At 72.2% G+C, this 193,716-nt stretch carries 165 protein-coding genes, 1 tRNA gene and 2 pseudogenes; 77 read left to right on the top strand and 91 right to left on the bottom strand.

The annotated features are described in order from the left end of the window. Window positions 1-400: winged helix-turn-helix domain-containing protein (locus tag FRCN3DRAFT_RS50835; protein WP_007510681.1), on the top strand; the 400-nt coding region annotated here is incomplete at its 5' end. Beyond that, window positions 397-2,085, top strand: a complete 1,689-nt coding sequence (locus tag FRCN3DRAFT_RS0237700; protein ID WP_007510680.1) for a sensor histidine kinase — start codon at window positions 397-399, stop codon at window positions 2,083-2,085. The genes FRCN3DRAFT_RS50835 and FRCN3DRAFT_RS0237700, both read left to right, overlap by 4 nt. A gap of 113 nt (window positions 2,086-2,198) precedes the next feature. Here the strand turns inward: FRCN3DRAFT_RS0237700 and FRCN3DRAFT_RS0237705 are convergent, their stop codons facing one another. Continuing rightward, window positions 2,199-3,071, bottom strand: a complete 873-nt coding sequence (locus FRCN3DRAFT_RS0237705) for a DUF5336 domain-containing protein (RefSeq protein WP_027141291.1) — start codon at window positions 3,069-3,071, stop codon at window positions 2,199-2,201. Window positions 3,072-3,439: 368 nt separating this feature from the next. Between FRCN3DRAFT_RS0237705 and FRCN3DRAFT_RS0237710 the strand changes: the two genes are divergently transcribed. Then, window positions 3,440-4,129 (top strand): O-methyltransferase, encoded by a 690-nt coding sequence (locus FRCN3DRAFT_RS0237710; protein ID WP_051467436.1) that lies wholly within the window; start codon window positions 3,440-3,442, stop codon window positions 4,127-4,129. A gap of 10 nt (window positions 4,130-4,139) precedes the next feature. Here the strand turns inward: FRCN3DRAFT_RS0237710 and FRCN3DRAFT_RS52295 are convergent, their stop codons facing one another. Genes FRCN3DRAFT_RS52295 through FRCN3DRAFT_RS0237725 form a run of 3 tightly spaced genes read right to left on the bottom strand, consistent with a single transcriptional unit; the run spans window position 4,140 to window position 6,377 of the window. After that, window positions 4,140-5,564: an MFS transporter gene (locus tag FRCN3DRAFT_RS52295; protein ID WP_007510677.1), complete on the bottom strand. Its 1,425-nt coding sequence runs from the start codon at window positions 5,562-5,564 to the stop codon at window positions 4,140-4,142. Beyond that, the gene (locus FRCN3DRAFT_RS0237720) at window positions 5,557-6,099 is read right to left on the bottom strand and encodes a GNAT family N-acetyltransferase (RefSeq protein ID WP_007510676.1); all 543 of its coding nucleotides are present in this window, start codon (window positions 6,097-6,099) and stop codon (window positions 5,557-5,559) included. The genes FRCN3DRAFT_RS52295 and FRCN3DRAFT_RS0237720 overlap by 8 nt, the downstream gene beginning before the upstream one ends. Continuing rightward, window positions 6,096-6,377, bottom strand: a complete 282-nt coding sequence (locus tag FRCN3DRAFT_RS0237725; RefSeq protein WP_035931155.1) for a type II toxin-antitoxin system TacA family antitoxin — start codon at window positions 6,375-6,377, stop codon at window positions 6,096-6,098. Before FRCN3DRAFT_RS0237725 ends, FRCN3DRAFT_RS0237720 begins: the two co-directional genes overlap by 4 nt. Window positions 6,378-6,693: 316 nt before the next feature. Here FRCN3DRAFT_RS0237725 and FRCN3DRAFT_RS48210 point away from each other — a divergent pair, with 316 nt between their 5' ends. Continuing rightward, entirely contained in the window at window positions 6,694-7,701 is a 1,008-nt protein-coding gene (locus FRCN3DRAFT_RS48210; RefSeq protein ID WP_051467438.1) for a DUF3710 domain-containing protein, read from the top strand. Here FRCN3DRAFT_RS48210 and FRCN3DRAFT_RS0237735 read toward each other — a convergent pair. Continuing rightward, entirely contained in the window at window positions 7,698-9,206 is a 1,509-nt protein-coding gene (locus tag FRCN3DRAFT_RS0237735) for an amidohydrolase family protein (RefSeq protein WP_007510673.1), read from the bottom strand. The genes FRCN3DRAFT_RS48210 and FRCN3DRAFT_RS0237735 overlap by 4 nt on opposite strands. 176 nt (window positions 9,207-9,382) lie before the next feature. Here FRCN3DRAFT_RS0237735 and FRCN3DRAFT_RS53690 point away from each other — a divergent pair, with 176 nt between their 5' ends. The 7 genes from FRCN3DRAFT_RS53690 (at window position 9,383) to FRCN3DRAFT_RS0237770 (ending at window position 16,078) form a co-directional block, all read left to right on the top strand. Continuing rightward, entirely contained in the window at window positions 9,383-9,592 is a 210-nt protein-coding gene (locus tag FRCN3DRAFT_RS53690) for a hypothetical protein (RefSeq protein ID WP_007510670.1), read from the top strand. 322 nt (window positions 9,593-9,914) lie between these two features. Next, complete coding sequence (locus FRCN3DRAFT_RS0237745) at window positions 9,915-11,999, top strand: molybdopterin-containing oxidoreductase family protein (protein WP_007510669.1); 2,085 nt, start codon at window positions 9,915-9,917, stop codon at window positions 11,997-11,999. Between the two features lie 99 nt (window positions 12,000-12,098). Then, complete coding sequence (locus FRCN3DRAFT_RS48215) at window positions 12,099-12,758, top strand: hypothetical protein (RefSeq protein WP_232794381.1); 660 nt, start codon at window positions 12,099-12,101, stop codon at window positions 12,756-12,758. Window positions 12,759-12,900: 142 nt separating this feature from the next. After that, complete coding sequence (locus tag FRCN3DRAFT_RS0237755) at window positions 12,901-13,335, top strand: MarR family winged helix-turn-helix transcriptional regulator (RefSeq protein WP_007510665.1); 435 nt, start codon at window positions 12,901-12,903, stop codon at window positions 13,333-13,335. A gap of 2 nt (window positions 13,336-13,337) precedes the next feature. Then, window positions 13,338-13,766: a hypothetical protein gene (locus FRCN3DRAFT_RS0237760; RefSeq protein WP_198536239.1), complete on the top strand. Its 429-nt coding sequence runs from the start codon at window positions 13,338-13,340 to the stop codon at window positions 13,764-13,766. 76 nt (window positions 13,767-13,842) lie between these two features. Then, entirely contained in the window at window positions 13,843-14,613 is a 771-nt protein-coding gene (locus FRCN3DRAFT_RS0237765) for a 3-keto-5-aminohexanoate cleavage protein (RefSeq protein WP_007510663.1), read from the top strand. Window positions 14,614-15,388: 775 nt separating this feature from the next. Beyond that, a complete protein-coding gene (locus FRCN3DRAFT_RS0237770; RefSeq protein ID WP_232794382.1) occupies window positions 15,389-16,078 on the top strand; it encodes a hypothetical protein in 690 nt (229 codons plus the stop codon). Between the two features lie 801 nt (window positions 16,079-16,879). On the opposite strand, the gene FRCN3DRAFT_RS52305 is transcribed toward FRCN3DRAFT_RS0237770, so the two are convergent. The 5 genes from FRCN3DRAFT_RS52305 to FRCN3DRAFT_RS0237795 form a co-directional block, all read right to left on the bottom strand. Further along, entirely contained in the window at window positions 16,880-17,362 is a 483-nt protein-coding gene (locus FRCN3DRAFT_RS52305) for an HIT family protein (protein WP_083401553.1), read from the bottom strand. Window positions 17,363-17,993: 631 nt separating this feature from the next. Further along, window positions 17,994-18,449 carry a nuclear transport factor 2 family protein gene (locus FRCN3DRAFT_RS0237780; RefSeq protein ID WP_007510658.1) on the bottom strand — a complete coding sequence of 152 codons (456 nt, stop codon included), beginning with the start codon at window positions 18,447-18,449 and terminating at the stop codon, window positions 17,994-17,996. 235 nt (window positions 18,450-18,684) lie between these two features. Next, on the bottom strand, window positions 18,685-19,689 hold the full coding sequence (locus FRCN3DRAFT_RS0237785) for an esterase/lipase family protein (protein ID WP_007510655.1): 1,005 nt from the start codon (window positions 19,687-19,689) through the stop codon (window positions 18,685-18,687). Between the two features lie 296 nt (window positions 19,690-19,985). Further along, window positions 19,986-21,569 carry an ArnT family glycosyltransferase gene (locus FRCN3DRAFT_RS48225; RefSeq protein WP_007510653.1) on the bottom strand — a complete coding sequence of 528 codons (1,584 nt, stop codon included), beginning with the start codon at window positions 21,567-21,569 and terminating at the stop codon, window positions 19,986-19,988. 209 nt (window positions 21,570-21,778) lie between these two features. Then, window positions 21,779-23,122, bottom strand: a complete 1,344-nt coding sequence (locus FRCN3DRAFT_RS0237795; RefSeq protein ID WP_027141295.1) for an MATE family efflux transporter — start codon at window positions 23,120-23,122, stop codon at window positions 21,779-21,781. A gap of 298 nt (window positions 23,123-23,420) precedes the next feature. On the opposite strand from FRCN3DRAFT_RS0237795, the gene FRCN3DRAFT_RS0237800 reads away from it, so the two are divergent. Continuing rightward, window positions 23,421-24,590 carry an alpha/beta hydrolase gene (locus FRCN3DRAFT_RS0237800; RefSeq protein ID WP_007510650.1) on the top strand — a complete coding sequence of 390 codons (1,170 nt, stop codon included), beginning with the start codon at window positions 23,421-23,423 and terminating at the stop codon, window positions 24,588-24,590. A gap of 55 nt (window positions 24,591-24,645) precedes the next feature. On the opposite strand, the gene FRCN3DRAFT_RS50300 is transcribed toward FRCN3DRAFT_RS0237800, so the two are convergent. Then, window positions 24,646-26,265 (bottom strand): sensor domain-containing protein, encoded by a 1,620-nt coding sequence (locus tag FRCN3DRAFT_RS50300; RefSeq protein ID WP_007510648.1) that lies wholly within the window; start codon window positions 26,263-26,265, stop codon window positions 24,646-24,648. A 247-nt stretch (window positions 26,266-26,512) separates the two neighbouring features. On the opposite strand from FRCN3DRAFT_RS50300, the gene FRCN3DRAFT_RS48235 reads away from it, so the two are divergent. The 3 genes from FRCN3DRAFT_RS48235 to FRCN3DRAFT_RS0237820 all read left to right on the top strand — a co-directional run bounded on the left by FRCN3DRAFT_RS48235 (window position 26,513) and on the right by FRCN3DRAFT_RS0237820 (window position 29,612). Beyond that, window positions 26,513-27,415, top strand: coding sequence for an SDR family oxidoreductase (locus FRCN3DRAFT_RS48235; RefSeq protein WP_007510646.1), 903 nt, complete (start codon window positions 26,513-26,515; stop codon window positions 27,413-27,415). Window positions 27,416-27,543: 128 nt separating this feature from the next. Beyond that, on the top strand, window positions 27,544-28,833 hold the full coding sequence (locus tag FRCN3DRAFT_RS0237815) for an aminoglycoside phosphotransferase family protein (RefSeq protein WP_027141296.1): 1,290 nt from the start codon (window positions 27,544-27,546) through the stop codon (window positions 28,831-28,833). Further along, complete coding sequence (locus FRCN3DRAFT_RS0237820; RefSeq protein ID WP_007510643.1) at window positions 28,830-29,612, top strand: methyltransferase domain-containing protein; 783 nt, start codon at window positions 28,830-28,832, stop codon at window positions 29,610-29,612. The genes FRCN3DRAFT_RS0237815 and FRCN3DRAFT_RS0237820 overlap by 4 nt, the downstream gene beginning before the upstream one ends. Before the next feature lie 103 nt (window positions 29,613-29,715). On the opposite strand, the gene FRCN3DRAFT_RS0237825 is transcribed toward FRCN3DRAFT_RS0237820, so the two are convergent. From FRCN3DRAFT_RS0237825 to FRCN3DRAFT_RS0237900, 15 genes are all read right to left on the bottom strand, one after another. Next, a complete protein-coding gene (locus FRCN3DRAFT_RS0237825) occupies window positions 29,716-30,846 on the bottom strand; it encodes a TFIIB-type zinc ribbon-containing protein (protein ID WP_007510641.1) in 1,131 nt (376 codons plus the stop codon). A 24-nt stretch (window positions 30,847-30,870) separates the two neighbouring features. Next, entirely contained in the window at window positions 30,871-32,028 is a 1,158-nt protein-coding gene (locus FRCN3DRAFT_RS0237830) for an SPFH domain-containing protein (RefSeq protein ID WP_007510639.1), read from the bottom strand. Window positions 32,029-32,250: 222 nt separating this feature from the next. Next, the gene (locus FRCN3DRAFT_RS0237835) at window positions 32,251-32,763 is read right to left on the bottom strand and encodes an NADPH-dependent FMN reductase (protein ID WP_007510637.1); all 513 of its coding nucleotides are present in this window, start codon (window positions 32,761-32,763) and stop codon (window positions 32,251-32,253) included. Between the two features lie 171 nt (window positions 32,764-32,934). Further along, window positions 32,935-33,456 (bottom strand): flavin reductase family protein, encoded by a 522-nt coding sequence (locus FRCN3DRAFT_RS0237840; RefSeq protein ID WP_007510635.1) that lies wholly within the window; start codon window positions 33,454-33,456, stop codon window positions 32,935-32,937. Between the two features lie 143 nt (window positions 33,457-33,599). Beyond that, entirely contained in the window at window positions 33,600-34,691 is a 1,092-nt protein-coding gene (locus FRCN3DRAFT_RS0237845) for an LLM class flavin-dependent oxidoreductase (protein WP_007510633.1), read from the bottom strand. Next, on the bottom strand, window positions 34,688-36,571 hold the full coding sequence (locus tag FRCN3DRAFT_RS0237850) for an ABC transporter ATP-binding protein (protein WP_007510631.1): 1,884 nt from the start codon (window positions 36,569-36,571) through the stop codon (window positions 34,688-34,690). The genes FRCN3DRAFT_RS0237845 and FRCN3DRAFT_RS0237850 overlap by 4 nt, the downstream gene beginning before the upstream one ends. Next, window positions 36,549-38,381 (bottom strand): ABC transporter ATP-binding protein, encoded by a 1,833-nt coding sequence (locus FRCN3DRAFT_RS0237855; protein WP_007510629.1) that lies wholly within the window; start codon window positions 38,379-38,381, stop codon window positions 36,549-36,551. Before FRCN3DRAFT_RS0237855 ends, FRCN3DRAFT_RS0237850 begins: the two co-directional genes overlap by 23 nt. Next, on the bottom strand, window positions 38,371-40,146 hold the full coding sequence (locus FRCN3DRAFT_RS0237860) for a dipeptide ABC transporter ATP-binding protein (RefSeq protein ID WP_007510627.1): 1,776 nt from the start codon (window positions 40,144-40,146) through the stop codon (window positions 38,371-38,373). Before FRCN3DRAFT_RS0237860 ends, FRCN3DRAFT_RS0237855 begins: the two co-directional genes overlap by 11 nt. Then, window positions 40,143-41,120 (bottom strand): ABC transporter permease, encoded by a 978-nt coding sequence (locus FRCN3DRAFT_RS0237865; RefSeq protein ID WP_007510625.1) that lies wholly within the window; start codon window positions 41,118-41,120, stop codon window positions 40,143-40,145. The genes FRCN3DRAFT_RS0237860 and FRCN3DRAFT_RS0237865 overlap by 4 nt, the downstream gene beginning before the upstream one ends. Beyond that, window positions 41,117-42,106 (bottom strand): ABC transporter permease, encoded by a 990-nt coding sequence (locus tag FRCN3DRAFT_RS0237870; RefSeq protein ID WP_007510623.1) that lies wholly within the window; start codon window positions 42,104-42,106, stop codon window positions 41,117-41,119. Before FRCN3DRAFT_RS0237870 ends, FRCN3DRAFT_RS0237865 begins: the two co-directional genes overlap by 4 nt. Window positions 42,107-42,245: 139 nt before the next feature. After that, window positions 42,246-43,931, bottom strand: a complete 1,686-nt coding sequence (locus FRCN3DRAFT_RS0237875) for an ABC transporter substrate-binding protein (protein WP_007510621.1) — start codon at window positions 43,929-43,931, stop codon at window positions 42,246-42,248. Between the two features lie 162 nt (window positions 43,932-44,093). Then, the gene (locus FRCN3DRAFT_RS0237880) at window positions 44,094-45,314 is read right to left on the bottom strand and encodes an acyl-CoA dehydrogenase family protein (RefSeq protein ID WP_007510620.1); all 1,221 of its coding nucleotides are present in this window, start codon (window positions 45,312-45,314) and stop codon (window positions 44,094-44,096) included. Then, window positions 45,311-46,519, bottom strand: coding sequence for an LLM class flavin-dependent oxidoreductase (locus FRCN3DRAFT_RS0237885; protein ID WP_007510618.1), 1,209 nt, complete (start codon window positions 46,517-46,519; stop codon window positions 45,311-45,313). The genes FRCN3DRAFT_RS0237880 and FRCN3DRAFT_RS0237885 overlap by 4 nt, the downstream gene beginning before the upstream one ends. A 104-nt stretch (window positions 46,520-46,623) precedes the next feature. Beyond that, window positions 46,624-47,397, bottom strand: a complete 774-nt coding sequence (locus tag FRCN3DRAFT_RS0237890; protein WP_007510617.1) for an alpha/beta hydrolase — start codon at window positions 47,395-47,397, stop codon at window positions 46,624-46,626. 624 nt (window positions 47,398-48,021) lie between these two features. Beyond that, window positions 48,022-49,380, bottom strand: a complete 1,359-nt coding sequence (locus FRCN3DRAFT_RS0237900) for an FAD-binding oxidoreductase (RefSeq protein ID WP_007510615.1) — start codon at window positions 49,378-49,380, stop codon at window positions 48,022-48,024. A 92-nt stretch (window positions 49,381-49,472) separates the two neighbouring features. On the opposite strand from FRCN3DRAFT_RS0237900, the gene FRCN3DRAFT_RS0237905 reads away from it, so the two are divergent. Further along, complete coding sequence (locus tag FRCN3DRAFT_RS0237905) at window positions 49,473-50,318, top strand: LysR family transcriptional regulator (RefSeq protein ID WP_007510613.1); 846 nt, start codon at window positions 49,473-49,475, stop codon at window positions 50,316-50,318. On the opposite strand, the gene FRCN3DRAFT_RS0237910 is transcribed toward FRCN3DRAFT_RS0237905, so the two are convergent. From FRCN3DRAFT_RS0237910 to FRCN3DRAFT_RS0237920, 3 genes are read right to left on the bottom strand one after another with little or no spacing between them, the layout of a single operon-like run. Then, the gene (locus FRCN3DRAFT_RS0237910; RefSeq protein WP_007510611.1) at window positions 50,315-50,941 is read right to left on the bottom strand and encodes a maleylpyruvate isomerase family mycothiol-dependent enzyme; all 627 of its coding nucleotides are present in this window, start codon (window positions 50,939-50,941) and stop codon (window positions 50,315-50,317) included. The genes FRCN3DRAFT_RS0237905 and FRCN3DRAFT_RS0237910 overlap by 4 nt on opposite strands. A 56-nt stretch (window positions 50,942-50,997) precedes the next feature. Further along, window positions 50,998-51,429: a VOC family protein gene (locus tag FRCN3DRAFT_RS0237915; protein WP_007510609.1), complete on the bottom strand. Its 432-nt coding sequence runs from the start codon at window positions 51,427-51,429 to the stop codon at window positions 50,998-51,000. A 49-nt stretch (window positions 51,430-51,478) separates the two neighbouring features. Continuing rightward, entirely contained in the window at window positions 51,479-51,895 is a 417-nt protein-coding gene (locus FRCN3DRAFT_RS0237920) for a helix-turn-helix transcriptional regulator (protein ID WP_027141300.1), read from the bottom strand. Between the two features lie 113 nt (window positions 51,896-52,008). On the opposite strand from FRCN3DRAFT_RS0237920, the gene FRCN3DRAFT_RS0237925 reads away from it, so the two are divergent. Continuing rightward, window positions 52,009-52,941 (top strand): carotenoid biosynthesis protein, encoded by a 933-nt coding sequence (locus FRCN3DRAFT_RS0237925; protein ID WP_007510605.1) that lies wholly within the window; start codon window positions 52,009-52,011, stop codon window positions 52,939-52,941. Here FRCN3DRAFT_RS0237925 and FRCN3DRAFT_RS0237930 read toward each other — a convergent pair. The 3 genes from FRCN3DRAFT_RS0237930 to FRCN3DRAFT_RS0237940 form a co-directional block, all read right to left on the bottom strand. After that, entirely contained in the window at window positions 52,928-54,682 is a 1,755-nt protein-coding gene (locus FRCN3DRAFT_RS0237930) for a cytochrome c biogenesis protein CcdA (RefSeq protein WP_342436361.1), read from the bottom strand. The two genes, FRCN3DRAFT_RS0237925 and FRCN3DRAFT_RS0237930, sit on opposite strands and share 14 nt — an antisense overlap. A gap of 149 nt (window positions 54,683-54,831) precedes the next feature. Next, a complete protein-coding gene (locus FRCN3DRAFT_RS0237935; protein WP_007510602.1) occupies window positions 54,832-55,458 on the bottom strand; it encodes a nucleoside deaminase in 627 nt (208 codons plus the stop codon). Between the two features lie 52 nt (window positions 55,459-55,510). Then, complete coding sequence (locus tag FRCN3DRAFT_RS0237940; protein WP_007510600.1) at window positions 55,511-56,593, bottom strand: aromatic ring-hydroxylating oxygenase subunit alpha; 1,083 nt, start codon at window positions 56,591-56,593, stop codon at window positions 55,511-55,513. Between the two features lie 832 nt (window positions 56,594-57,425). On the opposite strand from FRCN3DRAFT_RS0237940, the gene FRCN3DRAFT_RS54565 reads away from it, so the two are divergent. The 3 genes from FRCN3DRAFT_RS54565 (at window position 57,426) to FRCN3DRAFT_RS0237960 (ending at window position 60,362) form a co-directional block, all read left to right on the top strand. Continuing rightward, window positions 57,426-58,436, top strand: a complete 1,011-nt coding sequence (locus tag FRCN3DRAFT_RS54565; RefSeq protein WP_269799875.1) for a serine/threonine-protein kinase — start codon at window positions 57,426-57,428, stop codon at window positions 58,434-58,436. Window positions 58,437-58,599: 163 nt separating this feature from the next. Then, window positions 58,600-59,562 carry a daunorubicin resistance protein DrrA family ABC transporter ATP-binding protein gene (locus tag FRCN3DRAFT_RS0237955; protein WP_007510596.1) on the top strand — a complete coding sequence of 321 codons (963 nt, stop codon included), beginning with the start codon at window positions 58,600-58,602 and terminating at the stop codon, window positions 59,560-59,562. Further along, the gene (locus FRCN3DRAFT_RS0237960) at window positions 59,559-60,362 is read left to right on the top strand and encodes an ABC transporter permease (protein ID WP_007510595.1); all 804 of its coding nucleotides are present in this window, start codon (window positions 59,559-59,561) and stop codon (window positions 60,360-60,362) included. Before FRCN3DRAFT_RS0237955 ends, FRCN3DRAFT_RS0237960 begins: the two co-directional genes overlap by 4 nt. Here FRCN3DRAFT_RS0237960 and FRCN3DRAFT_RS0237965 read toward each other — a convergent pair. After that, window positions 60,317-63,637, bottom strand: coding sequence for an ATP-binding protein (locus tag FRCN3DRAFT_RS0237965; RefSeq protein WP_007510593.1), 3,321 nt, complete (start codon window positions 63,635-63,637; stop codon window positions 60,317-60,319). The two genes, FRCN3DRAFT_RS0237960 and FRCN3DRAFT_RS0237965, sit on opposite strands and share 46 nt — an antisense overlap. A 227-nt stretch (window positions 63,638-63,864) precedes the next feature. On the opposite strand from FRCN3DRAFT_RS0237965, the gene FRCN3DRAFT_RS48245 reads away from it, so the two are divergent. From FRCN3DRAFT_RS48245 to FRCN3DRAFT_RS48250, 8 genes and pseudogenes are all read left to right on the top strand, one after another. Beyond that, entirely contained in the window at window positions 63,865-64,407 is a 543-nt protein-coding gene (locus tag FRCN3DRAFT_RS48245) for a hypothetical protein (RefSeq protein WP_007510591.1), read from the top strand. A 102-nt stretch (window positions 64,408-64,509) separates the two neighbouring features. Then, window positions 64,510-64,914, top strand: coding sequence for a diaminopimelate decarboxylase family protein (locus tag FRCN3DRAFT_RS0237975; protein WP_007510590.1), 405 nt, complete (start codon window positions 64,510-64,512; stop codon window positions 64,912-64,914). Between the two features lie 156 nt (window positions 64,915-65,070). After that, window positions 65,071-65,526 (top strand): nitroreductase/quinone reductase family protein, encoded by a 456-nt coding sequence (locus tag FRCN3DRAFT_RS0237980; RefSeq protein ID WP_007510588.1) that lies wholly within the window; start codon window positions 65,071-65,073, stop codon window positions 65,524-65,526. 169 nt (window positions 65,527-65,695) lie between these two features. Then, complete coding sequence (locus FRCN3DRAFT_RS0237985) at window positions 65,696-65,890, top strand: hypothetical protein (protein WP_232794383.1); 195 nt, start codon at window positions 65,696-65,698, stop codon at window positions 65,888-65,890. 321 nt (window positions 65,891-66,211) lie between these two features. After that, complete coding sequence (locus FRCN3DRAFT_RS54570) at window positions 66,212-66,433, top strand: hypothetical protein (protein WP_131803508.1); 222 nt, start codon at window positions 66,212-66,214, stop codon at window positions 66,431-66,433. 121 nt (window positions 66,434-66,554) lie between these two features. After that, window positions 66,555-67,112, top strand: coding sequence for a SigE family RNA polymerase sigma factor (locus tag FRCN3DRAFT_RS0237995; protein WP_007510582.1), 558 nt, complete (start codon window positions 66,555-66,557; stop codon window positions 67,110-67,112). Next, window positions 67,109-68,317: a hypothetical protein gene (locus FRCN3DRAFT_RS0238000; protein WP_007510580.1), complete on the top strand. Its 1,209-nt coding sequence runs from the start codon at window positions 67,109-67,111 to the stop codon at window positions 68,315-68,317. The genes FRCN3DRAFT_RS0237995 and FRCN3DRAFT_RS0238000 overlap by 4 nt, the downstream gene beginning before the upstream one ends. A 185-nt stretch (window positions 68,318-68,502) precedes the next feature. Then, a pseudogene (locus tag FRCN3DRAFT_RS48250) lies at window positions 68,503-69,407 on the top strand (DUF72 domain-containing protein). Window positions 69,408-69,458: 51 nt separating this feature from the next. On the opposite strand, the gene FRCN3DRAFT_RS0238010 reads toward FRCN3DRAFT_RS48250, so the two are convergent. The 3 genes from FRCN3DRAFT_RS0238010 to FRCN3DRAFT_RS0238020 form a co-directional block, all read right to left on the bottom strand. Further along, window positions 69,459-70,451 carry an ABC transporter substrate-binding protein gene (locus FRCN3DRAFT_RS0238010; protein ID WP_198536208.1) on the bottom strand — a complete coding sequence of 331 codons (993 nt, stop codon included), beginning with the start codon at window positions 70,449-70,451 and terminating at the stop codon, window positions 69,459-69,461. Between the two features lie 40 nt (window positions 70,452-70,491). After that, window positions 70,492-70,950 (bottom strand): PPOX class F420-dependent oxidoreductase, encoded by a 459-nt coding sequence (locus FRCN3DRAFT_RS0238015; RefSeq protein ID WP_342436067.1) that lies wholly within the window; start codon window positions 70,948-70,950, stop codon window positions 70,492-70,494. Between the two features lie 75 nt (window positions 70,951-71,025). Further along, a complete protein-coding gene (locus FRCN3DRAFT_RS0238020) occupies window positions 71,026-71,967 on the bottom strand; it encodes an SDR family NAD(P)-dependent oxidoreductase (protein WP_007510572.1) in 942 nt (313 codons plus the stop codon). A gap of 112 nt (window positions 71,968-72,079) precedes the next feature. On the opposite strand from FRCN3DRAFT_RS0238020, the gene FRCN3DRAFT_RS0238025 reads away from it, so the two are divergent. The 3 genes from FRCN3DRAFT_RS0238025 to FRCN3DRAFT_RS0238035 all read left to right on the top strand — a co-directional run bounded on the left by FRCN3DRAFT_RS0238025 (window position 72,080) and on the right by FRCN3DRAFT_RS0238035 (window position 74,610). Then, entirely contained in the window at window positions 72,080-72,646 is a 567-nt protein-coding gene (locus tag FRCN3DRAFT_RS0238025; protein ID WP_007510571.1) for a TetR/AcrR family transcriptional regulator, read from the top strand. A gap of 102 nt (window positions 72,647-72,748) precedes the next feature. Continuing rightward, window positions 72,749-73,303: an NUDIX hydrolase gene (locus FRCN3DRAFT_RS0238030; RefSeq protein ID WP_007510569.1), complete on the top strand. Its 555-nt coding sequence runs from the start codon at window positions 72,749-72,751 to the stop codon at window positions 73,301-73,303. A gap of 311 nt (window positions 73,304-73,614) precedes the next feature. Further along, the gene (locus FRCN3DRAFT_RS0238035) at window positions 73,615-74,610 is read left to right on the top strand and encodes a magnesium and cobalt transport protein CorA (RefSeq protein WP_007510567.1); all 996 of its coding nucleotides are present in this window, start codon (window positions 73,615-73,617) and stop codon (window positions 74,608-74,610) included. A gap of 67 nt (window positions 74,611-74,677) precedes the next feature. Here the strand turns inward: FRCN3DRAFT_RS0238035 and FRCN3DRAFT_RS0238040 are convergent, their stop codons facing one another. The 4 genes from FRCN3DRAFT_RS0238040 to FRCN3DRAFT_RS0238055 all read right to left on the bottom strand — a co-directional run bounded on the left by FRCN3DRAFT_RS0238040 (window position 74,678) and on the right by FRCN3DRAFT_RS0238055 (window position 81,056). Then, entirely contained in the window at window positions 74,678-76,108 is a 1,431-nt protein-coding gene (locus FRCN3DRAFT_RS0238040; RefSeq protein ID WP_007510566.1) for an NAD-dependent epimerase/dehydratase family protein, read from the bottom strand. A 37-nt stretch (window positions 76,109-76,145) separates the two neighbouring features. Further along, the gene (locus tag FRCN3DRAFT_RS57285) at window positions 76,146-77,771 is read right to left on the bottom strand and encodes a GGDEF domain-containing protein (RefSeq protein WP_269799876.1); all 1,626 of its coding nucleotides are present in this window, start codon (window positions 77,769-77,771) and stop codon (window positions 76,146-76,148) included. A gap of 206 nt (window positions 77,772-77,977) precedes the next feature. Continuing rightward, on the bottom strand, window positions 77,978-79,252 hold the full coding sequence (locus FRCN3DRAFT_RS0238050) for a cytochrome P450 (RefSeq protein WP_007510563.1): 1,275 nt from the start codon (window positions 79,250-79,252) through the stop codon (window positions 77,978-77,980). A 37-nt stretch (window positions 79,253-79,289) separates the two neighbouring features. Then, window positions 79,290-81,056 carry an FAD-dependent oxidoreductase gene (locus tag FRCN3DRAFT_RS0238055; RefSeq protein WP_007510561.1) on the bottom strand — a complete coding sequence of 589 codons (1,767 nt, stop codon included), beginning with the start codon at window positions 81,054-81,056 and terminating at the stop codon, window positions 79,290-79,292. A gap of 664 nt (window positions 81,057-81,720) precedes the next feature. Between FRCN3DRAFT_RS0238055 and FRCN3DRAFT_RS0238060 the strand changes: the two genes are divergently transcribed. The 3 genes from FRCN3DRAFT_RS0238060 to FRCN3DRAFT_RS0238070 all read left to right on the top strand — a co-directional run bounded on the left by FRCN3DRAFT_RS0238060 (window position 81,721) and on the right by FRCN3DRAFT_RS0238070 (window position 88,052). Further along, window positions 81,721-85,737: a diguanylate cyclase domain-containing protein gene (locus FRCN3DRAFT_RS0238060; RefSeq protein ID WP_232794385.1), complete on the top strand. Its 4,017-nt coding sequence runs from the start codon at window positions 81,721-81,723 to the stop codon at window positions 85,735-85,737. Window positions 85,738-85,940: 203 nt separating this feature from the next. Continuing rightward, the gene (locus FRCN3DRAFT_RS0238065; protein ID WP_106410598.1) at window positions 85,941-86,825 is read left to right on the top strand and encodes an SAM-dependent methyltransferase; all 885 of its coding nucleotides are present in this window, start codon (window positions 85,941-85,943) and stop codon (window positions 86,823-86,825) included. A 123-nt stretch (window positions 86,826-86,948) separates the two neighbouring features. Next, window positions 86,949-88,052: an NAD-dependent epimerase/dehydratase family protein gene (locus FRCN3DRAFT_RS0238070; RefSeq protein WP_007510555.1), complete on the top strand. Its 1,104-nt coding sequence runs from the start codon at window positions 86,949-86,951 to the stop codon at window positions 88,050-88,052. Window positions 88,053-88,182: 130 nt separating this feature from the next. Here the strand turns inward: FRCN3DRAFT_RS0238070 and FRCN3DRAFT_RS0238075 are convergent, their stop codons facing one another. Then, entirely contained in the window at window positions 88,183-89,802 is a 1,620-nt protein-coding gene (locus tag FRCN3DRAFT_RS0238075) for a SulP family inorganic anion transporter (protein ID WP_007510552.1), read from the bottom strand. 187 nt (window positions 89,803-89,989) lie between these two features. Between FRCN3DRAFT_RS0238075 and FRCN3DRAFT_RS0238080 the strand changes: the two genes are divergently transcribed. After that, window positions 89,990-91,105, top strand: coding sequence for a sulfite oxidase (locus FRCN3DRAFT_RS0238080; RefSeq protein ID WP_007510550.1), 1,116 nt, complete (start codon window positions 89,990-89,992; stop codon window positions 91,103-91,105). A gap of 27 nt (window positions 91,106-91,132) precedes the next feature. On the opposite strand, the gene FRCN3DRAFT_RS0238085 is transcribed toward FRCN3DRAFT_RS0238080, so the two are convergent. After that, window positions 91,133-93,517 (bottom strand): WD40 repeat domain-containing serine/threonine protein kinase, encoded by a 2,385-nt coding sequence (locus tag FRCN3DRAFT_RS0238085; protein WP_007510548.1) that lies wholly within the window; start codon window positions 93,515-93,517, stop codon window positions 91,133-91,135. A 205-nt stretch (window positions 93,518-93,722) separates the two neighbouring features. Then, complete coding sequence (locus FRCN3DRAFT_RS48255) at window positions 93,723-96,149, bottom strand: WD40 repeat domain-containing serine/threonine protein kinase (protein ID WP_007510546.1); 2,427 nt, start codon at window positions 96,147-96,149, stop codon at window positions 93,723-93,725. A gap of 380 nt (window positions 96,150-96,529) precedes the next feature. Between FRCN3DRAFT_RS48255 and FRCN3DRAFT_RS0238095 the strand changes: the two genes are divergently transcribed. Further along, complete coding sequence (locus tag FRCN3DRAFT_RS0238095) at window positions 96,530-97,087, top strand: CAP domain-containing protein (protein ID WP_232794386.1); 558 nt, start codon at window positions 96,530-96,532, stop codon at window positions 97,085-97,087. Between the two features lie 142 nt (window positions 97,088-97,229). Here the strand turns inward: FRCN3DRAFT_RS0238095 and sigJ are convergent, their stop codons facing one another. Further along, window positions 97,230-98,120, bottom strand: coding sequence for an RNA polymerase sigma factor SigJ (gene sigJ, locus FRCN3DRAFT_RS0238100; RefSeq protein ID WP_007510542.1), 891 nt, complete (start codon window positions 98,118-98,120; stop codon window positions 97,230-97,232). 71 nt (window positions 98,121-98,191) lie between these two features. On the opposite strand from sigJ, the gene FRCN3DRAFT_RS0238105 reads away from it, so the two are divergent. After that, window positions 98,192-98,860 carry an NAD(P)-dependent oxidoreductase gene (locus FRCN3DRAFT_RS0238105; protein WP_007510541.1) on the top strand — a complete coding sequence of 223 codons (669 nt, stop codon included), beginning with the start codon at window positions 98,192-98,194 and terminating at the stop codon, window positions 98,858-98,860. Between the two features lie 121 nt (window positions 98,861-98,981). On the opposite strand, the gene FRCN3DRAFT_RS48260 is transcribed toward FRCN3DRAFT_RS0238105, so the two are convergent. Both FRCN3DRAFT_RS48260 and FRCN3DRAFT_RS0238115 read right to left on the bottom strand, forming a co-directional pair. Continuing rightward, a complete protein-coding gene (locus tag FRCN3DRAFT_RS48260) occupies window positions 98,982-100,403 on the bottom strand; it encodes a serine/threonine-protein kinase (RefSeq protein ID WP_007510539.1) in 1,422 nt (473 codons plus the stop codon). Between the two features lie 170 nt (window positions 100,404-100,573). Next, window positions 100,574-101,548, bottom strand: coding sequence for an alpha/beta fold hydrolase (locus FRCN3DRAFT_RS0238115; RefSeq protein ID WP_007510537.1), 975 nt, complete (start codon window positions 101,546-101,548; stop codon window positions 100,574-100,576). Between the two features lie 123 nt (window positions 101,549-101,671). On the opposite strand from FRCN3DRAFT_RS0238115, the gene FRCN3DRAFT_RS0238120 reads away from it, so the two are divergent. Beyond that, window positions 101,672-102,241: a TetR/AcrR family transcriptional regulator gene (locus FRCN3DRAFT_RS0238120; protein ID WP_007510535.1), complete on the top strand. Its 570-nt coding sequence runs from the start codon at window positions 101,672-101,674 to the stop codon at window positions 102,239-102,241. Window positions 102,242-102,372: 131 nt separating this feature from the next. On the opposite strand, the gene FRCN3DRAFT_RS0238125 is transcribed toward FRCN3DRAFT_RS0238120, so the two are convergent. The 9 genes from FRCN3DRAFT_RS0238125 to FRCN3DRAFT_RS0238165 form a co-directional block, all read right to left on the bottom strand. Further along, complete coding sequence (locus FRCN3DRAFT_RS0238125) at window positions 102,373-103,122, bottom strand: siderophore-interacting protein (protein WP_035931162.1); 750 nt, start codon at window positions 103,120-103,122, stop codon at window positions 102,373-102,375. A gap of 293 nt (window positions 103,123-103,415) precedes the next feature. Next, a complete protein-coding gene (locus FRCN3DRAFT_RS48265) occupies window positions 103,416-104,039 on the bottom strand; it encodes a DUF4232 domain-containing protein (RefSeq protein ID WP_007510531.1) in 624 nt (207 codons plus the stop codon). A 90-nt stretch (window positions 104,040-104,129) separates the two neighbouring features. Next, window positions 104,130-104,606: a phosphoribosyltransferase gene (locus FRCN3DRAFT_RS0238135; protein WP_007510529.1), complete on the bottom strand. Its 477-nt coding sequence runs from the start codon at window positions 104,604-104,606 to the stop codon at window positions 104,130-104,132. A gap of 65 nt (window positions 104,607-104,671) precedes the next feature. After that, complete coding sequence (locus FRCN3DRAFT_RS0238140; protein WP_051467447.1) at window positions 104,672-105,736, bottom strand: LLM class flavin-dependent oxidoreductase; 1,065 nt, start codon at window positions 105,734-105,736, stop codon at window positions 104,672-104,674. 69 nt (window positions 105,737-105,805) lie between these two features. Then, entirely contained in the window at window positions 105,806-105,937 is a 132-nt protein-coding gene (locus FRCN3DRAFT_RS57290) for a hypothetical protein (RefSeq protein WP_007510527.1), read from the bottom strand. A gap of 17 nt (window positions 105,938-105,954) precedes the next feature. Continuing rightward, window positions 105,955-106,908 (bottom strand): ABC transporter ATP-binding protein, encoded by a 954-nt coding sequence (locus FRCN3DRAFT_RS0238150; RefSeq protein WP_007510526.1) that lies wholly within the window; start codon window positions 106,906-106,908, stop codon window positions 105,955-105,957. Between the two features lie 40 nt (window positions 106,909-106,948). Next, window positions 106,949-107,770 (bottom strand): ABC transporter permease, encoded by an 822-nt coding sequence (locus tag FRCN3DRAFT_RS0238155; RefSeq protein WP_007510525.1) that lies wholly within the window; start codon window positions 107,768-107,770, stop codon window positions 106,949-106,951. A gap of 39 nt (window positions 107,771-107,809) precedes the next feature. Beyond that, entirely contained in the window at window positions 107,810-108,613 is an 804-nt protein-coding gene (locus FRCN3DRAFT_RS0238160; protein WP_007510524.1) for an ABC transporter permease, read from the bottom strand. Window positions 108,614-108,695: 82 nt separating this feature from the next. Next, complete coding sequence (locus tag FRCN3DRAFT_RS0238165; RefSeq protein ID WP_007510523.1) at window positions 108,696-109,559, bottom strand: helix-turn-helix domain-containing protein; 864 nt, start codon at window positions 109,557-109,559, stop codon at window positions 108,696-108,698. Between the two features lie 467 nt (window positions 109,560-110,026). Between FRCN3DRAFT_RS0238165 and FRCN3DRAFT_RS0238170 the strand changes: the two genes are divergently transcribed. Beyond that, the gene (locus tag FRCN3DRAFT_RS0238170) at window positions 110,027-110,824 is read left to right on the top strand and encodes an SAM-dependent methyltransferase (RefSeq protein WP_007510522.1); all 798 of its coding nucleotides are present in this window, start codon (window positions 110,027-110,029) and stop codon (window positions 110,822-110,824) included. 44 nt (window positions 110,825-110,868) lie between these two features. On the opposite strand, the gene FRCN3DRAFT_RS0238175 is transcribed toward FRCN3DRAFT_RS0238170, so the two are convergent. Next, window positions 110,869-112,161 carry a nucleotide disphospho-sugar-binding domain-containing protein gene (locus FRCN3DRAFT_RS0238175; protein ID WP_007510520.1) on the bottom strand — a complete coding sequence of 431 codons (1,293 nt, stop codon included), beginning with the start codon at window positions 112,159-112,161 and terminating at the stop codon, window positions 110,869-110,871. A gap of 251 nt (window positions 112,162-112,412) precedes the next feature. Here FRCN3DRAFT_RS0238175 and FRCN3DRAFT_RS48270 point away from each other — a divergent pair, with 251 nt between their 5' ends. Both FRCN3DRAFT_RS48270 and FRCN3DRAFT_RS0238185 read left to right on the top strand, forming a co-directional pair. Next, entirely contained in the window at window positions 112,413-113,597 is a 1,185-nt protein-coding gene (locus tag FRCN3DRAFT_RS48270; RefSeq protein WP_007510518.1) for a glycoside hydrolase family protein, read from the top strand. Between the two features lie 107 nt (window positions 113,598-113,704). Next, complete coding sequence (locus tag FRCN3DRAFT_RS0238185; protein ID WP_007510516.1) at window positions 113,705-114,235, top strand: pyridoxamine 5'-phosphate oxidase family protein; 531 nt, start codon at window positions 113,705-113,707, stop codon at window positions 114,233-114,235. 37 nt (window positions 114,236-114,272) lie between these two features. On the opposite strand, the gene FRCN3DRAFT_RS0238190 is transcribed toward FRCN3DRAFT_RS0238185, so the two are convergent. The 3 genes from FRCN3DRAFT_RS0238190 to FRCN3DRAFT_RS0238200 all read right to left on the bottom strand — a co-directional run bounded on the left by FRCN3DRAFT_RS0238190 (window position 114,273) and on the right by FRCN3DRAFT_RS0238200 (window position 116,047). Further along, a complete protein-coding gene (locus tag FRCN3DRAFT_RS0238190; protein WP_131803505.1) occupies window positions 114,273-114,572 on the bottom strand; it encodes a diguanylate cyclase domain-containing protein in 300 nt (99 codons plus the stop codon). A 340-nt stretch (window positions 114,573-114,912) separates the two neighbouring features. Then, window positions 114,913-115,641, bottom strand: coding sequence for a TIGR03085 family metal-binding protein (locus FRCN3DRAFT_RS0238195; RefSeq protein WP_007510512.1), 729 nt, complete (start codon window positions 115,639-115,641; stop codon window positions 114,913-114,915). Continuing rightward, a complete protein-coding gene (locus FRCN3DRAFT_RS0238200; RefSeq protein ID WP_007510511.1) occupies window positions 115,631-116,047 on the bottom strand; it encodes an organic hydroperoxide resistance protein in 417 nt (138 codons plus the stop codon). Before FRCN3DRAFT_RS0238200 ends, FRCN3DRAFT_RS0238195 begins: the two co-directional genes overlap by 11 nt. An 86-nt stretch (window positions 116,048-116,133) precedes the next feature. On the opposite strand from FRCN3DRAFT_RS0238200, the gene FRCN3DRAFT_RS48275 reads away from it, so the two are divergent. Together FRCN3DRAFT_RS48275 and FRCN3DRAFT_RS0238210 are read left to right on the top strand one after the other, a co-directional pair. Continuing rightward, window positions 116,134-116,580: a MarR family winged helix-turn-helix transcriptional regulator gene (locus FRCN3DRAFT_RS48275; RefSeq protein ID WP_007510509.1), complete on the top strand. Its 447-nt coding sequence runs from the start codon at window positions 116,134-116,136 to the stop codon at window positions 116,578-116,580. Window positions 116,581-116,732: 152 nt separating this feature from the next. Continuing rightward, window positions 116,733-116,954, top strand: coding sequence for a DUF4287 domain-containing protein (locus tag FRCN3DRAFT_RS0238210; RefSeq protein WP_007510508.1), 222 nt, complete (start codon window positions 116,733-116,735; stop codon window positions 116,952-116,954). Window positions 116,955-116,976: 22 nt separating this feature from the next. On the opposite strand, the gene FRCN3DRAFT_RS48280 is transcribed toward FRCN3DRAFT_RS0238210, so the two are convergent. The 6 genes from FRCN3DRAFT_RS48280 to FRCN3DRAFT_RS0238240 form a co-directional block, all read right to left on the bottom strand. Continuing rightward, a complete protein-coding gene (locus tag FRCN3DRAFT_RS48280; RefSeq protein WP_007510506.1) occupies window positions 116,977-118,227 on the bottom strand; it encodes an NAD(P)H-binding protein in 1,251 nt (416 codons plus the stop codon). Window positions 118,228-118,284: 57 nt separating this feature from the next. Beyond that, window positions 118,285-118,689, bottom strand: coding sequence for an SRPBCC family protein (locus FRCN3DRAFT_RS48285; RefSeq protein WP_007510504.1), 405 nt, complete (start codon window positions 118,687-118,689; stop codon window positions 118,285-118,287). Window positions 118,690-118,764: 75 nt separating this feature from the next. After that, on the bottom strand, window positions 118,765-119,622 hold the full coding sequence (locus FRCN3DRAFT_RS0238225) for a class I SAM-dependent methyltransferase (protein ID WP_007510502.1): 858 nt from the start codon (window positions 119,620-119,622) through the stop codon (window positions 118,765-118,767). 38 nt (window positions 119,623-119,660) lie between these two features. Beyond that, window positions 119,661-120,005 carry a VOC family protein gene (locus FRCN3DRAFT_RS0238230; protein WP_007510501.1) on the bottom strand — a complete coding sequence of 115 codons (345 nt, stop codon included), beginning with the start codon at window positions 120,003-120,005 and terminating at the stop codon, window positions 119,661-119,663. 1 nt (window position 120,006) lies between these two features. Then, a complete protein-coding gene (locus FRCN3DRAFT_RS0238235; protein WP_007510499.1) occupies window positions 120,007-120,186 on the bottom strand; it encodes a ribbon-helix-helix protein, CopG family in 180 nt (59 codons plus the stop codon). 69 nt (window positions 120,187-120,255) lie between these two features. Continuing rightward, window positions 120,256-120,591 (bottom strand): ArsR/SmtB family transcription factor, encoded by a 336-nt coding sequence (locus FRCN3DRAFT_RS0238240; RefSeq protein ID WP_007510498.1) that lies wholly within the window; start codon window positions 120,589-120,591, stop codon window positions 120,256-120,258. Between the two features lie 89 nt (window positions 120,592-120,680). Between FRCN3DRAFT_RS0238240 and FRCN3DRAFT_RS0238245 the strand changes: the two genes are divergently transcribed. The 3 genes from FRCN3DRAFT_RS0238245 to FRCN3DRAFT_RS0238255 all read left to right on the top strand — a co-directional run bounded on the left by FRCN3DRAFT_RS0238245 (window position 120,681) and on the right by FRCN3DRAFT_RS0238255 (window position 123,915). Further along, on the top strand, window positions 120,681-121,946 hold the full coding sequence (locus FRCN3DRAFT_RS0238245) for an MFS transporter (protein ID WP_007510497.1): 1,266 nt from the start codon (window positions 120,681-120,683) through the stop codon (window positions 121,944-121,946). Window positions 121,947-122,074: 128 nt separating this feature from the next. After that, the gene (locus FRCN3DRAFT_RS48290) at window positions 122,075-123,100 is read left to right on the top strand and encodes a daunorubicin resistance protein DrrA family ABC transporter ATP-binding protein (RefSeq protein WP_007510495.1); all 1,026 of its coding nucleotides are present in this window, start codon (window positions 122,075-122,077) and stop codon (window positions 123,098-123,100) included. After that, the gene (locus tag FRCN3DRAFT_RS0238255; RefSeq protein ID WP_007510494.1) at window positions 123,097-123,915 is read left to right on the top strand and encodes an ABC transporter permease; all 819 of its coding nucleotides are present in this window, start codon (window positions 123,097-123,099) and stop codon (window positions 123,913-123,915) included. The genes FRCN3DRAFT_RS48290 and FRCN3DRAFT_RS0238255 overlap by 4 nt, the downstream gene beginning before the upstream one ends. An 84-nt stretch (window positions 123,916-123,999) precedes the next feature. On the opposite strand, the gene FRCN3DRAFT_RS0238260 is transcribed toward FRCN3DRAFT_RS0238255, so the two are convergent. The 5 genes from FRCN3DRAFT_RS0238260 to FRCN3DRAFT_RS0238280 form a co-directional block, all read right to left on the bottom strand. After that, window positions 124,000-127,167, bottom strand: a complete 3,168-nt coding sequence (locus tag FRCN3DRAFT_RS0238260) for an AfsR/SARP family transcriptional regulator (protein WP_007510493.1) — start codon at window positions 127,165-127,167, stop codon at window positions 124,000-124,002. Between the two features lie 350 nt (window positions 127,168-127,517). Then, window positions 127,518-128,045 carry an NUDIX domain-containing protein gene (locus tag FRCN3DRAFT_RS0238265; protein WP_035931166.1) on the bottom strand — a complete coding sequence of 176 codons (528 nt, stop codon included), beginning with the start codon at window positions 128,043-128,045 and terminating at the stop codon, window positions 127,518-127,520. Between the two features lie 65 nt (window positions 128,046-128,110). Continuing rightward, complete coding sequence (locus FRCN3DRAFT_RS0238270; protein WP_007510491.1) at window positions 128,111-129,436, bottom strand: glycosyltransferase; 1,326 nt, start codon at window positions 129,434-129,436, stop codon at window positions 128,111-128,113. A 9-nt stretch (window positions 129,437-129,445) separates the two neighbouring features. Further along, window positions 129,446-130,246, bottom strand: a complete 801-nt coding sequence (locus FRCN3DRAFT_RS0238275; RefSeq protein ID WP_007510490.1) for an alpha/beta fold hydrolase — start codon at window positions 130,244-130,246, stop codon at window positions 129,446-129,448. A 54-nt stretch (window positions 130,247-130,300) separates the two neighbouring features. Then, on the bottom strand, window positions 130,301-130,684 hold the full coding sequence (locus FRCN3DRAFT_RS0238280; RefSeq protein ID WP_007510488.1) for a VOC family protein: 384 nt from the start codon (window positions 130,682-130,684) through the stop codon (window positions 130,301-130,303). A 58-nt stretch (window positions 130,685-130,742) separates the two neighbouring features. On the opposite strand from FRCN3DRAFT_RS0238280, the gene FRCN3DRAFT_RS0238285 reads away from it, so the two are divergent. After that, on the top strand, window positions 130,743-131,405 hold the full coding sequence (locus FRCN3DRAFT_RS0238285; RefSeq protein WP_007510486.1) for a TetR/AcrR family transcriptional regulator: 663 nt from the start codon (window positions 130,743-130,745) through the stop codon (window positions 131,403-131,405). Window positions 131,406-131,451: 46 nt separating this feature from the next. On the opposite strand, the gene FRCN3DRAFT_RS0238290 is transcribed toward FRCN3DRAFT_RS0238285, so the two are convergent. Beyond that, window positions 131,452-132,738 carry a nucleotide disphospho-sugar-binding domain-containing protein gene (locus tag FRCN3DRAFT_RS0238290; RefSeq protein ID WP_007510484.1) on the bottom strand — a complete coding sequence of 429 codons (1,287 nt, stop codon included), beginning with the start codon at window positions 132,736-132,738 and terminating at the stop codon, window positions 131,452-131,454. Next, the gene (locus FRCN3DRAFT_RS0238295; RefSeq protein ID WP_007510482.1) at window positions 132,735-133,310 is read right to left on the bottom strand and encodes a TetR/AcrR family transcriptional regulator; all 576 of its coding nucleotides are present in this window, start codon (window positions 133,308-133,310) and stop codon (window positions 132,735-132,737) included. The genes FRCN3DRAFT_RS0238290 and FRCN3DRAFT_RS0238295 overlap by 4 nt, the downstream gene beginning before the upstream one ends. A 227-nt stretch (window positions 133,311-133,537) precedes the next feature. On the opposite strand from FRCN3DRAFT_RS0238295, the gene FRCN3DRAFT_RS0238300 reads away from it, so the two are divergent. The 4 genes from FRCN3DRAFT_RS0238300 to FRCN3DRAFT_RS0238315 all read left to right on the top strand — a co-directional run bounded on the left by FRCN3DRAFT_RS0238300 (window position 133,538) and on the right by FRCN3DRAFT_RS0238315 (window position 137,392). Beyond that, entirely contained in the window at window positions 133,538-134,302 is a 765-nt protein-coding gene (locus tag FRCN3DRAFT_RS0238300) for an SDR family NAD(P)-dependent oxidoreductase (RefSeq protein WP_007510480.1), read from the top strand. 144 nt (window positions 134,303-134,446) lie between these two features. Further along, complete coding sequence (locus FRCN3DRAFT_RS0238305) at window positions 134,447-135,976, top strand: phytoene desaturase family protein (protein WP_027141307.1); 1,530 nt, start codon at window positions 134,447-134,449, stop codon at window positions 135,974-135,976. Continuing rightward, window positions 135,973-136,794 (top strand): fatty acid desaturase family protein, encoded by an 822-nt coding sequence (locus FRCN3DRAFT_RS52315; RefSeq protein WP_007510477.1) that lies wholly within the window; start codon window positions 135,973-135,975, stop codon window positions 136,792-136,794. Before FRCN3DRAFT_RS0238305 ends, FRCN3DRAFT_RS52315 begins: the two co-directional genes overlap by 4 nt. Continuing rightward, a complete protein-coding gene (locus FRCN3DRAFT_RS0238315; RefSeq protein ID WP_007510476.1) occupies window positions 136,787-137,392 on the top strand; it encodes a TetR/AcrR family transcriptional regulator in 606 nt (201 codons plus the stop codon). Before FRCN3DRAFT_RS52315 ends, FRCN3DRAFT_RS0238315 begins: the two co-directional genes overlap by 8 nt. 57 nt (window positions 137,393-137,449) lie before the next feature. Here FRCN3DRAFT_RS0238315 and FRCN3DRAFT_RS48300 read toward each other — a convergent pair whose 3' ends face one another. Continuing rightward, entirely contained in the window at window positions 137,450-139,675 is a 2,226-nt protein-coding gene (locus FRCN3DRAFT_RS48300) for a tetratricopeptide repeat protein (protein ID WP_007510474.1), read from the bottom strand. 240 nt (window positions 139,676-139,915) lie between these two features. Then, window positions 139,916-140,530 carry a TetR/AcrR family transcriptional regulator gene (locus tag FRCN3DRAFT_RS0238325; protein ID WP_007510472.1) on the bottom strand — a complete coding sequence of 205 codons (615 nt, stop codon included), beginning with the start codon at window positions 140,528-140,530 and terminating at the stop codon, window positions 139,916-139,918. Between the two features lie 89 nt (window positions 140,531-140,619). Here FRCN3DRAFT_RS0238325 and FRCN3DRAFT_RS48305 point away from each other — a divergent pair, with 89 nt between their 5' ends. From FRCN3DRAFT_RS48305 to FRCN3DRAFT_RS0238350, 5 genes are all read left to right on the top strand, one after another. Beyond that, window positions 140,620-142,113 (top strand): DHA2 family efflux MFS transporter permease subunit, encoded by a 1,494-nt coding sequence (locus tag FRCN3DRAFT_RS48305; RefSeq protein WP_007510471.1) that lies wholly within the window; start codon window positions 140,620-140,622, stop codon window positions 142,111-142,113. Between the two features lie 233 nt (window positions 142,114-142,346). Then, entirely contained in the window at window positions 142,347-143,006 is a 660-nt protein-coding gene (locus tag FRCN3DRAFT_RS0238335; protein WP_035931171.1) for a class I SAM-dependent methyltransferase, read from the top strand. Between the two features lie 150 nt (window positions 143,007-143,156). Continuing rightward, a complete protein-coding gene (locus FRCN3DRAFT_RS48310) occupies window positions 143,157-143,813 on the top strand; it encodes a TetR/AcrR family transcriptional regulator (protein WP_198536210.1) in 657 nt (218 codons plus the stop codon). A 143-nt stretch (window positions 143,814-143,956) separates the two neighbouring features. Next, entirely contained in the window at window positions 143,957-144,742 is a 786-nt protein-coding gene (locus FRCN3DRAFT_RS0238345; protein ID WP_007510465.1) for an SDR family NAD(P)-dependent oxidoreductase, read from the top strand. Window positions 144,743-144,814: 72 nt separating this feature from the next. Beyond that, window positions 144,815-145,639 (top strand): isocitrate lyase/PEP mutase family protein, encoded by an 825-nt coding sequence (locus FRCN3DRAFT_RS0238350; protein ID WP_007510464.1) that lies wholly within the window; start codon window positions 144,815-144,817, stop codon window positions 145,637-145,639. 151 nt (window positions 145,640-145,790) lie between these two features. On the opposite strand, the gene FRCN3DRAFT_RS0238355 is transcribed toward FRCN3DRAFT_RS0238350, so the two are convergent. The 4 genes from FRCN3DRAFT_RS0238355 to FRCN3DRAFT_RS0238370 all read right to left on the bottom strand — a co-directional run bounded on the left by FRCN3DRAFT_RS0238355 (window position 145,791) and on the right by FRCN3DRAFT_RS0238370 (window position 149,608). Then, complete coding sequence (locus FRCN3DRAFT_RS0238355) at window positions 145,791-146,969, bottom strand: thiolase C-terminal domain-containing protein (RefSeq protein WP_007510462.1); 1,179 nt, start codon at window positions 146,967-146,969, stop codon at window positions 145,791-145,793. Beyond that, the gene (locus FRCN3DRAFT_RS48315; protein WP_007510460.1) at window positions 146,966-147,457 is read right to left on the bottom strand and encodes a Zn-ribbon domain-containing OB-fold protein; all 492 of its coding nucleotides are present in this window, start codon (window positions 147,455-147,457) and stop codon (window positions 146,966-146,968) included. Before FRCN3DRAFT_RS48315 ends, FRCN3DRAFT_RS0238355 begins: the two co-directional genes overlap by 4 nt. A 40-nt stretch (window positions 147,458-147,497) precedes the next feature. After that, window positions 147,498-148,712 carry an amidohydrolase family protein gene (locus FRCN3DRAFT_RS0238365; protein ID WP_007510458.1) on the bottom strand — a complete coding sequence of 405 codons (1,215 nt, stop codon included), beginning with the start codon at window positions 148,710-148,712 and terminating at the stop codon, window positions 147,498-147,500. Between the two features lie 287 nt (window positions 148,713-148,999). Beyond that, complete coding sequence (locus FRCN3DRAFT_RS0238370; protein WP_027141308.1) at window positions 149,000-149,608, bottom strand: TetR/AcrR family transcriptional regulator; 609 nt, start codon at window positions 149,606-149,608, stop codon at window positions 149,000-149,002. 107 nt (window positions 149,609-149,715) lie between these two features. Between FRCN3DRAFT_RS0238370 and FRCN3DRAFT_RS0238375 the strand changes: the two genes are divergently transcribed. Continuing rightward, complete coding sequence (locus FRCN3DRAFT_RS0238375; protein ID WP_007510455.1) at window positions 149,716-151,053, top strand: cytochrome P450; 1,338 nt, start codon at window positions 149,716-149,718, stop codon at window positions 151,051-151,053. A 92-nt stretch (window positions 151,054-151,145) separates the two neighbouring features. On the opposite strand, the gene FRCN3DRAFT_RS0238380 is transcribed toward FRCN3DRAFT_RS0238375, so the two are convergent. Continuing rightward, entirely contained in the window at window positions 151,146-152,030 is an 885-nt protein-coding gene (locus FRCN3DRAFT_RS0238380; RefSeq protein ID WP_198536242.1) for an oxidoreductase, read from the bottom strand. A gap of 178 nt (window positions 152,031-152,208) precedes the next feature. Here FRCN3DRAFT_RS0238380 and FRCN3DRAFT_RS48320 point away from each other — a divergent pair, with 178 nt between their 5' ends. Next, window positions 152,209-154,539 carry a WD40 repeat domain-containing serine/threonine protein kinase gene (locus FRCN3DRAFT_RS48320; protein ID WP_007510451.1) on the top strand — a complete coding sequence of 777 codons (2,331 nt, stop codon included), beginning with the start codon at window positions 152,209-152,211 and terminating at the stop codon, window positions 154,537-154,539. Window positions 154,540-154,655: 116 nt separating this feature from the next. Here the strand turns inward: FRCN3DRAFT_RS48320 and FRCN3DRAFT_RS48325 are convergent, their stop codons facing one another. Then, a complete protein-coding gene (locus FRCN3DRAFT_RS48325) occupies window positions 154,656-155,726 on the bottom strand; it encodes a patatin-like phospholipase family protein (RefSeq protein WP_083401543.1) in 1,071 nt (356 codons plus the stop codon). Between the two features lie 463 nt (window positions 155,727-156,189). On the opposite strand from FRCN3DRAFT_RS48325, the gene FRCN3DRAFT_RS0238400 reads away from it, so the two are divergent. From FRCN3DRAFT_RS0238400 to FRCN3DRAFT_RS54575, 8 genes are all read left to right on the top strand, one after another. Continuing rightward, a complete protein-coding gene (locus FRCN3DRAFT_RS0238400; protein WP_198536212.1) occupies window positions 156,190-159,153 on the top strand; it encodes an NACHT domain-containing protein in 2,964 nt (987 codons plus the stop codon). 593 nt (window positions 159,154-159,746) lie between these two features. Beyond that, a complete protein-coding gene (locus FRCN3DRAFT_RS50310) occupies window positions 159,747-160,304 on the top strand; it encodes an OmpA family protein (RefSeq protein WP_007510446.1) in 558 nt (185 codons plus the stop codon). 5 nt (window positions 160,305-160,309) lie between these two features. Continuing rightward, window positions 160,310-161,137, top strand: a complete 828-nt coding sequence (locus tag FRCN3DRAFT_RS0238410; protein WP_007510444.1) for a hypothetical protein — start codon at window positions 160,310-160,312, stop codon at window positions 161,135-161,137. Then, window positions 161,137-161,757, top strand: a complete 621-nt coding sequence (locus tag FRCN3DRAFT_RS0238415; RefSeq protein ID WP_007510442.1) for a hypothetical protein — start codon at window positions 161,137-161,139, stop codon at window positions 161,755-161,757. The genes FRCN3DRAFT_RS0238410 and FRCN3DRAFT_RS0238415 overlap by 1 nt, the downstream gene beginning before the upstream one ends. A 31-nt stretch (window positions 161,758-161,788) precedes the next feature. Further along, a complete protein-coding gene (locus FRCN3DRAFT_RS0238420) occupies window positions 161,789-162,898 on the top strand; it encodes a hypothetical protein (protein WP_007510440.1) in 1,110 nt (369 codons plus the stop codon). A gap of 138 nt (window positions 162,899-163,036) precedes the next feature. After that, the gene (locus FRCN3DRAFT_RS0238425) at window positions 163,037-163,720 is read left to right on the top strand and encodes a hypothetical protein (protein ID WP_007510439.1); all 684 of its coding nucleotides are present in this window, start codon (window positions 163,037-163,039) and stop codon (window positions 163,718-163,720) included. A 215-nt stretch (window positions 163,721-163,935) separates the two neighbouring features. After that, the gene (locus FRCN3DRAFT_RS0238430) at window positions 163,936-165,732 is read left to right on the top strand and encodes an Hsp70 family protein (protein ID WP_198536213.1); all 1,797 of its coding nucleotides are present in this window, start codon (window positions 163,936-163,938) and stop codon (window positions 165,730-165,732) included. Between the two features lie 600 nt (window positions 165,733-166,332). Next, window positions 166,333-167,706, top strand: coding sequence for a PIN-like domain-containing protein (locus tag FRCN3DRAFT_RS54575; protein ID WP_007510436.1), 1,374 nt, complete (start codon window positions 166,333-166,335; stop codon window positions 167,704-167,706). A gap of 582 nt (window positions 167,707-168,288) precedes the next feature. Here the strand turns inward: FRCN3DRAFT_RS54575 and FRCN3DRAFT_RS0238435 are convergent. Both FRCN3DRAFT_RS0238435 and FRCN3DRAFT_RS54580 read right to left on the bottom strand, forming a co-directional pair. After that, window positions 168,289-168,525, bottom strand: coding sequence for a hypothetical protein (locus FRCN3DRAFT_RS0238435; RefSeq protein WP_027141315.1), 237 nt, complete (start codon window positions 168,523-168,525; stop codon window positions 168,289-168,291). A gap of 29 nt (window positions 168,526-168,554) precedes the next feature. Further along, window positions 168,555-169,037 (bottom strand): hypothetical protein, encoded by a 483-nt coding sequence (locus FRCN3DRAFT_RS54580; RefSeq protein ID WP_007510432.1) that lies wholly within the window; start codon window positions 169,035-169,037, stop codon window positions 168,555-168,557. Window positions 169,038-169,360: 323 nt separating this feature from the next. Here FRCN3DRAFT_RS54580 and FRCN3DRAFT_RS48350 point away from each other — a divergent pair, with 323 nt between their 5' ends. Further along, window positions 169,361-170,701 carry an NsdA family TPR-like regulatory protein gene (locus FRCN3DRAFT_RS48350; protein ID WP_232794387.1) on the top strand — a complete coding sequence of 447 codons (1,341 nt, stop codon included), beginning with the start codon at window positions 169,361-169,363 and terminating at the stop codon, window positions 170,699-170,701. 575 nt (window positions 170,702-171,276) lie between these two features. Here the strand turns inward: FRCN3DRAFT_RS48350 and FRCN3DRAFT_RS0238450 are convergent. The 3 genes from FRCN3DRAFT_RS0238450 to FRCN3DRAFT_RS0238465 all read right to left on the bottom strand — a co-directional run bounded on the left by FRCN3DRAFT_RS0238450 (window position 171,277) and on the right by FRCN3DRAFT_RS0238465 (window position 173,583). Further along, the gene (locus FRCN3DRAFT_RS0238450; RefSeq protein ID WP_106410601.1) at window positions 171,277-172,167 is read right to left on the bottom strand and encodes a tyrosine-type recombinase/integrase; all 891 of its coding nucleotides are present in this window, start codon (window positions 172,165-172,167) and stop codon (window positions 171,277-171,279) included. A 138-nt stretch (window positions 172,168-172,305) separates the two neighbouring features. Beyond that, window positions 172,306-172,377, bottom strand: a tRNA-Val gene (locus FRCN3DRAFT_RS0238455). Window positions 172,378-173,124: 747 nt separating this feature from the next. Beyond that, window positions 173,125-173,583, bottom strand: coding sequence for a peroxiredoxin (locus FRCN3DRAFT_RS0238465; protein ID WP_007510426.1), 459 nt, complete (start codon window positions 173,581-173,583; stop codon window positions 173,125-173,127). Window positions 173,584-174,082: 499 nt separating this feature from the next. On the opposite strand from FRCN3DRAFT_RS0238465, the gene FRCN3DRAFT_RS0238470 reads away from it, so the two are divergent. Then, window positions 174,083-174,469, top strand: coding sequence for a DUF4234 domain-containing protein (locus FRCN3DRAFT_RS0238470; RefSeq protein WP_007510424.1), 387 nt, complete (start codon window positions 174,083-174,085; stop codon window positions 174,467-174,469). A gap of 456 nt (window positions 174,470-174,925) precedes the next feature. On the opposite strand, the gene FRCN3DRAFT_RS0238475 is transcribed toward FRCN3DRAFT_RS0238470, so the two are convergent. Next, entirely contained in the window at window positions 174,926-175,363 is a 438-nt protein-coding gene (locus FRCN3DRAFT_RS0238475; protein WP_007510422.1) for a DUF3052 domain-containing protein, read from the bottom strand. Between the two features lie 271 nt (window positions 175,364-175,634). Then, window positions 175,635-176,039, bottom strand: coding sequence for a secondary thiamine-phosphate synthase enzyme YjbQ (locus FRCN3DRAFT_RS0238480; protein ID WP_027141319.1), 405 nt, complete (start codon window positions 176,037-176,039; stop codon window positions 175,635-175,637). Window positions 176,040-176,412: 373 nt separating this feature from the next. Between FRCN3DRAFT_RS0238480 and aceE the strand changes: the two genes are divergently transcribed. Together aceE and FRCN3DRAFT_RS0238490 are read left to right on the top strand one after the other, a co-directional pair. Beyond that, complete coding sequence (gene aceE / locus FRCN3DRAFT_RS0238485; RefSeq protein WP_007510418.1) at window positions 176,413-179,214, top strand: pyruvate dehydrogenase (acetyl-transferring), homodimeric type; 2,802 nt, start codon at window positions 176,413-176,415, stop codon at window positions 179,212-179,214. Between the two features lie 886 nt (window positions 179,215-180,100). Continuing rightward, window positions 180,101-180,946, top strand: a complete 846-nt coding sequence (locus tag FRCN3DRAFT_RS0238490; RefSeq protein WP_007510415.1) for a hypothetical protein — start codon at window positions 180,101-180,103, stop codon at window positions 180,944-180,946. A gap of 78 nt (window positions 180,947-181,024) precedes the next feature. Here FRCN3DRAFT_RS0238490 and FRCN3DRAFT_RS0238495 read toward each other — a convergent pair whose 3' ends face one another. Beyond that, window positions 181,025-182,707, bottom strand: coding sequence for a bifunctional phosphatase PAP2/diacylglycerol kinase family protein (locus FRCN3DRAFT_RS0238495; RefSeq protein ID WP_007510413.1), 1,683 nt, complete (start codon window positions 182,705-182,707; stop codon window positions 181,025-181,027). Between the two features lie 268 nt (window positions 182,708-182,975). Further along, on the bottom strand, window positions 182,976-183,281 hold the full coding sequence (locus FRCN3DRAFT_RS57295) for a DUF5999 family protein (RefSeq protein ID WP_051467452.1): 306 nt from the start codon (window positions 183,279-183,281) through the stop codon (window positions 182,976-182,978). A gap of 644 nt (window positions 183,282-183,925) precedes the next feature. On the opposite strand from FRCN3DRAFT_RS57295, the gene FRCN3DRAFT_RS50320 reads away from it, so the two are divergent. Both FRCN3DRAFT_RS50320 and FRCN3DRAFT_RS0238510 read left to right on the top strand, forming a co-directional pair. Beyond that, window positions 183,926-185,365 (top strand): glycosyltransferase family 2 protein, encoded by a 1,440-nt coding sequence (locus FRCN3DRAFT_RS50320; RefSeq protein WP_051467454.1) that lies wholly within the window; start codon window positions 183,926-183,928, stop codon window positions 185,363-185,365. Further along, window positions 185,362-187,032: a hypothetical protein gene (locus FRCN3DRAFT_RS0238510; RefSeq protein WP_007510408.1), complete on the top strand. Its 1,671-nt coding sequence runs from the start codon at window positions 185,362-185,364 to the stop codon at window positions 187,030-187,032. The genes FRCN3DRAFT_RS50320 and FRCN3DRAFT_RS0238510 overlap by 4 nt, the downstream gene beginning before the upstream one ends. A gap of 28 nt (window positions 187,033-187,060) precedes the next feature. Here FRCN3DRAFT_RS0238510 and FRCN3DRAFT_RS0238515 read toward each other — a convergent pair whose 3' ends face one another. After that, entirely contained in the window at window positions 187,061-187,471 is a 411-nt protein-coding gene (locus tag FRCN3DRAFT_RS0238515; RefSeq protein WP_035931178.1) for a CoA-binding protein, read from the bottom strand. A gap of 56 nt (window positions 187,472-187,527) precedes the next feature. Between FRCN3DRAFT_RS0238515 and FRCN3DRAFT_RS0238520 the strand changes: the two genes are divergently transcribed. Next, window positions 187,528-188,268 carry an HAD family hydrolase gene (locus FRCN3DRAFT_RS0238520; protein ID WP_007510403.1) on the top strand — a complete coding sequence of 247 codons (741 nt, stop codon included), beginning with the start codon at window positions 187,528-187,530 and terminating at the stop codon, window positions 188,266-188,268. An 83-nt stretch (window positions 188,269-188,351) separates the two neighbouring features. Further along, window positions 188,352-188,711, top strand: coding sequence for a type II toxin-antitoxin system RelE family toxin (locus FRCN3DRAFT_RS0238525; protein ID WP_007510401.1), 360 nt, complete (start codon window positions 188,352-188,354; stop codon window positions 188,709-188,711). A 38-nt stretch (window positions 188,712-188,749) separates the two neighbouring features. Here FRCN3DRAFT_RS0238525 and FRCN3DRAFT_RS0238530 read toward each other — a convergent pair whose 3' ends face one another. After that, the gene (locus FRCN3DRAFT_RS0238530) at window positions 188,750-189,331 is read right to left on the bottom strand and encodes a TerD family protein (protein ID WP_007510399.1); all 582 of its coding nucleotides are present in this window, start codon (window positions 189,329-189,331) and stop codon (window positions 188,750-188,752) included. Between the two features lie 214 nt (window positions 189,332-189,545). Between FRCN3DRAFT_RS0238530 and FRCN3DRAFT_RS48365 the strand changes: the two genes are divergently transcribed. The 3 genes and pseudogenes from FRCN3DRAFT_RS48365 to FRCN3DRAFT_RS56875 all read left to right on the top strand — a co-directional run. Continuing rightward, window positions 189,546-191,390 carry a hypothetical protein gene (locus FRCN3DRAFT_RS48365; RefSeq protein ID WP_007510397.1) on the top strand — a complete coding sequence of 615 codons (1,845 nt, stop codon included), beginning with the start codon at window positions 189,546-189,548 and terminating at the stop codon, window positions 191,388-191,390. Beyond that, a complete protein-coding gene (locus FRCN3DRAFT_RS0238540) occupies window positions 191,387-192,367 on the top strand; it encodes a hypothetical protein (RefSeq protein WP_007510395.1) in 981 nt (326 codons plus the stop codon). Before FRCN3DRAFT_RS48365 ends, FRCN3DRAFT_RS0238540 begins: the two co-directional genes overlap by 4 nt. Window positions 192,368-192,468: 101 nt before the next feature. Further along, window positions 192,469-193,716: pseudogene (locus FRCN3DRAFT_RS56875) on the top strand (hypothetical protein); the annotation flags it as partial.

The raw sequence follows: 193,716 nt of genomic DNA on the forward strand, positions 1-193,716 counted from the left end.
GCGGCCGGCGGCCGGCGCGGGTGCCGGCACCGCCCCGGAGGCCGAGGCCGGCGGAGTGGGTGATCTGGTCCGGCACGGTGGCCTGGTGGTGGACCGGCGGACGCGACGGATCGAGCTGGACGGGCAACGCCTCGCCATCACCGCGCGCGAGTTCGACCTGCTCGCCTTCCTCGCGGCGGATCCGGGCCGGGTACGCACCCGCCGGGAGATCTTCCAGGCCGTGTGGGGGCCGTGGTTCGGTTCGACGAAGGTGCTCGACGTCCACGTGGGGTCGCTGCGGCGCAAGCTCGGCCGGCCGGAGCTGATCGAGACCGTCTACGGCGTCGGCTTCCGGCTCGCCGACCCGGTCGCCGAGCCGGGACTGGCGCGCGGTCAGGGGCGGGCGGGCGGCCTGCGGTGAGCAAGCGGATCCTGGCCATCCAGCTGCTGCTGACGGCGCTCCTGATGATCTGCGTGTGCATCCCGCTGGGAATGGACGCCGCCCGGCACGACCGGACGCTGCTCGCCCTGCGGACCGCGTCCAGCGCCGACGCCTACGCGGCCGAGGTCAAGTGGCGCCGGCTGGGCACGGGCGCAGCCCAGCTGCCCGACCAGTCCGAGGCCGACGACGCCGACCCCGCGGACGCCGACGACGAGCCCGGGTACGGCCATTCCGACTACAGCCAGTCCGAGGTCGTCCGGCCGGACGACGACCTCGCCCTGTACAGCCCCGACGGCCACCTCACCGCGTCCTCGGGCCAGCCGATCCCGCTGACGGCCGCCCAGCTCGCCGACGCCCGGGAGAAGCGGGTCGAGCTCACGCCGTCGGGCGCCAACGGGCACCGTCAGGTCGTCGTGACGCCGGTGAACAACTCGGACGGCCTGCTCACGATCCTCGTGGTGGCCAGGTCCGACAGCGCCACCAGGGCGGAGATCCAGCACCGCTGGGTCCGGTTGATCATCGGCTTCGGCGTGGCGCACCTGGTGGCGCTCGCGCTGTCGGTGCTGCTCGCCCGCTGGGTGAGCCGGCCGCTGCGCCGGCTGGAGCGGGCGGCGGCGCGGCTCGGCGACGGCGAGCTGTCGGCCCGTGCCCGGCGGGTCGGCGGGCCCGCCGAGGTGCGCCAGCTCGCCGCCAGCTTCGACGCCATGGCCGGGCAGATCGAGGAGCTGGTCGACGGGCAGCGCGCCTTCCTCGCCGACGTCTCCCACCAGATCCGCACCCCGCTGACCGCGATGCGGCTGCGCCTGGAGCTGCTCGGTCAGGACCTCGCCGACGACCCGTCGGCCGCCGTCGAGGTGGGCGGCACGATCACCGAGGTACACCGGCTGTCCCGGATGGTCGACGGGCTGCTCGCGATGGCCCGCACCCAGGCCCTGCGCGGGCCGTCGGCGCGCGTGCCGGTGCACGTCGACCGGGTGGTCGCCGACCGCGTCGCCGCCTGGCGCGCGGTCGCCGCGGCCGCGCACGTCCAGCTGCTCGACGAGTCGCCGGTCGGTACCCGCGCGCTGCTCACCCCGGGCCACCTGGAGCAGATCCTGGACAACCTGCTCTCCAACGCGCTGGAGGCGGCCGGTTCGGGCGGGCGCGTGGTCGTCCGCGCGGCGCTCGCCAGCCCGAACGACGCCACCCTCGCCGCGGCCCGCGCCGCCGGGACAGGCGAGGACGCGGTCAAGCGCCCGCCCGCCCGCGAGCCTGGCCGAGCCCTGGCGGCGGACGGCGCGACGCCGCTGAGCGACACCGGGACGATCCGGCTGACGGTCGCCGACGACGGCCCGGGGATGACCGCCGCCGCCCGCGCGGTCGCGTTCGAGCGGTTCCGCGTGGACCGTCCGGTGAACCGCATCGTGCGCGCGGACCGGCGCGGGCATGGGCTCGGCCTCGCCGTCGTTCACGCCCTGGTCACGGCCGACGGCGGCCAGGTCAGGCTCGACGAGGCGCGGTGGGGCGGCCTGCTGGTCGTACTGGATCTGCCGGCCGCGCCCGCCGGCCCGCCACGAGCCCTCGCCGGCGAGGGTGACCGGGCCGGGGTCGCCGCCTCCGCCTCCGCCGCCTCCGCCTCCGCCGCCGCCGGCGGCGGCGGCGGCGAGGCCGCCAGGGCGGGGTAGGCGCCCGGCACAGCGTCAAAGGCTTCCGCGGAGCCTCCGGACACGCGACAGCCTTCGGGCACGCCGCCGTGGCTAGGCCACCCGCGCGCCCGAAGGCCGTTCACCGCGCCAGGTCAGCGGTCCCAGTGCTCATCGGTGAACCGTTCGCCCTGGTCGCGACCGCCACCGCGGCCGGGGTCGGCGCCCCGGCCCGGGTCGGCGCCGCGCTCCGGGTAGGGCTGGTTCCCGCCGCGCTCGGCATAGCCGCCCTCCTGGTAGCCCCCGGGCTCTCTCTCGGCCCGGCGGGCCCGGTCCGAGGCGTCCGCGCCCGGCTGGGCCGGGTCCTGGCCGCTGACCCGCCTGCCACCGGGATACTCGACGCCCGAGTACTCGCGCTCGCGGTCGATGGTGCGGCCGCGCTCGGCGCCGCGGCCCGTGAAACCGCCCATGGCCGGGCCCCGCTCGCCACCGGCCAGTCGCGCTCCACCGGCATCCTTGCTCGCCTTGACGACGCGCATGGCGAGCAGCGTCATCAGGATCGACGTGATCAGGCCGAGAATCAGGCCGTAGCGCGCGCCCGACGAGATGCCGGGGTAGCCGAGGTAGCTGCCGTACACGCGGGGCAGGGTGATCCAGCGAACGGCGATCAGCACCAGCGCCACGATGCTGGCGGTCGCGATCGCGGTCGGCAGCGGGACCGAGCCGACCCCCGACATCCTGCCGCGGGTTGCCAGGTGCGCCGCGGCGAGCGCCGCGGCGATGACCATCAGCACGACCGGCACCCACGCGAGGGCGCCCGAGTGCCACGCGTTCAGGTTGGAGTGCCAGGTCTGCGGCTGGCCGTACGTGTTGTATCCGCTGTACCGGACGCCGAACCACGGCAAAAAACTGAAGATGAAGCCGAGAATCCCCAGCCCGATGATGCCGAGGTCGAAGTTCTTCAGGCCGCGGCCCTCGCGGGCCGCGAGACCTCGGCTGTCCTGGGCCGCGCGACCGCGGCCGGCCATATTCGCCATTGGCGACACCCTCATTTCTCCCGAGCGACGGACCGGCTGCGGCCAGCTGGCCGCGTGCCGGACGAACCCGTGCGCAGAGAATCCGACTCGCGTGGCCGCCACACCTTGACACGGTGGCCGACGGCCCCGCCAGTCAGGTTTCCGCCAGGTGTCATGGCCCGGTCCGGGCACTCACGGCGGCCCACAGTCCCGATTTAATGATCTTTACCAGTTCTTGCCGGGATGGCCGACACTGTGCGGGGTTCGCCCGGTGGCACCGGGTCTAGGGTCGGCCAGGTAAGCCGACGACCCCTGGAGACATCGTGAACGTACGTCAGGCACAGAGACTTCGTGACGTCACGACGAAACGGGTAGCAGTCGTGAGACAGAACCTCCCCGGGTTCCTCCGGTCGGAAACCAAGTCCGCCTTTGTGGACGCCGGTGTCCTGCGGTATCTGCGGGCGCACAGCTCCACGCCGGACAAGGTCCGCGCCGATCTCGCCGAGACGACGGCGGCACTGGGCTCGGCCGCCGAGATGCAGGTCCCCGCCGAGCAGGGCACATTCCTGTCGATCCTCGCGGCGGCGGTGGCACCCCGTTTCGCCATCGAAATCGGCACATTTACCGGTTACTCGTCGCTGTGCATCGCCCGGGGACTGCCCCCCGAGGGGCGGCTGCTCTGCCTGGACATCAACGACGAATGGACCTCGGTCGCCCGGGAGCATTGGAAGAGGGCAGGCGTGGAGGACCGGATCGAGCTGCGGCTCGGCCCGGCGACCGAGACGCTCGCCGCCCTGCCGGCCGAGCCGACGTTCGGCCTCGCGTTCATCGACGCGGACAAGACGTCATATATCACCTACTACGAGCAGCTGATGCCGAGAATGCTGCCCGGCGGGCTGATTCTCGTGGACAACGTCCTGCAGTACGGCGAGGTCGTCCATGAGGACAACACCTACCCAAGCGTCGTGGCGATGCGTCACTTCAACGAGCACGTGGTCGTCGACCCACGCGTCGAGACGGTCATGCTCCCGCTCGCCGACGGCCTGACAATCGCCCGCAAGCTCCCCTGAGCGAACACGTCTACCGGGCGATGTCCGTCCCGGGCCGGTCGGCGACGGACGGTCCGGGTATGGATTGTTCGGCGGCGGGCTCCAGCTCGGCGGCCGACTCCAGCTCGGCGGCCAGCTCCTCCGCCCGGGCCAGGCCGTCGTAACGCAGGAACGAGGGCACCGCGGCCACCAGCGCGGCGAGGCCCGCGAGGCACGCCAACCCGCCGACGAACGTGGCGAGCCCCGGCGAGGTGAAGCCGGCGAACGTGCCGTGCCCGAGGTCACCAAGGCTGGGTCCGGCGGCCACGGACACCATGAAGAGCCCCGCCATCCGGCCGCGCACCGAGTCGGGCGCGGCCACCTGCTGGATCGTGATCCGCAGCACCGCGGACACCGTGTCGGCGGCGCCGGCGATGACCAGCAGGCCGATCGCCAGCGGCAGCGAGCCGGCCAGCCCGAACAGCGCGACCGCGCCGCCCCACACCGCGATGGCCACCGCGACCACCAGGCCCTGGCGGCGCACCCGGGACAGCCAGCCACCGGTCGCCGCGACCAGCGTGCCGCCGACGGACATCGCCGCGTAGAGCACGCCGGTGGTGCGCGGGCCGCCGTGGAACTGGGTGACGGCCATCGAGGCGAACAGCACCCGCGGCATGCCGAAGATCATCGCGTCCAGGTCGACGAGGAACGTCATCAGCAGCACCGGCCGCTGCCACAGCAGCCGGAACCCGTCGACGACGCTCGCCAGCCCCGCCCGGGTGCCGCCGCCCTCCGGGCGCATCGACGGCAGCCGCCAGGTCGCCCAGAGCAGGCCCGCGTAGGAGACGACGTCGACGGCGTAGGCGGCCTTGAAACCGACCGTCGAGACCAGCAGGCCGGCGAGCAGTGGGCCGCCGGTGAGCGCGACCGTCATCGAGAAGCCCTCGAGCGCGCCGACCGCCGGCATCATCTCGGCGGTCAGCAGCCGGGCGGCGAAGGTCCGCCGGATCGGCGAGTCCAGCGCCGACAGCGACGCCTGCAGGCCGATCAGGATGAAAAGCAGCCACACCGGGGCGCCGAACAGCGCCTGCAGGGTGAGCGCCACCGAGGCGAGCATCATCCCGCTGGAGGTCAGCAGCGCCAGCACCCGCCGGTCGGCGGCGTCCGCGATCGTGCCGCCGGCCAGCCCGAAGATCACCAGCGAGACGAAGGTGACGGCACCGACCGCGCCGACGGCGAAGTTCGACCCGGTGTCGGCGTAGATCTGCAGGAGCACGGTGGTGACGACGACCTGGGTGCCGGTCGCGCTGACCACCTCGCCGAGCCAGAACCGGCGAAACGCCGGTGATTCCCGCAGCGGGCGCAGGTCGGCGGTGAACAAACGGCCAAGCCGGCGCGCCCGGGAGCTGGTCTGGTCCTCGGAGCTGGCCTGATCGGCTGAGCCGGCCGCGGCGGCCGCCGCGGCCGGCTCAGCCACGAAGCTGCCTGCCCGGTCCTCGCCCTGGCCCCGCGGTGGCGTGCCGCAGCGCCAGCGCGACGACGTAGGGATCGAGGCGCAGTGCGGTGAAGCCGAAGTGCCGGTAGAAGGCTCTCGCCGGCGCCGTGACGGCGTACGCGAGCAGCAGCGGCGTCCCGGCCGTCCGGTAGACGGTCGCCGCCCGCATGACCGCGTCGCGCAGCAGCCCCGCGCCGACGCCGCGGCCCTGAGCCGTCTCGTCGACCGCGAGCCGACTGATCAGGAGCGCGGGCACCGGGTCCGCCGGCCCGGCGGCCCGGCGCCCCCACCTGCGGGGCGCGGCGGCACGGGCGTGCTCGACCGCGCCGCGGGTGAGGCAGTAGTAGCCGACGGCCCGGCCGCCGTCGGTCACGACGAACGTCGTCACGCCGTCCTCGTGCTGTTCCAGCGCATGGTGGCGCAGCCAGCTGTCGAGGACGTCGTGCCCGCTGCTGAAGCCCCGGACGTCGTGCCCCGCGGTGAGCCTGATCGGCGGGCTCGCCGAGCGAGGGCTCACCGGCCCTCCTCGTCCGGGCCGTCCGCGAGCAGGTCGCGCAACCGCGGCGCCTCGTCCGGCGCCGGCCCGCCGAGCAGCGCGGTCAGTTCCTCCCACGCGGCATCGGTGGCGCCGAACAGCCGGCGGTCGGCCATCGTGTCGGCGGCATAGCGCCGCATCGCCTCGACGGCGAAGTCCTCCAGCGTCGCTCCGAGACTCTCGGTGGCCGAGCGGACCAGCTCCGCCGTCTCGCCCGTCAGCCGCACCACGACCTGCTCGTCCTTGTCGGTTCCACCCACACCCGTCAGTCTGCCTGCTCCTCGTCCCAGACCCACACCCACCCGACACCTCCGCCCCGACCCGCCGGCGTAGGCAGCCGGCGGGCCCACGCCCGGCAGACCACGAGGATCCGACCGGACACAGGCATAACGCGGTTGTCCGGCGAGGTAAGGGCACGTAGCGTCAGTGGAGACGCCGCGGCGGCGGGCACGGTCACGGTTGGTGGGTGACCAGACGGCCGCCCCGCGACGCCGTGACCGGTTGGCTGCCAGGGCAGGGGGCGGTCGGGTGTTCAGGTGGGTGCGGTCCCGGTGGTCCCGGCATGCCGGGTTGGGTATGGGCGCCTTCGGAGCCGGCCTCGGCCCGGACGACGGCGGACTGGTCGAGCTCGACGCCGGCCAGCTCGCGCCTGGCGGGCCCTACGACCTCGGCTTGGCACCGAGCGACGGCGTCCGCCGCCTCGACCTGGGCTCGGTGCTGGTGCCGCTGCTCGACGGGGTCGACTACCGGCTGCGCGTCGACGGCGGGCGGGTGACCGCGGTGGTCGCCCTCGCGGGCCGGTCGGCGATGGAGCTCACGGCGTTGGCGGCACCGAAGAGCCGCGGGGTCTGGGCCGAGATCCGCGCCGAGATCTGCCTCGCCGCGGCGCTGACCAGCCCGGCGGGCGGTCCCGTCGAGGTCGCCGCCGGTCACGGCCGGTTCGGCCCCGAGCTGCGGCTCGTGCCGACGAACCCGGCCACCGCGCCGGACGCGTGGCCGACGCGGACCCCGGGCGACCTCGACGCGGCGCTCACCGGCCGTGATTCGCTCACCGGCCCCGGCCCCGGCCCGCTCTCGGGCTCCGGCCCGTTCCCCGCTCTCGGCGCCGCCCTCGGGCCGGCGGCCCTCTCCGGCCTGGCGGGTCCCGTCCGGTTGGTCGGCATCGACGGGCCGCGGTGGTTCCTGCAGGCGGCGGTCACCGGCCCGGCCGCCGCCCCGCGCGCGGAGTCGCTCATGGACGACGTGCTGCGCGGCACGATCGTGATCCGCGGTGACCGCGCGATGCCGGTGCGGGCGCCGCTCCCCCTGCGGCTGCCGACCGACACCGAGGACCCGGTCGGCCCCGACGACCTCGTCGACCCGATGGCCGTCGCGGACCCGGACGGCCCGCCGCCGCAGGGACGCCACGCGGGCCAGCCGGCGGCGTGGCGAGCCGCCGCGCGCGGCCCGGCGTCGCCGACCGACCTGGAGTCGCTGCGCCCAAGGCCCACCGGCGCGATCAGCGCCGACCCGCGCCGGGTCAGCTACGGGCTCGTCCCGCCGCCGACCGGCGGGCTGAGCCGCAACCTCATGACCTGGGGCTAGCCGGCCTGGGCCTCTCCAGTCGGGTCTGGCTCGGTCTCGTCCTCCCACGGATGCCGCCGGTCCGGCGTGCGCGGCGCCCAGTCCGGCGGGCCCGCGAGCCGGGAGACGCCGGCGGCGGCGAGACCGGAGGCGATCGCGAGGCGGCGCGCGAGCGGGCGGGCCCGCTCGATCTGGTCGCGCTCGTCGACGACCACGCAGGCATGGTCGTCGACCAGCCTGCGCCCGTCGACCCAGACGTCGCGCACCGCCCGCGGTGACGCGCCGTAGACGAGCTGGCCGCACGGGTCGTGCAGCATGGAGACGCAGACCGAGTCCTGCAGCAGCACCAGGTCGGCCCGTTTCCCCGGCTCGAGGCTGCCGACCAGGTCGTCGAGACCCAGCGCCCTGGCGCCGTCGAGGGTCGCCATCCGCAGCACGGTCGGCGCGTCGATCACCGCCGGGTCGACGGCGTGGACCTTCGCCAGCAGCGCCGCCATCTTGACCGCCTGCAGCATGTCCTGGCTGTCGTTGGAGGCCGCGCCGTCGGTGCCGATCCCGACGGCGACGCCGGCGGCTCGCAGCCGGGCCACCGGGCACACCCCGGAACCGAGAATCATGTTCGCGACCGGGTTGTGGGCGATCGCGACCCCGTGGCCGGCGAGGATCTCGACGTCCGCCTCGGTGACCCACACCCCGTGGCCGGCGATGAGCGGCCGCTCGAACATGCCGAGGCGCAGCGCGTGCGGGATCGTCCGCCGGCCCCAGCGGGAGCTGGCGGCGACCAGCTCCTCGCGTACCTCGGCGAGATGGGTGTGCACCGCCCAGTTCCTGGCGCGGCAGGCGTCGACGCCCGCCTCCAGCAGCTCGTCGCTCTGCCCGAGCAGGGTGCCGACGCCGTAGCGGAAGCCGACCGGCGCGCCGCGGGCCGCCGCCAGGGCGACGGCCGCCGCCAGGTCGTCCTGCTCGTCCATGATCCGCTTGACGTCCGCCCAGGGTGACCCAGGCTCAAAGGCGTCCTCGGCGCCGAACGAGACGACGCCGCGCAGGCCGGCGCCAACCAGTCCGTCGACGACGCCGAGGCTCGCGAAATCGTCGCGGTTGCTGTGCACGAACATGTCGTTGACGGTGGTGACGCCGGTCAGCAGCAGCTCGACGGCGCGCAGCAGCGTGCCCTCCCGGGCGTCCTCCTGTGTGAGGACCGAGCCGAGCGGCCCGACGATCCGCTCCCCCCATTCGAACAGCGTCAGCTCCGAGCCCATCCCGGTCGTCAGCGCCTCGGACAGGTGGGTGTGCGCGTTGACGAGACCCGGGATCAGCAGCCCCGTCCCGTCGCCGACGACCGGCACGTCAGGCAGGCCGGCTCGCAGCTCGTCGTAGGCACCGACCGCGACGATCTCGCCGCCGCGGATGTGAACGGCGCCGTCGGCGAGGTCGCCCTCGGGGCCGACGGTGAGCACCCACGCGGCCCGCACCAGCGTCTCCACGCGCTCCGGCAGGCCGTCCGGACGCGGCACCGTGTCGGCCACAGCGCGATTCTCCCATCCGGCGCGGCTTCCCATGCGGCCCGGCCGTGCCACGACCACCCCACAACCAGCCCACATCCCCATGCCCAAACCACACCCCCATCAACGCTCATCAACGTCGACACTCGCGAGCGGGCGGGTCCGCGGCGTGCCGTGGACCATGTGGTCAGCTGTGGAGCGTGGAGGCGCGGCCCGACCGGCAGGAGATCGTCCGGTACTGCCTGGAGTGCGCCCGGCACAGCGTCCTGCTCGCTACCGGCCATGGCTCGCTGTGGGAGTGCGCCGGCTGCGGCACCTGGCTCAGGTGGCCGGCCCAGCCCGCCGTCCCCGACCTGGCAGGCGTCGTGCTCCTCGACCACCGGCGGCCCGGACGGCGCAAGGCGTCCTGAGCGGACTCGCCCGGCTGGCCGCGCTGCGCCTCGACACCGGCGACCTCGCCTCGTTCGACGCCTTCGTCGGTGCGGTTCGGGCGACCCTCACACCGTGGGGCCGCTCGACGCTCGACTACCTGGCCAACAGGTTGAACGCCCTCGTCAGGGCACAGGATGGATTGTGCGTCTCGTTTCACGAGAGTACGGTTCCCGGCACGAGGCAAGGCCGTTTCGACACCGAGTCGGCGGGCCGCGCGGAGTGCGGGGCCGCTGCACGCCTCGGCCGGCGACGGCCCAGCCATGAACGGGGCGTGAGCCCCTGACGCCGGTGGGAGTCCGCATGGCCGTGGCAGGTACAGACGTGGCGAGCGCGGGCATGGGCGCGGCGGTCACGGACGCGGCAGGCACTCACCGCGCGGGCGCCGGCGAGGCGGCCACCAGGACGGTTCGCAGCTTCTGCCGGGTGTGCACCTCGGTCTGTGGAATCCTCGTCGAGACCGCCGGAGACCAGGTCTTACGGGTGCGCGGCGACCGGGACCACCCGATGTCCGCCGGCTACACCTGCCCGAAGGGGCGGGCACTCCCCGACGTGCACCACCACCCCGACCGGTTGGAACGCCCGCTCCTGCGCGACGGCGACGGCTTCCGCCCCACCACCTGGGACGAGTGCCTCGACGACCTTGGCACCCGGGTCCGGGCGATCATCGACGAGCACGGGCCGTCGGCCGTCGGGATCTTCTTCGGCAGCGGCGTCGGGATGGACGCGGCCGGCTACAAGCTGGCGCAGTCCCTGCACCGGGCCATCGGGACGCCGGCGAAGTTCAGCCCGCTGACCATCGACGGCACGGCGAAGGTGCTCATCTCCGACCTCGTCGGCGGGACGCCGGCGCTCGCCGGCCGCCCCGACTACGACACGGCGACGTTCGTCCTGTTCGTCGGCAGCAACCCGGTCGTCTCCCACGGGCACACCGTCGCGATGCCCAACCCGATCGGGACGCTGAAGGCGCTGCGCGACCGCGGTGAGATCTGGGTCGTCGACCCCCGCCACACCGAGACCGCGAAGCTGGCCACCGGCCACCTCGCCCCGCGCCCGGGCACGGACCACGCCGTGCTCGCCTACCTGGTCCGCGAGGTGCTGCGCGACGGCGCGCGCCGCGACGTCCTGGAGAGCCGCTGCGTCGACGCCGACGTGCTCGCCACCGCCGTCGAGCCCTTCACGCTGGCGCACACGGCCGCGGTGTGCGACGTGCCGGCGGACGAGCTGACCGCGCTGCTCGCCGCGGTCCGCCGGGCCGAACGGGTCGCCGTCGAGACGGGCACCGGCGTCACCATGTCGGCGAGCGCGAACGTCACCCAGTGGCTCGGGTGGGCCCTGATGATCATCACCGGATCGATGAACCAGCCGGGCGGCGCCTGGTTCCACCCGGGGTTCGCCAGCCGGCTCGAGAACGTCCAGCTCCCGGTCTCGCCAGCCGACGGCTCGTTCGGCCCCGGGCCGCGCAGCCGTCCCGAGACGCATTCCTTCCTCGGCGAGTGGCCGTGCGCGGTGCTGGCCGATGAGATCGAGGCCGGCAACATCCGCGCCGTGCTGAACCTCGGCGGCCACCTCGTCACCGCCTTCCCGGACACCGAGACGCTGGTGCCGGCGCTGCGCAAGCTCGACGTGTTCGCGACGATCGAGATCATCGCGAACGAGACGACCGCGCTGTCGACGCACGTCCTGCCGACGAAGGACCAGCTCGAGCGGGCCGACATCACCCTCTGGGACAACCTGATGCCGCGGGTGGCCACCCAGTACACGCCGGCGGTCGTCGAACCGGTCGGCGACCGGCGCTCCACCTGGTGGGTGCTCGCCGAGCTGGGCCGCCGCCTCGGCCACGACCTCGCGGCCACCTCCGGCGAGGCGGCCACGGACGGGGCCAGACTGGCGAAGGTCGTCCCCCGTGGCACGTTCGGCGAGGACCTGACGACCCGGCAGTGGGCCGAGACGGACCGGCAGCTACCCGCGCTGTGGGTCGAGCGGCACCTCGACCGGCTCGGCGGCTGGCGCCTCGCGCCCCGGCTGCTCGTCGACCAGCTGGCCGGGCTGACCGAGCCCGCGCCGCTCGTCTTCGTACCGCGGCGGCAGAAGCGGCACCTGAACTCCCAGTTCGACTTCCTTGGCGCCGAGGTCGAGATCCTCGTCCACCCCGACGACGCGGCCACCGCCGGCGTGCGCGACGGCGAGCCGCTGGTCGTCCGCACCGCGCACGGCGAGATCACCGGCATCGCCCGCGTCGACCCGGCGATCCGGCGCGGCGCTGTCTCCATCCCGCACGGCCACCAGTCCGCCAACGTCAACCGCCTCACCGACAGGCTCGACCTCGACCCCGTCACCGGCATGGCCCACTACTCCGGCGTCCCCGTGACCATCAGCCCGGCGTAAGGCCGCGCCAGCCCAGGTCGCCGCCCAGGCCGTGCCGGCGGTCGTCGTGAATCCGACGGGATGTCCGGCTTCGGGCTGGCGGTGTGGCACCGTGACCAGGTGATCTTTGGACGGGCCGCGCGGTCACGGGGGTCCGTGTCCGTGCCAGGGGCGCGGGCCGTCGCCATGGCCGTCACACTCGCGCTCGCCGGCGCCTGCTCGCTGCTCAGGGCCGACGGCCCACCGCCGGAGCTCGTGATCGACGCCGCCTACGCCAGAGTGCTTTCCGGCAGCACGCTCGACGACTTCGACCGGCTGGCCGGAGGGCGGTCGACTCCGCTTGACCCGGCGTCGGCCCGCCTGGTCGGGCCGACGTTCGGCGTGCACCTCGACGCCACGGCGGTCACGACCTCGGTGGACGACGGCCTGCTCTTCGAAAGCCTCGCGCGCCACCTCCACCCGGACGACGTGTCGGCACGGCTGCGCGGCACGCACCGGACCAGCCCCGGCCACGAGCTGGTGCTCGCCCACGTGCCCGTCGGCCAGCACCTGCCGGAGCCGGACCTCGGCTATCCCAGCGACGGGCTCTTCACCGGCTGGCAGGTCATGGTCGACGGCCGGCCCCTCGCCCTCACCGACAACGGCGACCCGCCCTCGCTCGGCACGGGGTCGGTCCTCGCGGTCAGCGTGCCCGTCGGCTCGGACCCCTACCTGTACGCCACCGCCGACGGCCGAACCCAGATGATCAGCATGCGTACCGGCCGGCCACCGGCGGCCTAGCGGCCTGGCGCCAGTCGCGATCTTTACGTTCCGCGGTGCGCGCCGCGTCGGCGCCCAGCCCTAGCAGGCGGCAGCTCTGACGACCTGGGCAGCGACGGTCCTCGCTTGCGACAGATACAACGAAATCGTATAGTCCGAAATCGTGGAGTTCGAATCCGAGCCCTCTGGGTGGTCGGCGCTGCTGGCCTTGCAGCGGGCCACTCATGCCACTCTGCAGGCGCTCTCCGCGCAGCTCGTGGACCTGGACCTGACCGCCTCCGAGATCAACGTGCTGGCGAACCTGGCCGACGGCCGAGGCCGGACCGTGTCCGAGCTCGGCGCGGACGTGGGCACCCGCCCCACCACGCTGACCAGCGTGCTGGACCGCCTGGAACGACGCGGCCACATCACCCGCGGTACCCGCCCCGGAGACCGCCGGGCGGTACTCGTCGAACTCACCTCGTCCGGACGACTGGCCGCCACCGCGATCCGACGGGCCATCGCCGACCTGGAGCACCGAGCGCTCCACAGCCTGCCAGCCGACGCGATCGCCCACCTGCGTGCCGCTCTGCAAGCCCTGGCGGAGGTGCCCCAGTGACCATGCATCCCCCCGACGAGCACGGCGTCACCGCCCCCGACTTCGATGCGTTGATGGCGGAGGCGACGGCGACCACTGAGCAGTTCGGCCACCGGGAACATGTCCATCTGACGTGGCTGGCCGTGCGACGGGTCGGCGTGTCCGCGGCGGTCGGCCTGGTCAGCGATGGTCTCCGGCGCACCGCCCGCCAGGCGGGGGTGCCGCAGAAGTACCACGCGACCATCAGCCGGGCCTGGGTGGAGCTGGTTGGCCACCACGCGGCCGAAGACGGCGAGGGCGACTTCAACGCGTTCGCGAACCACCACCGCGCCCTGCTCGACAAACGCCTCCTGGCCCGTTTCTACCGTCCGGCGACGCTGGCCTCTTCCCAGGCCAGGACCAGCTGGGTCGAACCCGACCTCGCTCCATTCCCGTGGGCTCACCAGGGCTGAGCCGGGCGGTCGGAGCGGACGCCGGGCGGTCGGAGCGGACGCCGGGCAGCGCCGCGGTGTCGCGGCGCGGTCGACAATGGCGTGTGTGCGAATCCGGCGGATCAAGGCGTGTCTGAACGGCGGCCGCGGGCGCTCCGAGCATGCGGCGGTGCCGGTGACCCCGACGGAGCTGGCCGTCGCCGCGGCCGGAGCGGCCGCGGCCGGAGCGGAGGCGGTGCATCTGCACCCGCGCGACGAAGCCGGTGCCGAGTCGCTCGCCGCGGTGGACATCGGGGCGGCGGTGCGTGCCGTGCGCCAGCGCTGCCCGGGGACACAGGTCGGCGTAAGCACCGGCCTGTGGATCGCCGGTGGTGACCCGAAGGTTCGGCTGGCGGCCGTCGGGACGTGGGCGAGGCTGCCGGTCCCCGAGCGGCCGGGGTTCGCGTCCGTGAACGTGAGCGAACCCGGTTTCGAGGCGGTCGTCGAGTCGTTGCTGGCGTCCGGGATCGAGGTCGAGGCGGGCGTCTGGTCGGTCGCCGACGCGGACGCGCTGGCCGCGTCGGGGCTCGCCGGCCGGTGCGTCCGACTGCTGGTGGAGATCATCGATGTTCCGGCGGCCGACGCCGAGAACGCCGCGACGGCCGTCCTTGCCCGGCTCGACGCCCTGGGCGTACCCGGGCCCCGGCTGTTGCACGGTGAGGGCGAGGCCACCTGGCCGCTGGTCGCCCTGGCGGGGCGGCTCGGCCTTGCGACCCGCATCGGGCTGGAGGACACCGTCACAGACCCCGCCGGGCGCCCCGCCGCCGACAACGCCAGTCTTGTTCGCGCCGCCCTGGCGCTCTGGACGTCGCCAGACCCACGTGCATGAACGGAACCTCGTGACCGTCGTTCGCAACGCCGCCGACGATCCCGCCGGATCATGGATCAGCTCATGATCTGGTGGGATCCTCGGCGTCAGAGCGAGGAAATGAAATTACTCAACTGATCGGCGTGATGTGGGTGCCGCCTGAGGCGAGGTCCGCCCGGTCGACGGGCAGAGCGGAACGGCGGCCCGGTTGCTTCTCTCCCGCGTCGTGGCAGGTGCCCGGGAGATCCCGGGCGTCGCGTCAGACGCCAGGGGCACGAAACAGCGCTGGTCTTGACTCTGACGTCTGACACGATTCCCCGTGACGTCGGACAGGATGAGCACGGGCTGCCCGGGCGCCCGGGCGGCGCCCGGCCCGGGCTCCAGACGGGGTTGACTCCGTGATCGCCAAGACGTTCCCAGCATGATTGCGTTCTTGCGTGCCAGGGCAAGGAACCGAAACTATTCAGGTCTCGACGCCGGCGAAGCCGACGCGCGAAGCGTTCCCTTGATCCTGTCGCCAGGCCGTTAGAATATTCGGCACCACGGGAACGCTGCTACCGCCACCGTCCAGCGTCCACCTTCACTGGGCCGTGATCGGTACCGTAGTTGCCCGGTCGCCTTCCACGGAGGCGCCTCGCGCTGCGCGTTGATGCCTTCGTCGTCTCGTAAGACCATCGGCGCTACGGTATGGGGACTGCGTAATCGGTCACGGCGAATGCGCTGTGCGCCGCTGGCCAATGGCTGCTGGAGGCGGGCGATGCGACACGGTGCACCGGGACCGGATGAGTCCACGGAGTTGAAGGCGTACTGGTTCGTGATCCGCAAACCCCGGGTGGTGTGCGACGGCGGCGCCATGCAGATGATCTTGCCAGGCTACTTCGGTGGTCGATCGTGGGCGATACCTGCGCGCCACGTTGCTGTACAGGATCTGTCCGCTACGCCGCCGATGGCAGGGGCTCAGGAGCCGGAGCCGGTGCTTGCCCATGAGTTGATCGTCCCCTACCTGTTCACCACGGGGCCGATGACCAGACCGAACCTGCTGTTGATGTTCACCGAGCCGCAGCGCGTCCCGCCGCTGCGACTCGTGACCGCGCTCGCACCGAACACGGACCTGCCATTCGGTTACCGCTCGACGCGATCGGAGAAGGGAGCGCATGTCGACGGAATTCTTTTGCGGGCCGACAACCCCGCGGCACTGCGTGAGTCCGTTCTCACCGCAGGGGGCAGCGCCCTCGACGATCCGGTCGGCTGGCTATACGAGCACCGTGACACCGTCACGGATGTCGTCGAACAGGCAAGCCTCGCAAGACGGCGGCGCGCGGGACGGCGCATCCAGCTCGCAGCGCTGCTGCTGTTCGTGGCAACATCCATCGGCGGGCCACGGCTCGTCGCTGACGACGGCCCATGGTGGCCCCTGTTCCTCTTCCTGGCCGTGCTGGCTGCATTGTTCGGGTTGGGCGCCTTCGGCCGTCGTCTGGCTCGCTGACCGATGGCGTCCCGCCCGTCGCGGCGATACCTCGACAGCCGCAGATACCGCCAGATCGGTCGCGTGCCCGGCCGGACTGCTGTCCCGGCCAGCGATCGGCGTTGGAGATCGCGGACGGTTGTGGCCATGATCTGGTGGAGTCGTCCGTGCCAGAGCCAGGAAACGAAATTACTCAAAAATCTGCGCGGGGAGCAGGTGACGCCGGCCACTTGAAACCTGCCAGTCAAGACATCCCCATCAGCCGATCATCGCGGCTGCAAGCCAGGCGCTGACGGCTGCGGCGGTCCAGGGCACTGGCCGAATCGCGTGCGACTGGAGCGCCATCGCCTACGCAGCTAGAACGTCATAGCGACGTCTGACCCATGCCTTCTGCATGCTGCTACAAGCAGGCTTTGCGTGGTTGGGAACTTGAGTTGGTTATGTCGGGTCAGCGCATCCGCTAGTGCTGTCAGCGCTGCAGGTGGCGAGGGGTACGCCCGTCCGCCGTGAACTGCGGGACGGGCATGGGGGAACCCACGGGGCGGCGGAACCGCGGGCCGCCCGGGCGCGTCGATTCTGGGAGGCTGACGGTCGGTGGGACGGGAGACCGCATGATCCGGCTACGAAGCCCGCGTGTATGGCCTCTCGGGTATCCCCGAGCCCACCCTGGTCACCGTCCGTCTCGTGGCCCGTTGATCCTCGCGGACCAAACGGTCGGCCAGCGGCGTGTCGGGGGCCAGCGACGCGCGCAGCGCGCCCCTGATGCTGGCGTCGATCCGAGCATGCTTCGCACAGCCCTGCTGGCGGATCCGCGGCGGCCAGTCAGTGCCCGAGTCGCTGCCGGATGGCATTGCGGAGCGCATCAAGGTCAGCGGCCGATCGGCTGACTGAGGCACCACGTGGATCGATGGGACCTCCGACGAACGGGTCGTCGGCGTGCCGTGGGTAGAGATGCAGATGGAGATGGGGCAGGGTGTTGCCGTGAACCTCGTAGTTCATCTTGATCGGCGTGGCGACGGAGGCGACCGCTTCGGCAACGAGCATTGAATCGAGCCAGAACTGGGCCTGTTCGTCGCGGCTGAGTTCGTACGGCTCGTTCACATGCCGGCGAGCAACGACGCAGACATAACCCCGCAGGGGAGCCTGCGGCGGCGCCGTGACCCACACCCCCGTCAACTCGGCAATGACGTGAAGCGGGCCCGACGCACAGATGACGCATCCATGTGGGGTACGCCGCCGTGCCCACTCGTCGGGCCGCGTCCAGAGCATCCCGCCGGTTGGCCCCAGGCCAGAGGGATCAGTCATGCCCCCATCTTCGCCGCGGTAGCAGAGCGACGGGCCGGGCTCCCGACACACGCGGCCGGTCGGCCGCGCGGGGCGAGGACAACCGCCAGTAGCGGTCCGACCAACGCCTTCCCGCGACCCAGCGAGATCATCGAGACCAGAGCGGCGAAACGCAATTACTCACCAGATCAGCGCCAGGCGAGTGTGGCACCGATCACCCAAGCAGGGCCTGGCCACCATCATGAGGGTGATCGCGCGGGCCCCTCTACCGGCTGGCGCCCTTCCCGACAATGTTCGCCCACCCCACCCCCGAAGATCGCCAGTACCGTACCGAAATCCGAACTCCGCATCCCCGTCAGTTCGGATCCGGGCACAGTCCTGACGATCAAGCTCGCGACATGGCGATGCACCGTACCGACCTTGCCTAAGCGGCAGGCCGGCCCGGGCTCCGAACGGGCGACGCTGGGATCGCCAGGCGTTCGCAGAGCAATTGGGTTCTTGCGTGTCAGGACTCCGAAAATCCCACCGGATCACCGCGGCCTCTCCGCGCTGCCGACGCCGGCGACAATCCGTCGCCGCCTGTGGCCGCGGCCCGGCCAGCCCTGATCACCAACGAGCAGTGGACGGCTGGTGGCCGCTGGCCCTGCCGGCGTCAGGACCGGTCGGCCGACCTGAGTGGTGCCGTCCAGTCGATGTCAGCGCCCGTGGTCAGCATGCGGACGAGGTGGAAGGAGCGGCTGCTGATGCGCCAGCCGTCGGCGGTGCGGACGAGGACGTCGTCGTAGCTGCCGATGACGTCGATGAAGGCGTTCGGGTCATCGGGGCGGATCATGAGGACGGCGTGTACGTAGGAGCGGGCGGTCGCCCGGTCGCCGGTCACGTCGATGACCAGGTTCGACAGTTGGTGACGGGTGTCGCCCATGTCCCGGTGCGCCGTGGTCATGTAGTCCGTGATCGCCTCGGCGCCGGACAGGCGCAGCCCGTAGTCCGCCTCCACGTCGTCGGTCCAGCAGGTCCGGAACAGCTTCCAGTCCCGCTGGTCGATTCCGGTCGCGTACCGGATCAGCACCTCGCTGATCTGCGCCTGGTCCTCGCGTAACCCGTCCACTGCCGGCTCTCCTTCGGTTCGTGGGCCCGCTCGCCCGGCCCGTTCGTCCATCGCGTCGGCCCATCACGTTCCGCGAGTCACCGCGCCGGTCGCAACCGATAGCGGGACCGGGGCCAAGGTCGGCGACCCACGTGCGCGAGTGGTGGCGGTCCGCGGTCCGCGGGCCACGGGCCGTCCCGGCCACCCGTCTGGCAACGGCGTGGCCGGGACGACGCGGCGCCGGGTCAGGGCGTGGTCAGCCGCCGACGGCGGGGAGGACCGGGACGCAGATCAGTGGCCTCGGATGCTGGGGGTCCAGCGCGTTCTGGACGTAGCGCAGCGCCACCCGGTCGTAGGCGACCGAGATGTGGTCCGAGCCGTCCAGGAGGCAGCTGTCCTGGAGGGTGATGTTCCGGACGTTCGCGCCGGGCAGGAACGCCGAGGTGTACGGGGTGACGATCTCGTCGTAACGGGTCTCGATCACGGTGTAGCGCACGCCGGGCCGGGTGCCGCCGCCGGCGTTGAGGGCGGTGAGGAACGGCGAGCCGGCGATCTGCTGGGCACATGACTGGCAGATCGACTCGATCGGCCCGGTGAGGCCGAAGACTCCGGCGAGGGTCGCCAGGCCCAGGAGGGTCGTGCCGTGGTTGGAAGGCGCGAGCCCGACCAGGGCGTTGACCTTCGCGTCCCCGCCCAGGTTGTTGATGTAGTAGCGGGGCAGCATCCCGCCCTGGGAGTGGCCGACGATGTCGACCTTCGACGCGCCCGTGGCGGCGAGCACCTGGTCGACGAAGGTGGCGAGCTGCGCGGAGCTCTCCTCGATGGGCCTCGTCCCCTGGAGGTAGTCGGTCGGCGATGCGCCGCCGATGTTCGGGGCGAAGACGCAGTAGCCGTCGTTCTTCAGCAGCGGCGCCAGCGCCTGCCACTCATTGGTCTTGTCCGCCAGCGTTCCGTGGACGAGTACCACAGGTCGTGGGTGCGCGGCGCTGGGCCGGCAGGAGAAGTCGTTCGCGCCGGGAGGGTCGGCGTTCGGGTGCGCCAGCGAGATGGCGACCGCCGCGGGGAAGTTGTAGAGGACCGGGAGGGGCGCCGCGGCCGAGGCGGGGGCGGCCGTCGAGAGAGCGCCGGCCAGCAGGCCGCCCGCCAGCAGGACCGGCAGCGCGGCGAGCGCGATGCCGCGAGTCGGGGCGGTGGGGCGCGCGGTGGGGCGGGTCAACGCGGTGGGGCGGGTTAATCGGTGGCGGAGACGGGTGAGCCGCATGGGACTACCTCCTTGGTGCCGCCGCCGGGTCTGCTCCGTGGACCTGCCGGGCCTGGGTCCGGCGGAGATCGGAGAGGGCGGTGGAGATAGTTACCTACTGGTAGGTAGGAAATGCGACAGAAACCTCGCCGTTACGACTCAGCTCTTGATCGTGGTGACACCACGCGCTAGCAAGGTCCGCGACCAGGTAGACAGCCACGCGACGCGACCACGCCTCGCGTCTCGTGACAAGCCATCGACGGGTTGATGGCACCTCGGTGTCGGCACCAAGGTGCCAAACGGGCCGCGGCTACCCGCTATCCGCCGTCCGGTGGCGGCCACCGCGCCGGGGCTCGGTGGAACGGCACGGACGCGGTTTCCCCACCGCCGACGCCGGCCGCCCAGGGGCTGGTGAGGCGGTGCGGTCCGGTCGACGGGAACGGCGGCCGCTCGTCGTCGACGGGGAGGACCCGCTCGGCGGCGCTGGCCCCGTCGCGGCCGTCGCGGTCGCCATGAACGTCAGGGACGTCAGGGACGCGGCGCGCCCGGCGGCCGACCAGAGCGCCGACGGCCACGGCCGCGAGCAGGACGACGCTGGGCTCGCCCACGGCGCGGAACCTCGTGGTGCCGTAGATCATCGCCGAGGCGACCGACAGCGCCAGCGGCGCCGCCACCAGCGGCAGCACCGGCACCCGGCGTCGGCGCAGCACCACCAGCCCGCCGACCCCGGTGGCGGTCAGGCACCACAGCGACACCGTGGCGATCTCGCTGAGGACGAGCGGGCGCTCCTCGATGACGTCGAGCCTGGCCTGCTGCCACGGCCGGTACACCGCCCAGGTGCGGCCCAGCCGGGCCGCGGCGACGACGGGCAGCCGTTTCTCGTGGCTCCCGATGTAGGCGAACGCGATGTCCTGGTAGAACAGGTCGCTCTCGGACGCCTCCTTCGGCGGGGGCCCGAACGGGTCCGTGCAGGAGAGCATCCACCAGCCGAGCAGGTCGCCGTAGTACGTATCGTCACACTGAGTGACAGCCAGGGTCACGCCGAGGCCGTTCTCGATGTACACCGGATGCTCGAACCGCGACAGGTTGTAGCCCACCCACGGGCCGATCGCCACCGCGCTGGTCGCGGCGGCCAGGCCCAGGTACCCGAAGCGGCGGCGCCAGGACAGCGCAGGTAACCGCAGCAGGAACGGTGTGACCAGGATGAGGGCGAGCAGCGCCAGCTCCGCGCGCGTCAGCATCGTCGCGGCGAGCGCCAGCCCCACCCAGACGACGTCGAGCGGGCGGCGCCGGTCGTAGAGCCGGTAGGTGGCCAGGACGAGCAGGGCGCACGTCAGGATGCCGGGAGTCTCGGACATCACCAGCGGGTCGGGCAGCCACATGCCCGGGTACACGGCGGCGATGGCGGCGGCGACCAGGCCGGTCACCGGGCCCGCGATCCGCCTGCCCGCCAGCCCGACGACCAGCACCGACAGGGCACCGATCCCACACAGGAAGACCTGGTGGTCGGCGAAGCCGCCGCGCCCGAGCACCGACGGGATCGCGAGCAGCATGCTGGTCATCGGCGGATGCTGCGCGTACGGCACGTACTCGCCGTCGTTCAGCAGCGCGCTCGGCAGCGGCCAGCCGCGGCCGTCGGCGAACATGTTCGCCGCGTGGTGGTAGTAGTACGCGTCCCCGGCGATCTTCATCGGGTACAGCCAGTGGAACAGGTACCACAGTCGCACCCCGAGCGCCGCCAGGACGATCAGCGCCAGCACGACCCACCACAGCCGCCGGTTCCCGGTCCGCAGGGGGTCGGTACCCGCGCCGGCCGCGCGCGGATGGGGGCGGGGCGCGTGCCGGCCACGTGGGCGGGCCATGATCACCCGGCGCCGCTGGTCGTCTCCCCCGGCCGGCATCCGTCCCTCCTGAGGACGAATCGGTGGGCACTCGCGCAACGCCATGGCCGCGTATTGGCACGACCAGACCGGACGAATACCCCAGGACGCCGTAATAGTAGGCGATTGGGTACGACCGGCTACACCCGGCCCAACCGGCGGCCGGCCGCGGCCCTCCGGCGGGATCGACCGGCGCGAAGGCTGACCGGGAGCCGGGCCGGGATGGGCCGTCAGCGGGTGGCGCCGACGACGAGCCAGGCGCTGCCGCGAACGCGCAGGCCGAGCGTCGCGGCGCGGGCGGCGAGGAAGCCGCCGGCGAACGCGCCCATGAGCCAGCCGACACCGGTCGCCCCGCTCGGCCGCCACAGCAGGATTGCCTCCGCCAGCCCCGCGAACACGGCCAGGTTGAGCAGACCGGTCCAGGCCAGGTAGCGGTTGTCGCCCGCGCCGATGAGCACGCCGTCGAGCACGAAGACCAGCCCGCCCAGCGGCACGGTGGCGGCGAGCACGAGGACCGCGGGCACGACCAGCTCGGCGACGTCGGCCGCGTTGGTGAAGACCGGGCCGATCACCCAGGCCAGCGCCGCGAGCACGACTCCCAGCACGCCGCCGCCGCCGACGCCCCAGGCGACGCAGCGGCGCAGCACGACGCGCGCGGCGGCCGGGTCGCCGGCACCAAGCCGGTCGCCGACGAGCACCTGGGCGGCGACGGCGAGGGCGTCGAGGGCGAAGCCCGCGGTGAAGAACAGCGTCATCGCGATCTGGAACGCGGCGAGCTCGTTCGAGCCGAGCGCGGTCGCGACATAGGTGACGAGCAACAGGGCCGCGCGCAGGCTCGCCGTGCGCAGCAGCAGCCAGAATCCGGTGTGCGCGCCGCGCAGCACGCCGACCGGCCGGGGCGCCCCGCTCGCCCCGACGCGCCGGGCGTGGCGGGCGACCATCCCCAGGTAGGCGGCGGCCATGCCCCACTGGGCGAGGACCGTGCCCGCGGCGGAGCCCGCTATGCCCCAGCCCGCACCGTAGATGAGGCCGCCGTTGAGCGCGGCGTTGGCCGCGAAGCCCACCCCCGCGACGACGAGCGGGGTGCGGGTGTCGTGCAGGCCGCGCAGCAGCCCGGCCGAGGCGTAGACCAGCAGCATCGCCGGCAGGCCGGCCATCGAGATCCGCAGATAGACGGCCGCCTCGTGCGCCACGAGCGCGTCCGCCCCGAAGGCGCGCGGCAGCGCCGGTGTCAACCACCAGCCGAGCGCGGCGAGGGCCACCCCCAGCGCCGCGGCGAGCCACAACCCGTCGATGCCCGCGGACACGGCGCCGCGCAGGTCGCCCGCACCGCGCAGCCGGGCGACGGTCGGCGTGGTCGCGTAGGCAAGGAAGATCATGAGGCCGACGGCGGTCTGCAGCACCGACGCCGCGAGGCTCAGGCCACCCAGGGCGGAGGCGCCGAGATGGCCGACCATCGCGGTGTCGGCGAGCAGGAACAGTGGCTCGGCCACCAGCGCGCCGAGCGCCGGGGCGGCGAGCACGAGGATCGCTCGGTCGAGGCTCCGGTCCCCTCGCCCCTCGAGGACGCTCACGGAGCCCTCCGACGTCACCACCGCACCTCCGCCCGGCGTCGCCGCCGTTGCCGACGAGGTCCGGGGATCGGGACCCCGGGCCCGCGCACGTCCCGTCGGAGCGGTCTCGGCCGCCGCGGCGGTCCGGCACGCCGCCCGCGAATGTAGCTCCGCTCGCCGGGACGATGCCCGTAATGTCCGTCACCCGGCCAGCGCCGGAGAACGAGATCGCCACCGGCGACAAAAAGTGATATCACTTTAGTGCGGTGGTACGGGCAGCCAGTCCGGCCGGCCGGCCGCCTGACGAAGGGACCACGCGATGCCGGTCGGGTACGTGATTGCCGTGGTCGCGGTCGGGTGCGCGGCGCTGGTCGCGCTCGCTCCGCCGCGACGGCCGCGGAGCCTGGCCATGGTGAGCTACCTGTGGGGCATCGCCTTCACCGAGCTGCCAGGGCTGGCGATCCTCTACCTGCTCGTCACGACACTGGTCGCCTTCGACGCGGGCGACGTCGACTCGGTCGGCGGCTGGGTGACGTTCGCGGCCGCGGTGATGATCGCCTGCGGGCTGGCCGTCGTCGCCTGGCGCGGCACCCGGGCGAGGCCGGCGGTCCAGCGGGCGCTCGACCAGGGCCTGGGCGCGGGCTGGCGCGCCCGGCTCGACGCCGACACCGCGGCCAGGCACCGGCGCCGCCGGTACGCCCGGATCCTGCTCGGCCCGTTCCCCATTCCCGGGCCTGGCATCAGGCGGGTCAAGAACATCCGTTACGGCGATGCGGGCCGGCGCAACCAGCTCGACGTGTATCACGGCCGTTCTCGGCCGGCCGGCGGGCCGGTGCTGATCCACCTTCACGGCGGGCGGTACTCCGGCGGACGCAAGAGCACCCAGTCGCTGCCCCTGCTGCACCGGCTGGCGGGCCAGGGCTGGGTGTGCGTCAGCGCGAACTACCGGCTTCGCCCGGCCGCGGGGCTGCGCGACCACCTGGTCGACGCGAAGAAGCTGATCGCCTGGGCGCGGGAGCACGGCGCCGAGTACGGCGCCAACCCGTCGACGGTCTTCGTGGCCGGCAGCTCCGCCGGGGCGCACCTGATGTCCCTGGCCGCGCTGACCGCCGACGACCCCGCGCACCAGCCCGGCTTCGAGACGGCGGACACCTCGGTCACCGCCGTCGTCTGCCTGGGCGGGTACTACGGCGACTACGGCGCCGACCCGGGCTGGCCGGCGGCCTCCTCGCCCCGGGCCTATGCCCGGCCCGACGCACCGCCGTTCTTCGTGGCGCACGGCGACCGGGACAACATCGTCCCCGTCGCGGCTGCCCGGGAGTTCGTCGCGGAGCTACGCGCCGTGTCGTCGGACCCGGTCGTCTATGCCGAGCTGCCGGGCGGCCAGCACGCGTTCGACCTGTTCCACTCGCCGCGTTTCGAGGCCGTCGTCGACGGGATCGAGGCGTTCGCCGCCTGGGTGCGCTCGCGGGAGAGCACGCCCGCCTAGACCGCCTGGACGGCGGCTCGACCCGCATCCCGTCGGCTGGGAGACCTCCGCGGGCCTACCGCCGCGTGGGGGCCACGGTGATGGTGCCGTCGCCGGAGTGGGCGCGGACGGTGCGTGGGGCGGAGGGGGCCGTGGGGACCGTGACCCGGGTGCGGCCATCGCCGGTGGTCGCGTCGACGCGGTAGGGGCCGTCCCCGGGCAGGGTGATCGTGATGCCGCCGTCGCCGGTGGTGGCGGACACGTCCGACGGGGCGGTGTCGAAGGCGAGCGCGATCCCGCCGTCGCCCGTGCGCACGGTGGCCGACGGCGAGGTCAGGCCGTCGCCGGCAATGCGCCCGTCGCCGGTGCGCAGGTCCAGCGAGCCGCTGGCCCCGGAGACCGCGATCCCGCCGTCGCCGGTCCGCGCCGTGACGGGACCGGCGGTGTCGATGACGCGGACGGAGCCGTCGCCGGTCCGGATGGAGACGGGACCTGCCTGGCCGGAGACGCCGACGGAACCGTCGCCGGTGCGCAGCGTCAGTCGGGCCCCGCGCGGGACCGTCAGCACGTAGTTGACCGCGCACTGGTCGAAGATTCCACCTCGGCAACGGGCGGTGAGCGCCACGCCGCCGTCCGCGGTGGCCTCGCCGGCGACAGCCGGGGTGCGCAGCGCGTAGTGCTCGGTGTATTCGACGCCCACGTGCGTGTCGTCGCCGGTCACGACGTGGATGTCACCGGCACTCGTGGTCAGCGTGATCGGCCCGTCGTTCCAGGAGTAGCGCGCCGTGTGGTGCTCGCTGGTCCGGGCCATCAGCCCGACGGCGTCGGCCGCGTTGAAGGACGCCGCCGCGAGCACGACCGGAAGGCCGACGGCGAGTACCGCCACTCGACCGGCGGTCAGCCGCATCGGCACGCCGCCCGGGCGGCCGGCGCCGACGGGCGTCTCGCCGCGGCCGTCCCACCCGTCCTGGCCGCCGGCCGGCCGGGGCAGGAGGCCTCGGCCCATCGCGGCGGCCACGGCGCCGAAGCCGTACGCCAGCGCCAGGCCGACGACGCCCACGACGACGCCGGCGGCGCACAGAAGCCAGGCCGTCGGCATGTCGGTGACGTGCAGCAGGAGGAGGTCCGCCCGCTCGCCGGGGACGCGGTGCAGCCAGGCGGGCATCGACAGCAGCGCGAGCGACACCCCCCACGCGGCCGTCGTCAGCGCGAACGACAGCGTCCCGACCACCCACCGGACCAGCAGGTAGCCGACCGCCCGCCAGGTGGCGGCGTCCCGCAGCCGGGCCCTGAACCCGCGTGGCGCCGACGGCGGCGGCCCGAGCTCGACCCCGAGGAAGAGCCCCAGCCGGTGCCGCTCGAACCCGGCCAGGCCACGAGCGACGACACCGAGCAGCAGCAGGAACGGCAACGCGAGCCAGATGAGCGGCACCAGGCCGACCGACAACGCCAGCAACGGCACCGTCACGACGAACCCGACGAGGCCCATCACGAGGTCGACCGGAGGCAGAACGATCCGCAGCGCCAGCCGCAGCAGGCCGCTTCCCCACGGCCGGTCATGGTTCTCCCGCGGCCAGTCGTCGTTGTCCGGCGGCCAGTCGTCGCTTCCCAGCGGTCGGTGGTCCCATTCCGTCGTCTCCGCGAGGCCAGCGGGACCAGCGAGGCCGGCGGGACCAGCGAGGCCAGTTGGTGCCACGTGATCGTCCACAACGATCACGCTAGGCGGGAGGCGACCGCCATCCCATCCAGCCGCCCCCCGAACCGGAACGGGGTCTAGGCCCACCTTCGCCAGCCGGCTCCGACCGCCCACCAGTGGCGGGGCTGGCGGTCCCGCCGCCCCGACGACAGACCCCCTTCCGAAATCTACCCTTACGTAAGGGTAGATTTGCCGGCACCAGGCTCGACGAGAGTCCGTGGAGCGCGAGCGGGAGGTTGCGACCAGGATGGTTGGAGATCGGCGCGGCGCCGGCGCCGGCACTGGCAGGGCAGCCAGGCCGGCGACGGCGGGCAGGCGGGCTCCGACGGGCACGCGGGAGGCCGCGAACGCGGCCAAGACGGCGACCACGACGTCCGGCGGCCATCCACCGCTCGGGCCCGGCCTCGCCGGACCCGGCCTCGCCGGACCCGGCCTCGCCGGGCGCGGGGCGCTGGTGACCGGAGCCTCCAGCGGGATCGGGCGGGCGATCTCGCTGCGGCTCGCGCGGGACGGCGCCCGGGTACTGGCGACCGGCCGCAACGAGCAGGCGCTGGAGAGCCTGGTGAAGGAGGCGGACAGCGTCGGCCTCACGCTGGACCACTTTCCCGCCGACCTGACCGACCCGGACGAGCGGGCCGGCCTGCTCGACGCGGCCCACGGCAGCCTCGGCGCGGTGTCGGTGCTCGTGCACTCGGCGGGCGCCTACCGGCGCGGCCAGCTGGCCCAGGCACGGATCACCGACCTGGACCTGCAGTTCGCCGTGAACGTCCACGCTCCCTACACGCTCACCCAGGGACTGATCCCCGACCTGGTCCGCACCAACGGCGACGTCGTCTTCGTCAACTCGACCCAGGGCCTCGCCGCGAGCGCCGGCGTCGGCCAGTACGCCGCCACCAAACACGCCCTGCGCGCCGTGGCGGACAGCCTGCGGGCCGAGATGTCCAACGCCGGGGTACGGGTATGCAGCATCTTCCCCGGCCGCACCGCGACCCCGATGCAGGAGAGGATCTTCCAGGCCGAGGACAGGGCCTGGCGGCCGGACTGCCTCCTGTGGCCCGACGACCTCGCCGACGTCGTCGCCCACGCCCTCGCGCTGCCCGCCCGTGCCCAGGTCACCGAGCTCACCGTCTGGCCGACCCACCGCCCCTGAACCACGCCGCAAGGCCCACGGTTGGTCCGGAACCGGATATCCACCCGCGCCGCCGCGGAGGACGCCCGAAGGTCGGACGGCGCCGAAAATGCCTTGCCCGGATGATCGGGGGCTTCAACACTGACCCGGTGACGCGAGGCCGGACGTTCAGCGCGGTGGTGACCGCGGGCGACGACTGCCTCGGGTGGTGCGGTCCCTTTCAGGCACGGACCCCATGGTGGGCCGACGTCGAACCGGTCGTCGCCCAGCTGCGCCAGGAGCTCGGCACGCCGGTGATGGTGCTGCGCCTGCTGGGCGTGGACGGCGGTGACGGCGCCCGCGACGGGCATGTCCGCTACCACGTCGAAGCCCTCGGCCGGCCGAGGGCCCGGCGGCTCGCGCCCTGGCCGGGCGACCAGGACGACCTCGCCGGGCCCGTCGCGCTGCGGGCGAGCTGGGCGACGCCCGACGGCCTCGCCGAGATCCTGGGCTGGGCGCGGGCGGCGCTGGGCGCCGCGGGCCGGCCGGCGACCGGGCCGGCGGAGCAGGTCAAGACCTGGAACCTGGCGGGGCTGTTCCGGTTCCCGACCGCGCGAGGGCCGGTCTGGCTGAAGACCACTCCCCCGTTCGCCGCTCCCGAGGCCGCCGTGATCGGCGCCTTCGGGAAGGTGGACCCCCAGCTGGTACCGCGCGTGATCGCGGCGGACCCCGCGGCCGGCCGCATGCTGCTGGAACACGTGCCCGGCACCGACGAGTGGGAGGCGTCGCCGGCCGCCATCCACGCGGCCGTCGGCCAGCTGGTGGCTGCCCAGGCCGCGCTGGCCCGCGACCCCGCGGCGATGCCCCGCGGCCTGCCGGACCGGACCATGCCCGCGCTGGTCGACCAGGTCGCGGAGCTGCTCGACGGCGAGGCGGCTGCCGAGCTCGACCCGGCCGATCTCACCGCCGCCCGCGGCCTCGCCGGGCGCCTGCCCGACCTGGTGGCGCAGCTGGCCGCCTGCGGACTGCCGGACACCCTCGTCCACGGCGACCTGCACCCTGGGAACTGGAGATCGGACGGGCGGCGCACGACGATCCTTGACTTCGCCGACAGCCACCTGGGCAACCCGGTCCTGGACGGCCTGCGCGTCCGCGGCTTCCTGACCGACCACGAGTCGCGGGCGTACGCCACCGACACGTGGGTGACGGCGTGGGAGAGCGCCCTGCCCGGCAGCGACCCGGCCCGCGCGCTGGCCGTCGCCGCGCCCCTCGGCCAGCTGTCCTACGCGGTCAGGTACCAGGAGTTCCTGGACAACATCGAGCCCAGTGAGCGCGTCTACCACGCCGGCGACCCGGCCGCCACCGTCCGCGCCGCGCTGCGCGAGGCCTCCGCCGTCGCCTCCGCCGCCAGCACCAGCACCAGCACCAGCACCAGCACCAGCACCGCGACCGAAGCATGACCGGCGAGCGGAAAGGGGCGGACGGCCCACCCGGGGCGTCCTCGGACTACGGTCCGCTCTGTTCACTGGTATATGAGCTCGACAAGCCGGTCGGGACGTCCTTCGGCGATGTCGAGTTCTACCGGGACCTGCTGGCCGGAACTTCGGGCGAAATCCTGGAACCGGCGGTCGGAACGGGCCGGATACTCATTCCGCTGCTTCAGGCGGGCCTGCGGGTACGCGGGTTCGACTCGTCACCGGCCATGCTGACGATCTGTCGCGACAACTGCGCCGAGCACGGACTGCGGCCCGTGTTGTTCGAAGCGGACATGGCGACTTTCAAGGAACCGGCCGCCTTCGCCGCGGTCGTGGTCCCGACCGGGTCGTTCGCGCTGGTGACCGGCCGTGAACGTGCCGTTCAGACGCTGCGTAACTTCCGGGAAAGCCTGCTGCCGGGCGGGCGGCTGCTCGTCGACGTCGAGCCGCTCGAACAGTCCACCAGCCCGGGGCCGTTGCGGCACTGGTGGTTCGGCGGCGACCTGCTGACGCTCAGCTCCCTTCCCCCGGCACAGCCGGAGGAGGATGCCGTGGCCACCTGGCTGCGCTACGAGCGCTGGCGCGACGGCCGCCTGGTCGAGACCGAGCTGCAGCACTTCAGGCTCCAGCGGCACGACCTGGACGGGTTCGCCGCCCTGCTCCGGGAGGTCGGCTTCACCGCGGTCGCCGTGCACGCCGACTACCAGGCAGGACTACCGCCCACACCGGACTCCCAGGTCTGGACGTTCGTCGCGACCGCCTGATCACCCGGGCACCCTGATCACCCACGCACCGAGCGTGGCTCGACGCCGCACGCCGCACGCCGCGCACGAGTGAGCGGGCGGCGTCGAGCCCGTTCGAATGCCGCTAACCGGAGCTCGCCCCGGCGCCGCCGGAGCTGCCTCCGTGACGGGTGAAGAAGAAGACGACGACCGCGATGACGATCAGCGCGGCGATCACCGCGAGAGCGATCTTCAGCCTGCTCCACGGGCGTTCGCCGTGGACCTCGCCGGTGAGGCCGTTGACGAGGATCTGCCAGTTCTTGCCCGCGTAGATGAAGGTGGCGATCCACACCGGCAGCAGCATCAGCTTGAAGGTGACGTCGTTGTGCCGGGTGTTGACTGAGGAGACCCGCTGCTCGTCACCGCCGATGTCGTGGCGGCAGTCCTGCTCGATGACGGGCGCCATCCGGCCGCGCGCCTCGGTGAAACCGTTCTCCGGCTCGACGTCGTAACGCAGCGCGTAGTGGCCGGAGAGGAACTCCGGCTGATAGGGCTGTGCCTGCTGGAGTGGCCACGGTGCCAGGTCGTCGACCTTCTTGACCGGCAGTACGCCGCTCGCTGGCACCAGCACGTCGTCGAACGCGCGATGGACCGTGCCACCGGCCGGGTACCAGCGGGTCTTCTGCACACGGCGCGTCTGGGACTTTCCTTCGCTGTCCGTGTACGTCTCGGTTACCCAGTAGTGCTCGCCGCGCTGACCCCTGTAGTCGGAGACCGTCTGCGAGTCGAACGTCCAGTGCGGGACGTACGTGCTCTTCATCGACTCGGTCTCGCTGACCTTCTTCAGGCCCGACGGCGCGAACCACCGCGACTTCACCCAGGTACGCATCGCGTCCCGGACCTTGGCCCGGTCGAGGGCGAACGGCAGGACGCCCTCGGGCACGATCTGCCCGGACGCCGCCGCGTCGATCACCAGCGGCGCCCCGCAGAACTGGCAGACGCTGGCGGTCTCGTTCGTCTCGGTGCGCGCGGCGCAGCGCTGGCAGACGAAGACGTAGGCCCCGATGCTGCCGACCGGCTTGCGGGGCAGCGTCGCCAGGTCCCCGTAGGCGATCTCGCGGATCTCCCGGTCACCCGCGGTGATCTCCTGGCGGAACCCGCAGTACGGGCACTGCATGCTGGTCGAGCCGGGCGCGAACTCCAGGCGCGCCCCGCAGCCCCCGCACGGGTAGGTCGTCGCGGAGACCGGAGCCCGCTGGTACGTCGGTTCAGTCATGATGTCGTCCCCACGCCGCCCCGGTCAGGACTGCGGCGGCAGCGGCGGCGGGACACTGGCGAGCAGCGGCGCGACCTCGGGCACCTGGCCGGCCGCCGTCCAGGCCGCCATGCCGGTCTTCCAGATCAGCGTGTCGTGGCGCAGCTCGCCGGCCGCGACCCGCTGCCGCAGCGCGGCCTCGTCGAACGGGCCCTGCTGCTGGCCGCCCACGCCGACGAACCACTGCGCGGCCTGCGGCAGCGGCGGCGGCGTGCCAGGGCCACCCGGCCCGCCGGGCGGCTGCCCGTAGCCGGGCTGCCCCTGGGGCTGGTAGCCGGGCTGGGGCATGCCGCCGGCGGCGCGCTGGCCCAGCGCCATGCCGAGGCCGATGCCCAGGCCCTCGCCCGCGCCGCCCTGGTTGTTGGCGGCCGCCTCGATGGCCTGCGCGGTCTGGAACTGGGTGTACTGGTTGAGGTTCCCGAGAATGCCCATCTGGCTGCGCTTGTCGATGGCCTCCTCGACCTCGGGCGGCAGCGAGATGTTCTCGATGACGAACTTCGGGATGGCGATGCCGACCGCGGCGAGCTCCTTGGTCAGCGCCTGGCCGAGCGTCTCGCCGATCACGTCCTGGCGGGTGGCGATGTCGAGGACCGGCACCCCGGAGGTCGCCAGCGCGTTGCCGAGCCGGCCGACGATGAGCTGGCGCAGGAACTCGGAGACCTCCTCGGTGCGGAACTGCGGGTCGGTGCCCGCGAGCTCGCGCAGCAGTGCCGGCGGGTCGACCACCCGGATCGAGTAGGCGCCGAACGCCCGCAGCCGGACCATGCCGAACTCGGCGTCCCGGACGATCACCGGGTTCTGCGTGCCCCACTTGAGGTCGGTGAACTGCCGGGTGTTGACGAAGTACACCTCGGCCTTGAACGGCGAGTGGAAGCCGTACTTCCAGCCCTTGATGGTGGACAGGATGGGCATGTTCTGCGTCTCGAGGGTGTACATGCCCGGCCCGAAGGCGTCGGCGACCTGCCCCTCGTTGACGAACACCGCCGCCTGCGACTCGCGGACGGTGAGCTTGGCGCCCATCTTGATCTCGTTCTCGTAGCGCGGGAAGCGCCACACGATCGTGTCCCGGCTGTCATCGGTCCATTCGATGATGTCGATGAACTCGCCGCGGACCCGGTCCATCAGCCCCACGTCTGCCGCCACCCTCTAGCTCCGGCCAGCCGGCGGCGCTGTCCCACCGGCGGCGCTGTCGCACCAGTCGCCACGCCTGATGCGTGCACGTTCGTGGCGAAACCCTAGCCGCCCCGCGCCGGGCCGGTCGCGACGTGTCCTGCTCCGGACAGCGCGCCCGGCCACGGCTGGTCCGCGCGGGGCCGCCCGCGCCATCGTGCCTGGCCAGCGGCCATGACGCGCGGGTCGCCCCCGTCAGCGGCTGACTGAGCCGACCGTGGGCAGCGCGTGCTGGTTGCGCTCGAGCCACTGGTCGAGGATCTCGTCGAGCCGGGGCAGCTCGTCCGTCAGGAAGCTCAGCCCCTGGGTGGGGACGCTCGCGCCGAGCTCGACCAGCAACGGCCGCAGGGTGAACTCGACCGCGAGCGTGTGCGCCGGCGAGCCGATGGTGAACACGGGGAACGCGGTCACCCCCCGCAGCCCGGCGGTGGGGTAGCGGTCCAGGAACGCCTTGAGCAGCCCCGTGTAGGCCGCCTTGTAGGTGGGGCTCGCGACGACGAGGTAGTCGCTGGCGGCCACCTGCTCGGTCAGGGCGTCGAGCTCGGCGTGCGGCCAGGTGAAGACGTCGCCCGCGTGCTCGGCGAGGTCGAGGCGTAGCCCCTTCTCGGCGCCGAGCAGCGGGCGGAGCCGGTCGGCGAGCGCCTCGGCGATCGCCAGCGTCCGCGACTCGGCCTTCGGGTTGCCCACCACGACACTCAGCGTCGTCATCTCGGTAGTCCTCTCTGGTCGTCAGCTCTGTGGTCGTCAGCTCTGGTCATCAGATCTGGTCGTCAGGTCTGGTCGTCAGGTCTGGTCGTCAGGTCTGGTCGTCCGCTGGCCGGCGGAACCATCCTGATACCTCGTGCCGTGGGCCGGCCACGGTTGCGGGAGTCGGCGGGCTCAGGTGTCCGGGTGCTCGGCCAGCCCGTGGTAGCGGGACCGGTAGTAGAGCAGCGGGCGCGCCGTCTCGTGGGTGGCGTGCCCGAGCCCGACCACGTGCGCCGTGACGATCACGTGGTCGCCGCCGTCGTACTCGGCCGCGAGCTCGCACTCCAGGTGCGCCAGGCTGCCGGCGATCACGGGGTGGCCGGTCCTGGCCGCGCCTTCCCAGCAGACGCCGGCCCACTTGTCGGCGCCCCTGCGGCCCATGGCCGCGCTGACGTCTCGCTGGTCGGCGCTGAGCACGTTGACCACGAAGCTGCCGGCCCGCCTGATCGCCGGATAGGACGTCGAGGTCCGCGCGGCCGAGAACGCGATCATCGGCGGGTCGACGGACAGGCTGAAGAACGACTGGCAGGTCAGGCCTACGGGCCGCCCGTCGGCGGTGGAGCTGATGATGGTGATGCCGGAGGCGAACCGGCCCAGAACGGCGGTGAACGAGGGGACGTCGGTGACCGATCCGGTCGCGTCGCGGACAGCCATGGTCTCTCCTGTCGAGAAGGCGCGAGCACACAGAGGGAGTCGAGGAACGCGCTCCCGCGCGGGACCGGACGCGGAAGGCCAGCGATACGGAAGGTCAGTGGCGCAGAAGGTCAGCGGTACGGAAGGCCAGCGGTACGGGGTGCTCACCCGGCGGGTGTCCACCCCAGCGCCGGCGCGACCGTGCGCGCCAGGTCGGTCAGCAGCCGGACGTTCTGCGCGAGGCCGAAGGCCGGCGGCGGGAAGAGCACCAGCTCGTCGGCGGCCGAGAGCCCCGGATCTGCCAGGACGGCCTCGGCGACGGCCTCCGGGTCACCGTGGTAGACCGGGCTCATCAGGAAGCCCGCGGGCAGCTCGGCCGACAGGGCCGGGCGCAGGGCCCCCTTCGGCCGGGACGCGGCCGGTCCCTCGGTGCGCCGCTGCAGGTCGTAGGACGCGTAGGTCTCGCGCAGCGCGGGCGTCGTCCCGGGCAGGATCGAGGCCGCGACCGCGACCGGCGGCGGCGGTGTGCCGTGCGCGGCCGTCCAGGCGGCGCGGTACTCCCCGATCAGCCTGGCCTGGTAGACGGGGAACGACTCGTCGGTCACCTCGTGCAGGATCGTGCCGGTGATGAGGCGCAGCCCCTGGCGGGCGGCCTGGATGGCCGAGGCGACGTGGCCCGACCCGTACCAGATCCGGTCACGAAGGCCGGGGCTGTGCGGGGTCACCCTCAGCTCGGTGCCGGGCGCCGGCCCGGCGGGGCCGCGCGGCTCGGTGACGGTGTGCAGGGTCTCGCCGGCGACGCCGGCGAGGAACCGGGCGAGGCGCCGCTGCCCCTCGGTGCGGGCGTCGGTCGCGACATCCCCGAAGACGTCGTCCCAGGCGTCGGTGCCGCTGGAGAAGGCCAGCTGCAGCCGCCCGCCGGTGAGCAGGTCGGCGGTGCCGGCGGCCTCGGCCAGCAGGATCGGGTCCTGGTAGCGCATCGGGATGACCGCGCTGCCCAGGGTGATGCGCGTGGTGTGCTGGCCGGCGGCCGCGAAGAACGGCAGCGGCGACGAGAGGTAGTTGTCGAAGTGCCGCTGGTAGGCCCACCCGGACTGGTACCCGAGCGCCTCGGCGACCTTGAACAGCTCGATGCCCTCGCGCAGGCCGCGGGCCGCCTCGCCGGTGAGGAAGGAGACGCGGGTGTTGAACCCGAGCCGCCGCGTCGGGCGGCGGTCCCGCGTCGCGGCCGGCTCGGGGCTGATGAGCGTGGTCATCCGATCCTCCGGTCGTACAGGTCGGGGCTGGGGCGATCGGGGCTGGGGCGTTGGTTCCAGGCGGCGACGAGGCCGAGGTACGGGCCCTCCTGGCCGATCAGCTCGCGGTGCGCGCCGGACTGGACGATCCGGCCGCCGGCGAAGACGAGCACCCGGTCGGCCGACGCGGCGGTGGTCATCCGGTGGGCGATCGAGACGGTGGTGCGGTCGCGGGTGAGCACGCCCAGCGCCCGCTGGACGGCCACGTCGGTCGCCGGGTCGACGCCGGACGTCGCCTCGTCGAGGACGACCAGGTCGGGGCCGGCCAGCGCGGTGCGGGCCAGGGCGACGAGCTGGCGCTCCCCGACCGACAGGCGGTCGCCGCGCAGCCCCACCGGGGTGTCCAGGCCGTCCGGCAGCGCGGCGAACCACTCCGTCAGCCCCAGCTCGTCGAGCACGCCCAGCACGTCGGTGTCGGTCGCGCCCGGGTGGCCGAGCGCGATGTTCGCCCGCAGCGTGCCGTCGAACAGGAACGGGTCCTGCGGGACGATGACGACCCGGCCCGGCAGCGAGGCGTCGGCGATCTCGTCGAGCGGGACGCCGGACAGCGTGATCGTCCCGGCGGCCGGCTCGATCCGGCGGGTGAGCAGCTTGGCGAACGTCGACTTGCCGGAGCCGGTGCGCCCGACGACGGCGACGTGCTCGCCGGGCGCGATCCGGACGTTCAGGTCGCGCAGCACCAGCGCGCCGTCGCCGTAGCGCGCCGAGACGCGCTCCAGGCCGACGCCGACGGGCCCCGGTGGCAGCGCGACGCCGTCACGCACCTCGGCGCTCGGGGTGGTGACGAGCTCCAGCGCGCGCCGCCAGCCGGTGAGGGCGTTCTGCGCCTCCCCCAGGCTCTGGACGAGGAACTGCAGCGGGCGGACGAAGAACGTCACCAGGAACACCATCGCGACCAGCTCGCCGGCCGTCAGCCGCGGCGTCGCCGGGCCGCCGGCGCGCGCCCACCAGACCCCGCCGAGGATGACCGCCACCGTCATGGTCGAGATGGCCAGCTCGCCGATCGAGGTGTTGGCGTGCAGCGGCACCAGGGTCCGCACCAGGCTGTCCCTGGCCCGGTCGACGGCGTCGTCGAGCCTGGCCCTGGTCCGCTGGCCGGTCCCGGTGGAGCGGATCACCGGCGCGCCGATGACCGACTCGGCCACGGCGCTCTGCATCGTCGACAGGTCGCGGCGCGCCCGGTCGAACCGGCCCGCGATCACCCGCTGGACGCGAACCATGGTGACGACGAGCAGCACGGCCAGGACCAGCACCGGCAGCGACAGCTCCCAGCTGTAGACGAGCATGATGACCATCGCGATCAGCAGCTGGGCGGCGTTGGTGACGGACTGGATCCCGCCGCCCTGCAGGAACGTCGTCACCTGGTCGAGGTCGCTGGTCAGCCGGGCGACCAGGTCGGCGCTGGGCACGCCCTCGGCCGTCGTCGCCGCCATGTCGTGGACGCGGCGCAGCCCGGCCCGGCGCAGGCCGGCGAGCGCCCGCTCGATCCGGGTCTGCAGCCGCCGGTTGAGCAGTACCGACGAGACGCCGGCGACGACCAGCGCCCCCGCCCCGACCGCGGCCGCGGGGGCGGCCGTGTCCGGGGTGAGGCCCGCGTCGATCGCCCGCTGCACCGTGAGCGGCGCGACGATCCGCCCGGCGCCGGCGAGCAGCGCCAGCAGGCCCGTACCGGCCAGCCCCTCGCGCAGCGCCGGCGAGGCGCGCAGGGCGAGGGCGACGAGGCGCCGCGGGCCGACGCCGGAGAGATCCGCGAGGCCGTACCGGCCCGGTGCGGGCGCCGGGCCGGCGGACACGGACACGGGGTCAGCGAACACAGGGTCAGCGGACGTGGGCAGGCTCATCGTCGTCCACCTCCCCGGCGCGGTCGTACGCGGTCACGATGCGGCGGTACTCCTCGACCGCCAGCAGCTGCTCGTGGCTGCCGGTCGCGGCCACCCGCCCGGCGCGCAGCAGCACCACCTGGTCGGCGAGCGCCACGGTCGCCGGCCGGTTCGCGACGACGACCACGGTCGGGCCGCCGGCGGCGACCAGCTCGGCCAGCCCGGTGAGCACCTGCCGCTCCACCCGCGGGTCCAGCGCCGAGGTGGCGTCGTCGAGCACGAGCAGGCGTGGCTCGCGCACGACCGCCCTGGCCAGGCAGATCCGCTGCCGCTGGCCGCCCGACAGCGTCGCGCCGCGCTCGCCGACGACGGTGTCGAGGCCGTCCGGCAGCTCCCGGACGAACTCGTCGGCGGCCGCGAACCGCAGGGCGCGCCACAGCTCGTCGTCGGTGTAGTCGCGCCGCGCGCGAGGATGGCCGGACAGCGCCAGGTTGTCCCGGATCGACTCGGCGAACAGGAACGGGCTCTGCGAGACGACGGCGACGTCAGCCGGCACGACGCCCCTGGCCAGCTCCCGCCCGTCCACCCCGTCGAGGCACACCGTGCCGCGCGACGGGTGGCTCTGGCCGGCGACGAGGTCGACCAGCGTGGTCTTGCCGGCGCCGACCGCGCCGACCACGGCAGTGATCGTGCCCGGCTCGCAGACCAGGTCGACGCCGTCGAGCAGCCAGTGGCCCGTTGCTGGCCCGAGCTGACCGGGCCCCGCCCGGACGACGCCGACGCCGCGCAGCTCGACCAGTGCCGGGCGCCGCGCCGTCAGGCGCCGCTGGCCGAACCGGGCCACGTCCGGATCACTCAGCACCGAGCGGACCCGGTCGCGGCCCGCGCTCGACATCGGCAGCATCGAGAGGAACCGGCTGATCACCGCGAGCGGGATGGAGATGGTCAGCAGCAGGTAGACGACGCCGACGAGGTCGCCGACGGTCAGCTCGCCGCGCGCCACCCGCGGGGCACCCACCACGAGCACGGCGAGCACCGCGGCCGTCGGCAGCAGCTCCAGCAGCGGGTCGAACAGGCTGCTGACCGTCGCCATCCGGGTGTCGGCCACCCGCAGCCGCTCCACGCCGGGGGCGAACCGGGCGTCCTCGACGTCGGCGAGCCCCAGGGCGCGCACCACCGGCCCGCCCTCGATCGACTCGTGCGCGACCCCGGCGACACCGCCGCGCGCGGACTGCGCGTCACGGGCGCGCGGCGCGAGCAGGCGCTGGTAGAGCACGTTGAGACCCAGCACGCCGACGACGAGCGCGAGACCGACGAGCCCGAGGGCCGCGTCGCGCCAGAACAGCTCTGTCAGCGCCAGCAGCAGCATGAAGACCATGCCGAACGCGAAGTAGGCCCACTGCATCGGCGACCACAGCGCGTCCACGTCGGAGACCGCGCGGGCGAGCAGCTGGCCGGGCGGATGCCGGCGGTGCCAGTGCGTGTCGAGCTCGAGGTAGCGGCGCACCACGGCGCGCCGGGTCTCGGCCTGCGCCCGGTACTGCACCCGGCCGGTCGCGACGCCGCGGACGAAGATCGTGCTCCATCGGACGGTGGAGATGCCGACGATGAGCAGCGCGCTGACCCACCACGCGCTCGCCGGCACGTGCCCCCCGGACAGCGCCGGCACGACGAGGTGGTCGGTGGACCACCCGACGGCGGCCGCGCCGGCGACCATGGTGGCGCCGTTGAGCAGCCCGCTGGCGGTGGCGACCAGCGCCGGCCCCGGGTTCGCCCGCGCGCCGGCGAGCTGCGCGGCGAGCCCCGAGGCGCGGCGGCCGTCAGGAGCCATCGGCTGCCAGGAGCGTGTCCTTCCCCAGCCGCTGGTGGGCGGCCCGCGCGCCGTCGACCGGCTCGGCCACGGGCTCGGCCACGGCCCGCGCGAGCGCGAGCGCCGCGGTGCGCTGGCCGGGGATCGCGTCGATGAGCTCGCGGGTGTGCGGACTTCGCGGACTGGTGAACACCTCGGCGACCGGGCCCTGCTCGACGACGCGGCCCTGGCTCATCACCGAGACGGTGTGCGAGATCTCCGCGACGACCGCCAGGTCGTGGGAGACGAACAGGTAGGACAGGCCGAGCTCGGCCTGCAGCTCGGTGAGCAGCCGCAGGATCTGCTCCTGGACCGAGACGTCGAGGGCCGAGACAGGCTCGTCGAGCATGAGCAGGTCGGGGCGCGGCGCCAGCGCCCTGGCGATGGCGACCCGCTGGCGCTGGCCGCCGGACAGCTCGGTCGGCAGCCGGTCGAGGTAGGACCCGGGCAGCGCCACCTGGTCGAGCAGCTCCAGGGCCCGCAGGTGCCGGCTGCGCCGGTCGCCGATCCGGAACGCCACCAGCGGCTCGATGATCGACTGTTTGATCGTGAACTTCGGGTCGAGCGCCGCGAACGGGTTCTGGTGCACGATCTGGGCCTTGCGCCGCAGCGGCCGCAGCCGGCCCCACGACAACCCGGCCAGCTCCGTGCCGTCGAGGAGGACCGAGCCGCTGGTCGGCGTCTCGAGGCCGAGGGCGATCCGCAGCGTGGTCGTCTTCCCGCAGCCGGACTCGCCGACCAGGGCGTGGGTCTGCCCGCGCGGCACGGCGAGCGAGACGCCGTCGAGCGCGTTGAAGCCGCGCTGGCCGCGGCGGGCGTCGCCGGCCGCGAACGTCTTGCGGACGTCGGTGAGGGTCAGGACGGGCTCGGGTGCCGGCTCGCCCCGGACGTCGAAGCGCGGGACGACCCGGCCACCGTGCGCGAGCCCCGGGGCGGCGGCGATGAGCGCCCGGGTGTACGCCTGCTGGGGCGAGACCAGGATCGTGCGCGGGTCGCCCTGTTCGACGACGCGGCCGTCGCGCATGACGAGGACCCGGTCGGCCCGGTCGGCGGCCACGGCCAGGTCGTGCGTGATGAGCAGCAGCGAGATGCCCTGCTCGCGGACCAGGCCGGTCAGGTGGTCGAGGATCCTGCGCTCGACGGTGACGTCGAGGGCGCTGGTCGGCTCGTCGGCGATGATCAGCCTCGGCCTGCCGGCGAGCGCGATCGCGATGAGCACCCGCTGGCGCAGGCCGCCGGACAGTTCGTGCGGGTACTGGCGGGCCCGCAGCTCCGGGTCGGGCACGCCCGCCTGGCCGAGCAGCTCGAGGACCTCGGCGTCGAGAGCGGGGCCGGTGACGCCGCGCAGTCTCACCGCCTCGGCGATCTGGGCGCCGACCCGCCGGGTCGGGTTGAGGCCGACCATCGGGTCCTGCGGGACCAGGCCGACGACCCGGCCGCGCAGCGGGCGCAGCGTCCCCTCCTTCGCCCCCGCCGTCTCGATCCCGTTGACGAGGACCGAGCCGGCGGTGATCCGGCCGCTGTCGGGCAGCAGGCCGATGACGGCGCTGGCGGTCGTCGTCTTGCCCGAGCCGGACTCGCCGACGATCGCGACGATCTCCCCGCGGCCGATGGTCAGGTCGAGTCCGACTACGGCCGGTGTCACCCGGCGGTGGCGGACGTAGCCGACGTCGAGGCCGCTGATCTCGACGATCGGGCCTTCCTCGGTGGACGGGGTGGTGGCCGGGGCGAGGGTGGTGGCCGTCATCGGTCCAGTTCCTGGAGCGTCTTGGAGATGTGGTTGAGGGCGAGCACCAGCAGCGCGACGAACAGGCCCGGCAGGAGGCTCAGCCAGGACGCGGTGACCAGGTAGCTGCGCCCGTCGGAGATCAGGGTTCCCCACTCCGCGGCCGGCGGCTTGGCCCCGAAGCCGAGGAAGCTCAGCGACGCGATCGCGATGATCGCGACCCCGGCGTCCAGCACCACGAGGACCGCGACCGGGCCCCACGAGTTGGGCAGGATGTGACGGACCAGCACCCGTCCCCAGGAGGCGCCGCCGGCGCGCGCGGCCTCCACGTACGGCAGCGTCCTGACCCGCAGCACCTCGGCCCGGGTCGTACGGGCGAACCCGGGGATGATGCCGACCCCGACCGCGACCGCGACCGGCACGGTGCCGTAGCCGAGCGCCGTGACGATGGACAGCGCGAGCAGCAGGCCGGGGATCGCCAGCTGCACGTCGACGATCCGCATGAGCAGCGCGTCGACGAACCCGCCCACGAAACCGGCGACGACGCCGAGCGCGAGGCCGGCGACGACCGCGATGCCCAGCGCGATCAGGGTCGCCTTGATGGTCAGCGCCGAGCCGTGCAGCATCCGGCTCCACAGGTCGCGGCCGTAGACGTCGGTGCCGAACAGGTGGTGGCGGCTTGGCGGGGCGACCGCCAGCTCGGGATGGGTGTCGAAGGGGCTCTGATGGGCGAACAGGCCGGGTGCGAAGGCCGAGACGACCACGAAGAGCACGTAGAGCAGCGCCACCAGGAACACCGGCTTGCGGGCGAGCTGCGCGAGGTTCGCGCGCACGCCGGCCCAGCGCCCGCCGCCCCGCTCGGCGCGGTCCACGCCGCCGCGGACCGCGTCGGCTCCGGTCGTGGCGGTGGCCTCGGTCGTGGCGGTGGCACCGGGCTTGGCGGTGGGCACGAGGGCCGGGTTCCGCTCGAAGATCAGTTGGATGTCCGCGGTCACAGGGAACCGACCTCCACCGGGGCGTCGGGGGCACGCACCTTGCCGCCGCGGGCGTGCGAGATCCGCGGGTCGAGCAGCGGGTAGAGCAGGTCGACGACGAGGTTGACGAGGACGAACAGGGCGGCCGCGACGGTGACGATGCCGAGGACCACGGGCACGTCCTGGGAGAGCACGGCCTGCTGGGCGAGCCGGCCGATGCCCTCGCGGGTGAAGACCGTCTCGACGACGATCGACTGGGTGACCGTGAGGCCGACGAGGACGCCGAGGATCGTCATCGCGGGCAGCGCGGCGTTGCGGAACGCGTGCCGCAGGTGGACCGCCGAGCGGGACAGCCCCTTGGCGCGCGCGGTGACGATGTAGGGCTGGCGCAGCGTCTCCTCGAAGCTCTTGATGAGCACCTGCGCGAGCAGCGCCGAGGTGAGCAGCGAGATCGTCACGACCGGCATCACCAGCGAGCCGAAGCCCTGCGTGCCGGTGGCCGGGAAGAGACCCAGGTTGAACGAGAAGAACTGGATGAGCAGCAGCGCGATGAAGAACTGCGGGAACGACGCGCCCAGCGCCGGCAGCCGGGACAGCAAGGCCCGCAGCGGGTTGAACCGCACGAACGTCGCGACGTAGGCCAGCAGGGCGCCGGCGACGAGCGAGACGACCGCGGCGCCCGCGGACAGCAGCAGGGTCTGGCCGACCCGTTGGCTGATCAGCTCGGTGACCGGGACGTGCTGGGTCAGCGAGGTGCCGAAGTCACCGTGCAGCGCGCCCGCGAGGTGGTGCCAGTACTGCGCCCAGATGGACTCGTCGAGGCCGAACTGGTGCTTGAGCGCGGCCACCTGTTCGGCGCTGAGGCTGTCCTCGTCGATGCCGGCGGCGCCGAGCTGCAGCTTCACCGGGTCGCTCGGCAGCAGATAGAGGATCATGAACGTGACCGTGAACGCGGCCCACAGCACGGCGATCGCCTGCAGGACGCGTCCGACGATGTATCTGGTCATATTTACTCCGGGAATGAGGCCGCCGGGCGCGCGGCTGCGCCATGATCGCGCACCCCTTGGCCCGTGCTTGGGCTCCCTCACGAGGGTCCGCGGCGTACCGCCGCCCGCCCGGGGAAGGCCGGGCGGGCGGCGGCGGGAACTAGCTGTTGTCCTTCCACACGTCGTTGAGCCGCAGGAAGCTCTCCGAGGTGAACGCGAAGCCGTGGAGGTGGCTGGAGACGCCGGCGGTCTGCACCCGCTCGAACAGCGGGAAGGAGATGCCCTCGTCGATCAGGTAGTCCTGCAGGTCGGCGTAGGCCTTGGCGGTCTTGGTCTCGTCAGTGGTCTGCAGGGCCTGCCTGAACAGCTCCTGGAGGTGGGCGATGGCCACGGGCGACGCCGACTGGTTCGCCAACGCCTTGGAGTTGGCCACGTCCGGGTTCAGGATGAACTGCAGCGCGCCGGGGTTCGCCCGGGTGAAGTAGGTGCTCGTCAGGTCGTAGTCGCCGTTCGCGACATACGTCGACTGCTGCGCCGGCGTGAGCTGGCGCAGGGCCAGGTTGATGCCGACCTTCTTCAGCTGCGCCTGCAGCAGCTCGCCGCCGACGCTGCCCTGGGCGAGCGGGTAGTCGACCGTCAGCTCCTTGCCGTCCTTGAACCGGAACCCGTCCTTGCCGACCGCCCAGCCGGCCGCGTCGAGGATCTTCTGCGCGCCCGCCGGGTCGTAGGCCAGCTTCGCCGCCTCGGACCTGAAGTACGGCGTCGTCGAGTCGAAGACGCCCTGCACCACCGGGTGGTCCGGGCCGAAGACCGTCGAGGCGAAGGTCTTCAGGTCGATCGCCTTGACGAACGCCCTGCGGACCTGCGGGTCGGACAGCGGGTGCCCGGCCGCGGTGTTCGGGAACAGGGTGGCCGCGACGCCCGGCAGCGGGCGCTTCTCGACGACGTCACCCGACTTCTCGATCAGCTTGGTGTCCTGGACCGTGAACGGGTTGCGCGGCCAGGCGATGTCGATCGCCCCGCTGACCAGGTTCCCGGTACGGACGCTGTCCTCGGCGACGTAGGTGAAGACGACCTTGTCCAGGTAGGCGCCGCCCTTGTTCTGGACGAGCTCTGACGGCCAGCTGTACGGCGTCGGCCGCTTGGTCAGGACCGTCTCGACCTTCGGGGTGTAGTGGTCGAGGACGAACTGGCCCGACCCGACGACCCCCTTGCCGGTGCAGCGGTCCTTGGGCGCGAGCTGATACTCGGCCGGGTCAGTGATCGCCAGGTTCGTCGTCGACGTGGCCTGCAGGAACGCCGAGTTCGGCTGGCTCAGGCGCAGCTGCACGGTCAGCGGGTCGACGACGGTCGCGCCGGTCAGGCCCTGGATGTAGGAGGCGCCGTAAGCCGCGCCCTTGGTCGCCGCCACGGTGGCGATCCAGCCCGCCGTGTCGTCGGCGACGAGCTGGGCGTCGACCTTCTTGCCGTTGCTGAGGGTGACGCCGTCGCGCAGGTGGAAGGTGTAGGTCAGGCCGTCCGAGCTGATCTCCCAGCTCTTGGCGAGCCAGGGCACGATCTTCCCTGTCTTCGGGTCCTGGTCGGTCAGGGAGTCCGCGAAGTTGCGGATGATCGTGCGGTGCTCGATCCAGTAGACCTGGAACGGGTCGATGCAGGACAGGACCGGGTTGTCAGGGAAGAACGAGACCTTCAGGGTCCCGCCGGTCCTGGGCTCGCTCCCGGCCGGTGTCGCCGCCTGGTTGTTCCCACCGCCGCAGGCGGCCAGGGCGAGGAGCCCAGCGGTGGCGGCGGCGGCGAGGGGAAGGCGGCGCCCGGCCCTTGGGGCCAGACGTCTCAGGATGGTCATGCGGGTGCCCTTTCGGAACCAGGTGCGCGGCACGTCGGATGAGGTGCGCGGCAGGGACGGACGCGGTGCGCTGAGGGTGGGTGGTGCGGGGGTCGAGCACGCGCGGGGCCAGGGACGCGGGGGGCTTGGGGACGCGGACCGTCGAGGGCGCGCAGGTCGCGCTCAGGCGCCGAGGACGCGGCGGCCGCTCGCGAGCAGGGCGGCGTCCTCCTGCGGCGGGTGCACCCGGATACAGAGCGCGTCGCGCAGGTGGCGCTCCAGCGGGTGGTGCCGGGACAGCCCCGGGTTACCGAGGGCCGCGACCGCGGTCTGGGTCGCGGCGATCACCGAGCGGGCGATCGCGGCCTTCAGGACGGACAGCTCGGGCACGAGTGCGGCGTCGCCGGCCTCGAGCCGCAGCAGCGCGCCGTGCAGCAGCGTCTCCGCCTGGACGACCTGCAGGTCGATCTCGCCGGCGACCGACTGGATCCGCTCGGTCGTCGCGATCGGCCGGCCGAGCGCGGACGGCACCCGCGAGCGGGCGAACTCGGCGAACGCCGCGCGGGCCGCCCTGGCGACGCCGACGTAGAGCGCCGGGTGGCCGAAGCCGCCCGGCCCGGCCATCGCCGCCGGGTCCCGGTACACCCCGTCGGCCCCGCGGGGGATCTCGACGAACGCGTCGGCGGGAAGCTCCACGTTCTCGTAGATCACGTCGTCGGTGTGGGTGGCGCGCAGGCCCAGGTGGTCCCAGGTCCCGACCCAGCGGATGCCGGGAAGGCCGCCCGGGACGATCACGTGGCCGACGCGGGGCCGCGCGGGGTCGCCGCCCGACTCGTCGGCGACCGCCCAGACGACGTGGTAGGCCAGCGCCTCGCCGCCGCTGCCGTAGGCCTTGTGCCCGCGCAGCACCCAGCCGTCGGCCGTGCGGGTCGCGGTGGTCTTCGGGATGCCGCCGCGGGCCGGGGCACCCAGCTCCGGCTCGGCGCGGATCGCGTTGACCAGCGCCGGGCCGTCCAGGGAACGGCGCAGCAGGTCGTCGTAGTACGCCACCGGCCAGTGCGGGTGGATGGCCTGGCCAGCGTGGCTCATCAGCAGGTTGGACGCGAGCAGGCCAACCGAGGCGTCGCCCTCGCCGATGGCCGTGAGGATCCGGACCAGGTCGCGCTGGCCGACCTCCGGGCCGCCGTACCGCCGGCCGACGGTGGCGGTGAGCAGGCCCGCGCGGTACGCGACGTCGAGCCCCTTCCACGGCGTCTCGCCCGTGCGGTCGTACTCCGCGGCCGTCTCGGCGATCTCGGCGGTCACCGCGGCGAGCGCCTCCGCCGACAGGTCGGGGACCGGGAGGTCATACACCGCCGGCTCGGCCGAGCTCTCGACCCGCACGCCGCTGGTGGCCGTGGTCATGCCTGGCCCGCCGTCGCGTACTGGGAGTACTCCGCGCCGTAGTTGCCGAGATGCTCGGCCTGCAGGGCGCCGCGGCGGCCGGTCGCCTTGCGGTGGGCGATCTCCTCGCGGACCAGCGGCAGCACGTACCGGCCGTAGTCCACCGCGTCGGCGAGGGTGTCGTACCCCCGGATCGAGACGAGCGACGCGCCGCGGTCGACATAGTCGACGATCGCGGCGGCGACGGTCTCGGGCGACCCGACCAGCGCGGTCGAGGCGCCGGCGGCGCCCGTGACGGCGGCGGTCTTGGTCCACAGCGCGCGGTCGTAGAGCTCGGAGCGGTCCGCGAACGCGAGCGCGCGCTTCGAGCCGACGTTCTGCGGCGCCCCCTTGCCGATCATCCGCCCGGCGTACTTCTGGAAGCTGTCGGCGACCTTGGCGACGTAGTCGTGCGCCTTCTCCCAGGCCAGCTGGTCGGTCCTCGCGATGATCGGGCGGAAGGTCACCCAGATCCGCGGCAGGGTCGTCCGCCCGGAGGCGCGGGCGATCGCGTTCACCCGCTCGATCTCGGCGCGCAGGTCGTCGAGCGGCTCACCCCAGAAGCTGAAGATGTCCGCCTTCTCGCCGCCCACCTGGAACGCCTCGTCGGACTGGCCGCCGATCGAGATCGGGATCGGCGACTCGTAGGGCGCGAAGCCCGGCCCGAAGTCGTCGAACCGGTAGAACTCGCCGTCGTGGCTGAAGGGCGCGGGCTCGGTCCACGACCGGCGCAGGACGTCGATGTACTCCGAGGTGCGGGCGTAGCGCCGTTCCTTCGGCAGGTAGTCGCCCTGGCGGGCCTGCTCCGCGTCGTTGCCGCCGGAGATGAGGTGCACGACGGCGCGCCCCTCGGTCAGCTGGTCGAGGGTGGCGAGCTTCTGCGCGCCGACGGTCGGGAACGTGGTGTTCGGCCGCAGCGCGACGATGGGGCGGATCCGCTCGGTGAGCTGGCCGACCGCGCTGGCGACGACGAACGAGTCGGCGCTGCTCGAGCCGTAGGGCAGCAGCGTGTAGTCGTAGCCACCGTCCTCCAGGGCGGCGACGTAGCGGCGGAAGTACGCCAGGTCGACGCCGCGGGTCGGGATCGGGTTCAGCTCCGTCGACGGGTTCAGGTGCGAGAGGCTGATGAACTCCACCTCGGGCGCGGCGGTGACGGGGATGGCCGAGTCGAAGTCGGGCACGGTCATGGAAGGTCCTCTCGACGTTCGGAGTCTCAGCGAGGTCACGACGGCGCGGGTCAGGGCGGGCGAGCGTTGGCCAGGTTCGAAGGCGTCGGGCGGCGCCGGGCCGGTCAGGCGCCGGTCTCGCCGCGCGTGACCAGCTCGTCCAGCGGCTCGGCCACCGCGATCGGGGCCAGTCCGGCACCCCCGCGCAGCCGCTCGAGGAACTGCACGACGACGGCGGCGACGGTCCGGTGCGTCTGGTCGTTGAGCGCGTCGTGCAGGCCGCCGACGATGGTCACCAGCTCGGCCGACGGCGCGGACGCGTACCAGCGACGCGCCTCCACGACCGGGCTGAGCAGGTCGTTGCGGCCATGCAGGCCCAGCACGGGCAGGTGGAGCTTGCCGGGGGTGGCCGGGTCGAACCAGTCGGCGGGCAGGTCGGCGAACAGCGCCGCCCGGCGCACCCCGGCCTCGCTGATCCGTCCCCGGTGGGTTCCGCAGGCGGTGCGGACCGCCAGCTCCTCGTCCCAGTCGCGGGCCGGCTGCGCGGCGGACCCCGTCGGCAGGCCGGCGAGCACCAGCGCGGCCACCCCGTCGAGCTGTCCGCTCGCCGCCAGGTGGGCGGCGTAGGCCGCGCCGGCGTCCGAGCCGACGACGACCCGGGGCGCGTCGGCGTCCGCGGCCTCGAGCACGCCGAGCAGCTCGTCGCGTGCCCTGTCCGGGTCGTCGCCCGGGGCCGTCACCGCGTGCACGCGGTAGCTGTCGGTGGCCAGGCGGAGGCCGAACCGGTCGTACACCCGCGGGGACTCGCCCCGTCCCGGCAGCACGACCAGCGTGCCGCGCAGCGCCGGCCCGCTGGGCTCGTGCCAGCTGAGAACCGTGGCCTCCTGGGCGAGGGTCATGACGAACCTTTCGTCGAGAGTGGCGGCGGCATGCGACACCGCGCCGCGGAACGGCGTCGGGCATGGCAGTGGGCATCGGCCACGGCGATGGGCATGGCAGTGGCATGGCATGGCAGTGGCATCGGGCAAGGCCGGGGAAGCGGCCGCCGCGAGAACGGCGGGCGCGGGGCAGCGCACCGACCGCCTGGCTCGGTGGCGAGGCGGTCTAGGGGCGGTAGCGGAACTGGCCGCGCGCCGGCGCGGCAGACGTCCGACCTCCCAGATCGGCTCCGCCGATCCGGCAGGAACCCGGGGCGTCAGCTGTCAGTGACAGCACATGGTGCCGCAGCGCATGAAGTCGATCACGCGCCGGCGGGTGAGGCGTCCCTGGGACGCGCAGACAGACATGGCCGGGCCCACAGCGGCAGGCCGCGGCACCGCGCGGCGCTCGCTGCCAATCTCGACCATGCCGGTAAACATAATTGGTATTTGCCCGTCTGGCCAGCGACGATTCGCGATCGCACCGATCGCACCCGCTTATCACCGGCGCCGGCGGCGTCGCGGCGGCCGACCGACGGCCACGAACGAGTCCCTCGACGCGCGGTCCGCCGACGCGCGGTCCGCCGACGCCCGGGCGGGCCGAGGTCAGATGGCCTTGCCCGGGTTGAGGATGCCCTTCGGGTCGAAGACGCTCTTGATCTGGCGCTGTATCGCGTCGACGTCCTCGCCCAGCTCGGCGTGCATCCAGCGGCGCTTGAGCACTCCCACGCCGTGCTCGCCACTCACCGTCCCGCCCAGGTCGAGCGCGGCGCGGAAGATGCTGTCCGCGGCCTCCTGGACGGCCGGGTCGAACGGTTCCTGGCCCTCGGCCAGGACGATGATCGGGTGCAGGTTGCCGTCCGCGGCGTGCGCGAACGTGTGGATCGACGTCCCGGTCGCCGCCGCGGCGGCGCGCACCGCCTCCACCGCCGCGGGCAGCCGGGAGCGAGGGACGCTGATGTCCTCGATCAGCACCCGCCCGACGCGCTCCAGCGCGGGCAGCGCCGCGCGGCGCACCGCGGTCATCCGCGCGCCCTCGACCGGGTCGTTGCTGATCTCGAGGTCGGTCGCGTACCCGCGCAGCTCCCGCGCGGCCCGCTCGGCCTCCACCTCGGCCGCCGCGCCGTCGGTCTGCATCAGCAGGAACGCGGCGCCCCTGGCTCGCAGGCTGGTGCCCAGATGCTCGTCGATACGCTCGAGCGTCGCCGCGTCGATGAACTCGGCGACCGCCGGCACCACCCCGGCCGCACGGACCGCGCGGACGGCCGCGAAGGCGCTGGCCGCGTCGGGCAGGTAGGCGCAGATCGTGGCGGTGGCGGCCGGGATGGGCCGCAGCCGCAGGGTGGCACCGACGATCACCCCGAGCGTCCCCTCCGAGCCCACGAACAGGCTGGTCAGGTCGTAGCCGGTGACACCCTTGATCGCGCGGCGCCCGGTGTGGATGAGGCGCCCGTCGGCGAGGACCACGTCGAGGCCGAGGACGGCGTCGCGGGTGACGCCGTACTTCGCGCACCGCAGACCGCCGGCGTTGGTGGCGATGTTGCCGCCGATGGTCGAGATCTCGACGCTGGCGGGGTCCGGCGCGTAGCGCAGCCCGTGGCGCTGCGCCTCCCGGTCGAGGTCGGCGGTCAGCACGCCCGGTTCGACGATCGCGAGCTCGTCCTGCTCGATGACGTCCACGACGCGGTTCAGGCGGGTCAGGTCGAGCACGATCCCGCCGTCGGCGGCCGTCGCCGCCCCGGCGAGCCCGGTCCCCGCGCCGCGGGCCACCACCGGCGTCGCGGTCCGGTGCGCGAGGCGCAGGACGTGCTGAACGCCGGCGACGCCGCGCACGGACGCCACCACGGCCGGGCGGACCTCGGGCGTCCAGCCCGACCGGTCGAAGCGGTGCGCGTCGAGCACCGCCGGGTCCGTCCGCCAGTCGACGTCGTCATGCGGGGGCAGGCCGTCCAGCCAGGCCGTCATCGCGCCCCCGCGGACCCGGCAGTCGCCGGACGGGCACGATCAACATCCACATCACACTGATTACAAAACAGAATCACAGCTACCCTATCGGCATGGTCGGGATACTGGACATAATCGCACTGCGCAGCCTCACGTCCATTGCCGACTCGGGCGGCTTCCGCCGCGCCGCCGACAGCCTGCACCTGTCCCAGTCGGCGGTCAGCCAGCACGTCCGGCGCCTCGAGCAGGTGTGCGGACGCCCGCTGGTGCGCCGCGACGGCAACAGCGCCCGCTTCACCTCCGACGGCGAGCTGCTCCTCGCGGAGGCCCGCAAGATCCTCGCCGCGCACGACGACGCCCTCGAGCGCCTGCGCAGGGCCGACGACGCCGAGCGCACCCTCGTCATCGGCTCGACGGAGCACGCCGCCGACCTGCTGCTCCCCTCGATCACCGCCCGGCTGCGGTCAGGCTTCCCCGACCACGCGGTGCGCTTCCGCATCGACCGCGGCAGGCAGCTCAACGACCGGCTCGACGAGGGTGCCATCGACGCCTCGCTGTTCATCGGCGACGTCCGGGGGCGCGACGGCCACCCGGCCGGCGCGCTGCCGCTGGCCTGGTACGCGGCGCCGGAGTGGCAGCCGCCGCGCGGCGCCGTACCGCTCGTCGTCATCGACGAGCCGTGCACCATCCGCCGCCGGGCCCTCCAGATCCTGCGCGACAACCGGATGGAGGCCTCGGTCGTCTGCGAGGCCGGCCACCTGGCCGGTGTCCTGCACGCCGCCCGGGCGGGGCTCGGCGTCGCCCTGCTCGCCCACGTCGGCACCCCGCCCGAGGGCCTGCGCCAGCGCGACGACCTCCCCACGGTCGAGCCCGAGCCCCTGCACGTCCGGGGCCGGCGCGGCGCCCCGGCCACGCTGGTGACGGCCGTCGCCGAGGCGGCGAACGCCCTGCTGTCCTAGAGGGGCTGGCCGGCCAGGCGAGAGTGCGGGAGGCGCCGGCCGCTGAGCACGAGGGCGAGGTCCTCGGCCGGGCCGCGCAGCGGCGGGCCGGCGCCGGATGACCAGTCGAGATCGGTGGCGCTCAGCGAGCGGCCGGCGGCGTCGACGCCGAAATGGCGGGAGCCGCCGTCCTTGGCGAGGGCGTCGAGCACGACGGCCATGGCCTCGTCCGGGAACCGCCGCGGCACGTCCAGCGGCACCGTCACGTCAAGCCCGTGGATGACCACATGGGTCAACGCGCCGAGACTGCCGCCGCCCGGTGGCGTCCAGTGGCGCATGACGTCGGAACGCAAATTCGCGACGAGTTCGGCGGTGGGCAGCGCGGCGTCACGGCCGGCGAGCTCGTCGGACAGGCGCGGGAAGTCGAAGTCACGGACCCGTAGCTCGGCCAGGAACGCGTCCGGGGAGTACCGGGCCGCCATGGTCAGGTGCGCCACGACCTCTCGGACACGCCAGCCCGCGCACAGTGACGGCGTCTCCCACGCCTCCTCGGGTACCGAGCCGAGCAGATCGGCCAGTGTCAGGTAACCATCAGCCACGAGTAGTTGCAGATTGCCATCGTCCGTCATCACGGGGCCCTTCATTCGAGTCTCCTTCGCTGCGCCCGTTCCTTCATGCGGCGCCCCCTTCGTGGGGCGTCTCAGTGGCGGTCCGGGGAGAACTCGAGGACCTGGGTGAGTCGGACGTTGTTGCCCGACGGGTCACGGAACGACGTGTCGATGCCGTACGGCTGCGGCGTCGGCGGGTCGTTGAAGGCGACGCCCCGGGCGGACAGCTCGTCGTAGGCGGCCTGGCAGTCGTCGGTCTCCAGGAACAGGGTGCCGCCGGCGCCCTTGGCGACCAGGTCCGCGAGTGCCTCGCTGCTGGCCGCGTCGATCATCGGCGGCCCGGGGACGGGCATCAGGACGAGCCCGACCTCTGGCTGGTCGCGTGGCCCGACGAGGAGCCAGCGGAATGACCACTCCGCCATGGTGACGTCCGCCCGCACCTCCCAGCCGAGCTTCTTCGTGTAGAAGGCGAGCGCCTCGTCCTGGTCATGCACCCAGAACTGCGCGTTGGCTATCTTGATCATCGGAACTCCCTGGTCGCACGTCGGCTGGGCGCGACGCTATGTGCGGGAGTCAGGTCTCGACTTCTCCAAACGTGCGGTGTCCGGGCCGTCCGTAGGCCCGGGCGACGCAGTCCGGAATCCGGATGTGGCGGCGCGCGGGCGGGAAGCTGGCGCGGTATGCCGACGGCGCCGCGCCGTACACCCGCCGGAAACTGGTGATGAACGAGCCGACGCTGGTGAGCCCGACGTCGAAGCAGATGTCCGTCACGGGACGGTCCGTGTTGCGCAGCAGCGCCGCCGCGCGTTCCAGGCGGCGGGTCAGCAGGTACTGGTGCGGCGACTCGCCGAACACCCGCCGAAACTCACGGCTGAAGTAGGCGGGTGACAGTCCGGCGGCCCGCGCCAGGTCCGCCACGGTGAGCTCCTCGAAGTACCGGCCGTCGGCAAGATCCCTGGCCCGCAGCAGATGACGGGAACGCGGCACCACACCCGAAGTATCACCCGGCGGGCCATCGACCCTCGACCACCGGCCGTCGCCACACCGACCTCGGAACGTATAAAATATGTATATCTATCGAGGTTCAGGAGAGGCGACTACGGATGACTGACGCGGGCATCGACGCGGCCTCGGGAGCGGGCGGCGGTAGCCCCGCGGGACGTGTGCGCGCCCTGATCCTCTGGGTCGTCGCGCTGATCGCGCTGGTGATCGCCGTCGGTGGGGCGGTGGGGGCGGGTGGAGCGGTCGGCGACGCGGCCATGGACGCGCTGCCCGGCGTCGCGTTGCTGTTCAGCGTGGTGCACGGTTCGCTGTGGGTGGGCTGGCGTGGTGTCGGCACGTACTTTCTGATCAGCTATGTCGTGGCGTTCGCCTTGGAGGCGAGCAGCGTCGCGTCCGGGTTCCCCTTCGGGCACTACGAGCACTTCACCGGCGGGCCGCGCCTTCTCGATATTCCACTCGTGGTGCCGTCGGCCTATTTCGCCTATGGCTGGATCGCGTGGGTGCTGGCCTGCGTCATCGTGCGCGGCGACCCACATCGGCCGGCGGGCGCCGAGCGCCTCACCACGCCGCTCGTCGCGACGGTGATCCTCACCGGCTGGGACTTCACGTTCGACGCGGTGTTCGCCACGGTGAGGTCCCAGTACCGGTACGACGATCCCGGTGGCTACTTCGGAGTGCCCGTCTCGAACTTCCTCGGGTGGCTCCTCACCGGCTGGATCATCTCCCAGGTCTTCGCGCTCGTCGAACCGAGGGTTTCCGCGGCGGCACCGCCGGCCGGCCGAGCCTGCCGGGTGCTCCCGAGCGTGGTGTGGGCGCTGCCCGTCCTTCCGCTGCTCGGGTTGTGCCTGTCCCGGCCTCCCGGCGAGGTGACGGTGGGTGGCCGGACCTTCGTGATCGCCGACATCTACGGGTCCGCGTTCGTGACGGGCCTGATGACATTGGGATTCACCGCCACCCTGGCCCTGGTCAGAGCGACCGCCACCGCCAGAGCGACCGCCACCGTCAGAGCGACCGCCGCGATCAGCCGAAGGTGAAGGAGTAGGCGGTCAGGCCCGGCGACAGGGTGACCGTCACGGTGTCATTCCGCGGCGACGGGTTCTCGACCAGCGTGTAGATGTTGGGTGCGCCCGAGACCTGGTGGGTGGTTGTCCTCCCGTCCACGGAGGTGGTGATCGTGCCGGTGCCGCCGACGTCGAGGTAGACGGCGCTGGCGAAGAAGCTCAGCTTGATGCCGGCGTCCTTCTCGGCGGTGATGGATTCCTCGTCGACGGTCCAGGTGCCCGTGAGCGCGAACATGTCGTCGGGGACGGCCCCCGGGTAGGTGAAGGTTCTGGAACCTGAGCCCAGTGGATCCTGGACGCCGTTGTTCGCCCGTGCCGTACCGAGGTAGGTCTCGGGCGTCTGGTGCGGATTGTCGGGTGTGGTGTCGGCGACCTCGGTGCCGGTTGGCAGGGCGACTCCGGGGTGGGCGGCGGTGAGGAGCTGGCGGATCAGCGACTCGGTGGTGGAGTAATCCCCCTCCCCGATCGCGACGTGCCGCACCTGACCGGTCGCGTCGATGAGGTACTCGGCGGGCCAGGCATTGTTGCCGAAGTTGTTCCAGGTCGTGTAGTCGTTGTCCAACGCGACCGGATAGGTGATGTGCAGTCTCCTCGCACCGGCGGCCACATTCGCCCCGACCTGCTCGAAGGCGTACTCCGGGGTGTGTACGCCGATCACCACCAGGCCGTCCTTCTGGTAGTCGGAATACCAGGACTGGACGTGGGAGATCGCACGCTGGCAGTTGATGCAGGAGTATGCCCAGAAGTCGACCAGAACCACCTTGCCGGCCAGATCGCTCGCGTTCACCGGCGCACCGGCCGGGGTGTTCAGCCATTGCTGGATTCCGGCGATCTCCGGTGCCTTGCCGCAGTCCTGCAGGGTCGGCTCCGGACTGCGCGCACAGACCGCCAGCCCCTCGGACTGGCCGGACCCGAGCAGCCCCGAGGCGCCGGAGCCGCCGAGATCATCGTTCAGGCTGGCCGTGTAGTCGGGGACCGTTCGCTGCAACGCGTCGGTGACGTTGAACGTCAGCGCCACCGCCAGCGCGATCATCACCGCGCCGGCGGCGATCCGGATGCCGCGTTCGCGGTCCCGGAAGGCACGGACGCGCTCGGCGACCCCGCGGCCGGCCAGCGCGAACCCGAGCAGCGGCAACGCGGTCCCGCAGGCGAAGGCCACGGTGAGCGCCACCGTGCGCACCCCGATCATGCCGGTGGCGCCGGCGACGGTGATCGCCGCGAGCACCGGGCCGGCGCACGGCACGTAGACGGCCCCGAGCGCCAGGCCGAGGGCGAACCCGCCGCGCTCGCCGGTGACCTGGCGTTGACCGATCCGGGAGAACGGCCGTTCGAGCAGGTGCTGCACGGTCGGGAACATCATGGCGACGCCGAGCAGGATGAGGGCGACGAGCCCGGCCCAGCGCACGATGTCCTTCGGAAGGGGCAGGGCGCTGAGCACCAGCGTTCCCAGGAGCGTGAAGGCGCTGAAACTGAGAGCGAGCCCGGCGACCACGAAGTAGGGCCGTCGGCTCGCGCGCCGCGCGGCCCTGTCCGGCTCTTCCGCCGTGGTCTCTTCCGCCGCGGTAACGGGTTGCCCGGGTCGTGTGCCCTGGACGCCGCCGGCGAGGAAGACCACCGGCAGGACGGGCAGGACGCAGGGCGAGATGCCGGTGATGATCCCGCCGACGACCCCGATCAGAACGAGCGTGATCAGCGCAGACCTCCCACCCGGCAGCCTGCCCGCGAGACCCCGCGGCGACGTCCTCGCCGCGTCGCGATGCTAGATCCCGACTCTGAGCACGACGTTAAGCCCGCCGCGTCAGGTCCTGGTCTGGGGTGGGCCATCGCCAGGCGGGCCCGCCTGGTGTTCCACGCCTGGCTCGATCAGCTCGACGCGGCGCCACCGCGGGCGTTGTAGACGATGACGTCGTCGCGGTTGCCATAGTCCGCGAAGACCTCCAGGGCCTCGTCGCGCAGGATGCCGGAACGCACGGTGATGCCGCGGTCGGCGAACTGCTGGGCCCAGTCGTCGCGCATGGGTCCCTCGTCGAAGCCGGTGAGCTGCTCGATCTCGTCGCCCTCGCCGGCGATGGTGAGGAGCTGGACGCCGGACCACATGGTGGCGCCGTAGCACATGACGCAGGGACGCCAGTTGACGACGAGCTCGACCGGGGAGCCGACGGCGCTGAGGTCCCAGAGCCCGAGCCTGGTCTGCGCGAAGGAGAGGGCGACGACCTCGGCGTGCATCGTGGACAGGCCGGTGGCCAGGACGAGGTTCACCCCGGCGGCGTAGATCTCGCCGGTGCCGGGGTTGGCGACGACGGCCGCGAACGGGCCGCCGTGGCCTTCCTGGTGGTTGCGGGCCGCGAGACGGTGCACGAGGTGCATCCGCTCCTCGACGTCGGGGAGCACGCCACCGGTCGCCCGGACCTCCTCGTCGACCCAGGCGGGCAGGGCGACATCGAGCGCGGTGGCGGCGCGGCTGGTGGGCGACGCGGGGGTGGGGTTCATCCGGGGGGCTTCCTATTCAGGCGGTTTAAGCATTTCAGGCGGTTCAGGCGGTTCAGGCGGTGAAGAAGTGGCTCAGGCCAAGTGCGCGCAGGCCGCGCCTATAGGCGACCGAGCTGCGGTCGGCGGCGATGTTGACCTCGATGCGGGGGTCGAGCGGGAGGTTCTCGGGCCGCTGCGCCTCGACGATGGCCCGGTCCTCCTCGAAGATCCGCAGATTGAAGTCGTAGATCTCCTGGTCGGGCTGGTGGATGTTGAAGTTCTTCGCGATCGGGGCGAACATCCTGGTCTGCCGGGCGGAGACGGGCGACGCGGCGTTCATGATCACGAGGCGGCCCTCGCCCGGAAAATGCACGACGAGCGTGCCGGTGAACGGCAGGTGCGCCTCGAAGTGACGCAGCCAGCGGAAATCGGGATCGCCCTGCGGGCCGCCGCGCGGGTAGTTCCCGACAGTGCTCCAGTAGTCGGCGGTGAAGCCGCTCTCGGTCGGGGTGAGCGAGTAGTCGGGCACCTCGCTGTTGTTCGGGTCCGCGAAAGTCGCGGTGTGCACGAACGCGAAGTGCGCGACGTCCAGGAAGCCCTCCAGCTGGCGGCCGGCGAACGCGGCGACCTCGAAGGCGGGGCAGGTCACCTGCTGGAAGCCGGGCTCGTCCCAGTGCGGCATCCGCGGGATGGCCGCCGCCGAACCGTCGGGAGCCGAACCGCCGGGAGCGAGCTCCTGGCCCGGGCGTAGGCAGGTCCAGACCAGCCCGTACCGCTCGACGGCGGGGTAGGTCAGCAGGGTCATCCGAGCGGGAATCTTCGCGGCCGGTTGCGCCGGGATGGCGACGCAACGTCCCGACTCGCCGAACCGCAGCCCGTGGTAGGCGCAGGCGATGGTCTCGCCGTTGCCGGTGCCCAGAGTCAGCGGGACGCCGCGGTGGGGACAGATGTCGCGGGCGACGACGACCGCGTCGCCGGCGCGGTAGACGACGAGCCGCTCATCGAGCAGCCGGGCGGCGACCGGCTGGTCGCGGACCTCGCGGGACAGCGCGACCGGGTACCAGTGCCGGGCGAGGATCGCCCAGTCGTCCGGGTCGAAGGAGCAGTCGGTAGGAAGCGCCGCCGGAGCGGCGAGCGCGGCGGGTGTGTCAGCCATCGGAATCCTCGGAAGGGTTCGGAAGGGTCGGGATCGCGCGCAACGGAGGCACGCGACAAAGGACTGGCGGGCTTTCTTCGGATGCGGCCCGACGAGGCGCCGGCCGTGGGGGTCCGCCCGCAGGGCAGGGGTCCAGCCGCAGGGCTCAGCCGTCCAAAGGGCCTGGGGACGGATGTCTTGGGCGCGGACGCCGCGGGCGTCAGGCGCCGTGCGCGATCCGGCCGCGGGTCCAGGCATGCCGGTGGACCTGGCGGCGCACGTCGACACGACGGTCCTGCCTCATCCGGCACACCTCCTTCCGCCCGTGTGGCCTCCCGACTATCCGCTGCCGCCGTTACGGGCCGATGGCGCCCGTCGAACAACGACGTGACTCCGGCGACCACCGGCGGCGGCCGGCCGTCCTGGTGGGGCAGGCTCGGGACCGCATCGCCCGGGCCGTCGGGCCGACGGGATATGCCGGCGAAGGACAGATTCCCGACCCGGCGCCGTCGATCCGCCGTCTCCGTCTACTGTGTCCACTGCGTGGTCAAGCAGGGCGCCGAGGGGGGTGGGCGTGTCGTCTTCCGTGTTGGCCATCACGCTCATCGTGGTGCTTATCGTCGGCGCTGTCGTCTTCGTCGTGCTGTCGTCCCGCTCTGGCCGCGCAGCCAAAGAATTCCGCGTGCCCCGCGGTCCCCGAGCCGGCCAGTGGTCTAGGGAACTGACCGATGACGCGGAGACCGGACTGGCGCCGGGTTTCCGTCCGCGTTTCACGCCCAGGTATCCGACAAACGAAGATCAGTGGGCCGATAACTTTCCCAGCGGATTTGACGCCGGTGTCACCGGTCCCGATGTGAACCGTGAGACAGAGGAGATAGCACCCCCGACGTCCCTCGCGGAGCATCCGCTTCGCCCGAATACTCCAGGGCAGGTCGTCCGCCCAGGCCGGTCGGAGCCGGCCGGAGATCCGGATCTCGCGCCGTCCGGACCTCCAATTCCTGGCTCATCCGGGTTGATCGCCGCGAGCCACGGGCGGGCCGGGCCGGCGTCGCTCCCGCCGCTCGAATCGTACGAACCCCGACAGCTGGGCGTATACCGAATTCTTGGACGCCTCGGCCAGGGCGGGTATGGAAACGTCTATCTTGGCGTGGATCCCGCCGGGCGAAAGGTGGCAATCAAAACCATCAGGGCCGAGTTCGCCGCGGCGGGTGACTACCGGGAGAGGTTCCGGAGGGAAGCTCTCGCGGCGAGCCGTGTCGCACGGCACTCGACCGCCGAGATCCTCGACTTCGACGGCCAAGGGCCGCTGCCATATCTGGTGACGGAGTACATCGAGGGCCCGACGCTGTCGGCGTGGGTGCGCGGCAACGGCCCCCTGCACGGTTCGACGCTGGAGCAGCTCGCCGTGGCGGTGGCCTCGGCTCTTGCCGCGATCCACCAGGCGGGCATCATCCACCGCGACCTCAAGCCCCAGAATGTCCTGATGTCGCATACCGGGCCCAGGGTGGTCGATTTCGGCATCGCCCGGGCGACGGACGCCAGCGAGGTGTTCAGCCGCGGCACGACGACGGTGGGCACTCCGGGTTTCATGGCACCCGAGCAGTTCCGGGGCCAGCCACCCGCGAGCCCGAAGACCGACATCTTCGCCTGGGGCGCGCTCGTCGCCTTCGCCGGCACGGGTGCTCCGCCGTTCGGTGGCGGCGACATCGCGACCATCATGTACCGGACGCTCGACGCCGAACCGGTGCTGGAGGGACTGGACGCAGCGCTGAGCCACCTCGTCCGGCGGGCGCTCGCCAAGGACCCGGCCGCTCGTCCCGACGTTTCCATGGTGCTGGAGCACCTGAACAAACGACGCGGCTGACCGGCGATCTTCCAGCGGCATATGGCGCCGGGAAGATCTTCCACCACTCACCCTCGATCAGTACTGAGGGCCGAGGCGCCGGATCAGGAGATGCCCACGGCGCACTCGCGCGTGAAACCGCGCTGATACCGCCGTAATCCGGCCAGGCCGCACGCTTCGCCGCATGTCACCTCACAGCTTCGCGCCGGCCATCTCGGCGACCGGGCTGCGCAAGGCGTTCGGCGAACAGGTCGTGCTGGCCGGCATCGACCTGGACGTGCAAGCCGGAACGATCTTCGCGCTGCTGGGACCGAACGGCGCCGGCAAGACGACCGCCGTACGGATCCTGTCGACCCTGATCCGCCCGGACGCCGGGCGGGTGTCCGTCGCCGGGCACGATCTGGCGACGGAACCGGACGCCATCCGCGCCGCCATCGGCGTCACCGGCCAGTTCTCCGCGGTGGACGGCCTCCTCACCGGTGAGGAGAACCTGATCCTGATGGCGGACCTGCACCATCTGGGCCGCCGCGAGGGCCGGCGCCGGGCGGCCGAGCTGCTCGGCCGGTTCGACCTCACCGGCGCGGCTCGCAAGACGGCGGCCACCTACTCGGGCGGGATGCGCCGTCGGCTCGACCTCGCGATGAGCCTGGTCGGCGACCCGTCGGTGCTCTTCCTGGACGAGCCGACCACCGGCCTCGACCCCAGCGGCCGGCGCACCGTCTGGGAGATCGTTCGAGACCTCTCGTCGACCGGGGTCACGGTCTTCCTCACCACCCAGTACCTGGAGGAGGCCGACCAGCTCGCCGACCGGATCGCCCTGCTCGACCACGGCCGGCTCGTCGCCGACGGGACCGCGGCCGAGCTCAAGCGACTCGTTCCCGGCGGGCATGTCCTCCTGCGGTTCGCGGACGGCGCCAGCCTGGGCGAGGCGGCCGAGCTGCTCGGCGCCGCGGAGCGGCGAGACGATCGCGAGCTCACGTTGCAGGTCCCGAGCGACGGCGGCGTCCGCTCCCTGAAGGCGCTGCTGGACCAGCTCGACGGCGCCCGCGTCGACGTCACCGAACTGTCCGTCCACACCCCCGACCTCGACGACGTGTTCCTCGCCCTCACCGGCCGCACCGACTCCGCGAAGGTGGCGTCAGAATGACCAGCCCGGCCCTCGCCCTGACCGACTCGGCGACGATGCTGCGCCGCAACCTGCGACACCTGCTGCGCTACCCGAGCCTGCCGCTGTTCATGGCCGGGATTCCGATCATCTTCCTGTTGCTGTTCGTCTACGTCTTCGGCGGCACGCTGGGAGACGGACTCGCCGGTGCCACGCCGTCCGGCGGCGGCGGACGCACGGCGTACGTCAACTTCGTCGCGCCGGGGATTCTCCTGATGACCATCGCGACCGCCCCCCAGGGCACGGCGATCGCGGTCGCGATGGACATGACCGAGGGCATCGTCGCCCGCTTCCGCACGATGGCGATCTCCCGCGCCTCGGTGCTCACCGGCCACGTCGTCGGCAGCCTGATCCAGACGATGATCAGCCTGGTGATCGTGCTCGCCGCCGCGCTGCTGGTGGGCTTCCGGCCCGATGCCAGCGCGCTCGAGTGGCTCGCCGCGGCGGGCGTCCTGGCCATGATCGCCTTTGCGGTCACCTGGCTGTCGGTCGCTCTCGGCATGGTGCCGAAGACCGTCGAGGCCGCGAGCAACCTACCCATGCCGCTGACGCTGCTGCCGTTCCTGGGCAGCGGCTTCGTGCCGACCGACTCGCTGCCCGCCGGGCTGCGGGCCTTCGCCGAGTACCAGCCCTTCACCCCGTTCATCGACACGATCCGGGGACTGCTGACCGGCACGCCGATCGGCGACGCCGCGATCATCACGTCGGCCTGGTGCGCCGGCATCGCACTGGTCGGCTACCTGTGGGCGAGGAGGTTGTTCGACCGGGACCCCTCGAGCTGAGGCGACGCCCGCGGCCGGTCGAACGCATGCGCGGCGAGCACGGCGGCCAGAGCGGCCACGCGCAGCTCGGCGGGGCCCAGGTCGGCGTACGAGGTGACCGCGTCCTCGTACGCCGACCGGTCGGCCGCCAGCACCACGTCCCGGGCGGCGGCCAAGGACATGGTCGGCTGGAACTGCCGGAGATACCCGAAGCGCTCGGCCAACGCCACCAGCCGCGCTCCCGACCCGGCGGCCTCGGCGTCACCGTCGCGCCGGCCCCGGTCCAGCGTCACCATCGCCAGCGCCAACGCCAACGCCCCGCACAGCGGCGCGCCGGTGAGGTAGGACGGCTCGAAGCTTTCGGGGTGGGTCAGCAGGTCCGGCAGCAGCTGGACCACCTCGTCGGTGGCCTCCGGGAGAAGGCCAAGCTGGCCGTGGCGCGCGTGCGCGACCACGGCCACCGCCTTGATCTCCAATGCCCACGGGGACAGGCCCGGGTCGGCATGGACGCCGGGCAGGCTGGTGCTGTTCGCGGCGTCGACGGCGAGCCGCCAGGCCGCGAGCGCCGCGTCGATCTCACCGCGGGCGAACAGGAACTCGCCTCGCACCGCGTGGTCGAACGAGCGGTAGGCCGCCGTGTCGGCGTCGGGGGCCGCTCGTGCCCGCGCGGGCAGCAGGCAGCGCTCCGCGTCGTCGACGGCCCCGGCCTGCAGGTGGGCGAGCGCCATCGCCCGTCCGACCCCGAAGGCGTCCGCGAGGTCCTCGATGCCGTCGGGGATCCCCGACGCCGCCCGAAGATGGGACAGGGCCTCGTCGCCCCGGCCGGAGTTCATCGCCAGCTCGGCCAGCCGCCCGTGGGCCATCATGCGGGCCCAGGGCAGCTCACCGACCCGGACCAGCTGGAGCGCTCCCCGGCCGGCGTCCTCCGCGCCGGCCAGGTCACCGTCACGCTCCAGGACATAACTGAGGACGATCCGGGCGATCCCCGCGACGAGCGGCTCCGCGCTGGCGCACAGCGCGGCCAGCCCCGCGGCGTCCAGCCGTGGCGCTGCCCGCAGCACCGCCGCGGCGGCGCGGCCGACCGTGTCCGCCGGCGCGGCGGGCAGCCGGCGCAGCACGACGAGGGAGCGGACCGCGCACGGGCCGTGGAACGAGAACAGATAGGCGGTGGCCAACGCCGCCGCCGCCCGGGTGACCTCCACGAGCGCGGGCTCGGGCCGGTAGTGCGACAGCAGCCAGGAGGTGTCGTCGATCAGCGCGGCGAGCGGCGTGTAGTTCGACTCGATCGTCCACAGCGCCGCGAGCACGCCCGCCGTCGCGGCGACCGTGGCCCCGTCGCCTGCCGCCAGCCCCAGGCGCAGCGCCCGCAGCAGGTTGTCCTGCTCGTCCCGGATCCGTCCGACGGCCGGCGCCGGCTCCGCGCCGAACGGGTCGGCATGGTGCGCGACCCCGAAGGCGCGGGCCCAGGCCAGGAACTCCGCGACCACCCGCTCGGTCTCCCCCGCGGCGTTCCGCCTGGCCTCGCCGAACTCCCGCACCGTCTCCAGCATGCGGAACCGGGTGCCCGACGGCGCGTCGTCGACCTTCAGCAGGGACTGGTCGACGAGGTGCTCCACCACGGCCGGGACCGCGTCGCCGCCCTCGCTCTCGCCGAGCAGGCGGGCCGCCGTCTCGGCCGTGAACCCGCCGGGGAAGACCGACAGCGTGCGCATCGCCGCCCGGGCGGGCGGTTCGAGCAGGTTCCAGCTCCACTCGACCACCGCCGAGAGGGTGTGGTGGCGCTCGGGCGCGTCCCGGGCCGTCCCGCGCAGCAACGCGAACCGGTCGTCGAGCCGGCGGCTGATCTCGGCGACGGACATGACGCGGACCCGGGCGGCGGCCAGCTCGACGGCGAGCGGCAGCCCGTCCAGGCGGCGGCACAGCTCCTCGACCGCCGCGGTCGACAGGTCGAGCCCGGGACGGGCGGCCCGGGCGCGCTGGCCGAACAGCTCGGCCGAGGTCGCCGGGTCCAGCTCGGGCAGCGGGTAGACCGACTCCGAGGACAGGCCCAGCGGCGCCCGGCTCGTGGTGAGCACCCGCAGGTTGGGGCTCGCGGAGACCAGCGCCCGCGCCAGGTCGGCGACTCCGGCGACGACGTGCTCGCAGTTGTCCAGGACGAGCAGCACGGTGCCGGAGCCGAGGGCGCGTGCGATCGCCGCCGCGGTGCCCGCCGGACCGACGGCGGCGGCGGTGGCGGTGGAGCTGCCGGCGGTGGCGGTGGAGCTGCCGGCGGTACCAGCGGTGCCGGAGCGGCCCGGCGACGTCCTGGGGTTCTCCGCGATGCCGAGAACGGAGGCGACCGCGGCGGCGACCTCGTCGTCGCCGCTGATCGCGGCCAGTTCGACGACGTGCACGACCCGCTGCTCGGCGAGGCGGCTCACGGCGTGCGCCAGGCGCGTCTTGCCCAGGCCGCCGGGGCCGACGATCGACGTCACCCGCGAGGTCGCGAGCAGGCGCGTCACCGCCCGCACGTCCGCGTCCCGGCCGAGCAGGGGGTTCGGCTCGTTGCGGACACCGCGCCGGACGGGGGGCGCGGCCTGCCCGAGCAGCTGGTCGTAGGCCGCGCGCAGCGCCGCGCCCGGGTCGACGCCGAGCTCCGCGCGCAGCGCGCGCCGGTGCTCCTCGTAGCGGGCCAGCGCCGCCGCCGGGCCCAGCACCGCCACCTCGCAGCGCAGCAGCTCCAGCAGCACCTCCTCGTCGCGCGGCCGGCGGCCGTACAGCTGCGCCAGCGGCCGGGCGGCGTCCGACAGACGGTCGAGCCGGGACAACGCCAGGGCGCGGGCGCGCGTGAGCGACCAGTACTCCGGTGCCCGCAGCGCCCGCAGCGCCGCCAACGGGTCATCCAGCCCGGCGTCGTCCTCCTCCGGAACCCCGTCCCACAGCGCGAGCCCCGCCTCCGCGTCGGCCAGCGCGGCGGCATGGTCGCCGGCGCGGGTATGACGTTCGCAGGCGGCGACGCGCAGCGGCACCACGGCCGCGTCCACCTGGTCGCTGCGTAACGTCAGGCAGTAGCCGGTGGGAGTGCGGACGACGGCCTCCGCGCCCAGTTGCCGCCGGGCCCGCGAGACCAGGATCTGCAACGCCTTGGCGGGGTTCTCCGGCGGTTCGTCCGGCCAGATCCCGTCCACGAGCCGGGCGAGGCCGCAGCCCGCCGCCAGGTCGCCGGCCAGCAACGCGAGCAGGCTGCGCAGCCGGCGGCCGCTGACCTCCCGATCACGGTAGGCAACCCGTGACAGCAGTGTCAGCTCGATGCTCACCCAGGCAGACTAACCCGGCCGCGGGAGCCCGACGATCACGATCCGGGCACCGGGAGAGCTGCCCGCAAAGCCGGCCTGTGACGAACCGAACAGATACGATTCCACCCTTCGGGTGATCGTCAGACGCGGCGGACAGAGCGCATGGGAGCGGGCGGGAGGTCACCTCGGACTCGGCGGAGCTGCTGGCCCCGGCCGACGACACGCGATTCCGAGACAGGAGCATGCTGATGTTAGGGCGCTCTCCCCAGCCCCAGCCGCGGGCAACCACCGGGGCAACCATCACCAGTCGGGAGAGGGTGCTGGCTCTCGCCCTCGTCACCGGCCTGACCGAGACGGGTGCGGGCGTCGGCGGCCAGCCGGAGATCAGAGTCAGCCTGCACGTCAGGGGATCGGACTTCTCGTTCGACACGGCGGCCCGGCTGCTTGCCGGCGAGGGCCGCAGAGCGAGTCTGGACGCCGGGAAGATCGTGGTGCTCGTCGATCCGGCCACGCACGCCGTTCAGATCGACTGGTCCCGCAGCGCGCTGGTGAACGGGCTCGTCCCCGCACGGTTCACCCTGGCCGAGGACGAGACGAGCTACGACCTCAGCGGGCAGACCGGGCCGCTGATGGAGATCCTCCAGCTTCTCTGGGCGGGCGGCGTCTCGCTGAACCGGGCGGTGGACGCCCACTGCGACCCGACCCTGCGCGAACGGCTCCAGGAGATAGTCCGCCGCACGGCCGCCGGGCAGCCGGGACCAGACCAGGCCGAGCCGACACCCGACGCCTGAGCGGGGCGCTCCCGCGAGGGTTGATGACGACGTGGACATTCACCGCGGAGGATCTCAAGGCGGCCCTCGACTACTCCGTCGGCCGGGTGGTGGTCGACTCGCATGACGAGCTGCGGCGGCTGGGCCGTCAAGCACCTCCCCGGCGTGCGCACCTTCGTCGCCGTCGACGGTGGCATGAGCGACAACCCGCGCCCGGCGCTCTACGGCGCCCGCTACACCATCGCGCTCATCGGCCGGCCGCACGCCGCGCCGGCCCGGCCGGTCACGGTGGTGGGACGCCACTGCGAGGCCGGCGACATCCTCGCCCGGGACGTGCCGCTGCCGGGCGACGTCCAGGCCGGCGACCTGCTCGCCGTCGCCTGCACCGGCGCCTACCACCACAGCCTCGCCTCGACCTACAACCTGGTCGGCCGGCCACCGCTGGTCGCCGTCGCCGACGGCGACGCCCGCCTCCTCGTCCGGCGGGAGACCGACGAGGACCTCCTGGCCAGGGAAGCCGGCCTCTGAGGCCCGCCCCCACTCTTCACCTGGCCGCCTGGCCGCCTGGCTGCCTGGCCGCCTGGCCGCCTGGCCGGGCGGCGTGGCCGATGAGCGCGGTGAGCGACGGGGTGAAGATGGGCACAGGTCTTGTCAGGACGACACAGGCCCTGTGGAGGTAGTCAGATGAGCTTCGACACGCAGAACGGCACCCGCGGCGCCCGGCAGCCTGGCAAGTGGGTCAATCTGCCGAACAAACTGATGGCGAAGAGGATCCGCAAGGGCGGCCAGGCGATGAACGCCGACGCCCTGGTCCTGACCACCGTCGGCCGCAGGACCGGCACCGCGCGCGAGACCCCGGTCGCGTGTTTCCCCGGCGGCGAGTTCAGCTGGTTCATCGTGGCGTCGGCCGCCGGCGCGGCCCGCAACCCGGCCTGGTACTACAACCTCGCCGCGCACCCAGACGAGGTCCAGGTCGAGACGGCCGGCCGCAAGGTGGCCGTGACCGCCGAGCAGCTCCACGGCAGGGCGCGCGACTCCGCGTGGCAGCAGATCACCGCCGCCTCCCCCCGCTTCGCCCAGTACCAGCAGAAGACCGACCGCGAGCTCCCGGTCATCCGCCTAATCCCCCGCGCGACCTGACCGCATCCGCCCTTCACCGGGCGCTCTGAGCCGTCTGTCGGATTGCTTACCTGGGGGGTTCTTTACCGTTCCCTTCTCGGCTTCCCTGCCTACACTCCAGCCACATTGCCGCGGCTGGGATCGCGCCCGTCCCGGCAGCCAGTCGGAGGGACCGGAGATCATGGCAGGAATGGGGCAGCCTGGGAGCCGTCGCGCCGAGACGGTGTGCTCTCTCGTCATCTTCGTCGGGTTGCAGACCATCGCGATCCTGTTCGTCGAGGACGGCGACAGCCTGTGGCAGGACGTCGTGGCCGCCCTCGTCGTCGCCGTGATCGCGCGTTCCGTGACGTGGCTGGCCTTCAGCCGTCGCCGGGCACGCCCGTAAGCGATCAGGGCTGACCTCGACCATCTATGTCGGACCGTGGCACCTCACCCAGCCAATAGGCCCACTCATCTGACACACACCGACAGCAGTGCCGCGAAGCGTGTCAGTTCAGGCTGTCCATGGGCTTGCCGAAATGCCACGATCCCATTTCGGAACCAGGGCTAGGTCGAGGGACACTCCAGACTGCCCGTGGCGCGACCCAGGCAGTCACACCAGCCGGCCGCGATGGGCCGTCAGCGGCCACCTCAGCCGTATCCTCTCGATTACTCCCCGTATACCATCGCTCTCGACGGCTCATGGCAGGACGAGGCGGATGGGTATGTGCCTGCCGCACTGGGCGCCACGCTGGGCGCCGCACTGGCGCTCGCCGGTGCCCTGACGCTGTGGTCGACGTCGCCGAGCGGTGGTCCGCCTGGCACGCCGTCGACAGCCTCCAGGTCGAGCGGACCCGTCGACGGCTCAGGCTTCTCGCCCTGCGGCGTCGCCGTCGGCAGCGGATTCGTCGGCAGCAGCAGGTCCAATGGCGACCGCCAGTCGGTCTGACGGCTGAACTCGGCCAGGGGACAGCCGGCCCCGGGCGCGTGACTGCGCCCGTGCGACATTTGTCGTCCGTCCACGCAACCATGCGCGACCGCTGTGGCCTCTTGTGGGGCGAGGAGGTCGGATGGATACCGAGGACGACGAATTCCGGGACTACTTCGTCCCGCGCCTACCTGGGCTTCTGCGCTTCGCCTACCTGTTGACCGGCGACTTCGGCGAGGCCGAGGACCTGACCCAGACCGCGCTCGCGCGCACGTTCCGGGTCTGGAAACGCGTGCGGTCGCATGACCGGCCCGACGCCTATGTGCGGCGGGTGATGGTGAACGCGAACGCCCGGCGGTTCCGTCGGCGGCGGCCACCACAGGTCCTCGTCGCCCAGCCGCCGGACCGCCCGGACCGCTCATCGGAGCTGGGGGCGGTGGAGGACCGCGCCGGCCTCGCCCAGGCGCTGGCCAGCCTGCCGCCGCGGCAACGCGCCGTGGTGGTCCTGCGCTACTGCGAGGACCTGGCCGACACCGAGGTCGCGAGTCTGTTGCGCTGCTCGGTCGGCACCGTGAAGAGCCAGGCATCGAGGGGCCTGGCGAAGCTGCGGGCCCACCCGGCCCTGATCGGCATTCGCCAACCATCACCGGGCGCGTTCGCCCCGCGACGGGTCACCACCACCAGGAAGGAGGCACAGTGAACAGCAGCTCGCGGCCGCGGCCGGAACGACAGGCTCTCGAAGACTGGTCTCGCGAGGAGGTCGCGGCCTGGGTCCGGACGACGGCCACCCAGGTCAGCGTCCGGCCACGCACCGCCACCTGGGCGGAGACCCGGGCGCGGATCGTCCGGGAACGGCGACGCCACGCGGTCCGACGCGCCGGGCTGATCGGCGCGGCGACGGTGGCGGTGATCGCCGTCGTCGCCGCCGTCCTGAGCGTCGGACCGCTGGATCAGCGAAACAAACCGGCCGCGGTGGTGCCCGCGGGCGGAGGGGGAACGACGCCGACACCGACGCCAGGACAGCAGCCAGCGGTACCCACCGAGGTACCCGGGGCGGCCGGGCAGCCACCGATCAAGATCCGGCTGGTGGACACTCCCCGAGCCGTGCCGCTGACCGAGGGCGACAAGGCGACCCTCAGCCAACGGTGCGGATTTCCGGGAGACACACCAGGCGACACTCGCCGGGTCCTCGGCGCGATTCAGGACAAGCAGGGAGCCGCTGCCCTGGTCGTGGCCGAGACCTTCATGACGCTGTGCACGATCCCCACCGGGGCGGACGGCCGCCTCGCTTTCGACCAGGCCACCGCCGAACTAGGGCAAGGCGCGAAACTCTACGAACAGTATCTACTCCCGCCCGATGGTCCGCTCACGTCGTTCAACTTCCAGGGCGGGGGCTGGTTGTACGACCGGTACGGTGCTGGGCGGGTGTCCCCGGACGTGGCGTTGCTGCTTGCCGTGTTCCCGACCGGTGAGAGCATCGTCGTCCCGATCCTCGACGACGGTGCCTTCCTCGCTCGGTTCAAGGTCGAGGGCGAGAACTTCCCCGCCTGGGACCAGCCCCTCGCGTTCTACGCCTTCGACGCCGCCGGGACGCTCGTCGACCAGCTGGCTGCGTGGAAGGATCCGACCGACATTCCTGAATATCCCTCCCCGGAACGCTCCAACGAGTTGCGTGAGGCGTGCCTCCAGGCGGCGAGCCGGGCTCCGAACCGGCCCGCGGATCTGTCGGACAAGGGTTATCCCACGGGTGCGCTGCTCCCCGCGGCTCCCGGCCACGACGGTTTCATTTTGGCCAACCTTGACAGAATTTCGATCAACTGTACCGGCCCCGTTGACGCGTCGGGATTCCCGATCCCCGAGAGACTGACATACCGCGCCTCCTCGACCGCCAGGCCGCCGGGATAGGGGTTCGGCTCCGCCGAGCCGGCCTTCCCGTCCCGCCGCCGGCTCGGGCAACTGCCCGAGCCGGCGGCGTGGTCTCCGCCCACCTCGCCAGTTCGTCCCCAGCCGGAATGGTCACGGCTCCAACCGGCACGACGCGGTGAACGGGAGCCGTGCCTATGGGAACAGCGGCGGACGGGAGGCCGGGCATGGGGGGCAGGATCCTGGTCGGGACCGCATCCTGGACGGACCCGACCCTGCTGGCGTCGGGATGGTGCCCGCCGGAGGTCACGACACCGGAGCAGCGGCTGCGCTACCACGCACGGCGGTTCCCGCTGGTCGAGGTGGACGCGACCTACTACGCGCCGCCGAGCGAGAGCACCGTACGCGCGTGGGCCGAGCGCAGCCCGCGGGAGTTCACCTTCGACATCAAGGCCTTCTCTCTGCTCACGCAGCATCCGACTCGGCCGGCGGCGCTCTACCCGGACCTGCGCGCCGCGGTTCCGGACGGCCGTAAGACCGTCTACGCCCGCGGCCTGCCCCCGGTGGCCGTGGACGAGGTGTGGGACCGTTTCCTCGCGGCGCTCGAGCCGTTGGCGAGCGCTGGCAAGCTGGGCTCGATCCTGTTCCAGTTCCGCGGTGGTTTCCCGTCGGCGCCGCGAACAAGAAATACATCCTGGAATGCCAGCGACGCTGCGCCCCACTGCCGATCTGCGTGGAGTTCCGGAACCGGACCTGGATGGAGGAGCGCAACCAACGCGAGACGCTCGACTTCCTGGCCTCCCACGCGCTGCCCTATGTCTGCGTCGACATGCCGCAGGGCTATCCCAGCTCGATACCGCCGGTCGCGGCCGCCACTGCCGACCTCTCGGTCGTGCGCTTCCACGGCCGGCGCGACACCTGGACCAGCAAGGACGTTCACGAGCGCTTCGGATATCTGTACGACGACCAGGAGCTGCGTGAGTGGGCGCCCAGGCTGCGCCACCTCGCCGAGGAGGCATCCACCACCCACGTCCTGATGAACAACTGCTACGCCGACTACGCACAGGTCAACGCGCGGCAGCTGGTCGACATGCTCAGCGCTGATACCGTCGCCGTGCCCGCCGAGGTGTAGAAGTCGGCAACGGGGACCGCCGCCGGATTCCGGTCCGAGTCCGAGTCAGCGTCAGCGTGGTGCGGCGTTCGCCCGCTCCGGTGGCCAGACGACCACCCGCCGCCCGTCCTGCCACTGCACCGTCAGTACCTGGTGCCCGAGCTGCCTTCCGGACTCGTCGACGCGAAACGGACCGAACAGCGTCGTGCACGTCAGCCGCCGTGCCTCGGCCCGCAGGGCGACGTCATCGGCCGAACCCGCCGAGCGCAGGCAGCGCAGGGCGACGAGTCCCGCGGCGAACGCCTGCGCGGCCGGGTACGGCGGTTCCACGCCGGCGCGCGCGCGATAGGCGGCGACGAACGACGCCGCGGTGGGCCCCTCGTCCGGTTCGGGCGCGGCTTCGGGCAGCCACTGCGCCGGGCCCACGAGGCCCTCCCGCGCGTCGCCCAGCTCGGCGAGCACCTCCCGCACCCCGGCCGCGACGAAACCGAGCACCCACAGCCCCGCGCGGTCCACCGTGCGCGCGAGCGCGAGCTCCTCGTCGAAGCGAGCCGCCACCAACAACGCGTCGGCTCGCGGCGGCGCGGCGGGCAGCACCGCCTCGCGGACTTCGAGGCCGTGCCGTTGCGCCCGTTCCGTCGCGCCGGCGGCGACGCCGCGGGCGAATCCGGTGGGGCCGTGCAGCACGCCGACCGTCCGGACACCGGGGAACCCACGGCGGATCATCTCCACCGTGCCGGCGAAGTACGTATCCGCGGCGGCGAGGATGCTCACCACGTTGGTCCGTGGCGGAACCTGGGCGCCCCCGTGGTTCCAGACCAGGCGGCGGGTGGTCGCGGTGACGTCGGCGGCCGGGCGGCTCCCGTACGGACCGAGGAACAGCTCCGGGCGAAGGTCCTCGGCGCGGCGGGCCGCCCGACGCACGTCCGGATGGGCGTCCACCACCTCGAGGGACACCCGGTCGGGCGCGACGAACTCCTGTGCCCACAGGGTGAGGGCGGTCGCGCCGGACCGGCCGTATTCCGCCAGGGGCCCGGACAGCGGCGTCACCAGTACCGCTCGCACCGTCGCCACCGGTCGAAGCCCTGTCGTCAGTGGTCGGTGGTCAGTGCTCGGCGGTCTGCATCCTTCGTCCGGACACCCAGCCGTGCCAGCTCGTCACCTCGATCCACGCGCTCACCCTCCCCCGGTCCCGGGCGGCGTACCGCTGGCCGGTGTAGTGCGTGGCGATCCGGTCGATGTCGACCAGGTCCGGATCGTCCTTCAGCTCCACCACCCGGCCCTGCAGGCTGACGTGCGTGTACCAGTCGTCTGCCTTGAGCACGGTGAGCGACACCCGGGGATCGGATCTCAGGTACTCGAGCCGCTTGCGACCTTCGTCCATGTTGACCAGTACCCGGCCGTTCTCCCACACGTACCAGGTGGCCACGGAGACTGGCTGGCCATCCGGCCGGATGGTCGTGATCACACACGGATTCGGTTCTGCCAACAGTTCGCTTACCTTCTCGGGCAACGGGGGCTTCGTCACGGCCAGATCCTCCCTCCGCGTCACCGACGCGCTCACGTCGCGGTGCGGCTTGGTTCTGCCCAGGGCCCGCCCATCGACACCGGGACTGGCGGGCCCGGCCTGGGCTGGCCGCTACCGGCCGGCCAGCGTCGTGACGGAGACGTCCCACAGCCGCGCGGCGGCCTCGGGGTCGAGGGCGTGGGGCGCGACGCCGTTGCGGGCGCTGAGCGCGCCGACCTCGGCCTCGTTGCAGTCCTCGAAGTAGCGTCCGCCGACGCCGTCGAGCAGGGGTGACGTCGCGACGAGGATCGACGTGGCGGCGCCCTGCTCGGGGGTCTTCCACTTCAGGTCGGCCCCGCCCGCGGCGGCACGCAGCCGCTCCAGGTCCTCCTCGGACACGTAGCGCTGCAGGTTGGTCCGGATGCCGCCAGGCATCAGCGCGTTGACGGTGATCCCGTCGCCGGCCCACCGCTTGCTGGCCTCGACGGCGAACAGCACGTTGGCGGTCTTGGACTGCCCGTAGGCGGACCACGGCTCGTACGCCCGGCTCTCGAAGTGGATGTCGTCGAAGACGACCGGCGAGCGGTGGTGCGCGCTCGAGCTGACCGACACGACCCGGGCGCCGCCCGGGGCCGTGAGCGCGCCGTGCAGCCCGGTGGCGAGGGCGAAGTGGCCCAGGTGGTTGGTGGCGAACTGCAGCTCCCAGCCTTCCGGTGTCCGCAGGAGCGGCGAGGCCATGATGCCGGCGTTGTTCACCAGGATGTCCAGCGGGCCGTCCCACTGGGCGACGAACGCGGCGACCGACGCCTGGTCGGCGAGGTCGAGGCGAGCCACGAGGACCTGCTTGTTGCCGGTGCTGGCGATGAGGTCGGCGGCGGTGCGGTCGCCCGCGTCGACGTCGCGAACGGCCAGGGTCACCTCCGCGCCGGCGCCGGCCAGCGCACGCGCCGTCTCGATGCCGATGCCCGAGGCGCCACCCGTGACGACGGCGCGACGGCCGGAGAGGTCGATGCCGTCGATCACCTCGGCGGCCGTCGACTCGGCGGTGAACGGGGTGATGATCCGATCGGTCATGACGCGCTCCCTCTCGATACTCGGTACGACTCGGTACGCTCAACCGGAGGAACCTCCGGCTCGTCGAACACTAACCGGAGGAGCCTCCGAATCTTTCCGCGAGGGAGGTGTGATGGCCACCACACGACCGCTGCGCGCCGACGCACGGCGCAATCGGGACCGGCTGCTGGAGGTCGCCGTCCGAGCCTTCTCGCAGGACGGGCCGGACATCGCACTCGAGGCGATCGCGAAGGAGGCAGGCGTGGGCATCGGCACGCTCTACCGCCACTTCCCTACCCGCGAGGCACTTGTCGACGCGGCGTACCGCAACGAGCTCGACCGGCTCTGCGACTCCGTCGACGGCCTGCTGGCCACAATGCCGCCCGACCAGGCGCTGCGAGCCTGGATGGAGCACTTCATCGACTACATGAGCACGAAACGCGGCATGGGCGACGCCCTGCGCGCGCTCATCGCCTCCGGCGGCGATCCCTTCTCCCACAGCCGCGACCGGCTGACCGGCGCCGTGACGGCGTTGCTGCGAGCCGGTTCGTCGGCCGGGACGCTGCGCTCGGACGTGCCACCCGACGACGTCCTGATCAGCCTCAGCGGCCTGTCTCTGGCGGCCGCGGACCTGCGGGACCGCGACCAGGCCGGCCGCCTGCTCGACCTGCTCATGGACGCGCTGCGCGCCCGGCCCTGAGCGCCGCTCACCAGGCCCTGAGCGCCGCTCGCCAGGGCCCGAGCGCGCCCAAAGGCTGGGCGAACGGACGGATGGGACGGGACGTCTCCTAGGGTCCTCAATATGCTCTCCCCTTCCCAGGGTGCCGCCGCCCTGCTCGCCGGCTACCAACCCGTCGGCGAGGTCGAGACGACGGACGTCACCAGGATCCGGGCGATGGTCGGTGACACCCCCGACCCGTGGTCGCGCGCCGTTCCGCTGCATCTCACGGCGTCGGCGCTGATCGTGCACCCCGAGTCCGGCCGGGTCCTGCTGCGCTGGCACGACAAGATGGGGAGCTGGCTGCAGGTCGGCGGCCACGGCGACCCAGGGGAGATCGACCCGCTGAGCGTCGCCCTGCGCGAGGGCCAGGAGGAGACCGGCCTGGCCGATCTGCGCCCCTGGCCGACCGGGGAGCTGCGGCACGCGGTCGTGGTCTCGGTACCCGGGACGCCCCGCGAACCCGCGCACGAGCACGCGGACCTTCGCTTCGTCCTCGCGACGGCCACCCCCGACGCGGCCACCCCGGAGAAACCGACCGCTCCCCTGCGCTGGCTCACCGTGCCCGACGCGCTGGAGCTCGCCGCCGAGGACAACCTGCGCGAGACCCTGGCGCGCACGCGGCGCCTGTTCGGCTGACCAACCCAACCCAACCCGACCCGACCCGGCCGGTTCGGATTCCGGCCCGCGCGCGCCTGGTGACGTCACGGCCCGCTGGCGGTGCCGATGGGCCAGGCCTGTGGTTTCCGCCCCGGCCGTAGGCTTTTCTTGTGAACTGGGAGCAGGAGCGTGCGCCGAGACCACGCCGTCCGGTATCCAGCCCGGCTTCCGCGGTCAGGGACGGTGCCACGCGGCTGGGTGACGCGCTGCGCCGGCCGGTTTCGCTGATCCATCCGCGACGCCGCACGTCCGGCCTGGAAGGACCGCCGCTGGGCTCGCGGAGCTCGGTCGTGGCCTGCGGGGTGTACCGCCAGGGTGAGCGCGACCCGCATCCGCACGGGTTCGACGCGGCGTTGCGCACCGTGCGCGCCGGGCGGGACAGCTTCCTGTGGCTCGGCCTGTACGAGCCGTCGGAGGATGACCTGGCCGCGGTGGCGGCCACGTTCGGGCTGCACCCGCTCGCGGTGGAGGACGCCTCCCAGGACCACGAGCGGCCCAAGCTTGAACGCTACGACGACACCCTGTTCGCCGTGCTGAAGACCATCCGTTATGTCGAGCACGACGACGTCTCCACGACCGCGGAGATCGTCGAGACCGGGCAGATCATGGTCTTCCTGGGCCGCGATTTCGTGGTCACCGTCCGTCGTGGCGCGCACGGCGAGCTCCAGACGCTCCGCGCCCGGCTGGAAGCCCGCCCCCAGCTGCTCGCCCGCGGTCCGGCCACCGTGCTGCATGCCATCGCTGACCACATCGTCGATGACTATCTGAAGGTCGCGGACCTGGTGGAAACCGACATCGACGCCCTCGAGAGCGCCGTGTTCGACCACCGGGCCCGGTTTCCCGACGCCGGAGCGGTCTACCTGCTCAAACGGGAAGTGATCGAGTTCAAGCACGCCGTCCTGCCGCTGGCCCCGGCGCTGCGGGTGCTCGCCGACCCGGACGGCGCCGCCGGCCTGGTGCCGCCCGAGGTGCGCAGCTACTTCCGCGACGTCGAGGGCCATCTGAACCGCGTCACCGAACGGATCGCCGGCTTCGACGACCTGCTCGGCTCCCTCCTGCAGGCCACCCTGGCCCAGGTCTCCGTCGCCCAGAACCAGGACATGCGCAAGATCAGCGCGTGGGTGGCGATCGCCGCCGTCCCCACCGCGACCGCGGGCATCTACGGCATGAACTTCGAGCACATGCCCGAGCTGCACCAGGTCTGGGGTTATCCCGCCGCGCTGGCGCTCATGGTCGCGGTCAGCGTTCTGCTCTACAGCGTGTTCAAACGCAACGGCTGGCTGTGAGCCGGGGCTGGTTCTAGGCCGGGGCTGGGACCTGGGCCCTCGGTGAGCTAGGACGAGCTAGGACGAGCTAGGACGTGGACTCGATCTGCGCGAGGAAACGGTTGGCGCCGGCCTGCTTGGCGTAGCCGGCCGTGTCCCTGACGCATTCCGGGCACCAGTGGCCGGCGGTGAGGATGAGCCGGGGACTGCCGGTGAACTCGTGGCCTTCGGCGCAGCGCCAGCGCAGTGGCGCGGCGACGTCGCCCGTCGGCACCGTTTCGGACAGCAACCGGCCGCCGCGGAAGTCGGCGGCCGCGGCGAGGTCGGCGCCGTTCCATTCTGCCGGGTCCTTCGACTCGTCGTAGCCGTGGTCCAGCAGGCGCGGGGTCCTGTCGGGGGCCGGCGGCTGGAAGGTGGACCAGTCCCCGATGGCCTCCCAGTCCGCGCGGGAACCGAAGTAGGCCTGGATCCGTGCCTCGTCGCCCGCGCGGATCCAGGCCATGGTGCCCCTCGGCTGCCGGGTGAGCGGGCCGATCACGAGATTCTTCACGACCGCCGCCGGGACCTTCCCCGCCAGCCGAACGGCGCGCGGGGCGGCCCGAACGGCGCGGGCCAGCGCGCCGTCGAAGGTGTCGCGCCGGAAGGGCACGAGGTCTTCCAGGGTGTCCGAGTCGGTGAACCAATGGCCGTGGAAGTTGCGAGTGGCGAACCAGCCGCGCTCGTACCAGCGGCGCATGTCCTTCACGCCGAGCGCCCTCGCCAGGCCGACCTGGAACTCCCAGTTGGTCAGCCGCCAGGACTCGCCGCCGCCGATGTTGTACACCCGGCCCCAGAACCGATCGGGCACACCGTCCTCGCAGATGTTGGCGACCAGGCGGGCGGAGTCCTCGGCCGACGCCCATTCCATCACCCCCGCGAACGGCACGTGGGTCACGATCGCATCGCGGATCTCCAGGACGCCGGGATGAAAGATCCCCGTCTGGCGCAGCCACACCCAGCGCGGCAGCCGGGACTCCACCAGCACCCGCTCGGCCATGATCTTGCTCTGGCCGTACTCGTCGAACTGGGAGACCCGCAGCGGGTCGCCGACCCGGCCCCAGTGGTGCGGAGGGTTGCGGTCGCCGGTCTCGGCGACCGACCCGACCATGACCACGCCGATCGCCGCGGGGTCCTCCTGGGCCAGCACCGCCCTGACGATGTTCTGGACGCCGCCGACGTTCACCCGGCGGGTGAGCTCGGGATGGTCGTCGGCCAGCGGCGAGACGACGGCACCCAGGTGCAGGACGTGGTCACTGCCGCGCACGCACCGCTCGACGGCGCCGTAGTCCGTCAGATCGCCCCAGACGACCCGCAGGTTGGGCAGGCCGGCGAACTCGCCGATGATCTCTCGTTCACGCCGGGTCGACGGCACCAGGGCGACGACGTCGAAACGGTCGGCGCGGTCGGCGAGCTCACGCAGGACGCAGCGGCCCCAGTTTCCGGTCGCCCCGGTGAGGAACACCTGCCGTCTACCGCTCACGCCCACCAACTCCTCGGCCCGAAGATGTCCGAGGATGTCACAGGGCGTCTGGAATCGGCCGGGCTTCCGGGGCCGACAGCCCGGGTCGGTAGACAGCGACCGTCCCACCGACCCGCTTCGCCTCGTACATGGCCAGGTCCGCCTGGTGCAGCACCGTCTCCGGCTCGGTGAGCGTGCCGGACTCCACGATGGCCAGGCCCACGCTCCCCCGGACCGAGTATGGCGTTCCGACGAGCAGACATGGCGCCGCGACGGCGTCGACGACCCGACGGCCGAGCCGGGCCGGGTCGTCATCGCGGCCCTCGAGCAGGATCGCGAACTCGTCGCCGCCGAGCCGGGCGACCGTGTCCACGGCCCGGACGGCCCCGACGAGCCGCGCGGCCGTGACCCGTAGCAGTTCGTCGCCCGCGGCATGCCCGAGCGCGTCGTTGACGATTTTGAAGTCGTCGAGATCGCAGAACAGCACGGCCAACGACCGCGGGTCGCCGCCTCGGACGCGTCTCTCGAGCGCGTCGCCCAGACGTTCGCCGAACAGTGTTCGGTTCGCGAGCCCGGTCAGCGGGTCGTGGAACGCCTGGTACCGCAACTGGCGCTGGCTCGCCCGATAGCGGGCCAGCAGGCTCGCGTTGTCCCAGAGCGTGCCCACCTGCCGCAATAACGCCATGGTCAGCAGGAAGAGGAGCGCGAACATCTCGCCTCGCTGCACGGGCGCCCAGCTGACCAGCTGCACCAGCGCGAGCACGCCGACCGCGCACAGCGGGAGGTAGGGAAGCATCAGGTGCGCGACCTGCAGGCGGCTCGGCCGGGCGCCTTCCCCACTCTCGCCAGAGTCGCACGCGGACGGGGGCGGCGGCGCCCGGGCCGGGACGACCGCCGCCAGCCCGATGAGCAGCAACGAGGCGACGAAGGCCGTCGAGATCGGCGACGGCACCAGGACCCAGCGGCGCACCGCGGCGGCGGCATAGGTGACCGCCACCAACGCCAGGAGGATCAGTCCCGCGGCGAGCAGGCCGAACGCGGGCCAGTGACGCGGTCGTCGGAACGTGCCGACCAGGAAGACCGCCACCGTGAGCACCAGCGCGCCCAGGGCGAGCGCCCACGCCATCAGGACGGCTACCAGGCTGAATCCGCCGTGCAGGACGACATCCCCCAGCACCAGCTCCCAGTAGAGCAGCGCCAGCGAACCGACCACGATCAGGCTGTCGAGCACGGTCGGGACCAGCCACCTACGGCTGGGTGCCTCAAGGTGCCGATCACCATGTCCACCACCCACGCGTCCGCCCGGCCCTCGATCGAGAGAGTCGGTCGGCATGGTCAGCAGCCCCGCCAGAGCCAACGCGTAGCAGGCCATATAGCCAAGATCGGACAGCTGTAACCGCGGCACGTTCGTCCCGGACACGGCGGTCGACCAGACGCTGAAGCTCACACCGACCATCGTCAGGAGCGCGGCACCGCAGGTCAGCCAACGCCATCGGCGCTCGGCGCCCCGACAGCGCCAGCCCGCGAACCCGCAGCAGGCCGCCGCCGCTCCGGCCGCGACCGCCCCCGCCGACGCCTCCACCTCGACCCCCAGGTGGGGCTCCAGCGCCAGGGCGGTCACCAGCACCACGACCAGGAACACACCCGCGCACGCCACCATCCACCCGAAAGCGCGCGCGCTCACCACCGAACCGCCCACCGGGCGCGGCCGCTCCCCCGCGGGCCTGGCCGATCTGGGAGCCGCCGGCACCACAGCACCGGCTCCCGCGTCGAGCATCGGCCGTCACCCCCTGACCACCAGGCGGTCACGGCTCGGGACCATGCGCCCAGGGAACACCACCATCGTACGACCTGTCTAACGAAGAGCATTTGATCGATCACACAAGGTACCTACGGCTTTGGTCGGCTCCGGGACCCGACGAGGTGGCGCGACGCGGTGGCCGGGGTGACGCCGTCCACCGCCACCAGGAGCTGACGGGGGCCGCGCAGGAGCGGGCTCGGCCGGTAGGGCGGCGGGTCGACGACCAGCCGCGGAGCCACCAGTCGCCGCACGAGCTCCGTCAGGGAGATCTGCGCCTCGAGCCGGGCTAGCGGGGCGCCGAAGCAGTAGTGGACGCCCCCGCCGAAGCCGAGGTGTTCGAGGTTGCGCCGGTCCGGGTCGAACCGGTCGGGGTCGGCGACGTGGTCGGGGTCGCGGTTGCCGGCGGCGAGGACCAGGGTGATGGGCGCGCCACGGGGGACGGTGGTGCCGGCGACCTCGAGATCGTCGAGGGCGCCGCGGTTCCCGAGGAACTGCACCGGTGGTTCGTAGCGCAGCACCTCCTCCACCACCCGGCCGGCCAGGTCGGGCTCCCGGGCCAGCCGGTACGCGACGTCGGGATGGCGCAGCAGGGTGAGCATGCCGTTCGCGATCAGGTTGACGGTGGTCTCGTGGCCGGCGATGAGCAGGAGCACGGCGTTGGCCATCAGTTCGCCGCGCGACAGCCGGCCCTGCGCCTCGGTGTCGGTGGCGAGCCCGGACAGGATGTCGTCGCCGGGGTCGCGCCGGTGGGCGTCGGCCAGGTCGCCGAGGTACTGCCCGAGCTCGGCCGCGGCCCGGACGCGCCGGCCGCGCCGGGTGGCCAGGTCACCGGTGGCCGGGTCGGTGGCCTCGACCACGGCGTCGGCCCACACCCGGAAGCGCGGTTCGTCCTCGCGGGGCACTCCGAGCAGCCGGCAGATGACCGTGACGGGCAGCGGGTAGGCGAAGTCCTCGACGAGGTCCACCTGGTCGCGCTCGGCCAGGTCGTCCACCAGGCCGGCGGCGATCTCGCTGATCTCCGGGACCAGCCGGATGATCCGACCGGGGTTGTGCGGCGGTCCGAAGTGACGGGTCAGCAGCCGCCGGACCCTGTCGTGCTCGGGCGGGTCGAGGGAGATGAACGCCTGCGGCAGCGTCCCGGCCGTGCCGTCCTCGGCGATGGCGGCGTAGTCGTCGCGGCTACGCGGATCCGAGCTGATCCGAGGATCGTGCAGCAACGCGACGATCTCGGCGTAGGTGCTCACGACGTAACCGCCGTCGTCCGCCCGGCTGACCGGTGTCCGGCGCAGCTGGGCGTACAACGGATAGGGGTCGGCGCGGTTGCCGTAGTCGAGAATCTGGTCGAAGACGCTGACCGGTGCCATGAGACGGCCCTCCGGGTGTCGGCGGGGTGCGGCCGGGTCAGCGGCCGGAGTGGACGAACCGGGCGCGCCGCTCGGACGGGTCATGCCCGGTCACCATGACCGTGGCCTCGCGGAGCAGCACTCGCCGGTCGGGGACCTCCATCGGCACGGGACGCCCGGTGGCCTGGTCGACGCACCGGAACTCCGGCGGGAACGGCGCCGCCCGCTCGATCAGGTCCTGGTAGAAGCCCAGCCATTTCCCCTGGTCGAAGGCGACCGCGGCGGTCACCCGGCCTCGGCGGCCGTAGACGGCGACGAACCGGCGGTCCGCGGTGGAGCCCTGCGTGATGATGACCTCGTCGGCGAAGGTGGGTACGCCGACGGACTTGATCTCGATGCCGAACTGGGTCGACCAGAAGCTGGGCACGGCCAGGTGCGGCCAGCGCTCCGTCTGCGGACTGATCATGTTGTGCGCCGCGATCTCGCCCTGCGCGACCGCGTTGCCCCAGTGCTCGAGCGCGAGGAACTGGTAGTCGTAGAGCGGGTGCGGGAACCGCGCCACGTCGCCGGCGACGAAGACGTCGTCGCAGACCATGCCGTCGACGGTGAAGGCCCGCGCCCCGGTGTCGCAGCCGACGCCCCACGGCCCGGCCGCGAGCCCCGAGTCCTGGAGCCATTCGACGTTGCGGACGCTGCCGAGCGCGGCGACCGCCACGTCGACGTCGAGCGACGTGCCGTCGGACAGGTGGGCGCGGCGAAGGCGGTCGGCCTCGTCCCCCTCGAGGGCCGTGACCGTGACGTCGCAGCGCAGGTCGACGCCGTGGTCGCGGTGCAGGTCCGCGGCGACCGCGCCGACCACTCGACCGAGCGCCCCGACCAGCGGCGCGGGGCCGCGCTCGGCGACCGTCACCGGCAGCCCCAGCCCACGGCACGAGGAGGCGACCTCCGACCCGGTGAAACCCGCGCCGATGACCAGCACCCTGCGGGGCCCGGCGGCGAGCCGTTGCCGCAGCCCGGCGGCGTCGTCCCGGCCGCGCAGGACGAACATGCCGTCCAGCGCGGCCTCGGCTGGCTTGGGCCACGGTCGCGCCCGCGCGCCGGTGGCGATCAGCAGCCGGTCGAACTCGACCTCGGCGCCGTCCGCGAGCAGGACCCGCTTGCGGGCCAGATCGAGCCCGGTCGCGCGCACGCCGAGCCGCCACTCGGCGTCGAGGTCATCCGGCCGGGGCAGCGCCGTCCGCCTGCCCGGCACCCATCCGTCGAGGACCTGCTTGGACAGCGGCGGACGGTCGTAGGGCTCGCACGGCTCGTCTCCGATCAGCGTCAGCGAACCGGAGAAGCCCTCCCGCCGCAACGCCGTCGCGGCTCGCAGGCCGGCGACCGAGACGCCCACGATGACGATCCGCGCGAAACGCCTCATTCCGTCGCCGTCGCCGGCGCTGCCATTCGTGCTGGCCCTGCCATAGACGCCGAAGCCGCCATTGACGCTGAAGCCGCCATTGACGCTGAAGCCGCCATTGGCACTGGCGCCGCCATTGGCACTGGCGCCGCCATTGGCGCTCGCGCTGGAGCCGCCATGGACGCTGGCGCCGTCGCTGGCCGATGTACGCGCGTCGACGCCGGGGCGCCGCGCCTGGATCGGCTCGACCCGCAGGGCCTGGACGGGGCAGGCCGCCGCCGCCCGGAGAACCTGCTCCCGCTGGGTGTCGTCGGGCTCCGGGTCGTACCAGAGCGCCTCGTCTCCCTGCATTCGGAATACATCCGGCGCGAGGAAGGCGCACTGCGCATATCCCTGGCAACGCGTGAGGTCGACGACGAGTCTCACGAGACATCCCCCCGGGTCACATCGGATCGGGGGCGACCGTGACCCCGACGCAGCCTGTCCCTTCCCCGGCGCCGCCCGTAAAAACCCTGGCCAGCAGCGCTTCCAAGGCCTCCTTGTTCCCACAGCACCTGCTCGTCGGCCGAGACGGAAAGCGACCTTGGTGACCGGCGATATTTTATCGTGGTATAGCGCGCCGTAACGGCGATGATCCCACCTGACTCATGTGAAAACCCCGGGGATCGGCCCGCCAATTTATAGCTCAGACCTTGCCCGAGGGTATGCATTTCACGTAACGTGGCGTAGTTCATGGAATACAGGCGGCGATCTCCATGGAAACCTGGACGTCGGCGCCTCCGGAGTCGGAGGGGGCACGGCCTCGACCAGGATGGTCTCGGCTAGCCCGTCGGCGAAGCCCGCCGGCGCGAAGTTCTCCGCCTCTTCCTGGACACGCATCGCGACGGCGCTGGCGCGCAGGCGGCAGACCGACGGCGGCCCCGGCGCGTGTGCAGTCGCCGGGCACGATGGCGATCAGGGCGACGATCATGGTGGTGGCCGCCACCACGGCGGCGATGACTGCTCAGACCAACGGCGACGGAGCCGTCCGTGGCGCGCGGGCCGGCTGGGTCGGGCCGCGCCACTCGTCACCGGCGCCGTCCTTGCCCTGTTGCTCGCGCTCGCCGCCCTGCTGGTCGGGCGCTGGCAGCTTGGCCACGCCGAGCATGGCCGTCTCGCCAACCGGGTCGACCTCGTCGAGAGCATCGCGAACTACCGGTCGCAGACCGACGACCCGCAGATTCTCCAGACGATGGTCGACGGCGCCGGTTTCACCCTGACCGACCCGGCCCACGACGCCGCTCTGCTCTCGGCCTTCGACCTCACGCCGACGGGCAACCCGACGGCGGCCGTCGCCCTCCTGGATCCGGCCGGGCGGGTGATCGCGGCGCGTCCGGATGGCGCGGTCATCTCCACCGCCGAGCTGGGCAACGCCTGGACAGAGGCCCTGCGCGGCCAGCCCGGCTGGTCCTCGGCGTTCGACCTGGATGGCAGGGAGGTCCGGGCCGCGCTCGCCCCGGTCCACGCCGGTGGCGTCCCCACCGGGGGCGCCGCGTCCGGCAGGGACGAGCCACGGGCCGTCCTGGTCTCGCTGTCCATCGACACCGCCGGTGAGCGGTTCCAGGAGCGGCTCGGCGTGCTCGCCAACGGACCCGATACCGGCGGGCTGTCCCAGGTGGACCGCAACGGGGTCGCGATCTCCTCGTGGTCATCGACCGAGGTGGGCAGGCGCATCGTCGACCCGGCCCGGGTGGCGGCCCTGCGACCGGGCCATGCCGAGGTCTGGCAGACACATGGCGCCGACGGCCACGAGCAAACCGTCATCGCCGCCGTGCAGCGGACCACCGGCTATGTGACCACGTTCGAGGCCTCGAACGCACAGCTCTACGGGGACCTGCGCAACCAGCAGGCCAGCCGCAACCACACGCTCATCGGCGTGCTCGGCGGTTCGGTGTTCGGGCTGGTTCTCTTCGGCGCGGTCCGTGAGCTGGGAGCACGCCGGGCCCACGCCCGGCTGCACCACCTGCTCGGCAACACCCATGACGTGATCATGTTGGTCCGCGACGACTCGACCGTGGTGTTCATGAGCCCATCGGCACGATGGTTGCTCGGCCAGGCCGACGCCGAGTGGGTGAAACGTCCGCTGCTCGACCTCGTTCATCCCGGCGACCGCGATCGGGTGGCGGCGTCGCTCGCCCGCCTTCCGCCCGGCGAGACGACACTCGTCAACGTCCGATTACGCGCTGGGACCGGCGCCGAGCGCGCGCCGACCCGGATCAGCGACACCGACCCGGAGACGACAGGCGACGCCGAGGCCACCGGGGGCACCGAGGTAACCCGGGACGCCGAGGCAACGGGGGACGCCGAGCCAACCGGGGATGCCGAGCACTTCCGTTGGTTCGACCTCACCGCCGTCGACGAACGCGGCCCTCACGATCTGGGCGGCGTGGTCATCACCTGTCACGAGGTGGGCGAGCGCAAGGCCCTCCAGGACCGCCTCGCCCACCAGGCCCGGCACGACCCTCTGACCGGGCTGCCCAACCGCGCGACCTTCCTCACCCACCTCGCCGGCGCGCTCACGACGTCGGCCGCCGACGGCACCCGGGACGCGCTGCTGTTCATCGACCTCGACGACTTCAAGCCGATCAACGACAGGCACGGCCACGCCGCCGGTGACCACGTGCTGCGCGTCGTCGCCCAACGCATCGTCGCCGCCCTGCGCCCGAACGACCTCGCCAGCCGGTTCGGCGGCGACGAGTTCGGCGCGCTGCTGCGCGCGGTCGACCCGGCGACCGCGCGACTCATCGCCGACCGTCTCGCCACGGCCATCGCCCGGCCGATCAGCATGCCCGCGCCGGACCCTCCAGACGCGGCGACCGCGCCGGACGCCGCCGTGTCCGCGTACCGGGCCGTCCGCGTACAGGTGAGCGCCAGTATCGGTATCGCGCTGAGCACGCCGTCTCCCGACGGCCGCGCGACCCCCGCCGATGCCGGTGCCCTGCTGCGCGCCGCGGATCAGGCCATGTACGAGGCAAAGCGATCCGGCGACGGGCCTTGCACGGTGTCCGCGCCGGACACCGTGCTGGTCACCGGCCCAGCCTCGGCCGTCTCCGCGGCCCGCATGGCAGGCACGGGGAGTGCGGCGACCATCCCGCCGTCACCGCGGGCCGGGTCCGCGCCGGCATCGGGGCCGGCGGCGCCGACGTCCCGGCGGACCTGGCCCGCCTGGTTACGGTCCCTCGCCCCGATCCTCGCGGTCGCGGCGCTGCTGCTCGGAATCCTCGGGATCGGCCTGCGCCAGGAGGCCGACGCCCGGAGCATCGCGCGCGCCGTCGCCCTGACCCAGAACCGTGCCGTCGCGGCGGCGTTCAACGACTCCGCCTCGATGATCCTGGAGCCTGCGCGGCTGGTGCCGTTCGTCTCGGCCGCGCCGTGGACCTTCACGAATCCCGCGGTCGACCGCGGGATCCTGCGCGGGTTCGCCGCCTCCGCCATCGGCGGGCCGGACACGGATCTGCTGCTGACGTCGCCTGACGGGCAGGTTCTCTCGGCGCTGCCGGCGAAGGCGACGCTGCCGGTCGACACCCGAAGCGCCCTGTGGCGTTCGGTGGTGGCGGGCCGGGCCCAGTGGACGCCGGTGGTCGCCGACTCCGCCGGGGTCGAGCGGGTGTACGGGCTGGAGCCGGTGATGCGCGGGGACAGGACCGTCGCGGTGCTGGCCATCGGCCGCTCGGCGCGCCATGGGTTACCGACGGTGATCTTCCAGTCCCTCGCTCCGCTGGGCTCCCTGGAACTCGTCGACCAGAACGGACGCGTCGGCTTCGGCTCGGACGTCACGTTCATCGGTCGTCGCGTCGTCGACCCCGCAACGCTGCACAGGCTCCCCCCGCAGGGCGAGGCGGCCTCCGTCCGCTCGGCCGACCCGGGCCTGATCTCGTTCGCGATGCCGACGGGCACGATTCCCGGCTACTACACGCTCCTGCAACGAAGTCGGACCGTGGTCTTCGACGACCTCGGCAGCTCGCTGCCCGGGCTCGGGCTCCTGCTCGGCATCGTCGCGTTCACGCTGATCGCCGTGGCCGCCGCCGACGACCGCCGCCGGCGCGCCCTGCGCCGTGACGTCGACCGGTTCGAGGCACTGCTGCGCGGCGCCCACGACATCGTCGCCGTCGCCGCCCCAGACGGCCGGATCAGCGTGGTCGGCCCGTCCGTGACCCGCCTCCTCGACCAGCGGACCACCGACTGGGCCGGCCACGACGTCGGCGACCTGGCCCATCCGGACGACGCCGCCCGGCTGCGCGCCTTCGTCCAGACCACCGCCGGCCGGCGGGCGCCGTCGCGACCCGTCACGGCGCCGTCGCCCCCCACCTCGGGGAGACCACCGCCGGTTCCGGCGGCGGAGCCACCCGGTCCGCGGACGCTGCAGGACGTCCGGCTCCGTACCGCCGACGGCCAACACAGATGGTTCGACGTCACCGCGTCAGCGCTGACGACCTCGGCCGGCTCGGCCGTGTCCGGCGTCCTGCTGACCTGCCACGACATCGGCGAGCGCAAGGTGCTCCAGGACGAGCTGACCGCCGCCGCGTATCACGACCCGCTCACGGGTCTGCCCAACCGGGCCTCCTTCGCCCAGTGCCTCGACGCGGCCACCTCCCGGGGCACCCATGGGGCGGGCATCGCGCCGTTCGGCGTCCTGTTCGTCGACCTGGACAACTTCAAACCCGTCAACGACACCTACGGCCACCCCGCCGGTGACGAGGTTCTCGAGATCGTCGCCCTGCGGCTGGAGGCCACCGTCCGCGCGGGCGACCCCGTGGCGCGGCTCGGCGGCGACGAGTTCGCCATCCTCGTCGAGAACACGGACGAGGGCGAGCTTGTCGAGCTCGCCGAGCGGATCCTCGCCGCGCTGCGTCAGCCACTGCGGACCCACGGGGCGGTCCTGACCGTCGCGGCGACGATCGGTGCCGCGCTCTCCACCGCCTACCCCGACCCGGTGCGGGTCGTCCGCGCCGCCGACCTCGCCATGTACGACGCGAAACGTCGCGGTCGCGGGAGCGTCGTGCTCGCCAAAGCCGACGGGTGCCTCCCGCGCCGACCGGCCGGCGACCAACGACCTGGGGATGCGTAACCGGGCCAGATGGCCAGGTCATCGCGCACCCAGACGGGCGTTACGATCCGGCGTAGTTCGCGTCGTATACGTCGCAATCGGGGATAGGTTACGAGTCAGGGCGGGGCTCGCCGATGATCGGATCGGCGGCGTCGGTGCGGTGCGCGGCGCGCGGGGCGGCGCGCGGAAGAGTCCGACGGGCGCAGGAGAGGAACGGGGAGTCAGTGACCGACAGCGACGGTGCTGGAGACGGATCGTGGAACTTCGAGTCGGTGGTCCCAGCGGGCGGGTCGGTGCTCGGGTCGGACGGTGAGCCGATCGACCTGCGCACCGAGGTTCCGCACATCGCTCGGGTCTACGACTACTGGCTCGGTGGCAAGACCAACTACCCGGCCGACCGGAAGGTCGCCGAGGCGGTCATGGCGGCCATGCCCGCCGTCACCGAGAGCGTCCAGGCCAACCGCGCCTTCCTGCGCCGCGCCGTGCACCTGCTCGCCGCCGAGCACGGCGTCCGCCAGTTCCTCGACATCGGCACCGGCCTGCCCGCTTCGGACAACACCCACGAGGTCGCCCAGCGCGCCGCCCCGGACGCCCGGATCGTCTACGCGGACAACGACCCGATCGTGCTGGCACACGCGCACGCGCTGCTCACCAGCACACCCGAGGGCAGCACGACCTATGTGCATGGCGATGTCCGCCGGCCGGACGAAATCCTCGCCAAGGCCGCCGAGGTCCTCGACTTCAGCCAGCCGATCGCGCTGATGCTGATCGCGATCATGCACTGCGTACCGGAGGATCAGGACCCGTACTCGATCGTGCGCACCCTCGCCGACGCGATGCCCCCCGGCAGCTTCCTCGTCCTCACGCATCCGGCCGTCGCGACCGACGCCCCCTCGGGAAACGTCCCGGCGGAGGACCTGGCGGCGGCGTACGCCCTGATGCAGGAGGCGTCCACCGGCAGCTTCCACGCGCGGACGCAGGAACAGATCGGCCGGTTCTTCGACGGCTGGGACCTGCTCGAGCCCGGCGTCGTGCTGGCGACGAAGTGGCGCGCCGACGAGCCCGAGTCCACCGTGATCTGGGTCGGGATCGGGCACAAGCCCGCCTGACCCGACCGCCAAGGCGCCTGCCAGCCGGCGTTTCGTCGGCGCGCGGCCGGTCGAGCGTGGTAAGTAAGCGCCCGCTCAGCAGAAGTGGCCCCGTCGCCGGGTGCGCTGGTAGCGTCCGCGGCCATGCGCGTGCTGGTCGTCGGTGGTACCGGCCCGTCCGGCCCGCACGTGGTGCGCGGGCTCGCCGAGCGCGGCCATGAGGTCACGATCTTCCATCGCGGCACGCACGAGCCGCCCGAGGCACGCGACCACGAGCACCTGCACGGCGACCCGCACTTCCGCGAGTCCATCGACGAGGCGCTGGGCACCCGGACGTTCGACGCCGTGCTCGCCATGTACGGCCGCGTCCAGCACCTCGCGCCCGCGCTGCGCGGACGCTGCGACCAGTTCGTCAGCGTCGGGGGCGTCCCCGTCTACCGCGGCTACTTCCCCCGACCGGGCTCGAGGCTGGCCATCCCGGTCGAGGAGGACGACCCGCTCGTCGACCCGGCAAGCGACGATCCGGCGCTCCGGTTCTCCGGACGGCTGGCGGAAGCCGAGCGGGCGGTCTTCGCCGAGCACCCGCGCGGCACCGTCCTGCGCTACCCGATGCTGTACGGGCCCAACAACGCCCGGCCGCACGAGTGGTCCGTCGTCCGCCGGATCCGGGACCGGCGCCCGTTCATGATCCTCCCCGACGGCGGCATCCAGGTGCACACCCGCTGCGCCGTCCGCAACGCCGCGGCGTTCGTCCTGGCGGCGGTGGACCGCCCGGCCGCCGCGGCCGGCCAGGTCTTCAACTGCGGCGACCCGGTCAGCTGGTCGTTCCGCGACTGGGCGCAGCTGGTCGCGCGGCTGATGGGCGCGGAGCTCGACATCGTCGCGCTGCCACGCGACGTCGCCATCGAGGCGACCACCTCGATCCTGCCGCTCGCCGGCACCACCGCTGAGCACTGCGTCCTCAGCACGGAGAAGGCCCGCCACGTCCTCGGCTACCAGCCCGCGGTCGACCCGGTGGCGGCCATGGCGGAACTGCTCGCCTGGTACGACGAGCGGCCGGACTTCGAACCCGGCGCCAACCCGTCGTTCACCGACCGCTTCGACTACGCCACCGAGGATGCTCTCGTCGCCCACTACCGGGCGGCGCTGCGCCGCCTGGGCGACGCCGTCGAGCAGCGCCCCGCGGCCCCGGCCCACTCCATGCCCCACCCACAGCGACCCGGGCTGGTCGACGACCGCGGCCGGTGACGCACCCGTTTCGGCCGCGCGGCGCCAGGCCGTGTCTGACGGCCTCCGGCCACGCGAGGCTCCGCCATCATCGCCGCGGGGGTCCCCGGGAGGTCGGCGCCAGCCGATCTTCCGGGGGAGCGACTTTGGCCTAGCCCTCCGCGAACGGGGCTGAACAGGCCGCGCAGGTCGCGGCGGGGCTGGCGGTGGCCGAGGCCGCTCGAAGCCGCCGTGACGGCGGGCGGCCCGCGCGGATCTGGCTGAGGACGGGCGTGCCGATCTCGTTGATGACGACACGCGCGCCGTCGTGGCGGCGGGCCCGGGTCCAGCTGTCGAGCAGTTCGTAGGCGGCGTGGTCGAGGTAGTCGACCGCGAGGTCGAGCTGGACCGGCGCGGCGGCGGGCAGCCGGGCGAGCTGGCGGGCCAGCCGGGGCAGCGACGGGAAGGCCAGCGTTCCCTCGATGACCACCCGCCACGGCGAGCCCGCGCCAGCCGGCGGGTGCACGTGGACGGGCGCGACGAGCGCGCGCCGCAGCGTCTGCAGCACCGCGACGCCCACGCCGAGCGCCACTCCTTCCAGGAGGTTGAGGACCACGACGCCGCCCGCCGTGACGAGGTAGGTGGCGAGGTCCCCGTGCCGGGACAGGACCCGGACTCCGGCCAGGTCTACGAGCTTCACGCCGATCACGACGAGCAGCCCGGCAAGGACCGCGAGCGGGATCTGACGCAGCAACGGCGCGAGCAGCAGGGCGAACGCGGCCATCCACAGCCCGTGCAGGATGGCCGACGCGCGGGTCCGGGCGCCGGCCCGGACGTTGGTGGCGCTGCGGACGATCACGCCGGTGACCGGCAGCCCGCCCGCGAGCCCCGACACGGTGTTCGCGGCGCCCTGCGCGACCAGCTCCCGGTCCAGGTTCCCGCGAGGACCGCCGTGCATGTTGTCCACGGCGACGGCGGACAGCAGGGACTCGATGCTCGCGATCAGCGTGACGGTGAGGACGGCGGTCGCGATTCCCGTCATCGACCCGCCAGGCAGCTCCGGCAGCGCGAGCGAGCCGAGAATGTCATGGGGCAGCCCGACCCGGGGCACGTCGGAGGCGAGCGACGCCACGGTCGTGAGGGTCACCGCCGCGAGCGGCGCCGGAATGCTCGCGAGCGGGCGCGGCAGCCGCGGCCACACCAGCATCAGGACGACGGTCGCCAGCCCGAGCACGGCCGCCACCGGGATGTGGACGGTCCCGAACTGGCGGCCGAGCTCGACGATGTTGTCGAGCGCCGAGGACCGCGCGGCACCACCGAGCACGACGTGGACCTGGCCGACGACGATCGTGATCCCGATACCCGCGAGCATCCCCTGCACGACGGCCGGGGAGATCGCGAGCACGCCGCGGGCGACCCGGCTGGCACCGAGCAGCACCTGCAGGACGCCCGCGGCGGCGGTCACGAAACAGGCGGCCCGCCAGCCATAGGTGGCCACGACCGTCGCGACGACGGAGATGAGGCCCGCCGCCGGGCCCGAGACCTGCAGGGGCACGCCGCCCAGCGCGCCCGCCACGACACCCCCGACGACGGCGGCGATGACGCCGGAGGCGACCGGCGCCCCGGAGGCGACGGCGATGCCCAGTGAAAGCGGCAGCGCGACGAGGAAGACGACCAGCGACGCCTCGACGTCGACGCGCCAGCGGGAACGCGCGTCGCGACGGCCGGGGCTGGCCAGTGATCGGGACTCGCGCGGGTCGCGCGTGTCGGGCGCAAAGATCTCGTCAGGCACGTGCGGACTCCAGTCGTAGGCCGGCTGCAGACACCCACGACAACGCGTAGCCATAAAGCTACGTTCCGAGGTTGATTGGGTTGGTGGTGTCGAAGATGTGGGCGCACAGTGGCCGAGTGTCGACCGTTTGTCGATCACACATCCGGGCACACCGGCCCGCGTGGCGGCATGGGACAAGCGAGCTGACATGATCGTTTACGAGGAGGAGCCGTTCAACGCGGAGCCTCCCGCGGCGGCGCTCGCCGACAGACCGGTCACGCCTCTGGACACCTTCTACAGCCGCAACCACGGCCCGATCCTTCAGATCGACCCGGACTCGTGGCGCCTGCGGGTCGACGGAGTCGTCCGCCGTCCCCTGGTGCTCTCCCTGGCGCAGCTTCGTGCCCGTTTCCCCGAGCGGACGGTGGTGGCGACGCTGCTGTGCGCCGGCAACCGCCGGGCCGAACTGGCCGCCGTCCGCCCCATCCCCGACGAGGTCCCGTGGGGACCGGGCGTGGTCTCCACGGCACGGTGGACCGGCGTCAGCCTCGCCGACGTGCTGGCCTCGGCGGAGCCGTGGCCCGACGCGGCGCATGTCGCCTTCGGCGCGGCGGACGTCTCCGAGCTCGCCGATCCTCCGCAGCCGTTCGGCGGGTCGGTGCCGATGTCGAAGGCGATGGCCGGCGAGGTCCTGCTCGCGTGGGAGATGGACGGCGCACCGCTGCCGCCGGCGCACGGCGCCCCGGTCCGGGTGGTGGTGCCCGGCTACATCGGCGCGCGCAGCGTCAAGTGGGTCGAGCACATCCACGTGCAGGAACGGCCGTCGGACAACTACTTCCAGGCCACCGCCTACCGGCTGCTACCGGCGGACGCGGACCCGGCGGACGCGCCCGGCACCGGGTTGTCCCTCGGGCCGCTCGCCGTCAACGCCGCGATCCTCACCCCCGGGCAGGGCCAGACGCTGCCGCCCGGGCCGAACCGGATCAGCGGGTACGCCATCGCCGGGGACGGCCGCGGCGTGGCACGCGTCGACGTCCGGGTGGAGACGCCGGGACCGGGCCGGGACACCGGCACCGGCACCGGCCCGGACGCGAACGGTGCCAGCCCTTGGCGGCAGGCCGACCTCGGCCCGGCGCCGAGCCCCTGGGCCTGGCGGCTGTGGGAGACGACCGTGCGGATCCCGCCCGGGCCGGTGGACATCGTCGCGCGCGCCTGGGACACCAGCGCCACCGTGCAGCCGGAACAGCCCGCGACCCTGTGGAACCCGAAGGGCTACGGCAACAACGCCTGGACCCGGGTACGGGTCACCGGCCGAGCCGCCTGACCGAAGCGGAAGGGCGCGTCGGCGGCCTCAGGCGCAGGTGGCCCGGTAGGGCAGGTTCGGGAGGTAGCGGGTCCACTCCGCTTCGGTGAGGCGGTCGGTCGGGATGGCGCAGGCACGCTGGGCGAGCTCTGCGGGGTCGACGGTCCACAGCCGGACGGTCCGGTCGGCGCTGGTGGTGGCGAGGTGCCTGCCGTCGGGGCTGAACGCCACCCCGTAGACGTGGTCGTCGTGACCGGCGAGGGTCGCCAGCGGCCGGGGCTGGCGGGGGTTGGCTACGTCCCACAACCGGGCGGTCTGGTCGCGGCTGGTCGTCGCCAACGTCTTGCCGTCCGGGCTGTATGCCACCCCGTAGAGCGCGTTGGTGTGGCCGGTGAGGGTGGACAGCGGCGCCGGCTTCCGGAGGTTGGTGAGATCCCACAGCCGGATGGTCCGATCACCGCTGGTGGTGACGAGGACCTTGCCATCCGGGCTGAACGCCAGGTCCAGGACGAAGTCGGTGTGGCCGGTGATGGTAGCGAGCAGCACCGGATTGGCAGGGTCGGCGATGTCCCACAGCCGGGCTTTCTGGTCGGTGGCGGCCGTGGCGAGGGTCCTACCGTCCGGGCTGAACGCGACACCCCAGACGGCGCCGGTGTGGCCCGTCAGGGTCGACACCGGCGTCGGCTGGCTCGGGTTGGTCACATCCCACAGGCGGGCCGTGCGATCGAGGCCCCCCGTGCTCGCCAGCAGCCGGCCGTCCGGGCTGAACCTGACGCCGTACACGTTCGCGGTGTGGCCGGTGATGGTCGCGAGCGACACCGGCTGGCTCGGGTTGGTCACATCCCACAGGCGGGCCGTGTGGTCGGTGCTGCCGGTGGCCATCGTCTTCCCGTCGGGGCTGAACGCCACCCCGTTGACCTCGTCGGTGTGCCCGGTGAGGGTGGCGATCGTGGTCGGCTTCTCCGAGTCGGTCACGTCCCACAGGCGGACCGTGTGGTCGTCGCTGGTGGTGGCGAGCACCTTGCCGTCGGGGCTGAACGCCGTGTAGATGACGTTGTCGGTGTGGCCGGTGAGGACCGACAGGGTGGCGAGCGGGGTGTCGGCGGCGGCCAGGAGCGCCGCGCGGGCCTCCTGGGTCGGGGCCAGCCGGTAGGCGGCCGTCGCCAGCCGGAGCGACAGCCCGCGGTCGGTCGGTTCGGCCGCCGTGGCCTGCGCGGCGAGTGCCCGGGAGCCGGCGGCCAGGTTCTCGGTCGACGGGCTGTTTCCGTCGCCCGAACGGTTGAGCAGGGCGACGGTCGTGACCGCCGCGGCCACGGCAAGGGCGAGGCCCGCCGCGACCAGCATCCGGCCGCGGCGTCGCCGGCGGCCCCACGGGACGATGCCGTGCCGATCGGTACCCGCGGGTGCCTGCGCGCCCTCGGGCCGGCCGGCCGGAGGGACCGAGCCACCCGGCGGGACCGAGCCACCCGGCGGGACCGACATGGTGAGTGGCGGGATGGTCGGCGGCGGTGTCCGCGGTACGGCCGAGATGAGGGTGGCCTCGGGTTCGGCGTCCCCTGGAAGTCGCGGCGCGGCGCGCTCCGGCACGACGGGCACCGACGAGCCCAACAGCATGCCGTAGAGCTCGGCGGCCGTCGGCCGGACCGCCGGGTCCTTGCGCATCGCCATCTCGACGATGTCCCGCAGCGGCGTGGGCAGGCCGGACAGGTCGGGCGGCTTCGTCTCGATACGGTAGAAGATCACATCCGTGGGACCGTCCCCGAAGGGCAGGCGGCCGGTGCCGGCATGCACGACGATGCCGCCCCAGGCGAAGATGTCGGCGGCCGGCGTCAGGTCCGTGCCCGCGACCTGTTCCGGCGCCATGAACGCGGGGGTGCCGACGCGCCTGATCTCCCGGGACAGGGCGGTGGCCGCGTCGAGCGCACGGGCGATCCCGAAGTCGATGACCCGCGCGCCGGTCGACGAGAGCAGGACGTTCTCCGGCTTGAGATCCCGGTGGACCACACCGGCGCTGTGGATGACCGTCAGCGCCGTAGCCACGCTGATCGCCAGCTGCTCCAGGTCTGCACGGGCGAGCGGCCCGCGCTCCCTGATCGCCTGGGCGAGCGTCGGGCCCTGGACGTAGTCGGTGACCAGGTAGGCCAGCTCGCCGTCCGGGTCGGCGTCGAGAACCTCGGCTGTGCAGAATCCCCGGACTCGGCGGGCGTTCGCCACCTCGTGGCGGAACCGGGCTCGGAACTCGCGGTCGGCGGCGACCTCGGGACGGATCACCTTCACCGCGACCGGGCGTCCCTGCGGGCTGAGGCCGTAGTAGACCACTCCCATCCCGCCGCGGCCCAGCCGGCGAAGCAGGGTGTAGGAGCCGACCTGGCGCGGGTCGGTCTCGGTCAGGGGCGCGCCAGCCGTGCCGCTCCCCGGCGTGTCCAGGGTCACCGCGACCGCCGCCGCGCCGCGCCGTCCGCGTCCGGACTCGTGCCCACCTTGTCTCCCTGCGTAGCTCGCTACGCGGACATGCTGGCAGGAATCGGCGGACTCCCGGCGAGGGTGGAAACTTACTGACATCCCAGTGCTGGCCGGCCATCCCAGTACTGACCGGCGACAGGTCGATCGCGACGAGGAGTGCCTGTCGGCGGCGGTCTCAGGAGCAGGTGGCGCGGTAGGGCAGGTTCGGGAGGTAGCGGGTCCATTCCGCCTCGGTGAGGCGGTCGGTCGGGTCGGCGCAGGCACGCTGGGCAAGCTCGGCCGGGTCGACCGTCCACAGGCGCGCGGTCCGGTCCGCGCTGGTGGTGGCCAGATGCCTGCCGTCCGGGCTGAACGCCACCCCATAGACGTGATCGTCATGGCCGGCGAGGACGGCCAGCGGCCGCGGCTGCCGAGGGTTGGCGACGTCCCACAGCCGGGCGGTCTGGTCACGGCTGGTGGTCGCGAGCGTCCTACCGTCCGGGCTGAAGGCCACCCCGTAGAGCGCGTTGGTATGACCGGTAAGGGTCGCCACCGACACCGGCTTCCGGAGGTTCGTGACGTCCCACAGGCGGATGGTCCGATCGCCGCTGGTGGTCGCGAGCGTCCTACCGTCCGGACTGAACGCCAGGTCCAGGACGAAGTCGGTGTGGCCGGTGAGCGTCGCGAGCAGCGCTGGGCTGCGCGGGTCGGTCAGGTCCCACAGCCGGGCCTTCTGGTCGGTGGCCGCCGTGGCAAGGGTCCTGCCGTCCGGGCTGAACGCGACGCCCCAGACGGCACCGTCGTGACCGCTGATCGTCGCCAGCGGCGTCGGCTGACGCGGATTGGTCACATCCCACAGCCGGGCCGTGTGGTCGAGGCTGCCGCTACTCGCCAGCAGCCGGCCGTCCGGGCTGAACTTGATACCGAACACGGCCTCGGTGTGGCCGGTGAGGGTGGCCAGCGACACCGGCTGGCGCGGGGTGGTGACGTCCCACAGCCGGATCGTGTGGTCGCCGCTGGCGGTGGCGAGCACCTTGCCGTCCGGGCTGAAGGCCACTCCGTTGACCTCGCCGGTGTGCGCGGTCAGCGTGGCGATCGTCGTCGGTTGGCCGGGACCGGTGAGATCCCACAACCGGGCGGTTCCGTCGTCACTGGTGGTCGCGAGAATCTTCCCGTCCGGGCTGAACGCCGTGTAGATGACGTTGTTGGTGTGACCGGTGAGGACCGCCAGCGTGGTCAGTCTGCCGTCCACGGCGGCCAGCAGCGCCGCGTGGGCCTCGGACGTCGGCGCCAGCCGGTAGGCCGCCGTCGCCAGCCGGAGCGACAGCCCACGGTCGGTCGGTTCGGCCGCCGTGGCCTGCGCGGCGAGCGTCCGAGAGCCCGTCGACAGGTCCTCGGTCGGCGCCCCGCCCGCGCCTCCCCCGCGGCTCAACAGCACGACGGTCGTGAGCGCCGCGGCCACGGCGAGGGCGACGCCCGCCGCGACCAGCGTCCGGCCGCGCCGGCGCCGCGGTGGCGTGCCGGCGCCAGGAGGTCCGGTAGGCGGAGGATGACTCACAGCGCCGGGTCGGCTGTCCCTGGCCGGAGAGACCCAACCGGCTGGGCGGATCGGACCGCCTGGAGAGATCGGACCAGCTGTCGGAGCAGCTGGAGGCACCGAGACGCCAGAAGGCACCGGCGGGGCCCAGGGCGGGATGGTCCACGGTGGTAGGCCGGGAAGGGCCGAGATGACCGTGGTCTTGGGCTCGTCGTCCGCGGACGACTCAGGCGGCTCCGGCGCGGCGGGCACCGAGGCCCCGAGCAGCATGCCGTAGAGCTCGCCGGCCGTCGGCCGGACCGCCGGATCCTTGCGCATGGCCACGGCCACGATGTCCCGCAGCGGCATGGGCAGGCCGGACAGGTCGGGCGGCTTCGTCTCGATGCGGTAGAAGATCACATCCGTGGGGCCGTCCCCGAACGGAAGGCGACCCGTACCGGCATGCACGACGACACCGCCCCAGGCGAAGATGTCGGCGGCCGGCGTCAGATCGGTGCCCGCGACCTGCTCCGGCGCCATGAACGCCGGCGTGCCGATACGCCGGATCTCCCGGGACAGCGCCGTCGCCGCGTCGAGCGCGCGGGCAATTCCGAAGTCGATGACCCGCGCACCCGTCGGAGAGAGCAGGACGTTCTCCGGCTTGAGATCCCGATGGATCACACCGGCGCTGTGGATGACCGTCAGCGCCGTCGCCATGTTGATCGCCAGCTGTTCGAGGTCGGCACGGGCGAGCGGCCCGCGCTCCCTGATCGCCTGGGCGAGCGTCGGGCCCTGGACGTAGTCGGTGACCAGGTAGGCCAGCTCGCCATCCGTATCGGCATCAAGGACCTCCGCCGTGCAGAATCCCCGCACCCTGCGCGCGTTGGCGACCTCATGGCGGAACCGCGCCCGGAACTCCCGGTCGGCGGCGACCTCCGGGCGGATCACCTTCACGGCGACCAGGCGTCCTTCGTGGCTTCGGCCGTAATAGACCACACCCATACCGCCGCGGCCCAGCCGCCGCAGCAGCGTGTACGAGCCGACCTGACGTGGGTCAGTGGCCAGCAGGGGCACGCCAGCGGTGCCCCCCGGCGTGTCCAGGGTCATCGCGACCGCCGCCGCGCCGCCCCGCCCGCCTCCGGATTCGTGACCAACGTGTCCCCCCGTGTCACCGCGTTAGGAACATCGTCGCAGGACACCGACCAGACGTCGACGGAGTTGGAAACTCGCCACCGCCACCTCGGGTGTGCCAGAGGGGCCTAATGTCCCCGCCACCCGGTTTGCTACTGTTACTCCTGTTCCTGGGGAGGGGTGCCCGAGGGAGTGTTCTCATGGCCTCTGTCTCCAGAACCTTTACCGGCCTTGCGGCCGCCGTCGGCTTGGCCGCGGTTCTTGCCTCCTGCAAGCCGGGTTCGTTCCCGCCCCCATCCGGCGGTGGAAACCCCCGCCCGACGGCCACCGCGAGCCCGGCGACCTCATCACCGGCCGTGAGCCTGTCCCCCACGAGCTCACCCTCGTCCGCCCCGACGCCGCCGGCCACGTCGCCCGCCGCCCCGCCGGCACCGACGACGACCCCGCCGAGGACGGTCCCCACCACCCGGCCGCCGACGACCCGACCGGCGACGACGTCACCCGCCGCCCCGCCACCCCCGCCCGCCACTGGCACGAAGGCCGACGAGGTCGTCCGGCTCACCAACGTCGAACGGGCCAAGGCCGGGTGCAAGCCGCTCGCCGTCGACGCCCGCCTCACCAGCGCGGCACAGGCGCACACGGCGGACATGGCCCAGAAGAACTACTTCAGCCACACGAGCCTCGACGGCCGCTCGTTCGCCGACCGGATCCGCGCGACCGGCTTCCCGGGCACCTCCATCGCGGAGAACATCGCGGCCGGCGGGACCACGCCGGCGCAGACCGTCGAGATGTGGATGAACAGCGAGGGGCACCGCGCGAACATCCTCAACTGCTCGTACACCCACATCGGCGTTGGCTACGCCGAGGGCGGCTCCTACCGCTTCTACTGGACGCAGGACTTCGGCCGCCTCTGACGCCGGACTTCGTCGGCGACCGCTGACGTCACCCACGCCGTTCCTCGACGGCCGCCCGTGTTCGCGACCGGGGCGGTCGCCGAGGAACGGCGCCAGCGGGTGACGCCGGCCGAGTCACCCGGGCCGGGTCACGCCAGCCGGGTCAGCGGAGAAGCGCTGTCAGGTCCAGCCTCCGCAGCCGGTCGGGGTCGGCGAACACGTCGATCTCGGTGATCCTGCCAGCACGCACCACGAAACCGAGGATCGCGGACGGCGTCATGCCGGTCGGGACGACCACGATTCCCGGGGCTCCGTTGACCAGCGCCGGGCGCCCGAACGGAGCCATCGGCGCGAACGTCGACACCTGGGCGGCGACCGCCCGAGCGCCGCGAACCTCGCCCGACGCACCCAGCCGGTTACCGCCGTCGGCGCGCAGCACGACCTCCGGGTCCAGCACGGCGAGCAGGCGGTCGAGGTCGCCGTCGCGCGCCGCGGCCTGGAACGCGTCGACGAGCTCCCGCTGCCGGGCGCGGTCGACGTCCGAGGCCGCGCCGGCGCCCCGCACCCGGCGCCGGGCGCGGCTGGCGAGCTGCGTCGCGGCGGCAGGTGAGCGCTGGACCACCCGGCCGACCTCGTCGAACGGCACCCCGAACAGGTCGTGCAGCACGAACGCGATGCGCTCGGCGGGGGTCAGCGTGTCGAGCACCACCAGCAGCGCGAGCCCGACGGCGTCGGCGAGCAGCACCTCCTGCTCGGGGTCGGTGGTGTCCTCGCGGCTCACCAGGGGCTCGGGCAGGTGGACCCCGAACTGGTCCTCCCGCCGGGCCCGGCGCGCCCGGAGCATGTCCAGGCAGATCCGCGCCACCACCGTCGTCAGCCAGCCGGGCAGGTTCGCCACGTCCGCGCGGTCGGCGCGGGTGAGCCGTAGCCACGCGTCCTGCACCGCGTCGTCCGCCTCGCTGAGGGAACCCAGCATGCGGTAGGCAACCGCCCGCAGGCGTGGCCGATGGGTCTCGAACTGTTCGGTGAGCGGGTCGCCGCCGCCGTCGGTCATGGTTCCCCCTCTGGATCCGTCATACCGATGACGAACCGCGATGGGCGGAGCTGACACGTCTGGGAGTGACGATGAAACTAGCGATCTTCGCAGCGACCGGTGGCATCGGACGGCATCTCCTCGCGCAGGCGGCGGCCGCCGGCCACGAGGTGACCGCCGTCGTGCGCCGCCCGGACGCGCTGCCGCCGGTCCCGGCGCGGGTCGTCGCCGCCGATCTCGCGACGGCCGATCCCGCGACGCTGGCGGACGCGCTCGCCGGCGCGGACGCGATCCTGTCCGGTCTCGGCGCCCGGGGGAAGAAGGACGCCGGGGTCGCCTGGCGGGGCACGACGGCGATCGCCTCGGCGATGCGCGCGAGCGGCGTCCGGCGCGTCGTCGTCGTCAGCGCGGCGCCGATCGGCCAGGTCCCGTCGCCGGGCCGGCCGCGCCCGCCCCGGCACGACCCCGGCGACGGTTTCTTCACCCGTTTCCTGCTCTCCCCCGGCATCAGGACCGTCCTGCGCGCGCACTACGCCGACCTCGCCCGGATGGAGGAAGTACTGCGCGACAGCGACCTGGACTGGACCGTCGTCCGGCCGCCGCGGCTGACCGACGGCCCGTCGACCACCGCCTATCGCACCGCCCTCGACCAGAACCTGCGCGGCGGCGTCTCCATCTCTCGGGCCGACGTGGCGCACTGCATGCTGGGCGCCCTCGACGAGCCGCACACGATCAGGCACACCATCGGCGTCGCCGACTGAGCCCGCCGGTCACAGGTAGCCGCCGCAGGTCGGGACGCCGGGGATCGCCTGGTTCCGGCCGCCCTGGGCGGCGGCGGTGGCTGGCAGGTACCCCCAGGCGCGCGTGTAGCCGAAGGCGTTGTCACGGGCGACGTCGCCCTTGGTGTAAAGCCACCAGGTGTTGGTGTCGCCCTGGATCGTCGGGTTGGCGCGGCCCTGGTACTGGCAGATCACCCACGCCTGGCTGGCGGCATTCATATAGCCGGAGTCGTCGAGCGGCCCGTCGCTGGTGCTGACGTTCGCGTAGACCGCCGAGCCGGCAATGCTCTGGCAGACCGTAGCGGCTGGTCCAGCTCCGGCCCAGGTAGTCGATGGTCGTCACCGCCGACCGCGCGCAGGCCTCGCCGGCGGACGCCGTCGCGGGTGGTGACGCGGACGGCGACGTGGGCGGCGACGCGGTTGCCGCCGATGGCCCGTTCCCGCCGTTCTTGGCCGCCGCCTCGGCCGGGCTGTCGGTCACGCCCCCGCCGGCCGGTACGTCGCCGCCGTCCGTCCATGGCCGCATCACCAGGACGGCGACCAACGCCGCGAGCGCCGCGACGGCGACGGCTGGCAGGACGAGGGAAAGCGCGCGCCGGCGGGTGGCTCCGCCCGTCCAGCCCGCGGCCGACGGATCCACTCCCGACGGATCCACCTCCGGTCGAGTCGGCCTCGGGCCGGACGGATCGGCCAGTGGCACCCGGCCCGCGACCGCCGCGCCGCCGGATCCGTCGATCCCGGTCAGCGGGACCAGCCGAGCGGAGACCTCCTCCCAGCTCGGGCGCTGGCGAGGATCGGCGGCCAGCAGCGAGCGCACGAGCGCCGCGCCGTCCGGCGGCAGATCCGGACTGTCGAGGGGTGCCATGTCGCCGGCGAGGATGCGCGGCAGGACCTGGAAGACCAGCTTTCCCGGAAAGGGCGGGCCGGCCGTGAGCAGGGCGAACAGGGTGGCGCCGAAGGCGAACAGGTCGACGGCCGGACCGAGCTGGTCGCCGGACAACACCTCGGGCGCCGCGTAGCCAGGGGTGTAGGCCGTCGACATCGTGGCGGCGCTCTCCGCGTCGAACACGCCCGCGATGCCGAAATCAGACAGGACCGGGTCGGCGGGGCCGCGCAGCAGGATGTTGGCCGGCTTCAGGTCTCGGTGCAGGATGCCTGCCTGGTGGGCGGTCGCGAGCGCGTCGGCGATCGGGAGCATCAGGCTGGCCGCGGTCGCGACCGGCAGCGGTCCCCGCGCCCGCAGGGAGTCGCCGAGCGAGCCGCCGGGAAAGTACTCCATCGCGAGATACGGCCGGTTCTCCCTGGTGGTGCCGGCGTCGAACACGGTGACGATATGGGGATGCCCGGTCAGCCGGCCCGTCGCGCGGCACTCGCGCAGGAACCGGCGCCGCGCGTCGTCGTCGTGCAGGTCGGCATGCAGGACCTTGACCGCGACCTGCCGGTCGAAGACCTCCTGGTAGGCGCGGTAGACGGTACTGAACCCACCGCCCCCGACCCGCTCGAACGAACTGTAGCCATCAATCACGGAGTAACTCCACGCGGTGACCGGTTCTCGCCGATCACGCTATACCGGCCCAGGTAGGTCTATACCGGGCGCGCCGCGCGCCCTCTTCGCTCGACCGGATGACGGACGCCTCGGCGCTGGCGGCGCGGCGGTCCGGTCGATCGGCGCGCCGATGGCCGCACCCCGGGAGATCAGGTGGCGAGGACACCTGTCAGCGCGTCCAGGAACGCGGCCGGCCGGGTGCAGGCGCAGAAGTGGCCGGCGCCGTCGATGAGGATCAGCTTCTTCGCCGGCGCCCGCACCTGCTCGAAGTAGGCGACGGCTGGCGCCGTCAGGGTGACCACGTCCTGGGCACCCTGGATGAGAAAGAAGGGCACCTCGAACGACGTGCCGACCAGGCGCGCGTCGAACCGCATGAACTCCGTGAACATCGCGTCGCGTATCTCGCGGAATCCACGCAGCCAGTTCCAGGCGTCGACGAGCGAGTAGTCCGGGTTGCGCAGCAACAACGGGAAGATCAGCTTGAAGATCACGTTGGGGCTGGCCGGGTCGGTCGCCATCGACCACTGCATCCGGGTACCCCACTGCTTCACCGTCCAGCGGGCCGGGTCGTCGCCGATCCGCTCCAGCGCGGCGACGCCGCGGCGGTTGCCCGCCGCCTGCAGCCGCTCATGGGTGTCCCGCCACCCGAGGCGCTCGTTGGCGACCATGTCCACGTAGAGATCGGTGCCGACGTACGCCGAGAACAGGTCGGGGCGCCGCAGCGCCATCGGCAGGCCGAGGATGGTCCCCATCGAGCCGGCCATCAGGACGATCTGCTCCTTGTCGAGACGCCGGCGCAGATGCTCGGCGACCTCGATCCCGTCCGCCACCTGCTGCTCGAACGTCAGTTCCGTGAGCTCCGCCCGTTTCGGCGCGCCGCCGCGGCGCCTGGTCCGCCCGCAGCCGCGACGGTCCCAGTGGACCACCGTGAACGTCCGCTCCCAGTCCCGCAGCACCGGAGTGAACACGGAGTAGGGCGAGCCCGGGCCGCCATGGACCACCAGCAGCACCGGATTGGACCGGTCCTCGCCGCGGATCTGCAGCCACTGCTCGACACCGTTGATCGTGGCGTAGTGGTCGTCCCGCACCGCCACCACCTGAGAACCGGTCACCTGGCTCCGCATCGTTTCCTCCTCCGGTCGCCGATGTCCCCGCGCCACCAACTGTACGACCGTCTTGCACAGATGTACAAGACATTCGTGCAATACATATGTGCCAGACGTTCGTCTCAGACGTAGGGTGAGTGCGTGGGCAACCGGGAGAAGCTGCTGGACGGAGCGCTCGCCTGCCTCTTCGAGAAGGGCTACGCCCGGACGACGGCACGGGACATCGCCTCGGCCGCGGGGGTGAGCCTCGCCGCCATCGGCTACCACTTCGGCTCGACCGAGGCGCTGCTGAGCACCGCCCTGCTCCAGGCGGTCCAGCGGTGGAGTGAGGAGTTCGAACACGCGCTGGTCGACGGCGACGACGCCGCGCTGCCGCCCGAGGCGCGGCGCGCGGCGATCTGGGGCCGCGTCATCGCGTCAGCGCACGCCAACCCGGCGCTGTGGGCCGTGCAGTTCGAGCTCGTCACCGAGATACGCCGCAGGCCCGACCTGGCGGAGCACTTCGCCGGCGCGCAGGTCGCCGCGCGCGAAGGACTGGCGGCGCTGTTCGACGGGATAGACCCGGTGGCGGAGCCGGAGCGGGCGCGACGCGTGGGTGCGTTCTACCAGGCGCTGCTCACCGGCGTGGTCGCCCAGCACCTCATGGACCCTGCGCACGCCCCACGCGCCGAGGATCTCGCCGCCCAGTCCGACGATCTCCACCCGCGGTGACCGGCCGCCTTACCGAAGAACACAGGCCCCAAGGCCGGTCGCCCCGCCGCGGGCCATCCGTCCGCCCGCGGCGGCCGCAGCCGGTCCCGTCAGCCCGTCAGCCCGCCGGCCGTCAGCCGCCGGCCCGTCCGTCAGCCGTCGTCCCCGTAGTCGTGGTCGGGATGGTTCGTGGTTCCGAGCCGCCAGTAGCCGCGGGTCGTCAGGGCGCTGGCTGGGACGCCCTTCTCGGTCAGTAGGTGCCGGCGGATGGTGCGGACGGCTCCCGTCTCGCAGGCGGCCCAGGCATGGGTGCCCGCGGTGAAGGCGGAGCTGGCCGCGGCCTCGACCAGTTCGGCGCCGTATGCCGTCGCGTCCCGCCGCTGGTGCCAGGTGACGGACGTCCGCGCCGGGCCTGGCAACGGGATCACGTCGGCGTCGGCCGCTATCTCGAGATGCACCTCGACCTGGGCCGTGGGCGCAAGCGCCTCCAGCAGGGTCGCGACCGCCGGAACCGCGCTCTCGTCGCCGGCGATCCACCAGCGCTCCGCTCCCGGGTCGAGCTGGAACCGCCCGCCTGGGCCGGCGACGGCCACCCGGTCGCCCGCCTTGGCCCCCTCGGCCCAGGACGCGGCGGGCCCGGGGCCGTGCAGGGCGAACTGCACCTCGAGCGTGCCGGTGGCCGGGTCGAACCGGCGCGGAGTGTAGGTGCGCAGCACCGGTCGCGGAGCGTCCGCCGGCCAGACGAGCCCGTCCGACCCGGGAGTGGGCAGCACCAGGGCCTCACCAGGCGGCGGGATGAGCACCTTGATGTGCGCGGTGGGCGCCTCGACCGCGAACCCCGCCAGGGCGTCGCCACCGAGCGACACCGACAGGAGCCACGGCGCCAGGCGCTCGACGCCCACCACCTCGACAGGTCGCGGCGGCGGGCGCCGCCGCCCCGGGCCAGGCGGCCCCGCGCGCCTGGTCTCGCCGCTTCCGCTTGGCCCGCTTCCTTGCGTCACCATGGACGACCTCCATCGCTCAGCCGCCAGTCCTCAACAGACGACATGCTCACGATATATCGCGAATGCGGTCACGGGAGAGGCCGAGCGATGTCCTGTGAGGAGCGGCTCAGCGGCGCCGGGGGCGGTGCGGTCGGCGCGCGTCCGGAGGTGTGCGCGGCGGGCCGTTCGCCGTTACCGGTCCAGGCGCGCGATCAGGCGCCGGGTTCCAGCGCCGAGACGTAGGTGCCGGGATGGGTCGCGCCGTCCTGCCGCACGAGCGGCCCGCCCTTCCACGGGACCACGAGCTGGGTCCGCTCGTCGGGCGGCGTCAACGCGACGGTGGCGGGGGTGAAGGCAGGATTGCCGGTGCCGTCGGAGGGGCTCGTCGGCAGATAGGTAAGCGTCGCGTGCGCCCGGTCACCGGGAGCCAGGACGATCAGTGTGCGGGCGACCAGCGGCGACCGCACGAGATCCCAGACGTCGCCGCCCGCCTCCCTGAGCTCAACGCCGGGATATCCGTACAGGCTGCACCGGGCCGAGGAACGGTTCCGAAACGTCACGTGCACGGTGCTCTGCGACGTCCCCGCGGGCGGGGGCGCGGAGAGGGCGGCGGCGAGATCCGCCGTCCCGCACCGGCCGACGGCGGACGTCGGGCTCGGGCTGGGCGCCGTGGACGCCGCCGCCGTCCCGGTCTGCCCGCCGGCCGGCGGGGCGTTGCCGCCGGTGTTGCCGCCGGCGGAGCTGGCGGGGCTGTCACACGCCGACAGCCCGGCGACGGTCGCGAGCGCCAGGCCCGCCACCCATCGGTGACGCGGCACGAACGGCACCTGGCGCACAGGGCCTCCATCCGGAACGACGGCCGGCGACCGAGGCGGTTGCCGACCGCGCCATCCTCACGACCGCCGGCGCGACCGCGCAACCTGGGCTCAGGGACCCACGATCGGGGGTTGGGTGCTCCACGGGAAGTTGATCCACCGGTCGGTGCGCCGCCATACGTACTCGCACTTGACCAGCGAACGGGGCTTCTCGTAGACCACCGCCGACCGCACCTCCGCCACCTGGTGCTGAATGAAGTCCCGCACCAGCACGAGCGTCTTGCCGCTGTCCGCCACGTCGTCGGCGATCAGCACCTTCTTGGCGGAGAAGTCGACCGTGCTCGGCACCGGCGGCAGCATCACCGGCATGTTCAGGGTGGCGCCGACGCCGTTGTAGAACTCGACGTTCATCACGTGCAGGTTCTTCACCGACAGCGCGTAGCCGAGCGCCCCCGCGACGAACAGGCCGCCGCGCGCGATCGACAGGATCAGATCCGGCCGGAACCCGTCGTCGGCGACCAGCTGGGCCAGTTCCCTGGAGGCGACACCGAAGGTCTGCCAGTCCAGAACCTCACGCTCGTCCGTCATGCGATTGAACGGTACAGATCTGTCCGCCCAGACCGAGCGGACGGCGGCGACGCCTCCGGGGATGCTCAGGTCCGGGCGGCGGCGGCGAACGCCTCGATCTCGGCAGGGACGTCGGGGCCGGACGGCGTGTAGACCACCTCGGTGACACCCGCGGCGCCCGCCTCGCGCGCCCGGGCTCGGATCGAGGCGGCGTCGCCGGTCCAGCCGGTGCCCAGGATGGCCGGGCCGGCGGCGGCTATGCCGGCACGATCGGCCTCGGTGAGGGTGACGACGTGCCCCTCGTGCACCGCGAGGTGGCGCTGGTCAGCCGGCCGGCTGGCCTCCATCGCGGCCCGCCACTCCGGACCGCCGGGGAGGCTGTCGAGGACGTCCGGGTAGAGCTCCCAGACGCCGTGGAAGCTGGTCGCGAACCACGGCCCGACGGCCTCGACGAGCCGAGGGCTGGTGTGGTCCTCGCCGGGGCGCAGGACGGTTCCGTGCGCGAGCAGCGCCCGCGACTTCCAGTCGGTGAGCGGTACGTCGGGAACGCCGGGGAAGATGACGCCGTCGACGCCGAGGTCCCGCGCGGTCGCGAACCCCTTGGGGCCCATCGGCGCGGCCCACAGCGGTGTGGCCAGCGGGCGGGGCGGCCCCCAGCCGGGAGGGTGCAGCATCTGCGCCGGCGCTCCGTCGATCTCGGTGACCTCGCCGGCGAGCAGCGCACGCACCTGGCGGACGTAACGAGCGAGGTCCGCCCACCTCATCGCGGGGCGGCCCAGCGCCACCCGGGCGGTGAAGCCGGTCCCGAACGCGCAGGTGAGACGCCCGGGCGCGAGCTCCTCCACCGTGGCGATGGCGGCCGCGGTGACCATCGGATGGCGCAGGCTGGGCACCGCCACCCCGGTTCCGAGCCCGATGCGTTCGGTCGCCTCGGCGACCCGGCCGAGCGCGATCCACAGATCGCCATACAGCGCGGGCGAGTCGAACAGCCACAGCCGGTGGTAACCGAGCCGCTCGGCCAGCCGGGCGTACTCGACGACCCGGACGCTCGGCGGAAGCCCGAGCGACAGAACCGGCTCGGCCTGCGCCACCTGCGCCACCTGCGCCACCTGCGCCGTCGACTCCTCGCCGTGCATCGGTGTCTGGGACATGGACGTCGTCACCTTCCGGCGTGCCAGCGGGTCGGCTCCGAAGTCTGACACAACGGACCTGACGGCGCGTCAGATCGGCTGCCCGGCGCCGCTCCGCCGATGGCTGCCCGTCAGCCCGCGACCGTAGATCACCAACTCCGGGTCGGCACGGTTGTGAATCCGGTCAAGTCGCAACCGTGACAACAGGTCCGTGGCGATCATGAATGATCGGACCTCCGTCAGCGGCGGGCGGCGTAGATCCGGCGGACGACGTCCTCGATGTCGGGCTCCTCGACGGTGAAGTCGAGGACCTCGACCCGCTCGGCGATGGCCGCGAACACGCGGGCGGCGGTGGTCACCTCCGCGTCGAAGGCGAGCCGCTGGCGCAGGCCGTGCGCCTCGCTCGACACGTGCCGGGCCGCGGGGATCCCGGTCAGGTCCGGGGACGGCCCGCTGAGGTCGACGACGAGCACCCGCTCGGCGCCGGTCGTCCGCCCGAGCCCGGCCAGGTCGCCGTCGTAGGCGAGCCGGCCATGGTCGATGACGAGCACCCGGTCGCACAGGCGCGCGACGTCGCCCATGTCGTGCGTGGTCAGCAGCAACGTCGTGCCGTGGGTACGGCGCTCGGCGACAAGGAACTCCCGCAGGCGCTGCTTGGACAGAACGTCGAGGCCGATGGTGGGCTCGTCGAGGATCACCAGGCGCGGGGCGTGCAGCAGCGCGGCGGCGACCTCGGCGCGCATCCGTTGGCCCAGCGACAGCTGCCGGACCGGGGTGGTGAGGAAGTCGGCCAGCTCGAGCCGCTCCACCAGTTCGTCGGTGCGGGCACGCTCGGTGGCGGCGGGCAACGCGTGAATGGCCGCGAGGATCCGGAAGGACTCACGGACGGGCAGGTCCCACCACAGCTGGGAGCGCTGCCCGAACACGACGCCGACCTGGCGGGCGAGCCGGCGCCGGTCCTTGACCGGACGCAGGCCGCAGGTGGTCACCGTGCCGCTCGTGGGCACGAGGATGCCGGTCAGCATCTTGATCGTGGTGGACTTGCCGGCCCCGTTGGCGCCGATGTAGCCGACGGCCTCGCCGGGTTCGATGCGCACGGTCAGGTCGTCGACGGCGGTCAGCCGCCGTCGGCGCCGCCCGTCACGGACGAAGAACTCCCTGGTCAGCCCCCTGGTCTCGACGATCGCGCTCATCCGCTCATCCGCCCGCCGGCCATGCCCTCGTCCGCCTCCCTCATCCGCCGCCACCGCGGTAGTGCCGGACGCCCCAGCGCCAGCACAGCAGCGCCATGGCCCACGCCCAGAGCGCGGCGAGGGGCCCGCACCACCCCAGCCAGCTTGGCAGCCACGCGGGCGCCGGCAGATCGAGCAGCCGCAGCGTCGGCAGGAAGCCGGTGAAGGCCATCGGGAAGACGAACCCGAACACCACCTTGAGGGGGCGCGACCACACCGACGCCGGCTGGGTGGCGGCATAACGGCCGCCGTAGACGAACGCGTTGGTCATCTCCGCGCCGTCGATGAGGAAGAACTGCAGGGCGCCCGCCCAGACGAACATCGCCGCGAACGTCGCGCAGCCGCTGACGAACGCGACTGTCAACAGGGCGACGGCGCCGACGTCCCAGGCGATGTCGTTGACGGCGAGACCGGCGATGACCGCGACCAGGCCGACGGCCGCGCGGGCCAGCCGCCGCAGGGTGATGTCGCTGGTGACCAGCTGCAGCAGCAGCGGCTGCGGCCGCAGGTAGAACACGTCGAGGGTGCCGGCGCGCACGTAGGCGGGCAGGTTGTCGCAGTGCCCGACGGCGAGGTCGGCGAGCGAGAAGGCCAGGTCGGCAAGACCAAACACCAGCAGGATCTGGTGGAACTCCAGCCCACCGAGCCGGGTGACGGCGTGGAACAGCACCCAGACCTCGGCCAGCTCGACGAGGGCGGCCAGGAACGAGCTGATCAGGTCGAGGGCGAAGTTCGCCCGGTAGGAGGTCTGGGACCTGGCCCGGGAGGCGAGCACCGCCCGGTAGGGCCGCAGCCGGGCCCGCGGCGCAAGCCCCTCAGCCATGCTGTACCTCAGGAGGCCGCGCCTGCGCCACCCTGCGCCTCATCCGCCCTGCACCTCCAGATGGCGCCGGCCGGCGCGGGTCAGCATCTGGCCGAGGCCGCCGATGGCGGCCAGCCACGCGGCCTGCGCCGCGAGCAGGGTCAGCGCGCCCGTCGGGCCGACCCGACCCGCGAGGATGTCGATCGGGTACATCATCATCGACGGGAACGGCGTCGACTGAGCGGCGAGCTCCAGCCAGCGCGGAAACAGCCGGATAGGGACGAACAGCCCAGCCAGGAATCCCGAGACCACCATGTAGCAGATCTGCAAGCCACGGGTCTCCACCAGCCAGAAACCTGCGACTCCGACAAGGTAGGCGGTCGCGATGGAGATCACGATTCCGAGCAGCAGGCTTACCGCGCCGAGCGGGTACGCCGTGGCCGAGGCGGGCAGCGCCATCCCGACGAACGTGCCGATCACGAGCATCGGGATCCCGCGCGGGACCAGCGCGAACAGTGCTCGCCCGAGCTCGGTCGTGACCTCGGCGGCCTGCACGTCCAGCGGGCGCAGGAAGTCGACCGAGACCTGGCCATTCTTGATCCGTTCGGCGATGTCCGTCCGACCGGAGAGGTTGATCGAGCCGAGCAGCGCCTGGGAAAGCCAGATGTAGGTGCTCATCCGACCGATGTCGTACCCCGCGACGTCACCGCCCGCCGCACGCACCGTCGCGAACAGGACCGCCACTTTGAGAAGCCCGAACGTCGCGTTCGCGACGAGCCCGCCCAACGCCGCCAGACGGTAGGTGGACTGGCGACGAAACCCCGCCACCAACAGACGCCAGTACACCCGGGCCATCGCACGCATCGGAGAGCGGACGGTACGACCGGTCGCGACCATCCCACGACCCGGCGCAGCCTGGCCGGTTGTCAGTCTGATGGCCCGCCGCCTACAGGGCGGCGGCGATCCTCCGGAGGACCTCGATCGTCCGTTCCGGAGTGCAGCTGTCGAGGCTCAGCTGGTTCATGGCGATCGTGTACCGGTCCACGTCCTCGCGCTTGTCCAGGTAGGCGGCGCCGGACAGCCGTTCGAGGTAGACGACATCCGTCATGTCGACGTCGGGGAAGCGCAGGATGCTGAACGCCCCGCCGTCGGCGGCGTGGCTGCCGACGTCGAACGGCATCACCTGCAGGGTCAGCTGCGGCTGGTCCGTCAGTTCGAGAAGATGCTCGATCTGCGTCCGCGCGACCTTCGCGCCGCCGATGGGTCGACGCAGCGCGGCCTCGTCGATCACGGCCCACAGGCGCGGGGCGTCCGGCCGGGTCAGCAGCTTCTGCCGGTTCATCCGGACGTCGACGCGCCCGTCGATGACCTCCCGGGGCATCCCCCGGTTGCCGCCGGCGATGACCGCGCGCGCATAGCCCTCGGTCTGGAGCAGGCCGGGAACGAACTGGAGCTCGTAGGTCCGGATGAGCGAGGCCGACTCCTCCAGGCCGATATAGGGCTGGAACCAGCTGGGAAGGACGTCGGAGTAGGGCTGCCACCAGCCCTGCTCGTTGGCCGCGCGAACCAGCGCCAGCACCTGCTCGCGCTCGGTCTCGCCGGTCACGCCGTAGAGCGTCAACAGGTCCTCGACGTCGCGTTTCTTGAAACTGACGCGGCCCAGCTCCAGCCGGCTCATCTTCGACTCGGAGGCACGGATGTGGTACCCCGCCTCCTCGCGGCCGATCCCCCTGCTCTCCCGGAGCCGCCGCAACTGGGAACCGAGCAGGATGCGACGCACGGTCGGCCCGCCACCCCCAGGAACAGACACGGCCGCTTCCCTCGATCCCGATCGCCCAGAAGTTCAGGTGTCAGCATATCGGAATGCCGTGGTTCCCCGTTGTCACCGGTACACCGGAAGTGGTGGAAACGGCGCCGTGTTCACAGCATGACGGGCCGGGGGTCGGCGAGAGCCGCGCCCGATCGCGGGAACGCACCGGTCCGGCCGCGGGAAGAAATGAGCCGCGCGGTTTCGTTCCGCAACTTCGCAGCACACGACACAAATACTGTGCGTGCAATCACAACGCGCGACGCGTGTTCACGCGCAGGGCCGCTCACGCAAGTGCCGGAGGTCCCGCCACACCGTCTCCGCTGGCCACGCAGCGTCGACCGGCCAAGCGCTGTCAGCCATGGACGCGACGCGCTGGGCGTCGGTACAGTCGCTTTCCGGGCACCTGGTGACGCAAGCGGGCGCGCCAGGCCTGTCGGCACGTCCCGTCCCCAGCACTGGAGCGGTCCATGAGCACCGACGAGCGGACGGCCGTCGAGGCCGACCCGAGCTACGACCCGCACATTCCGCACGGCGCCAGGATCTGGAACTACTGGGTGGGCGGGAAGGACAACTTCCCGGCGGACCGGGAGGTCGCCGAGGCGGCCATCGCCGCGTACCCCGGAATCGTGGCGATCGCCCGCGAGTCCCGCAACGCGCTGGCCCGGGTCGTGCGCTTCCTCGTCGAGGAGGCGGGTATCCGCCAGTTCCTCGACGTCGGGACCGGGCTACCGACCGAGAACAACACGCATGAGGTCGCCCAGCGGATCGCCCCGGAATGCCGGATCGTCTATGTCGACAACGACCCGCTGGTACTGAGGCAGGCCCGCGCGTTGTTGACCAGCACACCCGAGGGTACGACGACCTATCTCGAGGCCGACGTGCGCGAACCCGAGACGATCCTTGAGCAGGCCGCCGCGACGCTCGACTTCGAGAAGCCGGTCGGCCTGATTCTGTTCGGCGTTCTCGGGGCGGCCGTCAAGGATACCGACGAGGCCTACGGCATTGTCCGTCGCATCCTCGCGAGCCTGGTCCCGGGAAGCTACGTCGCCATCAACGACAGCGTGCACGGCGACGCGGACAAGGCGGCCGACGCCGTCGCCGAGGGCGGATATGAATACACCGTCCGCGACTACCAGGAAATAATGCGTTTCTTCGACGGCACGGAGCTCGTCGAGCCGGGCCTGGTTCCGAACCCCCAGTGGCGACCGGACGTTCCGGGCGCCGAGCCGCTGCCGTCCCACTGCGGGGTGGGACGCAAGCTCTAGGCGGCCGCCGGGGGCGGACCCGGCGGTTCTCGTCCGCGAGCAGGTCAGGCGGAGACGAGCTCGAAAAGCCGGGCCGCGACGTCGACCGGCGTCGGCATGGCGCGCATCTCCGCCCGGACCTCCTGGGCACGCCCGCGCAGCTGCTCGTCACCCACGAGCGCGTCGAGGACGCTGGCCGGCAGGTCGGGGTCGACCGCCAGGTCGAGCGCCATGCCCACGCCGCGCTTCACCACCAGGTCGGCCGTGTGCTGGTGGTCGAACAGGTGCGGGATGACCAGCTGCGGTATGCCGGCGTCGAGCGCGCCCATGCAGGTGCCGGCACCGCCGTGGTGGACGACCGCCGCGCAGGTGGGCAGCAGCTGGGTCAGCGGCGTGTACCCGATGACCCGCACGTTGTCGGGGAGCTTGCCGAGAACCCCCGGGTCGAGCGCGCCCAGTGCCAGCACGAACTCGGCGTCGACGCTGTCCGCCCGATCGATGATCCGCCCGACCACGCCATGCTCGCCGGACCGCACCAGCTCCGGAATCAGGTTGCCGAGCGTCACGGCCACCCGGGGGCGCGACGGCGGCTCGCTGAGCCAGTCGGGCACCCGGGCGCCGCCGTTGTAGGGGATGTAACGCATCGGCCAGCCCTGTGGCTCCTCGAGAAGCATGCTGGGCGGCGCGACGTCGATCGCGTACCGGCTCGCGGGCAGGTCCACCCCGTGCCGGTCGAACACCTCGCTGCCGAGGGTCCGCAGCAGCGGGTCGATGCCCGCGGTGCGCAGGAATCCGAAGCCATGCTCGACGGCGGGGACGTCCAGTTTCGCGGCCGCGGCCAGCGCACCGACGGTCATCGGCCCGTAGACGATCACATCGGGCCGCCACTGCTCGGCGAGCGCGACGAAGCGATGCATCATCTCGAAGAGCTCGGCGATGTCCGCCTCGGGCAACAGCTCGCTGACGCGCGGCAGGAAGCCGGCGTACGAGGGAGCCTCGGCGAGCGGGTCCGGCGTGGGCGTGGGCGTGGGTGCCGGCGACGGCGCGGCGGGCCCGGTCCGGGCCGACGGCGTCTCGGCGGGCCTCGGCTGGGCGGCCTGCCCCTGCTGAGCGGGCGGGTCCGCGTCCGGACCGCCGTCTGGAGCGGCGAGCGCGGACAGGTCGAAGGCCCTCAGGAAGTCCGCGATGCCACGGCCAGGCAGGAGATCGGCCATCGGTAGGCCGGCTTCGGTCACCTTCACCACGTCGCCGCCGCTCGCCACCAGAACGTCGGCGCCGGCAGCCCGCAGTGCCCAGCACAGCGGCACCGTCGGAAGGGCATGGCTCAGCTCGGGAAGTGTCGCCACCAGCACTCGCATCTTTACCTGCCGTCTGTCCCGGTTCGCATCGCTACCACCACCGACCCTATGAGCAGCGCCGCGCCGGCTCACACGGGCCTCCGGACACCGGCGCGGGCCGCAGCGAGGGCCGGATGCGCACCGCTCTGTCGACCATGGAAAGATTGGCACGCTTGACCGTTTTGTGAGTGTTCGCGCCGAAGGGGCATCGCCCCCGGGGCCTGGGGTCGGCCGGATGCACAGCCAGTTCGTCACCAAGGTGAGGAGAGGCTATGCAGGAAAGCGATGAGTCTGGCACCCGCCCGGAGCGCGCCGCGGACGGCGCACAGGAGCTGCCGGCAGAGGGCCGCGTCGTGCCCGCGACGGCGCACGGGACGCGCGCCCGGCCTCGCCGGCGCTGGTCGGGGCAGGCCGGCGGGGCTCGGCTGGGGCTGAGCGCCGCCGTCGCCGCCGTCGCCATCGCCGTCGCGGGGTGCCTGCCCAGCGCCGGGACGCCCGGTGGGTCAGGCCCGGGCACGACGACCACTCCCGGCGGTACGGGGTCGGCGCCGGCGGCATCCGGCACCGCGCCGGTCCCGGCAACCTCGTCGGCGGGAGCCACGCCGCCCGGCTCGGCTCCGTCCTCGGCATCCCCGACGGCGTCGGTGAAACCGACCGCCCCGGCCCCGAGCCCCTCCACCGCCGCCCCTTCGCCGGCGCCCCCCGCCGCGGGCTCGGCCAGGAAGGGCACCAGCATCTGGAACTTCGGTGGCCTGCAGAAGGCGCTGGGCGATGTGGGAGTGTCCTGGTACTACAACTGGGCCGCGGCTCCGGGAAATGTCACGGCTCCGGCGGGAGTCCAGTTCGTGCCCATGATCTGGGGCGCGGGGTCGGTGACCACCACGACGCTGCGGCAGGCGTCCGCCCAGGGCGACACCCTGTTGGGCTTCAACGAGCCGGACCTCGGCGGCCAGGCGAACATGACGGTCGAAGCGGCGTTGGACCTCTGGCCGCAGCTCCAGGCGACCGGCAAGCGGCTGGGCAGCCCGGCCGTGGCCTATGGCGGGGCGGACCAGGGCGGCTGGCTGGACCGCTTCATGACCGGGGTAAAGCAGCGCGGCTATCGGGTCGACTTCATCACGCTGCACTGGTACGGCGGTGACTTCAACACGTCCCGCGCGACGGATCAACTCCGGACATATCTGCAGGCCGTCTACAACCGTTACCACCTGCCGATCTGGCTGACCGAGTACGCATTGATGGACTTCTCCAGTGGAACCGCCAAGGCACCCTCGACGCAGCAGCAGGCGGAATTCGTGACCGCCTCGACGACGATGCTGGAAAGCCTGCCGTTCCTGAGCCGGTATGCCTGGTTCGCCCTTCCCGCGACCTCGGGCAGCCTTACCGGCCTGTACGACGAGCAGGGCAACCCGAACGCCGCCGGACTCGCCTACCGCCGGGCCGGTTCCACCGGGTAGCCGGCCGGGAGCAGGCGGGCGGCGATCCCGTCCCGGGATCGGGAGGCTGGCGCCGGAGCCGGAGCCGGGCGCGATGAGTTCGGGCGTCCGACGGAGTCGAAGGAGTCATGGAAGCCACCAACCTTGCCGACCTGTACGAACTGCCCACGCTCGACTGGTCCGGGATCGAGGCCCGGCTCGAGGCGGGACTGAGTCAGGCCCCGGGAAGCGGGGGCCCGGACCGTCACACCTGTTGGCTGGCCACGATCAACCCGGATGGCAGTCCGCACGTCACCGGCCTGGGCGCGCTCTGGGTCGACGGCTGTTTCTGGTTCGAGACCGGCAAAGGCACTCGCAAGGGCCGCAACCTCGCCCGTGACCCGCGCTGCGTGCTCAGCGTGGCCGCCCGGGAGTTCGATCTCACCGTGACGGGTGAGGCCGATCTGGTCACCGATCCGGGGACCGTCGCCGATCTGGCGGCGCACTGGGTGGCGCAGGGCTGGCCAGCCCGGGTCGACGACACGGGTCTGGCCCTCACCGCCGAGTTCAGCGCGCCCTCGGCCGGGCCACCCCCCTGGCACGTCTACCGCCTGGCGCCACGCGCGGCGACGGCGCTGGCCACCGTCGACCCAGGCGGCGCGACCCGGTGGCGGTTCTAACCAAGGTCTCGCCGCTCTGGCCAAAGTCGTCGCCCACTCAGTCGGCGCTGGCGCCGACTGAGTGGGCGACGACCAGCCGGCCCTTGCCTTTGCGCTTGGCCGCGTACATCGCCGCGTCCGCACGGCGCAGCAGATCCTCGGCGTCGACCGGCCCGGGACCATCCGCGACGGCCAGCCCGACACTGACCTGAACCCGGCAACGCCGGCCACCGATCTCGAACGGCCGGCCCATCGCCGCCACGACCCGCCGCGCCACCCGCGCGGGCAGGTCACCCTGGACCTCAGCACCCGCCACCACACCGCCCACGGCACCTACGGCGTCCGCGGCGACCGCCATGTCGCGATCGGCCAGGACCGTCGCCCCGTCGCCGACGATCGGCGCCTCCCCGCGCTGACCACGCCGGCGACGCCCGGCCCAGGTCTGGCCCGCCGGCGCCACCTCGGCGGGCCCGGCTCACGCACCCGCCGTCCCGTAACCGCCATGTCCCCACGCTTGGCGCTTTCGGGCCGCTGGGCAAGCCGACCCTGGACGGACGCGGATCAACGCGGCGGACCGGCCTCGGCCAGCCACCGAGGTCCGCCCGGTTCGGTATCGACATCCCGCATATCCCCGCCTGGCCGGGCCGGCCACCATCACGACCAGTCGTACGGCCCCCGGCCACCGTACGACTGGCCCGCTACAAGGAGGCGATGGCCGCCGGATCACCCCGGAGCTCGACCCTCGCCGCCGAGCGGCGGCCGAAGGCGTGCAGCAACAGCTCTTCCGGCAGTCCGGCGACGACGACGGTCGAGGCCCCGCGCCGAAGCACCCGCCGGGCGCCGGTGTCGGTGCGTTGCGCGACCACTTCCGCGTCGGTCCGCCGATATCCAGTCCGGCCGAGCAGCCGAAGCGCCGACCAGATGCGTTCCCGGACGACCGGGTCGACCTCCCGTGGCGTGAATCCCGGAACGACCCGGTCCACGTCGGCGTAGTGGACGTAGAACTCGTTGACGTTCGTGGCGTCGTCGAACCGGCGAAGCCGGGCCGGACTCCATCGTGGTGGTCCGGCGCGGAACGTCTCGACCAGCTCCGAGAAGGAGTGCGCCCGGCCCGTCGACCGCTCGGCTCGCTCGGTGAGGCCGTGCAGCGCCGGGATCACGAGCCCGGGCCCGGCGTAGGGGACGCGCTCCCGGGTGACGAGGTGGGCGACGAGGTCGTGCGTGGTCCACCCGGCGCACAGCGTCGGCCGGTCCGGACCAACGTCGGCCAGCAGGTCCGCCAGCAGCGCGCGCTCGGCGCGGGCGTACCCGGCGCCACCCGCGCCACGGGCGCCAGCGGTGCCAGCGTCGCGCGCGGGCCCGGCACTCTCCTTGGCGGTGACCGCGGCGTCCTTGGCGGTCACGGCGACGTCGTCGTCAGACGACATCGAGCGTGACCTCCACGTTGCCCCTGGTCGCGTTCGAGTAGGGGCATACCTCGTGTGCCTTGCGGACGAGCGCCGTGGTGGTCTCGAGGTCGAGTTTGGGCGCGTGCACGACGATCCCGACGGCCAGGCCGAATCCACCCTGCGGCAGCGCGCCGATGGACACGCTGGTGGAGACCTGCGAGTCGGTCAGGTCGGCCGACTCGGCCTGGCCGACGAGCTTGAGGGCCGAGTGGAAGCAGGCCGCGTAGCCCGCGGCGAACAGCTGCTCGGGGTTGGTCGCGCCGCCGGGGCCGCCCATCTCCTTCGGGATCCGGACGTCGAGCGCGAGCACGCCGTCGTCGCTCTCGGTGCGGCCGTTGCGGCCGTCGCCCGAGGCGGTGGCGGTGGCGGTGTAGAGGGCGTCCATCAGGTCCAGCTCCTTCCCAGATATATCGTGCGCAATACTATTGCGTGCTATCTGACGGCGCAAGAGGAGCCTGCTACCGTCTGACCATGGCGGATCGCCTGCCCCAGCTGGAACTCACGAACCAACTCTGCTTCGCGCTGTACAGCGCCAGCCGGGCCTCGATCCGCGCCTACGGCCCGCTCCTCGCCGAACTCGGGCTCACCTACCCCCAGTACCTGACCATGCTCGTGCTCTGGGAAGCGCCCGAACCACTCACGGTCGGTGACATAGGGACGCGGCTGCACCTCGACAGCGGCACCCTCACCCCGCTGCTCAAACGGCTGGAAGATCTCGGCTTGGCCGACCGGGCCCGCGACCCGGCCGACGAACGCCGGGTCCTCATCTCCCTGACCGAGCCGGGACGGGCGATGCGCGCGAAGGCCGCCGGCATACCCGAGCGCGTCTTCCCGCTGTACGGCATCGACGTGGCCACCGCGCAGCGGCTCATCCGGGAGCTGACGGAGATCGCGAACTCGCTGAAGCACCCTCGGTAGAGCTCGACGCCGCGGTGCCGATGCGCCACAGTGCCGATGCGCCAATGCGCCGGCCGATGAGACCGATGAGTCTGGATGGGTCACCCGGTCTGAGTAGGTGAGCTTGCCGGCGTAGCGCCGGCGGGCACCTAGACAAGAGCGGGAGCCGCACGATGGCCAGCGAAACCACCGCCAGCAAGGTCAAGGGACCGGCGTCCTACTTCCCGTCGATCGAGAAGAAGTACGGCCGGCCCATCGCCGAGTGGAAGACGATCATTCGAGCCAGCGACCGCACCCGGCACATGGAGCTGGTCAACTGGCTCAAGGCGGAGTACGGCCTCGGCCACGGACACGCCAACGCCCTCGTCGCCGACACCCTCGCGGAACGGGCCTGACACCCGTCCGGGCGTCACCCGGTCACGCAACCGTCTCCGCCCCAGCGCCACCCCCGGCCGGCGGGTCGAAGTAGAACACCTCTTCCCGGGTGATCCCGCCGTCGGCGACGGTGTAGAGGCACATCTTCATCGCGGTGCTCCGGCGTCCGGTCGGTGTGTGGGTCTCGTCGAAGGAGAAGCGGACGGCGAACCTGTCGCCGTCGAGGAACGGCCCGTCGACCTCGACGCCATGGATTCGCAGGTTCTGGTTGAGCCGCTCGCTGTTCGCCATGATCTCGGTGAGCCCGCGCAATTCCCGGCGCTCACCACCGGTCTCCATCGGCGCCACCCGCACCACGCCGGGGGACATCAGTCCCAGGGCCACATCCATCCGTCCCTGCCGGAACGCCGACACGTAGCGCTCGGCGATATCGGGCACGGAGGTCGGCCGCAGGTCGCCGGCGTGGTCGCCGGCCCACTGTTCGAAGGTGCGGGCCGGCGCCCCGGTGAGCTCCTCGACCGTCCTGGTCACCGGTTCCGGGGTGTCGACCAGCGAGGCCCAGTAGCTCAGCGCGGTGTCCGCGAAGTCCGCGTCGGCCCAGGTCAGCATCGAGGCACGCGCCTCGGCGGGCGCGATCTCCTCGACCCGCGCCGGCTGGCCGGCGACCACGCCGAGAACGCGCACCTGCTCGGCCTGAGTGATGGCGGCGGGGCCGGTGAGCAGATACACGGCCCTCGCGTGCCCTTCCTCCGTCAGCGCCCGCAGCGCCACCTCGGCGATGTCCTTCTCGTGGATCAGTGACCTCGCCGCGCGCGGGTACGGGACGCGGACGGGCTCGCCGCCCCTGACGGCCCCGGCCCAGGCGAGGGTGTTGGTGGCCAGCCCGCTGGCCCGCAGGAACGTCCAGTCGAGGTCGGTGCGCCGGATGGCGGCCTCGATCTGGCCCCAGACCCCGTTCGCCGCCGGTGCGCGGTCGTCGCGCACGTTGATCGCCGAGACGTAGACGACGCGGCGGGCGTGGCGGGCGATGGCCTCGACGACCGCGGGCGCACCGTCGGCTGTCAGGAACGGCCACGGCAGAAACACCGCGTCCACACCGGCGAGCGCGTGTTCGAAGGTGTCCGGAGCCGTCAGGTCACCGACGACGGTCTCGACGCCGGCCGGAAAACGGCCCGCGGCCGGAGAGCGGGACATCGCCGCGACGGCGGCACCGCGGGCATGGAGTCCGGCCACGACGTGGTGGCCGATGTTTCCCGTGGCGCCGACGACGAGGATCTTGTTGGAGTCCGTCATGCCACCAGGCTCGAACCTCAACCAAACTTCAAGTCAAGCGCCGACGGTGGCGCGAGGTCACGGCCGGCGGCCGGCCGGCCCCGTGCTCGCGTCGACGACGGCCGCCAGGCGCGACAGCAGCCCACGCCAGCCGAGCGCGGTCTGCTCCGCCTGCTCGGGTGCGACGCCATCGTCCAGGAGCCTTACCCGGCTGCCACCGGCCGTCGCGCTGACGGTGAAGTCGTGAGCCCGGCCCTCCTGGCCCGGCGCCGCGCCGAAGCGGAACCGCGACGGCGGCGACCACTCCACGATCGGCATCGTGCCGGCGGCACCCGGGGCGAACGTAAGAGTCACCGATCCCGCCGCTCCGGGCTCGACGGTCGCCGACACGAACCAGGCCGACAGCCCGGGGCCGGTCGCGATCCATTCCCATGCCTCGTCCGGGGAGGCGGACACCTCGACTGACTCCTCGATGCTGGCCACGGTGTTCAGATCCCTCCCCTGCGTGATGTGCCAACATCATCCCACCGGCGCCGCCCGCGCGGCCCGCGGCCGGGGTCAGGTGCTGGCCACCAGCAGGTCCTCGCCGCTCGATGGGCGCAGGCCGTCGGCCCGGTCGGCGAAGTAACGCGTGCCGAGCAGCGTTCCCGCCACGTGCCGCACGTCCCTGAAACCGGCCTTGCGCCCCAGCGCCAGCATCTCGGCTGGGGCGTAGAAGCTCACGAACGGTGTTCCTGACCCTTGCGCGCCCTTCTTCGAGGCCTCCAGCCCGGCGCGATCGGCCTCGTCGACCAGGTCGATCGGCAGCAGGAACGTCATCGCGAACGTCGATCCGGGGGCGAGCGTGGCGATCTGGCGCAGGGTCGCCGCGGTGGCCTGCCTGGTGAGGTACATGGTGACGCCGGTGGAGACGACGACCGCCGGCTGGCCGGGATCGAAGCCGGCGACCGACAACTGCCTCAACCAGTCCCCGTCCACCTCGAAGTCGACCGGCACCAGCCGCAGCCAGTCGGGGATGCCGTAGCCGAGCTCGATCAGGCGCCGGCGTTTCCAGGCCTGAGGACCGGGCCGGTCCACCTCGAACACCGTCAGCCGATCGGCGGCCGTGGGCTCGCGCTGGGCGAAGGTGTCCAGTCCGGCCCCCAGGATGACGTACTGGGAGACACCGTGGCGGGCCCGCTCGGCGAGCAGGTCCTCGATGAACCGGGCACGAGCCACCATGGACGCCCGGAAGCCGCTGGTGGCCCGCTGGTCCATGTCCGGGCGGGCACGCCAGTCGTCACCGGGAGCCACCAGTCGCAGGCCGACCTCGTCTGCGAGCACATGCGGCGGCGCGTCGACCTGGACGTGCATCGCCCGCCAGAGCGCCGTCCGCACCGCGGTGCTGTCCGGCTCCTCGGCCTGAGTGTCCGCCATGACGACGTCCCTCCTCTCTTCCGACGTCTCCTCGCGGGTCAGTTCCTGACAGGGGCCTGAAGGCTCCAGAGCCGCCCGTCGGGATCCCGGACGGTCATCATGGTGGTCCCGAAATGGGTCTCCTCGAACGGAGTGACCACCTCGACGACGGGGTCGGGCCGGAATGTCTCCGCGTCGGGCACCTTCAGCACGACCTGCATCTGGGGCTCCCGGTTCTCGGGGATCTCCGCGATGAACACAGAGGGGCCGTCGCCGTTACGGAGCTGGCCGGAGTTGTGGTCGGTCGAGAACTCGAGCTCGAATCCCAGGGCTTGGAAGAATTTCGCCGCCTTGCCCCAGTTATGGGTCTCCAGGAACACGGCCTCAATACCTTCGGTCGTCATGTCAGGTCTCCGTTCCAGACGATTGCTGTCGTGACCTCTGGGCGTCGTCGAGGTAGGCACGCAACGCTTCGGCGACCAGTGCCGACAGGGACAGGCCCGATTCGATGGCATGGTGCTTGACCTGCTTGATCAGCCCGATCGGCAGGTACACGTTGAACTGCTTGACGTCCTCATCGCCCACAGGTCGATACTAGCATGCTAGCAACCTAGGTAGTCGACGTCGCGGCGAGGCAACGGCCGGTCGGCGGCCTCAGACGCGAGCGGGCTGGTCGTCCAGCTCCGGGGCCAGGACGGCGGCGAGCAGGCCCGGGAAACGCGCCTCGAGATCCTGATGGCGGATCGTGACGACCCGGCGGCGCCCCTCCACGGTGGTCGTGGTGAGGCCCGCCTCGCGCAGCACCCGGTAGTGGTGGGAGATCGTCGGCGCGCCGACCTCGATCCCGTCGGCGACGGCGGCACAGTCGTCCGCGCCCGGTCGCGCGTACATCGCCCGCATCAGCGTGAGCCGGACCGGGTCGGCCAGCGCCGCCAGGATCGTGATCAGGTCGAGCGAGTCACGGCTTGGCTGCGGAAGCTGTCGAGGCACGGTGGGCCGCCCCGGTCAGCCGCTCGGTCGGCCGATGCGCCGACCCAAACACTTTGACATCCATCGAACGTTACCCCTAGCCTCACACTGTGACGATTCGACAAGCATCGAATGAACGTGCCGCCGCCCCCGCCGACGGCGGGCTGCGCGGCTGGCAGCTCGGCGTGCTGGCGGCCGGCACCTTCGTCCTGGGCGTCGACGGGTTCGTGCTCAGCGGCCTGCTCCCCGGGATCGCCACCGACCTGTCCGTGAGCGTGTCCACGGCCGGCCAGCTCACCACGATCTTCTCGATCACCTACGCGCTCGGGTCGCCGGTCATCGCGACCCTCACCGGCCGCTGGGACCGGCGTGTCCTGCTCGGAGGCGGGCTGGCGCTGTTCCTGCTCGGCATGGCCGGCCAGGCGCTGGCCACCTCGTTCGCCGTCATGGCCGCTGGTCGGGTCGTCGCGGCCGTCGGCGCCGCCGCGTTCCAGTCCAACGCCTACGTCATGGCCGGCCTGCTGGTCAGTGCGCAGCGGCGTGGCCGCGCGCTGGCCGCCGTCACCGCGGGCACCTCGCTGTCGACGGTGCTGGGAGTCCCGTTCGGCGTACTGATCGGGCAATGGTGGGGATGGCGGGTGGTGCTCTGGACCATCGCGGCACTCGCGGCACTCACCGCGGTCGCCGTGCCGAGGCTGCCCAGGGCGCACGTCCCGCCGACGTCGATGCGCACGCGACTGGGCGTGCTGACCCGGCCGGCGGTGCTCGCGGTCCTGGCCGCGACGGTCGCCGTCGTCGCGCCGGCGTTCGTGCTGCTCTCCTATCTTCCCGCGGTGCTCGGCGGGTCCGGCACGGGCGGCCGGCTGGTGGCGGTCCTGCTGGCGTCCGGGCTGGGGGCCGTGCTCGGCAACCGGCTGGTGGGAGGCCTGGTCGACGGTCGCGGCGCGCTGCCGGTGCTGCTGGTCGGCGTCGGTGGGGTCGCCGTGCTGGACGGTGCGCTGACGCCGGCGCATTCCTGGTACGTGCCGGCACTGGTTCTCATCTTCGCCATCGGGGCCTTCGGCGGGCTGACCATCACGCCGCAGCAGCACCGGCTGTTCGTCGTCGCCCCGGACGTCGCCACCGTCGCCCTCGGGCTCAACGGGTCCGCGATCTACCTCGGAGCCGCGCTCGGCGCGGCCATCGGTGGCGTGACCCTCGACCTGGCGGGCGCCTCGGCGCTACCGGCCGCGGCCGCGCTCCTCGCCGCGGCGGCATTCCTGCTCATAGCCGTCACGGCCCCGGAGCGGCGGGTGCGGGCTGTCCAAAACCCCGGAAACCCCGGCGCGGAGCTGGCCGGACCGGCCGTAACCGCGCCGCCGGCGAAGCTTCCATGAACCGACCAGGCTTCCGTGAAGCCGGGCCGGCGGCCGTGAAACCGTGCTGAGGTCACGGTGAAACCGGTCGCCCACAGAGTCGTTCCCAAGGGCCGGCCATCAGAGCACGGTCCGGAAGGAGCATCTCCATGACAGCCGCGGTCACCGCGCATGGCCTGGTCAAGGCATTCGGCGACGTCCGAGCCGTCGACGGCATCGACCTCGATATTGGTGAAGGTGAGATCTTCGGGGTGCTCGGCCCCAACGGCGCAGGCAAGACGACCATGCTGAAGATGCTGGCCACGCTACTCAAGATCGACGAGGGCGACGCGGCCATCTTCGGCGTCGACGTCCGCCGCGAGCCGCACCGGGTCCGGCAGCTGATCGGTGTCACCGGCCAGTACGCCTCCGTCGACGAGAACCTCACCGCCACCGAGAACCTCTGGATGTTCGGGCGCCTCCAGGGCCTGAGCTCCCGGAGGTCTCGCGACACCGCGGCCCAGCTGCTCGAGCAGTTCGGCCTCACGGACGCCGCGGACAAGCGGATCGCCCAGTTCTCCGGCGGGATGCGGCGCCGGCTCGACCTGGCCGCGAGCCTGATCACCCGCCCCCCGCTGATCTTCCTCGACGAGCCGACCACCGGACTCGACCCCAGGACGCGCGGGCAGATGTGGGAGACCATCCGCGACCTGGTCGCCGGCGGGTGCACCGTCCTGCTGACCACGCAGTACCTCGACGAGGCCGACCAGCTCGCCGGCCGGATCGCGGTGATCGACCGCGGCCGCAAGGTGGCCGAGGGCACGCCCGACGAGCTGAAGACCTCCGTGGGCAACCTGACGCTGCAGCTGCGGCTGGCCCCCGGCGCGGACTTCTCCCTGGCCGCGGACGTGGTGCGCCGCCAGCTCGGCGAGGAGCCGGTGCTCACCCCGGAGTCCGGCCAGCTCAACGTCGCGCTCGAGACGGCCGACCGGGTGGCCGACGTGCTGATCGGGCTGCGCCAGGCCGGCGTCCACATCGCCTCGGTCGGCGTCGACAAGCCGACGCTCGACGAGGTGTTCCTCGCTCTCACCGGCCACGACACCGGCGAGGACGACAACAAGAGCGAGCAGACGCAGGCGGACGCGACCGTGCCCGGCCCCATACACAAGGAGACCCCCCAGGAGGTGGCCCGATGACCACGATCACCATCGACTCCCGCGCGGCGGTCGCCCGCGCCCAGAGCCGGCCCAGCCCGGCGGACACGCTCCGCCAGATCATGACCATGGCCTGGCGCGCCACCAAGAAGATGCGGCGCAACCCGGAGCAGTTCTTCGACGTGACCCTGCAGCCAATCCTGTTCACGGCGATGTTCGCCTACATCTTCGGCGGGGCGATCTCCGGCAGCGTGAAGAGCTACCTGCCGCTGATGATCCCCGGCATCCTCGCGCAGACGGTCCTGACGACCAGCATGGCCACCGGCACCCAGCTGCGCGAGGACATCGACAAAGGCGTCTTCGACCGGTTCCGGTCGCTGCCGATGGCCCGGATCGCGCCGCTGGCGGGGCCGATGGTCGCCGACCTGCTCCGCTACACGATCGCGGCGACGATCACCTTCGGCATGGGCCTCGCGCTCGGCTACCGGCCCGGCGGCGGCGTGCTCGGCGTGATCGGGGCGATCCTGCTCGCGGTCTTCACCGGCTGGTCGCTGGCCTGGGTGTTCACCTGCCTCGGCACCGTCGCGCGCAGCGCCCAGAGCGTCCAGGGCATCTCCATGATGATCATGTTCCCGCTGACGTTCCTGTCGAACGCGTTCGTGCCCGTCGACACGCTGCCCGGCTGGCTGGCCGCGTTCGTCAAGGTCAACCCGGTCTCCCACCTGGTCTCCGCCGACCGGGACCTGGCCAACCACGCGCACGTGTCCGTCGAGGCGGGCTGGACGCTGGTCGCCTGTGTGATCGTCATCGCGGTGTTCGCGCCGCTGTCCGTCAAGCTCTACAAGCGGCACCTCTAAGGGCCAAGGGTGCGCGAAGATGCTCTGCCTTCGCGAACCCGGCGGCCGCCTCCGCCCGAGTCACGGGAGGCGATGGTGCCGGGCTCAGCCGACCTGACCGACGAGGCGACGTGCCTCGTCGGTCAGGTCTGGCCCGCGCCGGGCGCCGTACTCGGCCCGCAGCTCGGCGATCCGGCCCGGCGCGCGCTCCTCGGCGCAGGACGCGATCTTCTCCCAGGACATCGTCGGAATGGTCCGGCTGTAGGCGAACCGCTCGGCCAGCACCAGCAGCCGGACCGCCTCGGCCGGTGGCGTCGCCGACCGCAGCAGACCCCACACCCCCAGGGCGAACAGCGCCATGCCGCACACCGGGTAGTCGAGGTAGGGGTCGACCAGGCCCAGGACGCGTTCCGTCCGGGCCAGGCACGCGCGGAACACCTCCGCCCCCTCGGCGACCTCCTCGCCGGTGCCGTGATACGCGAGCGCGGTCAGCAGGCTGGCGTCGGCGAACATCAGCCAGGGCTCCACGCCGGTCCGCTCCTGACCCGGAAAGACGAAGGCGCGCATGCGCGCGGAGGCCCGCCGGAACGCCGCCAGCCCGGCGACCACGTCGCCCCGCGCGAGCGCGATCTCCCCCGCGACCGTCCCGAGGGCCAGCAGGCCACCGAGGACGTTGTCCGACTCCAGCAGTCGGTCCACCACGTGGACCTGCTCATCAGCCTCGTCAAGGCGGCCGGCGGCGACCGCGCACAGCCCGAGCACCGAGCGCAGCTGGATCAGGTCGTCGAGGGCGCCGAGCCGTTCGAGCACAGGCAGCGCGGCCCGCGCGTGCGGGCGGGCGACGGCCGGACGCCCCAACTGCATGTGCAGGCCGGCGAGGTGCGCGTGCAGCATCGCGACGGCCCACGGGCCCTCAGCCGTCCCCTGCACCAGTGCGAGCGCCCGCTCGGCCGCGTCGATCGCGGCGGCCGGGTCGCCGGCGTTCTCCAGCAGGTAGCTGCGCCACTGCAGGGCGGCGACCGCGACGCCCGGATCCGCCGAGGCGACCAGCTCGTCCAGCCGCTCATCCAGGCAGGGCTCCGCGTCGGGCTGGTCCGGGTCGAACGCGAGCAGCACCGTCATCATGGCGTTGATCCGCGGGTCACCGCGGTCGTCCGTCCCGAGTTGGACGAGCAGGTCGCGGACCGGTCTGGCCCGGTCCCCCGGCGTTCCGATCATCGCGTTCTGCAACACGATCACCATGGCCGCCCGGGTCGTGTCGGCCAGCTCGTCCGGCGGCTGCCAGCCGGCCATCGTCTCCGCGACCGTGCCGGCCAGCGTGGCCACTCTGGTGTGGTCGCCGCGCAGCGACCACAGCCCGCCCAGACCGCGCAGCACCTCGACGACGACCTCCCGGTCGGCGTGCGCGAGCGCGTGGCGCAGGACGTCCGCGAGGTTCGCCTCCTCCTCGGCGAGCGCGTCGATGCCGGCGAACTGGTCCGGCCCGAACAGCAGCCCCGCCGCGGCGTCGGCGTGACGGATCGCCCAGGCCCGCCGGGCCGCCAGCGCCCGTTCCTCCTCGCCGGCCTGCGCGAGCCGCATCCGGCCGAACTCGCGCACCGTCTCCAGCATCCGGTACCGCACGCCGGCGCTCGTCTCGGCGACGGTCAGCAGCGAATGGTCGACCAGCACCTGCACCGCGCCGAAGGCGTCCGCGCCGAGCACGTCCTCGGCCGTGGCCAGCGTCACCCCGTCCTGGAAGACCGACAGCCAGCGCAGAGCGCGGCGCTCCCGCTCGGCCAGCAGGTTCCATGACCAGTCGATGACGGCGAGCAGGGTCTGGTGCCGGTCCGGGGCGTTTCTGACCCCGCCGCGCAACAGCGCGAACCGGTCCGCCAGCCGTCGGCGGATCTCGTCGACGGACATCATCCGCGTCTTCGCGGCGGCGAGCTCGATCGCCAGCGGGAGGCCGTCCAGCCGGGTCACGATGTCGGTCACGGCGTCGGCGGGAAGCTGCGCGTCGGGGCGGGCCGCGACGGCCCGTGCCCGGAACAGCTCGACCGACGCCGTCGGGCCGAGCGCGCCGAGCGGGTAGACCCGTTCCGCGCTGATCGCCAGCGGCGACCGCGACGTCGTCACCACCCGCAGGTCGCCGGTCGTGGCGATGAGGAACGCGACCAGGTCGGCGACGGCGTCGACGACATGCTCGCAGTTGTCGAGGATCAGCAGGCTCGGCGCCGAGCCGAGATGCTGGGCGATCCGCCCGCGCACGTCGGCGAGCTGCTGCGGGGTCAGCGTCCGCCGGCCGTGCACCGAGTCGCGCACCCCCAGCGCCGACCCGACCTCGCCGACGACGTCCTGCGGCGACGTGACGCCGACCAGTCCGACGAAATGCACGATCGGCCAGTCGACGGACCGGCCGAGGACGTGCGCGAGCCGGGTCTTGCCCAGTCCGCCCGGGCCGACGATCGAGACGACCCGGGACGTGTTGACCAGCTCGGTCAGCGCACGGATGTCGTCCATGCGCCCGAGCAGGGGGCTCGCGTCGAACTGCAGTCCGGCGCGTACCGGTGGCTCGTCGAGGCGCAGCAGCTCCTGGTGCACCCGTTCGAGGTCGGTGCCGGGGCTGACGCCGAGCCGGTCGCGCAGGTCGGCCCGGTACCGCTCGTACCGGTCGAGGGCCGCGGCCGTGCCCCGGACCGCCGCCTCGCTGCGCAGCAGGCAGATCAGTATCGCCTCGTCCGAGCCATCCCGGTCGAACGCCTCCACCAGCCGCGGCAGCGCGGCGGTGTGGTCGCCGGTCACGCACAGCGCGCGGCCCAGCAGCCCGGCGAGCTCGGCGCGATGCACGGCGGCCCCGCGGCGCAGCTCGGCCAGCGGATGGTCGTCGTCCTGCGGCGCCGCCAGCGCCTCGGCGAGCGCCAGCGCCTCCGTCGCCACGGCGCGGACCTCGAGCACGTCCCCGGCCGCGAGCAGGCGACGCGCACGCAGGGCGAGGTCCCGCAGCTGTAACGCGTCCACCTCGTCGATGGCGACGCCGAGCCGGTAGCCCTCACCGTCGCGGACGACGGCGTCCGGGCCACACTGGGCCCGCGTCCTGGAGATCAGGACCTGCAACGCCTTGCCCGCGTTCCCCGGGCCGTTCTCGCCCCAGACCGCCTCCGCGAGCCGGTCACTCGGTACCGTCTGCCCACCGCCGACGACCAGGGCGGCCAGTAACGCCTGCGGCCGCTCACCGACCACCGGCCGGCCGCGCCAACGCACCCGGTCGAGAACGGTCAGGACGATCGGCACCCACTCAGTCTAGGGACGGCGGACCGGCCCGGAGCCGGCCATGTGGCGGCCCGACGGGCGCCGAGGGCCACGCCCGCAGAGGCAAACACGGAGAGCGAGCATTCGGATGCGGCTGAGCCAGCCGCTGGCGGTCGAAACCTAGGCGCCCGGTGCGATCCCCTAGGGCCGACTTAGGTCAGCGCGCAGGCTGCGTCGCGGCAAACTCCGAACCGTGTCGCGCCATTGAGTCTATGGACTCACTGAGCCGACGCACATCACCAAGCCTGGGCCGAGGTGTGTCACGCCAGCGAGCCCATAGACGGGCTCTTCTGACTCGATTCGAGGATAGGACCGCGGCGGACCACAGCCGGTCAGAGACCCGGGGCCGGCACCGGCTCCACGAGACGGGCGAAGTAGGCGGCCATCGCGTCGGTGTGCGTCGGGAACACCAGCGGCCGCGGCTCGGTGAGCACCAGCCACTCCGTCGTCTCGTCCGTGGCCACCACCGGCGGCAGCTCGGCCCACGGCCGCTCGGGCAGCAGGCCGAACACCAGCAGAACCCCGCCGTCCCGGCCGCTGTGCACGTCGAACAGGCGGACGTCGGCCGGGTCCGCGAGGATGCCCGTCTCCTCGCGCAGCTCCCGGACCGTCGCCTCCCGCCAGACCTCGCCGACGTCCATGAAGCCGCCGGGCAGCCCCAGCTCACCGCGGCCGGGGTCGATGTCGCGGCGTACCACCACCAGGCCGCGCTCGCCCGCGGGCATGACGACGGGCAGCAGCGCCACCGCGACCGGAGTCGGATTGCGGTACGTCGTCTCACCGCAGGCGGCGCACACCCGTGGCCACGTCGCGTCGGGCCCATACCTCGTACCGCAGTACGAACAGAACGAGTTCTGCATGAGCCTGGACCATAATCGGTCAGCGCCCAGCGCGGCGACCGACCTCATGGTCGGAACACCTAGAGCTAGAGCCGGGCCAGGGGCGCGGTGGAAGCCCGTCGGGGCTCCGGCACGCCATGGGCGGCCAGGTACTCCAGGAGCTCGGCCGCGCGCTGCTCCCGGCCGCAGGCCTCGATCTCAGCCCGCAGCCGGCGGGCGGTGGTGGTGAAGGCGGGATCCCCGAGCACCTGCCGGACGGCGGCGCGAACCCGCTCGGCACCAGGTGTCTGGGTGCGCAGGTCCACGCCGACTCCGGAGTAGGCGACCCGGGCGTTGACCTCGATCTTGTCCTCGGTCTTGCCGGCGCCGACGATCGGGACGCCGTGGGCGAGGGCGAGCTGGACCCCGCCGTACCCGCCGTTGGTCACGAACACGTCGACGTGCGGCATCAGGTTGTCGAAGGGGATGAACCGCTCGACCCTGGTGTTCGCCGGCAGCGGCCCCAGCACTGCCGGGTCGGGACCACCGGTGACGGCGACGACGAGCAGGTCCTCCTCCCCCGCGAGGGCGGAGATCGCCGGGCGGATCAGCTGGTCGAGGTCGGTGGCGACCGTGCCCTGGTTGACCAGCACCACCCGCCGGCCGCCCGCCAGGTCGTCCCACCAGGACGGTGGCCGCCAGGTGAGGTCTGGCCGCGGGCGCGGCGGGCCGACGAACCGCACCTGGCCCGGAATGTCCGGCACGGGATATTCGAAGCCGGGTGGACTGAACTGCAGGTACAGCCTGGTCGCGCGCGGGAAGTCGAACACGGAGTCCCGGGTCGGCCGCAGGCCGAAGATCTGCCGGGCCTTGTTGACCTCGGTGGTCATGGGGCGGAACAACAGGTTCCGCATGGCGGCGTCCATGGCCCGGTTACGGACCCGGCCGACGGGACCGCCCACGGGCCGCAGGCCGAATCCGAACGGCGCCAGATCCCGGCTCGGGAATGCCAGGACGCTGATTCCGAAGCCGGCGAGCGGTGGCCCGCCAAGGTCCTGGACGAGGGTGCCGCCGATGAAGGCGGTGTCCCCCACCAGGACGTCGGCCGGCTCCTCGTCCAGCAGCGCCATCAGGTCCCGCACCTGACCGGCCACCGGAGCCGCGAACACCTCGGTCAGGTCGAATCGCAGTTTGCGGATGCCGGACAGTTCCCGGCGCCGCGGGTAGTGGCCGTCGAGGCCCCGCTCGCTGTAGTCGTGCTCCGGGTTGGTGATCGGGTGAAAGGTCGCGCCCGTGGCGGCGATCCGGTCCGCGGACGCGACACCGGTGTACCAGCGCACCGAGTGGCCGCGCGCGACCAGCTCACGGGCGATCGGCAGGGCGGGCGCGGTATGGCCGACGGCGGGGACGGTGGCGAACAGAAAACGAGCCATCTGATGGCCTCACCTTTCGAGGAACAGCGGGGCAGGGGTGGCGAGAGCGGCGAGGGCGGCGGGGGCGGTGAGGGGGAGGAGGTGGTTGTGACCGGGGACGATGGTGGTGCGGGTGTCGGGGAGCATCGCGGCGAGGTACTCGACCAGGCGGTGGGTGAACAGTGGGCTCTCGCCGCCGGCGACGAGGTGGACCGGTTGTTCGATCCGGCGGGCCAGCTCCTCGTCGAAGTGCCACCCGACGAGCGAGGGCACCTCGCCGGCGAAGCAGTAGCCGCAGTCGCGTTCGGCGCGTTCGAGACCGGCCTGGCCGAGGGTGGACGCGATCACGGACCGGAAATCCGGTCCGCACAGCGCGGCCAGGAAGGTGTCGAAGGCGGTGCGCAGGTCACCCTGGGCGGCGGCGCCCATCGCCGCGCCGATGGCGGGGCCGATCGCGGCGGCGACCGGCACCCGATCCGCCGGCGGCAGGAGCGGGTCGATGAGCGGCGGCTCGACGAGGACGAGCTCGCCGACCAGCTCCGGGTGGTCGAGCGCCAGTTGCAGCGCGACCACGCAGCCGGAGGAGTGCGCGAGCACCCGGGCCCGCTCGATTCCGAGGCGGCGCAACAGGTCCGCGCACTCGGCGGCGTGGTCGGCCACCGACAGCGGCTCGGCGGGTGCGGGGTCCGAGTACCCGGTGCGGGTGACGCGGATCCGGCGCAGGCCGGCGGCGGCCGGCTCGCGCTCGAACGGGACGAACCAGTCGGCGAAGGCCGCCGCGTGGATCAGGACGATCGGCTGGCCGTCGCCGCCGGAGTCGGTGTATCGCATGGAGCTTCTCCTTCTCGGTCTGTGGTCGGTCTGGGTTCGGTCTGGGGGTCGGGGTCAGTCGGCGTAGAGACGGATTTCGATGCCGTCGGGGTCGTGGAGGCCGACGAGGACGGTGCCGCCGTGGTGGCCGGTGACGAGGCCGCCGTGCTTCTGGTCGATCGCGGCCAGGTGGTCGGCCCAGGCGTGGACGCCGTCCCGGGTCGGGACGCCGAGCGCGACGAGGTCGAAGCCGGCGAGGGCGGCGGCACGCTCGGGGTCGTGCCGCAGCGCGATCGAGGTGGCGCCGTTCGGGGACGCCAGCGCGACGCCGCGCAGCTCGCCGTCCTCGGTGAACTCGATCGCCACCTTCAGCCCGAGCACCCGCAGGTACCACTCGCTGCTGGCGCGGACGTCGCTGACCGGGATCTTCACGTGGTGGATCGGTGCGAGGTCGGGCATGGGCTCCTCCATTTGACTAGAGCTGACTCTAGCGACTCACTGGAGTACTCTCTAGCGAGTGAGTGACTCCGTCAAGGACAGCCCGAGTCGGGTGAAGGACAAGCCGAGCCGGGCCGAGAAGACGCGGCTGACCAGGCGGCGGATCGTCGCCGCGGCGGCGGACCTGTTCCTGGACCAGGGCTACGGCGCGACGACGCTCGACCAGGTCGCGGCGCGCGCGGGCGTCGCCGTGCAGACCGTCTACTTCCACTTCGGGAACAAGGCGACGCTGCTCAAGGAGGCGCTCGACGTGGCCGCCGTCGGCGACGACGAGCCGGTCGCGCTGCTGGACCGGCCGTGGCTCGAGGAGCTGACCGCCGAGCCCGACCCGGTCCGGGTGATCGAGATCTGGACGATCGGCGGCGCCGAGATCATGGGGCGGGTGGCGCCGTTGCTCGCCGTCGTCCGCGGCACGGTGGGCACCGATCCCGACCTCGCGGCGCAGTGGGACGTGAACGAGCGCCAGCGCCGCACCGCGTTCCGCGCGCTCGCCGACCTGCTCGCCGACCGCGCGGCCCTGCGCCCCGAGCTCACCGTCGAGGACGCCGCCGATCTCGCCTTCCTGATCACCAGCGCCGAGAACTACATCGTCGCCACCGGCACCCTCGGCTGGTCACCGGAACGCTGGCGAACCACCACGGCCACGCTGCTCGCCCAGGCCCTGCTCGGGGGGGCAGCCTAGCGACGGAGAGGGCGGGTGGGCCAAAGCGATATGGCCTCGGCGTGGACTACCTACGCGCCGCCGGGCGAAGGTCGGCGGTGTCGGGGCCGTCGATCTCGGCCAGCAGGAGGCCGCTGCCGGCGTCGCGACGCAGTGCCGTGCCGAGGCGCGTCGCGGCCAGGCGGTAGTCGGGGTCGGCGAGGACGCGGCGGACGGTGTCGGCGATCTTCGCCGGGGAGGCCGTGCGGGCGATCGACCTTCCGGCGCCGTGATGCGCCACCCGTGCGGCGTTGTCGGGCTGGTCTCGCCCGTGCGGCAGGATGACGACCGGCACCCCCGCCGCGAACGCCTTGACGAGGGTTCCGTGCCCGCCGTGCGTGACGACGAGCGCCGCCTGGCGCAGGACCGCCGCGTGCGGCGCGGCCGCGACGACCGTCACCGAGGGGGGTGCCGTGATCGAGGCCGGGTCGATGACGGGGCCGGTCGTCACCAGCCCGCGGACCGGCAGCGTCGCCAGCGCGTCGACGACCCGTTGCAGGCAGGCCGCCTGGTCCTGGAACGTCGTCGACATCGACACGAGCACGAGCGGCTCGTCGCCGGGTGGTGGCTGCCACGAGCCCGGTGCCCACGCCGGGTCGTCGAGAACCGGCCCGACGTAGCGCACGGACGGCGGCAGCTCCGCCGGGAAGTCGAACTCGGCGCTGGTGAGCACCAGCTGGCGGCGGGCGTGGTGCACCTGGTCCTGGTAGTGCGCCACCGGGCTCAGGCCGTACGCGCCGCGGACCTCGTTGAGCCCTGGCAGGGCCGCGCCGTCCCACAGTCGTTGGGACATGACGCCGAAGACCCGGTCCCGCAGACCGCCGAGCGGACCGCGGGCGAGCCGCAGACCCGGTCCGAACGGCGGCAGCCCGGGGGCCGGCAGCGGATAGATGTTCGGCATGAGCACGTCGAAGGGCGTCTGGGCGGCCTGGGCGGCCACCATCGCGCCGAACGCGAAGAACGACGTGAGCACGAGGTCCGGCCGGTCCGCGCGGATCGCGTCGGTGACGTCACGCGCGTAGCCTGCGGCCGGGCCGACGACGAGGTGGGCGATCATCTGCCGCACGAGCGTCGTCGGGCTGCGCAGCGCCCATTCCTGGTATGGCGCGTGCTCCGGCAGGTGGTCCGGCCGGTTGAGCCCGTGGCGCCATCGTTGGAAGGCCGCTCCGGTCGCGGCGACGGCGGGTGCCATCGAGTCCTCGGCGAGGACCGTGACCCGGTGGCCACGGTCCACGAGCCGGCGCGCGACGCCGAGCTCCGGCGCGACGGTGCCACCGCCGCCGTCGGTGAGGGCGAACAGGTAGGTCCTGCTCATCGGTCATCCTGCTTCCTGTCGAGCACGCCGCGCACCAGCGCGGTCATCGTGCGGATGGTCTCCGGCCGGCTGAGGGCGAGGTCGCGGCGCAGCAGCTTCCAGGTGTAGACGTCGGTGGCCGCGTGCAGGGCGTTGACCGTCTGCCGACGGGCCGCCGGCGTGGCAGGAAGGCTGGCGGCGAATGTTTCTTCGAGCCATCTCTGATGGGCGGCGCGGGCGTCGTCGAGCAGCCCGGCCAGGCGTCCCAGCCGCTCAGCGGACATGGCCCAGTGGACGTTGAGGTCACCGAACCGCTCGTACTGCTCGACGAGGACCTCTACCGCGTGCTTCGGGTCCCCCCTGCGGACTGAGATCCGCAGTTGCTCGGTCTCCGTCCGCAGCAGCTCGATCGCCGCGAGCGTCGCGCCTTCCTTCGACTCGTAGTGGTTGAGCACGGTCTGGTGCGACACCTCCGCGGCGCTCGCGATATCCGCCAGCCGCACGTCCTCGTAGGCCTTGTCGAGCAGCAGCCGCAGGACCGCTCGCGCGATCCGTTCCCTGGTGGCCGCCAACGCGTCCGCCCTGTTCCCCATCCGCGCCCCTCCAGCCAACTCGCTTGAGTGCCAGTCAAGCATTTCGATTGAGTGGCGCTCAAACTTTGTCGGCAGCGCGACGCCCGGGGCGGCGTGCTGGTCGCCAGCGTCAGTGGACTGGCTGGCCGAGGACGACGGTGGGCAGTCCCGTGCCGGCCGACGCGCGCACCCGACCCTCACCGAGCGCTACGTTGCACTGAGTCCAAAAAGTGCCTCGGGAGGCGATCGTGGCTGAGCAGATGTCCCAGTTCGAGGGACGCGTCGCCGTCATCACTGGTGGTGCGCGTGGCTTCGGCCGCGCGTTCGGCCGGGCGCTCGCCGAGCGCGGCGCGCACACGGTGCTGACCGACATCGACGAAGCCGAGGTCGACAGGGCCGCCGCCGAGATTCGCGAGGCCGGCGGCCAGGCGTCGGCCTACCGCCTCGACGTCGCCGACGACGCGGCCTGGGACGGCGTCCTCGCCGATGTGGTCGCCCGGCACGGCGGTGTCGACATCCTCATCAACAACGCCGGCCTGCACTCACTCGAGTACGGCGTCGACTGGGCGCGGCTCCCCGTGCCCAAGCTGCGGCGCCTGTTCGACGTGAACGTGATGGGCGTGATGATCGGCACGCTCACCGCGCGCCCGCACATGCAGGGCCGGACGGGTGCCAACATCGTCAACATCTCGTCGTCGGCCGCGTTCAACGGCATGGGCGCCTATGGGGCGACGAAGGCGGCCGTGCGCGCGCTCACGCTCGCCTGGGCACGCGAGCTGGGACCCGAGGGCATCCGCGTGAACGCACTGGCACCAGGCCTCCACGTCACCGACACCATCCGCGCGGAGTTCTCCCCGCAGATGATCGAGGGCCACCGCCACCATCAGTTCCTCGACCTCGAAGGCAGCGAGCAGGACATCGTCGACGCGATGCTCTATCTCTCCTCCGAAAGGGCTCGTTTCGTCACCGGAGAGACCATCCGCGTCACCGCCGGCTACGCAAGCTCCCTCTGACGAGAGACGAACCGCCTGAGAGCGCGCGGGCTCCGCAACACGTGCAGGGCCGCGTCGCCGGCGTTCGCCGCGATCGCCGCGATCGCCGGCCCCACCCGACGAAAGGGCATTGACGCGCCAGATCACGCGCGCCACTCTGAACGCATGTTCAGAACGGATGTTCAGAACGTGGAGGCGGCGACCGAGCCGTTCGACGTGGCCGTGATCGGCGGTGGTCCGGGGGGCATGGCGACGGCGCTGCGGCTGCAGGCCGCCGGCCTCTCGTCGGTGGTGCTCGAGGCGCACGGCCATGTGGGTGGATGCGCGGGCTACTACCGCAAGCGCGGCTTCTCCTTCGACGTCGGCGCCACCACGCTCGTCGACTTCACGCCTGGCGGCGTCGGCTCCGAGCTGCTCGAGAGCGTGGGCATGAGTCCGCTCGACGCCCGGGAGCTGCCGGGCTACGTCGCCCACCTCCCCGACCGCGAGATCGTGCTGCACCGGGATCCCGAGCTGTGGCACGCCGAGCGGCTGCGCAAGCTCGGCAGCACCGACCGGCATCGGGACTTCTGGTCGCTGCTCGACCGGTTGGCGCACACCTTCTGGCGGGCGAGCCGGTCGGGCGTCCGCCTCCCGGTACGCGGGCCGGCCGACGCGCTGCGCGACCTGCGAGCCGTCGGGGTGGCCGGCGTGCCGCTCGCCCGCTACGTGAACTGGACGCTCGGGGACGCGCTGCGCCGGTACCACCTGCGCGACGACGCCGCGCTCGTCGGACTCCTGGGGATGCTGGTCGAGGACACCGTGCACGCGGCCGTCGACGACGCGCCACTGATCAACGCGGCGCTCGGCGTGACGATCCGAGGCGCTGGCCTGAGCCGCCATGCCGGGGGCATGCATGGCTTCTGGGTTGCGCTCGTGAGGCACTACCGGGCGCTGGGGGGCCGGCTCCGCGTCGGAGCCGCGGTCTCGCGGGTGGAAGGCGAGGCAGGCGGCTACCGGGTGACGACCCGCCGGGGCACGGTCGACGCCCGCCGGATCGTGTGCGCGCTACCCGCCGCCGCCACGGCCGCGATCTGCGCGGGGCTCCCGGTCGCCGGCAGGCTGCGGGCCTACCTGGAACGCGACGCGGACGCGCTCGGCGGCGCGTGCGTGGTGTTCCTGGGCGTACCCGAGGACGAGGTGACCGGGCAGGAGCTCACGCACCATCAGTTCCTGCGGTCCTACGACCAGCCGCTGGGCGACGGAAACAACATGTTCCTCTCCGTATCCGAGCCCGGGGACACCCTCAGCGCGCCACCGGGGCACCGAGCGGTCATGATCTCCACACACACCGAGCTGGCCGGCTGGGCGGGGCTCGAGGAGACCGAGTACGAACAGCGCAAGAAATGGATCGGCGAGCTGCTCGTCACCGGTGCGCGGCGCGCCTACCCGTCGCTCGGTGAGCGGGCGGTGATCGCTCAGACGGGCACGCCTCGCAGCTACGAACGGTTCGGGTTCCGCCCGGCGGGCGCCGTCGGGGGCGTACGGCAGAACCTGCGCAACACCAATCAGCGCGCCATCCCGCACGACCTCGGCGGCCGCGGCCTCTGGCTGGTCGGCGACTCGACCTGGCCGGGCCTGGGCACGGTGGCCTGCGTGCTGGGCAGCCGCATCGTCGCGGAGGGAATGCTGCGGGAGCGGGGATTCGGCCGATGACCCCGACCGGTCCGCATCCGCTCCCCGCTCCCCCTGGACCGCCCGTCCTGGCGGACCTCGGGGCGGATCTGCTTGTCACCACCCGCCGGCAGCGGTGGATCGCGCTCGCCCGTCCGTTCGCCGGCGTGCTGTGCTTCGCGGCCGCGGCGTGGGCGGGCTGGTGGTGGCTCACCCCGATGATCGTCTTCGGGATCTTCGTCGCGGTCGTCACGGTCACCCACGACGCTGTGCACGAGACACTCGGCCTTTCTCGACGCGCCACCGACTGGGCGCTGTTCGCGATGGGCCTGGTGCTCCTCGAGAGCGGGCACGCCTACCGCGCCACGCACACCCGCCACCACCGCTTCTTCCCGCACCCCGACGACCCCGAGGGATACCCGGCCGAACTGTCGCTGGTCGGCGCGGCCTGCTACGGCCCGATCTTCCTGCCGCGGCTGTGGTGGTGGTCCTACCGCCAGGGGCGCGACCGCGGTTGGCTGCTGGTCGAGGCGGCGGCGCCGATCGCCGTGCTCACGGCGGGCGCACTGGCCTGGCCGTACGCCCAGGGCCTGCTGGTCTACGCGGTGATGGTGATCGCCGGAAGCTGGGTGTACCCGCTCCTGACGGTGTACCTGCCGCACCACGACTACGGCGACACTCCCCTGACCCAGACCCGCACGCTGCGAGGGAGGATCATCCCAGCCGTGTTCCTCGAGCTCACCTACCACCTCGAACACCATCTGTACCCGCAGGTACCCAGCCACCATCTCGCCGCGCTCGCCCGCCGGCTCGACGGCTACCTCGCGGCGAACGGCGTACGGCCGGTGCGCGTTGTCTGACACCCGAGGGCGCGTCCTCGACGCCACCCTGGCCTGCCTCGTGCGCCAGGGCTACGGGGGCACGACCGCGCGGGCGATCGCGCAGGTCGGCGGATTCGCCCCCGGCGTGATCTACTACCACTTCACCGACCTGGACGACGCCCTGGTCGCGGCCCTCACCCACACCTGCGACCTGCGCATCCAGCGGTACCGGGACGAGCTGTCCGGCATAGACCGGGCCGGCCGGGCCGTGGAGGTCCTCCGCCAGCTCTACCTCGAGGACACCGAGGTCGGCCACATCGCCGCCGTCCAGGAGATCTACGCCGGCGCGCGGCCGGGATCGCGGCTGGCCGCCCAGCTGACGCTGGAAACCCGGCGCTGGGAGGAGGTGGCCGTCGAGCTGCTCGCCACGCTCCTGGACGGCAAGCCGTTGGCCACCCTGGTGCGCCTGCCCGTGCTGGCGAACGCCGCCGTCGCCTTCTATCTCGGCGCGGAGACGCTCGCCCACCTCGACAACGACTCCTCACGGGTGATGGAGTTCTTCGACCAGGCCGCCAGGCTCGCCGGGTACTTCGACAGAATCCCCCGGCTGCGCAAGCGCGGCCACCAGCCCTTCTGACGCCGATCCCGGCACCGGGCGGCGAGGCCCACGGAGCCGCGAGCGGGTTTCCCTCCCCTACCGGCCGGAGGCGGCGCGGATGTGGGCGAGGTGTCCAGCGACCGTGGCCGTCAACGGATGGTCGGTGTCCAGCAGCCGTTGGCAGTCGGTCAGCGTTGCTTCCAGCAGGTTGATCGCCTCATCCGTGCGTCCCGCCGCCTCGTAGCCGAGGGCGAGGTTCCTCCGGGACGTCAGCGTCGCCGGATGGCCCGAGCCGAGCACCCGCTCCCGGTCGGCGAGGGTCCGCTCGTAAAGCGCCAACGCCTGCTCGACATGTCCGGTCACCAGCTGGGCGTTCGCGAGGTTGTTCCGTGAGGTCAACGTGTCAGGGTGGTCCGCGCCGAGAGTTCGCTCCCGGTCCGTGATGGTGCGCCGGTGAAGCTCGATCGCCTGGTCGAGCCGTCCGGCGGTTCGGTAGGCGACGGCCAGATGGCCCTGCGCGGCCAGCACGGACCGGTGGTCGGCACCAAGTACCCGCCGCAGGCTGGCGAGCGCGCGTTCGTGTAGCTCGACGGCCTCGTCCACCCGCCCGGCGGCGCGGTAGACGCCTGCCAGGTTGGTCAGGGAGATCAGCGTATCGGGGTGCTCGACGCCGAGTACCCGTTCTCTGCGGGCGAGCGTCCGCTCGTGCAGGTCGATCGCCTCGTCGACCCGGCCGACGATCTGAAACGCGGCCGCCAGGCTGTTCGTCGACGCGAGCGTGCTGGGATGATCCCGGCCGAGCAGCTGCTCGCGTTCCGCGAGGTTGCGTTCGTACAGCGGTATCGCGGTCGCCAGCTGCCCCTGCTCCTTGAGGTAGGCACCCGCGTGGTCCACGAGCCAGCACCGGTCGTCGAACGCCGGACCGGGGCCAGGCAGCGGGTGGCCGGCGGCGGCCAGGACATGCGGCAGGAGGACCTGCCAGACCGGCCACCCGCCCGGGTCGCCCGTGACCTCGTCGGGGGCCGCGTCGCGCAGCAACGCGGACAGCCGCGCCCGACGCGCCGCGGCCCGCTCTGGTGGCGTCGCCCGGCGGGTTTCGGCCGCGACCAGTCGGTGCACGACGAGCAGGTCCCGGTCCCGGCGGGCCAGGCTGTAGCCGACCAGCGCGCCGACCGCGTCGGCCCAGCCGTCGCCGCCATCCAGTTCCAGGACAGCCGCGTGGTCCGGCCCGAGGGTGGCGCTGTCGGGGCGGCCGGCGAAAAGGGCGAGGGGAACCGGGTCCGGGGCGCACCACGCGCACAGCTCCAACAGTTCGACCGCCGCCGGCCGCTCGGCCTCGAGCCGCCGCACGGACAGGTTCCACAGGCCGGCGATCCCGCTCTCGGGCCGCCCGGCCAGCAGCCTGACGTACTCGGCGACGGGCATGTCAGTCTCGTCGAGGTAGCCGGCCGCCTGGTCGAGCGCGAGCGGCAGGTCACCGACCAACTCGGCGACCAGGCCAGCCGCGGCCGCGTCGAGGTCCGGCACCCGGTCTCGCAGGAGCGCGACCGACGCGCCCCGGCGCAACGCCGGCACGGGAACCGCGGCCCCAAGCCTGCGGACAGCCCGGCGCCGCGAGGTCAACAACACCCGGCCCCCACGCGAAGGCTGAAACCGGGTGATCGTGTCGATGTCCTCGACGTTGTCGAACAGCACGAGCCAGGACGGCACGCCCTGCAGCGCCGCCCACACGGCTTCCGCGTCGGCCCCGGCAGCCAGGCCCAGGGAACCAGCGAGCCCGGACAGGTGCTGCCCGACGAGATCGGCCCGCTCCGCCGGCACCCAGTACACGACGTCGAACTCGGCCGCATGCCGGTACGCGTACTCGACGGCGAGCGACGTCTTGCCGACGCCACCCATTCCGTCCAGTGCCACCAGCGCGACCCGAGACTCCTCGGACAACCTGGACAGCCTGGCATGGACTTCTGCGAGCAGGTCGTCGCGGCCCACGAACCGTGGCAGCCGGCTCGGCAGGTTCCACACCACCGGCCCGCGCGACGCGGTGCCCTGGCGTAGCGGCTCTCGCACGCCACGCGGGGCGAACACCGAATTGTGCGGGTACAGCTCGCGCGCCGCGCCCAGGAGCCGGTCGCGACCGTCGCGCAGGGCGCCGTCGCCGAGGGCTCGGGACACCGACGACCAGAAAAGCAACGCCGTCGGCGCCGCGAACGGGACATGAGCGGCGGGGAAACCAGCGCGGTCCAGGACCATGCGGGCGGCATCGCGGTCACCGAACACCGCCGCGAACGCGTCCATCTCCGCGCCCGTCAAACTCTCGCCCACCGGCACCCCCGGGCCAGGACTCACCCGCCCCGCGCGGGCGACTCCTCGCACCGGACATCGTCGCATCCGCCCGCGGCGGTCGGATCCGCCGGGACGGTCCTGCTCGGACATCGGCCCGAGGCGCCGTTCACGGACTCCGCGACTCCGGGACGCGGCGACGCTGCGGAGACGCGGTGTGATGGCACTGCGGTGATGCGGCACCGCGGTGATGAACCCGCTGCCTGCTCGCACCGGCCGGTTCTAGCGCGCCCCAGCCGCGCCGGCGGCCAGATCGTCGATCGTCCGCTCGATCCGGCGCATCTCCTGGGACATCAGAGCCGGGTCGTGGAAGGCGTTGGTGAGGAGGGCCGCGCCCAGCACCCTGGCCAGCAGCGACGCCGCCTCGGCTGGCGCGTCAGGCACGCCGAGCTCGCGGAACTGCCGGGTGGCCCAGTCCAGGACGGCACGCGGCAGCAGGCCGGCGCATTCGTGCAGGCCACCGTCGAGCCTGGCGAGGTCCGCCGAGAGCCCACCGATCGGGCAGCCGCTCTCGGCCAGGAGGTCGGCCGCGTCGGCCCAGTTCCGCGCGAGCCCCGCCAGGCGGTCCCTGGGTGTCGTCCCCCTGCCGAGGATGGCGAGCAGCTCGTCGATGCGCTGCGCGTGCCCGTCGACGACGGCGCGGATGAGGTCGTCGCGGGTCTTGAAGTAGTAGTACACGTTGCCGAGCGGCACGTCGGCGGCCTTCGCCACCAGCGCCAGGGTCGTTGCCTGGACGCCGTGGCGGTGCACGAGGTCGGTCGCGCTCGCGACCAGCCGTTCGCGCTTCCCGGCAACGGCCGCCCGTGGCCTGGCCGCTACCAGCTCTGAGTCAGTCATCTCACTTATGAGTCTATCCGCGCCCCGCCGACCCAGTTAGAGTCCTCTTAGTTAGTTAACTTACTAAGACCCCCTCCTGGAGATCATCGATGACAGTCCCCGTCCCGAAGCAGTCGGTGCTCGCGACGCGGCGCGGCAAGCGGATCCTGACCCTGCTCTGCGCGGTCGGATTCCTTGACTTCGTCGACGCGTCGATCGTCAACGTGGCCCTCCCGTCGATCCGCGACGACCTGGGCTTCACCGTCCAGAACCTGCAGTGGGTGCTCGGCGGCTACCTGCTCACGTACGGCGGGCTGATGCTGCTCGGCGGACGCGCGGCCGACCTGCTCGGGCGCCGCCGGATCCTGCTCGCCGGCACGGTGTTGTTCCTCGCGTCGTCGGCCGGCGCGGGCCTCGCGCGGGACGACACCGCGCTCGTGGTGTTCCGGCTCGCGCAGGGGATCGGCGCGGCGATGATGCTCCCGGCGGCGCTCTCGCTTCTGACGACCACGTTCAGCTCCCCCGAGGACCGGGCCAAGGCGCTCGGCGTATGGGGTGCCCTGGCCGGCCTGGCCTCCGCCGTCGGCGTGTTCCTCGGCGGAGTCATCTCGTCCGGGCCCGGCTGGCGCTGGGTCTTCTTCGTCAACCTGCCCGTCTGCCTGGCCGTGGTGGCCGCGACACTCCGTCTCATCCCGCGCGACGCCGACCGCGCGCGGCTGGCGAACTTCGACGTGCTCGGCGCCCTGATCGTCACCGCAGGCATGCTTCTCCTCGTCTACACGATCGTCGAAGCGCCCGGGCGCGGCTGGGGCGCGGGGCGCACGATCGCCGGGTTCGTCGGAGCGGCCGTCCTGATCCTCGCGTTCGCCGGGAACGAGCTGCGCCACCGCAACCCCCTCGTTCCCTTCTCGATCTTCCGTGTCCGGGGCCTCGGCGCGGCCGACATCACCCAGGTCCTGGCCATGGCCGGCTTCTACGCGATGTTCTTCTTCGTCACCCTCTACCTGCAGAACGTGCTCGGGTTCTCCGCGATCGAGGCGGGGGCGGCGTACCTCCCGACGACCATCGGCGTCGCCATCGCGGCCGGGGTGGGCGCGCAGCTGATCGCGCGGCTGGGCACCCGGCCGGTGATCGTGGCCGGCTCTCTCCTGGGCGCGGGCGGGATGTTCTGGCTGTCCCGGATCCCCGCCGACGGGTCCTTCCTCTCCGACGTCCTCGGACCGATGCTCGTCCTGGCCGTCGGGCTCGGCCTGGTCTTCGTCGGTGTCACGACCGCGGCGCAGACCGGCGTGCCGGCGGAGACCGCCGGGCTCGCGGCTGCGTTGATCAACGCCTCCACCTGGCTGGGCGGGGCGCTCGGCGTCGCGATCCTCAGTGCGGTCGCGGCGTCCCGCACCCAGGACATGACCGCGGCCGGCGCGACGGACGGGGTGGCCCTGACCGAGGGCTTCCAGAGCGCGCTGCTCGTGGCAGCGGCGTTCCTGCTCGCGGCCACCGTCGTCGCGCTGCGCGCCCCGAACCCGCGCCCAGCCGGTCCGGCCGCGGCGATGGCGGCTCCGGCTGAGACCGCCGCGGCCGCGCCGACGGCGGCCGTCGAGGGATGACGAGCGACGTCGATCGCCGGCGTCGGCGCCGGCGTGGTCGGTACCGACCACGCCGGCGCCGCGTCCCGTGCGCGGGTGCTCAGCGGCCAGAGGCCGGCCCTGAGGGCAGTCCACCTTCAGCCCGCATCGGGCCGTCATCGCCGCGGCCGCCCCGGTGCTACGACGGACCGCCATTCGCCCGGGCGTTCGACCCAGATGCCCGGCCCGGGAAGGTGGACGGCTACGTTTCCGCCATGACGCAGCCGGCGTACCTCGACGCCACCCGAGCCGCCTACGACGCCGTCGCCAGCCAGTACGCCGCGCTGTTCGCCGACCCGCTGGCGGGCAGACCGCTCGACCGCGGACTGCTGACCGGCTTCGCCGAGCTCGTGCGCACCGCGCCGCCCGGCCCGGTGGCGGACCTCGGCTGCGGCCCCGGCCACCTGACGGCGATGCTGCACACGCTTGGCCTCGACGCGTTCGGCGCCGACCTGTCCCCCGCGATGATCGCCCTTGCCCGCCAGGCGTATCCGCGGTTGCGGTTCGACGTCGCCACGATGACCGGCCTCGACCTGGCCGACGGCGCGCTCAGCGGCATCGTCGCCTGGTACTCGATCATCCACATCCCGCCGGCCGAGCTACCCGGCACCATTGCCGAGTTCCACCGCCTCCTGACTCCTGGCGGACAGCTTCTCCTGGCCTTCCAGACCACCGACCAGCCCGACGGCCCGCCCCAGCCGTTCGACCACAAGGTCACCACCGCTTACCGGTGGCCCACCGACACCGCCGCGGCCCTGCTCCGCGGCACCGGCCTCGCCGAGACCGCCCGCCTCGTCCGCACGCCTGGCGACACCGACCGCTTCCAGCAGGCCTTCCTGCTCCTGCACAAGCCCACGTCAGGGGACGGGGCGTAGAGCCAACGGGCGTAGCTCACCGGTCCCCCGCCGCCCTCCGCGACGCGACGAAGAACCGCGCCGTCGGCGACCTCCACCGGCGAGCCGCGCGGTTGGCGGGACTTTCGAGGGCAGAGTTGACATACCGTCCGGTTGGTTTATTCTAGGTACATGCCAGGTGAGACAGCAGCGATGGTGCCCGCGACCGCGAAGGGGGAGGCCACCCGCGCCTTCCTGCTCACGACCGCGGCGCGGGTGTTCGCGGAGCGTGGCTACGTGGGCACGACGATGGCGGACCTGATCGGGGCATCCGGCCTGACCAAGGGCGCCTTCTACTTCTACTTCCGTTCCAAGGCGGACCTCGCGCTCGCCGTGCTGACGGATCAGAAGACCCGCTGGCTGGAGTGGGTCACCACCCGGCTGGCGGACCAGCCCCGCGCCGTCGACCAGCTGGGCGCCCTGTTGCCGGCGATGCTGGATCTGATCGCCAGCGAGCCCGGGGCGTGGAGCGTGACCAGGCTGACGAGGGAGCTGGCGACCGAGTCCGCCCTCGCTGACACCGTCGGCGAGCCGATGGCCGAGTGGGTGGAGATGGTCGCGGACATCGTGCGCCGCGGCCAGGCCGACGGCGACCTGCGAGCCGACCTCCGTCCCGACGACGTCGCCGTCGTGCTGGTCGCGGCGTTCGACGGCCTGAAGGCGATGTCGGACATCCTCGACGGCCCCCTGGCGACCTCCCGGTTTCCCGACCGCGCGCGCACCCTGAACAGACTCGTCGAGCTGGCACTGCGCGGCCCGGGCCAGGACGGCCCGGGTAACTCCGCCTGACGGCATCGACAGCCAGATTCCCGGACCAACCGGCAGGGCACCCACCCGCGGGGCGGGCCGGTCGGACCGACATGCCCGCGCGCGGACCACCCGGCACGGGCATGCCTCCAAAACAAACCGACTAGATGGTATGGAGCGACATCATGGATCTTCACGGACAGACTGCCCTGGTGACCGGCGGGTCGACCGGCATCGGCGTCGCCTTCGCGCACGAGCTCGCCTCCCGTGGCGCCGACATCGTGCTGGTAGCCCGCAGCGAGGACAAGCTCCGGGCGAACGCGGCTGAGATCACGCGACGCCACGGGGTGCACACCGAGGTGATCGCCATCGACCTCGAACAGCCCGGCGCCGTCGACGAGATCGCCAGGCGGCTGGATGCCGTCGACCGGCCGGTCCACGTCCTCGTCAACAACGCGGGCTTCGCCACCCACGGAGACGTCGCGACGGCCGACCCGGCCCGCCTGACCGCGCAGATACGGCTCAACTGCATCGCCGTGGTGGAGATGACGGCCCGGTTCCTGCCCGCGATGACCGCGCGCGGCGACGGCATCATCATCAACGTCGCGAGCACCGCCGCGTTCCAGCCGATGGCCCACATGGCCGTCTACGGTGCGTCCAAGGCGTTCGTCCTCTCCTTCACCGAAGCCCTGTGGGCGGAGGCCAGGCCGGCCGGCGTCCGCGTGCTGGCGGTGTCCCCCGGCGCCACCGACACCCCGTTCTTCGACGTGGTCGGCGCCGAGGAGGCGTCGGTCGGCCGGCGCCGTACTCCCGCGCAGGTCGTGGCCACCGCCCTGCGTGGTCTCGAGAGGGGCCGCCCGTCCGTCGTCGACGGCACCATGAACAAACTCGTCGCGGGGCTGCCCCGGACGCTGCCCCGGCCCGCCGTGGTCCGGATCGCCGAACGGTCGGTCCGCCCAGGCGACCACTGACGTACAGGCAAACTCACTCATGCTCGAGCTGATCTGATCTGACCGAGTTCCACATCCCGAAAGGCCGTTGCCATGCCCGGCTCCGAGATCTACGAGCGCTTCCTGGCCCTGCACACCCGCCCCGGCGGGCTCGTCATGCCCAACGCCTGGGACGGGCTGTCCGCCCTCCTGCTGGCCGACGCCGGTTTCGAGGCCATCGGGACGTCATCAGTCGCGCTCGCGGCCACCCTGGGCCGCCTCGACGGCCGGCACGCCGTCAGCCGCCAGGAGCACCTCGACCACGCGGCCCTGCTCGCCCGGCTCACCGGGCTGCCCATCAACGGCGACTTCGAGGACGGCTACGGCCAGACGCCGTCCGACGTCGCCGCGACCGTCGAGGCCGCGATCGACGCCGGGATCGCCGGAATCGGCATCGAGGACACCTCAGGCGACCCGGAACAGCCCATCCGTCCCTTCGACCAGGCCGTCGACCGAGTTCGCCACGCCGTCGCCGCGTCCAAGGGCCGCATCGTCATCACCGGCCGGACCGACAACTACCTCAAGGGCCGGCCCGACCTCGACGACACCATCCGCCGCCTCACCGCCTTCGCGGAGGCCGGCGCCGACGTCCTCTACGCGCCGTACCCGCCGGACCTCGCCGCCGTCACCGCCATCGTCACAGCCGTCGCGCCCAGGCCGGTCAACGTCGTCGTCTCCCCCGCGGACAGGACCCTGACCGTCGCCGAGCTCCAGCAGGCCGGCGTGCGGCGGATCAGTCTCGGCGGGGCCCTCTACGCCCATGCCATGGCCGCGCTCCAGCAGTCGGTCACCGCGCTCGCGGCCGGCGACCTCGCCTCGGCCACCACCGGCATGAGCTTCCGCCAGATGTCACGCCTACTCGCCCAGACCAGGGCCTGAGCGGAGGACGACCTGGTCGCGCGGTCCGCAGGCGAGCATGTTGTTCCTGCCCGAATTCGGGCAGGAACGTGGACCTGATGGGGGCGGGTACGCATCGTGGCTCGCATGCCCGTGTCGCTGCCTGGCCGGGTCGACGATCCGGGAAAGGCGGCTACCGGGACAGCAGCACTCCCCCACCCGGGGAGGCGCCCACGCCCGACGCGTAGAGCGCGATGCTGGCGTCGGCGATCTGGTTGACGGCCGTGCCGCGCAGCTGCCGGACGCCCTCGAGCAGATGGGTGATGCCCTGCAGGTAGACCTCGGCGAGGTTTCCCCCGTGGGTGTTGACCGGCAGGCGGCCCTCCCGGCGGATGCCGCCGTCGGCGACGAACGGGCCGCCCTCGCCGATGTCGCAGAAGCCCCAGTCTTCGAGGCTCATGATGACCGACGGGGTGAACCCGTCGTAGAACAGCGCGACGTCGACGTCGTCGGGTCCCAGGCCGGCGCGCGCATAGAGGTCGCGGGCGGCGCGGCGGTGGCCGGTGCTGACGTAGTCCTCGTCGATGGTGTTGAACGACGCGGTGGCCCACTTGTACTCGCCCGTCGTCGCGACGGCGCGAATGCTCACCGGCGGGTGGCGCAGGTCCCGGGCGCGTTCGGGGGTGGTGACGATGAGCGCGGCGGCGCCGTCGGACTCCATGCAGCAGTCCAACAGCCGGAGCGGGTCGCAGACCAGTCGGGAGGCGTGATGCTCCTCGACGGTGATCTCCTCGCGGAACCGCGCGTCGGGGTTGTGCACGGCGTTGCGCCGCGCGTTGATCGTGACCTCGGCGAACTGGTCGGTGGTGGTGCCGTAGAGCGCCATGTGCCGGCGCGCCTTCATCGCGTAGATGGCCGCCGGGAGCGCCATCCCGAACGGCGCGGTGTACGACGCCGCGAGCGGGATCGCCTGCCCCGGCTGCACGCCGGCGGCCACCGACCGGCCGAGGCGCGCCTGCTGGATGAGCGAACGCACCACCACGACGTAGTCGGCCAGGCCGGTCGCGACGGCGGCGTAGGCGTTGGCCACCGCGCCCGGCACGCCCGATCCACGCCCGCCCCAGACCAGCCCCGAGTACCGGAACTCCTTGGTACCGAGCGCGACGGCGAGGTCGGCCGGCAAGGTCGGATCGTCGCAGTAGCCCGCGAAGCCGTCGATGTCAGGGGCGTCGAGCCCGGCGTCGGCGCAGGCGTCGAGGACCGCGTCGAGCGCGATGCGGCCCAGGCCCAGCGGCGCGAGCGAGCCTCGGGTGCCGTAGGCCGAGTGCCCGATCCCCACGACGCACGCCGCGTCCCGGCGGAACTCGCTCATGACAGCCTCCGGAAACAGGGCAGGGCCAGCTCGTCCCCGCCTCCGTCTCGCGCCCCGTCCCCGCCTCCGCCTCCGCCCTTGTCGCCGAAGGCGACCGGCGCGAGCGCGACCCGGTCGCCGACGCGCAGGTCGTCCGGGCTCCAGGCGTCGATCACGTTGCTGAGGATGCGCACGGGGTCTCCCTCGGTGCCCTCGAGGGTGACGACGGCGACGTTGTAGACCGCCGGTTTCTCCGGGGTGCCAGGCCGGGTTCGGTCGGGCACCCAGATGTAGGAGTAGACGGTGCCGGTGCCAGGCAACGTCGACCAGCCCCACTCCACCGAGCCGCAGCGGTAGCAGCCGTCGGTGGGCGGATAGCGGTGCGCGCCGCAGGATGCGCACCGCTGCACGTCAAGGCGCCCGGCCGCGGCCGCGCGCCACATCCCCTCGTTGATCGGTGCCACGACGGGATCGGGCATGCCGGCTGGACGGTTGACGGCATCACTCACCTGTACGTCCGCTCCCAGTCTCTTTCTGATGCCTGTGACGTCAGTCCACGAGGCCGAGCAGGCGCGCCGCGTTGCCACGCATGATCATGCGCACCTCGCGGTCGTCGAGGCCGTCGAGCTTGTCCACCCACTCGATCGCGTGCGCGACGCCCTCCGGGTGCGGGTAGTCCGAGCCGAACAGCACCCGCTCCGGACCGATCGCCCGCACCAGCCCGACGACGTCCTCCTCGTAGAACGGCGAGACGTAGAGGTGCTCCATGAGAACCTCGCTCGGCCGCCCGATCACCTCGCCGCCGGGCCAGTAGCCCTTGCGGCCCATGTGCGCCGCATGGTCGACGTCGTGCAGGAGCGGGACGACCCAGTTGATGCCGCACTCGAGCGCGACGACGGTCAGCCCGGGGAACCGGCCGAACAGGTTGTTGAGGACGTAGGAGGCGAGTGTGTCGGCCACCGGCTTGCCTGCGGTGAGGTACCACTGGAACGGGGTCTGGCCCTGCAGCGGGGGTGTCGCCGCCTCACCGAACTGGACGCCGAGGGTGGCCAGGTAGCGCGGGTCGGTGCTGTGGAACACGAGCTTCACGTTCGCGTCCTGCAGCCGCGACCAGAAGCCGTCGTAGACGGGGTCGACCGGCGAGCGGCCCCAGAGCGGGCCGGGCTTCATGACGACGGCGCGCGCGCCGGCCGCGACGACCCGGTCGATCTCGGCGATGGCCAGCTCGGCGTCCGTCAGCGAGATCATCGGGGCGGTGATGATCCGGTTGTCCCGGTTGAAACCCCACTCCTCGTCGAGCCACCGGTTGTAGGACCGGATGTTCGCGTACAGGGCGGGAATGTCGTCGTGCAGCTCGTTCTCGGCCTGCAGCATCGCGGTGCCGAGCATCAGCCCGGCCTGCACCCGCTCGGCGTCCATCTTCGCCAGCCGGGGGGCGCGCTGCATCATGTCCGGGTAGTCCCAGCCCCGGATGAGTTCGCGGTGGACGAAGCCGTCGGTGCTGTCCGGGTTGTCGAGCATCGTCCGCAGGGAACCGGGCGCGCCGATGTAGTCCGTCTGGATCACCCGCATGTACCGGAACTGCCGGTCGCCGAAGTAGAGCTTGCCGCGGCCCTTCTGGTCGACGCGCACGTTGATGACCCGGTCAGCGAACGACGGCTCGATGAAGCGGCTGAAGCAGTCGTACGGCTCGTAATAGTGATGGTCGGCGTCGATCAGCTGGTAGCCGAGGTCCGGACGGGCGACGACGGTTTCGGTACTCACAGGGATCCTCCCGACTCCGTGGGCCGATGAGCCGGGCTCACAGCGGCCGAACAGCGCGATGCTGGTGGTGATGCTCAGGGGCACGGTCGCCCCGGTAGATCATGATCAGCCTGCTCGCGACCACAACCACGGGACGCCGCGCCGGTCCATGAGAGTAAGCATGTACTCATCTCGCCTTCAAGGCCAAGCCAGGCCGGTTCGTCCCCGGAGCGCCAGAACTCGGCTTCGGGCCGTTGGCCTGTGGTTTCGCGATGACGACCTGCCGGACAAGCCCTCGTTCCGAGCCACTATCCGAACGGGACTGTCGAGCCGGGGGGCGCGAAAGCCGCGACAAGCGTGCGGACCAGGTAGGGGCCGGCGTCAGCGGCGGCCAACCGGTTGGCGTCCACGTCCTCCGCGGCGGCGTGCATGAGCGTGAGCATCACGGTGACGAGCCACGAGCCGGGCAGGTCGTCGCGGAAGACGCCCTCCGCCTGACCGCGCTCCACAAGTTGGCCGACACGCCCGAGGATGCCGTCGTGCACGTCGCGGATGCGCTCGTGCGCCAGCTCACGCGACGCGGCGCCCAGCACGCCACGGTGCTGCTCGATGGTCCGCCACGAGGAGGTCACGAGCGTCGCCAACGCCCCGACCGGGTCACCGGAGAGATCGAGGCCGTCGAACACGGCGTTTGCGTGGCCGATCGTGCGGGCGAGAACGGCTTCGACCAGGTCGGCCCGGGTCTTGAAGTGGCCGTAGAGCGTGATGCGGCCGACGCCGGCCTCGGCCGCGATGTCCGCGATGCTCACGTCCGGGTCGCGCCGCAGGCTACGCGTGGCCGCATCCAGGATCGCCTCCACGTTGCGGCGCGCATCGGCCCGCTGGGCCCGCTGCCCGGTCGAGCCGCTACCGCTCACCGTTGCCCGACCCTCCCAGACGATCATCGATAACCCGTACTCATGGGTTCGAGTTCACGGTAGCGTGCCGAATAACTCGTACAAGCATGTTCAAGTTATGAGGAACCATGCCCCTCAGCCAGCTCTGCGAGAACTGCCACCAACTCATCACGGCCCGAGACGAGCACGACCTCGCGACCATCGCCGAGGCCCACCTCGACACGCATGCCGACGCCGTGATCGCACGGCTCGCGCCCGAACTGATGGACGCGGCTGCGATCGTCGAGGCTCTGACGACCCAGGAGGGGCGCGCCAACCCGTTCCCGCTCTACGAGCGAGCGCTCGAACTCGGCCCGGTCTCGGTCATCGCCGACGGCTGGTATCTGGTTTCCAGCTACGCCGAGGTCAACCGCGTACTGCGCGATTCCCGTTTCGGGATCGCCGAGCCCGACGACGGCTCGACCGAGCACGACGCATTGGCGGCTTTGAACCGGTCGATCCTGCGAGCCAACCCGCCCGAGCACGGCCGGATGCGATCCCTGATCTCCTCGGTGTTCACCCCGCGCCGGGTCGCGGCCCTGCGGCCGGCGATCGAGAACGCGGTCGACCTGCTCCTGGACGGGCTGTCGGGCGCGGGCGCCGCGGGCGCACCCTTCGACTTCATGGAGGAGTTCGCGTTCCAGCTCCCGGTCTCGGTGATCTGCGAGCTGCTCGGCGTACCGTCCTCCGACCGCCACCGGTTCCGGGCGCTGGCCGCGGACCTGACCGTCGCCCTGGAGCTCACGGCCGACCCCGCCGTCCTGGACCCGGCCGGCGCGGCGGCACGGGAGTTGTCCCGCTACTTCCGGGAGCTGATCACCGAGAGCCGCGCCGACCCGGGCGACAACCTCGTCAGTGCCCTGGTCGCCGCCCGCGACGCCGACGATGGCCGGCTTTCCGACGTCGAACTGGTCGCCAACCTGGTCGTCCTCCTGGTCGCGGGATTCGAGACGACCACGAACCTGCTCGGCAACGGCCTCGCGATCCTCTTCGAACGGCCCGGGTTGGCCGCGCGGCTGCGTTCCGGGGACGTCCCGACCGCGGGATTCGTCGAGGAGGTTCTGCGCTACGACTCACCGGTCCAGGCGACCATGCGGGTGGCACGCGCGGATGGCCTGACCGTGGACGGGACACCGGTCCCGAAGGGTGGCCAGCTCCTCCTGCTGATCGGATCGGCCAACCGGGATCCCGACCGCTATCACGACCCCGCCAGCTTCGACCCCATCCGCCCCGGCAGTGCGCCGCTCGCCTTCGGCGCCGGCGCGCACGTCTGCCTTGGCAACAGCCTGGCCCGGCTCGAGGCAGGAACGGCATTCCCCCGGCTACTCGACCGCTTTCCCGACCTGGCGCCCGCTGGAACGCCCACCCGCCGAGACCGCCTCGTCCTGCGCGGCTACGAGATCCTCCCGGTGACCATCACCGCGTGACGAGGCAGGGCGAGCCCGGGACCCGAACCTGACCCAGAGACGTCCTCGATGGGCCAGAAACGTGGCTGCGTCTCCGGTGTCGGCGTCAGGAATCAGCCGGGTCCGTCGCTCGCGGACGCCAACAGCGGCACCACCACATTGCTGACGGGCGTCGGGATGCCATGTGCCCGGCCACGTCGCAGGATGACACCGTTGCGGGTGTTCCATTCGAGCGGCCGGTCGGCTTCACGGTCGGCGAGGATGGAGCTTCCCAGGTCGGCCGGGTTGGCCTGGAAACTGTCGACGATCTCCTGCGGCACCTCGTCGCCCAGGACCGCGCCTTCGGCTCGGGCGACCTCGAGACACTCCCGTAGGTAGTCCAGGGACAACTGGGCGATGTCAGCGCGGCCAAACATGCCGGAACGGCGGCCGCTGAGGGCCATCAGCCCGGCGACCGCGTTCTGAAGCAACTTGCGCCACGCCACGGACGTGAAGTCCACGGCCAGGTGGACCGAGCACTGAGTGCCGCGCAGTGCCTCAAGCACCACGCGGGCCGCCGGTCTGTCCGGCACGGTCAGGCGGGCTTCGCCGCGCAGCCACACCGAACCGTCGGGCCGGACCTGGGCCGGGAACCACACGACAGCGGGCAGTACTGGGCAGTCGGGGACGTGGGGCGCGACGGTCGACTCCTGCTCGACGCCGTTCTGCAGAACGCAGACAATGGTGCCCGGATGGCACAACGCCGCCAACCACGGCGCCGCCGCGTCGACCTGTGTCGACTTGACGGCGAGGAAGACAAGGTCGACCGCCTCTTCGATCTGCGCTGGATCGATCCGCACAGGACCCGGCACGACGACGAGACCTTCGGCATCCTGCAGCACCAGGCGCTCACGAGCCGTGCGGCCACATAGCAGCGGGGTGCGGCCGGCCTTGTGCAGCGCCGCCGCGACCGTGGTGCCGATCGCCCCCGGACCCACAACCGCGACGGTTGGATTCACGGACGTTGTCATCCTTTCTGGATAGTCGATCGCCGCGGGGCCGGTCGAACCCGGCCACGAGGAAGGCCGTCTCGAGCCAGGTGACGGTGTCCCGGCGGTTCCGCCCCGCCCGAAGATCCATCGGGCTGCGATATAACCGAAGCTGGGCGAATCCCACGGCTGCCGACGGGTCGGGGCAATGGGCACGGTGATCCTCACTGGGGGTGGCGTGGTCGAGGTGCCGGCAGGAGTGGCGCCGCTCGACGACTTCGACCCTCGCCGGATCGGGCCCTACGTACTGCTTGGACGGCTGGGCCACGGCGGCATGGGCAGCGTCTACCTGGGGCACCGCGACGACGCCGACCCGAACGGCGGCGGCCCGAACGGCGGCGGCCCGCTCGTCGCGATCAAGGTGATCCGCGGGGACCTGGCGCAGGTTCCCGCGTTCCGTGCCCGCTTCGAGCGGGAGGCCCGGGCAGCGCAGAAGGTCCACCATGCGTTCACGGCCGCGGTGATGGACGTGGATACGGCCGGTAGCCGGCCCTACCTCGTCACCTCCTACATCCAGGGGCCGACGCTGGCAGCCCAGGTTCGTGACGACGGGCCGCTTCCCGCGACGAACCTGGAGTGGCTGGCGGGGGCGATCGCGGGGGCGCTGCGGGCGATCCACGCGGTCGGGGTGATCCACCGGGACCTCAAGCCGGCGAACATCCTGTTGTCGCCCTTCGGCGCCCGAGTGATCGATTTTGGTATCGCCCGCGCGCTTGACGCCACGACGATGGCCACCGAGGGCACGATCGGCACTCCGGCGTTCATGGCACCGGAGCAGGTCCTCGCCCAGGAGGTCACGGCGGCGGCCGACGTCCACGCCTGGGGCGCCGTCCTGGTCTTCGCCGCGACCGGCCACGCCCCGTTCGTCGGCGACACGATTCACACGATCATGCGCCAGGTCGTGGAGGAGACGCCCGACCTCGCCGGTCTTCCCGAGTCGCTGCGTCCGCTCGCCGCTCGCGCCCTGCTGAAGGACCCCGCGGACCGGCCCACCGCCGCGCAGCTCGTCGAGGCGATCCACGACCTCCACGCCGCTACGACGCAGACAGCGCCTCCGGAGCAGGGCTCTGGCCCCGGCACCACCGGGCAGGGCCCGAGTCCCGGCGCGACCATCGAGGCCGATGCGCCGCAGGCCGGGCCGACCGGCGGCGGAGCCGGCCGGGTTGCCAGCACGACCGAGCCGGTCGTCGTTGTCGGCGGAGCCGACCAGGCCGTGGACAACCGGTTCCCGCCGCCGGCTCCTCCACCCTCCAGCCGGCCAACGCACCGCCGCCGCGGGCTCATCACGACGCTCGCCACGGCGCTCGCCGTCGTGATCGCCGTCGTGATCACCTCGGTCGTCCTGACCAGCGGCGGCGGAACCGGCGGCGGCGAGGACGACCCGACGCCCGCGGCCCATTCGCGGGCGACCTCGATCCCGACGGCCACAGGCACCGGTGCCAGCCCTTCGGGCACGGCCTTGCCCTCGCCCTCACCTGAGCCCGCGATCACGACAGCCACGCCCCTCGGCCAGCCCCTGACCGGACCCACCGACTCGGTGACCTCGGCGGTGTTCTCCCCGGACAGCCGCACCCTGGCGGTCGGCAGCGACGACGCCACCGTGCGGCTGTGGGATGTCTCGAACCCGACCCGCCGCAGCCCTCTCGGCCAGCCCCTGACCGGGCCGCCCGGCACCGTGGTGTCGTCCGTGGCGTTCTCCCCGGACGGCCACACACTCGCCGCCGGCGGTGGCGACCGGTTCCACTCGCTGAGCGGTGCGGGCACCGTACGGCTGTGGGACGTGTCGAACCCGGCGAGCCCCAGACCGCTCGGCCAGCTCCCGACGGGCAACGCCGGCTCGGTGTGGTCGGTGGCCTTCTCGCCGGACGGTCACACCCTCGCCGCCGGCAGCGACGACTCCACCGTGCGGCTGTGGGACGTGTCGAACCCGGCGAGCCCCAGGCCGCTCCAGCAGCTCCCGACCAACATCAAGGCCGACGTGGAGTCGGTCGTCTTCTCCCCGGATGGCCGCACGCTCGCCGCCGCGATCGCCATCACGGCCCAGCTATGGGATGTCTCCAATCCGGCGAACCCCACCCATCTCGGCGAGGTGGCCGCGAGCGGCGCCGGCGGGGCGCGAGCGGCGGCGTTCTCCCCGGACAGCCACACGCTCGCCGTCGGCTGGGGCGACGGCGCCGTCCGGTCGTGGAACGTCTCCGACCCGGCGCACCCCACCCAGCTCGGCCAGCCGCTGACCATCCCAGGCGCCAGCGTCACGTCGGTGGCGTTCTCTCCCGACGGCCACGCTCTCGCCGCCGCCACGGTCGGAAGCGGCGGGCACCTGTGGGACATCTCGAACCCGGCGAGCCCCAGGCCCATCGAGTTGTCGCTGGCCGGCTCTCCCATCACCAGGCTTTCCACCGTCGTCTTCTCGCCTGACCGCCGCATCCTGGCGGCCGCCAGCTACGACAACGTAGTGCAGCTGTGGAAACTCAGCTGACTGCGAAGACTTGTTCGGCGGTCAGTCATGCGCAGGTGAGCGGAACCCGCCCCGCTCCTCCTACTGACCGGGCGCAGTGCGGAAAGGCCTTCTTCACCACTTGACGGCACAGGGCGTCAGACCGTCGTCGGCGTGGCGCGGGGCTCGTCGCCGGGGCGCTGGGCCGGAAGCCAGGGGGGCTCCCGTAGCACCGGACGTAGGTAGACGTCCGCGGCGCGGCCCTCAACGCACCGGACCATCGCGCCGTACCCCGCGCGGATGCCATCGAACAGGATGCCGCGGTCGCGGGTGAACCGCCCGACCTTGTGTGATCCCGCCGGGCAGACGACGTCGAGCAGTTGGTAGGCCTGACCTGGCGCCGGAGGGGTGGCGGGATCGAGGATTGCCTGCACACGTTCCTGGTCGCGCTGTGCCTCCAGGAATGCCTTCCCCAGGCCAGAACGCATCTTCTCCAGCCGGCGGGCCGCATACTGCTCCACCGGGCCGACGTCGTCCCGGCGGGAGCCCTCCGGCTTGGTACGGAACACGACGATATGGCTCGCGCCATCCTCAATGGCCGTCAGGACGGGATGGGAGAGCAGCACGCCGCCGTCGAGGAGCAGATCGCCGTGGTAGGGCACGGGCGGACCGCCGACAACTGGGAGGCAGGCAGTTGCCCGGAGGACGGTCTTGAGGTCCTCCTTCGAGGCGAACTCGCTGATAGTCCGTGCCTTGATGTCCGGGATGGACGACACCGTCACGTGCAGCTTCAGGCCGGCGTCGAGCACCGCCTGAAAATCGAGCGGGTTGCGCCGCTCCATAATTTCGTCGATGACGAAGTCCAGTGACATCACCGGCTCACGGCGCAGCACGCGGCGCGGGTCAAAGAAGCCGGGTTCGATGAGGTGGTCGTAGTAGCAGGCAAGTGCCTCCCAGCTGGCGCCGGTGACAAAGTAGGCACCATTGAGCGCGCCCGCCGAGAACGCGTACACCGCGTCGAGGCCGGCCGTCAGCCCCATGTCGTTGAGGGCGACCATCATCGCGCCGGAGACGATCCCCCGCATCCCGCCGCCCTCGATCGCCAACGCGACACGATGAGGGTCGGTCCGCGATCCCGGGCGGCTGCCGGCGCGGCGGCGTTCGAGAAGGACATCCACTACGGAATTTCCCACGCCTGTCCCCGTCCCCGCGGCACGTCGCGCCGCCATCTTCAGACCTTTTCTGACACGCGCCGCCTCAATTGACCCAGGCGAGACGAGTCCCGCCGCGGTCTCGCCCGGCGGGCGGGCCAGCCAGCAGTTACGAAGAAGTGCGGCCCGAGCCTAGGAGTCCGACACGGCCGCGTCCACCGTGAACCGACCGCAAGTCCCTCAGTCGACCGGCCGGCACCCTTCTGGGCCGGATCGGCGACCCGTACGGCCCGCCGCCGAGTGACCACACGCTAAGGTCTGAACCGTTGTTGGGTTCAACTGACAGCTCCTGTCGGGGGGAGGCTGGTGTTGCGCCGGCTGAAGGTAATAGATGACTAATCCACCGTCGTCAGCACGGCCCAGTCCAGGCAGACCGGGGCGGCAATCGACGCCTCCCCAGGTGAAACCCGGCCCGTTCCAGGACTTCGTCCTGGAACTGTGGAATTTCCGAGAGTCTTGCGGGTCGCCGCCCTTCCGACAGATGGCCAGCTCCGTGTCGGGCACCAGCAAGGACTCGATGCGACGCGTCGTGGGCAGCGGAAAGCTGGAGCCCTTGGCTCGGGTGCTGGAGTTCGTGAAGGCACTCGACGGCGACGAGTCCTACTGGACCAACCGGTGGAACCAGACCAACGCGGCTCTCCTCCGCGAACGCCGACCAGCCGCGCGGAATCCAGGTCCTCCACCCGCGGGCGCGACGGCGACCCCGTCACCGTCCACCTCGTCGCCGGCCACGCCCTCGCCGCCAGGGCCAGGTACACCGCGCCCTGCAATGTCCAGCGCCGCGAACTCCGACCTGGCGTCCGGCCCAGTCGCGCACCCGTCCTCAGCCACGCCGCCAGAGGCGATGTCCACGCCGTCGCCGGCCACGCCCTCGCCGGCCGAGCCGAACGCACCGCCCTCAGCGGTCTACGGGACGCCGAACTCACGCTCCACGACCGACCCGAGCGCTCAGCCGTCCCCGGTGTCGGCGCCGTCCTCGCCCGTGCTGTTCACGCCCTCTCCGGTGGAGACGCACGCTCCGACCTGGAAGCCCGCGACGCCCGACCAGACGCCCGGACCGGACCCGCGCCCAGGCGGCCCACCGACGCCCTCCCCTCCGTGGGTCGAGCCGTCGTCCGAGGCCAGGGAGGTCGCGGACAAACTCGCCAGGACGGTCCTGGGTCAGTGGACGAAGGAACTAGATCTTCGGCGGATCTGGGATCCCGCACCTCTTCCCGTCTCCTGGATGGAGGCTCCGCCAGACCTGGTGGAGCGCTGGGAGCACATCGACAGCGCCCTGCGCCAGCTGCGAACGGAAGGGGCGCGAGGGGAACGGCTTGCGGCCGTCGCGCCGCCATGGCTCGCCGGCGGCGACACCCAGATCGCCGACATCTTCAACACGCTTCCGACGCGGCGCCTAGTGGTGCTGGGCGATCCGGGCTCGGGCAAGTCGATCCTGCTCGGCCGCCTGGTCGTCGACCTGCTCAGGGAGCGCCGGCCCGGTGGCGCGGTGCCCGTGATCGTGTCGGCGGCCTCCTGGAACCCGACGGCTCAGGATCTGTGGCCCTGGTTGACCGGCAGGCTGGTCGCCGCGTACCCGGGCCTGGGCCGGCCGATGCCGGGCCAGCACTTCGTCCGGCGTTCACACCGCGTCCGCGAGGTGGACGCGCTGCGCGAAGCGAACCTGCTGGTACCGGTCCTCGACGGCCTCGACGAGATCCCTGGCCGAGTCCAGGCACAGGCCATCGCGAAGATCAACGAGGCGTTGCCCCCCGAGGACGGCATCGTCGTCTCCTGCCGCGTCTCGGAATTCCGCAGCGCCCTGCGCGCGGCGCCCAAGCTACGGAACGCGTTCGGCATCACCCTGCGCGATCTTGAGCCGGACGCTGTCAGGAACTACCTCGAACACGACGCCGGAGACGACCGGTGGGATCCGATCATTCCCGTCCTCGGTGGCAGTTCGCCGGTCGCGCAGGTGCTGCGGGTCCCGCTGTACGTCAGCCTGGCACGCACCATCTACAACCCCCATTCCGGAAACCTCGGGGCTGGCGCGGCCGGGCGGCCGACTGGCGTGGGCCGGAGTCCGGGTGAGGCGCCTCGCGGAGGCCTGCCGGACCCGGAGGAGCTCCTCGACGAGGAACGCTTCCAGACGCCGGACAAGGTGAAGGACCATCTCTTCCGCGCCTTCATCCCGGCGGCCTATCGCCGCACGACACCATCGCCGGGCCCGCGGGGCCCGACGCCGGCCGGCAGATGGTCCCGACGCATAGGCGGCCCCGGGCGTTATACAGCCGAGCAGGCCGAACGGTGGCTGACCTATCTCGCCAGGCACCTGAAGCGCAACGCGGACAACGTGACCGACCTGGACTGGTGGGATATCCGGCGAGCTGTGCCGCGGCCGCTGGCCGGGGCTGTCGTGGGTGCCATCTGCGGTCTCGCCACAGGGCTCGTCGCCCTCACCGACCCTCGGCTCGGCGTCGGCCTGGGAGTGGGGATGCTCACGGCGCTGGCCGTAGCCCTCCCTGTGCGGTTTCTCGCCGATCGGCGCCGCTCCGAGGCGGCTGGGAGCCACCCAAACGGGCGGATCCCGCTGCGGAAGGACCGCACACTGGCCAGCAGCCTCGTCTGTGGCGTCGTGGGCGGCCTGGCCGGCGGAGTCCTCGGCGGCGCCGCCAGCATGGTCGGCATAGGCACGGCATCCGGACTGCTCAGCGCGACCGCCGGGGCTCTCGCGGTCGGCCTTGGGATCGGCGCGAGCGGCGGGCGGCTGGGCGGTGCGCTGGGTGCAACGGCGGGAGGGTGCGCCACCGCGCTCACGGCGGGTGTCGGTCAGGGCGTGCTCCCCGCGATCATCGACGGGCTCGCGATCGCGCTGGGCGCCGGGTTCGCGGTCGGGGTCGGCGGGGCCGATGAGCCCGCCGAGAAGCTGCGCTGGTCCTCGGCTGGCCTTGTGGGCGGCCTCGCCATCGGGGCGGGTGTCGGGGTGGGCGCCGTCCTGGGGCTCGGTGCGAGCCTGTTCAACGGCCTCATCGCCGGCCTGACGGCTGGCGTCGCGGCCGGCCTGGCGACGGGGATGCGCGGCGCGGCACCCACGGATCTGACGTTGGCGGCCGGGCCCAGGACGCTGTATGCCCGTGACCGGAAGACCTTCGCGGTCGTCACGACCATCTTCGGCGTCACCATGGTCTTCGGCACCTATGTGCCTGAGGGCTACAACGTGAGCCTCGGCGCCGCCTTCGCGGGCGCCCTGACCATAGGGCTCACCGGCGGCTTCCTCCATGCCTGCTGGGGGACGTTCGCGATCGCGCGTGCCTGGCTCGCGATACGCGGCGAGCTTCCTTGGGACCTGATGGGATTCCTCACCGACGCCCACGAGCAGCGAGGCGTGCTGCGCCAGGCCGGCGCCCATTACCAGTACCGTCACGCCGAGCCCCAGCGCCACCTCGCCGAGCGCGCCGACCACTGACCCACGCGCTGGTCGCCGAGCACGCCGGCGGCCGAGCGCGCCCGGGCCGCCCGGCGCATGCCGCCGTCGCCCGCACCCGCGCCGCACACATACGCCCAGGTCGCGTGGCCTCGCGACCGGAGGGCCACGCCAGAGCCGCCGGCGAGCGCGCCCCCCCCACCCCGCGCCGCGGCGTCCGCGTCCGCGTCCGCGCCACCCGAGGTTGGCGCAGGGCGTGCGCCAACCTCGCCCATCAATGTGTGCGCCATTCTGCGTTTGAGCGCGCCATGAGACAACCATTGCCTTTCGCGAACCCACTTCTAACAATTCTGGTCATGCACCACGCCGCCGGCACGTCCCCACCCTGCCCGCACCGGGCAAGAGAAAGGGTGATGACCATGGAAACCTACGACTAAGAGACGGCCGGCGCACCCGACCACTCTGAGAAACGGGGGGCGGGCGGCGCCGGGAGACCCACGTCTTCCGGCGCCGCCCGTGGTCTTCCTGAAGGTCTCGGCTCGGGCAGCGCGACGAAAATCCTCACGAGAAAAAGCCATCCTTTCCTGGACCGCCTCACCATTCTTCCCCCGTCGACCCTTTGTTTAGGAGGAGATGTGGCCGACAACCTCCGGCAGACCCGATATGCCCGTCCGGGCCGGTCCCGGCGCAGGGGCGGGTCGTGGCTCCTTCTCGCGGGCGTTCTCGCCGTCGTCCTGGGCGTGGGCTGGTTCGTCCTCGCGCCAGCCGGCACACCGCCGCCCGCGATCGCCGCGGCACCGCACGCGAGCCGTCTCCTTCCGAACGTCTCAGGGGACCCGCTGGGGCCGCTGCCCGGGTGCGACGGCGAGGTCACGATTCCCGCCATCCTGCTGTTCGACCTGGACTCGGCGCGGCTCCGTCCCGAGGCGGGCGCGACGCTGCGCGACTGGGCCAGCGCCCACCAGTGCGGCGACCGCCCCATCACGGTGAGCGGCTACGCGGACGGGCTTGGCGACGACAACCCCGGCTACCTGCTCGATCTGTCCCGGCAGCGGGCATCCGCCGTCGCCGACGCGCTCGTCGACGGCGGCCTCGAGCGGGCCCGCATCACCGTGCGGGGCCACGGCGCCGAGGGCGCACCCCCACACATCGCCGCGCCCGAGTTCCGGCGCGTGATCATCAGGATTGGTTGATCGACATGGAAATCACGCGAGGTGCTCGTCCTCTGCGGTCGGCCGTCGGCCTGGCCCTGTCAGCCGTCATCACGCTGACCGGCGTGGGCTGCGCGAGCCACGGCAACACCCACACTGCCGTCGACGACTGCTCGGCGTACCAGGACCCCTACAGCCGGGCGCCGAGCGGAGTGGCGCCCTCCCTCCAGGTGATCGCCGTGGATGTGCCCGACAACGGCGAGGGCATGGAGCAGACGGTGCTCGACGTCACCAAGCCGATCATGGCGGACGCGCTCGAGCACGGGGCCTTCGTCCACCTCCTGACCAGCGGCGGTGTCGACCAGGAGATCAGGACATCGCCCTGCATGGCCGGGATCAACGGCTCCCAGTTCCTCATCGCGTCGGGCTCGCGGGCGCACGACCGGGCGGACTGGACGGACAAGGGAGACGAACTGGCCGTCATCGCGGGCGCCTTCACTCGGGAGCAGCCCGTCTCCCCGCATGGCAGCCTCACCAGGGTTCTCGCGGTCGTCGGTGGCGTCGTGCGCGACGCCCGGGCGTCCGGAAAGGTCGGCGACATCGACGTCACCGTCGTCACCAACCTTCTCGGTAACACCACGGCCGAGGACTGCCTGAGCATGGACAACATGACATTCCGACCCGACATCGCTGAAAAGATTGTGGACCGCTGTTTCACCTCCGGCCAGGTGGGGGCGTTCGACGGTATTCATTCGCTTCGTTTCGCCGGGGTCGGTGGCTACGCGCGCACGACGAATCAGGTACTTCTCGCCGAAAGTGTCGCCGAAGCACTCGGTCCCCGTCTCAGCCCCATGTTCAGGCAGGGAGCACAGTGATGGGCCAGGAAATCGTAGGTGCGTCGCACCCGTCCTCCGCCACGTCGACGATGACCATCGAGGACCACCGCGGGCCCGCCGCGGGGATCCTTTCCGACGACGCAGGCGCCGCCGGACCGCCAGAGGGTCGCTCGGGTCGCCTGCGCGAGCCCTGGGAGCACCACCTCAGGCCGCAGTATCTGCGCAGTCGGCACCCCCTGGCCGCGACCGTCGCCCTCGTCGTCGCCTCGGTCGTGTGCCTCCAGTTCATCGCCTCCGACGCGGTCGAGCGCCTCGCGCTGGGCATGTCCCTGCTTCTGTGCACCGCCGGCGCGACCCTGGCGGGCAACGCGGGCGGGCTCGAGCGTTACCGGACCGCTCTTGCCCGGGTCATCCGAACCAGCCGCGACCTGGAGCAGCGCCGGAAGGCATTGGAACTGCTCCCGCCTCGGTTCGTCGTCCGCCGCCGCAAGGTCGTCGCCGGAGCATGTGTGGCTCTCGGCGCCCTGGCGCTCGTGGTCGCCGCCTGGCGCACCGACGTCCACGACGACGCCTTCGCCCTGGTGATCGCGGCGCTGACGGTGCTCAGCTGCTCGGCGCTGGGCTGGTACCTCGGCTCGCTCATGCGCCCACTCGACTGATCGCCCTTCGTCCTCGGAGGAGGAGCAACTCATGAAACTGCTGTCCCCCAGGCACCGCCTGCGCCCCGAAAAGGTGGCCAAGACCGCACTTCGCGGCATCGAGAGGACTATTGCCAGTCCCGATGCCAGGCCCGGCCTGGTCGACGGGCAACGCGATATCGCTCTGGCCCAGATCGACTCCGGAACGCATCAGCGGACCGGGCCGCATGACGTGAAACGCGCCGAGCTTGACGCCCAGATCAGCAGGAACGCCCGACGTCGAACCGCCAAGCTCGCCGTCATCAGATCGCGACGGGAACAGGCGAACAGGCAGTACGACGCGGAGCGATCCCATGCCGACGACTGGCGGCTAGCCGGACTCGGCTGGCGGTTCACCTCCGTCCGTACCTCCGGATGGCTGCGCGTCCTGCTGCTCATGTTCCTGGCGGCGCTGGACTTCAAGGTGTTCGCCGACGCCTGGGCCTACGTCAACCGCGCCGAGTCGGGCCTGGTGCACTATCTGCTGGGCGGCGGAGTCGGGCTGGGCGTGTTCGTCGTCGGCATGGCGTTGGCCCACGGGCTGAGCCAGGTGTTCCTCGACCGCGCGCAGCGCGGCTTGCTGGAAGACGCCGACGCGGGCCTCGTGCATCTGGACGAGGATCTGCGCCGCCGGCTCGTCCTGGCGCGGCCGGTACTTGGGCGGGTCGTGATCACGGGGGTCATCTTCATGGTTCTCGTGCTGCTCGGGATGCTCGTGCGGATGGGCGCCGACCTGAACAGCGCCGACCGGCCCGCCGTCATCATGCAGGCACTGATCCCGCTCGTCGGCGTGGCGGCCGAGTTCTGGCTGACCGACCCGCTGGACCGTCCGGAGCGCCTCGCCGGCCACAGGGAACGCAGGCTGGCCGGTCCGGGATGGCTCGAGCAGCTGCGCGTCAACGCCCGCACCCGCGAGGAGACGAAGATCGTCGCTATCGCGACGGAGGGTGAAGACGCCAAGAACGTCCAGCGCGCGACCTACGGACACGCTCGTGACCTCGTCTGGGTGGCGCAGACCGACGCCGGTGTCATCGACCTCGAACCGCTTGACGTGCACCAGTCCGGCCCACACCCGTCAGCCATCAGCCGGCCGGAGCCGTGGGCTCGCCGGCACACCGACTAACCCGGCCGGCGGCGACGCCGGAAGGTATGCGCGGCCGGTGGCGCCCAGCGCTGGGTGCGCCACCGGCCCGCGGCCCAGTGACTGACTCGTCGCCGCCGCCCGGGCGACCGTTGCCGACAGGACCTCGGAGCCTAGAAGATGACGCTCACTCAGCCCCTTTCACCGCTCTATCTGACGCTGACCGTGTTGGGGCTCGTGATGTCGGCGCGAATGATCCCCGGGCTCCTGCTCGGCCGTGGGCTGGGCTCGCTGCTTCTGCCACGAGGCCTGCTGCGTGCGTTGGTCCTCCTTCTGGTGTTCGCGGCGCTGACCAGTGTCGCGGTCAGGGCCGCGAGCGACACGGCGATGACTACCAAAACCGACAGAAGTCCACGGCAGATCTACGTCGCCGACAGCAACATCTTCATGAACCGGCCCAAGGGCGCTGCCGCGCCCTGCGTGGCCCTGATCGAGAGCGCCTACCTGGAGAACCCGGCCGTCTACCTGTACATCCACCAGGTGGTGATTCTTCAGGAGGCACTGACGTCCGTGAACGACCCGGACGGGGTTCAGAGGTCGAGGCTCGACTTGGTGGCTGGCTACCGTCGCATCCCGGTCGCCACGCCGCCACCCGCGGGTGATCTGGAAACGGTCTCCAGGATGTTCGACCTCAACGAGCGTTTCAACCTCAATGATCTGACGCTCCTGGAGACCGCCCTCCGGCGCGGAGTCCCTCTCCTGACCACGAATACAAAGATGCGTGGCCAGATCGATGGTCATGCCTCACGGAGGCAGCGGTACGGCGGCGTACGGCTTGTGGACCCCTGCCCCGGCCTTACATAGCCCGCGGGCCGCGGATGCCGGAAATCAATGACTGACGATAGGGCTGACCCACCGGTCCGCGGCCGAAGGTCTTACGAATCCGACCTCGACAGGGCGCTCTGTCGTGCCGTCGAGACACCACCACGCGTGAACGGCGGGACGCCCGCGGGAGACCTCTCTCGTCTCTGGCACCAACCGCCGAACCACGCGTCAATCCGACCCGCCGCGGGGAGACAATGATCAGTAGATGGCCAGTGGTGGCCGCCATCGACTTCGGTACCCACAGCACTGGCTTCGCCTGGACCGAGGTCACCGAGGAGAACCGCGACCCGCGCCACCGCCGCCCGCTCGCCCGGTTCACCTGGCCGGGGGCACCGCACGGCGCGAACTTCCCCAAGGACCTGTCCGCGCTACTCCTGGGCGCGAACGGCGAGGTAGTCGCCTGGGGGCATGAGGCGAGGCGAGAGTGGGTCGACCGGGTGGAGACCGGCCACCACGGCCACGCCTACATCACCGGGTTGAAGATGGCCCTCAAGGCAGATGCCTACCACGGCCCCAGGCAACCAGGAACCGGCGCCTGGACCGTTGACACCCCGGCAGCGGCGTTTCCCCTTGTCGTCGCCTCGCTGCGCCGGATGTTCCAGCTCGCACTCGACGACATCCAGAAATGCGGATATCGCGAGGACCAGATCCGCTGGTGCCTGACCGTCCCGGCGATCTGGGACGACGCGGAGAAGCAACTCATGCGCGACGCCGCGCGCGCGGCGGGTATGCCAGCCGACCAGGAGCGTCTGCTGTTCGCGATCGAGCCCGAGGTGGCCGCGCTGCACTGCCAGATCCATCTGGCAAGAGTGTTCGGCACCCCGGACGAAACGGCCGACGTCACCGACATCGGCAGTCGTTTCCTGGTGGTCGACTGCGGCGGCGGTACCGTCGACATCACCTCCTACCGGGTGGACACCAGCCCCGACGGACAACCTCAACTCAGCCAGTTGAGCCGGGCGACCGGGGGCAGGCTCGGTTCCGAGTACATCGACGAGGAGTTCGTCAACAAGGTGCTTGTTAACCGCCTCGGCGGCTTGGAGGTGATCGACCGGATCCGCGCCCGATCCCCGCGAGCGCTGCTCGAGATCCTCCAGGCATGGGAGGGGGTCAAAAACTCCATGACCGCCCACCTCGACGAATCCAGCGACGGGGTCGTGGTCGATCGCGACGTGCTGCTGCCCCTTCCCGGCGAGGTGCGGGACCTGCTGGACGAGGTCGCGCTGGAACGCATCGCCGCGTTGCCCGGCGGCCGCAACCGGATCCAGGTGTCCGCTGAGGAGACCCGAACGCTGTTTGAGTCCGTCGTCGGGCCCATCGTCGTACTGGTGCGCGACCACCTCGCCGAGATGGTCGCGCACGACGGCCCCGCGACGGCTCCGGAGCACCTGCTGCTTGTCGGCGGCCTGTCCGAGTCGCACTACCTCCAAGCCCGGCTGCTGCGAGAGTTCGGCGACACAGTTCGGATCATCGTGCCCCCACAGCCGTCGGCCGCCGTGCTGTTCGGGGCCGTGCACTTCGGCTATGAGCCGGAGATCATTCGTATGCGGCGCACCCGGTACACCTACGGCTGTGCCTCCGGCCAGCAGTATGACCCGGCGCATGACCCGGTGGACCGATGGTTCCAGGACGACCGCGGGCGCGACATGTGCCGTGGCCGGTTCGACATCTTCGTCCGCAACGGCGATGAGCTCGCGCCTGGCCAGGAGATCACTCACCGGTTCGTGCCGAACTACCGCGCCGAGAAGCGCGCCAGCTTTGGCTTCTACCGGACACAGAGCCGGACACCGCGGTACGTCGACGAGCCCGGCTGCGAAACGATCGGCGAGCTGTCCCTCGAATACGGCGAGGAGATGATGGCCCTGCCCTTCGAGCGGCGTGGGCTGACCGTGCGACTGCGGTTCGGCGAGACCGAGATCCGTGTCATTGGCGCGACTACCGACACGGGCCTAGAAGCGATCATCACCCTGCGGCTCGACACGGCATATTGATCATGTGCGCGAGATCGGTGTCTCGTCAGGAGCCTGCAGGGACCCTGTCGACATGGCGCTGGCGCACTTGCGGATCAGTGACGGCCACACATCATGATCGCCATGCTCGGACAGTTCAGGGTCGCCCGAACCATGTCCGTTTCGATCACCGAATCGTGATCATTGAAGGTCCCGCGAACAGGTGGTGTGTGGGCGTGGCAGGGATCGAACCTGCGACCGCTCGCTTGTAAGGCCGAAGCCTGCGAGCGCTGTCCTGACCAGCCTTTTCGCACCACCCGCGCGAACGAAGACGCAACAGGCGAATTGTCTTCGGATAGGGTAGCAGGTCCCAGCCATCTGTCGCGCGCCGCTCACTCCTGCAAGCAATCGCTTGCAGGAGTGCGCAAGCATCGCTCACTTGCCAGCGCCTCGATGCTCCCTCGGTAGCCCGCACGCACGCGCACCCGCCGTCACGCTGAGTAGCCAGACAAGTCATTGATGGTGTCAGCCGTAGGTCACGCTCCAGCAAGGCGAGTACCGCGCTGGCCGAGGTTCGAGTCAGGTCAGAACGTGAATCGGTCCCATTACAGACGTCAACCGCAGGCGTGAGATGATCGGCACGTGAAGCAGGCTTTCCGCGCATGGTACCCGCTCGATGACGAGGAAAAGAAGGAAATTTACAAGTCAGGGATTGTAGTCCTTGATACGAATGTTCTCCTAGAATTATACCGATTCTCGACCGAAACGCGAGATGAGGTACTTACGGTTCTCGCCAAGGTTCAAGACCGACTCTGGATTCCATATCAAGTCGCGCTCGAATTTCATCGAAACCGGCTCGTGACGATGGGAAACGCGGGGAAAGAGGCGACTGAACTTTTCAGGGAAATCGCCAGCTCCGAGAGCAACGTAATCGAGAAGTTCCGGACAGCTGCAAAGCGGCGCGGGATTCGTGACCTAGACGAGTCGCGAATCGCAGCTAGCTTTGACGCGCTACGTTCGCTTGCCGGCGAGCTTGGGCCACAAGAGCCGTTCGAGCTTCCAGACAGCGCAAGTGATGATGCGATACTGAGCCGAATTACAGACCTGTTCGATGGCAGGGTTGGCCAAGAATTTGACTCTGACCGGCTAGCACGTGAATCAACAACGGGAACCAAGCGCCTGGCCGCCAAGATTCCTCCCGGGTATGCGGATACTAAAGAGAAGGGAGTTGACGCATCGCTAGGTGACTACTTTGCGTGGCGTCAGATCCTCGATGAAGTCCAGCGTGAGCCACGCAGTGTGCTTCTAGTGACGAACGATCAGAAAGAGGACTGGTACCAGAGAATCAAGGGAAAAATCTTGGGTCCCCGACCCGAACTGTCGGCAGAAATCATGAAGGTCGCCGGGGTGCGACTCCATCTTGCTACGACGCAGACGTTCCTAAGTCAGGCAAAAAGATATCTCGATGTATCAGTCAGCGATCGCGCGGTTGATGAAGCAGCAGCGGAGTCCGAGCCTGGAAGGCCCGATTTTGATAGGGTTGTGGCAGACCTCTTAGCAGAAACTGGGCGAGCTCATAGGGGTCCCTCCGCAGGATTGGAGCGATATCGCGCATTTGAGTCTCTATGCATGAACGCTCTGAGGGAACTTGGATGGCTCGCGACATCGACAGGGCGAGGAGACTATGACGCCGAGGTTCCGCTCGCCACACCGGACGGGAATCCGGCGGGGCGCATAATATTTGACTTTTCCACCATAGAGGCCTTCCGGGGAAACTCCGGAGCCAGGGGCCGAGTTGTTCGACTTGAAGAGCGAATGCGGAATATGGTCGACCGGTACCCATATCCGGTCGTCCTCGTGAATCCCGGACCTGATCCGATTACTTTCCAGACACCTCCCAGCGGGAGGTATTCATGCCCTTGGGGCGACTACCCTCGCTTTCAGTCGATTACACTGAGAAATCTCTTGACCGGCTCTTTTGATCTTCCCGTTGAGGGGATCGTTCCAGCCGAGTAATGCTCGCACGATGTGCTAGTAGCCGGGAGTCTTCCCGGCCCACTGCTCGGCCTCATTGATAAGGATGCGGCGCTGGTCTGACCGGTGGGGTAGCGGGTAGCGGCAGGAGTCGGGGCACGTGGCCCCACGCAAGCCATTCGGTGGGCTTCCGCCGCGTGACCGCTACCCGCTACGTCGGGCCATTGTTGCAGCGTGTCGGGGGTAGAGGGTGTAGCGGCGGGTGTAGCGCCGCCGCTACACCCTCGCCCAGCCGCTACAGGCGCCGTGAGACACGAAGGCTCGTCGAGTCGGCAGAGCGGCGCCCCGGACGCGGTGTGGCGATCAAGTGTGAAGTCGTCCGCGTCGTCGCCCGCCACGCGACGGGTGTAAGCCGGCCGATCGCCATGTGGCGGTCGATCGGGCCGCGCGGCGCCGGGAGGTAACGGGTAACCGCTCGTTCGGTCCGGCGCGGGCGCTGGGAGCCGTTTCTGGGCCGCGCTCCGATGATGGGGTTACCCGTTACACCTGGACGTTCATGCAGCTCAGACCACGTGCGGGGTGTAACCGCGTGTGTAACTCGGCGGTTACACCCTTCGCTGGCGGTTACATCGCCGGGCGATGGATTGCGGGGGACGTAGGTGCGCCGGTCCAGCCGTTCCAGGTGTCCGGGACCAGCGCGGCGACGACGGCCGCGAGTACGTCTCGGTCGGATGCGACGTCGTCCGCTGGTCCGTAGACGAGGATGATCGTGGTGTCGCCGAAGATGCCGACGAGCATCGCCCCCTCGGGGAGCGTGGCGACCTGCGCGGCCAGTTCGGCCGCTGTGGTGCCGGGGGCCACCGTAACGGTGGCTACCGGGCTGTGGGCGCTCACAGCGCCGCCGCCGACCGCGTCCGGCCCATGCCTGCGAGCATTGCGGGGACCTGGAACCTGTCGGTCATCTCCCAGATCACCCAAGACCGTGACGTCCCGTCCGCGATGACGATCACGGGATGCGGGACGATCACTACGCCAGCTTCCCACGCGCACGGGGGCCGAACCCCGCATGTGATCACGGCACCTGGGCCGTCCCACAGCCCCCGTTCGTCGACCAGGAGCCGCGCGACTTCCAGCGCCACCATGCTCCCAACGGGAGACACCAGCGCCGGGCAGAGGGCCAACACGCGACCTGCGCCCTGAGCCACCAGCGACCGGGCGATCGTGTCCGGCCAAAACCGCTTCGCCGGAACGAACCTCGGCGCTGGCGACCCGTCCACCAGCACGCCCGCGCGCATCGGTAGCGGATACGGCCGCCAGGGCACCGGAACGGGTCCTGACTCGTTCCCGTCCAGTTCGATCGTCACCACCGGCATGGCGCCTCCCACGGTCGCGCTCGACAAGGCCATCCGCGCACGCGGGCGGCCCGGAGTCAGTCAGACCGACATGTCCGATCCGACCAGCAAGCGCAACTATCCGGGGTCAGGAGAACGCCGAAAGTGACAACTCGGGATGGCACCCGGAGGACATCGGCGCGCGTGTCCAGGACAGCGATGGGGACATTTTTCGGGCCATTCGCCAGGACGGTGCCCGTCCGGGCTGACAGCGCGATGCACGCCCGCGACGATCAGGGGATCGCCACCGAACCGCCGAGGAAGCCATGCCCCCGAGCCCCCGACCGCGCACGCTCCTGGCGCTCTTGCTCGTCCAGCGGGAGTGGACCGTAGAGCAGTTCCGCAGCGCATACGCGGATACCGCGACCAGCCTTTACCGCAAGGCTCACGCCGTCAGCGACCGCACCGCGAAACGCTGGGTTGCGGGAGCCATCGACCGCCCGCACCCGGTTTCGCGGCGCGTCCTTGAGACGATGTTCGACGCTGACGTGAAGGCCCTCTTCGGGCCGCCCACCGCCACCGCCGGCCGTGACACGTCACTCGTCCCAGGCGGGATGGTCACCGATGCGCAAACGGGCGACGATGGTGATGCCATGCCCACCGCTCCAGCGGAGGTGAGTTCAGCGAACCGCCGTGACCTGCTGAACGCCGGAATCGCGCTTGCCACGACCACCGCCACCGGCGACCCTCTCGAACGGGCCGAACGTATTTCTCGTGCCATGGCCGCAGCGGCGCCCGACCCGCTTACGCTCGCCCAGCTCCAACACGGCATCCACTACCTTGCGGGTAGCTTCGCCGCCACCTCACTGACCGAGCTGACACGCCCGATCGAGCGGGCCTGGAACGACGCTGAGTCCTTGCTGGAGACACGCGTATCCGGCGGCACCCGTCGGGATCTGGAATCCGTGGCAGGGCAGTATGCCTTCTATCGGGGACGCCTCGCCGCAGATATGGGCGACGACACCGCAGCGCTCACCTTCCTTGTTCTCGCCGGGCAGCACGCCAAAGCAGCGGGCGACACCCTTCTTTCCGGGTCGGTCGCCGCCATGCGCTCCGAACTCGCGTTCTTCGCCGGTGACTTCGGTGGCGCAGCCGCCATTGCCGCAGAGGGGGCGATCGGCGCTCACCCGTACCTGGTGCCCGTGCTCGCCGGTTCCTGTGCTCGCGCGTTCGCTCAAGTCGGGGATACCGACGCCACGCTGACCGCGCTACGCACCATGAGCGACAACGTGTGGACCGGAAAAATTCAGCCTGGCGTCGACCCCGGCGACGAGGAAGCCTACGAGGCGTACAGCGCCATCGCGCTGGGCTACCTCGGGCACGGCGACACGGCGGAGGTGCACGCTCGTAATTCGCTGGCATTGGTAGGGCGGGAAGGGCGTCACATGCAACTGGCGGGAACCCATCTCGCGTTGGCCCGTGCATTCATCCGGCGGTCCAAGCCCGAGCCGGAGCTAGCAGCGGCCGCGCTCCGCGATGCCCTGCACGCCGGGCAACGCAGCGGTGGCGGGCGCACCACCGGCCGCGCTGTCGGCATCTACCAACACCTCGCCGCCAACCCACGTTGGGCGCGGCTCCCCGCTGTCCGGGACCTGGGCGCGCTACTGCGCGAGCATCGATCACTCGCCGCAGCTTCGGCGGTCTGAAGACGTTTACCAGCGCTTGCAGCCCGCTTGCAATTGCAAGCGGGCTGACTTGGATCTTTTGGATGCGCCCGTTCGTTGGACAGGTGTGACCTGCCTCGGTCGCGACGACGCGACTCGGGGCGTCACGTCCCCTCAACCCAGCCCACCGTGCGCCTACTGCGCGCGGCGGCGTCTGCGATAGGAGTCTTCATGACTGACCTCAGGAGCATTTCTTTTGGCCGCTTCGGACGCGAACGACCGGCGAACGATCGCCCGCATCGCCTCCCACACATCCTGGGCACGGACCCCTGACCGAACCGCCCGTACACAACCCGCACGCAGCCGCTTCCGCGACCGGTTCTACGAACAGGTCGATCCTGACGGAGTCCTTGCGCCCGACGAACGGGAGCGCCGGGCCGAGAGTGCCCGTCGCGCCTATTTCACAGCGCTGGCCCGCCGGTCCGCACTCGCACGGCGAAAGAACAAGAACCGAGAGTCCCGACAGACCAACCGCTAACCCAATAGCGTCGACATAGCGAAGGGCGGTTGGGCTCGGCCACGTGGCCGAGCCCAACCGCCCTTCGCGTTTCTCGAGCTTACTCCTCCGACATGATCCGGTCGTACGTCCGGCGCGCGCGGGCATTCCGCGCGCTCGCACCGTAGCGGCGGAGCATCTGCGCGGACGTCCAGCCGTTCAGCTCCATCAGGTCGCCTTCGCTCCCGCCGTTGTCCAGCCACGTGTGCGAGAAGTGGTGGCGGAACTTGTGCGGGTGAACCGGAACGCCGCATTCCTCGCCACGCCGCGCGATCATCTGGTAGATGCCGTTCGCGGTCATCGGGTCCCGGTTGTTCACTCCGAGCCAGAGGTTGTCGCGGTGGGCCTGCGAGTGCCGAGCGCGGACGCGGATGTAGCGGTCGATCGCTCGTGCGGCCGTGTGGCTGAACCGTACGATGCGCTGCTTCCGGCCCTTGCCCCGGACCAGCAGCTCCCGCGACACAAGATCCAGGTCGCTCCTGCTCGGGTCCTCCGGGTTGTACCGAATCCCGGCCATCTCCGCCAGGCGGATACCCGTCGCCTTGAAAAGCTCGATGATCGCCGCGTCGCGCCGGTCGACGAACGTCTTCCCGCGACACGCCTTGACCAACATCGCCAACTCATCCTCGGTGAACACCGGGACGACCTTCTCCCCCACCCTCGGCGGCTTCAGCCGCGCCATGGGGTTCGGAAGCTCCTCCTCCTCGGCGAGCCACCGGAAGAACTGCTGAAGCGCCCGGAACTGGTTGTTGGCGTAGCTGTCGCTGTACCGGTCGAGCAACCACGCGAGCCACGCCCGGACGTCGTCCGGCGAGACGTCAGCCCAGTCGCGACGCTCCGTGTTCGCCAACAGGTGCGCGCCCGCGAACCACTGGGTCGCTTCGACGTAGGTCGTGATGGTCGACGGGGATTTTCCCTCGGCCGCGAGATGGAGCCGGAAGGAAGTGATCATTGGCTGGAGCGGGCCAGCGTTCAAGATCCGACGCTGCCGCGTCCGGGACGCCACCATGAAAGTTTACCTCTGTTGCAGCGATATCCGACAGGGCCGCAATCCGGCCTGACTGAATCGGCGCAGGTCAGAGGTGGTGTGTGGGCGTGGCAGGGATCGAACCTGCGACCGCTCGCTTGTAAGGCGAGTGCTCTCCCGCTGAGCTACACGCCCGGGAGTCCAGCCAGAGTACGCAATGGGGCGTACCGGAGGGGCTGCCGGCGCTGTGATCTTACCGGTCGCCGGCCTCCTCGGGATGACGGCCGGCGGTGGCGGCCCGCCCGGGCCCGCGGCCGAACAGGCGCGCCAAGGCGGCCTCGACGTCTGCTGAGAGGTTGGAGCCTTCGGGTGGTCCCGGTTCGGCGTCGGCGGGCGCTGGCCTTACCTGGCTGCCGCTCATCCGGTCCGGGTCCGGTTCGCTGGACGGGGAAGGGATCGCCCGGGCGGGCAGGGCGGGCACAGGCGTTCCGGGTGCCGCCCCGCCCTGGCCCGCCGTGCCCGGACGCGCCTTGCCCGTCGAGGTGGCACTGCCCGGATGAGCTCCGCCCTGACGAGTGGCACCCGAAGGCGCTGCGCCTGAACGCGCTATGCCTGAACGCGCCGTGTCCGGGCGGTCCGCGCCGAGTTGGCCGGTTTCCGGAGCCGCCGGGTCGGTGCGGGCGCCGCAGTCTCGGCAGACGACCAGGCCGAGGGCCTTCGCCAGGTGGGTGGAGCCGCAGGTGGCGCAGCGGTCGAAGGGTTGGCGCCAGTCCGGCTGACGCTGGCAGTCCGGGCAGACGAGGACCTGTTCACCGCCGAGGACCGCCCGGCCCCACGGGCTTGCGCCGCGGGCCGGGTCGGTCTGGCGGGTGTGACAGCGATAACACGGCACGACGATCCACCCCCGCTCGCGGTACCGCTCTCGCCGGTCTTTCCCGGGTCCTACAGGGCGGCCAGCGCCTTGAGGTACTCGGCCTGGTCACGGGCGTCGGGGATCGCGTTGACGACCTTCCACTGCACGACACCCTCCTTGTCGATGACGAAGGTGCCGCGCACGGCGATGCCCTTGTCCTCGTCGAAGATGCCGTAGGACTTGGCGACCGCGCCATGCGGCCAGAAGTCCGCGAGCAGCGGGAACTCGTAGCCCTGCTCGTTGGCCCACACCTTGTGCGCGAACGCCGAGTCGACGGAGACGGCGAGGACCTGCACGTCGTCGTTCTGGAACGAGCCCAGGTCGTCGCGGACGGAGCACAGCTCGCCCTGGCAGACGCCGGTGAACGTAAGCGGGTAGAAGATCAGGACGACGTTGCGCCGCCCCCGGAAGTCGGACAGGGTCACGACCTCGTTGTTCTGGTCCTTGAGCGAGAAGTCGGGGGCGACGGCGCCGACATCGACGGTCACGTGATCATCCTCCGGTCATGGCCTGTGCGCGGACGCGCGTGCTGAGCCAAGCATGCCATCGCGCCGCGACCGACTCGTCCCGCCGTTGCCGCCCCCACAGGCGCGCGCTTGCCCCCGTCTCGCGGAATCCGGCGCGTCTCATGGAATCCGCCCCGCGCCGTCCCGACGCCGCGACAATGCCGGTGGCGACGACGACGCGGCGACAGCCGCCCCGCCGCCGCGGTCACGGCACGGCACGGCAGACATGGCAGACACGGCACGACACGCACGGCACGGCGGCCAGGGCACGGCGACGAACTCCGCGCCAAAGACACGCGATGTTCAGCCGCGAGGTGTCCAATTGCAGCCAGATAGCCCCATCGGCGCTACTCTGAGCGCGGCCGGCCGCCAGCCGGGCCGCGCGGAGGGACGAGATCCAGTGACGAACCCAAGTGCGACACCACAGTGGGCGCCGCCTCAATCGCCAGGACCGGACACATCGGCGGGAGCCGGATGGGGGGTGCTGGGCAAGCACCGTAACCCGGTCGCCGTATGGCTAGGCCTTCCCCTGATCACACTGGGGATCTACGGCCTGGTCTGGATCTACAAGACGAACCGTGAGCTGAGCCAGTACGACCGTCGGATCAACGTCAATCCGGCCATGTCGGTTCTGGCGTGCACATTCGGCGCGATCCTGTTGGTGCCACCGTTCGTCGCGGTATGGCGGCTGTGCACCCGGACGGCACAGGCGCAGCGCGCGGCGGGCGTGCCCGAGGTGAGCACCGGCCTCGCGTTCCTGCTGTTCCTGCTCGGCTTCGGCCCCTTGTTCCTCCAGCTGGAGATCAACAAGATCTGGTCCCGGTACCCGGCGGCCGTCGAGGGCCAGCAGGTCCCCCTCGCGGCCTGACCCACCGCCGGACCGCTCCGCTCGCGGCTCGGGCCGGTTTCCGGCCACCATCCCGCATCCCGCCCGCCGGTCCCTGCCCCGTCGGCCGCCTTGTCGTCCCGTCGGTCATTGCCGGGCGATGGCGGTCATGCTGTTCGGTGTCAGGCGGCGCACGAAGATCCACCGGACCGCGCGAGGCCGGTGAGAACGAATCGACCTTGGGCGCCGACCGAACGCCACCGGGACCCCGACCCGCCGGGCGGGTCGGCCCAGAACGGGCATATCGCCGATTGGCATATCACCTTGGGCGAACGAAAGCCATGGGCCGGAGATGCCAGGTGTGCACACGCGGCGACACCACTTTAGTGGTGGCGGGCCGCGCCCCCGGCCTGCCGGTGCCTGATGTGGCGCGACCGGCCGAGGGCGCGGACTAGGTCCGTCCGCGCCCCGCGGCGCGGACCGCCGCGCTGCCGGGAGTTACCTGTGCCGGACGCGCTGGGACTTGGGGGCGGCGAGGCGCATGCAAGTCCATTCCTGGGCGACGTTGACCGTGCTCGTCTGCACAAGGCCGGCAGTCGGCACCGCGTCGAGAACGTCGCTCGGTTCGACGTGGCCGGAGCGTCCGGCCTTCGGTGTCAGCAGCCAGATGATTCCCTGGTCGGAGAGCTGACGCCGGGCGTCGATGAGCGCGTTGGCAAGATCACCGTCATCGTCCCGCCACCACAGCAGCACGATGTCGACGACGTCGTCGGAGCCTTCCGGCACAAGCTCGGTCCCACTGGCGGCGACGACAGCCTCCAACAGGTCGCCCGCGATGTCGTCGTCCTCGTTGATGGACTGCACCATGGTTCCGGCGACGACTCCCAGACGCTCCGCACGTCGCTGACCCTCGGCGTTCGCCGCGGTCGGACTCACCCTCCGCTACCTCCTGCTCGTATGCCTGACGGGCGAGCGTAAGCCCGCGCGTCCCGGTCGGACAAACCTCACGGCCCTGCTGGCCGTGAGCCCCGCCGTGACCTAAGTCCACCGGACCATGCGGTGACAACGCAAGTGCCACGCCGCTGGTTGTGGACAACCGGGTGTATGCCGTCCGTTCTATGGCACCTCAACTGGACAAACCCGGCCAAGACGCCGAGCCCTGCCTCGATGTCAAGACATGGCACCAACGGAGCACCGCGGACCCTCCTCAGCCGGAGAGGAAGGAGAAGCGGACGGTCCGATCGGGGTTGTCCACGTTCAGGTCGACCAGAGCGACCGACTGCCAGGTCCCGAGGGCGAGCCGGCCACCGATCACCGGCACGGTAAGCGACGGCGGGATGAACGCGGGCATGACGTGCGAGCGCCCGTGCCCCGCGCTGCCGTGCGCGTGCCGCCAGCGGTCGTCCGCGGGCAGCAGGCCGGCGAGGGCGGCGAGCAGGTCCTCGTCGCTGCCTGACCCGAGCTCGAGGATCGCGACACCCGCCGTGGCGTGCGGCACGAAGACCGACAGCAGCCCGTCCCCGCGGCCGGCGACGAACCGGCCCGCCTCCCCCGTCAGGTCATGGACCCGGTCGCTACGCCCGGTCCGTACCGAGATCGTGGTCGTATCCATGCCGCGCATCATCGCCGCCCGGCTCGCGCCGGCCCCACCCCGCCCACCGCGCTTCACGCCGCGCCCACGCCGGCCAGCCAGCCCGCCCGATACCGGGGCGATCCGGGCCGAGGCGGGAGTGTCGGCGGCGTACCGAGCGCCTCGGGACGAGGCCGGTGGGCGCCGGAGCGTCAGGGCATACGGTGGGGCGCGGCGAGCGTTGATTTTGCTACGCAGTTTCGTTGACGTTCGTCACAGTCGACGCGGCGGAACTCGGCGTTAACCGGGGTGTGCGTGACGTCCCTGCCGGGACGGAGCACCATGACGTCAGCATGTCCGCCCAGGCACGACCTGCCTGGGATGGCCATCACCCGAGGGCTAGGAGCAGAGGAAAGTGGCACAGGACAGTAATCGGAAGTTCTCGGTCATCACCGACGGACTACCAAGCCAGCTGCCCGACGTCGACCCGTCGGAAACCAGCGAATGGCTCGAGTCCCTCGACGCCGTCATCGCCGAGCAGGGACGGGGACGCGCCCGTTTCCTCATGCTCAAACTCCTCGAACGAGCCCGCGCCAACGCGGTGGGCGTACCGTCCCTGACCAGCACGGACTTCATCAACACGATCTCCCCGGAGCAGGAGCCCTGGTTCCCCGGCGACGAGCACGTGGAACGGCGCATCCGGGCATACATCCGGTGGAACGCCGCCATCATGGTGAGCCGCGCCAACCGTCCCGAGTACAACGTGGGCGGACATATCGCCACCTACGCGTCGAGCGCGAGCCTGTACGAGGTCGGGTTCAACCATTTCTTCAGTGGCAAGGATCATCTGACCAGCTCGCCCGGCAGCTCCTCCGGCGACCAGATCTTCATTCAGGGCCATGCCTCCCCCGGTATCTACGCGCGCGCGTTCCTCGAGGGCCGGCTCAGCGAGACACAACTGGACGCCTTCCGGCGCGAGGGCGTTCCCGGCGGTCTTTCCTCATACCCGCATCCGCGGCTCATGCCCAACTTCTGGGAGTTCCCGACCGTCTCGATGGGCCTCGGCCCGATCGACGCGATCTACCAGGCTCGTTTCAACCGCTATCTGCTGAACCGCGAGATCAAGGACACGTCGGGCAGCCGGGTGTGGGCGTTCCTGGGCGACGGCGAGATGGACGAGCCGGAGTCGATCGGCGCGCTCGGCGTCGCCGCCCGTGAGGAGCTCGACAACCTGATCTTCGTGGTGAACTGCAACCTGCAGCGCCTCGACGGGCCGGTCCGCGGCAACGGCAAGATCATGCAGGAGCTGGAGGCGCTGTTCCGCGGCGCCGGCTGGAACGTCATCAAGGTGGTCTGGGGCCGGGACTGGGACCCACTGCTGGCCAAGGACACCGACGGCGCGCTCGTGAACAGGATGAACACGACGCCGGACGGCCAGTTCCAGACGTACTCGACCTCGCCCGGCTCCTACATCCGTGAGCACTTCTTCGGCTCGGACGCGCGACTTCGCCGAATGGTCGCGGATCTTTCCGACGACGACCTGCGCAAGCTCTCCCGCGGTGGCCACGACTACCGCAAGCTCTACGCCGCCTACAAGGCCGCCACGGAGCACGCGGGCCAGCCGACGGTCATCCTCGCGCACACCATCAAGGGCTGGACGCTGGGCAAGGACTTCGAGGGCCGCAACGCGACCCACCAGATGAAGAAGCTCACCAAGTCGGAGCTCAAGGAACTGCGTGACCGGCTCTACCTGGAGATCCCGGACTCGGCCCTGGAGGCGGACCTGCCGCCGTACTACCACCCGGGCCCGGACTCCGAGGAGATCCAGTACATGAAGGAGCGCCGGTCCGCGCTCGGTGGCTCGGTGCCACGCCGGGTGGTGCGCGCCAGGCCGCTGCCGCAGCCGCCGGCGTCGATGTTCGACATTCTGCGCAAGGGTTCGGGCAAGCAGCCGGTGGCGACGACGATGGCGTTCGTCCGGCTGCTGAAGGACCTCATGAAGAGCAAGGAACTGGGCGCCCGGTTCGTGCCCGTCATCCCGGACGAGGCCCGCACGTTCGGGATGGACGCGATGTTCCCGACGGCGAAGATCTACTCGCCGCATGGCCAGAAGTACGAGTCCGTGGACCGGGACCTGCTGCTGTCCTACCAGGAGTCCGAGTCCGGCCAGATGCTGCACGAGGGCATCAGCGAGGCCGGCTCGATGGGCTCGGTGATCGCCGCCGGTACGGCCTACGCGACGCACGCGCAGCACATGATCCCGGTCTACGTCTTCTACTCGATGTTCGGCTTCCAGCGGACCGGCGACCAGATGTGGGCGTTCGGCGACCAGCTCGGCCGCGGCTTCCTGCTCGGCGCCACCGCCGGGCGCACGACGCTCAACGGTGAGGGCCTGCAGCACCAGGACGGCCACTCGCTGCTGCTCGCGTCGACGAACCCGGCCTGCGTCGCCTACGACCCGGCGTTCGGCTTCGAGATCGCGCACATCACCCGGGACGCGCTGGACCGGATGTACGGCGAGCGCGACGAGAACGTCTTCTACTACCTGTCGGTCTACAACGAGCCGTACCCGCAGCCAGCCGAGCCGGCCGGGCTCGACCCGGCGCAGGTGATCGCGGGCATGTACCGGTTCCGGGCCGCCGAGGAGCTCCCGTCCCCAGCCGCCCCTGGCGGCGACGGGGCGGCGGCGCCGCGGGCGCAGCTGCTCGCCAGCGGCGTGGCGATGCGTTGGGCGCTGACCGCCCAGGAGATGCTCGCCGCCGACTTCGGCGTGGCCGCCGACGTGTGGTCGGTGACCTCGTGGAACGAGCTGCGCCGGGACGCGCTGCAGTCGGAGCGCGCGAACCTGCTCAACCCGGAGCAGCCGGAGAGTGTGCCCTTCGTCACCCGGATGCTGGCGGGCACGCCCGGACCCGCGGTCGCGGTGAGCGACTGGATGCGGGCGGTGCCGGACCAGATCGCCCGGTGGGTGCCCCAGCCCTACACCTCGCTGGGTACGGACGGCTTCGGCCGTTCGGACACCCGCGCGGCGCTGCGCCGGCACTTCAACGTCGACGCCGAGTCGATCGTGGTGGCGACGCTCGAGTCGCTGGTGCGCACCGGTGAGATCAAGGCGAGCGTGGTCGAGGAGGCGATCGCCCGCTACGACCTGCGCGGCGCCGCCGCCGTCGCCGGCACCCCCGCCGGCGAGGCCGACGAGCGCCCCATCTCCGGCTGACGTCGGGCCCGGAACACGCGGCCCGGTCCGGCTGGTGGCGATGGCTCCCAGCCGGACCGGGTCTGCCCGGACCGTGTTGGCCGGGGGCGCCGGCCAACCCGGGCGCCCCGAGCGGCCTGAGCGGCCTGAGCGGCCTGAGCGGCCTGAGCCAGTCCACGCCCCCGCGGGCGACACTCGGTGATGGGCCGGCGAGGCGCCCGCCGGTCCGCGGTGGCCAGGACGGCATAGATCGTCACCACGATCGGAAGGCCTGCCCACGAAGGGTCCCCGGGCATATGCCGACAGCATTCATAACCAGTGCCACTGGTCGACTCCCACCGAGCCGCGTCGGCATTGGCTACTATGAGTATCCGTCGGGCAGTGGGACGCCCTAGTTCATCCGCTCCGATAGGCCTGGATGATCCCGAGACGGGACAGTCCGCCTGTTTGGGTGCGATGGCACCGACGCGGCACTACGCTGACGAGGCTGACGCTCAGTGTTCACTGGCGGTCCAGCCCCTGGTTGCACTGGGAGAGAGACAGCCCAGTGCCGCCTGGGGAAGGACGTCCGGCGCTCACTGGCGGCGGCAGGGCGTCAGCGGCGCGGCCCGGCCGGCCACCAACCGGCAGGCACGGCCGCGTCCGCGCCGCGCCGTCGGTGCGTGCCCACGCGCCCGTCGGCGGGCTGTACGCATCCGCGGCGAAAGTGCTCGACGTGGAAGCGCCAATGGCGAGGAGGACACGTGAAGGCTGGCGTGACGAATGCCCCCCCGTTGATTTTTGCCGACGCAAAGATCAACAGGGAAACCGCACTCTGGGTTGGCCAGGAGCACCACTGTGACCTGGGCCGCAGGGTAGCGGGCGGGGCCGCGCCAGGCGCCGCCCATCCGGCCACCGGAGCGGCCACATGATCCTTCGCGCCCGCCGTATCGAACGGCTCGAGGAACACCCGAACCTGCGTGGCATCCTGGGCATCCTCGCCCAGCTGGTCCACACCTCCGACGGCGAGCTGGCCCAGCTCGCCGCCGAGTGGCGCAACTCGCCGGCACTCGCCGTCGCCAGGGACCGGGCTCTCTCGCCCGAGTCGCCTCTGGTCGTCGAGGTACTGGCCGCGTTCGACGCCCTGTCGGCCATCTACGCCGACGACCTGTCCGGCGCCGAGTACGTCACGATCGAGCCGTCCGTCACCGCGACCGCGCTGCGGTCGATGCGCGACGCGCTCGCCGCCGCCTACGCCCGGCCGATCCTGTCGCGCTCGGAGTACGCCGGCCTGATGCGTCCATGGCGCACGGTGTACCCCCGGGTCCGCTCGCACGAACCCGATCTCGGCCCATCCGCCGCGGACGTCAAACGCGTGCTGGCCGCGCTGCCGAGGCTCGCCGTGCGCTGCCACGACCCGCGCAGCTCGGAGGTCTTCGAGGGCCTGCTGGTGACCGCGCTGACCCGCGACGAGTCCGACCACCAGGAGGCGATGGACGCCGCCTTCGGCACCGCCGTGCTCACCGGCAGGCGCCGGGTGTGGACGTTGGTCCGCCGCAGCGCGGCCGAGGGCTTCTGGCGTCCTTGTCAGGACTGCCGCGGCGGCGGCGCGCTGCTGACCCAGGACCCGTCGTCGGAGGCCCGCGTCATGGAGCTCTGCGCGGACCTGGCCTGTGCGCTGCTGGTCGAGGACCTCCTCGACCCGGTGCTGTGCGCCCGCCTGACGACCCCGCTCACCGCCCTCATCCCGCTGCAGGACCACTCGGTCCACTGACCGGCACTCGGGGTCCACTAACCGGCCGTCGCGAGCGCGGACGGCGTTCTGGGGGCCGCCGACCCGTCGCCAGGCAGCTCAGTTCGGGCGGTAGACGATCAGACGGGCACCGTTGGGCGTGATGGTGATGCTTCGCACACCATCCGTGACCTCGCCGTCGCGGGCGAACGGGAGCGTCCTGACCGGCTCGGCCGAATCCGTGCCCCGGCGCGCCGCCCGGCCCCGCCTGCCCGCCGACGCGGCGGCTCCGACGGCGGAGACCTGGATGCGCGTGACCGTCCGCTTCTCGTAGACCCGGCTGCGCCGCAGCTGGCCGGTGAGCACGGCGACGACGAGCCGCGACCTGGCGAACGGGCTGACGCCGTCGACGAGGCGCAGGTCCAGCAGGGCCTCATCGAGCCGGGACCGGTACGTCGGGGCGAAGCCGGACGGGCGGTAGTTCCCGTTTCCGGCGAAGAGCAGCCACAACCGGCGCCGCTGCAGGCCGCTCGGCGCCGAGGCGCCGACCGGCCAGCCCACGCCCGTGGGGCCGTACCTCGCGCCGCGGCGGGTGGCCCGCGGGCGCGGCGGGCCCGAGGCGTCGAAGGCGGTCATGTCCACCTCGATCGGCGGGTCGTTGCGCAGCACCCAGGCCAGCGCCACGACCATCGAGGGCCACTTCCCGAACCGCTTCTCGAGCCGTTCCCTGATCGCGACCATGTGGGCGTAGCCACCCAGGCTGGCGGTGTTGAGGAACACCCCGTCGAACCGCTCGCCGTCGGGGTCGATCCCCTCGAGACGCCCGACGTCGACAGCGACGGCGGCGCCCTCGCGGACCGCGCGGGCCGTCTCGGCGATGCCGGTCGAGAGGCCCAGGTCCGCGGCGAAGTGGTTCAGGGTGCCGACCGGGAACAGGGCGAGCGGCAGACCGTGCGCGAGCGCCTTGGCGGCGGCCGCGCTGACCGTGCCGTCACCGCCGGCGACGCCGAGCACCCGGCTGGAGCCGGCCGCCTCCTCGAGCGCCTCCTCGAGGTCGTCATGCGGCCCCACCTCGACGACCTTGGCGAGCGGTAGCTCAGCCCTTAACTGCCCAGCGACGTCCGGACCCTGGCCGAACCAGGCGCCCGAGCCGGACCTGGCGTTGACGACCACCGTCAGGCCGTCGCCGTCCGGCAGGGCCGGCACCGAGGCCGACGCCGGCCGGGCCCTGGCGGGCGTCCAGGACCGCCGGGGCATCACCTTCGTCGTCGCGACCGCGCAGGCCGCGCCGAGCGCGGCGCCGACGACGACGTCGCTCGGGTAGTGCACCCCGATGTAGACCCGGGAGAACGCGACGAGACCCGCGAGCGCGCCCACGGGGGCGGCGGCGCCCGGCGCGTCCAGCGCCACGGCGGTCGCGAAGGCGGCCGCGGACGCGGAGTGCCCGGACGGGAACGAGAACGACAGGTGCTCGCGGCGCGGCCGGCGGACGAGCGGGACAGCGTGGTTGACGGGCCGACCCCGCCGGAAGACCATCTTTGCGGGGCCGTTGGTGACGGCGCTCGCGAGCCCGAGCGCGAGCAGGCCGCGCCCGGCCGCCCTGCGCCGCCGGCCTCGGGTCAATCCGAGGGCGCCGGCGACACCCCACCACAGCAGGCCGTGGTTGGCCGCGTGCGACAACCGCGGGAGCAGGGGGTCGGCGATCGGGCGAGTACCGGCGAGGGCCCCGAACAGCGCCCGGTCGGCGGCGCCGACCCGCGACGCCACGCCGCGCACGGCACGTCTCTTCTGGGAGGCGGACACCGTGATCCTGGGGGCGGCCTCCGTCACCGCGGCGCGCGCGGCGTCACCCGCACGACCGACCGGTCGCCGCGCCCATCGACTCTCCGCCACGTCCGCAGGCTAACCGGGTAGGTCCGCGGCCATCTAGCCCAGGGCACGTTCTACTCAGATGTGGGTTCGACGGAGATCGTGAATGGGGCGTCACCGCGCCGGGGCATCCGCCCGCCAGCTCGCTCACGACGCCGCGCCAAGGCCGTCATGGCGGCGCGGCGGAGCGGGTCACCGCGGATCAGACTCCGGCGGGGATGCCGGCGCGGCGCGCGGCCACCGGACGGGGAACGCGTGGCGGGCCGTACCTCGCCGGGCCGCGGCGGGGTTCCACCGTGCGCCCGGTGGGAAGGATCTCGCCGGTGTCCTCGAACATGATCACCCCGTTACAGAGCAGGCTCCAGCCCTGGTCGGGATGAGTACGCACCACCCGGGCCGCGTCCCGGTCGGCGGCATCCGCGGTCGGACAGACCGGCTGATGCTGACAACAGCGGCTCGCGTGAACGGTGTCACTATGGGCGCCGCTCGCGGCGCCGTCGCTCGGCATGGGGGCGGAGCCATGGGCAGAGGCTGGGTCGGCGGTGTCGTCAGACCCGTCGGCACCTGCCCACGCCGCCCGCTTAAAAAAACTCACCTGCACGGGCACCAGACGTTACGCCTACCGGTTACAGCCGTCACAACGACCTGCTGGCTACCGTCCCGGCGTGTTTTCATAGCAGGTTGCAAATCTGCCCAAACCAGGACCCGCCTCGATCGCGGAGGGTATCCGAACAGGCTCGACACCCCGCAAAATTGCCACCGAGAGTAGCCAACGCGGGGACCACATCGCCACGAACCGGCGACCTTCCCCACCTTCCCCCGCAAAGCCTCCATACCAGACGCGCGGCGTCGCCAACCGGACACCCAGCACGAGCCCACTGGCAGCCCTTCTGGATCTTCCGACGACGAGCTGGCGGGCCGCGAAGGGTCCGGCGGCCGACGCGTGGACCCGCGATGGGCGGGACGCCGGTCCCGGACGCGGCGCGCGCAAACGGTAGGTTACTGACCTGCCGCCCTGCGAGACCTTCGGGTGCCCGGCGAGAATGAGACGCCGGCCGAGGTGGGGCGCGCCACGGGCGGATGCCCTCGACATGCGGCGCGCCGCCGCGATCGTCGGTCTGGGGAGCTTCGTCCTCGACAGGGAGAGGGACGGTGGAGGACGAATCCGTGGATGCCGTCCGCCGGCCAGCCGTCACCGGCCAGGACGTCACGGCCGTCGCCGACCGGCCCGCGGCCACAAGGCATCCCGACCCGGTGAGCGGTCACGCGGCGAGCAACGGCCGCTCCGCGTGGAACGCGCCCGACTGGCACAGCCGCGCCGCGCCCGGCGAGTCGCCCCAGGTCGAGGTGTCGGTCGTGATGCCCTGCCTGAACGAGGAGGCATCGGTCGGCGACTGCGTACGCGCGGCGCGAGCAGGACTTTCGCGGCTTGGCCTGGCGGGAGAGGTGGTCGTCGTCGACAACGACTCGACCGACTCCTCCGCCGCGCGCGCCGCCGCGGCCGGCGCCCGGGTCGTGGCCGAGCGGCGCCGCGGCTACGGCAACGCCTACCTCACGGGCTTCGCGGCCGCCCGCGGCCGGATCATCGTCATGGGCGACGCGGACAGCTCCTACGACTTCACCGCCATCGACGCCCTGGTGACCCCGCTGCTGCGCGGCGAGGCGGACTACGTGCTCGGCTCCCGGCTGGGTGGGCAGATCCTGCCTGGCGCCATGCCCTGGCTGCACCGCTACATCGGCAACCCGGTGCTGACCGCGATCCTCAACCGGCTGTTCGGGGTCCGGGCCTCCGACGCGCATTCCGGCATGCGGGCCTTCACCCTGGACGCCTACGCCCGGATGGCGCTGCGCAGCGAGGGGATGGAGCTCGCCTCCGAGATCGTGGTGGCCGCGGCCCGCGCCGAGCTGCGCTGCGCGGAAGTGCCGATCACCTACCACCCTCGGGTGGGCGCCTCCAAGCTCGACTCCGTCCGCGACGGCTGGCGGCACCTGCGATTCATGCTGCTGCTCGCCCCGCGCCACCTGTTCGTCCTGCCCGGTCTGCTGCTGCTGGGGCTGGGCCTGCTCGGGCAGGCGTCGTTGCTGGTCGCCGCGGCGACCGACCCGGCGCGCGTGGCCGGCGGCCCCGGCGTCCACGGCGCGTGGGAGCCATATGGCTACTACGGGACGCTGCTCTGCCTGGTCGCCGCGCTGGTGGGTGGGCAGCTCGTGCTGCTCGGCGCGTTCGCGGACGCGCACCACGGCCGGGTCGGCTGGCGGATGCCGGGCCAGCGGCCGCCCCGGCTGGTCCGCTGGCCGCTCACCCCCGGCCGGGGCGGGTTCCTGGGGAGCACCCTGTTCACCGCCGGCCTGGTGGCGGCGGTCGTGCTGGGCTTCCTGATCGCGGCGACGACGAGCGGCCAGGACCCCACCGGGGTGGCCCGGGTGACGGCGCCGTGGCCGGGCTGGTCGCCGCGCCTGGGCGCGCCAGCCGCGCTGCCGGCGGTGGGGCTCGCGCTGACGGCGGCGGTTCTAGGCCTGCAGGGCATGCTCGGCACGCTCTACCTGCGCCTGGCCGCGACGGCGACGGCGACCGGCGCGGCCACGCGATGACGGCCGCCTCCGTGGCGACCGGGCCCGAGGGTGTCGGTGCCGACGAACGGACGGCGGGGACGCACGCGGCCGGGCACCTGGCCGGCGAGGCGCTCCCCCGCGGCCGTGACCCGCTTCGGCGGCTGGCGGTGGCGGCCCGGCGGCACTGGCTGTTCGCCGTGTTCCTCCTGGCCGGCAGCGGGCTGCGGTTGCTGGCGATGTACGCCTACCGGCCGGCCTTCGAGTTCTCCGGCGACTCGTACGCCTACCTGACCCTCTCCCGGCTCCACCAGCCGGACCCGATGCGCCCCGCCGGCTATCCGGTCCTGCTGAGCGTGCTCGCCCAGACCCACAGGCTCGCCGTCATCCCCGCGGTCCAGCACGTCGCCGGGCTGGGAATCGGCCTCGCCGTCTACGCGCTGATGCTGCGCCGCGGGATCGGGCCGCTGGTGGCCGCGCTCGCGACCGCGCCGGTGCTGCTCGACGCCTACCAGCTCGACATCGAGCACTTCGTGATGGCGGAGACGCTGTTCCTGGCATTGCTGGTCGGCGCGCTGGTGGCCCTGCTGTGGTCGCCTCGGCCGTCGATCGCCGCGTGCGCCCTGGCCGGCGGGCTGCTCGCCGGCGCCGGCCTGGTGCGCACCCTGGGCGTCGTGCTCGGGGTGCTCGCGTTCGCCTACGTCGTCGTCCGGCGGCTCGGCTGGCTGCGGGCGGCCGCGTTCGCGGTGGTACTCGCGGCGCCGCTGGCCGGCTACGCGACCTGGTACCACTCGTACGAGGGGACCTACGCGCTGTCCGGCGGCGACGACGCCTGGCTGTACGGCCGGGTCGCCCCGATCGCCGACTGCGACAGGCTACGGCTGAGCGCCGAGCAGCTCGTCCTCTGCTCCCCCCACCCACCGGCCGACCGGCCGGGCCCGAACTACTACGTCTGGTCGGACACCAGCCCACGGTTCCAGCTCACCGGAACCGACGAGCACAAGAACCAGGTGCTCGGCGGCTTCGCCCACGAGGTGATCCGCCGCCAGCCGGTCGACTACGCCCGGATGGTGGCCGCCGAGGTCGGCCACTACTTCGCCCCCGGCCGCTACACCGGCTACCGCGACTGGCCGGACGGCTCCTGGCGCTTCCCTGCCGCCGACACCCCGCGCTACTTCCACGTCAGCGAACCGCTGCTCGACTTCGACGAGCGACACCCGCCCAGGATCGTCCACGACTGGGCCGCCGGCCTGCTGCGCGGCTACCAGCGCTTCGCCTACACCCCCGGGCCGTTGCTGGCCGTCCTCGTCGTCCTCGCGCTCATCGCGACCGCCTTCGGCCTGCCCCGGCCGCGCCTTCCCGGCAACCGCCGACGTGGCCGGGCTGATGACGTCCTCGATCCGCCCGGCGACGACGCGACGCCCAGCGAGACCACCGGCTCCGCCGACCAGGCGGGCGCTGCCGCGACAGGCGCCGCCGGCACGGGCGCCGCCGGGACGGGCGCCGGCCACGCGGTCGATCCCACCGTGGGCGAGCGCCGCCGGATTGGCGCCGACTGCGCGCTGCTCACCGCGCTCGGCCTCGCGGTCCTGGTCGTCCCCTCCGCGACGGTCTGCTTCGACTACCGGTACATGCTCCCGGTCCTGGTCCTCTTCCCGCCCGCCGCCGCGCTGGCGGTGCGCCAGTTCCGCCTCGCCCGCGCCGGCTGACTCCGCCCGCCGCCAGCCGAAACTCGCCTCACCAGCCGGCGAGGTGGGCCTCGATCTTCGGACAGGTGTCCATCACGACCCGTAGACCGGCCGCCTCGGCTCGCGCGGCCGCCGCCTCGTCGCGCACGCCGAGCTGCAGCCACACCGCGCCAGCGCCCGCGGCGATCGCGTCGTCGACCACCGGGCCGGCGAGCCCCGAGCGGACGAACACATCCACCACGTCGACCTTGACCGGGATGTCGGTCACCCGGGCATAACCCTGCTCGCCCTCGAAGGCCACCCTCGACGGGTGTACGGGAATCACCCGCTTGCCGTGCTCACGCAGGTAGTGGGCGATCCGGTAGGCCGTCCGTGCTCTGTTGTCCGACAGTCCCACCACCGCCCAGGTCTCCGTCTCGACCAGCAGCGCCCGGACCGTCTCGGCATCTCCGTATCGCACGCCTGTCGCAACCACCACCCGCGCCCTGGTCATCCCCGACCCGCGACGATGGGGGCATGACGGCGGAGCGGCACGCGGCGGCGGACGGCGCCACGGGAACACCCGGGACGGTCGACGGCGGCGGCCCACGGGCGGTGATCTTCGATCTGGACGGGGTGCTGATCGACTCCGAGCAGGTGTGGGACGCGGTCCGGCGGGAGCTCGTCGCCGAGCGCGGCGGCCGGTGGGCGCCGGACAGCACCCGGGTCATGATGGGCATGTCGACGCCGGAGTGGGCCGCCTACCTGGTGAGCCTCGGCATCGGGATGACGGCGGACGAGGCGACCGACGAGGTGCTGCGCCGGCTGGGTGAGCGCTACGGCGACGCGCCGCCGCTGATCGACGGCGCGGTGCGGGCGGTCCGGGCGCTGGCGGCGGCCGGGCTGCCGCTCGCGGTAGCCTCCTCGTCGCCGCGCGACGTCATCGGGCTGGTGCTGCGCTCGGCCGGTCTCGCGGACGAGTTCCGGACGTTCGTGTCGTCGGAGGAGGTCGGCCGGGGCAAGCCGGCGCCGGACGTCTACCTGGAGGCGGCGCGGCGGCTCGGCATCCCGGCGGCGCGGTGCGTCGCGGTCGAGGACTCGACGAACGGGGTGCGTTCCGCCGCCGCGGCCGGAATGCCGGTGATCGTCGCACCGAACCCGCACTTCCCGCCGTCTCCGGAGGCGGTCGCCCTGGCCTCCGCCCGGCTCAGCCACATCGGCGACCTCACGCTGGAGACGGTCCACACCGCCTACCGAGGCCAACGCCCGATTCGGTGACCCGATTCCACCTATGATCGGCTGGTGCCGAAGTCACCCGTTGGTGTTGCCCGTCCCCGCGCGGTTCCCCGGGTAGGCGACCGATGAGCGAGAAATACCGGCTGGTACTGGCGCCGTCCGCCGAGCGGGACCTCGAGCGGCTGCCGGAGCTCATCGCGGCCGACGTGAAGCGCTTCCTGAACGGCCCGCTCCTGAAGGAGCCCTACAAGGCGGGCAAGCCCCTCGGCGGCCAGGACACTCAGGACGCGCGGTCCGCCGGCCGGGAGGGCGCGACACCGTCGGCGACGATGCTGGAGGCCTCCGAGCACTCCTGGCGGGTGCTGTACCGCGTCGACGCGAACACCCACACCATCCGGGTCATGGTCGTCGGCCACCGCCCCCGCGTCGTCCGCCGCCTCGCCAAGCCAGAGACGCGTGTTCCCTTCGTCGACCGCTTCCGCTAGGGACGACGGCGCCTACCTCCGGCGCGCGGCGGAGGCCGTCAGGTGACGTTGACGCCGAAGTCGACGGCGATGCCGCGCAGGCCGGTGGCGTAGCCCTGGCCGACGGCGCGGAACTTCCACTCGCCGCCGTACCGGTAGAGCTCGCCGAACAGCATCGCGGTCTCCGTCGACGCGTCCTCGGTGAGGTCGTAGCGGGCGATCTCGATGGCCGTGTTCGCGTCGGCCACGCGGATGAAGGCGTCGCGGACCTGCCCGAACGTCTGCCGCCGCACGTCCGCGTCGTAGATCGAGACCGCGAACACGACCTTCGCCGCCTGCGGATTGAGCGCGCGGAGGTCGACCATGATCTGCTCGTCGTCGCCGCCACCGCCGCCGACCAGGTTGTCGCCCAGGTGCTGAACGCTGCCGTCCGGGCTCGTCAGGTTGTTGAAGAACACGAAGTAGCTGTCGGACAGCACCCGGCCCCGGTCGTCCAGCACGATCGCGGATGCGTCGAGGTCATACGCCGCCCCGGACGTCTGCCGCACCTGCCAGCCGAGACCCACAGTGACCGTGGTCAGGTTCGGCGCGGCCTTGCTGAGGGAGACGTTTCCACCCTTGGACAGGGACACGGAGGCCATGGCCACAAAGCCTAGTACTGCCCATACAAACCGGACCATGGGATCTGCCGCGCCGGAGCCTCGCAGCGGCAGTCACCAAGCCGACGCCCCAACCGCTTGACCTCCCGGTTTGGCACCGGTTCTGGCACCAGCTCAGGGCCGAAAGATCCGGCCAGACGGCGGCGGCGCGCGCGGACCACCGGGCTCGGTGGCGCCGCCGGTAATCTTGCGTCCGATGTGCCCGCCGATCCCGACCGAGCCCCCGGACGCGCCGCCCTACCCCGACGGTGCGGCCCTCGCCGTCGGCGCGGACCAGGCGGCCGACGGTTCGGGCCGTTCTGACGGTCCGGGCGGTCCGGGCGGTCCGGGCGGTCCGGCGTTCGCCCGGGGGGCCGGGCCGGGTGCGGCGGACGACGGGATGGCGCGCCGGTTGAAGGCGCTGGCGCTGACGGCGCCGCTGCACGACCTGGACGCGCGCAAGCGCCTGCTCGACGGCGCCGACTTCGCCGTCTACGCGATGGCGGAGCTCGCGCTGCACGCGATCGACCTGGTGACGGTCGCGATGGACTTCGACCGGGGCGCGAGCCATGACCGGGTGCTGCGCCGCCTCACTCCGCTCGCCGCCGCGCAGGCGCCTAGGCGACCGGCGGCCGAGCACGAACGCGTCGCCCGCTGGGTGCTCGACAACCTGATCAACGTGGGCAGCGTCGACCGCGGCTTCGACACGGTCTACGGCACCTACCACCCGGACGGCCGCTACGAGCGGCGCCGGTTCGACTTCAAGCTGCTCGTCGAGCTCGCCGACCCGGCCGGCGAGATCTACCTGCGTGCCACCGACGAGGCCGTCACCGTTCTCGTCGGGGCGCTGGACACCGACGTCACCTCCGCCCAGGTCGCCGCCGAGGTGACGCTGGACAACCTGATCCGCCGCGGCCGGCTGTCCGACGCGCGCACCGCCGCCGAGGCCGCCCGCTACCGCACCGTGCAGTACGCCGAGCAGCTGCGCCGGAACCTGGAGGGCACCCGGCGCGACGTGCTGTCCGTCGACTGGCTGCACACGGTGCCGGCGCTGGTCGACGAGGCGCTCGGCCACGTCGAGGCCCGCTACCGGCACGAGAACGCGATCCTCACCCACATCCGCCGCTACCGCGACTCGGCCGAGGACCCGGCCCACAAACGGGCCGCGGCCGACCTGGTCACGATCGTCGCGGACTGCGTGCGCCGGCACACCCAGCTGCAGGCCCGCCTCCAGGAGGCGTTCGCGGTGTTCCGCGCGGAGCAGGACCGCCAGCAGTTCGCCGCGCCGGCGGCCCGCGGCGGGACCGGCGTCGACCTGTACACCCAGCTGCTCGCCCCGGCGCTCGCCCGCCCGGTCGGCGAGGCGGGCCGCGTGGCCGGGGCGTTCTTCCCGGGCGCCGCCGGGATCCGCCCGCCGCGCGCGCCGCGCCTGGCCGACCTCGTCGACGCGTTGCTGCGCCCGCCGGTCGAGCGCGACACTCTGGGCGCGCTGGTCCCGGAGGCCGAGCTGGTCGCCTGGGAGGAGCCTCCCCGGTTCGCCGACGACGCGTGGACGCTGGCGCTCGAGCTGCTCGACGAGATCGACCCGGACGCGCCGCGACGGCTCTCCGGCCTGCTCACCGAGGCCAGGGCTCGGGCGGGCGGCGAGGCCACCGCCGCCGAGGCGGCCCAGCTGCTCACCCTGCTCACGCTGCACGCCGTGAGCCCAAGGCTGGCCGCCGCCCACCACCGCGGCGGTGGCGCCGGCACGGCCAGCCCGCCGCGACCCGCCGCGAGCACCGGGCCGGCGGCCGGCGACCTGCTGCTGCTCGCCGTCGACGACGGCACCCCGCTGAACGACCCCGAGTTCGCCGGCGCGGACCTGCTCGTCGGCCGGGTCACCGTCACCGACCGCCCCGACCCCGCCGACGGCGACGGCGACGGCGACGGCGACACCACCGAAACGGCGACCCGGACCGCGACGGAGACAGCGGCGGGGACCCCGAGCATCGGGGCCGGGTCCGGCGAAGGCGGTCGCGCGGCCGGCGAGTCCTCCGTGGTCGACCTGGTGGGCGCGCCGTGAACCCGTCCACCGGCGGCGACGTGGCCGAGGTCGACACCGACGCGGCGGCGGGGACCTGGCGAGGCGGCCCTCCGCCGGTCGGGGCGGTGGTGCGGGACGCGGCGGAGCTGGTGGCGTTCGGGCTGCGGCCCCGGCTGGTGCCGGCGCGGGACACGCGCTACCGCGACCTGGTCCGCCGCTACCTGCACGAGGCCGGCTTCGCGGAACTGACGCACGCGGTCGCGGACGGGCTGGGCATCATCGTGCTCGACGTCTCGGACCGCGCAGGGCTGGTCGCCGGCGGTGGCGCCGAGTCGGCCTTCACCGTGCGGATCAGCGACTACGCCAGGCGCGCCGGCGGCGAGCACCGCGCCGCCGACCGGATGCTGCACGCGCTGGCGCAGCTCGCGACCGCCGCGCTCGCGTTTCCCCGCCCGGCCGACCTCACCGACGACTCGTACGTCGGGCGGGTCAGCGTCGACGGGGTGGACGCGTTCGTCCGCGAGGCCGCGCGGCTGCTCGAGGCCCGTGCCGGCGGTGCAGGCGGCTCCGCCGGCTCGGACCCAAGCCTCGATCCCGGCCCCGGCGATCAGCGGTCGCAGGACGAGCCACGGCTGGAGGCGGCCTGGCGGCTCTACGCCCGCCGGCCGGCGGCGGGAACGACCAGGGACTCGCGCCGGCTCGCCGGGTCGACGACCGGGATCATCGCCAGGGCGATGGGATTCCTCGTCGAGTCAGGTTGCCTGGTCCAGGTCGGCGAGGAGGGCGGCGGCACGTTTCGCACCACCGCGCGCTACCAGGTACAGGTCCGCGAGCTGGCCGCCGACGCGGCGATGGAGGAGCTGCTCACGCTCGGCGTCGTCACCGTCGCCGGCCCCGGCGGCGGCCTGCGAGTCGTCCCGTCCGCCCCCGACCTCCTGGACGCGGGCGCGCCCGCGTCCTTCGCCGATCCGGCGGGGACCACGGGAGCCCAGGCCGAGGAGCGTGACGATGCCTGAGCGGCCCGCCGTCCGTGCCTTCCCGGGACCGTGCCTCGACGACCGGTCCGCCCGCGGCCGCCGGCCCGCGACGGCGGTCGCCAGGAACGGAGGCGGCGCCGATGTATGAGCTGGCAAGGGTGCGGCTGCACTCGATCGGGCCGCGGGGTGCGCGCTTCGGCGACGTACTGCTCGACTTCTCCAACGTTGGCGGCCCGGTGACCGGGCCACGCCAGGACCCGATGTTCGATGTCGGCCCCGCCCAGCCGGCGCCCCCACCGGCGGCGGCCAGCGGCCCCGGTGACGCCGGAGGCACGGGTGCGAGCACGGGCGGCGGGGCGGCGACGGCGGGGCCCGCGACAGCGGCGGGAGCGTCGGGGAGAGCACCGACAGGCGCGACGGGCAGCGGCCTGGCGGCGGACGCGGTGCCGGCCGGGTGGCTGCTGGGCGGGGAGCCGCCGGCGCCGCGGCGGCCGTCGCCGGCCACCGTGCTGTTCCTGGAGAACGGCGGCGGCAAGAGCGTGCTGATGAAGCTGATCTTCTCGGTCGTGCTGCCGGGGCGCCGCCACGTCGTCGGCACGTCCAACGGACGGGTTCTGGACAACTTCGTGCTGCCCCGCGACTGCGGGCAGGTCATCTGCGAGTGGCAGCACGCGGTGACCGGCGAGCGCGTCGTCACCGGCAAGGTGAGCGAGTGGCGCGGGCGCGGCCCGGCCGACGGTGGCCGGCTCGCGGACGCCTGGTACTCCTTCCGTCCTTCCGGCGCCGTGGAGCTCGAGACGCTTCCGCTGCGCCGTGACGGCCGACTGGTGACGCTCGGCGGGTTCCGCGAGGCGATGACCCGCGCGCACGCCGCCGACCCGGCCCTCGATCTGACCTGGGAGACCCACCAGGGCGCCTGGCTGGAGCACCTGGACGCCCTCGGCCTCGACCCGGAGCTGTTCCGCTACCAGCGCGCGATGAACGCCGGCGAGGGCGAGGCGGCGGAGGCGTTCGCGTTCACCACCGACGAGGGGTTCGTCGACTTCCTGCTGCGCGCGGTGACCCCGCCCGAGGACCCGGCCGGCGTGGCCGAGGTCGTCGACGGCTACGCGGCCAAGCTCACGGAGCGGGCGGCGCTCGGCGCCGAGCGCGACTTCGTCGCGGGCGCCCTGGACCGGCTTTCCGTCCTCGTGGACGCCCTGCGCGACCGGGAGGCGGCTGCGGCGGGGCTGGACGTCGCCCGCGCCGAGATCGCCTGGCTCGCCAGCGCGGTAGGCGGGCGGCTGCGGGCCGGGGAGGCCGACCGCGCCGGACTCGAGGACCAGCTCGCGGTCGCCGGCGACACGGAGGCCGCCGCCGAGGCGGGCAAGGCACACGCCGGCGACCGG

It is taken from the genome of Pseudofrankia saprophytica, from assembly GCF_000235425.2.
GTDB classification, from domain to species: Bacteria; Actinomycetota; Actinomycetes; order Frankiales; family Frankiaceae; genus Pseudofrankia; species Pseudofrankia saprophytica.

Coding starts and splice junctions, on each gene's coding strand:
- FRCN3DRAFT_RS0237705 (WP_027141291.1), bottom strand. CDS start 3,071: ATGGCCGGCCGCGGTCGCGCGGCCCAGGACAGCCGAGGTCTCGCGGCC.
- FRCN3DRAFT_RS48210 (WP_051467438.1), top strand. CDS start 6,694: ATGGGCGCCTTCGGAGCCGGCCTCGGCCCGGACGACGGCGGACTGGTC.
- FRCN3DRAFT_RS0237745 (WP_007510669.1), top strand. CDS start 9,915: ATGGCCGTGGCAGGTACAGACGTGGCGAGCGCGGGCATGGGCGCGGCG.
- FRCN3DRAFT_RS0237760 (WP_198536239.1), top strand. CDS start 13,338: ATGCATCCCCCCGACGAGCACGGCGTCACCGCCCCCGACTTCGATGCG.
- FRCN3DRAFT_RS0237765 (WP_007510663.1), top strand. CDS start 13,843: ATGGCGTGTGTGCGAATCCGGCGGATCAAGGCGTGTCTGAACGGCGGC.
- FRCN3DRAFT_RS52305 (WP_083401553.1), bottom strand. CDS start 17,362: ATGACTGATCCCTCTGGCCTGGGGCCAACCGGCGGGATGCTCTGGACG.
- FRCN3DRAFT_RS0237785 (WP_007510655.1), bottom strand. CDS start 19,689: ATGCGGCTCACCCGTCTCCGCCACCGATTAACCCGCCCCACCGCGTTG.
- FRCN3DRAFT_RS48225 (WP_007510653.1), bottom strand. CDS start 21,569: ATGCCGGCCGGGGGAGACGACCAGCGGCGCCGGGTGATCATGGCCCGC.
- FRCN3DRAFT_RS0237800 (WP_007510650.1), top strand. CDS start 23,421: ATGCCGGTCGGGTACGTGATTGCCGTGGTCGCGGTCGGGTGCGCGGCG.
- FRCN3DRAFT_RS48235 (WP_007510646.1), top strand. CDS start 26,513: ATGGTTGGAGATCGGCGCGGCGCCGGCGCCGGCACTGGCAGGGCAGCC.
- FRCN3DRAFT_RS0237820 (WP_007510643.1), top strand. CDS start 28,830: ATGACCGGCGAGCGGAAAGGGGCGGACGGCCCACCCGGGGCGTCCTCG.
- FRCN3DRAFT_RS0237825 (WP_007510641.1), bottom strand. CDS start 30,846: ATGACTGAACCGACGTACCAGCGGGCTCCGGTCTCCGCGACGACCTAC.
- FRCN3DRAFT_RS0237835 (WP_007510637.1), bottom strand. CDS start 32,763: ATGACGACGCTGAGTGTCGTGGTGGGCAACCCGAAGGCCGAGTCGCGG.
- FRCN3DRAFT_RS0237840 (WP_007510635.1), bottom strand. CDS start 33,456: ATGGCTGTCCGCGACGCGACCGGATCGGTCACCGACGTCCCCTCGTTC.
- FRCN3DRAFT_RS0237845 (WP_007510633.1), bottom strand. CDS start 34,691: ATGACCACGCTCATCAGCCCCGAGCCGGCCGCGACGCGGGACCGCCGC.
- FRCN3DRAFT_RS0237850 (WP_007510631.1), bottom strand. CDS start 36,571: ATGAGCCTGCCCACGTCCGCTGACCCTGTGTTCGCTGACCCCGTGTCC.
- FRCN3DRAFT_RS0237855 (WP_007510629.1), bottom strand. CDS start 38,381: ATGGCTCCTGACGGCCGCCGCGCCTCGGGGCTCGCCGCGCAGCTCGCC.
- FRCN3DRAFT_RS0237860 (WP_007510627.1), bottom strand. CDS start 40,146: ATGACGGCCACCACCCTCGCCCCGGCCACCACCCCGTCCACCGAGGAA.
- FRCN3DRAFT_RS0237870 (WP_007510623.1), bottom strand. CDS start 42,106: ATGACCAGATACATCGTCGGACGCGTCCTGCAGGCGATCGCCGTGCTG.
- FRCN3DRAFT_RS0237875 (WP_007510621.1), bottom strand. CDS start 43,931: ATGACCATCCTGAGACGTCTGGCCCCAAGGGCCGGGCGCCGCCTTCCC.
- FRCN3DRAFT_RS0237880 (WP_007510620.1), bottom strand. CDS start 45,314: ATGACCACGGCCACCAGCGGCGTGCGGGTCGAGAGCTCGGCCGAGCCG.
- FRCN3DRAFT_RS0237885 (WP_007510618.1), bottom strand. CDS start 46,519: ATGACCGTGCCCGACTTCGACTCGGCCATCCCCGTCACCGCCGCGCCC.
- FRCN3DRAFT_RS0237890 (WP_007510617.1), bottom strand. CDS start 47,397: ATGACCCTCGCCCAGGAGGCCACGGTTCTCAGCTGGCACGAGCCCAGC.
- FRCN3DRAFT_RS0237900 (WP_007510615.1), bottom strand. CDS start 49,380: ATGACGGCCTGGCTGGACGGCCTGCCCCCGCATGACGACGTCGACTGG.
- FRCN3DRAFT_RS0237905 (WP_007510613.1), top strand. CDS start 49,473: ATGGTCGGGATACTGGACATAATCGCACTGCGCAGCCTCACGTCCATT.
- FRCN3DRAFT_RS0237910 (WP_007510611.1), bottom strand. CDS start 50,941: ATGAAGGGCCCCGTGATGACGGACGATGGCAATCTGCAACTACTCGTG.
- FRCN3DRAFT_RS0237915 (WP_007510609.1), bottom strand. CDS start 51,429: ATGATCAAGATAGCCAACGCGCAGTTCTGGGTGCATGACCAGGACGAG.
- FRCN3DRAFT_RS0237925 (WP_007510605.1), top strand. CDS start 52,009: ATGACTGACGCGGGCATCGACGCGGCCTCGGGAGCGGGCGGCGGTAGC.
- FRCN3DRAFT_RS0237935 (WP_007510602.1), bottom strand. CDS start 55,458: ATGAACCCCACCCCCGCGTCGCCCACCAGCCGCGCCGCCACCGCGCTC.
- FRCN3DRAFT_RS0237940 (WP_007510600.1), bottom strand. CDS start 56,593: ATGGCTGACACACCCGCCGCGCTCGCCGCTCCGGCGGCGCTTCCTACC.
- FRCN3DRAFT_RS0237955 (WP_007510596.1), top strand. CDS start 58,600: ATGTCACCTCACAGCTTCGCGCCGGCCATCTCGGCGACCGGGCTGCGC.
- FRCN3DRAFT_RS0237960 (WP_007510595.1), top strand. CDS start 59,559: ATGACCAGCCCGGCCCTCGCCCTGACCGACTCGGCGACGATGCTGCGC.
- FRCN3DRAFT_RS48245 (WP_007510591.1), top strand. CDS start 63,865: ATGTTAGGGCGCTCTCCCCAGCCCCAGCCGCGGGCAACCACCGGGGCA.
- FRCN3DRAFT_RS0237975 (WP_007510590.1), top strand. CDS start 64,510: ATGACGAGCTGCGGCGGCTGGGCCGTCAAGCACCTCCCCGGCGTGCGC.
- FRCN3DRAFT_RS0237980 (WP_007510588.1), top strand. CDS start 65,071: ATGAGCTTCGACACGCAGAACGGCACCCGCGGCGCCCGGCAGCCTGGC.
- FRCN3DRAFT_RS0237985 (WP_232794383.1), top strand. CDS start 65,696: ATGGGGCAGCCTGGGAGCCGTCGCGCCGAGACGGTGTGCTCTCTCGTC.
- FRCN3DRAFT_RS0237995 (WP_007510582.1), top strand. CDS start 66,555: ATGGATACCGAGGACGACGAATTCCGGGACTACTTCGTCCCGCGCCTA.
- FRCN3DRAFT_RS0238020 (WP_007510572.1), bottom strand. CDS start 71,967: ATGACCGATCGGATCATCACCCCGTTCACCGCCGAGTCGACGGCCGCC.
- FRCN3DRAFT_RS0238025 (WP_007510571.1), top strand. CDS start 72,080: ATGGCCACCACACGACCGCTGCGCGCCGACGCACGGCGCAATCGGGAC.
- FRCN3DRAFT_RS0238030 (WP_007510569.1), top strand. CDS start 72,749: ATGCTCTCCCCTTCCCAGGGTGCCGCCGCCCTGCTCGCCGGCTACCAA.
- FRCN3DRAFT_RS0238050 (WP_007510563.1), bottom strand. CDS start 79,252: ATGGCACCGGTCAGCGTCTTCGACCAGATTCTCGACTACGGCAACCGC.
- FRCN3DRAFT_RS0238070 (WP_007510555.1), top strand. CDS start 86,949: ATGCGCGTGCTGGTCGTCGGTGGTACCGGCCCGTCCGGCCCGCACGTG.
- FRCN3DRAFT_RS0238080 (WP_007510550.1), top strand. CDS start 89,990: ATGATCGTTTACGAGGAGGAGCCGTTCAACGCGGAGCCTCCCGCGGCG.
- FRCN3DRAFT_RS48255 (WP_007510546.1), bottom strand. CDS start 96,149: ATGACCCTGGACACGCCGGGGGGCACCGCTGGCGTGCCCCTGCTGGCC.
- sigJ (WP_007510542.1), bottom strand. CDS start 98,120: ATGACCGACGGCGGCGGCGACCCGCTCACCGAACAGTTCGAGACCCAT.
- FRCN3DRAFT_RS0238105 (WP_007510541.1), top strand. CDS start 98,192: ATGAAACTAGCGATCTTCGCAGCGACCGGTGGCATCGGACGGCATCTC.
- FRCN3DRAFT_RS0238115 (WP_007510537.1), bottom strand. CDS start 101,548: ATGCGGAGCCAGGTGACCGGTTCTCAGGTGGTGGCGGTGCGGGACGAC.
- FRCN3DRAFT_RS0238135 (WP_007510529.1), bottom strand. CDS start 104,606: ATGACGGACGAGCGTGAGGTTCTGGACTGGCAGACCTTCGGTGTCGCC.
- FRCN3DRAFT_RS0238140 (WP_051467447.1), bottom strand. CDS start 105,736: ATGTCCCAGACACCGATGCACGGCGAGGAGTCGACGGCGCAGGTGGCG.
- FRCN3DRAFT_RS57290 (WP_007510527.1), bottom strand. CDS start 105,937: ATGATCGCCACGGACCTGTTGTCACGGTTGCGACTTGACCGGATTCAC.
- FRCN3DRAFT_RS0238150 (WP_007510526.1), bottom strand. CDS start 106,908: ATGAGCGCGATCGTCGAGACCAGGGGGCTGACCAGGGAGTTCTTCGTC.
- FRCN3DRAFT_RS0238155 (WP_007510525.1), bottom strand. CDS start 107,770: ATGGCTGAGGGGCTTGCGCCGCGGGCCCGGCTGCGGCCCTACCGGGCG.
- FRCN3DRAFT_RS0238160 (WP_007510524.1), bottom strand. CDS start 108,613: ATGCGTGCGATGGCCCGGGTGTACTGGCGTCTGTTGGTGGCGGGGTTT.
- FRCN3DRAFT_RS0238170 (WP_007510522.1), top strand. CDS start 110,027: ATGAGCACCGACGAGCGGACGGCCGTCGAGGCCGACCCGAGCTACGAC.
- FRCN3DRAFT_RS0238175 (WP_007510520.1), bottom strand. CDS start 112,161: ATGCGAGTGCTGGTGGCGACACTTCCCGAGCTGAGCCATGCCCTTCCG.
- FRCN3DRAFT_RS48270 (WP_007510518.1), top strand. CDS start 112,413: ATGCAGGAAAGCGATGAGTCTGGCACCCGCCCGGAGCGCGCCGCGGAC.
- FRCN3DRAFT_RS0238185 (WP_007510516.1), top strand. CDS start 113,705: ATGGAAGCCACCAACCTTGCCGACCTGTACGAACTGCCCACGCTCGAC.
- FRCN3DRAFT_RS0238190 (WP_131803505.1), bottom strand. CDS start 114,572: ATGGCGGTCGCCGCGGACGCCGTAGGTGCCGTGGGCGGTGTGGTGGCG.
- FRCN3DRAFT_RS0238195 (WP_007510512.1), bottom strand. CDS start 115,641: ATGTCGTCTGACGACGACGTCGCCGTGACCGCCAAGGACGCCGCGGTC.
- FRCN3DRAFT_RS0238200 (WP_007510511.1), bottom strand. CDS start 116,047: ATGGACGCCCTCTACACCGCCACCGCCACCGCCTCGGGCGACGGCCGC.
- FRCN3DRAFT_RS48275 (WP_007510509.1), top strand. CDS start 116,134: ATGGCGGATCGCCTGCCCCAGCTGGAACTCACGAACCAACTCTGCTTC.
- FRCN3DRAFT_RS0238210 (WP_007510508.1), top strand. CDS start 116,733: ATGGCCAGCGAAACCACCGCCAGCAAGGTCAAGGGACCGGCGTCCTAC.
- FRCN3DRAFT_RS48280 (WP_007510506.1), bottom strand. CDS start 118,227: ATGACGGACTCCAACAAGATCCTCGTCGTCGGCGCCACGGGAAACATC.
- FRCN3DRAFT_RS0238225 (WP_007510502.1), bottom strand. CDS start 119,622: ATGGCGGACACTCAGGCCGAGGAGCCGGACAGCACCGCGGTGCGGACG.
- FRCN3DRAFT_RS0238230 (WP_007510501.1), bottom strand. CDS start 120,005: ATGACGACCGAAGGTATTGAGGCCGTGTTCCTGGAGACCCATAACTGG.
- FRCN3DRAFT_RS48290 (WP_007510495.1), top strand. CDS start 122,075: ATGACAGCCGCGGTCACCGCGCATGGCCTGGTCAAGGCATTCGGCGAC.
- FRCN3DRAFT_RS0238255 (WP_007510494.1), top strand. CDS start 123,097: ATGACCACGATCACCATCGACTCCCGCGCGGCGGTCGCCCGCGCCCAG.
- FRCN3DRAFT_RS0238265 (WP_035931166.1), bottom strand. CDS start 128,045: ATGCAGAACTCGTTCTGTTCGTACTGCGGTACGAGGTATGGGCCCGAC.
- FRCN3DRAFT_RS0238270 (WP_007510491.1), bottom strand. CDS start 129,436: ATGGCTCGTTTTCTGTTCGCCACCGTCCCCGCCGTCGGCCATACCGCG.
- FRCN3DRAFT_RS0238275 (WP_007510490.1), bottom strand. CDS start 130,246: ATGCGATACACCGACTCCGGCGGCGACGGCCAGCCGATCGTCCTGATC.
- FRCN3DRAFT_RS0238280 (WP_007510488.1), bottom strand. CDS start 130,684: ATGCCCGACCTCGCACCGATCCACCACGTGAAGATCCCGGTCAGCGAC.
- FRCN3DRAFT_RS0238290 (WP_007510484.1), bottom strand. CDS start 132,738: ATGAGCAGGACCTACCTGTTCGCCCTCACCGACGGCGGCGGTGGCACC.
- FRCN3DRAFT_RS0238295 (WP_007510482.1), bottom strand. CDS start 133,310: ATGGGGAACAGGGCGGACGCGTTGGCGGCCACCAGGGAACGGATCGCG.
- FRCN3DRAFT_RS0238305 (WP_027141307.1), top strand. CDS start 134,447: ATGTTCAGAACGGATGTTCAGAACGTGGAGGCGGCGACCGAGCCGTTC.
- FRCN3DRAFT_RS52315 (WP_007510477.1), top strand. CDS start 135,973: ATGACCCCGACCGGTCCGCATCCGCTCCCCGCTCCCCCTGGACCGCCC.
- FRCN3DRAFT_RS0238325 (WP_007510472.1), bottom strand. CDS start 140,530: ATGACTGACTCAGAGCTGGTAGCGGCCAGGCCACGGGCGGCCGTTGCC.
- FRCN3DRAFT_RS48305 (WP_007510471.1), top strand. CDS start 140,620: ATGACAGTCCCCGTCCCGAAGCAGTCGGTGCTCGCGACGCGGCGCGGC.
- FRCN3DRAFT_RS0238335 (WP_035931171.1), top strand. CDS start 142,347: ATGACGCAGCCGGCGTACCTCGACGCCACCCGAGCCGCCTACGACGCC.
- FRCN3DRAFT_RS48310 (WP_198536210.1), top strand. CDS start 143,157: ATGCCAGGTGAGACAGCAGCGATGGTGCCCGCGACCGCGAAGGGGGAG.
- FRCN3DRAFT_RS0238345 (WP_007510465.1), top strand. CDS start 143,957: ATGGATCTTCACGGACAGACTGCCCTGGTGACCGGCGGGTCGACCGGC.
- FRCN3DRAFT_RS0238350 (WP_007510464.1), top strand. CDS start 144,815: ATGCCCGGCTCCGAGATCTACGAGCGCTTCCTGGCCCTGCACACCCGC.
- FRCN3DRAFT_RS0238355 (WP_007510462.1), bottom strand. CDS start 146,969: ATGAGCGAGTTCCGCCGGGACGCGGCGTGCGTCGTGGGGATCGGGCAC.
- FRCN3DRAFT_RS0238375 (WP_007510455.1), top strand. CDS start 149,716: ATGCCCCTCAGCCAGCTCTGCGAGAACTGCCACCAACTCATCACGGCC.
- FRCN3DRAFT_RS48320 (WP_007510451.1), top strand. CDS start 152,209: ATGGGCACGGTGATCCTCACTGGGGGTGGCGTGGTCGAGGTGCCGGCA.
- FRCN3DRAFT_RS48325 (WP_083401543.1), bottom strand. CDS start 155,726: ATGGCGGCGCGACGTGCCGCGGGGACGGGGACAGGCGTGGGAAATTCC.
- FRCN3DRAFT_RS0238400 (WP_198536212.1), top strand. CDS start 156,190: ATGGCCAGCTCCGTGTCGGGCACCAGCAAGGACTCGATGCGACGCGTC.
- FRCN3DRAFT_RS0238410 (WP_007510444.1), top strand. CDS start 160,310: ATGGAAATCACGCGAGGTGCTCGTCCTCTGCGGTCGGCCGTCGGCCTG.
- FRCN3DRAFT_RS0238415 (WP_007510442.1), top strand. CDS start 161,137: ATGGGCCAGGAAATCGTAGGTGCGTCGCACCCGTCCTCCGCCACGTCG.
- FRCN3DRAFT_RS0238420 (WP_007510440.1), top strand. CDS start 161,789: ATGAAACTGCTGTCCCCCAGGCACCGCCTGCGCCCCGAAAAGGTGGCC.
- FRCN3DRAFT_RS0238425 (WP_007510439.1), top strand. CDS start 163,037: ATGACGCTCACTCAGCCCCTTTCACCGCTCTATCTGACGCTGACCGTG.
- FRCN3DRAFT_RS0238430 (WP_198536213.1), top strand. CDS start 163,936: ATGATCAGTAGATGGCCAGTGGTGGCCGCCATCGACTTCGGTACCCAC.
- FRCN3DRAFT_RS54580 (WP_007510432.1), bottom strand. CDS start 169,037: ATGCCGGTGGTGACGATCGAACTGGACGGGAACGAGTCAGGACCCGTT.
- FRCN3DRAFT_RS0238450 (WP_106410601.1), bottom strand. CDS start 172,167: ATGATCACTTCCTTCCGGCTCCATCTCGCGGCCGAGGGAAAATCCCCG.
- FRCN3DRAFT_RS0238480 (WP_027141319.1), bottom strand. CDS start 176,039: ATGGATACGACCACGATCTCGGTACGGACCGGGCGTAGCGACCGGGTC.
- FRCN3DRAFT_RS0238490 (WP_007510415.1), top strand. CDS start 180,101: ATGATCCTTCGCGCCCGCCGTATCGAACGGCTCGAGGAACACCCGAAC.
- FRCN3DRAFT_RS57295 (WP_051467452.1), bottom strand. CDS start 183,281: ATGCCGAGCGACGGCGCCGCGAGCGGCGCCCATAGTGACACCGTTCAC.
- FRCN3DRAFT_RS0238510 (WP_007510408.1), top strand. CDS start 185,362: ATGACGGCCGCCTCCGTGGCGACCGGGCCCGAGGGTGTCGGTGCCGAC.
- FRCN3DRAFT_RS0238520 (WP_007510403.1), top strand. CDS start 187,528: ATGACGGCGGAGCGGCACGCGGCGGCGGACGGCGCCACGGGAACACCC.
- FRCN3DRAFT_RS0238525 (WP_007510401.1), top strand. CDS start 188,352: ATGAGCGAGAAATACCGGCTGGTACTGGCGCCGTCCGCCGAGCGGGAC.
- FRCN3DRAFT_RS0238530 (WP_007510399.1), bottom strand. CDS start 189,331: ATGGCCTCCGTGTCCCTGTCCAAGGGTGGAAACGTCTCCCTCAGCAAG.
- FRCN3DRAFT_RS48365 (WP_007510397.1), top strand. CDS start 189,546: ATGTGCCCGCCGATCCCGACCGAGCCCCCGGACGCGCCGCCCTACCCC.